This window comes from Caulobacter sp. UC70_42 (assembly GCF_044056025.1).
Taxonomy (GTDB): Bacteria; Pseudomonadota; Alphaproteobacteria; order Caulobacterales; family Caulobacteraceae; genus Caulobacter.
Genome location: NZ_CP171994.1, coordinates 2,700,438 through 2,931,123, shown reverse-complemented (window position 1 = coordinate 2,931,123; position 230,686 = coordinate 2,700,438). Strand labels below are relative to the sequence as shown.

Here is a 230,686-nt window from a genome sequence, read left to right as displayed (position 1 = left end):
GCCAGCGCCTGGGCGATCCGCTCGCGGGCTGCGACGTCGCGCTCGGCGGGCGCCAGGCTCGGTCGACCGCCATCGACGCGAGGCGTGGCGTCCCAACGCATGGTCATCCGGCCCTGAGTTCCCAGGCTCTCGAACTCCTCGCGCAGCCGCTCGCCGGCGGCGACCTCGACCGGCGTCAGCCAAGGCCGCCCATCCCCGTCGCGACGGCGCGCCAGCCAGGCGATGGGCGACTCGCCTAGATTGCGCCGCACCGGGCCATCCGGCCCGGCGACCTCAGCCTCGATCACGCCCGGCCGTCCCGGCGGCGGCGGCACGACGGACTCCGGCCGCGCCGTCATCGTCCAGCCGCCCTGGGCGCGCGGCCGCAGCGTCGCCTCGCGGGCCAGCACCTGGAACGCCGCCTCGTCCAGAGTCAGCATCACGCACCGCCGGCGACTGGCGCCCAGGCGCACGCCGTAGCCCGGGCCCCGCGCCTCGATCACCGCGCCGGGGCGGGACAACAGCCGCATGGCGCGTTCGGCCTGACGGCGGGCTTCAAGCTCCGCGTCGAAAATCTCGTCGGGGGCCGCGCTCACGCCGGAATCTCCTCGGCATGGGCCGGCGCCTGCCGCAGACAGGCTTCCAGGTCCGAGAGCCGGCGATCGAAGGTCACGTCCTCGCGCATATCCTCGATCTTGCGGCAGGCGTGGCCGCAGGTGGTGCGGTCGCGACCGAACGCGAAGGCCACCCGCGCCAGCGACCAGTGGAAGGTGATGTGGGTCAGGTAGATGGCCAGCTGCCGCGCGCGAACGGCGGCGTGGGTGGCGCGGCGGGGCGCGCTGATCTCGACCGCCGGCACGCCGGTGGCCAAGGAAACGAGATGGGTGACAAAGCCGACCGTCAGGCGGTCGCGGCGGGGATCGGGCGTGATCGCCCAGATGTCCTCAAGGGCTTCAACCAACATGGCGTCCTCTCCTCCCTGCCGCGAGCGCGGCGGGCGAGAACCACTATAGGTATATTTTCACAACAAGAGGAAGATATTCCTATATCACTCCAGCTTCCAGACGATAAGGCATTGATTTTCCTAGATGTGAGCAGCGGAAACACCCTCCCCTAGATGGGGATTGGCGTCCGCCAGCATGGCTTTGTCGCCCGCAGGGTTCGGCGGGTGGATGATTCGGATCATCGGCACGCGATCGAAGTCGGCGCGCATGCGCTCAACCCAGGCTTCGTCGATTCGCGTGCGATCCTGACGGAGTTTATGGCAGGCGGCGATCGCGGCCTCGAGGCCGGTCTGGGGATTGGCTGCCAGGATGTCCGCCGGGCAATGGGCGCGCAATTCCCGCACCACGAGGTCCGACGGCGCCGGACTTTCGCGCAGCCACCGTTCGGAGCGCCGGAATCCGTCCGTCCCGAGCAGACGCATCATGTAACCGGTGTTGGACTGCAACAGCACATTTCCCGCGCGGTCCGCCAGCAGGACCGGAAACAACGGCGCCAGGGACGGCAGGGCGGTATTCGCGTAGGCGCGGGTGTCCCAGTAGCGCTCGACGATCTGGGCGAAATGCGCCGCATCGCGCAAGAGCTCGAAGCCGGACTCCGCCATCGGCAGGATCTCGACCTTGGCCTTGTTGACGTCGACCGTATCGTTGGAAACGTCCACATAGAGCGGTCCGAACTGGATCGCGTTCTGCAGGTAGAGTCCGCGCAGGGCGCCCCAGATCAACGTGCCTCGACCGCCATGTCGGAAGAAGGCGTCCAGCGCGCGCTCGCCCGGCGATCGTCGGCGGGCCGCCGCCTGACGTAACCGGCCGATCACATCGGCGGTGATCTCGTAGCAATAGCCGTAGGGATAGGGCTTGTCCCGCCGCGCCGTCGCGCCCGGCGCCAGGATCGCGTCCGTCTCGGCGCGGATTTCCAGCAGCGCCGCCTCAACCGAGGGCAAGGCGGGAAGCAGAAAGCGTTTCGTCAGCGCCGTCTGCAGACGGTCGGGGACGAGATCCTCGGGAGGTTGAAGCATGTCGAACACAAAAGACAAAGCACGCGGCTAGGCCCCTAGGGCCAAGCCGTGCGGGAGAATAGCGCCCCTGTGCGAGACCACCAGCGCGGCGAGCGCGTGCGCGCGTCGCACCGCTTCCGGAATGGGGAGTCCTCCAAGCCGAGACGACAGGTACGCGGCGTTGAAGCTGTCGCCCGCTCCCGTCGTGTCGACAGCCTTCACCCGGCCCGGCGGCGGCGTCGCCGTGCGACCTTCCGGCTGATGGACATTGACCGCGTGGCTCTCGTCGCGGGCCACTACTTCGGCGCCGGCCGCGGCCCCATTCGGCGGCCAGGTCCTCGGCCTCACGTCCATAGAGCGGTCGGCTGTCCTCGCTGCTCAGCGAGATGTAGCGGCACGAGGGCACGACGCCGTCCAACGCCGCGCGGGCAGCTTCAGCGCTGGGCCACAGGGCCGGGCGGTAGTTGAAGTCCAGCGCCACGGCGACGCCCAGCGAGTGAATATAGGCGAGAATGTCCTTCAGGCGCGCCCGGCCGATATCGCCGACCACCGCCAGGGTGACACCCGACAGGTAGACGAGATCGCTGGCCTTGGCCGCCTCGATCAGCTGGTCGGCGGTGTGGGCCGAGAACAGGTCTCGGATCGGAGCCCGCTCGCGCCAGTAGTGGAACTTCCGCTCGCCGTGCTCGTCCAGGACGATGGCGTAGAGGCCCGGCAAGCGGTTCTCGATCTGGCGGACCAGCCGCGTGTCGATCCCCCTCCCGGCGCATGGCCGACAGCACGCCCTCGCTGAAGGGATCGCCCTGCCCCAGCGCCGTGCAATAGGCGACCTCGTCGCCCAGCCGCGCCATGTAGATGGCCGTGTTGAACGTGTCGCCGGCGAAACCCATCCGGTAGAGACCGTCCGCGCTCTCGGGCGACAGCTCGACCATGCATTCGCCAAGCACCGTGATTCTAGCCATGGTCAGCCCTTCTTCTTGGCCGGCTGGGCCTGGGATTGCTGGTCGATCCAAGCGTCGATCCGGGTCTCCAGCACCGCCAGCGGCAGCGAGCCGTGCAGCAGCACCGCGTCGTGGAAGCCGCGCTCGTCGAACCGGTCGCCCAGCTTGGTTTCGGCCCGCTTGCGCAGGTCCAAGAGCCTCAGCTCACCGATCTTGTAGGCCAGGGCCTGGCCGGGCCAGGAGACGTAGCGCTTGAGCTCGACCTCGATATTGGTCGGCGACAGGGCGGTGTTGTCGGTGAAGCAGGCGCGGGCCTGTTCCAGGCTCCAGCCCTTCCAGTGCATGCCGGTGTCGGCCACTAGGCGGCAGGCGCGCCACATCTCGTAGGACAGGCGGCCGAAGACCTCATAGGGGTCGCGATAGATCCCCATCTCCTCGCCCAGCCATTCCGAATACAGGCCCCAACCCTCGCCGAACGCGGTGAAGTAGAGGTTGCGGCGGAACTCCGGAACATTGACCTGTTCGGCGGCCAGCGAAGTCTGGATGTGGTGGCCCGGCGCGCCTTCGTGCAGCACCAGGGCCGGCAACTCGTACAGCGGCCGCTGGTCCAGCTCGGAGGTGTTGATCATCAGCCCGCCGGCCCGGCCGAGCTTGGCGTCGCCCCCGAAATAGCGGCCGGTGGTGTAGCCCTTCTCGATACTGGCCGGCACGGGACGCACGCCATAGGTCAGGCGCGGCAGCACGCCGAAATGGGCCGGCAGCTGGTCGTCGGCGCGCTTGGCGATCTCGCTGGATTTCTCCAGCAGTTGCTGGCGGCTGGTGGCGTAGAAGCGCGGGTCCTTGCGCAACATGGCCAGGAAGGCCGGCAGGTCGCCCTGGAAGCCGGCGGCCTTCATGGTCTCCTCCATGCGAGCGCGGATTCGGGCCACCTCGGCCTGGCCGATGTCGTGGATCTGGTCCGGCGTCAGGGTGGTAGTCGTGTGCCGGCGGGCCAGGAAGGCGTAGTAGCGCTTGCCGTCGGGCAGGTCCGAAGCCGCCAGGCTCTTGGCCGCGTGCGGGACGTACTCGTCGGTCATGAACTTCAGGAAGGCGGCGCGGGCGGGCGCGACCTTGTCGTTCATCGCCTTCTCGCCCTCGGCGACGAGGGCCTCGCGCGTGGCTTCAGCAATGCTGGCCGGCAGGGCGCGCAGCGGGGCCATCAGCGGATCGTCGGCCAGCGGCGTGGCGACGGCCCGCTGGGCGCGCTCCCGCACCGCCTGAGCGGTCGGTATGGCCTGGACGAAGCCGGTCTTCACGCCGCGCCGGGCGTTGTCGATATTGGCCGCATACCAGCCGGGCATGGCGTTCAGCAGGCCGATCCAGCGTCGAGCCTCGGCCTCGCTCTTCAGCTTCATGCCGCTGGCGCGATACAGCATCATCACGTCGAAGCCGCCATCGCTGCTGAACGGCATCCGCGACTCGTCATAGCCGGCAGCCTCGATCCGGTCCTTGACGGTCCAAAGCAGGAGATCGCGGGTCAGCTTCTCCTCGTCGGAGAGGCCCCCGGCCTCCATGGACGATAGCGCGCCGGCGATGGCGTTCAGCTTGGTCAGGCGCTCGGCGTCGGCGGCTGGCGAGACATCGGGCAGGCGCCAGCGGGCCTCGTTCGAGCCGCCGGAATCGGGATCCTCGTCGGTCGCGCCGAGCGCCTCGTAACGGGCGACCAGGCTGGTCAGGGTATCGGAGGGCGCGGCCGACGCCGCCGAAGCGACCAGGGCGGCGAGACAGACGCCGGCCAGGGCGGCGCGCCAGGGTGCGATGCGAGTCATGAGGCTTAGCTTAGGCGAACGCGTATCGCCCCGCGACACGCGAATCGCCGACCGCGATCCCTTGGCGGCGACCGGTAAGAGGCGTCTGAATTTTCGGAAGAAGATCGAGAATGGAGCGGGCGAAGAGATTCGAACTCTCGACCCCAACCTTGGCAAGGTTGTGCTCTACCACTGAGCTACGCCCGCCCATTCGCGAGATATATAGTCGCTCCATTCCCCGGAAATTCCGGAAGAATGGAGCGGGCGAAGAGATTCGAACTCTCGACCCCAACCTTGGCAAGGTTGTGCTCTACCACTGAGCTACGCCCGCATCGGCGAGGCTCAAAAGAGCGCCCCGCGACGAGGAGGCGGCTTATGGCAGAGCGCTTCGCGGTTTGCAAGCACCCTTTGAGGGGTTGCCGACAGGCTTTTTTCGGAGGCTTGATCCGGACGGCTTTAGGCTGGGTTTTCTGGGGGCGGAGTTCTAGGCGTTGCGTCTGTTCGTGTTCGGTATGGGCTATGTCGGCGCGGCGTTTTCGCGCGCCTTGCGGGCCCGCGGGTGGGAAATCGCCGCCACGGCGCGGGACGCGGATCAGGCCGATCGGCTGCGCGCCCAGGGAATCACGTCCGCCGATCCGAACGACCGCGAGGCCATGGCCGCCGCACTCCAGGGGGTGAACGCCGTCCTGGTCACCGCCCCACCTGGCCCCGACGGCTGTCCGGCCCTGGAATCGCTGGTTCCCGCCCTCGCCCAGGCACAGGCCTTCCCTGACTGGATCGGCTACCTGTCGACGACCGGCGTCTATGGCGACTACGAGGGCCGCTGGGTGTTCGAGACCGCGCCGCTGAAGGCCCAGTCGGTCGAGGGCGCCCGCCGCGTGGGGGGCCGAGCGCGACTGGCGCGAGGTCGGGCGCGGCATGGGACTGACCGTCACCGCCTTCCGCCTGCCCGGCATCTACGGCCCGGGCCGCAGCGCCCTAGACCGCCTGCGCGCCGGCGAAGGCCGCCGCATCGTCAAGCCGGGTCAAGTGTTCAGCCGCATCCACGTGGACGACATCGTCACGGGGCTTCTGGCCTCGCTGGAGCGGCCGAAGGCTAGCGGGATCTACAACCTGGTCGACGATGAACCGGCCCCGCCTCAGGACGTCATGGAGCACGCCGCCCGTTTGCTGGGCGTCCCGGTCCCGCCGGACCTGCCTTTCAACGAACTGGGCATGTCGCCGGCGACGCGAAGGTTCTACGCCGAGAACAAGCGCGTCTCGAACGCACTGTCGAAGGCGGAGCTGGGCTGGCGGCCGGCTTATCCGACCTACCGCGAAGGCCTGGCGGCGATTTTGGAGGCGGGCGGTTAAGCTGGTTCCTTTCCCTTAAGCTGGTTCCTCTCCCTTAGGGAGAGGAACTTTATGTCCTACTCATCATCAATCGCCGGGATCCTCGGCGTGATCCCCACCGCATCCAGGCCCGCCGCGTTACGCAACCGCGCGGCGCGCGCCAGGCGGCGAGAGACCAAGTCGCCCTCCTCCGGTTCGGCCAAGCCCTTGGCTTCCGCCACCGCCGCGACCAGGCGCTCCAGATCCTGGGGACGCGAGAGCCGATGGTCGCCATCCTTGATCAGGGTGAAGATGACGTCCTCGCTTTTGAGGGCGTTCGCCAGTTCCAGGGCGTGGGTCCACGGCACGTCGGGATCGGCTCCGCCTTGCAGCATGCGCACCGGGACGTCGATCGGCACGGGTCCCGGCAGGATCGACCACCGCGCCCCGTCTTCGAGCAGTCCGCGGGTGATGGCGTAGCCGCCGTCATCATAGTCCGAGGGCCGGATCCAGAAGCCGTCGCGGGCGATGGCCGCCTTGGCCTCGGCCGACAACTCGGGCTCCATCAGCTTCTCGGTGAAGTCCGGCGCGGGGGCGATCAGCACCATGGCCTTCACCCGGTCAGGCCGGGCGATGGCGGCCAGGCACGACAGCCAGCCCCCCATGGACGAGCCGACCAGCACAAGCGGCCCCTCGGTCAGCGCGTCGATCACCGCCAGAGCGTCCTCGCGCCAGCGGCTGATCGTGCCGTCCTTGAAGGCGCCGTCGGACTCGCCGTGGCCGAAATAGTCGAAGCGGATGTAGGCGCCGCCGGTCGCCTTGGCCTGCTCGGCCAGCACCTCGGCCTTGGTCCCCGTCATGTCGCTGTGGAAGCCGCCCAGCCAGACAACCGTGGGGCCCTCGCCCTCGACACGGCGGAAAGCGATCTTCGAGCCGTCTTCGCGCGTCAGAGCGCCCGGGGATTCGGTCATGGCGTCGCCTTGATCCTTTCGATAACTAAAACGCGTTCGTTTCGCCGAGAGTCGCGTGCCCGACCTACCCGCCGACTTCACCCTGCTGCAAGTCACGCCTGAGCTGGAAACAGGCGGGGCTGAACAGACGACGATTGATGTCGCCCATGCCGTCGTGGCGCAAGGCGGCAAGGCCCTGGTCGCGACCAAGGGCGGGCGCATGGCCTCTCGCCTGGAGGCCGACGGCGGCCGGCTGGCCCAGATGCCGGCTCAGACCAAGAACCCGCTGATCATGCTGGGCAACGCCGCGAGGCTGATCGACCTGATCCGGCGGGAGAAGGTCAGCCTCGTTCACGCCCGCTCGCGCGCTCCGGCCTTCAGCGCCCTGTGGGCGGCGCACGCGACCAAGGTCCCCTTCGTGGCCACCTATCACGGCGTCTACAACGCCAAGTCCAATCTGAAACGCTGGTACAACGCGGTCATGACCAAGGGCGACCTGGTCATCGCCAATTCGGAATACACCCGCGACCACGTCATCCGCGAACACAACGTCTCGCCCGATAAGGTCGTGGCCATTCCGCGCGGCGTCGACCTGTCGCGCTTCGAGCCCGGCGTGGTCAGCGCCGAGCGCATCCAGGCGCTGCGCAAGGCCTGGGGCGTCGCCGACGGCGAACGGCGCCTGAAGGTGCTGCTGGCCGGCCGCCTGACCCGCTGGAAGGGCCAGGCCCTGATGATCGAGGCCATGACCCTGCTGAAGGCGCGGGGCGAGGATCGCGTGCTGCTGCTGCTGGCCGGCGACGACCAGGGCCGCAAGGGCTATCGCGCGGAGCTTGAGGCCGCCATCGCCGCCGCCGGACTGCAGGACGCGGTCAAGCTGGTCGGACACTGCGACGACATGCCCGCCGCCTATCTGCTGGCCGACGTCGCCATCGCCCCGTCGCTGGAGCCGGAAGCCTTTGGCCGCACGGCGGTCGAGCCGCAGGTCATGGGCCGTCCGGCCATGGCCTCGGACCATGGGGCGACGCGCGAGACCATCATCCCCGGCGAGACCGGCTGGCTGGTCGCGCCCGGAGACGCCGAGGCCTGGGCCGATGCTCTGCTCGAGGCCTGCGAAATCGGCGCGGCCGGACGACAGACCCTGGGCCAGGCCGCACGTCTTCGTGCGCGGCGGTTGTATTCAGTGGACGCTATGTGCGAAGCGACCCTCAAGGTCTATGCACGCATATTGGGTTCGGAGCGTTCGTCTTGAGCAAGGAGATCAAGAAGGTTCTGGTGATCAAGTTGGGCGCTCTAGGCGACTTCGTCCTCGCGCTCGCGGCGATGAAGAAGATCCGCGAGGCCCATCCCAAGGCCAAGATCACGCTCCTGACCACGCCCCCCTTCGAGGCTCTGGCCAAGCTCAGCCCGTACTTCAACACCGTTGAGACCGATGGCCGCCCCGACGATCTGGGCGAAACCCTGGCCATGATCGGTCGTGTCCGCAAGGCGCGCTACGACCGGATCTACGACCTGCAGACCAACACCCGGACCAACTGGTACTTCCAGCTGCTGCGCCCCTTTCCGCCGCAGTGGAACGGCGTCGCCTTCGGCGCGTCGCTGCCCCAGAAGGGTTCGGCCCGGCTGCGCATGCACACCCTGGAGCGCCAGGCCGACCAGCTGCGCGCCGCCGGCATCTGGCCCGACGCCCCAACAGAACCGGGCAGCGCGCCGCCGCCGGACCTGTCGTGGATCCTGCGCAAGCAGAAGGAACCGCGCCCCGTCGCCGGCGCCGCCGCGCCGCGTCCCTACGTCCTGTTCGTGCCGGGCGGCTCGGCTCACCGGCTGGAGAAGCGCTGGCCGGTCGAGAACTACGCCCAGCTGGGCTCGCTGCTGAAGGCGCGAGGGCTGGACATCGTCATCATCGGCGGTCCGCAGGAAAGCGCCATGGCCCGCCAGATCCAGAAGGCCGTCGGCGGGGCCCGAGACCTGACCGGCCGCACCGACTTCGCCCAGTTGGCCGTGCTGGGGGGCCAAGGCCGCCCTGGCCGTCGGCAACGACACGGGTCCGACCCACCTGCTGGCCGCCGCCGGCGCCCCGACCATCGCCCTGTTCTCAGACGCCTCGGATCCCGAGCTGTGCGGCCCGCGCGGCCACGTGGCGGTGATCCGCTCGCCCGACCTCAAGGCCCTGCCGGTCAGCACCGTGGCCAGCGCGGCGATGGCGCTGCTGCCGCACTGATTTCGCGGGTCAGTACCCCGCGTACCGGCCCGGCTTGTGATTGGCGATGATCACCGCGCTCAACGCGACGGCGCTGGCGATCGACAGCAGCAGCTTGTCGAACGGAATCGTGAAGAAGGCCGCCAGGACGACCAGGCAGTCGGCGGCCATCTGGACCTTGCCGGCGCTGACGCCGCGCCGTTCGTGAAGATAGAGCGCCAGCACCCCCACCCCGCCGACGCTGGAACGGTGCCGCGCCAAGGCCAGGATTCCCATGCCGATGATCGTGCCGCCGAACACGGCCGAGAAGATCGGATCGACGCGTTCGACCTTCAGCCAGTACGGCATTCCAAAGGCCAGACCCGCCAGCAGCAGGTTGGTCACCAGGGTCTTGAAGGTGAAGCTCCAGCCCATGGTCCGTTGAGCCAAAACGTAGAACGGCAGGTTCAGCAGGAAGAACACCGTCCCCACGGGCCAGCCACCCAGGTACGAGACGATCAGCGCCACCCCGGCCACGCCGCCGGTGACAAGGCCGGCGGCCTTGAGCAGGGTCAGCCCCACGGCGATGAAGCTGGAGCCGATCAGGAGGGCGTGAACGTCCTCCAAGGCGGTGTGGCGATGCTGATTCATGGAGCTCGGGCGGGCGTCTTGAAGAGGAAAACATGTCCCCGTCTCGCCGTTTCCACCCCCGCGCACGCTGGGATCAGAAAAAACTGGACCCGCTCGACGTCTCTTTCGGTCGCCTTCGCTTGATAGAGCGAGGCTGGCGCGTCATATATCACTTTCTCGCGGCGCGCCCAGCGCGGTGCGCGCGCGTTCAGCTATACCTTTACGACTAGACCCTACGAACCACGCTTCACATCAACAGTACCGGAGCCGCCCCTATTCGCCGTCCTATGCAAACGCCGCCCGTTAAAGACGGACCGCGTATCAACGAAGACATCCGCGTCCCCGCGTCCTGCTGATCGACCAAAACGGCGAGAAGCAAGGCGAAATGCCACGTCCGCCGCTCTGGAAGCGGCAGAGGAAGCCGGCCTGGACTTGGTGGAAATCGTTCCGAACGCCAATCCGCCCGTCTGCAAGATCCTGGACTATGGCAAGTTCAAGTTCCAGGAGCAGAAGAAAAAGAACGAGGCGCGCAAGCGGCAGAAGGTGGTCGAGCTCAAGGAGATCAAGCTCCGCCCGAACATCGACATCCACGACTATGAAGTGAAGGCGAAAGCCATGACGCGCTTCTTCGAGGAAGGCGACAAGGTGAAGGTCACCCTGCGCTTCCGCGGTCGTGAAATGGCTCACCCCGAGCTGGGCATGAAGCTGCTCCACAAGGTCAAGGCCGACTTCGACGAAGTCGCCAAGGTCGAGTACGAGCCGCGCATGGAAGGCCGGCAGATGATCATGATCCTGGCCCCGCGCTAGGATCAATCATTGGGTAGACATCGAAACGCCCCGGCCCTCGCGGCCGGGGCGTTTTGTTTTATGCGTCCAAATTCGAGCGCTCGACACAAACGCGCGCCTTGGTAGAGTTGCGCATCGAGTTTGGGGGACTTCGTGCTCAAGACCTTGTTCGCCGCGACCGCGGCCTGCTTCGCCGTGCTTTCCGGCCCCGCCACGGCCGCTCCCAAGCCGGACCTGGCCATCTATGGCCAGCTCCCGACCATCGAGACGGTCGAGATCTCGCCCGACGGAACCAGGCTGGCGATTGTCGCCTCCAGCGGCGACCAGCGCATTCTGACCGTTCGCCAGATCGGCGGCGGCGTCATCAGCGGCATGAACATCGGGGCGGCCAAGCTGCGTGGCGTCGAGTGGGCCGGCCCGGATCACCTGCTGCTGGTGGGCTCTCAGACCACGATTGTCCCCGGCGTCCAGGGACCGAAGCAGGAATACTTCATGGTGTCCGACTTCGACGTCGCCACCGGCAAGCAAGCGCCCCTGTTGAACGATCAGGCCAGCGCGATGAACATCATCGTCGGCTGGCCGATGCCGCGCATCATCGACGGCCAGGCCGTCGCGATCCTGGAAGGCGTTCGTTTCGTCGACAACCGCGGCCAGGTCACGCTTTACCGGACGCTGATGTCCACCCGCGCCAGCAAAATCCACGACCTGGCGGGCGAGCCGAACACGAACGGTTGGCTGGTCAACGCCGCCGGCGAAGCCGTCGCCCAGTCGCTCTACGACCAGAAGCGCGGCGTCTGGTACCTCAAGACCAAGACCCGGGGCGCCTGGCGACAGATCGACGAGGCGGTGACGCCCATGGGCTCGTACGGGCTCGCGGGCTTCGGCCGCGACGGCAAGTCGATCCTGGTCTGGCGCACCGACGACAAGGACGAGAGCATCCTGCGCGAATACCAGATGGACGGTACGCACCAGGACCTGGCGCAGGGCATGGATCAGACAGCCCTGATCCATGACCCCGTCACCCTGGCGCTGCTCGGCGGCTACAAGCTGGACGGCGACGACCTGCGCTACACCTTCTTCGACGCCACGGCCCAGAAGACCTGGGACGCCGTCCGCAAGCCGTTCGGCGCGGACTATGTCAGCCTGGCCTCGTGGTCGCACGACCGGCGCAAGGTCGTCGTGCGCGCCGACTCCCAGACGGAAGGCCCCGGCTATTTCCTGGTCAATCTCGACACCAAGCGAGCCGACTTCCTGGGTCCAGTCTACAAGGGCGTGGACGCCAGCACCGTCTCGCCGGTGCGTTCCATCAAGTACAAGGCCGCCGATGGCCTCGAGATCAGCGGATATCTCACCCTGCCCAAGGGGCGCGATCCCAAGAACCTGCCGCTGATCGTGCTCCCGCACGGCGGCCCGCAGGGGCGCGACACCCCAGCGTTCGACTGGTGGAGCCAAGCGCTGGCATCGCGCGGCTATGCCGTTTTGCAGCCCAACTTCCGCGGCTCCGAAGGGTTCGGCTGGAACTTCATCAAGGCAGGCTTCGGCGAGTGGGGCAAAAGATGCAGACCGACCTGTCGGACGGCGTCCGCGATCTTGCCAGGCAAGGTATCGTCGATCCCAAGCGCGTCTGCATCATGGGCGCCTCCTACGGCGGCTACGCGGCCTTGGCCGGCGCGACTCTGGACAAGGGCGTCTATCGCTGCGCCGTCTCCGTGGCCGGCCCGTCCGACCTGCAGGCCATGCTGGCGACGGACCGAGAGCTGCACAATGGCGAACGCTCGTCAGCTCAACGCTATTGGATGCGCTTCATGGGCGCCAACGGCCTTAGGGATCCCGACCTGGCCACCCTCTCGCCGGCGCGTCAGGCGGCCAAGATCGACATCCCCGTCCTGCTTATCCACGGCAAGGACGACACCGTTGTGCGCTATGACCAGAGCCAAACCATGGCCAGCGCGATGAAGCGCGCTGGCAAGCCGGTCGAGTTCGTCACCCTGGACGGCGAGGATCACTGGCTGTCGCGCGGCGCCACGCGCCAGAAGATGCTGAACGCCGCCGTAGCCTTCGTCGAGAAGCACAATCCGCCGGAGTAAGGACGCCCCTTCGCGCCGCGCACGTCCGATTGCGAGCATCTGGACACCCCAGCGCCCCATGGTAGAGCTTGGTGCGACAGGGGGAGTTTTCAGTGCTCAAGTCTATTTTGGCGGCGGCCGCGGCCAGCTGGGTCATGCTGTGCACGCCGGCGCTCGCCGCGGACAAACCGAGTCTGGCGATCTACGGCGCACTGCCGAACATCGAGGAGGTGAAAATCTCCCCAGATGGCGCGAAGCTGGCGGTCATAGCCACGGACGGAGACCAGCGCTTCCTGTCGATCCGACAGGTCGGCGGCGGTGTCCTGAAAGGAATTATCGTCGGGTCGACCAAGCTTCGCGGTGTGGAGTGGGCCGGGCCCAACCATCTCCTGCTGATAACCTCGCGCACGACCGAGGTGTTCGGCCTGCAAGGCCCGGCGCGCGAATACATGATGGCGACCGACTACAACATCGCCACGGGAAAACAGACCCCCCTGCTGAAGGACCAGCCCGATGCGATGAACGTCATCATCAGCTGGCCCATGGTCCGAATGATCGACAACGAGGCGGTCGTCTTCGTCGAGGGCGTCCACTTCGTCGAGCAACGCGGCCGTGACATGCTCTACAGGATCAATCTGGACAAGCGCGCTACGCGGATGCTGGACTTCGGCGCACAGGAAGACACCGACGGATGGCTGGTCGACGCCGCCGGAGCGCCGGTCGCGCAGTCCCTGTATGACGAGCGGAACGGACGCTGGTCGCTGAAGATCAAGACCAACGGCGCATGGCGCAAGGTTGACGAGGCTGTCACGCCTATGGGGTCGTACGGCTTGTCGGGCTTTGGCCGCGACGGCCAGTCGATCCTGATCTGGCGAACCGACGAGGAAAACAACGACCTGCTCCGCGAATACAGGCTGGACGGCGGGCATCAGGATCTGCCCAAGGACGTCAGCCTTTCAGGTCTGATCCACGATCCCGACACCCTGGCTCTGCTGGGCGGCTACAAGCTGAGCGGCGATGATCTGCATTATACCTTCTTCGACCCAAAGGCTCAGAAGACATGGAACATGGTGGCCAAGGCGTTTGGCGATGACCGTGTGAGCCTCGCCTCGTGGTCGCGGGATCGACGCAAGGTCGTGGTGCTGGTCGACTCCAAGACTGATGGACCAGATTACGCCCTCGTCGACCTTGATGCGCGCAAGGCCGAATTCCTGGGATCAGTGTATCGCGGCGTCAATGCAGACACGATCTCGCCCGTCCGATCCATTAAGTACAAGGCGGCCGACGGCCTGGAGATCAGCGGCTACCTGACCCTGCCCAAAGGGCGCGATCCCAGAAATTTGCCGCTGATCGTGCTCCCGCACGGGGGACCGGAAGGGCGCGACGAACCGGGTTTCAACTGGTGGAGCCAAGCCTCGGCCTCGCGCGGCTACGCCGTGCTGCGGCCCAACTTCCGCGGTTCCGAAGGCTTCGGCTGGGACTTCGTCAAGGCGGGCTTTGGCGAGTGGGGCAAGAAGATGCAGACGGACTTGTCCGACGGCGTCCGCGACCTCGCGCGACAGGGCGTCGTCGACCCCAAGCGCGTCTGCATCGTCGGCGCGTCCTATGGCGGTTACGCGGCGCTGGCGGGCGCGACCCTGGACAGGGGCGTCTATCGCTGCGCCGTCTCGGTGGCGGGGCCATCCGACCTCAAGAAGATGCTGCAGACGGTCCGCGACGCGCATAACGGCGACATGTCGGCGACCCAGCGCTACTGGTTGCGCTTCATGGGCGCGGACGGGATCAAGGATCCCGACCTCATCGCGATCTCGCCCGCCAAGCTGGCCGCCAAGATCGACATCCCCGTCCTGCTGATCCATGGCAAGGACGACACCGTGGTGCGCTACGACCAGAGCCAGGCCATGGCTGACGCCCTGAAGAAGGCCGGCAAGCCGGTCGAGTTCGTCACCCTGGACGGCGAGGATCACTGGCTGTCGCGCGGCGCCACGCGGCTGAAGATGCTGACCGAGGTGATCGCCTTCGTCGAGAGGAACAACCCGCCGGACTGAGTCGGGCTGACGGCGGCGGCGGCGCGCGAGTACTTCCAGGCCTCGACTTGGATCTGGCCTGCGGCAAGCAGAAATCCCTCCTGCACGGCGCGAGAGAAATCAACTTAAGATTTACAAACCTCACCCTTTCGCCGCACTCTTCCGACGAGTTCTTAGGTTGGGGAGTTTGTGATGCTGAAGGTCATTCTGGCGGCGAGCATGGCAGCCGTCGTCGGCTTGGCGGCGCCCGCCGTCGCGGCGGACAAGCCCGACTTGGCTGTCTACGGCGCCCTTCCCAAAATCGAAGAGGTGGTCATCTCGCCCGACGGCTCGAAGTTGGCGGTGGTCACCACCGATGGAGGGCAACGTTACCTGACGGTGCGCAAGACCGAAGGCGGCGGCATCGCCGGCGTCGCGCTGAAGGCCACCAAGCTGCGCCACGTCATGTGGGCGGGCGAGGAGCATGTCGTGCTGGTCGTCTCGCAGGCCTCGCAGGGCATGACCCTTGCGGGTCCGCCGCGCGAATATTTCATGGCCAGCGACTTCAACATCGCCACGAACAAGCTGCGACCTTTGCTGGACGGCGCCAAGAAGGTCGGCACCAAGATCGGCGTGGAGGAAACCTTCAACATCATCGTCGGTCCGCCCCAAGTCCGCGTGGTCAAGGGTGATCCGGTGGTGTTTCTGGAAGGCGTCCGCTACCTGCGCGGGACCGCGGCCGACACGCTATACGCCATCAACCTCCGGACGGGCACGCTGCGTCTCGCTGAGAACACGCCGCGATACAGTACAGACGGCTGGCTGGTCGACATTGACGGAAAGCCGGTCGCCCAATCCACCTATGATATCAAAAGCGGCCGAGGCGCCCTTTTGATCAAGGCCGGCGGGGGCTGGAAGAAGGTCGACGAGGCCGACTCGCCGACGGGCTCGTACGGCATTTCCGGCCTGGGGCGCGACGGCAAGTCCGTGCTGGTCTGGCGTCGCGGCGACGACGACGTCCTGCGCGAATACAGCAGAGGCGGCGGGCGCGAGGCGCTGCCGGGCGATCTGGATTTCGACGGCCTGATCCACGATCCGTACAGCGCCCGCCTGCTCGGCGGCTACACCCTGGACGGCGACGAACTGCGCTACACCTTCTTCAACCCGGCGGTTCAGAGCGCCTGGTACGCCGCGATCAAGCCGTTCGGCGATGCGCGCGTCAGCCTCAAGTCCTGGTCCAGGGACTGGAGTTCGCGTGATCGTGCAGGTGGATAAGCCCGCCGAAGGCCCGGCCTACTACCTGATCGACCTCAGGACCGGGAAAGGCTGGTTCCAGAGCCGCGTTTACGAAGCGGTGAAGCCCGAGGCGATCTCGCCGGTCCGCTCGATCAAGTACAAGGCCGCCGACGGCCTGGAGATCAGCGGCTACCTGACCCTGCCGCGCGAGCGTCAGCCCACGAACCTGCCGCTGATCGTCCTGGCGCATGGCGGGCCCGAAGGCCGCGACGCCCCGGGCTTCGACTGGTGGAGCCAGGCCTTGGCCTCGCGCGGCTACGCCGTACTGCAGGCCAACTTCCGAGGATCGGCGGGCTTCGGCAAGGATTTCGTGAAGGCCGGTTACGGCGAGTGGGGCCGCAAGATGCAGACCGACCTGTCGGACGGCGTCCGCGACCTCGCCAAGCAGGGCATTATCGATCCCAAGCGCGTCTGCATCATGGGCGCCAGCTACGGTGGCTACGCGGCCCTGGCCGGCGCGACCCTGGACAAGGGCGTCTATCGCTGCGCGGTCTCTGTCAACGGCCCGTCCGACCTCAACCTGGTTCGCCAAGAGGTCGTCTCGCCCAAATCGGTATGCTACTGGGTTTTCGACTGGGATACCCCCTGTCCGAAAACCGGAGCTGGCCCCGTCAATCCGGGCCGCATGCTGTCTTCGGACCTTGAAGATCACGGCGCCCGATCCTCGACCTCGCCGCGCTACTGGCTGCGCTTCATGGGATCGGACAAGAAAGCCGACCTCGACGCCATTTCGCCGGTCAAGCTGGCTGACCGCGTGGATGTCCCAGTGCTGCTGATTTCACGGCACGGACGACACCATCGTTCGCTTCGAACAGAGTCAGGCCATGGCCGACGCGCTGAAGAAGGCGGGCAAGCCGGTCACGCTGGTTCCTCTGGAGGGCGAGGACCACTGGTTCTCGCGCGGCGCAGGACGCGTGAAGATGCTGACCGAGGCCGTCGCCTTCGTCGAAAAGAACAACCCGCCCGACTGATCGCGGCGATTGGCGGATCGCCAAGGCCGAGGTTCGGGCGTAAACCGCGCGTCCCCATGTCCGAACCCGCCAACAGTCCCCGCGCCCTGGCCGTCCTGCTCCTGGTTGTCTTCATCAACCTGGTGGGCTTCGGCGTGGTCATTCCGCTGCTGCCCTTCTACGCCAAAGCGATGAACGCCGCCCCGTGGCAGGTGACGACCATGTTCGCCGCCTACAGCCTGGGCCAGTTCTTCGGCGAGCCGTTCTGGGGGCGGATGTCCGACCGCATCGGCCGGCGGCCGGTTCTCATCGTCACCATCGTCGCCAACGCCATCGCCTACCTGGCCCTGGCCTTCGCGCCCAACATCTGGATCGCCATGGCCATCCGCCTGGTCGGCGGCTTCGGCAGCGGCAATATCTCGACCATCCAGGGCTACATGGCCGACGTCACCCCGCCAGAAAAGCGCGCGGGCCGCATGGGTCTGCTGGGCTCGGCCTTCGGGGCCGGCTTCGTGATCGGCCCGTCGCTGGGCGGTCTGCTGGCACATCCCAGCGCCGGGAGGCTAGGCTTTCAGATCCCGCTGTTCGTGGCCGCCGGCATGGCGGCGCTGGCGACGGTCGGCGTCCTGCTGTTCGTGGCCGAGAGCCGCGCGCCCTCCGCCCCCGGCGTCAAGCAGCCCGGCCGCCGCGAGGCGCTCAGCGCGGCCTCGGCCCATCCGATCCTGTCGCGCGTGCTGCTGGTCACCCTGGTCTCGACCGGCGCTTTCGCGGGCATGGAATCGATCTTCGGCCTGTGGGCCAACGCCCGCTTCGACTGGGGCCCGCGCGAGGTCGGCCTGTGCTTCGCGGTGATCGGCGTCATCGCTTCGCTCGGCCAGGGCCTGCTGACCGGCCGCCTGGCCCGGCGGTTCGGCGAAGGCCGGGTGCTGACCACCGGCCTCGTCATCATTTGCGCCAGCCTGTTCGTCTCGCCGTTCGTGACCCATCCGGGCCTCGCGATCGTCGCCGTCGGCTGCACGGCCTTCGGCCAATCCCTGGTCTTCCCGTGCGTCGCGGCCCTGATCTCGCGCGCCAGCCCGCCGGACCGCCAAGGCCAGATGCTGGGCCTCAACATGGCGGCCGGCTCCCTCGCCCGCATCGGCGGTCCGCTGCTGGCCGGCCCCCTGTTCGGACTCGCCACCGGCGGGCCCTACTGGTTCGGCGCGGCCCTGACGGTTCCAGCCATCTTCTTCGCCATGACCATCGTTCACCGCGCGAAAGCGGCAGCGTGAGGCCTAAGGCCTTGCCTTGGACGAGTCTTTCCCTTAGTAACGCCCCCTTTCCGGAACCGCCTGGCCAATTGGCATGCCATGGCGGTTCGTCTTGCTATCCCAGAGGACGGGGCGAAAGCTCCGACGCGAAATGCCTAAGTTGAAGACCAAGTCGGGCGCCAAGAAGCGCTTCAAGATCACGGCCACGGGTAAGCTGAAAGCCGGCGTCGCCGGCAAGCGCCACCGTCTGATCGGCCACAACGGCAAGTACATCCGCCAAAACCGCGGAACGAAGGTGATGAGCGAGGCTGACGCCAAGACCATCCGTTCGTACCTGCCCTACGGCCTTTAAGAGGAGCGCTGACACATGGCTCGCGTCAAACGTGGCGTCACCGCCCACGCCAAGCACAAGAAGGTTCTTGAACAGGCGAAGGGCTTCTACGGCCGCCGCAAGAACACCATCCGCACCGCCAAGGCCGCCGTCGACAAGGCCGGTCAATACGCGTACCGCGACCGCAAGGTGCGCAAGCGCGCCTTCCGTTCGCTGTGGATCCAACGCATCAACGCCGGCGCTCGCATCGAGGGCTTCACCTACTCGCAGTTTATCCACGGCCTGGACGTGGCGGGTGTGGTGATCGACCGTAAGGTCCTCGCCGACATCGCGGGCAACGACCCGGCTGCGTTCAAGGCTATCGCTGACAAGGTCCGCGCCGCCCTGGCCGCTTAAGGTCTTTTTCGGGTCCTACGATCCGAGTTCGATCTGAAAAGCCCTCCGGTGCGAACCGGAGGGCTTTTTGCTGCGCGTTATCCGGTTCCAACCGCCCCCGAAACCGCCTAGACGGATGCCCGTCATGACCGATCTCAACACCCTCGAATCCGACGTCCTGGCCCAGGTGGCCGGAGCGACGGACCTCCAAGCGCTCGACGCCGTCCGCGTGGCCGCCGTCGGCAAGACCGGCTCGATCTCGGGCCTGCTGAAAACCCTGGGCGCCATGAGCCCCGAAGAGCGCAAGACCCAAGGCGCGGCGATCAACGCCCTCCGGGACAAGGTCACCGCCGCCATCGCCGAAAAGAAGGCGGCCCTCGAAGCCGCCGAACTCGACGCGCGCCTGGCCAGCGAGACTCTGGACCTCTCCCTGCCCGCCCCGTATCGCCGCAAGGGCAGCGTCCACCCGACCATGCAGACCATGGACGAGATGATCGCCATCTTCGCCGAGATGGGCTTCGCCGTGGCCGAAGGTCCGGACATCGAGGACGACTTCCACAACTTCACGGCCCTGAACTTCCCGCCGAAGCACCCGGCCCGCGAGATGCACGACACCTTCTTCTTCAACACGAAGGAGAATGGCGAGCGCATGCTGCTGCGCACCCACACCAGCCCGGTGCAGGTGCGGACCATGGTGTCGCAGAAGCCGCCGATCCGCATCATCGCGCCCGGCCGCACCTATCGCGTGGACAACGACGCCACCCACACGCCGGTGTTCCATCAGGTCGAGGGCCTGGTGATCGACAAGGGCATCCACATGGGCCACCTGAAGTGGACGCTGGAGACCTTCCTGGCCCGGTTCTTCGAGACCGACGCGGTGACGACCCAGTTCCGCCCGCACCACTTCCCGTTCACCGAGCCGTCGGCCGAGATGGACGTGCAATGCGATCGCTCGGGCGGCGAGATCAAGATCGGCCAGGGCACGAGCTGGCTCGAGATCCTGGGCTGCGGCATGGTCCACCCGAACGTCCTGCGCGCCTGCGGCATCGATCCGGACGAGTACCAGGGCTTCGCCTTCGGCATGGGCGTCGACCGCCTGGGCATGCTGAAATACGGCATGCCGGACCTGCGCGACATGTGGTCGTCGGACGTCCGCTGGCTGTCGCACTACGGCTTTAGCGCGTTCGCCGCGCCGAACCCGGCGTCGGGATTGAGCTAGACCTGAACCCTCCCCTCCCCCTTGCGGGGAGGGGCCGGGGGTGGGGGTGAAACACCGCCATCTCCGAGCACGCACCCCCACCCCAACCCCTCACCGCAAGGTGGAGGGGCTTGGAGACCGAAAATGAAATTCACGCTCTCCTGGCTCAAGGACCATCTTGAGACCACCGCCACAGTCCCCGAGATCGTCGCGGCCATGACCATGGCCGGGCTCGAGGTCGAGCACGTCATAGATCCGGCGACGAAGCTCAAGCCCTTCACGGTCTGCAAGATCGTCGAAGCCGCGCGCCACCCGAACGCCGATCGCCTGCAGGTCTGCCAGGTCGACACCGTCGACGGCCGCAAGGAGATCGTCTGCGGCGCGCCGAACGCTCGCGCGGGTCTGACCACGATCTACGCCCCGATCGGCGCCTATGTGCCCGGCCTGGACGTGACCCTGGTCGAGAAGCCGGTGCGCGGCGTCGTCTCCAACGGCATGCTGTGCTCGGCCGCCGAGCTGGAATACGCCACCGAGAGCGCCGGCATCATGGAGCTGCCCGACGCCTTGCCGGTCGGCACGCCGGCCGTCGACGCCCTGGGCCTGGAAGCCGTGATCGACTTCGAGGTGACGCCCAACCGCCCCGACTGGCTGGGCGTGGTGGGCATCGCTCGCGATCTCGCCGCCGCCGGCGTGGGCAAGCTGAAGGACGTGTCGATCGCGCCGATCGCCGGGACCTATCCTTCGCCGATCAACGTCAAGGTCGACGGCGAGGCCTGTCCCGCGTTCGCTGGCCGCTATATCCGCGGCGTCAAGAACGGCCCCTCGCCCAAGTGGCTGGCAGGATCGTCTGACCGCCATCGGCCTGCGCCCGATCAACGCCCTGGTGGATGTCACCGACCTGATCACCTACGACCGCGCCCGGCCGCTGCACGTCTATGACGCGCACAAGCTGTCGGGCGCCGAGATCTCGACGCGCCTGGGCCGCCATGGCGTCCACGGCGACGAGCACCTGATCGCTCTCGACGGCAAGACCTACGAGCTGACGCCCGAGATGTCGGTGATCGCCGATGCGTCGGGCGAGCGTCCGATCGGCCTGGGCGGCGTGATGGGCGGCGAGAGCACTGGCTGCTCGGAAGAGACCACGGACGTCTTCGTCGAGAGCGCCTGGTTCGACCCGATCCGCACGGCCCAGACCGGCCGCGCCACCGGCATCGCCAGCGACGCCCAGTACCGCTTCGCCCGCACGGTCGACACCGGCTCGCTGGTCCCGGGCATCGAGCTGGCCACCAAGCTGATCCTGGAACTGTGCGGCGGAGAGCCGTCGGAAGTGCTGCTGGTCGGCGAGGCCCCGGCCGCGCCCAAGCCGATCCTGTTCGATCCGGCCTATGTCGGCCAGCTGTCGGGCCTGGAGATCGCGCCCGAGCGGTCCTTGCAGATCCTGCGCGACCTCGGCTTCACCGTCGAGCCGCCGAAGGACGTGTCGGCCGCCGACTTCGTCACCCATGCCGAAAGCGTGGTCTGCGTCACCCCGCCGACCTTCCGCCGCGACGTGGAAGGCAAGGCCGACCTGGTGGAAGAAGTCGCCCGCATCGCCGGCTACGGGGCCCTGCCCTCGACGCCGCTGCCGGAGGTTCCACGCGCCGTCGGCGGCATCCTGACCGCCAAGCAGGCCCGCGCCCGCACCGCCCGTCGCGCCCTGGCGGCGGCCGGCTATTCGGAAGCCGTGACCTTCAGCTTCACCAGCCACGAGACCGCGCGACTGTTCGGCGGCGGCCAGCCGGAGATGCTGCTGGCCAATCCGATCGCCTCGGAACTGGACTGCATGCGTCCGTCGCTGCTGCCCAACCTGATCGATGCGGCCGGCCGCAACGCGCGCCAGGGTTTCCCCGACGCGGCCCTTTTCGAGATCGGCCCGACCTTCCATGGCGAGCGTCCCAACGATCAGCGCACGGTGGTCGCGGCCATCCTGGTCCCCAAGGCTCCGCGCGGCTGGAACAAGGCCGCGCAAGACGACGTGTTCACGGTGAAGGCCGACCTGCTGGCGCTGCTGGAAGAGCTGGGCGCGCCGGTGGCCTCGCTGCAGACGGCGCAGGGCTCGGCCTCGTCCTGGTGGCACCCGGGCCGCTCGGCGCGCCTGCAGCTGGGTCCCAAGGCGGTGATGGCCGAGTTCGGCGAGATCCACCCGGCGGTGTTGAAGGCCCTGGACGTGGCCGGCCCCGTCTACGGCTTCGAGATCACCCTGGAGGCGATTCCCGAACCGAAGAAGAAGTCGATCAAGACCCGCCCGGCCTTCTCACCCTCGGCCCTGATGCCGCTGACCCGCGACTTCGCCTTCCTGGTCGAGAAGACCAAGGCGGCGGGCGATCTGGTCAAGGCCGCGGCCGGCGCCGACAAGGCGCTGATCACCGCCGCGCGCGTGTTCGACGTCTATGAAGGCCCCGGCGTGCCGGAGGGCTTCAAGTCGATCGCGATCGAGGTCGTCGTGCAACCGCGCGAAGCCACCCTGACCGAGGCCGAGATCGAGGCCCTGTCGGCCAAGATCGTGGCGGCGGCCGAGAAGGCCGGCGGTAAACTGCGGTCGTAAGAGAAAAGGGGCTGGTTTCGTACTGGCCTCTCCCCGGACCCAACGACCTCGCCTGTGAGATCAGGCGGGGTCGAGCGCCCAATTTTTGACCACCCCGCTCAGAAACAATCAAAACCTGCCCGCCCCCGCGACCGATCGCCCATCCCGCAGGCAAGACCTTGCGCGATGGCCACCGTCGCGCTACCTGTAACAAGCGCTAACTGGACTCATAGCTTCCACATGCAATCGACCTTCGCCTTCGCCGCCTTCGTGACCACCGGCCTCGCCGCCGTGGCTGCGATGTCGTGCGCCGTGGCGATGTGGAACATGATTAACCAGATTAAAACCGTGCCAATCCGGACGGGCAAAATCGGCGCAAGCGGTAGGAAACCTACCCTCCACACAGCCGAAGGATCGCAAGATCTCCAAAAGCCCCGCTCCCACGAGCGGGGTTTTTTGTTGCGCGGTTCCTCGGTCCTCCAAGCCTCTCATGCATAGGACCCCCCCAATGAGCTACCTGCCCTCCCCACCTTCCTTCCATAGCGACCAGGAAGGCGTCACCGTCCACCAGCTGCTGCTGGCCGCCCAGGACGCGCCCAGCGCCCTTGAGGCCGTGCGCCAGGGCCTGAGCGACAGCGGCGCCGAGTTGTGCGGCCTGACGATGAAGCCGGTTGGCCAGATCGTCGAAGCCAGCCTGCGCGTCCGCCATCTTGGCGACCAGGCCGCCCGCCTGCTGGCCCGCGACCTGGCCGCCTGGCCCGGCGTCAGCTCGGCCTCGGTCGAGCATCAGTGGTTCCGACCGTGAGCCCCCTCGTAGACCCTCTCAAACCGGACGAAGAGAAACGCCGTCTCTTCCTCATCACCACCGACGACACGCCCGACGCCCTGATGCGGGTGCTGGGCGTGGCCTCGGTGCAGCAGACCCGCCTGCGCGCCCTGTCCGCCGCTCCCGAGGGCCAGCACATGGCCATTAGACTCGAGATCGACGACCAGGGCGACGACCGGGCGCAGGTGCTGGCCTCGCGCCTGGCGGCCTGTCCCAGCGTGCGCGGCGTCGGTTTCGGCTGGCGGGCGTAACCTTTCGCCGCTTCCCTGCGTATCTAGGATCAAGTCCGCTTCTGGAGAGACTTCGATGCGCCGCCTGCTCGCCCTCCTCGCCACCCTCTTCGCCCTGACCGGCGTCAGCGCGTCCGCCGCGGCGACGCCGAAAACCGAGACCGCCGTGTTCGCCGGCGGCTGCTTCTGGTGCATGGAGCACGACATGGGCGGCATCCCCGGCGTGCTGAAGGTCGAAAGCGGCTACACCGGCGGTCACGTCAAGAATCCGACCTATCGCGACGTCACCAGCGAACGCAGCGGCCACTACGAGTCGGTGCGCGTCACCTATGACCCGGCCAAGCTGGACTACGGCTTCCTGCTGTATCGCTACTGGAAGCTGGTCGACCCGACCGATGACGGCGGCCAGTTCTGCGATCGCGGCCCGTCCTACCGCCCCGCCGTCTTCGTCACCCCCGCCCAGCGCCCGATCGCGGAGAAGTCGCAGGTCGAAGCCGCCAAGCGCCTGAAGTCCGGCACGATGAAGGCCCAGATCCTGCCTCTGCAGACCTTCTATCCCGCCGAGGAGTACCACCGCGACTACGCCAAGCGGCACGCGCTGGACTACAACCTCTACCGCGCCGGCTGCGGCCGTGACGCTCGTCTGAAGCAGGTTTGGGGCGGCTAGGTTTAAGCTCAACCCAGCCTAGACTCCGCCGCAATCCCGTGCTGTTTTACTTTTGTAAACACACGGGAGGACGTCCATGCACCGTCGCGCTTTGCTGGCTTCGGCTGGCCTGCTGCTGGTCCCTCTCACGGCCCGTGCTCAGGCTCGGGAGGTCTCGATCACCATCTACAATTCAGATCTGGCGCTGGTCGAGGACGCCCGCCCGCTGGACCTGAAGGCTGGCCGCCAGAAGCTGGAGTTCAAGGACGTCTCGGCCCAGATCCGTCCCGAGACGGTCAGCCTGTCGGCCCCTGGGGTCAGCATCCTCGAGCAGAACTTCGACTACGACCTGCTGACCCCCGACAAGCTGATGGAGAAGGCGGTCGGCCAGCAGGTGAGGATCGTCCGCACCAATCCCGGCGACGGCAAGGAAACCACCGAGGTCGCCACCGTGCTGGCGGCCAACCAGGGCGTGGTGCTGAAGATCGGCGACCGCATCGAGGTGCTGCGCGACGACGGCGTCCCCACGCGGGTGATCTTCGACAAGGTGCCAGAGACCCTGCGCGCGCGCCCGACCCTGTCGGTCAGCGTCGAGGCCGCCAACGCCGGTCCTCGCCAGGCCAAGCTGAGCTACCTGACCTCGGGTCTGTCGTGGAAGGCCGACTATGTCGCCCTGTTCGACGAGGCCAGGAACGTGCTGGACCTGCAGGGCTGGATCACCCTGTCCAACACCTCCGGCACGCCGTTCGAGAACGCCAAGACCCAGTTGGTGGCCGGCGACGTCAACCAGCTTAACTCGACCACCCCCTATCGCCCGATCCGGCGCGCCGTCCCCGGCGGCGTTCCCGGCGTGGTGCGCGCGGGCACGGAGAGCGGCGCGGGCGAACGGATCGCGGACTATTACGTCTATCCCCTGCCCGAGCGGACCACGATCGCCTCCAACCAGAACAAGCAGGTCGGCTTCCTGTCGGCCCAGGGCGTCGCGGCCAGGAAGGTCTACGAGGTGCGCGAGGGCTGGTTCTCAAGCCAGGCCGAGCCGGTCAAGGCCGTGGTCGCCATCCAGTTCGGCAATGGCAGGCTAGCGGGCCTGGGCAGCCAGCTGCCGGCCGGGGTCATGCGGGTCTACATGCGCGACGCGGCGGGCGATCCGAAGTTCGTCGGCGAGAACGCCATCGGCCACACGCCGGCCGGCTCGGAGCTGTCGATCAAGACCGGCGAGGCGTTCGACGTCTCCAGCCAGGCGACCCTTGTGGCCGAAACGCGGGTCTCCAAGACCCGCACCCGCTACGAGATGAAATACCTGCTGCGCAACGCCAAGGACCAGCCGGTCGTGGTCGAGCTACGGCAGGGCGGTCTGTGGCGCGACGGCGAGGTCAAGGCCGAGAGCCTGAAGAGCCGCGTCATCGACGCCCGCACCCTGGGTTGGAGCGTCCCCGTACCGGCGAACGGCGAGACGACCCTGACCTTCTCCGTGGAGACGGGGTGGTGAGTATGCGCGCCCTGGCGGGCGCGCTCGCTTTCGCCGCCGCGCTCCCCGCCCACGCAGACACCATCGCCTCCCGCGCGCCCGAGACGGTGGCCGTCACCCTCTATCGCGACGGCGACGGACCGTTCCAGGCGCTGAACGCCTGGCAGCGCGCCCAGGCCGCCGAGAAGGGCCTGATCCTGGTCACCGAGACGCGCACGGTCGACCTGCCCGCCGGCCGTCATACGATCCGCTTCGACGGCGTGGCCGAGGGCCTGATCCCGCAGAGCGCGGCGGTCGAGGGCTTGCCCGGCAGAACGGTCGAGCGCAACTACGACTACGCCCTGCTCAGCCCCGGAACCCTGGTCGAACGGTCGCTGGGCCAGCCGATCCAGGTGGTCCGCACCAACCGCAAGACCGGCCGCCAACGGACGGTCGACGCTATGCTGCTGCAGGGCCCCAACGGCCTGCTGGTCCAGACAGCCGATGGCGTCGAGGCCCTGGGCTGCTCCGGCGGGCCCGAGCGCCTGGTGCTGTCGTCCGTACCCGAGGGCCTAACCGACAAGCCCAGCCTGTCGACCATCGTCGACGTCCCCGCGCCCGCCCGCGTGAAGCTGACGCTGTCCTATCTGGCGCTGGGCGTGAACTGGCAGGCCGACTATGTCGCGCGCATCCATCCGGACGGCAAGCGGCTGGACCTGACCGGCTGGCTGACGCTGGTCAACAGCGGCGGCAGCCAGTTCGCCGACGCCAGAACGCAGGCCGTGGCCGGACGGCTCTCACGGCAATATGCGCGCGTCGACAAGGGCCGGCCTTTGCGGATCAACCGCACCTGCTGGCCGATGGACACCACGCATCTGATCGAAAGTGACGCGGACATCCAGGTCCAGGCTCGCGCGGCCTTCGGACCGCCACCGCTGCCCATTCCGCCGGTGATCTCCGCGGCTCCGCCGGTCCCCACCAACGCCGTCGCCCGAGCCAAGCTGGCCGAGCAATCGAACCTGGGCGACTACAAGCTCTACACCCTGCCCGCGCCGGTCACCCTGAACCCGCGCCAGACCAAGCAGGTGGCCTTTCTCGACCAGAAGGACGTCGCCTTCCAGCGGCTCTATGTCGTGACGATCAATCCGTGGGACAGCGGTCGCGAGGACGAGGGCTTCCGCGCGCCGGCCGTGACCCTGCGCCTGGACAACACGGTGCGAAGCGGCCTGGGCAAACCCCTGCCCTCCGGCGCGCTCTCGGCCATGGAGACGATCGATGGCCAGCCGACCTTCGCCGGCGAACAGGCCGTGCGCGATGTCGCCGTCGGCGAGCCGCTGGATCTGGTCATCGGCCAGGCCGTCGACATCCTTGCCCGGCCGCGCCTGGTCGCCGAACAGAAACTGAAGAAGGGTCGCGTACGCCGGACCTACGAGGTCGATCTCTCGAACGCCAAGACCATCCCGGTGACCGTCGAGGTGCGGCAGAATCCGAACCTGACCAGCTTCAGGGTCGTCGCCGAACCGCAGAAGCACGACATCCGCCAGGGCATGGTCGCCTGGCGCGTGACGCTCGTCCCCAACCAGTCCCGCGGCTTCCGCTACGCGATCGAGTACGACGGCTAAAGCGGCATCCAGCGGCGTTTGCGGCTGTAGCCGAGGTAGCCGACATTGGCCCCCAGGCGCAGGCCGACCCCGGCGCGGATCGGGGCCAGGGTGATGTCGTCGGCCTTCTGGTAGTTCACGCCCAGGCCGCCGATGAGATAGGCGCTGCCCTCCACGCCCGGGAAGCGGCGGTAGATGGCGTCGGGGTACTGCAGGTTATAGCAAAGGGTGAAGACGCGGCTGGCGTTGCCGCCCCAGTCCCAACCGATCGACGGCCCCTGCCAGAAGGTCTCCAGGGTCGGACGGCCCTTCATGTAGAGCAGGCCGCGACCATAGCGCAGACCGGCCACGAAGGCGCCCGAACCTTCCTCGCCGGCGATATAGGCGGTGGGCTGACCCTTGTCCTTGAAGATCTTCTCGATCGCCGCGCCGGCGCTCTCGGCCGTCACGCCCAGGAAATCGGACGTCGCCCGGATCATCTCGTCGGCCGAATAGGTCTGGGCCCGGCCGGTATCGTAGGCCGGCGTATTGCCGTTCGACGCCGGGGCCGGAGACGGCGGCGGAGAGGCGTAGGCGTCCCGAGCGACGGGCGGCGGCGACGCGTAGGGGTCGCTCGGAGCGGGGCTGGCCGGACCGATCGGCTGCGGCGGCGGCAATTGTTCGCTGTAGCGGCTCTGGCGGGCCAGGGCCTCGGTCGCCACGGTGCTCAGACCGACGGCGGCGCCCGAGAGGATCAGCTTGCGACGGTCCATGTCAGGCCCTCCGGATCAGTTTCATTGCAACACTGTTGCAAGCCATTGAGACCGGTTTGCGGCTCCAAACTTAACGACCGGTTAAGCATGGCCGACGCGTCGCCGCGGACGGGACGTGTTCAGCCCCTCGCGAAGCGGGCCAAATGTGCTATGCGCACGGCCATGACTTCGACGCCTCTCGACAAGATCCGCAACTTTTCGATCGTTGCCCATATCGACCATGGGAAGAGCACGCTCTCCGACCGCCTGATCCAGGAGACCGGCGGCCTGACCGCGCGCGAGATGAGCGCCCAGGTTCTCGACAACATGGACATCGAGAAGGAGCGCGGCATCACCATCAAGGCGCAGACCGTGCGCCTGAAGTACCACGCCGACGACGGCGAGGACTACATCCTCAACCTGATGGACACCCCCGGGCACGTCGACTTCGCCTACGAAGTCAGCCGCAGCCTGGCCGCCTGCGAGGGCTCGATCCTGGTCGTCGACGCCTCGCAGGGCGTGGAAGCCCAGACCCTGGCCAACGTCTATTCGGCCATCGACAACAATCACGAAATCGTCCCGGTCCTCAACAAGATCGACCTGCCGGCCGCCGAGCCCGAGCGCGTGCGCGCCCAGATCGAGGACCTGATCGGCCTGGACGCCAGCGACGCCGTGCTGGCCAGCGCCAAGTCGGGCCTGGGCATCCACGACGTGCTGGAAGCCATCGTCAAGCGCCTGCCGCCCCCCAAGGGCGAGCGCGACGCCCCGCTGAAGGCCCTGCTGGTCGACGCCTGGTACGACGCCTATCTGGGCGTGGTCGTCCTCGTCAGGATCTTCGACGGCACGCTGAAGGCCGGCCAGCAGGTCCGCATGATGCAGACCGGCGCCACCCACCGCATCGACAAGGTCGGGGTGTTCACGCCCAAGGCCACCGACGTCGCCGAGCTGGGCCCGGGCGAGGTCGGCTTCTTCACCGCCTCGATCAAGGAGGTGGCCGACGCCGCCGTCGGCGACACCATCACCGACGAAAAGAAACAGACCGCCCAGGCCCTGCCGGGCTTCAAGGACGTCCAGCCGGTCGTGTTCTGCGGCCTCTTCCCGGTCGACGCCGCCGACTTCGAGGACCTGCGCGCCGCCGTCGGCAAGCTGCGCCTGAACGACGGCAGCTTCACCTATGAGATGGAATCCAGCGCCGCCCTGGGCTTCGGCTTCCGCTGCGGGTTCCTGGGCCTGCTGCACCTGGAGATCATCCAGGAGCGCCTGTCCCGCGAGTTCGACCTCGACCTGATCGCGACGGCGCCCTCGGTCGTCTACAAGATCCACATGCGCGATGGCACGGAGCGGGAACTCCACAACCCCGCCGACCTGCCCGACGTGATGCAGATCGAGAGCATCAGCGAGCCCTGGATCAAGGCCACCATCTTCACTCCCGACGAATATCTCGGCGGCGTGATCAAGCTGTGCCAGGACCGTCGCGGCATGCAGCGCGAGCTCAGCTATGTCGGCAACCGCGCCATGGTCGTCTACGACCTGCCGCTGAACGAGGTGGTGTTCGACTTCTACGACCGCCTGAAGTCGATCTCGAAGGGCTATGCCAGCTTCGACTACCAGGTCGAGGACTACCGCGTCGGCGACCTGGTGAAGATGTCGATCCTGGTCAATGCCGAGCCGGTCGACGCCCTCTCCATGCTGGTCCACCGCGACCGCGCCGAGAGCCGCGGCCGGGGCATGTGCGAGAAGATGAAGGAACTCATCCCGCAGCACATGTTCGTCATCCCGATCCAGGCCGCCATCGGCGGCCGCATCATCGCCCGCGAAACCGTCCGCGCCCTGCGCAAGGACGTCACGGCCAAGTGCTACGGCGGCGACGCCTCGCGCAAGCGCAAGCTGCTGGACAAGCAGAAGGCCGGCAAGAAGCGCATGCGCCAATTCGGCAAGGTCGAGATCCCGCAGGAAGCCTTCATCGCCGCCCTGAAGATGGACGAGGATTGATCTTTCGGCGCGCGCTTAACGATCGAGAATTTGAACGCCCTCGTCAGCGGAAGCTGGCGGGGGCGTTTTGATTCCTGCCGAAATCAGATTTCACACCGACCAACCACGCGCTCTTTAAAAAGGGCAGAAAAGTGCAATACTCGGGAAAATTGCACCAGGAATCGATACATGTCCGATCTTGTAGTTAAGAAGTCCAATGAGCTGATTGATCCTCAAGCTCAGTTACTCGTTAGCTTCCTAAAGGACATGGGTCTACCGTCTGAAAACATCATCGCCAATCAAGAGCAACGCCGTATCATTGGTGATAATCTTCAGAGCCTCGTTCAAGGACTCCCCGCAGAGGCAAAAAAAGACGCACGCTATCTGTCTAAGTTTGTAATTGGCGCAGGATTTGGCTTATTTGACTATTCTCTAAATGCCGTATGGAACGAAGTCGTCTTAAATCTACGAAGAAAAGCATCCGTGTACGGACTCGAAATATTTTTCGACTCCGCCGTTGGAGGAAGCAAAGCACGAGAGCATTACAAGACTGAGGAAGATCTTTCATCCTTAAAAGATTCAGTTCTACTTGACACATGCAGAAAACTTGAGTTAATATCCGACACTACGTACAAGAAATTAAAACACATATTGGACATGAGGAACGATGTCGGGATTTCACATCCCAACACGTACGCCATAAACGCGTTCGAATTGCTTGGATGGCTTCAGACTTGCGTGTCGGAGGTCTTGAATGACAATCCAACCGCGGCCGCGCTGCAAGTTCAAAGCTTCATCTCCAACCTACGCGTACAGACGGCCCCGCTAGACAATGCAGCCGTGCAAGGAATTACGCAGCGCTTTTCTCAACTCTCCAGCCACCTATGCGGAGGCCTCCTAAGGACTCTTTTCGGTATATACGTCGCTGCAGACACAGATCCATCCGTCAGAAAGAACATATCTCTTATAGCGCCCGCGCTTTGGGCTACCTGCAAAGATGATACAAAATATAAACTTGGAGTTGTTCTCGAGGGATACAATGTTAATCTATACAAGGAAAAATACGCCCTAGGCGAACAATTCTTCGGAGGAGTTGGCGGAAACGCCTACAGATCGCAATCCGAGCGGGTTATTATCGTAGATTGCCTAATAACTGACCTTAGAGATAAGCATAATGGGTGGGATAATTTTCACAATGAGCCCCCCGTTGCGGCAGAGCTCTATTCTTACAACCCCGACCAAGCTTCAATTCTTGAAAATCTTGCACAGCGCTTGTTCAAAACGGTTCTTATGTGCCGAATTGGCCGAGGAGTGACTTATAACGGCGGAGTATCCCCCGGAGCCAGGGGATATTATGACGCGATGCTAGCTCTTGCTGCTGACAAATACGCACCGCATGTGATGGCCTCACTTTCCGAATTCGAGATCAAAAACCGCCTTGGTAACGCACTTTGCCGGAGCCATGCGAAGGCGGCATTACAAATCGTCAAAGCGAACGTCATCAACGAACGGCTTTTGGAATGCCTTGATCATCTAATAGATAAACTGGATGTAGACCCTAATTGTGTAAACAGCCTGGAGTTTAGAAAACTGTCTGCTGGATACATCAACTGGAGCTAACCAGTCGCACGATATTGCCATGGACACCCTCTCCCCCGCCGAACGCAGCGCCCGCATGGCCCGCGTCAAGGGCAAGGGATCCAGCGCCGAAATGCTGGTCCGCCGGCTCGTTCACCGCCTGGGCTACCGCTACCGCCTGCACGGCGCGAAGCTGCCCGGGCGGCCGGACCTGGTGTTCCCCGGCCGCAAGAAGGTGATCTTCGTCCACGGATGTTTCTGGCATCGCCATCCCGACCCGAACTGCAAGCTGGCGCGGCTGCCCAAATCACGGCACGAGTTCTGGATCCCGAAGCTGGAGGGGAATCGCGCCCGCGATCTTCGCAAGCTGGCGGAGCTTGAAGCCCTGGGCTGGAGCGCGCTGACCCTCTGGGAATGCGGGCTCAAGGATGAGGCTTTCCTTGAGAACGAAATTAGAACATTCTTGGACTCATGAAGTCGATCGAACTGTTCGCGGGGGCCGGGGGCCTGGGCATCGGCCTCTGCCAGGCCGGGTTCAAACCGGCCAAGGTGGTCGAGTGGAACCGCTATTGCCGCGAGACCATCGCCGAGAACCGCCAGAGCGCGGCCTCGCCCATGGCCGGCTGGCCCGAGGTCGAGGGCGACGTGCGCCATGTCGACTTCAAGGGCCTGGAGGGCAAGATCGACCTGGTCTCGGGCGGTCCGCCCTGCCAGCCCTTCTCGCTGGGCGGCAAACACCGGGCCTATGACGACACGCGCGACATGTTCCCCCACGCGATCCGCGCCGTGCGCGAGACGCGTCCCCGGGCCTTCGTGTTCGAAAACGTCAAGGGCCTGACCCGCGCCAGCTTCCGCAACTACTTCGAATATATCCGCCTGCAGCTGGAGCATCCGGAAGTCGTCGCCCGGTCGGACGAGGACTGGTCCGAGCACCTGGCGCGGCTGGAGGAGCATCATCTACGCGGCGCGCGCGACGGCCTGGCCTATCGGGTCGTGGCCCGGGTGCTGAACGCCGCCGACTATGGCGTGCCGCAAAAGCGCGAGCGGGTGATCTTCGTCGGCTTCCGCGACGACCTGGACCTGGAATGGTCGTTCCCGGTCGCCACCCACTCGTCCGACGCGCTGCTATGGGCGCAACATCGCTCGGGCGACTATTGGGACGCGCACCAGGTCGCCAAGGCGCGGCGCCCGGATCCGTCCGACGCGCCCACCCGCGCCCTGGCGCTGCGCGACAAGCCGAGCGAGGTCGCCTGGCGCACGGTGCGCGACGCGATCGCCGACCTGCCCGATCCCGAGCTGGACCCGAAACGCGCGGCCAAGGTCGCCTACCACCGCTTCCAGCCTGGCGCGCGGTCCTATCCCGGCCATACCGGCAGTCCGCTGGACGAGCCCGCCAAGACCCTGAAGGCCGGCGTCCACGGCGTGCCCGGCGGCGAGAACATGCTGGCCCGCCCCGATGGCACGGTGCGCTATTTCTCGATCCGGGAAAGCGCGCGCCTGCAAACCTTCCCCGACAGCTTCATCTTCCACGGAGCCTGGAGCGAGGTGATGCGCCAGCTCGGCAACGCCGTGCCGGTTCGCTTGGCCGAGGTCATTGGCAAGGACGTCGCCAGGAAGCTACGCTACGCGGCGTGAGCAAGACCAATTCCCTCGACGCCGAGATCGCCGCGCTGCGCGAGCGCGTGGCGGCCTTGACCAGCCTAGCTGATACCGCGCCTTTTTCACCGGTCGCGCGCCGCAAGGTCGATCACGAGCTTCGCGACGTCATAGAGAACTCTGGAAGCCGCGCTGCGGCGACTGGACCCGATCGCCATGCCGCGCTCGGTCTTCGACCCCAGCAATCCCAAGGTGATCGGGCGGTTCACGGCCCTGGCGATGGTGGCGCAGGAACGCGCGCCCCTGAGTACGATCGGCCAGTTCTACGGATCGGGCGTCTACGCGATTTACTATCGGGGCGCTTACCCGCTCTACGCTCCGCTATCCGGGACGGAGACGCCGATCTATGTCGGCCAGGCCGCGCCCGCTCAGCAGGGCGCTCACAGCGCCCGGGATCAAGGCCCCCGGCTCGCGGCGCGCTTGAACGAGCACCGAAAGAATATCGGCAAGGCTGTCTCGACCTTGGATGTCGCCGACTTCGACGCGCGCTTTCTCGTCGTTCAATCGGGCTGGGAAACGGCCGCCGAGGACTATCTGATCCATCTGTTCAAACCGATCTGGAACAACGAGACGAACCTGCTCTACGGCTTGGGCAAACACGGCGACAGCGCCACCACGCGGGCGAACAAGCGCTCTCCTTGGGACACCCTGCACCCTGGTCGGGCGTGGGCCGCCAATTCGACGGAAGACGCGCGCGCGCCTGAGCAAATCGTCGCCGACGTCACGGCTCATTTCAGCCGACATACTCCCTACCGCGAACGCGCGACCTTGCTCGAGGACTTTTTCACGGAGCTTCGGCAAAGCTGAACGCTCGCCGATACACTCCTAGTCGAGCGCTTGAGACCCCGCCTTTTCAACGCTTTGTCGATTTTTGACGCCGTTCTGTCCCCGCCTTTTCGCGCGGCCGCACACTGGCGGCCATGACAAAGACACATCCCGACGCCCGCCCAACCTGGTTCCGCCTCTCGGAGGATTCCTGGGCCAAGATCGCCGCGGAGTATAAGAACGGCGCGACCGCCGCCGAGCTGTCCGCCAAATGGAAGGTCTCGTCGCGCAGCATCTATAGTCGCGCCGGCAAGGACGGCTGGACCAAGAAGGCCCACGGCGACGCCGTCGCGCGCGCCCACGCCGACGCCCAGACCGAGGCGGAGACGACCGCGCGCCTCCGGCGGCCGACGCCCCTGCCGGGCGAGGTCTGGCTGACGGATGACGACGCCGCGGAGGCCTTCAGCGCCGCGCCGCTGTCGACCGACCCATCAGACCTGCGGAACGCCGCGATGGCGCGGCTGGCGGCGGCGATCCAGGACGGGCGCGACCACGAGGCGCTGCGGCTGACCACCCTGGCCGATCGGCTGGCGCGGCTGACCGCGCCGCAGCCGCCGTCGGAGGCCGCCCTGGCCGGAGCGACGGCCGAGGGCTTCGACGGCGAGCGCGCCAAGCTGCTGATGACGGGCTTTGTCGACTGGCGGCCGACCAAGGCGGCGGTCGAGCACGAGACCGACCTGATGTTCCGCAGCATCTACCTGCTGGCCCTGGCCATGCTGCTGAAGCCCGAAAGCGTGCCGGCGCTGTTCAAGCGGCGGGTGATGCGCTTTCGCCGCGACTATCTGGGCGAGGACGACGCCGACGCCCTGGAGGCGGCCGAACGCACCACCGCCTACGCGTTGAAGGAGTTGGACATCACGATCATGGACTTCAACGGGCCCGAGCCGCGTCCGGCGCGCAAGGTCCCGGCGCGCACGTGGCCGCCGTCCCGTCCGCCCTATCCTAGCCGGCGGCGCCTGGCCGCGTCGGCTTCGGAGTCCGGAAGCCCTCACCCGAACGGCGGCTTCATCCTGTAGAACCGCGCCTCGCCCAGCAGGTCGTAGACGCGGCGGATGCGGAAGGCTTCGGGGCGGGCCTCGGCGAGGTCGAACTCGGCCTGGCTGAGGCCGAAGGGGGAGACCTCGCCCGAAAGGGTGGTCTTGACCACGATCAGGCGCGGGGTCTCGTCCAGGCCAAAACCGATCACATCGCAGCCGTCCGGATCGCCGTCGCGAGACGGACGGATCTTCGCCGCCAGGTCGGGTCGACCGCGATCGGACAGGCGGCGGGCCTCGAAGGCGATGATGCTGGAGACGCCCAGCCCCTTCAGAAAACGATCGTCGGCCTCGCGCCCGCCCATGTCGAAGCGCTGGATCACCCGGATCAGGCGCTCGTCCATCGGCATCGGCCGGGGCGGCGCGGCCTCGATCAGGGGCACGGCCGGCGGGGCGGTGAACAGCGAGGCGGGGCGAACGGCGGCGCTGAGCAGGGCCGGCTTGGCGGCCAGCTGCTCCTCGACCGCTTCCAGCAGCGCGGCGTCGTACGACCAGCGCGGCGGCTGGTCGCGCAGGATCGGCAGGCCGATCAGCGACAGCACCGCCGAGATCTCGCCCTGCTTCCAGGTGATCGGCATGTCGGACTTGCCGGTGACGAAACGGACGGCGCGATCGTGAGCGCCGCGATCGACCGGCTTGCCGGCGAGCGTCTTCTCCAGCTGGGCGACATAGTCGCCCACCACCACGGCGAGGTCAGCCCCCGTCCACTCGCGCCCCGATTCCCCCGTCATCGGACGATGATGCGTCACGACGGAGTGTTTCGCCACAAGCTAGGGTAAACTTGGCTGTTTCATCGCGCCCGCCACGGCCATGGGCGCGTCCTGCACGGGCATCTGGTCGGCCTGCAGCTTGGCGGCCTCCATGGCGCGGCGCACGGTGGTCACCGGCGCATCGGCGTCGACCTTGAAGGTCAGCACGGCGGTATGGGCCGGGTTCTCGCCGAGATTGGCGAAGCCGCCGTTCCGCTCGGCGTTGAAGGTCACGCCATAGGTGCGGTTGGCCAGCACCCGGCACAACAGGACGAAGGTCTTCTGATCGCCCAGCAGCCGGGGCGTCTTCACGCAGTCCATCGGCTCCGCGCCGGGCGCGGGGGCGTAGTTCCAGGCGCTGGGCGACATCTGCTGGTCGAAGGCGGCCTTGAGGATCAGCACGCCTGGCGGCACGGTCTGGTCCTGGGCCGGATAGGTCGAGACCAGGTTCGGCGGCAGGGTCGGCGGCAAGATCAGGACGGGCGAGACGGTGTTGGAGGCTTCAGGAGCCGGCTTCGTCTGGGCGTGCGCGCCCACGGCGGCCAGCACGGCGAAAGCGATCAGGACGGGAACCGAACGGCGGCGCGACATCTTTCCAAAGTGACCCTCAAGCGCGGCCTTCTCAAGGCGCCTTCACAGGCCTACATCGCCTTCATGACCGACAAAACCGAAGTCCCCGCCGACGAGACGCCGATGCAGCGCGCCCTGCGCCTGAAGAAGGCCGCCCAGGGCAAGCACGGCCACGGGGCCAAGGCCTCGACCGGCAAGGTCGAGCGCGCCAGCGCCGCGGCCCGACCGGCAAGTCAAAACCCTGGATGACCCGGTGACGATCCCCAAGGTCCTCGGGCGCGCCTCGTCCATCAACGTCCGCAAGGTCCTCTGGACCCTGGACGAACTGGGCCTGGCCTATGAGCGCGAGGACTGGGGCCAGGGCTTCGCGCCCACCAGCGACCCGAAGTTCGTCGCGCTGAACCCCAACGCCTTAGTGCCGGTGCTGATCGATGAGCATGGCCCGGTGTGGGAAAGCAACGCGATCTGCCGCTACGTGGCGGCCGACACGCCGCTGTTCCCGGCCGACCGCCGCCAACGCGCGCTGGTCGACCAGTGGATGGACTGGCAGTGCACCGAGCTGAACACCGCCTGGCGCTACGCTTTCGCCGGCCTGGTCCGCAAGACGCCCGGCTTCGACGATCCCAAGCAGATCGCGACCAGCGTCGCGGCGTGGAACACGGCCATGGGCCTGCTCAGCGCCCGGCTGGTGGACACCGGGGCGTATGTCGCTGGCGACACCTTCACGCTCGCGGATATCGTGCTGGGCCTGTCGGTGCATCGCTGGCTGTTCAGTCCGATCGAGCGCGAGGACTGGCCCACGCTTACCGCCTATTACGAGCGGTTGAGCCAGAGGCCGGCGTTTCGGACGTGGGCTGATCCGCGGGTTCCGTGATCGGCTCGGAGCCTTCCTGGGGCAGGCTGGAGATCGGCACGCCGGGCAATAGCGGCTCGCCCGTCCACTCCCAGTGCCAGGGCTCGTAGGCGTAGTTGACGAAGCCGAACCGCGGCGCGTTCACGACCATCCAGCGATAGACCGACGAGCGGGCCATGACGAGCCGGTTTGCGTCTGCGGAGCTGTCGGGCCTCAAGCCCGGCGCGGCGTCGATGACCACGTCCATGGCCAGGCCCGTGCGGTGGGCGGAGCAGATGGTGCGCCTCAAGCCCTGGCAGTTCTTGTCTCGCGCGCACCGCTGGGCGTCGGCGTCCGGGGCCCGGAAGCCCGAGAAGATCGTCAGCGACTCCGGCCGCGGCAAGACCCCCCGCCGCCCGCGCCTCGGCGACCATCTTTCGATAGGCCTCCAGCGCGCCCGGCCGCAGGCGGATGGCCTTGCCGCCATAGCTCTCCTTGGGGCCGGCCAGAGCGAGGCTGGCCTCGGGCGGCGCGCCCGGGCACATGCCCTCGCGGTTCACGCGCACGAACGGTCGCGCCAGGTGCCAGCGCACCAGCATGGTCCCGAACACCGCCGGGTCGACGACACCCGTACCCCGCAGGCCATGCGCGCCCTGCCAACGCGCCAGGGCCGAGGCGAAACCGTTCGAGCCCGGGCCGCAGGTCGTGCCGATCTCGGCGGCGATGCGCGGGGCGTAGATCTCCCAGCCGGTCTCGGGCTTGCCGAACGGGCTCCAGGCCAGGCTCGACAGCGAGGCGGCGTTGGCGGCGGCGGCGCCCTCGGGAGCGTCACGCCCGTCGCAGGTCTCCGGCGCGCCCGCCAGCGGCGGGGGCGTCGGCGGCGGGTCGATCGAGGTGAAATGCTGTTCCGCCGGCGTCGCGTAGGCGGGCTCATCGCGCGGTTGGACGCCCGGGGGCGAGACTCCACCGCTGGGCCACGTCACCCATAGCCAGAACCCGCCGCCCGCCAGCAGCAGAAGGCCAAGGCCCCAAAGCCATCGTCGCAGAACCCTCAAGTCATTCCCCGCATCCGGCCTCGCGATCCCACGGAACTTCGCCATGGCTCAAGTCTTGAGACGAGGCAGTCGTTCCGTCTTGGAGTCCTTATGACCGTCCTGGTTTCCCGCTTCGCACTGATCGCCGTGCTGGCCCTGTCGGCCTGCGATGACAAGCCACCGGCCAAGCCCACGCCGGCCAAGACGGTCCAGAAGTCCGCGCCCGCCCAGCCTCCTGTCGTCGCCGCGCCGGCGGCCGTCGCGGCCAGCTCGCCCCTGGCCCAGACGATCAACGCCGCCGCGTTCGATCCCGCCGCGACCGATCCCGAGGCGCACCGCAATCTGCTGGTCCGCGTCCAGACCCTGCTGGACCGCGCGCACTTCTCGCCAGGCGTCATCGACGGTCGCGACGGTACGAACCTGACCCTGGCGATCAAGGCCTTCCAGACCTCGCGCGGCCAGACGGCCGACGGCCAGATCACGCAACAACTGATCGACACCCTGACCGCCGGAGACGGCGGGCCGGTGCTGGTCGACTACACGATCACCGCCCAGGACGAGGCCGGCCCGTTCTCGCCGCCGATCCCCAAGGACGACTACGAGGCGATGGCCGAGCTGCCGGCCCTGAACTACCAGACCCCGCTCGAGATGCTGGCCGAGCGCTTCCACATGGACGAGGCGCTGCTGCAGGCGCTGAATCCCGGCGTCGATTTCGGCGCGGCGGGAACGACGATCGTGGTGACGGCGGCCGGCGCGGACACCTTGGATCGCAAGGTCGACCGTATCGAGATCGACAAGGCTATCGGCCAGGTCCGCGCCTTCGACAAGGACAACACCCTGCTCGCGGTCTATCCCGCCACCGTCGGCAGCACCGAGCGCCCCGCCCCGTCCGGCGAATGGGCCGTGCGCACCCTGGCCCCAAGGCCGACCTATACCTACGACCCGTCGCGCCTGACCTTCGGCAAGCCCAAGGGCAAGCTGACCATCAAGGCCGGACCGAACAATCCGGTCGGCTCGACCTGGATCGACCTGACCAAGGACACCTACGGCATCCACGGCACGCCCGATCCCAAACTGGTCAACAAGCGCGCCTCGCACGGCTGCGTGCGCCTGACCAACTGGGACGCGGCCGAACTCGGCTCGGCCGTGAACAAGGGCGCCAAGGTGGTGTTCATGGGCGCGGAGGCGCGGGCGAAATAGCCCTTCCACACGCACCAAAATTGTCATCCCGGAAAGCCTGCAAGGCTTGTCCGGGACCCGGGGGGTGCGTGAGCGTCGTGCCGGCCGCCCCTGGTTCCCGGACAGCCTCTACGAAGCTTCCGGGATGACAAGGGTTTGCATCACTTTGGCTTGCGGAACTTCAGGATGAACTGATCCGTCTTTCCCCGAATGCTCGGGTCGAAGACGCTCGCCGTATGCGGATCCGCCGCGCTCGACAGCAGCGGGCTCTCGGCCTCCAGCTTGAACCCGGCGGCCTCGACCTCGCTCTTCACCTGGGCGATGTCGATGCGGTGCAGGGCGTCCGGCGCCGTGGTCGCGCCGGGCAGGGCCGCGTGGTCGATGACCAGGAAGACGCCGCCCGGCTTCAGCGACTTGAAGATCTCGGCATTGGCCTTGGCGGCCGTGTCGACCGGGAACGGCTTCAGGTGCTGATCGTGATAGTTCTGGACGGTGATCACCACATCGGCGCCGTCCGGCAGGTCCAGCGCGGTCATCGGTCCGTTCAGCGGCTTGACGTTGGCGAGAGCGGCCGCGACCGTCTTCTGGTCCTCGCCGTACTGGGCCTTGAACTTGATGAACTCGGCCGGCTGGTAGGCATAGACCACGCCCTTGGGACCGACGGCGGCCGACAGGATGCGGGTGAAATAGCCGCCGCCCATGATGTAGTCGATGACCGTGTCGCCCGGCTTGACCTCGGCCAGGGCCAGAATCTCGCCGGGGTGGCGGGCGGCGTCGCGGGCCGTGTCGACGGCGGGACGCGACGGATCGGCCAGGGCCTTCTCGATATTGGCGGGAACCTGAGCGAACGCGGCGCCGCCGACGCTGAGCGTCCCGAAAGCCAGAACGCCGGCGAGTACCGAAACCAAGTGCTTGCGAGCCATGGGCCGCCTCCCTCTTTGCTTAAATCGAACCTAGCAGCCCAGTTCGGGATGGCGAACGACGTTCTCGCGACGTTTCAGACAGCTTTCGTCGAAAGCGGCTCTAGGCACGACCAAGCGCGCCCCGCATGATCGTTGGTAACAAATAATGGGCTGGGGAGGCTTGGATGAGGTGGATCCTGCGCGGGATCGGCGGCCTGCTGGCGCTCGTGGTGCTGGCGGCGGCGGGCTTGATCGTCATCGACCAAGCCAGCCTGCCCAAGGCCCCTGCCCGCCAAGCCTTGCTGGACAAGGCCAAGGCCTATGACGTCCGCATCCGCCGCGACGACTGGGGCGTGCCGCACGTGTTGGGCAAGACCGACGCCGACGCGGCGTTCGGCCTGGGCTACGCCCAGAGCGAGGACGACTTCGCCACCCTGCAGGACGTGGTGCTGGCCACGCGCGGCGTCCTGGCCCGCGACAAGGGCAAGTCCGCCGCGCCGACCGACTATGTCACCGCCCTGCTCGACGTCTGGCCAACGACCAACGCCCACTATGCCGAACTGCCCGCCGACCTTCGCAAGATCCTGGAGGCCTATGCCGACGGCGTCAGCGTCTATGCCGCCAAGCATCCGGAGAAGGTCAAGGCGGGCCTGCTGCCTCTGACCGGCCACGACATCGAGGCCGGCTTCGTCTTCAAGCAGCCGTTCTTCTACGGCCTGGACGGGGAACTGAAGCGCCTCACGACACCGCACGCCCCGCCTCCGCCGGCCAAGGGCTCGAACGGTCTGGCGACCGCGCCGTCCCGCAACGCCGACGGCGCCACGCGGCTGCTCGTCAATTCGCACCAGCCCTATACCGGCCCGGTCGCCTGGTACGAGGCCGTGGTCGAGAGCGGCGAAGGCTGGCACGTGGCCGGCGGTTTCTTTCCCGGCTCGCCGTTCATGCTGCACGGCCACAATGCCGATCTCGGCTGGGCCAATACGGTGTCCAAGCCCGACCTCGTGGACGTCTACCGCCTGACCCTCAATCCGGCGAACAAGAACCAGTACCGCCTCGACGGCCAGTGGAAGGACTTCGACAAGCGCTACGTCACCCTGCGCGTGAAGCTGCTAGGCCCCATCGTGCTGCCGGTGAGGAAGGCCGTCCTGCGCTCGGCGCACGGACCGGTGCTGGAGACGGATCACGGCGTCTTCGCCATCCGCTATGCCGGCATGGGCGAGTGGCGCCAGCCGTTGCAGTACTGGCGGCTGAACAAGGCCAAGACGATGGTGGAATGGCGCACGGCCATCGCCACCCACGCCATCCCCAGCCTGAATTACGTCTATGCCGACAGGGCCGGGAACATCGGCTTCGTCCACAACGGCCAGTATCCGAACCGCGCGGTAGACGCCGACTGGAAAGGGATCCTGCCCGGCGACCGCTCCGACCTGATCTGGCAGGGTTACCGCCCGCCTGAGCAGACGCCGCAGCTGTGGAATCCGAAGTCGGGCCTGGTGTTCAACTCCAACAACAGCCCGTTCCAGGCCAGCGAGGCGGCCGACAATCTCAAGCCCGAGGCCTTTCCCGCCTCGATGGGCCTGCAGACCAACATGACCAATCGCGCCTGGCGGGCGCTGGAAACCTTCGGGATCGACCACGCGATCACCGACACGAGCTTCCGCGCCCACAAGTTCGACGTGGCGTTCAGCGACCGCTCGTCGGTGATGGAGATGGTCCGCGAGGTCACCGCGATCGACCCCAAGGGCGACGCCGATCTCGCCAAGGCGCAGGAAATCCTGCGCGCGTGGGACAAGAAGGCCGACATCCACGATCGCGGCGCGGCCCTGGCGGCGCTGATGGCCCAGCCGATCCTGTTCGCCCGCTCGAACGACGATCCGGCGCCGACGCCGCTGGCCAGCCTCCAGTCGGCGATCAAGAGGCTGAAGACCCACTTCGGTCGCCTGGATCCCGAGTGGGGCGAGGTCAATCGCATCCGGCGCGGAACGGTGAACCTGCCGATCGACGGCGCCGCGGACACCTATCGCTCGGTCTGGGGCAAGCCGGAGAAGGACGGCACGACCACCGCCGATGGCGGCGACACCTTCATCATGTTCGTCACCTGGGACAAGGTCGGGGCGCTGCGCTCGGAGAGCATCCACCAGTTCGGCTCGGCCACTCTGGACGCCTCTTCGCCTCACTATGCCGACCAGACGCCGCTGTTCGTGGCCATGAAGACCAAGCCGGTCTGGTTCACCGAGCAGCAGCTGAAAGGACACGTCAAGGTCGACTATCGCCCGATCGAGCGTTAACTTTCAGAGCTAGACCGTTCAGGCGCCGTTCAGTTGGGAAACGGCTAGCTCGGCTTCTCAGGGACGAAGCCTTCTTGGTGGGGAAACAGAGACATGCGCAAGACCCTTGGCCTGATGGCCCTTTCCGTTGTCGCGTTCGCGGGCGCGGCCTCGGCCCAGGCGCCGAACTGGAACGGCCGCTATGACGATCCGCCGCGCGGCTCCTACACGCAGTCCTGCCGCGAGATCACGGCCTTCAACGGCCAGGTCTGGGCGCGTTGCCAAAGCAGCCGCGGCGGCTGGGAATGGAGCAGCGCGCGCACGCGCGACTGCGGCGGCCAGGGTCTGGAGAACCGCGACGGCCGTCTGCAGTGCGCCGGATTCAATGGTCCTGGCCAAGGCGGCGGCTGGGGCGGCAACAACGGCGGCGGCTGGAACAACGGCGGCGGCGGTCGTCCCCGAGACGGGGTCGTGCTGTTCGAGGATCCCAACTACCAGGGCCGCGCCTTCGAGGTGAACGGCGACATGCCCGACCTGGGCGCCGTGAAGTTCAACGACAGGGCCTCGTCGATCCAGATCGGCCGCGCCAGCGGTCGCTGGGAGATCTGCGAGCACGCCAACTACCAAGGCCGCTGCCAGCCGTCTGGACGCCGACCAGGCCATCCTGCCCCGGGAATGGAACGACGCGATCAGCTCGATCCGTCGCGTCCGCTAGGAGATCGCCATCATGCGCAAGATCGCTTTCCTGATCGCTTGCGGGGCCATGGCCCTGGTCGCCACCGGCGCCGTCGCCCAGGACCGTTACCAAGACCGCGACGATCGCTATGATCGCTATGATCGCTATGATCGTCGTGACGACAGACGTGATGACCGTCGCGACGATCGGCGTGACGACCGACGGGGCGACCGTTGGGGTCCCGGCGGCCAGGTCGTGCTGTTCGAGCACGACGGCTTCCGCGGCGAGGCCCGCCCCCTGCGCGGTGACACGCCCGACCTGTCGCGCCTGGGCTTCAACGACCGCATCTCGTCCATGCGCATCTCGCGCGGGACTTGGGAGTTCTGCGAGCACGCCTACTACCAGGGCAAGTGCTGGCGCTACGACTACGACATGGCCAGCCTGCCCAAGAAACAGAACGATCGCTACAGCTCGGTCCGCCGGGTGCGCTGATCCTTAAGCCGCGCCGGGCTCTTGCAGCTCGACGCGGCCCACGGTTAAGGTCCGCCGCCTTCCAAGCTGGAGCTCTGATCTATGCGTAAGTTCGTCGTTCTCGCCGCCGCCGCGGCCGCCCTGCTGGTTTCGGCCTGCAACACCATCGAAGGCGCCGGTCGCGACGTCTCGTCGGCCGGCAAGGCCGTCGCCGGCGCCGCCCGCGACGCCAAGCACTGATCCTAGGCGTCTTCCTCGCGCGAGGTCTCCGCGCCGATCGCTCGCTTTTCATGTGGAGCGACGGCGGCGTCCGATGCGTGACGGACGGCGTGTTCGGCCTTGGAGGCGCCGGCGCCCTTGCGCGGCGGCGTCTCCTGACCGGCTTCGGGCTTGGTAGGGCGTTCTGGCGTCATGGCGCGTCTCGGCTGCAATTCAGACGACCAACGCGGGCTCTCCACAACTGTTCCAGAGACCTTGGACCAAGGCCGAAGGTCCCGGGACGCGGCTTTTGAAATAACCAGCGTAGATCAGGATCTGCGCCAGCGCCGTCCAGATATCGTTTGCACCGTTTGATCGAAGCCGATTTCGCGGCGCATCCCGCTCCAATGACCGCAAAAATATACAAGATCTTACGGCAAGCTTGGGCATAACGTCGCCGTGCGACGGCTGGTCGCCCTTTCCCGCCGGATCCGAAAGCGCATATGGGTGGCATGTCAGAGCTTCAGTCCTCCGCATCGCCCCTGCTCGTCGGCCTTACGCGCGGCGTGCGACATCGCTGCCCCAACTGCGGCGAGGGCCGTCTGTATCGCGCCTACCTAAAGGTCGAGCCGGTGTGCGAGGCCTGCGGCCACGAACTGGGCAGCTACCCGGCCGATGACGGCCCGGCCTATTTCACGATCCTGCTGGTCGGCCACCTGGTCGTGGCCCCATTGCTGTTCTTCCCGGTGATCTGGGAAGGCCCGCCGTTGATCGTCGCGCCCATCTGCCTGACGACGCTGGCCGCCCTGACTCTGCTACTGCTGCCGCGCGTCAAGGGCGCGGTGATCGGGGCGCTGTGGGCCATCCGCCTGCGCAAGGCCGAAGACACCCCCGCCTAGGCGGAACCAAACGGCGCGGAACCGACAAGCGCCGCCGCGTATTCCGAATGCAAGACCCTAGCGTCGCCGTGGTGGCGGACGCGGGCTTCTAGGACTTTCGGACCATGCTCGGCACGATCCTCATCATCATCCTGATCCTGGCCCTGATCGGCGCGCTGCCGACCTGGGGGCACAGTCGTTCGTGGGCTACTTCCCCTCGGGCGGCCTGGGTCTGATCCTCATCATTCTGATCATCCTGGTTCTGCTCGGCCGCATCTAGCGCCTCTTCCGGAGAGCCGGATCATCCATTGCGATGAGCCGGTGGTTGCTCCGGAACGCGGTTCGCCTAAGCTCCCCTCCCAAACGGGAGGGGAGTTCACATGACGGCGACCGCCGACGCGGCATCCGGAGCGCGCCTGTCGCCCGTGGCCCGCGCCAAGGCCATCCTGGGCGGCTCCGCCGGCAATCTGGTCGAATGGTACGACTGGTTCGCCTACGCCGCCTTCACCCTGTATTTCGCGCCCGCCTTCTTTCCCAAGGGCGACCAGACCGTGCAGCTGCTGCAGGCGGCGGCGGTCTTCTTCCTGGGTTTCGTGGCCCGTCCTGTCGGCGCCTGGCTGATGGGGATGTACGCCGACCACGCTGGCCGCCGCGCCGCCCTGTCGGCGTCTGTGGCCCTGATGTGCGGCGGGGCGCTGATCATCGCCGTGACCCCCGGCTTCAACGCCATCGGCCTGTGGGCCCCGGCCATACTGCTGTTCGCACGCGTGCTGCAGGGCCTGTCGGTGGGCGGCGAGTACGGGGCCAGCGCCACCTATATGAGCGAGATGGCCGGCAAGACCCGTCGCGGCTTCTGGTCCAGCTTCCACTACGTGACCCTGATCGCCGGCCAGTTGATCGCGCTGGGCGTGCTGATCGTGCTGCAGCGAACCCTCGGCGAGGCCGAACTGAAGGCCTGGGGCTGGCGCATCCCCTTCATCATTGGCGCGATCCTGGCCGTGGTGGTGTTCTGGATCCGTCGGGGCCTGGAGGAGAGCATCGCCTTCAAGCGCTCCACGCAGCGCGAGAGCCTTTCGCGCGGCCAGGTGGCCAGCGCCGCCGTCTTCCTGGCGCTGACGGTGATCGCCGGCGTCTTGGGCGTCACGACCGGCCCGCTGGCCAAGCCCGGCCAGTATCTGGGCGCGTTGTTCCTGCTGGCGTTCTTCGTGTCGCTGATCGTGCCGCTGGTCCGCCGCCATCCGCGCGAGAGCCTGCTGATCATGGGCCTGACAGCCGGCGGCTCGCTGACCTTCTATGTCTACACGACCTATATGCAGAAGTTCCTGGTCAACACGGCCGGCTTCAGCAAGGGCCAGGCGTCAGAGATCAGCGCGCTCAGCATGATCGGCTTCATGCTGGCCCAGCCCCTGGCCGGCTGGCTGTCGGACCGGTTGGGGCGCAAGCCCATGCTGATCCTGGCCTTCGGCGGCGGCGCCCTGACCATCTGGCCGATCATGACCGGCATCAGCCACGCAACCTCGGTGTCGAGCGCCCTGGCGCTGATCCTGGCCGGCATGGCCTTCCAGTCCTGCTACACCTCGATCAGCGCCGTGGTGAAGGCCGAGATGTTCCCGGCCGAGATCCGCGCCCTGGGCGTGGCCCTGCCCTACGCCCTGGCCAATGTCCTGTTCGGGGGCACGGCCGAGATGGTGGCCTTGGCCTTCAAGCACGAAAAGATGGAGAGCGCCTTCTATCTCTATGTCGCGGCGGTGATGACGGTCGGCCTCGTCTGCTCGGTCCTCCTGAAGGACACGATGCGCAATAGTCTGATCCACGAGGATTGATCGGCGTTTTCCGACTCTCCGCGCCCAGTTAGGTTGGCGTCATGCCGCTGCTCGACATCATCGTCCTGACCGTATTCGCCGCGTGCTGGCTGCTGTACGAGCCGCTGCTCAAGCGGCTGGGCGAAGGCGGCGGCGTGCTCAATACCGACATGACCGTCATCCGCCGCCGCTGGATGCAGGAGATGGCGGTGCGCGAGGTCGCCCTGCTGGACGGGCAGTTGCTGGGCCATGCGATCAATTCGGCCAGCTTCTTCGCCTCGTCGAACCTGATCCTGATCGCCGCCGCGGCCGGGTGCTGTTCGGCGGCGACAGCGCCTGGAAAAGCGTGGAGGGCCTGGCCGTGCTGGCCAAGACCTCGCCGATGATGTTTCAAATCAAGCTGGGCTTGGTGCTGGTGGCCCTCGCGCGCGGGCTGCTCGACTTCATCTGGTCGATCCGCCAGATGAACTACTGCCTGGCCGCGATCGGCGCCGCGCCGATGTGGGCCCCGCCCGCCGTGCTGGCCGAATACGCCGAGGCCGCCGGCGGCATCCTCAACCCGGCCCTGTCGGCCTTCAACGCCGGTGTTCGCGCCTACTACTTCGCCCTGGCGGCGGCCGTGTGGCTGTTGGGGCCCGCGCCCTTCATGGTCGCCACCGCCGGAGCGATCAGCCTGCTGCTCTGGCGCCAACGCCGCAGCCGCGCCTCGATGGCCGTACGCAAGGTTCGCCAGATCCTGGAGCGCCAGCCCGTCGTCCACGGCCCTCATCTGGCCCCTCCGGACCGCGCGCCGCCGGAAGATCGCATCTAGAAGCTTGGCCGGAGGAACATCCGGTTCGCCACGGCGTTCCTATCGCGCCCCTGAGACCGAGAGCCCTCTCGGACGCAATAAGCCCCGCCGGTGACTAGGTCTCCGGCGGGGCTAATGGAAGTCTTGTGGGTAGACCCCTATTACATACCTTAACCGGCCGCGCTTCGCAACCGGCGTGATACGAGAAATCCGACATTTCGTCGTGATTTCGGGTTGCAACTTCCGCTATTGCAGAGCTTCCCTCAAATTCCCGCGGCACGGCTCAAATATCGGAGGCAAAGCCCGCCCCCAACCCCAAGGCGCCCGGCGATCTTCAATTTACAGAGTTCTCCAAAGCAGGATTGCGCACCCCAAGTCTAGCCCGAAATTGAACCTCAAAACACTACCATTCCAAGCGCACTTCATCCTTGGATCAGAACTACATTTCGAAAACGCCCGATTACGTTCAAATTGACCTAAGGATTTGGCGATCACTCTCCGGAGGCGAAGCGGTCTTTGGACGGAAAGCCGGCGACACCCGCGCCAGCTATCGTCAAAAGTGTTCGACCTAGATCCCCAGCGCCGTCCAGATCGGCAGGGTCTTTTCACCCCACGCCTCCGCCTGGGATGTCAGCTCCGTCAGGTTATCGTCCCCTGCAGGGTCGCGCCGTCCTTGATGATGTTCTGGTTCTGACCCTTGAGCACCGACCAGGCGAAGCCGGCCCAATCCGCCGCCGTCTTGCCGCCATTCTGCTTGCCGAGCCAGAAGAGCTGGCTGAAGCGCTGCGCCTGAACACCGCCGCCCGTGACGGGCGAAGCGAAGTAGACGATGTCGCCCACCGACAACGAGCGACGCGCTATGGCCTTGTTGAACGCCAAGCAGCGAGCCTTGGCCTTGCTGTAGTCCTGGGCCGGCGCGGCGGGCTGCACGACCCCCAAGCCGAACAGGATGTTCAAGGCCGAGCTCAGTTGGGAGAACGGGACACCCTTGCTGGCGAGGTGTGTCTCCAGCTCCAGGACCGTATGCGGCTTGTGGTCCAGCAACAGCTCATAAATCGGCTGGTAGATGTTATCGAGCAATCCCGCTTCACCCAGGACGCCGCGCACCTTCGTGGGCAGATCGGCCTTGCCGACAGTCAGAACGACACGCTCCTCGCGCAACGCCGCTATCTGCTCGTGACCGACCAGCGCGCGTACCCCGCGGATCCAATAGTCGCGGCGGAACTGCTGGTTCACGCAGTAGTCGCGCACCGTTTCTCGCAGCGAGATATCCGGGACGCCGCGCATGAACTCCGTCTGCGCGGGGGTCATGTTCAGTTCGTAGAGATTGTCCAGCGTGTTGGCGGAGCTGGCGAAACCGACCTTGGCCTCGCTGAGCCAGTTCTCGATGTCGGCGAAGTACATCGGGTTCCAGTCCCGGTTCATGTACTCGTGCGCCAGATACTTCCTGTCCTGCCCCTTGATCTGCTTCAGCCGCTCGACAGCGCCGGGATTGGCCTTGGCATAGCCCGGCTCCAGCGCCAGGAACTGGTCGATGAAGCCGAGAGCCGCGTCGGTCTGGGCGATGATCCCTTGCCCGGGCGAGCCCATCACATCGGCATGGCGCTTCATCAGGTGGCGCAGCGGCGCGGAGGCCGACCAGCCCGGAAGCGTGTTGTACGAGATGTACAGCACCCCGCCTGGGCGCAGCTTGCGACGGATGAAATCGACCAGCACGCCGCGATTGCTGTCCGAGATCCAGGTCCAGATGCCGTGCAGGCCGATGAAGTCGAAATCCGGAAGGTCCTGACGACCGCAGAACTCGGAGAAAGCCTCGTCGTAGAGCTTGGCCTCGGCGCCCGAGAGGCGGACCATTTCCGACGCGAAGGCGGCCTGGGATGGATTGAAGTCCGTGCCATACCAGTTGACGCCCGGCTGGGCGGCCGCGTGGATCGACACCGAAAGTCCCTGGCCGAAACCCAGCTCGCAGGCGTTCTCGATCCTCGGCGCGTGGCGACCGATCATCAACAGCGGAAGACGGCAACGCAGCGGATTCAACTCGCCGTAATAGCCGAAGGTGTAATTCACGTCCGTGACGTAGCCGGCATTCCACTCAGTCGACACAAGTTCCCCGCGCTGCTGCTGGATGGTTTGATGAGATGCTTTTGAGCCCTGGCCGCTCGGCGCAGCCTTTCCCGTAGGTCCCGAACGCGACTACTCGTTATAGGTTCACTTCCACGCCGAACGTTGCAACACCCTTGTCGATGAAATCCAGTCTTCTTTCCCTCTGGCGACGCCTACCGGCGCCCGTGCGTCGTGCGGCGCACCTGACGGCCGGAGCGCCACGGGGACTATATCTGTCGGCGAGCAAAGCCTTCGACGAGGCCGCCGAGGCCTGGGCGGAACGCTGCGCGCAAACCCGCGCGCGACGACGAGCCCGACGGCGGAACCTGCCCGCGACCCTGCCGGTGACCATCGTCGGCTTCCACGGCGCCGTGCACGGTCTGGGCGAAGGCGCCCGGATGCTGGCGCGCGGCTTCGCTGATGGGGGCGTGCCAGTCCGGGCCATCGATCTGTCGGCCGAGGTCGGTTTCCCGATCGACTTGCCCGCCATGTTCCCCGCGCCGACGGCCGAGGAGCGCGGCGTGGTGATCTCGCACATCAACCCGCCGGAACTGCTGCGCTGGGCCCGTGACACCGGCGGCCGCCCGCTCGAGGGGCGTCGCCATATCGGCTACTGGGCCTGGGAGCTGGAAGATGTTCCGGCCGATTGGGCGCCGGCCTTCGATCTGGTCGACGAGGTCTGGACGCCCTCGATCTTCGCCGCTGACGCCATCCGCAAGATCGCCCCCCGCCCGGGTAAAGGTCTCGCCGGCCCCCTACCCGCTCTACCTGAACCCGCGCCCGACGCCGGACCGCGAGCGCTTCGCCCTACCGGACGACAGGGTCGTGGTGCTGATGGCCTTCGACCTGCGCTCAACGGCCCAGCGCAAGAACCCCTATGCCGCGTTGCGAGCGTTCCAGAAAGCGAGAACCGAAAAGTCCCTGCTCGTCTGCAAGGTCGTCGGCGCGGACCTCTATCCAGAGACCTTCCAGGCGCTACGGGACGAGGTCGCCGCCGATCCGGCGATCCGGCTGATGACCGAGAACCTGTCGGCGGAGGACATGGCGCGCCTGACCGCCAGCAGCGACATCGTTCTGTCGCTGCATCGGTCGGAGGGTTACGGTCTGCTGCTGGCCGAGGCCATCTGGCTTGGCAAGCCGACCCTGGCCACCGGCTGGTCGTCGAACGTCGAGTTCATGGACCCCGCATCGAGCCAGTTGGTCGACTACACCCTGATCGCGGTCGAGGGCGACGGCGCGATCTATCGCGCCGGGCACTGGGCGGACGCGGATGTCAAGGACGCCGCCGCCAAGCTGGCGCGCATGATCAAGGACGGCGCGTGGCGCGCCGAACTCGCGGCGGCCACGGCCCGCAATCCTCACGTCTCGTTCGATCGTGACGCGTGGCTGGCGATGACGCGCCAGCTGCTGCCGCTGGCCTAGCTTTTCGGTGCGGTCTTGACCGGCGCTTCGTCGCTGAGCGCGGGCAGGTCGTTGATCGACTGCGGCGGCTCAACCTTGTCGGCGGACACGGGGGCGGCGGGCAGATCCGACGACGGCGGCCGGATCGGCGTGGTGTCCCCGGCCTGCGGCTTCTTCGGCTCCATCGGCAGGGCGATGTGATCCAGGGTCTGGACGATCAGATCCGTCGGCAGCATGCCCTTGTAGCGGACCTTCTTGAAGTGCCGCTCGGGGATCGTAGGACTGGACGCCCGGCGCCAGGTTGCCGACCTCCAGCGTACCCACCTGGGCCAGCAGTTGCACGCGGCCGACATATTCGTTGGCCCGGCCCCGAACGAAGCTGATCTGGGCGTTCTGCAGTTCGGCCTGGGCGTTCAGCACCTCGATGGTGCTGCGCAGGGCGAACCGCTCTTCTTCACGCACGCCGTAGAAGGCGATCGTGTCGGCCTTCATTTCCGCTTCCAGCGAGACCAGCGACTTGCGGGCGGCGACTAGGTTGTCCCAATACTGCGAGACGCTGAACACCGTGTTGCGGCGCGCGTCGTCGATCAGCAGCTTGTCGCGGTTGTTCTCTTCGATCGACTGACGGACCGAGGAATTCAGTTGGCCGCTCGAAAACAGCGGCTGGGTCAGGGTGATCGACGCATTGACCGAGTTGGAACGGTTCGAGTCTTTTGCGCTGTAGGGCAGGTAAGGCGCGTTGCGATAGTCAGCGCGCGCCGAGACAGAGAACAGACGCTGGGCTCGCGCCTCGGCCACGCCCAGACGGGAGGCCTTCTCGGTGAAGAGCGCCGCGTTCAGCGTCGGATTGGCTTCCTCGGCCTGGTTGAAGGCCTCTTCCAAGGTGGCGGGCAGACCGTCGATATCCGGCTCGGGCTCGAGATCGGCGGGCAGATGACCAACCAGAGATGCATAGGAGGCGACGCTGACGTTCAGCTGCGCCTGGGCGTTGGCCAACTGCGTGCTGGCGGACGCCAGACGAGCCTTGGCCTGCTGAACATCCGTGAGGGTGACCTGGCGAACGCCATATTTGTCCTCGGTGTCCTGCAGTTGCTTGCGCAGGAAAGCCTCGCCGCCTTGGCTGATCCGCAGCACCTCGCGATCCCGGCGCACCGACACGTAGGCGTTGGTCACCCGGATCAGGAGATCCATCTCGATGCGCCGGAGATTCTCACGGGACGCTCTTATCTGGGCCTCGACCCCGGCAAGACGCGCGGCGTAACGGCCGTTCGTGTAGAGCGCCTGGCTAACCGACAATTCGTTCGACTGGCTGATCGCCTCCTCGGATGTCCTTCTGTAGGAGGGGAAGGTGGTGGTCGTTTGCGGCCCCCGGGCGTAGGCATAGCCTTCCGAAACCGAAGCACTGGCCTGCAGGCCGTAGGCCGCCCGCGCCTGGGTGTAGTTCTCGTCCAGGGCGCGCATGGCGGCGCGCTGGGCCTGGATGTTCGGATTGCTCTGGTAGGCGGCGGTGATCGCGTCTGCCAGGGTCTCGGCGTGAGCGAGTTCGGCGCGACCGCTCACAGCCATGGCGATTGCCAGGGCGATGAAGGACGAACGAACGGACAGAACTTTCGACAGCACTCGCGTTTCCTAGACTTGGGTCAAACTCGCCGTAACCCGGCCTTCAACCCAAAATTTGTGGCTTAATCAAGAAGACGGCGGACCGTCTCATCCCATGTGACATTCTTATCGCGCCAGAGATCGCGCGCGGCGCTCCCCAATGACTTAGCCCGAACCTTGTCCGACGTCATGCGATCCATCGCATCGGCCAGGGCGCGCGGCGTCGGTTCGGCGACCGCGCCGGTGGCGTCGCTGACGATCTCCAGCAGGCCGCCGGAGTCGGTGACGGTCAGGACGGCCTTGCCCGCGGCGAAGGCCTCCATCGTCACATAGCCCACGCTGTCCTCGTCGAAGGGCAGATAGGCGCAGGCCAGGGCGCCGTTGGCCCAGCGGGCGATATCGGCGCGCGGGTGGAAGCCGAAGCGCAGGTCGACGCGGCCCTTCAGGTCCAGGTCCTCGACCAGCTTGGTCAAACGGTCGGCATAGGCCTGGTTCTCCGGCGGGCCGGCGATGATCAGGCGCGGACCGCTCGGCAGCAGGGCCAGGGCCTCGATCAGCAGATGCTGGCGCTTGCCCGCCGCCACCCGGCCGCCGGCGAAGATATAGTCGCCATAGTCGCCGCCGGTGAACAGCTCGCCGTCGTTCAGCGGCGGGTAGAGCACCTCGCTGCCGACGCCGTTGAACCTCATCAGGCGATTCTGGGTCACCGGCGAGTTGCAGAAGATCTTCCGGCATTCGGCGAAACAGGCGTTGTCGGCCTGACGGATCGCCGCCTTCACCGCCCTGCCCGTCTCGTCGAAGTCGAGGTGGCTCTGGCCCGCTTCGGACAGGTCATAGGCTTGGCGGAACTGGTGCAGCAGCCACAGCACCTTGTCCGGGTGCGGGATCAAATAGGCCGGGAACTTCAGGCCGATCACGCGGTCGACATTGTACAGCCGCATCCCCTTGGAGATCAGCATCTCCTCGATCAGACGCTCGGCGGGCTCCCAGGTGAAAGGCACGCGCACCAGTTCGGACTGGACGCCGGGCGTGGCGTTCAGGCGGCGCACCAGGTGGTCGGCTAGCTCCTCGGCGCCGCCGCGCTGGAACGGCGCGGCGTTATTGACGACCAGAACCTTCATGCGGTCAGCCGATCCACGACGGTGCTCCAGTCGATCTTCATCTCGGCCAGGCGATTCAGGGAGGCTGTCCCCCATCTTGGCGACGCCCAGCTTGTCGGCGTGCAGGCGGTCGAACTGCTCGGCCAAGGCGCGCGGATCGGGCGCGCTGATCAGGCCGCTGCGGCCATGCTCGACCAGCTCCAGAACGCCCCCGGAGTCGGTCGTCGTGATGATCGGCTTGCGGGCGTGGGCCCCTTCCAGCGACGGATAGCCGTAGCTGTCCTCGTCCTTGGGCAGGTAGGCGATGGCCAGCGCGTCTTTCAGCATTTCGGCCTTCTCGTCCTCGCTGATCCAGCGATCCTCGAGAATGACGCGATCCTGGACGCCGAGGTCCTTGGTCATCTGAACAAGCTGGCGGCCGTATTCCGCGCTCGACGCCGTGCCGGCCAGACGCAGCTTCACGCCGGTCTTCACGTGCTGCATCGCCTCGATCATCAGGGCCTGGCGCTTGTGCGGCTCCAGGCGCGAGATGGCGACGATCTCGTCGCCGTAGCCGGTGTGAGTGAAGCGCTCGGGCTGGTAGATCGGCGGATACAGCGGCGTGGCGTCCAGGCCGTTGAATGCCTTCAGGCGGTCGGCGACCACCTGGGAGTTGGTGAAAACCGCCCGCGCTTCCGAGATCGCCCGCGTGTCGAGGGCCCGCAGATTGTCGCGGATCGCGCGGTGATGGGCGTCGTCGGGCATGCCGCGATAGGGCGTGTCCCACAGGTCGTAGAAGGTGCGGATGTGGTGGATGAACCACAGCACCTTGTTGGGGTGGTCCACCACATAGGCCGGCGGCCGGAAGCAGATCACCCGGTCGCACCATTGTGTCAGGTCCATGAGCCGCCAGGTGGCGATCTGGTGCAGGATCTCGTTCGGATCGTCGACGAACGGCAGGTAGAACCGCTCGACCTCGTGGCCGGCCTCAAGCAGCTTCTCCTCAAGCCACTCGACGATGAAGCGCGCCCCGCCGTTGATGAACGGCACGATCGAGGACAGCAGGACGATCCGCATCGGCTAGACCAGCACCTGGTCCAGGGCGGCCACGACGCGGTCGATGTCCGCTTCGGAGAGGCCCGCGTGGGTCGGCAGGTTCAGGCCGTCGGCGCCGCAGGCCTCGGCCTGGGTCAGGTCGTCCGTCGCCAGATGGGCGTAGGGCGGCATGACGTGCATCGGGTGGAAGACCGGACGGCTCTCGACGCCCAGCGCGTCCAGGTCCTTGATCACCTGGTCGCGCGAGGTCGACAGGCCCTCGCCCAGGCGCACGGTGTACATCCAGAAGACATGCCGGCCAGTGTCGGCGACGTACGGCTTGATCACGCGGTTGCCGAGGCGCGAGAGCTTCTCGTCGTACCAGGCCACGACCTTCTCCCGGGCGGCCAGGTGATGGTCGACGCGTTCCAGCTGGGCCAGGCCGATGGCGGCCTGGATGTTGGTCATGCGGTAGTTGAAGCCGACGACCGGGAACCAGTAGCGACGGTTCGGATCCATGCCCTGGCTGCGATACAGCCGCATGGTCTTGGCCAGTTCGTCGTCGTTCGTCGTGATCATCCCGCCTTCGCCGGTCGTGATGATCTTGTTGCCGAAGAAGCTGAAGGTCGCGCAATCGCCCAGCGCACCGGACATCTTGCCCTTATAGGTCGCGCCGACGGCCTCTGCCGCGTCTTCGATGACCATCAGCTTGTGCTTACGGGCGATCTCCAGGATCGGGCCCATGTCGGCCATCTGGCCGTACAGGTGCACGGGCATGATCGCCTTGGTGCGCGGCGTGATCTTGGCCTCGATCAGCGCGGGATCGACGTTGAAGGTGCGCGGGTCGTTGTCGACCAGCACGACGGTGCCGCCGCAATAGGTCACGGCGTTGCACGAGGCGATGTAGGTCAGGCTGGGGATGATCACTTCATCGCCCGGACCGATGCCCATGGCCACCAGGGCCAGGTGCAGCGCCGTCGTGCCGTTATTGCAGGTGATGGCGTGCTTGACGCCGCAATAGTCGGCGAAGGCCTTCTCGAAGTCGGTGATGAATCGGCCGGCCGACGAGATCCACGTCGAGTCCATGCACTCCAGGACATAGTCGCGCTCGTTGCCGTCGAGGCTGGGCGCGGCGACGGAAATCCGCGGCAGGCTGGTCAAGAACGCTCTCCTTTGATCCGGGCCGGCACGCCGACCGCCACGACGGACTCCGGCAGATCCCGCACCACGACGCCGCCGGCGCCGATGACCGTGTCGGCCCCGATGGTCACCCCTGGTATGGCCCGCGCGCCGACGCCGAGAAAGGCCCGCTCGCCGATGGTCACGCCGCCGGCCAGGGCCGCGGCGGGACCCAGGTGGCAGGCCGCGCCGAGGTCGCAGTCGTGGTCGACGATCGCGCCCGTATTGATGATGGCCAGATCGCCTATCCGGCTGTCGGCGTTGATCGCCACGCCAGCCATCACCGCCACGCCTTCGCCGAGACGCGCGGTCGGCGAGATCACGGCCGAGGGGTGGATGGCGCTGACCAGGGTGAAGCCGAGCTCGCGGGCCTTGCGACCCAGCTTCTCGCGCAGGCGGTTGTCGCCGATCGCCACGAACAGCTTCGAAAACCCCTGGCCGCGCAGATCCGCCAGCGCCAGGTCGTCGCCGATCACCGGGACGCCCAGCACGGCGCGAGGCGTGGGATCGGCGTCGACGATCGCCGCGACCGTCTCGCCGCCCGCCCGCAGGCTCTCGATGACCACCTTGGCGTGGCCGCCGCCGCCGATGATGACGACGCCGGTCGTCATCAGTTCCGCGACCGACGGACGATGTCCGCCTCGACCATTTCGGCGATCAGCGCCTGCATGGTGATCTTCGGCTCCCAGCCCAGCTTCTCCTTGGCCTTGGTCGGATCGCCCAGCAGCAGCTCGACCTCCGCGGGGCGCAGGAACTTCGGATTGATGGTGACGTGATCCTGGTAGTTCAGGCCGACGGTGGCGAAGGCCACCTCGCACATCTCGCGCACGGTCCAGGTCTTGCCGGTGGCGACCACATAGTCGTCCGGCGTCTCCTGCTGCAGCATCATCCACATCGCCTCGACATAGTCCTGGGCGTGGCCCCAGTCGCGCTTGGCGTCGAGGTTGCCCAGCTCCACCGTCTTCTGCTGGCCCAGCTTGATGGCCGCCACCGCGTCGGTGACCTTGCGGGTCACGAACTCAATGCCGCGCAGCGGGCTCTCGTGATTGAACAGGATGCCGGCCGAGGCGTGCAGGCCAAAGCTCTCGCGATAGTTCACCGTCATCCAGTGGGCGTAGAGCTTGGCCACGGCGTAGGGCGAGCGTGGATAAGAACGGCGTCTTCTCCGACTGCACCGGATGCTGCACCAGGCCGTACATCTCGGAGGACGACGCCTGGTAGAAGCGGGCCTGCGGGCACTCCAGGCGCACGGCTTCGAGCATGTTGGTGGTTCCCAGCCCCGTGACCGAGCCGGTCAGGTGCGGCTGGTCCCACGAGGCGCCGACGAAGCTCTGGGCCGCCAGGTTGTAGACCTCGTCCGGCTGTAGGCGGCGCATCAGGCGCGACAGACCGCCGGCGTCCAGCAGGTCGCCCAGTTCCAGGCGAACGTCGTCATAGACGCCGATCCAGCGCAGACGGTCGCCGATCACGTCGGCCGAGGCCGAGCGACGCAGCATGCCGTGAACGGTGTAGCCCTTCTCCAGAAGCAGCTTGGCGAGATACGCCCCGTCCTGGCCGGTCACGCCGGTGATCAAAGCCGTCTTCGCCACTATCGACTCCAGTAAGAATGAAGGTGTCTGACTACACTATTGGAGACGATTGGAAAGCGGCCTTACGCCGCTTTCCAAAAAGCTTGGGAAATCAGGCGGTTGAAATCCCGCCCCTACTCCTCGCGCATGGTGGTGCGCAGGGTGTCCCGCAGCGGCGAGAACAGGTATTGCAACACGGTGCGCTCGCCGGTCGGCACGATCACCTGGGCCGGCATGCCGGCGCTGACCTTGCTGCGGAATTCCTTCGGCAGCTGCTTCATGTCGACCCGGATGATGCCGAGGAAATACGTGGTCTTGCCTTCCGGATCGGACAGGCGGTCACGCGAGATCGACTGGATCTGGCCGTTCAGGATCGGGATCCGGCGCGAGTGGAAGGCCGGCAGGCGGACCTCGGTGACCATGCCCGCGTGGACGTTGTCGACGTCGGTGGGCGCGAAGTGGGCCTGGATGACGAAGGCTTCGTCGTCGGGCGCGATGTCGACCATCGGCTCGGCCGGGCGAACCACGGCCCCTTCCGTGAAGAAGCGCAGGTTCTGGGCCGTGCCGCTGACCGGCGAGACGACGTTGATCCGACGCTGGGTGTCGGAGGCCACGATCTCCTTCTCGGTCACCTCGGCCAGCTTCACGCGGGTCTCGCTGATGCTCTGGCTGACTTCCTCGAAGAACTGCTGCTTGATCTGGCGAATCTTGAGCTGGGTCTCGCCCATGCCCTGGACGGCCTTGGCGCGGTCGGCCATCAGACGGCCGATCGAGCCCGACAGCGAGGCCTGTTCGCGCTCCATGGCCAGCAGGCGTGGCCGCGGCACCAGACCCTTGTCATAGATCTTGCGCAGGTCGCCCAGCTCGTCCTCGATGAAGCCGAGTTGCTCCTTCAGGCCCTGGGTCTGGCGATCGATGCCTTCGATCTCGCTCTGGTACTGGCTGCGCTGGGCGTTCATCAGGTCCGTCTGGCCCTGGATCGTCTGGCGGCGCTCCTGGAACTGGACCTGCTCGTCCGAGAGGGCGCGGGCGACGGCGGGGTCGCTGCGCTGGCTGAGCAGATCCGCCGGGAAGCTGATGCTCGGGCGCTGATCCCGCTCGGCGATCAGACGAGCCTCCATGGCCTTCAAGGCCACGTACTGGTTCTTGGTGATGCCCGCGACGGCGTTGGCCTGGGTCGGATCGAGCTCGAACAGGATCTGCCCGGCCTTCACCTTCTGGCCCTCATGCACCAGGATCTTGCGGAGCATACCGCCTTCGAGGTGCTGGATGGTCTTGCGATTGCCTTCCGCGGAAATGAAGCCGCTGGCGATCACGGCGCTGTCCAGCGGCGCGAACGCCGCCCAGCCCAGCAGGCCGACGAAGGTGAAGGCGATGACGGCGTAGCCGATACGGGCCACGCCCTTGTAGTTGTCCGTCGGACGCTGGATCTTGGGGGGCTTCATTCTGTTTTCAGCCTATGGGCGCGCCAGGCGGCGGCCTCTGGATAAGGATACGTACGGACGGATCAGTTGGCGCGGGCGGGCGCCGGCGCCAACGGCGGCGGACTCGGCGGCGGGGCTTGCCCCGTCAGCTTGGCCAACATCGCGTCACGCGGACCGAAGTCGGCGACCACGCCCTGGTTGATCACCATGATGTAGTCGGCCTGACCCAGCAGGTTCAGCTTGTGCGTGGCGAAGATTACCGTCCGCTTGGCCGCCTTCAGCCGGTTCATGGCCTCCATCAGCGCCAGCTCGCCCGTCTGGTCGAGGCTGGCGTTCGGCTCGTCCAGCACCAGCAGGGCCGGCATCCGGAACACGGCGCGAGCCAGCGCCAGGCGCTGGCGCTGACCGCCGGACAGCGACGCCCCCCCTTCGCCGATCGGAGTGTCGTAGCCCATCGGCAGGGCCTGGATCATGTCGTGCACGCCCGACAGGGTGGCCGCGTCGATGACTTCCTGCGACTCGTACTCGGTGAAGCGGGCGATGTTCTGGGCCACGGTGCCCTGGAACAGTTCGATGTCCTGCGGCAGATAGCCGATGTGACGGCCCAGCTTCTCGGGATCCCACTGCTTGATGTCGTAGCCATCGAGGCGGATGACGCCCGCCGCGCACGGCCAGACGCCGACGATGCCGCGCAGCAGCGACGACTTGCCGGCGGCGCTGGGACCGACGATCGCCACCGAGGTGCCGGCGTCGATGCGGAAACTGGCCTGGCGCATGGTCGGCTGCTGAGCGCCGGGGGGCACGATCGAGGCGGCTTCGGCCGACAGCACGCCGCGCGGATCGGGCAGCGGCATGTGGTCTTCGTCGCTCTTGAGCTCGCGGAGCATGCCCTGCAGGCGATCCCAGGAGCCGCGCGCGCCCAGCAGGTTCTTCCATTGGCCCACAGCGCCTTCGATCGGCGCCAGGGCGCGGCCGACCAGGATCGAGCCCGCGATCATCGAACCCGAAGAGATCTTGCCCTGGATGGCCAGATAGGCGCCGCCGCCCAGGATCAGGGTCTGGACGACCTGACGGAACACCTTGATGCCCGACATCACCGCGCCGCCGGAATCGCTGGCGGCGGCCTGCCAGGCCACCTGCTCGTCGCGACGGCCGCGCCAGCGCGCCTGCAGGCCGCCCCACATGCCCATGGCCTTCATCACCTCGGCGTTGCGCAGGGTGGAGCCGGCGTCGTTCTGGGCGGCGATCGAGGCCATGGTGGCCATCTGGATCGGGTTCTTGGTGCTGCGGTCGTTCATCACGGCCAGGCCGAAAATGATGAAGCAGCTGATGATGGCCAGCACGCCGAAGTACCAATGCAGCATGAACGAGACGATGATGAACACCGGCGTCCAGGGCGCGTCGCAGAAGGCGATCAGGCCGCCAGCCATGAACTCGCGGATCTGGTCCATGTCGCGGAACGCCTGACCGCCCTGGCCCTTGCGGGTCAGGGTCGAGTCCAACACCGCCCTGAAGATCGGGTCGCGGGCCACGCCGTCGAATTTCAGGCCGCCGCGGACCAGCACCTGGGTGCGGAGCGCCTCGAGCAGGCCGTAGACGATGAACAGGAAGACGCAGATCAGCGTCAGCACCACCAGCGTCGCCACATTGCGGCTGGACAGCACGCGGTCATAGACCTGCAGCATGTAGAGCGGGCTGACCAGGGCCAGGATGTTGATGAAGAAGCTGAAGACCATGGCGGTGATCACCGCCGGCTTCATGACCTCGACCGCGCGATCGAGAATGGTGGGCTTCGCGCCGGAGCGGGTGAAGATCATGTGGAGCCTTCAAGACGCCGCGCCGAGAGGACGGGCCGTATACAGTAACAACTAAGGTTGGCTCTCGACCACGAAATTGTGGCGGAAAATGAGCCATTCAGCCGCCGCTAGAGCATAAGCGCCGCACGGCTGCAAGTACTCAGCCTATACGGGCATACTCAAAAGAAAACCGCCCCGGTTTTACCCGGGGCGGTTCCCTAGTCGGACTTTGTCACGCCCACCGAAGCGGGCGCTCATCGTGGTTTAGACGATGAAGAAGGTGTCCGTGCCGGTTTCAACCAGGTTGGTGACGCTGGTCACACCGGTCAGCTTCACCAGCAGGTCGGCCGCCGTAACAGCGGCAGCGAGAGTAGCGCCGTTGTCGTGGGTCACACCCTGCGAGAAGATGTAGGTGTCGTTCAGGTATTGGAACACCACCGTTTCACCCTTCGTCTCGGCAAAGCCATCGGCGATAGCGATCGCGGCGTTGAGCGTGGCCGGACCAGCGCCGGTGAACGTCAGCACGCCATTGGCCAGCGTGGCGCCCGTACCCGAAGCGTTGGCGTTGGCCACGGCTTCGTTGGCGCCGCCAACATCGACCACGATCTTGTCGGCGTCAGCGATCGCAGCCGCCTTGGCGGTGGCGTCGCCGGCCGCGGTGCTGACAGAGACGGCCAGGGTCTTTTCGAAGCCTTGCAGGCTTTCGAAATTGTTGGCGCCGCTGTTCGCCGCGCTCGAGGCGGCCGTGGCGGTGATCACGTCCACGCCCGAACCGAGCTTGATCGTGCCGCCGTCGATAACGCCAGCCAGCGAGGTCGTCAGACCGCCGGTCGAGGCCGAAGCATCGATCGTGGCCAGCTTGGTCAGGCCGGTGGCCGTCAGATCCAGGTGGCTCGCACCCGTGACCGTGATGGTCGCCAGCTTGTCGCTAGCAGCAGTCGCGCCGTCGTCGATGGTGATGACGTTCTGGGCGTTAGCGCCGCCCGAAACGACCGTCACCGACGTCGCCGCAGCCGTCGTCAGAGCGATCGTCGACACGTTGTCGGTGGCCGCGGTTTCACCGGCCTTGGCGCCAGCCTTGTTCAGATACGAGGTATCGAACACGGCCGAGACCGAAGTGGCGTTGGTGGCGGTCACGGCCATCGCGGCCACGTCGTCAGCACCGGTGTCGGTGCCGGTCTGGTCGGCATCCAGGGTGACCGTCAGCGCGCCAGCGGTCTTTTGGGTCAGCGACAGAACGTCGGCGACGCCCATGTCGCCCGTGGCGCGGAAGCTCACGCCCGCGCCGACATTCGACAGGGTAAAGTCACCGGCGTTCAGAGCGCCCGAACCCACGATTTCAGCGACCGTGTTGTTGGTGCTGAGGATGTCGAGGTCCAGGTCATGGGAGAGACCGTTGACGTCGAACACGTCGAAGTTCTTGAACGCGATGACGTTGGCCGACCCGACCAGCTCCAGCGACAGGGTGTCGACGCCGGCGCCGGCATCGATCGTGTCGGCGGCGGTGATCGCAACGCTGGCGGTGAAGGTGTCCGAACCATCGCCCAGATCGACCTTCAGCGTCGTGCCGCGAGCGGTGACGTTGACGGTGTCGTCGCCAGCGCCGGTGTTGACCAGGGTCACGCCCGTGCCGGTGGTGTTGACGGTGATCTCGTCATCGCCAGCGCCCGAGTTCAGGGTGCCGGTGACGGTCTCGTCGGCCGCAGTCGCCGTGTTGTCCTTCACGGTCGCGGTGGCGATCGTCAGGACATCGCCAGCGGCGCCGCCCGTGATGGTGGTCACATCGCCGTCACCGACGAAGGTGATGGCGCCGGTGCTGCCCGACAGGTCGACAACGTGAACCTTGGTGGCGGCGGCGCTGGCCGAGTCGTCGATGGTGACGGTGGTCGCGATCGACGAGTTGACCGAAGCGGTGGTGACTTCCTTGCCGACCTTGAAGGTCAGGTTGGTGTTCACGTCACCGTCACCGTTGGTGTCAGCGACCGTGCCGCCCAGCGTCACGCTGGTCAGGGCCTTGTTGGCCGAGCCGTCCACGACGAAGGTCGCGCTTTCGGCTTGGTTCGAGAGCGCGATTTTGGCCGAGGTCGCCGTCGAGTTGGTGCTGACGGTAGCGCCGCCCGTGTAGCCCTTGAAGCCAGCGGTGACGCCCGTGGCCAGGTTGGTCACGTTCGAAGCGGTGGTGACGGCGGCCTTACCGGAGACTTGCCACAGCTCTTGGATGCCTTGGTAGGTCGAAACGTCGGTCAGGTTCGCGTTGCTGCCGTTGGCGTCGCTGTTCAGGTTGACGATCTCGACATTCTTCACCGTCAGGTTGCTCGGCAGAGTGTTGTTCTGAGCAGCCGTGGTGTAGATGTTCAGGGTGTCAACGCCGCCGGCGCCGTCGATGGCGTCGAACGAGGTCAGCGTGCTGGCGAGGGCGCCGTCGGCGTCGATCGACAGGGCGTTGAACGTGTCGTTGGCATTGGTGCCCGTGTAGACGTCCTGGCCGGTCTTCAGCGTGTAGGTGGTGCCCACGGCGCCGGCCGACGGATAAGCCGTCAGGATGTTCACGCCAGCGGCGGCGTCGGTCGACAGCGAGCCGTCCGACAGGTCGGCGATCATCGCATTGGTCGAACCGGCATAGCCACCCAGGCCCGATTGGAAGGCGGCGTTCAGGATTTCACCGATCAGCGCGGCCTTGACGGCCAGGTCGATGTCGGCGGCCGCGGTCAGGGTGGTGTTCGCCTTCACGAAGTTCGTGAGGTAGGTGATGTTTTCAGCGCGGCTGAAGAACGCGACCGAAGCGGCCACGTCGACGCCGGCGGCGGTGGCGACCGAGTTGCCGATGATCTTGTCATAGGCGGTGGCGACGGTCTGGGCGTACGAAACCGAGCCGTACGAAGCGGCGAAAGCGGCGGCGCCCTCACCCGCGCCCGTGGCGAGGTTGATCGAGAAGTTGATGAAGCGGTTTTCCGCCGAGAACTTCGCGTAGTAAGCGTCGTTCAGGTCGTTGGCGTTCGTGGTGGAGTTGACCAGGTACGACAGACCAGCAGCCGACGGCGCGTGGTTGGTGAAGAACTGATAGGTTTCGATCGCGACGGCGGTCGTGTTGCCCACCAGCTTCAGGGTGTTGGCCAGAGCTTGCGGGTCGCTGTAGGCGCCCGTGGTCGTGCCCGAGGCGTAAGCGTCGATCGCCAGGGTGGTGGCGGCGTCCGGCGTCTTGCCGAGGTTGGCGTTGGTGTAAGCGTCCACCAACTGCTGCGTCGTATAAGCCATGTGGCTTGTCTCCCGAAAAAAATCCCACACCCCCGTGCGACCTAATGGCGCGCATGGGAGCAGCGATGGCTATAGAGCAAACGTCATACGTCGACAATAGCCGAAATTCAGCTGTACAGCATTTTTCTAACCGGTACAGCAAATTCCTATATAGCGTTCCTTGTACCCCCGCTGCGAAAGGGGTATATGGGCATGTGATTTATTCGTCGGAGAGGCGAGCGCGCACTCGCGCGACCCGGTCCGAACGACCCGCGAGGCTTTATAATGTATGGCAATCCGCAACGACGCAGCGCCACGGAGGTCCAGGATCTCCGCCGCGAAGGCGGCCGCTGGCTGAAGGAGCAACGCGAGGCCGCAGGCCTCTCGCAGCGCCAGCTCGCGGCCAAGGTGGGCGCCGACTACTACACCTTCATCTCCCAGCTGGAGACAGGTCGAGGGCGTATTCCGCCGGACCGTTACAGGGACTGGGCTCAGGCGCTTGAGGTTCCGGAGAAGACTTTCGTCCGCGAACTGCTCCGCTTCTACGATCCGATCACCTACGAAATCCTGTTCAGCGAAGCGTAGTTCGGTTAGGGTGAACGGCCGGCCCGGGAGCCGGCGCTTGTTTTAGGCGTGGGGAAACGTCCGCCGCATGGCCGCTCAGGTCCTTTCGTTCTTTCAGCGCTCGCCGCGCCACGCGCCGAAACCGGCCGACTGGAGCCAGCAGGAGCTGGCCGAGTTCTACCGCGTCGAGAGCGCCCTGATCCGCGCCGGCATCCGCGTCGGCACCGATCGCGGCATGAGCGACGAGAACGAGCCGTGGTTCTGCTTCTATCGCTCCGACGACGGCGAGGTGGTGATCCACTTCGCGCGCATCGACGGCGAGTACATGATCGCCGGCCCCGCCTATGAAGAGATCGCCCGCGGCTTCGACTTCTCGAGCCTGGTGCGCAACATGGTGGCGCGTCATCCGCTGATCCGGCGCGCGGACAGCGGCGGCAACATCTCGATCCACCCCGCCGCCCTGCTGGTGGCCGTGGTCGGCACCGCCTTCTTCAAGACCGGCGAGGCCCGCGCGGCCGAGACCGGCGCCGGCGCGCCCCAATCGCATCACAGCCGCCCCGCGCTGCTATCGTCCAGTTCGAACGCCGGCCTGACCGGCGGCGTCGCGCCGCTGTTCACGCCGACCCCGACCTACGACACCGCCCAGCTGCCGGCCAATCAGGCCGTCCTGATCCTGGCGGCCGCGCTGCTGGCGTCGGACTACAGCGTCGATCCGACCAGTCTGGATCCGGCCGCCCACGCGGCGATCTCGGCCGCCGCCGCGTCGCTGGACTTCGGTCCGGCCGCCGCCACGGTCCACAGCGTCGCGAACGACTTCACCCTCGCCACCGGCGCGCACGCCACGGTGATGGTCGACAACTCGCCGGCTCAGACCGTGTCGTCGGTGCTGTCGCTGGTGACGATCCTGGCGACCCTGCCGCAATCCGCCGACAGCTCGGCCGCGGCCGAGGCCCTGCTGAGCGCCGCGAGCGACTTGGCGCACCACGACCTGTCCCTGAACGCCCTGCCCTCGAACGAGAACGGTAGCTGGGCGCTCGATGTGCGCCTGGGCCTGAACCCCGGCGGCCTGCCCTCCGTCGAGGCCGTGCAGCTTGTGCGCGGCATCGCTGGCGACGCGGCCATGCAGAAAATCTCGGTGATCGAGGTCAGCAAGCTGCCCGAGGTCCTGGCGGACCTAGTCGCCAAGGGCGATCACTATACCGTCGCGCAGCCGCAGATCGCCCAGCCCACGGAGACCGTGTCCACGCCGACGCCGCCCACCACGATCACCGATCCGCCTCCGGCGAACGGCGGCGGCGGCGGCGGCGGTAATGGTGGTAGCGGCGGCGGCGGTGATTTGCCGCCGATGGATCCCGGCCTGCCCGAGACCAAGCCGACTCCGAGCGATCCCGCCCCGACCTTCGCCTCGCCGACCCTGGTCAAGCAGTTCGTCGACTACTTCATCGCGCACACCGGCAGCGTCGAGATCATCGCGAAGGGCGCGGATATCGTGATGTTCGATTCCCGCGTCCTGCATGACACCGGCACGATCGGTCACCTCGGCAGCATGACCTTCGACTTCGCCGATGGCAGCTCGATCAGCCTCGTCGGTGATCATTCGTCCTTCCTGCACGACGGGATTCTGGTCTAGACGAAACGCCTGGAGCGTCCGCTCCGGATGTCGCGAGATCAGAGGAATGACGGCCTCTCGCGGGGCCGCGTTCGGGAAGGACTGCCTTGAGGCCCGCACGCCTGGACCTGGCGATTAGTTCCGCCATGCGCGCTCCCGCCGCCGAAACGCCGGAGGCTTCGCCCTCCCCGCCCGCCGGTCCGCCGCCGCGCCGCCGCTTCGGGTTCGCGCGCCGCCTGATCGGCCCGGTGCTGTCGCCGGTCGCCAACTATGCGCGCCGCTATCTGCAGGCCAGCGTCGAGCACGAGCTGCGCCAGGCCCAAGCCCACCTGAACGTCCTGTCCGCCGACCTGCACGCGACCCAGGCGCGCCTGGATCACACCCAGAGCCTGCTGCATCTGGTGCTGCAACAGCAGCAGGTCGCCACGGCGACCCTGCAGACCCTGTCGGCCCAGCTGTCCCACGTCCAGAACCGCGGCGACCAGGCCTATGGCGAACTGGCCCGCCTGCCCGGCCTGTTCGGCCCGCGCTTCGACGAACTGGAGATCAAGGCGCGGCCGCTGATCCATTACGACGCGGAGTCCACGGCCATCCGGATGCGCGACGGCTATATCCTGGCTCCGACCGCCCTGCCCACCTTCGTGACCATGCTGGCCAACGCCACCAGCCGTGGCCTGGAGCCCGGCACCGGCGACGTGCTGCGCCGCCTGGTCCAGCCGGGCATGGTGGTCGCGGACGTCGGCGCCAATATCGGCCTGCTTACGTTGATCATGGCGTGGGCCGCTGGCCCAGCCGGCAAGGTCATCGCCTTCGAGCCGGAAGCGATCCCGCGCGCCAACCTCGAAAAGATGCGCCACCTCAACGGCCTGTCCTGGGTCGAGGTCCGCGACCAGGCCGTGGGCGCGCAGGCTGGCCAGCTGACCTTCCACGTCAGCGACATCATCGGCCACAGCTCCCTCTACGCCCTGCCCGAGACCGAGGGTTCGCGCGAGATCCAGGTCGAGGTCGTGCGCCTGGACGATGTCGCGCCCGCCAAACGCATGGACGTGGTCAAGATCGACGTGGAGGGCGCCGAACTGGACGTGCTGGCCGGCATGTCGGGCCTGATCGCCAAGAACAAGGACCTGGCCATCGTCGCCGAGTTCGGTCCCGAGCACCTGGGGCGCGTCGGACAGACCCCGGCCCAGTGGTTCAAGGCCTTCGCCGACGCCGGCTTCAAGGCCTACATCATCGACGAGGCGACCGGCGCGGCCGAGCCGACCAACGCCAAGGCCGCCGCCAAGGTGGTCTCGGCCAACATCGCCTTCGTACGCGCCGGCGGCGACGCCGAAAAGCGTCTGCTGGCTCGCTAGATGAAGATCTGCTGGGTGACGCCCTTCGTCCTGCGCTCGTCGATCGGCCGGGTGAGCGCCGAGGTCGCCAAGGCCCTGGCCCTGCGCGGCCACCAGGTCGAGATCCTGCGCTGCGAGGACCGGGACGACCCGGCCGAGCCGCTTCACCCGACCGCCCTGCGCGTGCATCACTGGCGGTCCTACGACCTCTCGCGCCTGCGAGCGGAGTTCGACGTGGTCGTCGTCAACATCGGCGACAACTATCCCTTCCACGGGGGCGTGTTCGCGATCCTGGACGCCGCGCCGTGCCTGGGGATCTTCCACGACTTCTACATCTACAACCTGTTCTCGGGCTGGCTGCATTACAACGGCCTCGACTATCGTCGACACGACGCCGAGATCGTCGCGACCTATGGCGAGGCCGCCCTGCCCCACGCCGTGGCCGTTCGCTCGGGCCAGATGCTGGACATGGGCGAGATCGCCCAGCACCTGCCGATGACCGAATGGCTGGCCGGCCGCTGCGAGGCCGCCCTGGCTCACGCCGAGTTCTACGCGCCCAAGCTGGAGGCGGTTGTTCAAGGTCCGGTCGCCGTCACCCCGCTGTGCTGCCCCGACCGCGCGACGCCTCCTGGGCCTCCCAAAGCCAAGGCCCAACTGACGCTCACCACGGTCGGGGTGATGAACCCCAACAAGCGCGTCGACGACGTGATCCGCGCCATCGGCGGCTCCGACACCCTGAAGGCATGCGTCTATCGCCTGGTGGGTCCGATCTCGGACGAGGAGCGCGCCAAGCTGGAAGTCACCGCCGCCGAGGTCGGGTTCGGCAATCTGATCATCGAGGGCGCGGTCGACGACGACACGCTGGACCGCCGCCTCGACGAAGCCGACATCATGATCGCCCTGCGCAAGCCGGTGCTGGAAGGCGCCTCGGGCTCGGCCTGCGAAGGCATGCTGAGCGGCCGCCCGACCGTGGTCGCCCGCGCCGGCTTCTACGGCGAGCTACCCGACGACCTGGTCTTCAAGATCGACGGCGGAATCGTGATCGAGGAGTTGCGCGACGTGCTCGAGCGCCTGGTCGCCGATGAGGCCCTGCGCCGCCAGACCGGCCAAGCCGCCCGCGCCTGGGCGTTGGCCAACCTCAACGCCGCCCGCTACGCCGAAGCCATCGAGGACCTGGCCCAGGCCCAGGTCACCAGCCGCCCTCTGCTGGCCGTCGGTCGTCGCATCGGCGGTGAGCTGACCGCCATGGGCCTGACCGACGCCGACCCGGCCGCGGGGCGGATCGGGGCCACACTGCAGAAGCTGTTCGCGCCGCTCCCGATCTAGGCGCTCTTGCTCACCAGAGGCGCGCAGTAGCGGTCGAGGAAGGCCTGGTGCTGCGGCAGTCGGGCCACCATGCCGTCGATGTTGCGCTTGAGGTCCTCCAGCGCGCCCTTCAGCTGCTGAGGCGGCATCAGCCGACCCATGTGATGGTAGGCGCGAGGCTGGATCCGCTGGCCCAGCAGCACCTGTAGCCACGAGTCGACCTGGAACAGCTCTCCAGGCGCCTGGTAGACCTGGGCGCTCTGGCGGAAGAGTTCGATGCGCTGGGCAAGGCTGTCGGGGATGCCCATCTCGCGCACGCGATCCCAGAACGGGCTGTCGGTCCGCTCGGTCGCCTTGTAGTGCAGGATGATGAAGTCCCGGATCTTCTCCAGTTCGTCGTCGGCCTGGCGGTTGTAGCGATCGACGGCCGCCAGGCTGATCCCGGCGAAGGGAAACAGCTGCATCAGACGCGTCACGCCGATCATGATCAGGTGGATCGAGGTCGACTCCAGCGGCTCGACGAAGCCGCTGGCCAGACCCAGCGCCACGACGTTCTTGTCCCAGGTCTTGCGGCGACGGCCTGTTCGATAGCGGATCAGTCGCGGCTCGATCAGGGTCTCGCCCTCGATCTCGCCCATCAACTTCGCGCGCGCATCGTCATCGGACATGAAGTCGCTGCAGTAGACGAGGCCATTGCCGACCCGATGCTGCAGCGGGATCTTCCAGCGCCAGCCGGCCTCGTGGGCGATCGCCCGGGTGTAGGGAACGGCGGGCTCGGTCGAACGGGTCTGCACGGCCAGGGCGCTGTTGGTCGGCAGCCAGTGGTCCCAGTCCTCGAAGCCGGCCTTCAGGGTTTGTTCGATCAGCAGGCCGCGGAAACCCGTGCAGTCGATGAACAGATCGCCCTCGACGACCTCGCCGTTCTCCATGACCAGGGCCTCGACGAAGCCGTCCTCGCCGCGCTGGCGGACAGAGGCGATCTTGCCCTCGACCCGGCGCACGCCCTCGGCCTCGGCCATGCCGCGCAGGAAGCGCCCGTAGAGGCCGGCGTCCAGGTGATAGGCGTAGTTCAGCGGACTCTCTTCGCCGGTGTAGAACCGGTTCTGCTCGGCGGCCTTCAGCTCCAGACAATAGTCGCCGAGGTCGCCGCCGAACCCCTGCTCGCGGGCCTGCATCCAGAAGTGATGGAAGCCGCCCATCCAGGTGGATTTGCCGACCTGGCCGAACGAGTGGATGTAGCGGTCGCCGACCTCGCCCCAATTCTCGAACGAGATGCCCAGCTTGAAGGTCGCCTGGGTGGCGCGCATGAACGCGGCCTCGTCGATATCGAGCAGCGCATTGAAGGTGCGGGCCGTGGGGATCGTCGACTCGCCCACCCCGACCGTGCCGATGTCCTCGGACTCGACCAGGGTGATGTCGAGCAGCGGCCCGAGCTGCTTGACCAGCGCGGCCGCCGCCATCCAGCCGGCCGTTCCGCCGCCCGCGATCACCACCTTGCGGACCGTCTGCTGGGTCATCGCGCCCTCCCCTTGGTTCTTCTTATCGGTTCAGTCTTATCGGTTCAGGCGGTCGAGCAGGTATGCTCTCAGCCGCCTGGCTTTCAGGTCATCCATCGGTCCCAGCGGTCCCCGCGCGGCCTCGGGCAAATGCGCCCCGGCGCGATCGGCGGGACCGAACAGGTAGTAGTCGAACAGGACCTTCCAGCCCTGCTTCTCGAAGTCGGGCCGGTCGCGCAGGCTCAGAAGGCCGTGCAGCAGGGTGTTCATCGGCGTGTCGACGAAACCCGGCGAAGCGTTCCACCAGTAGTTCACCAGCACGTTGAACGGCTCCAGCGCCTCGACCTGATGCCACCACAAGGCCGGGTAGACGAGGACGTCGCCGGGCTCGAGCTCGGCGACCTGGGCGTTGGCGATCGCCTCGCGGAAAAGCGGATGCTGCTCGAAATCGGGCGTGTCAAAATCGACCAGGCTGACCACCTGGCCGCCGGGCGTCGGCTCCAGCGGGCCGGGGTAGAGATTGGCGACCTGGTCCGGCGGGAACAGCGTGAAGCGCCGCCGGCCGACGGCGCAGACGGCGATATTGTTGGACATGTCGTAGTGAGCCGCCGCGGTCGTGCGGTTGCCGATCCACATTCCCGCCATCGGCGGCTGGGGGGCCGAACACCTCGGGTCCAAGGCCCAGGTCGTTGGCGGCCTTCAGGCTGGGGAAATAGGCGTCGAGATCGGTCGAGCCGACATAGACCGACGGGGCGTCATTTCGGCCCTCGACCTCTTCGAGGCGGCGCAGAAAGGTCTCCAGCGGCGCGCGTTCGGCCTTGAAGTTCATGGCCGCCCGGGTCTCGTCGTAGAAGAACCGGCCATTGATCGACGGATCACCGCTATAGCCCACCACCCGGCCGCCCTGGTCGTGAGCGCGGATATAGTCGCGCGCCGCTTGGCTGGATTCGAGGCCTGCCCGTACTAACGGCCAATCCCGCGCCAGGCCCTTGAACACCATCGGCGTCTGGCCGGCCAACACGGCGTCGAACGGGATCTCGGCCGGCGTCGCGACCCTAGTCTCCAGCGTCCGGCGGGCCGTCAGGGCGGGCACGTCAGGCCAATCCAGAGGAAGCGGCGCGCTTGCGGGTCTTGCGGGCGATGAGGTCCTCGATATTGCCCATGGAGGCGATCATGGCCCAGGCCGCGCGCAGCAGGCCCGACTGGTGCAGCCGCTCCAGGTCCGTCCCGGCGACGGCCGCCAGGCGATCGGGCGCCAGGGTGAAGACGTCCGGCACGTCGTAGCTGGTCTGGTCGTCCAGCTTGATCTCGATGTCGATCGGCTCGATCAGGCCCAGTTCGTCGAAGGCCGCGAACATCGGGCCGGCCACTTCCAGGCCCTCGTGGATGAGACTCAGCGTGCGGTTAACGCTCTGCAGATACGGCGCGGCGCCGCCGGCCGGCAGGAACAGGCGCTCGCCCGCGTCCCGGCTGACGCGCGGATGGTCGAGGTCGACATGGATCATCGGCCGCGGCTCGGCGCCCAGTTCGTCGCGTTGCAGGGCGATCGAGAACGGCCCGCGCCGCTGGACGGCGGGGATGTAACGGGCGTTCCAGCCGGTCTCGTCGAGGAACAGGTTCTCGTCGCGATCCAGGCCCAGCAGCGCCACGGCCTGGTAGGCGCCGGCGGCGTCCTTGCGGATCAGGATTGGATATTCGCGCTGCGCCGCCTCGAACTCTGTCGGCAGGAGCAGCGTCTGGTTGATCGCATCGCCATAGGCGACGCCGTGGCCGGCGAGCACGCGCAGGTCGGCGTGATCGATGTTGTTGAGAAGCACTCGGTTCATCTGGGCTCGCTCACGCTGTCATACGCGTAGTTCAAAGGAAGAAGGGGCCGCCGCAAGCGCGACGGCCCCCTGCCCCCAAGCCTCTAGAGACTTCCGATCCTAGAAGCGGTAGCGAGCGCCGAGCAGGAAGCGGCGATCCAGCTCTTGGGCGAACCACAGCTGGTTCGGATCGCGACCGTAGGTGCGCAGGCTTTCCTTGGTGAGGTTGATGCCTTCCAGGGAAACCGCCAGCGCCGGCGTGATGTCGTAGCTGACGCTGAAGTCCAGCTGACCGAACGGCGCGACATAGACCGGGTTACGGTCGTTGCCGCGATTGGTGGCCTGCAGGAACTTGTCACGCCAGTTGTAGGCGATCCGCGCCGAGATCCCGTTCTTGTCGTAGATCAGGGTGGCGTTGGCCGTGTCCGACAGACCCAGCAGAGCGAACTGGTCCTGGCCGGGGCTGGCGCCGTTGTCGAACGCGACGTCGCCACGCACCAGGGTGTAGGCCCCCGACACACCGAAGCCGGTGTCGCCGAAGAAGTGCTGCGCCGCGATTTCGAAACCGTGGATCTTGCCGGTCCGGTTGTTGATCGGCTTGGAGACCTGGAAATTGAACAGCGGGTCGCTGGCGTTGGCGGTGATGTCCACCGCCGCCAGGATGGCGTCGGCGAAGGCCTGGTTCAGGTCGCCGCTGGGGCCGCGATTGGCCTGGAACTGGGCCGTCGCCGCCGCCGCCGAACCGCCGTTCTGCTGCAGCAGGGCCGTCATCGTGAACAGGTTCACGTCGGTCGGCCCGGCTCCGATGGCGTTAAGCAGATCCCTGGCCGTGCCGGAGCGCGTGCCAGCCTGACCGGACGTCGGGTCACGCAGGCCGAACAGATTCTGCATCACCGTGCCGGTGCCGACGAAGTTGTTGACGCGCTTCTCGAAGAAGCCGGCCGTGATGAAGCTGCTGGGTTTGTAGTACCACTCCAGCGAGACGTCGAAGTTGTCCGAGATCAGCGGCTCCAGGTCCGGGTTGCCGCTGGTGCCGAGCGGGGTGGCCCCGTTGGCGACCGGACGTCCCGGCGCGTTGACCGTCTGGGCGGCGAACAGGTTGCCGTAGTCCGGCCGCGCGATGGTGCGGCTGAACGAGAAGCGGCCCACCACGTCGTCCCGAAGGTCGACCTGGAAGTCCAGCGAGGGCAGCAGGTTGTTGTACTTGCCCTTGCCCGACAGCGGCGAATAGGTCGACGCCGTGTCGATCCGGAAGTCGTTGTCCGACGTCCAGACGATGGCCGTCGGCGTACGCACCGCCGAGATCGACGTGACCTTGGTCTGCTCGTAGCGAACGCCCGTGACCAGGGTGGCCGGGAGGCCGGCCAACTCGGACTTCCAGGTCAGCTGGCCATAGGCCGCGGCGATGTCCTCGTCGACGCGGTTATTGTTCTGGCCGGTGACCCGCACCGGGTTGCCGCGGGCGGTGTAGACAGGCGACAGGGCGTTCAGCAGATCGACCGCGTCGGCGCGGAACGACACCAGGCCAGGGCCGGTCTGCTTCAGGTCCAACTCGCTGAAGCGACAGGCCATGCAGAAGGCCTTGACCAGGCTGCCGGCATATTGCTGGACGTCACGCGGGTTGGAGATGCCCCACGAGCCCAGTTCCTGCTCGGTGTTGGTCGTCGACTGGGTCATCTTCGAGGTGCGATAGTCCGCGCCGAAGTCCAGGCGGCTGCCGTTGTCGTCCAGGTCCCAGGTGAAGTCGATACGGGCTTCCTTGACCTCGTGCTCCTGGCGCTGCGCCGAGGTGCGGCCCACCTGGCTGCCCAGGTCGCCGACGTCGAGCTGACCGTTGCCGTTGCCGCGCGGGGCGGCGTCGTTGATCGTGATCGACTGGATCGGAACCTTGCCGCTGTAGTCAACCGAGTGCGACGAGATGATCGGCGCGCCGATGGAGACCATGGTCGAGCTGCTGCCGTTCGGCGCGCCCGGCTTGGAGTCCGACTTCGAGATGTGGCCGTCGATATTGACGCGGAAGCGGTCCGACAGGTCCCAGGCCGCGTTGAGGCCGTAGGACTTCAGGGAGTCCGTGTTGGCGCGATACTGCTGCTCGAAGCCCATGTCCTTGGTGCCGCTCAGGTTTTCCTGCAGCAGGACGGCGGTGGCCACGACCGGGTTGTCGTCGAAGGTCACCTTGTCGAACGGGCGGTTGAACCAGTTCGTGCTGTCGTTGCGGCGCTCGTACGACTTGTTCTTGGCGTACAGGGCGTCGGCCGTGATCGTCAGGCTTTCGGTCGGGCGGAATTGCGCGGTCAGCTGGCCGTTGACCCGTTCGCGCTGGCCTTGCGAGAAGTGGTAGCGGCTGTCGTTCGGGATCGCGACCAGGGTGTTCGGATTCGAAGGCGCGTTGGTGATCTGGGTCGCGCCGCCGTTCCGCACGAAGCCGTTCGCCGGATCGTTGAACTGAGCGAAGGTGCGGATGTTCCAGTCGTTCGAGGTGACCGAACGGCTGGTGAAGTTACGCTTCTGGTAGGCGCCGAACAGGGCGACGCCGAACTTCTCGCTTTCATCGAGATAGTTCAACAGGCCCGAAACTTCGGGCGTGTACTTCGACGTGTCCTCGAGCTTCTCGGACATGCTCTGGTCGTAGACGCCCTTGACCCCGATGCTGCCCGACAGGCCGTGCTCTCGGGCGTCCAGAGGATGGCGCGTCTTGACGTTGATCGTCGCGCCGATGCCGCCCGAAGGGATCGCCGCGCGACCGGTCTTGTAGACCTCCAGCGTGGTCACGCCTTCCGAGGCGAGGTTCGAGAAGTCGAACGAACGGCTGGTGCCCGCGGCGAAGTCCGTGGACTGGTCGCCGCCGACCGTGGCGACGTTGGCCGTCGGCATGGTGCGGCCGTTCAGAGTCACCAGGTTGAAGCCGCCGCCAAAGCCGCGGACGGTGACCTGCGAGCCTTCGCCGTTGGTGCGGTCGATGGACACGCCGGTGATCCGCTGCAGGGATTCGGCGAGGTTGGTGTCCGGGAACTTGCCGATGTCCTCGGCGGAGATGGCGTCGACAACGCCGCTGTTATTGCGCTTGATCGCGATCGACCGTTCGAGAGAAGCGCGGATGCCGGTGACGACGATTTCGTCGACGGCGGTGTTTTCTTGGGTCTGCTGAGCCAGCGCTGAGCTGGCGAACATGGCCGCCGTGATGGCGACGCAAGAGGCAGACGCGTGCAAGCGACGAAGCCGCTTCATAAGCCGTTCCCCCTAATTAGCCCCTGTGGGGCGCTGTTTTTGTTACGCGCCGGAAGCATTCCCGGCTGCTCTTCCCGTCCCGCGAGCGCTGGAAAAACAACCACCGCACGAGGTACTAGTTAGCGGTAACATCGGTCGCGGACCGCTGCAATGACAAAATGACAGCGCTGGCAGGATTTTTTCAAGCCGGTTTGAGCTGGTTTCCGTGACGATGGAACGGAACAGTTCGGCCCGCCTAAAGCGGCGCCTGACCCAGCCAATTCAGGCCTTCGCGTCTTGGTTGCTCCATATTTCAGGACGGTAACCGGTGTCCTGCGGACAAATCGGCGGCTAAAGCCGGATGCGGAGTCCGAAACCGAAAGAACGCCCCGAGCGGCCGATCTGCAGCGGGCGGTCGCGCCGCCCCTCATAAGCGGCCTCGACCGTGTCGGTCAGGTTGCTGGCCTCGAACGTATAGCGAGACGCGGGAACTCAGGTCGTAGAACCCGGCCGCGTCGAGATAGCCGGCGCTGGCCACCACGAAGCTGGACACCCCTCCCCCCTGCATGTCGGCCTCGGAGCCGAACGGCGAGCGCCAGGTCCAAGACAGGTGAGCGTGAAGCGAACCGCGTTCGACGAAGGGGCTGATAGACCAGGACAGGCGCGAGACGCCGTTCAGCCGGCCGCGCCGGCCCTGGTCGTCGCGGCTGGCGGCGTCGACCCAGGTGGCGCTGGTCCAGATCCCGACGCCGTGGGCGAAGCGCCGGCTGAAAGCGGCCTCCAGGCCCGTGACCTTCGCCTCGCCCGCGTTGCGCGGCCGGGACATCATCACCGTGGCCACCACCGGCGGCCCGGCGCGGGTGGCGAAGGCCAGGCGCTCGGGTCGGGCCGAGACGACGATGAAGTCGTCGATGGTCTTGTGGAACAGCGCCAGGCTGACGCCGCCGAAACCCTCGAACTCACGCTCCAGCGAGAGGTCGTAGTTGGCGGCCAGGTACGGCTTCAGCGCCGGATTGCCGCCGACGCCGGAGAATAGGGTCCCCGGCGAGGGATTGTCGATCTCCGCCTGGCCGCGCTGGTAGAGGATCGAGACGAGACTGCTGGCCGGCACCGTGGCCGAGCGCAGGTCCGCCAAGGATGGCCGGGTGATGCTGCGCGAGGCCGCCAGCCGCAGCCGCCAGTGCTCATCCAGCGCGATGGCGAGGTTGACGCTGGGCAGGGCCACGGCGTGGGCGCCGGCATAGCGGACCGACTTGACGTCCATGGAGCCCGTCGGGGCGACGCCCAGCAGCGTGCCGGTCACGTCCGTCCGGGTCCGGGCGGTCCGCAAGCCGACATTGCCGGTGGCCGGCAGGCCCAGGACGCTCGTGGCGAAGTCCAGGCGACCGTAGGCGGCCAGGATTCGCTCGCCGACCTTGTAGGAGCCCTGCAGATCCGCGCCGGTCGGCACCAGGTCCTTGGCGTCGACGATCACCCGGTCGGCCTCGCCCGGCAGCACGAAGCCGGCGCGAAAGGCGGTGAAGTCGGCCGAGGTCCAGGCCGGCGGTCGCGCGGCGATCAGCCGGTCGAAAGCCTCGCCGGGCGTGCCGATGTCGAAGAAGCCGGCGTCGACGACCGTCCCGGCCCGTGGCGCGGCCTCGCGGTCGCGGCGCTGGAAGTCGCGCCCCCGATCGGTGACCTGCCCGCCCAGGCGCAGACGCTCGAACCGCAGGGGTCCCAGCGTCCAGTCGACCGGCCGCTCGGCGGCGACCAGTCCGGTGACATCGTGGTCGTCCACATGGGTGGCGCGGACGCCGTAGCGCGAGAAGGTCAGCTGGGCCGGATCGGTCAGGTCGAACGACGTCGACAACAGCGGCGTCTCGCGGCGCGCGATCAGGTCGGGCCCCAGGTCGAAGCCGTAGGAGACGCCCAACGGGCTGACCGCGCCGATCCTCTGCAGCGGCGTGTCGAGGTTGGAACGGGCGCTGGACAGGCTGAGGCGTGGCTCCAGGGTCCACCCGCCGACGTCGGCCTTCATGGCCAGGCTCAAGGAGACGTTCTCGTGAACCTGGTCGGAGACTTCCAGGTTGTTGCCGATCTCGCCGGCGGCGATGCGGCCGCCGAGCAGGGTGCGGCCCTCGATCCGCGCGTCGCCCGCCGCCAGGGCCTGGGCCGCGTAGTCGCCGATCCCGTAGACGATGCGGTCCTCGCGGATGCTGTTGTCGAAACGCGAGGCCAGGGTGTCGAGATAGAGCGTGACGCTCGGCGCGACCCGCCACTCGGCCCCGGCGAAGGCCGTGGTCCGCGCGCGCTGCTCCTGCTCGATCGTGGTTCGGATATCCTCGGGAACGGTCAACGACGCGCCGTTGACGACAAGGTCGCGATAGCGCGAGACCTGAAAGCGGTCGTACTGGACCTCGCGCCGCTCGGTGGAGACGCCGGCGACCACGCCCAGCCGACCGTCGGCGCGCCGCCAGCGGCCAGAGATGGCGACGTCCGGCGACACGGCGTCCGAACGCAGCTCGGCGTGGGCGTCGGCGCGGATCGACAGGTACGACGCCCCCTCCAGCCCGCGCACCGTGCGGATGTCGATGTTCGAGCCGATGCCGCCATCCACCAGATCGGCCGTCGCCGACTTGGCCACCACGGCCCCGGCCAGCAGGTCGGCCGACAGGGCGCGAAACCGGAACTGCCTGCCGCTCTGGGTGGAGTTGCGGATGTTCTCGTTGAACGCCACCGGCGCGCCGTTCAGGGTCACCGACTGGAACAGCGGCCCAAGGCCCCGGACGCTGACGAACTGCCCCTCGCCCACCTCGCGCTCTATGGCCACCCCCGGCACGCGCTGCAGGGCCTCGGCGAGGTTGGCGGCCGGAAGCTCGCCGATCCGGCCCGCCGAGACGGCGTCGACGATGGCGTCGGCGCGCCGCTTCTGGAGCAGAGAATCCTCGATGCCGGCCACGAAGGCGGCGGTGATCGTGACCGCATCCAGGTCTGTCGGCGCTTCGGGAGCCGGCGCGACGCGAGGCGGCGCGGACGCCGCCTCGGCCCAGACCCGCACCGAGGCGCGGTCGACGATCTCGTAGCGCAGGCCCGTGCCCGCCAGCAGGCGCTTCAGAGCCTCCGGCCAAGGCATGGTCCCGGACACCGCATTGGCGCGATAGGCATGGCCTGGCTGGGTCGACAGGGCGAAGGCGCAGCCGGCCTTCAGGCACAGGGTCATCAGGGCGGCGCGGGCGTCCTGGGCGGGGATGTCGAAGCGCGGCGCCGGGCCTTGCGCGAACGCCGGCGCGGCCGCGGCCAGCGCCGCGATCGTCAGGGCGGGCACGCGACGGAAAGACATGCGGCGACTGGCGAAAACCCCCGGCGCTGCTGGGCGCCCGGGTCTGGTACCGCCGCTTCGTGACAGACTTGCGAAGAGCCTGCCCTGATCGGCGTTGTTCAAGCCGAGCAGGATAAGCAGGCGCGGCCAAAAGAGCCGGCTTTCTTGCGAGAAGCGCCTATCTCGCCGTGGCGACAACCTCGCCCGAACCGGTGCGCTTCAGCATCACCGGCAGCACCTTGGCGGCGCGGTCGATCACCGTCCCGCGGCCGTCCAGCGCCAGCATGGCGGTGACGCGTTGGCGGCCCAGCGCCGGGTCGGCCAGGCGGATCCTGGCGTCGGTGTAACGGTCCAGTTCGGCCAGCACCTCGGACAGCGCCGCGTCCTGGAACACCAGCCGGCGCTCTCGCCAGGCGACGGCGGTGGCCGGATCGATCCGGGCCTCGCGCCGCACCGCGCCGCCGGCCCGGTAGCTGACCTGGTCGCCGGGGATGAGCCGGACGGGCTCGGCCGAGAGTCGGGGCTGCGAAACCTCGACCGAGCCCTCCAGCAGCTCCACCCGGGCACGGCCGTCGCGGAGGCTCGTGGCGAAGTGGGTGCCGGTGACGATGACTTGCCGGTCGGCCAGGGCCACCTGGAACGGGTGGACCTTGTCGTGGGCGACCGCGAAATAGGCCGCGCCCTTGTCCAGGGCGAGGCGACGGACCTTGCCGTCGACCCTGGCGCGCAGGGTGGTGGCGGTGTCCAGGGTGACGACCGAGCCGTCGGCCAGGGTCACATCGCGGATCTCGCCGACGGCGGTCGTGTAGGTCTCGGCGCCGGCCAACGGATCCTGCAGGCGGGTGATCAGCGTCGGCGCTATGGCCAAGGCCAACACGGCGGCGACCAGACCGCCCGCCAGGGCGACGGGAGTCCAGCCCGTCTTCTCGCGGCGACGCGCGGCGACCGGCGTGCGCGGGATCAGGTTCAGCTCGCCGACGAGCTCGGCCCGCAGATCGCGCGTGTCGCGCAGCAGAGCCTTGGCGTCCTGATAGTCGGCGAGGTTCTTCGGGTTGGCCGCCAGCCAGCGCTCGAAGGCCGCCAGGGTCGAACGCGACGGGTCCGGACGGCCCAGGCGCACGACCCAGTCCTCCGCGGTGCGCGGCTTGGCTTCGAACAGGCTGGCGAGACGATCGAGCATCTTGGCGGTTAGGCCTTCCCAATGAGCAGCGTGGACCGGTCTTGCCCGGGGCGCATCTTCACAACGATCCACAAGCGCGACACCTCAGGTCCCCCGCGCGGCTTTCAGCCGACGTAGCGCCTCGGCCAGGTGCTTTTCCACCATGCTGACCGACACGCCGAGGCGGTCGGCGATCTGGCGGTAGCTGAGGTCCTCGAAGCGATGCAGCAGGAAGGCGTCGCGGCAGCGCGGCGGCAGCTCGCGAATGGCGGCCGCGACGCCGGCCAGGTCCTGGCGGGCGATCGAGCGGCGGTCGGCGGCCGGGTCCTCGCTGGGCGCGTTCTCCCAGGCCGCGGTCGTATCGTCGGTATCGAGCCACAAGGTGCGGGCCCGCTCGCGGCCGGCCTGCTTCCAGTGGTCCTTCAGGAGGTTCTTGGCGATGGCGAACAGCAGCGGCCGGCTGTCGGCCTGGCCGATCTCGTGACCGGCCCGATGGAAACGGACGAAGGTTTCCTGGACGATGTCCTCGGCGTCCTCCAGCGACTGGCCGCGTCGCTGGAGAAACAGCACCAGTTCGGCGCGCAGCCCCGTCATGCCGCCTCTCCAGTCGCTCCTCTTGGGACGCGCCGAAGCGCTCCCCCCGGCGAAGGGGGGAGCGCGCCCGGTGATGGCGTCCAGCGGGCTCAGAAATTCATCCGCAGGCCGAGCGAGAAGCGCCGTCCCGACTTCTCGTACATGGTCGGGAACGACGGATCCATCGTGTAGCCCTTGGTGACCTCGTCGGTGACGTTGATCCCCTCCAGGCTCAGTTGGACGCGCTCGTTGACGTTGTAGCTGACCGAGATGTCGGTCTGGCCATAGCCCGAGCGCCAGATCGGATACATCTCGTAGCCGATGCCCTCGACGTACTTGCCCTTGTAGTTATAGGAGACGCGGGCCTGGAACCTGTCGTTCTCGTAGTAGAGCGTGAGGTTGTAGGCCTTGTCGGCCAGGCCAACCGGCGGGGTCGGGACGCCGATGATCGACTGGCCGCTCAGCGAGCTGTCCAGGATCGTGTAGTTGGCGTTGACGCCGAAGCCCTTGGCCGGTTCCCACAACAGGCCGAACGGCACGATGGCCACCAGTTCGACGCCGTCGACATTGTACGAGCCCGCGGCGTTGATCGGCTGGTAGACGTCGAAGTCGTAGACGCCGTCGATCGTGCCGTTGGCGTTGTACTTGGTGACGCCCTTGACCGTGCCCGTGAGGGCCTGGCGGACGACGCCCTCGATCTTCTTCTTGAAGTACGAGACCGCCAGCAGGCCGCCTTCCGGCAGGTACTTTTCGAGGCCGACTTCATACTGCTCGGCGAAGGTCGGCTTCAGGTTCGGGTTGCCGTCCGTGAAGCGGAACGAGTTCCAGCTGGCCGTGCGCTTGTAGGCCAGGTCGGTCAGGGCCGGGCGCATCAGGGTCTTCGAGGCCGCGCCGCGCAGCACGATGCTGTCGGTGATGTCGGCGGTGAAGTTCACGCTCGGCAGCAGCTTGTTGTAGCTGCCGTCGCTGGACACCGGCGCAGGGGTATAGGTCGTGCCACCGGTCGAGGTCTGGACCTGGTGGTAGCCTGACGAGGTGATCGAGGTGTCGACATAGCGAACGCCGCCGTTCACCGCCACCGGCACGGGGCCGACGTCGAAGCCGAGGTCGGCCATGGCGTAGACGCTCGTGACCTTCTCATCGACCTTGTAGTAGTCGCCCGGCGTGAACGGCGTGGTGAAGCCAGCGTAGCGGAAGGTCTTGCGCGCGTAGTCGTTGGAGATCTGGCTCCAGGTGATGTCGCGGACCGTGTAGTCGCCGCCCGGCACCAGGTCGCCGATCGGCGTCAGCGGGCTGTCGGCCATGGTGCGGGTGTTGAGCCAGGCGGTGCTGCCCGGCCCCGGCCCCTGGATGTTCAGCGCGCCGTAGCGGCGCTCCTTGGACTTGTCGGTGTAGCGGGCGCCGACCTGGATGGTCTTCAGCGCCGGGAAGAAGCCGATCGAGAACTCTTTCGTGTAGTCGGCCTGGGCCGCGTACTTGTCGTCGGTGATCTTCTCCAACGTCGTCTCATAGGCCTCGAACAGATATTTCGACGGCGAATTGTACATGTCGATCGAGGCCGGATTGGCGCTCTTGATCGTCTCGCCGCCGGTGGCCGTCCAGCGGGTGCGCGACGGGGCGTAGGCCACGTGCTTCAGGTTCGAATAGTCGAGCGTCTTCTTGGCGCCCGAATAGCCGGCCAGGGCGTGCAGCTTCCAGGTCTCGCCGCGCCAGTTCAGATCCGAGCCGAACTGGGCGTAGTCGGTCTTGTTGATCTGCTCCTTGCTGAGCATTTCGTGCTGGGTCGCGGTGTAGGAGACGTCGCGCAGCACGACCATGTTGTAGTCGGCCAGGGTGGTCTTGTCGTAGCTGTGGATGGTCTCCAGCGTGCTCTTGCTCGAGGCCGAATAGGCGGCCGCGTCGTACTGGTCCTCGGTCGCGTCATAGCCGCCCAGCATCAGGTCGAAGGCGATGTCGAAATTGGCCGAGGGCTTGTACTGCAGCGAAGCGGTGCCGCCCCACTGGTCCTGGGTGTTCAGGTAGGCGCGGTCGCCGACCTTGTCCTGGAAGATGATGCGGCCGGTCTCGTCGCGATTGGTGTTGCTCTTGACGACGACGCCGGCGTCGCGGGCCAGGACGGCGGCGGCCTGCGAGGCGCGCGTGCCGCCCGCTTCCAGGAAGCGGAACATCGGGCGGAAGTTGATGCCCGAATTGGAGTCGGTGCGGTTCGTGCGGCGCGCGGCCGAGAACGACACCAATCCGCCCCAGTTCCCCCACGTGTCGCTGGCCAGGAAAGCGACCTTCGGGTCGGTCTTCTTGGAGATCGAGTTGTAGGCGCCTTCGGTCGAGGCGATCAGCTTGCGGCCGCTGTAGTCGAACGGGCGCGCCGTCGAGATGTAGATCGAACCGGCGATGCCGCCTTCCTCATCCGAGGCGCGCGGCGACTTCTGCACGGTCACCTGCTGGATGACTTCCGAGGCGAAGATGTCGAACTCGACGTCGCGGCCGCCGCTGCCCGAGGCCGTGGCCAGGTTGTTGATGGTGACGAAGGTGAATTCGCTGGGCAGGCCGCGGACGCTGACCCGGCCGCCGAGGCCCTTGTTGCGCTCGATGGTCACGCCCGGCATGCGCTGCAGCGCCTCGGCCAGGTTCTGCTCGGGGAAGTTGGCGACGTCGGTGGCCACGATCGAGTCCGAGAAGCCGATCGTCTCGCGCTTCATGTCCACGGCCTTTTCCAGGCTGCGACGATAGCTGCCGGTGACGACGATCTCGTCGACCTGGGCGTTCTCGGCGGCCGCCGCGGCGACGGCCTGGGCCTGGGCGCCCGTGGCCGAGAACAGGCCGATGGCGGCGCAGCTGGTCATCAGCCAGGCCAGGTGGCGCGCGCGGCCGCCGTTCGTGTTCAGTCCGATCATCCGCTCAATCCCCGAGGTGTTGTTGCGACAGCGGGCGGACCGAACACGCCAGTTCGACCCACGCCCCCGACGGCTTCAACGACCGCCCCGGACGTCCCCTCAGCGGCGAGATGTTGATTTCATCAAAACTTCACGGCCGGGCGGGTGAGGCGCTCTTCGCGCCGCCTTGCGCGAGGATCGCGTCCAGCTCGGCGCGCGCCGCCTCCATGTCGCGGCGGAAGTACGGCGAGACGTGTTCCGCGCCGTAGATCGTCGCCCCCGACTGCATGCCGGCTTCCGTGGCGCTGACGCTGTGCGAGCCACAGACCCAGCGGCTTTCGGCGTAGTCGCGGCCCCGGGCGTAGAGCGCGTCGGCCCGGCTGGGGGCCAGTTCGGCCAGGATCATCGCCACGTGCATGCCGAACGCCGAGTGGCCCGACGGATAGTCCGGATTGCCGGCCAGGTGATCGCTCTTGGCCTCGCAGATCGGCGCGTCCGGCTTGCCGATGTAGGGACGCTTGGTTCCCCAATGGGTCTTGGCGACGCTGACCACCGAACGGTCCTCGCCGGCCCGCTCCAGCAAGGCGGCGAGGATCGGGGCCTGGGTCGGGTCGATCGTAACGCCCAAAGCCTCGGAGAAGTGCTTCCAGGTCGTGCCGTCGACATCGTCGGTGGCCCGCTTCCAGCGCGCGGAGCCCTTCAAGCTTCGGCTCTGGTCGAAGATCGCCGCGTCGGCGATCGCGCGGGGCGAACCGGCGGTCGGCGGGGCGGCCAGAATTCTTGGTCAGATCCGGGCGCTGGGCGGGGTTCAGATAGCCCTGGACCGGCGCGCCGGGCGCGCTCTCGAACGGGGCGTCGCAACCCTTGGCGATGCGGACGGGATTGCAGGTCGCCGCCTCGCCGCCGGTCAGGCGCACGGTGTAGCCGCCGGCGAAGCGCGGGTCGGCCCACAGGTAGTCGGTCGAGACGTATTGCGCGCCGCTGGACAGCGCGGCGCTGCGCATCGTCACGTCGTTCTTGCGCGCCTGGACGGTGTCCGCGTCGGCGCGGGTGCGGACGATGAAGCCGGCCTTCACGGCGGCGGCGATGCGCGCGCGCTGGCCCACGGGATCGTTGAGGGTCAGATAGGCGGCGGCCGGCGAGGCCTCGTCGGTGTTGACGAACATCGCCCGGCCTTCCAGCGACTTGCGGGCTCCGCGATAGGCCGCGACCTTCTCCGAGCTTTCATCGAGGGCGAAGAACACCTTGCCACGCGCCGCGCTCAGCGTCGGCCAGCCGTCGGCCAGCACCGCCTCGCGCAGGGTGGCCCGCTTGCCCTGGACCTGGTCGGGGGTGATCAGTTCGGCGTCGGCGAACACCGACCGGATCTCTGCGTCCAGGGCGTCGAAGGCCTTTTCGTCGAACGGTAGGGCCGCGACGCCGCCGGGAAAGCTGGACGGACCGTCCTTGGCGTTCACCAGGATCAGGATCGGCGCGTGGTCCGGGTGGGCCTTCGACCAGGCGCGAAATCTGGGTCAGGCATTCGACGAAAGTCGGACAGGTCGTGCGGAAGTCGACGTCCTGCATGTGCAGGACCTTGTAGCCCGGCTTGGCCATGGCCGCCGCCCAGGCCGGGGCGGGGACGGCACCCTTGCCGAATGCCGTGGCCGGCTTGGCGAAGCGCCCGCCGTCGGGATCGCGCACCACGTCCAGCTCCAGCTGCCGGGCGCCCGCGTCCAGTTCCTCAGCCAACGGACGATGGCTGTAGTCGAGCCCCAAGGCCCCCTGCCCTGCCGCCGCCAGCATGGCCTTCATCTCGTCGGCCGGGATCGCGGCCTTGTAGGAATTGTGGGTGCCGACCGCGAGAATGTCGTTCATCCGCGCCGCCTGGGCGCTGGGTTCGGCGGCCATCAGGGCCAGCAGCAGGCTCAACATCATCTTCTCCCGGTACAGGTCGAAGCGGAGCCGTAATGCGGTTTTGTGACAGTCGTGCGCGGGCGGCCAGGTCCTTGCCCGATCTCCAGTGACCGAGTTTCAGGCGGGTTCGTTCAAAAGGCGACACGACCCGCCGAGCCGCGGAGCCCGTCCCTTCGTAGCCTGAGCACGCCTAATTCGTCGCGACCGACGATAGCGTTTTTGGAAACAGTGACTTTCCACCATTTCCATTTATGCGGCGATGCGTCGCGGCCAGAGTGAGCTTGTCAGAACAACGGGGCGGCCGGGAACGGTCCTCCACCCAACGCAAAAGGACATCCCATGACCCTCGTCGCCACGCCCACCGCCGGCCCGCAACTGCTGACCCCGACCGACCACACCCTGGTCATGATCGATTTCCAGTCGCAGATGGCCTTCGCGACCCACTCGATCTCGGCCACCGAGCTGCGCACCAACGCCGCCCTGGTCGCCCGCGCCGCCGCCGGCTTCGGCGCCTCGACCATCCTCACGACCGTCGCCGAAAAGAGCTTCTCGGGCCCGATGTTCGACGAGATCAAGGACGCCTTCCCCGGCGTCGCCGCTCTCGACCGCACCTCGATGAACACCTGGGAAGACGCCGCCGTCATCGCCAAGGTCAACGAGATCGGCAAGCCGCGCATCGTGCTGGCCGGCCTGTGGACCAGCGTCTGCATCGTCGGCCCGGCCCTGTCGGCCCTCGCCCAAGGCTTCGAGGTCTATGTCATCGCCGACGCCTGCGGCGACGTCTCGGCCGAGGCCCACGATCGCGCCATGGATCGCATGGTCCAGGCCGGCGCCCGCCCGATGACCTCGTTGCAATACCTGCTGGAGCTTCAGCGGGACTGGGCCCGTTCGGAGACCTACGATCTGACCACCGGCATCGCCCGCGCCTATGGCGGCGCGTACGGCCTGGGCATCACCTACGCCAAGACCATGTTCGGTGCGTCGGAAGGCCACGCCACCGCCGCCTGACCCCTGTCCTCGGGGCGGGATCCCAAGGTCCCGCCTCACTTCAGTTCACGGAGCGTCGGCGATGAAACCCTACCTGCTGTCCCTCGGCGCCGGCCTGCTCGTCGGCGTGATCTATTCGCTGCTCGGCGTGCGCTCGCCCGCCCCGCCGGCCATCGCCCTGCTGGGCCTGATGGGAATGTTGCTGGGCGAACAGGCGGTCCCGATCGCCAAGCGCCTGCTGACCAGGGCTCCCGTCGTGGCCTACCTGAAGACCCCCGAATGCGCCGGTCAGGTGCTGGGCCCGCAGGCTGTCGACCCGCAAAAGGCCGAGGGCCAGGCATGACCCTCAATCGCCGCCAAACGGTCGCGCTCGGCGCGGCCTTCCTCTCCAGTCCCGCTTTCGCCCGGAGCCCCGGCCCAATGTCCTCCCAAGCCGACCTGCTGCTGATCAACGGCAAGTTCACCACCCTGGATCGGAGCAACCCGCGCGCCGACGCGGCGCTGGTCCGCGACGGCAGGTTCGCCGCCGTCGGCGAGGAGGGCGAGGTCCGCGCCGCGGCCGGCCCGAACCCGACGATCATCGATCTTGCGGGCCGCCGCGTGATCCCGGGCCTGATCGACAGCCACATGCACATCATCCGCGGCGGGCTGAACTACAATATGGAGCTGCGCTGGGACGGCGTGCCCACCCTGGCCGACGCCATGGCCATGCTGAAGAAGCAGGCCGCCAACACCCCGCCGCCCCAGTGGGTGCGCGTGGTCGGCGGCTTCACCGAGCACCAGTTCGTCGAGAAGCGCCTGCCGACCCTGGACGAGATCAACGCCGCCGCGCCCGAGACGCCGGTGTTCATCCTCCACCTCTACGACCGCGCCCTCTTGAACCGCGCCGCCCTGCGCGCCGTCGGCTACACCAAGGACACGCCCAACCCGCCGGGCGGCGAGATCCAGCGCGACGCCTCGGGCGAGCCCACCGGCCTGCTGCTGGCCCAGCCCAACGCCACGATCCTCTACGCCACCCTGGCCAAGGGCCCCGAGCTGCCGCCCGACTACCAGCTGAACTCGACCCGCCACTTCATGCGCGAGATGAACCGCCTGGGCGTGACCGGGGTGATCGACGCCGGCGGCGGCTTCCAGAACTACCCCGACGACTACGAGATCATCGAGAAGCTGCACGCCGACGACCAGCTGACCCTGCGGATCAGCTACAACCTGTTCACCCAGAAGCCGAAGGCCGAGCTGTCGGACTTCCAGTCGTGGTCCAAGCAGGTCAAGCCGGGCCAGGGCGACGACACGTACCGCCACAACGGCGCGGGCGAGATGCTGGTCTACAGCGCCGCCGACTTCGAGGACTTCCGCGTCGAGCGGCCGGAAATGCCACCAAGCATGGAGACCGACCTGGAGCCGGTGATCCGTCACCTGGTCGAGAACCGCTGGCCCTGGCGGCTGCACGCCACCTATGACGAGACCATCTCGCGGGCCCTGGACGTCTACGAGAAGGTCAATCGCGACATGCCGTTCGACGGCCTGCACTGGTTCTTCGACCACGCCGAGACGATCAGCGATCGCAACATCGACCGCATCGCGGCCCTGGGCGGCGGCATCGCCGTGCAGCACCGCATGGCGTTCCAGGGCGAGTACTTCATGGAGCGCTACGGGGCCAAGGCCGCCGAGGCCACGCCCCCGATCGGCAAGATGCTGAAGGCCGGGATCCCCGTGGGCGCGGGCACCGACGCCACGCGGGTGGCCAGCTATAACCCTTGGGTCTCGCTGAACTGGCTGGTGACCGGCAAGACGGTGGGCGGCGCGCGCCTCTACCCGCCGGCCAACCGCGTCGACCGCGAGGAGGCCCTGCGCCTCTGGACCACCGCCAACACCTGGTTCTCGAACGAGGAAGGCAAGAAGGGCCAGATCGCCGTCGGCCAGCTGGCGGACCTGGCCGTGCTCAGCGACGACTTCATGGCCGTGCCGGAAGACGAGATCCCGCACCTGTCGTCGGTGCTGACCCTGCTGGGCGGCAAGATCGTCCACGGCGAAGGCGACTTCACCAAGCTCGCGCCGGTGCTGCCGCCGCCCATGCCCGACTGGTCGCCGGTGCGGACCTTCGGCGGCTATCAGGATCGCTCGCGCGGCCACGCCCGGGCTCTCGCCAGCGCCTGCGGCTGCGCCAGCCGCTGCAACGTCCACGGACACGACCACGCTTCGGCCTATACCCGCGCGGCGCCGACCAGCGACGCGCGCTCCTTCTGGGGCGCCATGGGCTGCGGCTGCTGGGCGGTATGACCATGGACACCCCCGCCCCCATCTCCGTCCTCCTGCGCTCGACGGCGTTCGGAACCTTTGCCCGCGCGGTCCTGACCCTGCCCTACTGGTGGAGCGGGATCGCCAAGCTGACCGACCTCAACGGCGCCCTGGCCGAGGCCGCCCATTTCGGCCTCAAGCCGGCGTGGCTGGTCGTGGCCGCCACGGTGCTGGTCCAGCTGGGCGGTTCGATCGCCCTGATCCTGGGCCGGGCCGGCTGGCTGGCGGCCGGCGCCCTGGGCGTCTTCACCGCCTTCGCCACGCTGATCGCCCATCCCTACTGGACGGTCGCCGACCCGGTGGAGCGCTTTCACGCGCTGAACACCTTCCTGGAGCATATCGGCCTGATCGGCGGCTTCATGCTGGCGGCGATCCTGGTCGAACGGGAGAAGTGGGCGTGAGCGCGCCGTCGCCCCGCCTAGCCGCCGCCACTGGCGTCGGCATGGCCCTGGTCGGCGGCTATGTCGACGTGGTCGGCTTCGTCCTGCTGTTCGGCCTGTTCGTGAACCACGCCACCGGCAACCTCGTCATGCTGGGCGTCTCCCTGGCCGGCGGCGGCCAGGGCATAGCAACCAAGCTGCTGTCCCTGCCGGTGTTCATCGCCGCGGCGGCCGCGACCTATGTGATGATCTGTAGGCGCCGGGCGCGCGGCCAGGCCAACGAGGCGGCGGTGCTGCTGCTGCAGGCGGCGATGCTGCTGATCTTCATGCTGCTGACCGTCGTCGCCCTGCCGGCCGACAACGCCGACCAGCCGGCGGTGATGCTGGCCGGCCTGGTGGGCGTCTGCGCCATGGCCGTCCAGAACGTGGGCGCGCGGGTGGTGTTCAGTCACCTGGCCCCGACCACCATCATGACCGGTAACGTCACCCAGATCGCCATCGATCTGGTGGACCTGCTGACCTCAAAGAACGGACTGGACGAAGCTCTGCGGGCGCGGATCGTCAAGACCTGGCCGCCGGTCATGGCCTTCGCTGTCGGCGCGATCGGCGGCGCCATCGGCGTCCTGGCGGCCGGCGCCTGGAGCCTGCTGCCGGCGGCCGTGATCGTCGCGATCCTGGGCGGCCTCTACGCCCGCGCCCCGCGCCCGGTGCAAGCATGAGGGCGGCGGTTCTTGCGGCGGCGCTGCTGACCGCCGGAGCGGCCCAGGCCGCCGAGCCGCCCGCGTTCAAGCTGGTCCGGTCCGACGAGGACTACGCCTACCTGAAGTCCGCCCCGAACCTGACCGGCCTCGATCCGTTGCGCTATATCCCGCTGGGCGAGAACGGCCATCTAACGCTCGGCGGCGAGGCCCGCGTTCGGCTCGACACCATCGACGCCCCGCGCTTCGGCGTCGGCGGCGCCCAGGCCGACACCTTCGCGCTCTTCCGAGGCCTGGTCAGCGCCGATCTGCATCTGAACTCCGCCGTCCGGGTCTATGGCGAACTGGGCCTGCATCGCGACATCGGCAAGGGCGAGGCCCCAGCCATCACCGACCGCGACGGCCTGGACGCTCAGGTGCTGTTCGTCGACCTCACGCCCGCCCAGCACTGGCGTCTGCGCCTGGGTCGCCAGGAGCTGAGCTTCAACCCGACCCAGCGTTTCGTCTCGGTGCGCGAGGGCCCGAACATCCGCCAGAGCTTCGACGGCGCGCGACTGACCTATTCCGACAAGGGCCTGAAGGTCGACGCCTTCTACACCCACCCGATCGCGCTCGAACCCGGCGGGTTCAACGACAGCCACAACGCAAGCCAAGCCTTCTGGGGCGTCTACGCCACCGCCCCCGTGGGCAGGGCCGCCAGCCTCGATGTCTACAGCCTGAACCTCGACCGCGACCGGGTCCGCTTCGGGGCGGTCACCGGCGATGAGCGACGCCGCGGCGTCGGCGCACGCCTGGCCGGCAAGACCGGGGCGGTCGACTACGAGGTCGAGGGCATGGTCCAGCGCGGTCATTTCGCCGGCCAGGACATCCGCGCCTGGGCCGGCTCGGCCGGGGTGGGCTACAGCTTCACCGCGCCGTGGAAGCCGCGCCTGTCGGTGCGCCGCGACATCGGTTCCGGCGACAACGATCCGGCCGACGGCCAGTTGAAGACCTTCAACCCGCTGTTCCCCAAGGGGGCCTATTTCAGCGAGGCAGGCCTGGTCGGCTGGAGCAATCTCTCGGCCTGGCGGATCGCCCTGGGCGCCGCGCCGACCAAGTCCGTCTCGGTCGAGGTCAGCCACACCGATCGTCGCCGCCAGGCTGGCCGCGACGCCATCTATCTGCAGCCGCTGGCGGCGCTGGCGGGGGGCGGCGCGTCGACGGCCAAGGCGGTCAGCAAGGACTGGCAGGCCGATCTCGGCTGGCAGTTCAGCCGCAACGTCAAGCTCTCGCTGGAAGCCGTCCACGCCGAGGCCGGCGGGGCGGTGAAGGCGGCCGGCGGACGCGACGTCGATTTCGCCATGGCGATTGTCCAGTTCCGCTTCTGAGGCTCCTCTCGGAGGCTAATTTCCGCGACAGGCGCGCGACCGGCCGATACCCCATTTGGGGTAGTGAAATGTCACCCGTTGGCGGCTGACGCCGAACGCGTCCATCGACCATGGTCTCTCACGGACGAGACGCAGGCGCGCGTCGTGGCCAAACCCTGAGGGACGCTATGCTCAACGCCGTCGGAACCATCGAGACAGAACCGTTCGCCGTCGGCGACACAGGCATGATCTCCGAATTGCTGGACAAGGCCCTGCGCCTGTTCGAGGGCGACCGCATCGCGTCGCGCCGGCTGGTCGAGCAGGCCTTCACCCTGGCGGACCGCTCCACCCATCCCGCGCCGTTGGCTCAGGGGGCCCTGGCCGCCTGGCAGGCCCGGCGGATCGAGAGCTTCGTCGAGCAGAACCTGTCGCGCCCGATCCGTATCGACGCGGTCGCCGCCCTGGTGTCGCTGAGCCCGAACTACTTCTCGCGCGCATTCAAGGCGACGTTCGGCGTGACCTTCTCACACTACGTGATTCAGCAGCGCATCACCCTGGCCAAGCAGATGCTGCTGACCTCGGACGCCTCGATCGCCGAGATCGCTCTGGACTGCGGCCTGGCCGATCAGTCGCACCTGACGCGCCTGTTCAAGCGCGCGGTCGGCTCGCCGCCGAACGCCTGGCGCCGCGCCGCCCGCTGCGACGCCTGGACGACTGGGGTCGCCTAGATGTCGATCAACCCGCGGCGCACCGCGACGGTGACGGCGTGGGTGCGATCGCAGACGCCCAGCTTGCCGAAGATGCTCTTCACATGGACCTTCACCGTCTGATCCGAGATCGACAGCCGCCGGGCCACGCCCTTGTTCGGCTCGCCGCGTGAGATCAGGCGCAGCACCGCCAATTCGCGGTCGCTGAGCCTGTCCTCGTTCATGTGCGACAGGATCTGCTCGGCGACCGTCGGCGAGACGTAGCGGCGGCCCGCGCCGACCGTGCGGATCGCGTCGACCAGTTCGCGGTGCAGCGAGCTTTTCAGCAAGAAGCCCAAGGCCCCCAGGCGCAGGGCGCGCTCGGCATAGGCGTCGCCGCCATAGGTGGTCAGCACCGCGATCCGGGAGTCGGGCGCTTCCTTCAGGATCACCGGGATCGCGTCCAGACCACCCAGGCGCGGCATCTGCAGGTCGATAAGGATGACGTCGGGCCTGAGAGTCCGCGACATCTCGATGGCTTCCGCGCCATCCGACGCCTCGCCGGCCAGTTCGAAGTCGAGTTCGGCCTGCAGCGCGTTGGCGATGCCCTCCCGCATCAGGGGATGATCATCGACGACGAGCACGCGTGTCTTCCGGCCCTCGGGCGTCATGGCGTCATCGGATCCAAAAGCGGGATTTGGCCTCAGCAATACGCGGACAGGTCAGGACACTTTAGGCGAAACACGGCCACAACCAAAATGGGTTTGGCGATGGTTTTCGGACGTCATGGCCAGTCCGCCCTGCGAGACCGCCGACAACGCTTGCCCACACGACATCCGTGCGATCAGAGAGCCCATCCCCAGGCGTGAAGGTAACCGGCGACCTCAGCGCTCGACGCTCCGTCGCGACGAAGCTAACAATGCGCCCGCGCGCCGGACTTGGCGAGGGCTCACGTCTGGACTGAAAGCGATCGGCGATGCCCTGGGGACGGGTTTTCCTACGCGCTCTGCCCCTGGCCCTCGCCTTGATTTGTGGATCCTTGGCGCGCGCCGACGAGCCCCAACAACAGCTCCCGCGACTTCTGCACACAGCCTGGCGACAGGAGACCGGCGCGCCGCCGAACATCTGGGTGATCGGCCAGGCGCCGCAGGGCGACCTGTGGCTGGGAACCGGGGCGGGCCTTTACCGCTTCGACGGCGTGCGCTTTAGCCAGTTCCAGTCGGACGGCGTCCGCCCCCTGCCCAGCGAGATCGTGACGGCGATGCTGGTCACCCGCGCGGGCGAGGTATGGGTCGGCTATCACGCCGGCGGCGCCTCGGTCATCCGCGACGGCAGGATCACCAACTACGCCAAGGGTCCTCCGGCCGGGACGGTGAAGCAGGTGGTCGAAGGCCGCGACGGCGCGATCTGGATCGCCGCGTTCGGCGGGGTGACCGTGTTCCGCGACGGTCGCTGGACGCCGATCCCGTGGGATCCGGCTTATGGACGCGCCTTCAATATGCTGGTCGCCCGCGACGGCGGCGTCTGGGTCGCGACGCAATACGCCCTGCTGCGCATCGATCCCGTCTCTCTGGCGGTCCGCGAGACCAACGAACCCGTCGAGGGGTCCTGGGCCCTGGCCGAGGCGCCCGACGGGCGCCTGTGGTTCGCAGACCAGGCCCTGGGACTGCGGGCGCTGGATCCTGCGCGCCTGTTCGACCGCGTCGCGCCGACGCGAACGCCCCCCGCCAGACCGAACCGGCTGGTCTCGCGACGAGTGATTCTCGACAGTACGGGCGCTCTTTGGGGCGCGTTGGAGGATGGCAAGGGCGTCTATCGCATCCTCCATCCTGAACGCGTCCCGACCGGGCGCGTTCTCTCGAAAGCCGATGTCGACCAGACCTTCGGCGCCGCCCAAGGCCTGACCGCCGACCTGACCGCCGCCCTGTTCCAGGATCGCGAGCGCAATATCTGGGTTGGCAGCCTGCTGGGTCTGGACCGTTTCAGCGCCGCCGACATTGTCACCGAGCGCTCGATCCCGTCCAGCACGCGCGAGGGCTACCGCGCCGCGGTGACGCCGAGCGGCGCGCTCTATCTGACCGACGCGGACACGCTGTACCGGGTCGACGACGCCGGTCGGGCCCAGGCGCTGCATCGTGGCCTCGGTCGTTCCAACGAGCTTTGCGCCGGCAAGGACGGCGAGGTCTGGATGGCCGCCGACAAAGGTCTCTCGCGGGTCGACGGCCCGCGCGTCGTCCCGGTCCCCCTGCCCGCCGCGGCCCAGCATCGCGTCGTCCTGGCCTGCGCGCAGGACGCTCGGGGCGGTCTCTGGATCTCGATCGGCGGCGCAGGCCTCTTCCGCCAGGATGGCCAGGACTGGCGGCCGGTCACCGCCCATCTGCCCAAGGACTTCCATCCGCGAATCCTGGTGGCCAGCCCCGACGGAAAGATCTGGGCGGCCGAACCCGGCTTCAACCTCTATGCGATCCGCGGCGGCGGCGTGCGACGGTTCACGGACCAGGACGGCCTGGTGATCGGCGAACTGAAAACGCTCGCCATCGACCGTCAGGGCGTGGTCCTGGCCGGCGGCGAGCGCGGGATCGCGCGACTGACGGGCGATCGCTTCGTGTCCCTGACCGTCGACCGCCACCCGGCGCTCAGTCTCGTCTCGGGCTTGGCCTCGGACGGCCTGGGCGGCGTCTGGCTGGGAATGATCCGCGGCGTCTCGCGGATCTCCGCCGAGTCGCTGGACAGAGCGTTCGCCGACGCCGACGCGCCGCTTGAGCAGAAGCGCTTCGACTATCGCGACGGTCTGCCCGGCGCGCCGCAGCAACACTGTTGCCACGGCACGGTGGCGGCGGACGGCGCCCACCGCGTCTGGCTGCTGACCAACCGCGCGGTGGCCTGGCTGGACCCGGCCGACCTGTCGCACAACCCCGTACCGCCGACGGTGACCATCACCGGCGTCACGGCCAACACCATGCCGCTCCCCGTCCGGCAGGACATGCGGCTGATGAGCGACATCCGCGACCTGCGGATCGATTTCGCCGCCCCCAGCCTGGTGGCGCCCGACCGGGTGCGGGTGCGCTATCGCCTGTGGGGCGTCGACGCCGACTGGGTCGATCCGGGCGCGCGACATCAGGCCTTCTACACGCGCCTGCCTCCCGGCCAGTATCGGTTCTCGGTCATCGCGGCCAATAACGACGGGGTCTGGAACCGCACCGGCGCGACACTGGCGTTCGTCATTCCGCCGACCTTCGTCCAGTCCAGGACCTTCCTGGGCCTCCTGATCCTGGGCCTGGCCCTGTTAGGGGGCGGGGCCTTCTACCTGCGCCATCGCCTCACCGCCCGCCGCGTGGCCCAGCAGTACGAGGACCGGATGGCCGAGCGCGAGCGCATCGCCCGCGAGTTGCACGACACCCTGCTGCAGAACGTCCAGGCCCTGGTCCTGAAGTTCCACAACCTGACCAAAACCCTGCCCGACGACGCCTCGCGCGGCCAGGTCGCCGAAGCCATCGACCGCGCCGAGCAGGTGGTGGTCGAGAGCCGCGAGCGGATCATGGATCTGCGCACTGCGCGCTCGAGCGAGGACCTGGCCCAACGCCTCGGCGTCGCCGCCGACTTCGCCGGCGCGATGGCCAAGCCGGAGCTGCGGGTGACCACGCTGGGCGAGACCCGCCAGCTGACGCCCTCGGTGCTGGACGAGGTCACCCAGATCGGCTCCGAGGCCATCCGCAACGCGATGCGCCACTCGGGCGGCGGCCTGGTCACCGTGGAGCTCGCCTTCGAGCCGTCCGCCTTCCGCATGGTGGTGCGGGATGATGGCGTCGGCATCCCAGCCGGCCGGCTGGACCGCGCTCAGCAGGCCGGCCACTACGGCGTCGTCGGCATGCGCGAGCGCGCCCGGCGCCTGAACGGCGCGCTGAAGGTCGAGAACGACGGCGGCGCGCGGATCGAGCTCACCGTCCCGTCGCGACAGGCCTATGGCCAGCACGGAAGGCTGGCCGGGTTTCTGGCCGGGATCCGTGCGAGGTTTCCGGGAAACCCAGCGGCGCCCCGCCAAGCCGGGGGCGTTAGTCCGTTCAGCGCGCGACGCCCAGACTGAACATCAGGACATGGGTCGGCGCGGCGGGATCGAAATTGTCGTCGGACATCAGCACCAGGGTCCGGCGGCCGTCGCGCGAGGGTCCGAAGGCCATGGCCTCGAGATTACTGGTCGGAACGTTCGCGAGGCGATCGAAATTGAGCAGCAGCTTCTTCCTCAGCGGGCGGACGGAATCGTCCAGCCGCTCGCGACCGGCCACGTCCGGGGCCCCACGCACGTCCACGACGTAGAGCCGGCAGTGATAGGCGAAGCGCCCGGCCGCGCCCTCGACGCCGGAGCGCTCCAGCACCAGCAGGCGGTGATCGTCAAGGGCCAGAATCTCGCTGATCCCGTTGTCGCCACGCCGGACGGGGGCGGCCTGGATCGGGTCGAGACGGTAGGCGTACTGGGCGGCGACCTTGCCCTGGCGGTCCAGACGGGTGAGGCGCGTCAGCCCGCCCTCCGCGACGCTGCTGACCGGACCGTCCTGGGCTAGGGGCGCCTCCATCGACAGCCAAAGCCACCGACCCTCGGGCGAAAAGCTCAACCCCTCGAAGGTCAGGTTCGGCCGCGCGCCGTGGCTGAAGCGAAATGGCGTCGGGACCGCCCCCTTAGCGGCGCCCTGCCGATCCACCCAGCGCACGGCTGGATCAAAACCGCGGGCGGCGTCCCCCTCGGTCGTCCAGAGCAAATCACCGCCCCCGCGGATCGATCCGCAGCGTCTCGGCGTCGACGCGTTCGCCGGTCGGGCTGGCGGTCGATGGGAAGGTCGAGCCGTCCTCGCGGCGCAGCGGAACCTGGCGCGTGACGGTCAGCCCCCTGGCGTCCAGCCGTCCGACGAAGACCCTCGCCGGGGCCTTGTCCGAGCGATCGTCGGAGATCATCAGCCACTCGCCGGTGCACCGGTCATAGTCGAGGCCGGAGATTCCGCCGAACGGCGCGCCGTCGACGGCCAGGCCCTGAGGGACTTCAAAGCTCGCCAGCAGCTTCAGCGCCAGGGCGAGGCCGAGCAGCGCGCTCACGCCAGGAAGCGCACGCTGTCGCGCGAGATCAGCTCGACATTGAACACCACCCGCCGGCGCGGCTCGCCCCGGGCGCTCATCCGGCGGATCAGGGCCTCGACGGCGGCGGCGGCCATGTCCTCGACCGGCATGTCGATCGTGGTCAGGGCCGGCGTGTGCAACTGAGCCCAGGGGATGTCGTCGAAGCCCACGACCGAGACGTCGTCCGGCACGACAAGGCCCATGCTCCGGATGTGGCGCATGGCCCCGATGGCGATCAGGTCGGCCCCCGTGATCACCGCCGTGGCCGTGCGGCTCTCCAGCGCCTTCGTCACCTCGGGCTCCAGGTCCAGCGAATAGGCGTTGTGGACATGCCAGACCAGATTGCCGCGCTCGCGCACCGTGCTGATCGCCGCCTCGGCTCGTTGGCGGGCGCTGGAAGCGGCGTGGGGGCCGGAGATCACCCCGATGTTCACGTGGCCCGCCGCCAGCAGGTGCTCGGCCGCCAGCCGCCCGCCGTCGGCATAGTCGGCCTGGATGACGTCGTAACCCGGCAGGTTGCGGTCCAGCACCACTGTGGGCACGCCCTCGATCAGCTTGCCGACCGGACCGTCGTCGGCGATCGGGAACCAGATCACCCCGTCGACCCCGTGGTCGATCATCAGGTTCACGGCCCGCTCCTCGGCCTCGGCCGAGCCTTCGGTGTCGGTCAGGAAGACGCTGTAGCCGTGAGCCCGCGCGGCCTGGATCACCACCTGGGCCAGGCTGGGGAAGAAGGGGTTGGTCAGGTCGGGCAGGATCAGGCCGATGGCTCCGGTCTTGCCGGTCTTCATGGCCTTGGCGCTCTGGTTCGGCCGATAGCCCAGCTCGGCGGCCACCTTCAGGATATGTTCGCGCGTCGCTTCGCCCACCGAACCCGCGCCATTGATGGCGTAGGAGGCGCTGGCCAGGGACACGCCGGCGGCCTTGGCGACCTCCTTGAGGGTCGCCCGCCGCCCCAGGGCGGATTTGGGTGGGTCTTCGCTCTTGGCCATGCGGGGATTCCGTCGGGATATAGCCAGGACGTGAAACCTTTCATGGGCAGCGTCAAGAAATGGGTCGAGGATCGGGGCGGATCTGACGACCCGCCCCTTCCGGAAGCGCCTAACAAGGGGAGAAGACGCTCCCGAACCTCACCCTAAAACCGCGCCCTCACCGAGAGGGTGTAGGTGCGCGGCGCGCCGACGAAGTAGCGATCGAGGGTGCGATTGTTCGGGTTCGCGGCCGAATAGCCGAACTCCGGCTGGGTGGCCGTCGAGCCGCTGACCGCGCCGATGTACTTCTCGTCGAACAGGTTATCGACGTTGAACTGGAAGCGCAGGTCCGGAACGCCCTGACGTTTCAGGTCGTAGGTCGCCGTCAGCCCGACCAGGGTATAGGCGTCCAGCATCTCGACGCCCACTTCCTGGAAGGTGGTCGGGGCGACGATGTGGCCGCCTACCCGTTCGCCCACATAGCGGACACTGGCGTCGATCTTCAGTCCGGCCAGAGGCTTCCAGCCGACCTGGCCGTAGACGCTGTCCTTTGGGATGTCGCGCACGCCGGCCCCGCCGATCACCGCGACGGCGGCCAGGGCGGCGCGGGCCGCGCTGCCGACGGCAGGATTGTCGTGCTTGGCGTCCTGGTGCGAGTACGAGCCGTAGAGATCGACGACGCCGAAGTCATAGTAGCCGGTCAGCTCGACGCCCTTGGTCTTGATCCCGGCGATATTGACGGCCTTGGTCGCGACGTTGCCGCGCACGACCTCCTGCGGGTCCAGGGTCGCGGTCGGATCGCGCGGCACGATGCCGACATTGTTCTTCAGATCGACGTCATAGGCCTGGATCGAGAAGGCCATGTTCGGCTTCACATAGCGCAGGCCCAGGTCGACATTCTCGGTCGAGACCGGGGTCAGGTCCTTGGGATTGATCACCGCCGTGGAGCCCAGGAAGGCGTCTTCCGGGATGCCGGCGAAGTTCTTGGCGTAGCCGCCGAACAGCTCCCAGGCGTCGGCCAACTGGTAGGTCGCGCCGAGCTTCGGATTGAGGTCCGAGTGCTGCGAGAACTTGACGTTGGCCTTGTACTCCAGCGGCGACTTGGCGTCGTACTTGACGTTGTACCAGGTGACGCCGAGGTCGACCTTCAGCCGGTCGTCGAACGCCCGGAGCTCGTCCTGGGCGTAGAGCATGGTCGTCTCGACCGAAGCGCTGCGCTCGTACTCGACATAGTTCAGCTTGCCCTGGTCATAGGCGATGCTCTGGGCCGAGTTGATGATCGGATAGAAGTTGCGCTTCTCCGTGGAGTCGCCGCCTTCCCACCAGCCGCCGAAGCGCAGGGCGTGAGCGCCGAGCCTGGCCTTCAGCTCGCCGGTCACGCCGTAGCGATCGCGATCACGGGGGGTCACCCGCATGTCGGCCGGACCGCCGACGAGGTTGCTGTTGCGGATCGTGGTCAGGGTCGGCCGCACCGCCCCGCCATTGGCGTTGTAGCCCGTCACCGCGCGCGGATCGCCGCCTGTCAGGACGCGCTGGCGGTCCTGGTAGCGGAAGGATTCGCCCTTGAGGTTCTGGTAGTACGGATTGACGTCCAGGCTGATCGCATCGCTCAGCACGACGTGGCTGTTGGCGTAGGCCAGCCAGTCCTTGCGCCAGCCGCCCAGGGCGCCGCCGAAGTCGATGTCCTTGGCCGGTATGCCGGTGATGGCGTCCAGCGCCCGGTCACTGCGCGGCGCGGCCTCGAACTCGCCCTTGGTGACGATGTTGAAGTCGTTGTCGGTCTGGTCGTTGTACGAGACGCGGGCCTTCAGGAAAGAGCCGTTGTCGAAGTCCTTCACCACCTTCAGTTCGTAGTGATCGCGCTCCGAACCCCGGCTGGCGCGGCCGGCCCAGACGTCGTTCTCCTGGTGGGAGTAGGTGAAGTAGCCCGACAGACCCGGCGCGACCTCGCCGCTGTCGATGCGGCCATAGATGCGGCGGAAGTCGAACGAGCCAAGGCCAGCCTCGATCGTGCCGCCGAAGTCCTTGCGCGGGGCGTCGGTGACGAAGTCGATGAAGCCCCCCAGGGCGAAACGCGACGGCGCGCCGATGTCGCCAGCGCTCTGCGAGACGGTGATCCGGCCGATGTTGCTGCTCTCGATGAAGCGCTGCGGCGGCGAGCCGCCGTTGAACCGGCTGTCGCCCGTGGGAATGCCGTCCAGGGTCAGGCCGACCTGCTCGTCGGACAGGCCGCGCATATAGATCTCGAACGAGAAGCTGCCGCCCCGGCTGTCGCCGGTCGAGACCTGCACGCCCGGAACCTTGACCAGGGCCTGGGTGATCTCGGCGCCGAGCGGGCGCTCCTGGATGTCCTCGGCGCCGATCGTGAACGTGGCGCGGGCCAGGCCCGAGCCGAAGCGTTCGGCGGTGACCACCACCTCGTCGACGGTCTCGGGCGCGGTCTGTTGCTGAGCCATCGCGGGCGCGGCGATGACCAGACACAGCGCGCTCGAAGCCAGCCAGATGGACGTCTTCATGTTCAAGCCCCCTTCAGGCGACCCGCCCTCGGCGGTGTCGGTACGATTTAGTGAAACGTTTCATATTCGAATTCAATGACAACTTCATCACAGAGGACCGCCATTCGACACTGGCTCGATTTGCTCGCTCACTTTGCAATTCCTGGGATTTTTCAGGCAGATCGGCCAAGCTCGGATGATAGCCCGGCGAAGCCGATCCGTTGCCAATGCCGTCAATCGGCCGCTATTTCATTGAAACGTTTCACTCTATAGAGTTGCGCCATCGCCGACGGAGGGGACATGCCGGACAACGAAACCGCGCGGGCGCTGCTGGGCGTCGTGGCTTTCCTGGGGCTCGGCTGGCTGCTGTCGGAGAACAAGCGCGCCCTGCCCTGGCGGCCGGTGCTGATGGGCCTGACCTGCCAGGTGATGCTGGCCCTGCTGCTGACTAAGGTCCCGGCCATCACCGCCGGCTTCGCCGCCGCCACCCATGGAGTGGACGCGCTGCAGGCGGCCTCACGGGCGGGATCCAGCTTCATGTTCGGCTATCTGGGCGGCGGCCGGGCGCCGTTCAGCATGGCCGACCCCAGCGCCGCCTTCATCTTCGCCTTCCAGGCCCTGCCGGCCATCCTGCTGGTCGGGGCGCTGTCGGCGCTGCTGTGGCACTGGAAGGTGCTGATCGTCATCGTCCGCGCGGCGGCCTGGGCGTTCGGCAAGCTGTTCGGAGTCAGCGGCCCCGTCGGAGTTCTCGACCTCGGCCTGCGTGTTCCTCGGCATGGTCGAGGCGCCGCTGCTGGTGAAGCCGTTCCTGCCGCGCCTCACCCGCGCCGAACTGTTCATCATCATGGTCGACGGCCTGTCGGTGATCGGCGGCTCGATGATGATCGTGCTGGGCTCGCTGATCGCGGCCAAGGTGCCCAACGCCTTCAGCCACCTGCTGATCGCCTCGCTGATCAGCACCCCGATGGCGATCGGCATGGCGAGATTGATCATTCCCGGCGAAGCCAGCGCGACGAGCGAACCGATCGTCCTGACCAGCCCCTATCGCAGCAGCTTGGAAGCCCTGACCTTCGGCACGCTGGACGCGGTCAAGATGGTGCTGAACATCGCCGGCCTGCTGATCGTCTTCGTCGGCCTGATCGCGCTCATCAACATGGGCCTGGCCGCCTTCCCGCACGCCGGAGCGCCCCTGACGCTCGGCGGAATCCTGGGCTGGCTGCTGACGCCGATCGTCTGGCTGACCGGCGCGCCGCTGCCTGACCTGCAGGCCGTGGGCGCGATCCTCGGCACCAAGGTCGCCGCCAACGAGGTGGTGGCCTACAGCGACATGATGGCCCTGCCGCCTGGCGCGCTGAGCGACAAGAGCCTGCTGATCCTGACCTACGCCCTGGGCAGCTTCGGCAATGTCGGCAGCGTGGCGATCCTGATCGGCAGCCTCTCGTCCATGGCTCCCGAGAAGGTCGGCGAGGTCGTCGAGCTGGGCTTCAAGGCCCTGGCGGCGGCCTTCCTGACCACCTGCCTGACGGCGACGATCATGGGGCTGATCAGCGGCTAGACAGCAACGCCTCCGCCGCCGCGATTCCAGCTTCGGCCGCCGCGCGCGGCGAGCCGCCTCCAATCAAAACCGCCAGCGCCGCGCCGGCGAAGGTGTCGCCGGCGCCTGTCGCGTCGTCGACGGACAGCGGCGCGACCGGCAGGTCGAAGACCTCGCCGGCCTCGACGCGGACGCCGTCCGCCCCGCGTGTCTCGAACAGGATCTGGCCCGCGGGCGCGGGACCGGTCCGGCCGGCCTCCAGCCAAGCGCGTTCGCCTGTGTTGCAGAACACGACCTCGGCCCGCGCCGTGAGCCGCGCCACGAGCTCGGGCGGGAAGCAGGCCGGGTCGTCCTTGGCGATCCAGGCCAGACGCGGGCCTTCAATCTCGAGCAGGCGCGCGGTGACCGCCGGCGGCTCGGCGGCGATCACCAGCCACTCGGCGGCGGCGGCGAGGCGCAGCTGGGCCTCGGTCAGTTCGGCGGGCCCCGGCCGCAGCAGACAGCCATAGCTTCCATCGGCGTTGTAGATCAGCAGGCACCGCGTCGACGGCGCGCCGGGCGTGATCGCGACGCCGTCCAGCGCCCCGCAGACCGCGCGATAGGTCGCGCCGTCGGCGTCGTCGCCGATCCAGGTCAAGGGCGCGGCGGCCACGCCCGCCTCGACAAGCGCCGCGCTCGCGTACAGGGCGGCCCCGCCGGCGCGCGGCCAGGCCGCTTCGCGCATTCGCCGCGTGCCCCGGCCGGTGAAGTCGCCCTCGACCCGGACCACATAGTCGATCGTCGCGAACCCCGCGACCGCCACCCGCACCATCTCGCGCCTCTCGTTTCAGCGACTTGACTGAAACGTTTCACTTGCTAGTTTGCAAGGACATTCTTGTCTCGGATCACCCCATGCAGCCGCCCAGTTTCATCGCGTTCACCGGCGTCGACCGAGTTCGAGCTGCTGCCGGGCGCGAGGGCGCTGTCGGCCCGCTATCCGATCGAGTGGGGTGTGCTGGTCGATCCGGCCCAGGAGGACACCGCGCTCTTTCCGCGCGCCGAGATCCGCAACACCCTGCTGGCCGCGCGCGACCTGCGCTGGGCGGCCCATGTGTGCGGCGAGGCGGCCAAGGCGATCGCGACTGATCCCTTGAACGCTCCACTGGCCCCGGCCGGCGTCCAGCGGGTGCAGGTCAATCACAGCTTCAAGGGCAGCACCCCGACCCAGGTCGCCGCCGCCCGTGACTACGGCCGCCGCCTGGGCGTCCGGACCGTGCTGCAATGCTCGGGCGCCTTTCCGCTGAACCAGACCGGCGTCGACTGGCTGTACGACGTCTCGTTCGGCACGGGCGCGCGGCCTGATCGTTGGCCCGCGCCGTCGCCGACCGACGGACCGTTCTGCGGCTATTCCGGCGGCATCGGGCCCGACACGGTCACGGACATCCTGGCCCGCATCGCCGCACCCGACGGCGCGCTCTACTGGATCGACATGGAGTCAGGCGTTCGCACCGACGGGGCCTTCGATCTCGCCAAGTGCGAGGCCGTCTGCCGCGCGGTCTACGGATGACCACCGCGCCGAGGCTGGTGATCCTCGACACCGATCCAGGCGTCGACGACGCCCTGGCCCTGCTCTATCTGCGCGCCAGAAGCCAGCGGGAAAGGCCTGACCTGCGCTTGCTGGCGATCACAACCGTGTTCGGCAACGCGGATATCGAGACCACGACCCGCAACGCCTTGTGGCTGCGCCAGCGCCTGGGCCTCGAAGCGCCGGTCCACAAGGGCGCGGCAAAGCCCTTGAACCGACCTCGCGGCCGCCCCCCCGTCCATGTCCACGGCGAGAACGGCCTGGGCGACATCGACCTCTCCGGCCCGGTCCTGCCGGCGGCCGATCCCGGCGTGGCCCACGAGAGGATCGTCGACCTCGTCCGCGCCCTTCCCGGCCAGGTGACGATCGTCGGCATCGGCCCGCTGACCAACCTGGCCCTGGCCCTTCGCGCCGCGCCCGACATCGCCAGCCTCGTCGCCGAGGTCGTGATCATGGGGGGCGCTTTCGCGCGCGGCAACGTCACCCCCTTCGCCGAGGCCAACATCCACAACGATCCCGAGGCCGCCGCCGAGGTTCTCGCCGCCCCATGGGCCATCACCCTGGCGCCGTTGGACGCGACCCTGCCCTGCGTGCTGACCGACGCCACCGCGCGCGCCATGGCCGAGACTGGCGATACGGGCCGCTTCGTCCACGACCTCACGCGAGGCTACGCGGCGACCTATGCCCGCCACGAGGGTCTGGAGGGCTGCGTGCTGCACGACGTCGCGGCCCTGATCCGCCTGACCGACCCTGAACTGTTCGAGGTCCGGTCCGCGCCGGTGTCGGTGACCCTGGACGGCGACCGTCTGGGGCAGACCACCTGGTCCGAACATGGCCCGGCGCGGCAGGTCTGCCTGAACGCAAACGGTGCTGAGGTCGTGCGGCGCTTCCAGCGGACACTGGCCTAAGTCCGGCCATCCGGTTTAGCTGGCAAGCCAGTCACGACCGGAGACGCCCATGCCCTTGCTTGCCCTGCTCGCCGCCTTCGCCTTGTCGCCGCCAGCCGCCCAGGTCCCCGCGCAGCCGGCGCTGACCGAAGCGATCGCAGCCCGGGACGCCGCCCTGTTCGGCCTGATGTTCAACGGGTGCGACCCCGCCGCCCTGACGGCCTTGGTCACGGATGACATGGAGTTCTACCACGACAAGGGCGGGCTGATGGGCCACGACGCCTTCATCGCCGATTACGCCACGAGCTGCGCGGCAAAGCGCGCCCCGGACGCCTGGCGATCGCGCCGCGAACTGGTAGCAGGAACCTTGAAAGTCTACGCCATTCCAGGCTTCGGCGCGGTCGAGGAAGGGGCGCACGTCTTCTACGAACGTAAGGGCGATGGCCCCGAGCGGCTGGCCGGCAAGGCGCGGTTCTCGATCCTGTGGAAACTGGGCGCCGACGGCCAATGGCGCATGGCGCGAACCTTCAGCATCGACCACGCGGCCGCTCCCTAAAAAAAACGGCCGGCGCTCTCATGCGCCGGCCGCTAGGGGGAGGCAGTTCCGGCCTGGCGATAGGGGTAAGGACCCGTCGCCAAGCCTCGCGTTCGACTAGAACCGCGCGGTCACGCTGGCGTAGACCACCCGGCCCTCGACGTCATAGGTCGCCGAGAACGTGTTGTTGGAGGGGGCCGACGAGCCGACGATCGGCGGGTTCTTGTCAAACAGGTTGCGGACGCCGGCGGTCAGCGAGATGTCCTTGGTCACGTCATAGCCGCCGGTCAGGTCGAAATAGTTCTGAGCCTTGATGGTCGGGGTGGTCAGCGTCGCCTTGTCGGGGAACGCCGCGCCGAGACGCTTGGGCAGCAGATAGGTGTCGACCGTCACCTCGCCGATATAGCGGTGGCGCAGGCTGAGCGTCGCCGGGCCCGAACGCCAGGTGATGCGCGAGGCGCCCTTCCAGCGCGGGATCGGCTGGCCGCAGGTCGGGCCGAACGAACCGACGCAGTAGTTCTTGGTCGCCGGCAGCGCCTGGACCGGCGTGGCGGTGAACTCGTCGGTATAGGTGAGGTTGGTTCCGATATCGAAGCGGCTGTCGCCGAACGGACCCCAGGCCAGGTTGAAGCGGTAGTTGGCGTTGATGTCGACGCCCGAGGTCTTCAGGCCGCCGGTGTTGCCGTTGGTGGTGGTGACATAGCCTGGCGCGGCGATCTGGCCGGTCAGGGGATCACGGGTGATCGCCTTACAGAACACGCTGCTGGCGTCCTGGATCGTGTTGTAGCAAAGGCTCAGCGTGTTCGCGATGCCGCCGCCCAGGGGCGCGATGGCGCCGTCCAGGTTGATCTTGAAGTAGTCGATGCTCATCGCCAGGCCGGGGACGAACCGCGGCTGCAGCACCACGCCGAAGGTGGTGGTGTCCGACTTCTCAGGGCCGACATTGGGATTGCCGCCCGAGACCTGGCTGATGAAGGTGTTGGGCTGAACCGACAGGGTGAAGACGGAGGCCGCCGGCACGCCGGTGGCGACGCAGATCGCCCGCACCGCCGCCGTCTGCTGGGCCGTCGGCTGACGGCTCGAGCAGGGGTCGACCGCCGAGGGGCCGCTGGTGGTGTTGCCGCCGAACAGTTCGCCGACGTTCGGCGCGCGAATGGCGTGCTGGAACTGGCCGCGCAGGGTGACGTCGGAGATCGGCGCGTACTCGCCGCCCACCGAATAGGTCCAGACGCCGCCGACGCCCGGGAGATTATAGTCGGAGTAGCGGAAGGCGCCGTTGACGCTGGCGCGTTCGCCCAGGGGCGAATCCTTCAGCACCGGGACGCGGACTTCGCCATAGACCTCTTTGACGGACTCCGAACCCTGGGTCGGCTTCGCGGCGTTGAAGCCGGAGACGTCGCCAGAGGCCAGGAAGCTGTCGGGCACGAACCGCGCCGAGGCCTTGCGGTATTCGGCGCCGGCGCTGAAGTCGATCGGACCGGCCCAGGTGTCGAACAGCTCGCCGGCCAGGCTGGCGGCCAGCACCTGCTGCGAGGATTCGGTGTAGTTGGTGGACGCCACGGAGATCGAGGCCGCGCCCTCCGGCGACAGGTTGGCGCCGAAGATGTTGAGGACGGGCGGAGCCCCGTTCACCGACAGCAGGCCTGCCTGCACCTTGCTCAGCGAGATGGCCCCGTTGGACGTGCTGGTGTCGGTGGTGCGGGTGTAGGTGTAGTAGGCGTCGTACTTCAGGTTTCGCAGATAGCTGTCGGAGACGCTGCCGAGGTCGCCGCGCAGGCCGATCGCCGAGCGGAAGGCCGAGCGGTCGGCGGTGTTGGCGCGGTTGCCTGTCTCCGGGGTGCGCCGGTTGATGTTCAGGATCGCCAGGCCGTCGCCCGCGGTCGTGGTCAGGGACGAGGTGCCGTTCGTCGCCCGAACCGTGCCGACTTCAAGCTGGTCGAGTTGGCGCAGAACGTCCTGAAGCTGCGGCGTCAGATAGGGGTTGTTCACGTTCAGCAGGAAATTGCCGCCGAAGCCGCTGGGCGCCCAACTGCATCGAGACGCGGTTGTTGCTGTAGTTGGCCTCGGCGTAGCCGGTCACGTGGGAGTTGAACTCATAGTGGCCGGCCATGTTGGCCAGCCAGCGACGCTGGGGGATGACGATGTAGTTGGCCGGGGCCAGATCGTAGTCGTCGCCCGGCGTCGTCGCCGGCCGGGCCACCTTGCCGGCGTTGTCGAAGGTGAAACCCCGCGAACCCAGGCCGCTCAGGCCCGCGGCCGCCAGGGCGGCGGTCAGCGAAGGGCTCGAAGGCGAGCCGACCGGAACGAAGCGACCGTTCGGAATGGTGCCGCTGCCGCCGAAGATCAGGCCCGGACGGCCGCCGGCCGTCAGACAGGTCTGACCGGCCGGAATGGCCATGGGCGTCCCGGGCCGCGTGGCGCTGTAGCTGGAGGCGGTGACGCAGCCGTCGGCCATGGTGGGCATGGCCCAGCCGCCGCGGTCAGCGCGCGAGTAGCCCCCACGGTCCAGGTAGTTCAGGGCCACGACGACATTGCCGCGATCGTCGGCGAAATTCGTGCCGAAGGTCAGGTCCGCCGTGTAGGTCTTGGTCTTGGTGTGGGTGTCCTGACGCGCCTCGGCGGTCATCTCCACGCCCTGGAAGTCGTCCTTCATGATGAAGTTGACGACGCCGGTGATCGCGTCCGAACCGTACACGGCCGAGGAGCCGCCGGTGACCGTCTCGACGCGCTTGATCAGCGCCGCCGGGATCGTGTTGATGTCGGTCGTCTGATCAGGCCCGGTGATCGTGAAGCGGCGACCGTTGACCAGGACCAGGTTCCGCTGCGCGCCAAAGCCGCGAAGGTTCAGCGTCGCCGTGCCGCCCGGGACGGTGTTGGCCGTGGGGCCGTTGTTTTGCGACCCCAGGAACTGCGGCGTGTCGTTCAGCAGCGTCTCGACGTTCTGCGTGCCCGACAGGCCGATCTCTTCCGAACCGATCACCGTGACCGGGGTCGGGGCCTTGAACCCGCGCGCCGACAGGCGCGAGCCCGTGACGACCACTTCTGTGACGGTTTGGTCGTCGGCCGGAGCCGGCGCTTGCGTCTGCGCGATTGCCAGCGCTGGCACAAGAAGGGCGGCGGCCATCGCCAGCGCGGTCTCGCAGCCCATGAATAGACGTTTTTTGTGGTTGGCGCTCATCGTCCCCTCCCAAAGTTACCGCTATCATCTGCGGCCGTTTTCAAGACGCTAAAGCGAAATTCCGATATGTGCAATAGCTGTCCACAAAATGATACGACTGCGATAGTCGAGACGGCGAGGCGCCGAAGCGTCCGCATAGTGGCCTAGGAGGCGATTTTGACGGTTATGGATCTATCCCGACGCGCCGTGCTGATGGCGGCCCTGGCCGCGCCCGGTCTGGCCGAGGCGGCCGACGAGTGGGCCAAGGCCCGCGTCATCCAGCGATCGGTCCACTTACCGGTATTCCCCTCGCGAGTCTGGAACATTGTGGCCGCCGGCGCGGCCGAGGGCGATGTCGAGGCGACCAGCGCGGCCATCGCCAAGAGCATCGAGGCCTGCGCGGCGGCCGGCGGCGGACGCGTGCTCGTGCCGGCGGGCCGCTGGCCGACCGGCGCCATCCGCCTGCGCAGCCGCGTCGAGCTGCATCTCGCCAAGGGCGCGGCCCTGGTCTTCAGCACCGACCCCGCCCGTTATCCCATCGTCGCCACGCGATGGGAGGGGGTCGAGCTGATGAACTATTCGCCGCTGGTCTTCGCCGATGGCGAGCACGACGTGGCGATCACCGGACGCGGCGTTCTGGACGGCCAGGGCCCAGCCTGGTGGTCGTGGAGCAGCGGCCCGCAATTCGGCTGGCGCCCGGGCATGCCCAACCAGCACAAGGCGCGCCAGGCTCTGTTCGACATGGCCGAGCGCGGGGCGCCGGTGGCCGAGCGCGTCTTCGGCGAGGGCTCGTACCTGCGGCCGATGATGGTGCAGTTCCAGAACTGCGCCAGGGTGCTGGTCGAGGGCGTGACCTTGCGCGACGCCCCCTGCTGGACCCTGCACCCGGTGCTGTGCCGCGATGTCACCGTCCGCGACGTCACGGTGATCGGCCACGGCCCCAATACCGATGGCTGCGACCCCGAGTCGGTCGACGGCATGGTGATCGAGCGCTGCACCTTCGACTGCGGCGACGACTGCATCGCCATCAAGTCGGGCCGCAACGCCGACGGCCGTCGCCTGGCCAAGCCGACCCGAAACATCCTGATCCAGGACTGCGTGATGAAGGACGGTCACGGCGGCGTGGTGATTGGCAGCGAGGTGTCCGGCGGGGTCGAGAACATCTTCGTCCAGCGCTGCCATATGGACAGCGAGGGCCTTTGGTACGCGCTGCGCTTCAAGAACAACGCCATGCGCGGCGGCGTCATCCAGGACATCTATTGCCGCGACATCACCGTCGGGCGCGTGGCCCGCGCGGCGATCACCTGCGACTTCAATTACGAGGAAGGCGCGCGGGGCGGCTTCAAGCCCGTGCTGCGCAAGGTTCGGATCGAGCGGATGCGGGCCAGCGCCGCCGCCCAGGTGCTCGATCTGCAAGGCCTGCCCGGCGCGCCGCTGGGCGACATCGTGCTTCGCGACTGCCGTTTCGACGGGGTGACCAAGCCCAGCGTCGTGACGCACACCAACGGACTGAGGCTGGAACGCGTCACGGTCAACGGCCGGCGCGTCCCCTCCCCCGCTCTGCTCAGCGCGCCACCGACCTGACGTCGACCCAGTCGAAGTCGGCCACGCCCGGCTTGGGCTGGCTCGGGTCGCCGTAGCTGAACAGCGCCGGCCGCGCGCCCTTCCACCAGCTGAAGCGTGGCAGGATCCCGCCCCCCATGTCGACGAACGTGCGGCCCCCGTCGCGGCTATAGCTGTAGTTCGCGGCCTGATCCGCCACGGCCACGCGCAGATCCACCACGCCGGCCGGCAACGCCGGTCCCAGGGTGTCGACGCCCCGCAGCGAGAAGACGATACGGTTCCGGCCGTCCTTGCGTATCACGCCGATGGCCCCGACGCCCGCGCCGAACATGGCCAGGCCCGCCCGCTGTCCCTCGACCAGCCCCTTGGGGTCGAGGCGCGTGGTGATGATCGCCGACCGGCTCTGCAGCGACTGGGTCAGGGTGTTGCGGGCGCTGACCAGATTGACCGCCGGTCCGCCCGTCAAGCGCAGGAAGCCGGGCCGCGCCGTCAGGCTCCAGCGCCGGTCGTCGGGATTGTGGTTCCACTCCCACTGCGGTCCCAACCTGGCGGTGGAGAAGCCATCCGACGTTTGCGGCGAGACAGCCGGGAAGCGTCGGCCGACATCGGGCAGGGCGTGCGTGGCGACAGGTTGGCCGCCGTGCGCATCGGGTCCGGCGCCGGGGATCGGCTCGCCGATGAATGGCCAGTCGCCCTTCCAGACCAGCGGCTGCAGGTGGACGATGCGGCCATAGGCGCCGGCGCTGTTGAAGTGGATGAACCAGCCCTGGCCTGAGGGCGTCTCGACCCAGCCGCCCTGGTGCGGCCCCTTCAAGCCGCTCTTGCCCGGGACCAGCACTTCGCGGTGCTCGTAAGGCCCCCAGATCGACCTCGACCGCATCACCGCCTGGGGGCCGGTCTCGACCCCGCCGATCGGGGCGAAGATGTAGTACCAGCCGTTGCGCTTATAGAGCTTAGGGCCTTCCAGCACCGGCAGGGCCTTGGCGTCCTCGACGATGACCTTGCCCTCGTCGAGCACCGACTTGCCGTCCGGGGCCATGCGGTGCAGCACCAGCGGCCCCGCGCCGACCTTGCCGTGCACCAGATAGGCCTGGCCGTCGTCGTCCCAGAACGGACACGGATCCTCGAGGCCCGGCCCCGCGACCACCGCCACGGGTTCGGTCCATGGGCCGTCGACCTTGGTCGCTGTCGACATGAAGATCCCCTCATAGGGGGTGGCGAAATAGACATAGAACTTGCCGTCGTGGTGACGGATCGACGGCGCCCAGACCCCGCCGGCGTAGCGCTGGCCGGAAGTGCGCAGATCCCGCGGCGTCCGCGCGCCGGCGTCGTTGGTCGGCACGGGTCCCGGCAGGTCATATTCCGGCGCGAACGGCAGCTTGGGCAGCACATGGCCCGCGATCGTCCAGTGGACCAGATCCTTCGACGTCAGGATCGGCACGCCCGGCGAGAAGTGGAAGCTGGACGCCACGAGGTAGTAGGTGTCGCCGACGCGAATGACGTCGGGGTCGGAATAGTCGGCCGGCAGGATCGGGTTGCGATAGACGGCCGCCGCCGATGGCTTTGGCGCGGCGAGCGCCGGCCCGGCCAGGACCAGAGCCGTCGCGGCGAGTAGTCCCAGCCGTTTCACGCGCATCACAGGCATCCCGCTAGAACGATTGGGTGGTGGTCTCGTCGATCCGCCGGTCGGGCAGCCAACGGCTGCCGAACGACCGGAAGCCCGTGACCTGGTCGAGCAGGAAGCTGGGTCCCTTGGGCAGGCGCAGCCGGAAGAGGTCGATCTCCTCGACATCGTTCAGCCAGAAGGCCGGACGCGCGTCCGCCGCCTCGGTGACGATCTCGACATTGCTCATCTCGATATTGCGGGCGTGGCGGATGAAGAAGCCGCTGGCCGGCAGATCGCCGAACATGTCCGGGTCAGGATAGGCCTTGTCGGCCTCGGGCGGCCGGCGTTTGGCCAGCTCGGCCGAACCGCCGCCCAGGGAGTGGAAGTAGACGTCGCTGATCTTGACGTCCTCGACCGGGTGGCCGGCCACGCCGGCGATGATCGACGGCTGCGGCGTCGCGCCATGGCTGACGATGTTCTGGATGGTGATCCGCCGCAGCTTGCCCACCGGAACGCCGGCCGGACCGCGCATCCGGCTTCCCAGGCGCAGGAACAGCGGCGGGAAGCCCAGGCCCCGCATGGTGATGTTGCTGATGGCGATGTCTTCGGTCAGCGCCCCGTCCATCGTCTCCAGCGCGATGCCGTAGCAGTGGTCGAACACGCAGTTGGTGATGGTGACGTTCTTGAAGCCGCCGTTCGACTCCGTGCCCAGCTTGATCCGGCCATAGCCGTGGAAGCCCGGCGGCATCTTCTTCCAGGTCCCGTCGATCACCGAGCCCATCTCGTAGTTGCCGGTCAGCAGGCAGTCGGAGATCGTCAGGTTCTCGGTCGGGCGGGCATAGCCCAGCGCGAACGAGCTCTTGGGACAGATGCCGTCGTCCCACGGCGAGTTGATCGTGCAGTTGGTGACGCGGACATTGCGGCAGCAGTCGATGTCGAGACCGTCGCGGTTGGTGTCGATGATCAGGTTGTCGATCGTCATGTTGTCGACGCCGGTGGCCAGCAGCGCGAACCAACCGCCCTGGAGGATCTTGAAGTCGCGCAGCAGCACGTTGCGGCAGTTCTTCAGGGCGATGGCCTTGTCGCCGACGCCGGGGCCGGAAATGTCCGGCGGATCGTCGGGGAATCGGTGGCCGCGGGTCAGGCCCTTGCCCCAGATCAGACCCGTTCCGACGATGGACACGTCGTGCAGGCCCTCGCCAAAGATCAGGCTGTTGTTCCAGTGGCTGTGGCCATAGTCTTGGAAGGCGTTGCCCGCCCCGGGACCAGGGTCGTCATAGCCGTTCGGCGCGACGCCATTGGGCGCGGCGGCCAGGATCACGGCGCCCTCGCCCAGGTGCAGGGTGATGTTGCTCTTCAGGCGAAGCGTGTAGCAGGCGTAGGTCCCGGGTGGGAAATGCACCACGCCGCCGCCCAGCGACGCCACGTGGTCGATGGCCTTGTTGATGGCCGGCGAATCGATGGTCGCCCCATCGCCCACGGCGCCGAAATCGCGAACGCTGAACAGGTGCGGCGCGGGTCCGGCAACCGTCGCAGCGCGAGCGGAATGGGGTGGAACCAGTACGGCGCCGCCGAGCATGGCCCCCAGCATCAGCCCTCGTCGATCCATGGTCATCACGCCCTCCCACTGCCCGTTCCTCGGGTCTGGCGGGAGACAAGCAAGCCGATCGCGATGGTGTCAACGACATTTTGTTACCGGTAGCATCGACAATGCCAGCGTTGGCGCCATATCTTGCCAGCGCTGGCCGGAGGCCGATCGCGCTCGGCGAAGCGCGACGCCGGCCAAGCTATGGGAGCACTGCCGGAGCATGATCAGGACCGATGCGGCCGCCAGCATGGCGGTGACCATCGACGACGTCGCCAAGGCCGCGGGCGTCTCGATCCGGACCGTGTCGCGCGTGCTCAACGACTCGCCCAAGGTCGGCGACGAGACCCGCCTGGCCGTCCAGGCCATCATCAAGGATCTCGGCTACAGCCCCAGTTCGCGGGCCCGCGCCCTGGCCTCGGGCCGTTCCTATCTGATCGCCGTGGTGCAGGACGATCCCAACGCCCACGTGATCGGCGTCCTGCAGCGTGGGATCGTCGAGGTCTGCTCTCAGCATGGCTATGAGCTGGTCGTTCACCCGGTCAGCTTCGACGATCCGGACGTGGCCATGGACATCGAGCGGTTCGTCCATCGCTCGCGGGTCGACGGCCTGATCGTCCTGCCGCCGACATCCGAGATCGCGGCCATTCCCGAGCGACTGTCGGCCCTCGGCGTGCCGGCGGTCGGTATCGCCTCGATCGCAGTATCGCCCTATCCCAGCATGTTGATCAGCCAGGAACGCGCGGCCAGCGCCGAACTGGCCCGCCACCTTCTCGACCTGGGCCACCGGCGCATCGCCATGATCGAGGGTCCGCCGCACTTCCGCTCGGCGCAGGAGCGCAAGGCCGGCTTCCTGTCTGCCCTGACCGCTTCCGGCCTGCCGCTCGAAGTGGCGTTGCGCCCGGGCGACTACGGCTTCGAGAGCGGCCTGGCCGCCGCCGAGTCGCTGCTGGCGCTGGAGCGGCCGCCGACCGCGATCTTCGCTTGCAACGACACCATGGCCGCCGCCGTCGTGAAGACGGCGCGCGAGGCTGGCGTCTCGATGCCCGACCAGCTGTCGGTCGCGGGCTTTGACGACGCGGACCTGGCCTCGATGATCTCGCCCAGCCTGACGACCATCCGCCGTCCGCTGCGCGACATGGCCAAGACCGCGACCGAGCAGCTCCTGACGATGATCCATGAACGAACATCGACCATGCCGCCCGAGTCCGTCCATCTGAGCCTGATCGTTCGACGCTCGACCGCGCCGGCCTCAACCATTTGAAAGTTCGGCCACCCGCGCCCTTTGCGACGGCCACGCCGCCTGACCCTTCGGATCAAAAGGCCTGAGCCGCGCCGAGAGCCTCTTGCGCGCGTCGCCGGCCCAAGGCAAGTTACTTGCATAACAATACGAACCGGACCCGGGAGGCGGCGGCGACCCCAGGGCTGAAAGACCCGTCGCGCCAGGAGGAAGCCGTGCGTCCAAGCCCCCCCGAGCGTGTCGCGGAATATCGCCGGCTGGGCTGGTGGAGCGGCCGCACCATAGACCAGCTGTTCTCCGAAGCGGTCCGCGCCCGCCCAGACGCGGTCGCGCTGGTCGACGCCCCCAACCGCATGGCGCTCACGGACTCCGCGCCGCAGAGCCTGACCTACCGGGAAGCCAACGCTCGCATCGACACGCTGTGCCATGTGCTGGCCGGGCTGGGCGTGAGCCGTGGCGACGTCGTCTCCACCCAGTTGCCCAACATCGTCGAGGGCGTGCTGTGTTTCCTGGCTTGCGCGCGGATGGGCGCGATCCTTAGCCCGCTGGCCATGACCTATCGGGCTCACGAACTGCGCCAGATCCTGCCCAGCATCGATCCCAAGGTCATGGTCACCCTCGACCGCTTCCACGGCTTCGACCACGCGGCGATGATCGCCGGCCTGCGAGCGGAAGGCGCGACGTCGGCCGAGATCATCACGCTGTCGGAAGGCTCGACCAGAGGCTCGCATAGCCTCGTAGACCTTTCTGCCCAGGCTCCCCAGGAGCCCTTCGCGCCGCCCGCCGACCTCGATGCGGCCGAGGCCCTGACCATCTGCTGGACCTCGGGCACCGAGGCCATGCCCAAGGGCGTGCCGCGCCATCACGACCACTGGGTGGTCAACGGCGAGGCGCTGGTCGAGGCCGCCGGACTGCGGACAGGCGACGCCATCCTCAACCCCTTCCCGCTGATCAACATCGCCGCGATCGGCGGCATGGTGATGACCTGGCTGCTGTGTCAGGGCCGGCTGGTCCAGCATCACCCCTTCGACGTGCCGCTGTTCCTGCGCCAGATGCAGGACGAGAAGATCGCCTACACCGTCGCGCCGCCGGCGGTGCTGACCATGCTGCTGCAGAACGAGGCGCTGCTGGCCAACCTGGACCTCTCCAACCTGCGCTGCATGGGCTCGGGCTCCGCGCCGCTGCCTCCGTGGATGGTGCGCCGCTGGCAGGAAAAGTACGGCGTGACGATCATGAACGTCTTCGGCTCGAACGAAGGCGCTTCCCTGTTCTCGACGGCGGCCGCCATTCCCGACCCGGAGCAGCGGGCCATGTACTTCCCCCGTTTCGGCGCGCCGGGCGTGGACTGGCCGGCCGAGTTCCCGGCCAAGATCCGCACCCGGCTGGTCGACCTGGCCACCGGCGAGGACATCGTCGCGCCCGGCCGCGAGGGCGAACTGCGGATCTCCGGCGCCATGACCTTCGACGGCTACTGGAACGCGCCGGAGGTGACCAAGGCCGCCTTCGACGACCAGGGCTTCTTCCGCACGGGCGACCTCTTCGAGATCGCGCCCGACACGGACGATCGCTTCTATCGGTTCATCGGCCGCAGCAAGGAGATCATCATCCGGGGCGGGCTGAACATCTCGCCGGCCGAGCTGGATGGCCTGATCGAGAGCCACCCCGCCGTCCGTGAGGCCTGTTGCGCGGCTTATCCGGACGAGCGCCTGGGCGAGCGCGTCTGCGCGGTGGTGGCCCTGCGGCCGGACCAGGCGCTGACCCTGGAGGAGCTCACCGCACACCTGAAGTCGCGAGAACTGGCCACCTTCAAGCTGCCGGAGAAGCTGAGGATCGTCGACGCCCTGCCCCGCAACGCGCTGGGCAAGGTGGTGCGGCGCGAGCTCGCGGGCGTGGCGGCTACTTAAGCCCATTGGAGACTTGCATAACCGCACCTGTTCCGCGACCCTGATCAACGATTAGTCACGGTCAGGACGCGGAGCGATGAGCGCCCCGAAATTCATCAGGACTTGTTCGATCTGGCGCGCGCTGGAGGTGGTCGGGGACACGGCGGTGCTGTTGATCCTCGAGGCCAACTGGATCGGCGCGCGACGCTTCGACGATCTGCGCGACCGCACCGGCCTTCTGCAGTCCAAGCTCAGCGACCGCCTCAAGAAGCTGGTGGCCGCCGAGGTGCTGGAAAAGAGCGCCTATTCGACCAACCCGCCGCGCTACGAGTACCGGATGACCCGCAAGGGCCTGGACCTCTACTGGCCGGCCCTGATGATGCTGCGCTGGGAGCGGCGCTGGTCGAACAACCCCGCCAAGCTGCGGCTGAACCTGCGCCACCGGACCTGCGGCCACCTGTTCGAGCCGGTTCCGACCTGCCTGAAATGCGGCGACGAGATCAACCCGCGTGAGGTCGACTGGGCCGAAGGGCCCGGCGTCGGCTGGATGGTGCCGCTCTACAGCCGCCGCCGCCAGCAGCGCGGCGCGGCCGAGGAATCCTCCAGCCTGATGGTCGACGTCGCCCAGATCACCGGCGACCGCTGGGCCAGCTTGGTGTTGCGGTCGATCTTCACGGGGCTGAGGCGCTTCGACGAGATCCATCGCGACACCGCCATGGCGACCAACATCCTCTCCGAGCGCCTGGCCTGGCTGACCGCCCAGGGCGTGATCCGCGCCCACGAGCGGGCCGGCAAGCGCTTCGAGTACCGCCTGACCGAGAAGGGTCTCGACTACTATCCCGTCCTGTTGATGCTGCTGCTGTGGGGCGACAAGTATTACGTCTCGCCCGAGGGACCGCCGCTGATCCTGCGCCACAAGGTCGGCGGGCACCTGCTGGAGCCCGCCGTGACCTGCTCGTGCTGTGGTCAGCCCGTCGAGCCGCACGACGTCTCGTTCGAGATCATCGAGGCTGAACAACGGACAACGGAGCCGGCCTACTAAGACGCGTCGACCGTGGATTTCATACTTTCATAACGAGACTTACCGGGTTAGGGTCTTCTCGATAGGGAGGAGACATGACGTATCGCGTCATCCAGTGGGCCACGGGCGCCATGGGCAAGAGCTGCCTTCGGACGGTGATCGACCACCCGTCGACGGACCTCGTCGGCCTCTATGTCTATGGCGAGGCTAAGGCCGGGCGGGACGCGGGAGACATCGCCCGGCGCGGCGCGACCGGCGTTCTGGCCACGCGCGACATCGATGAGATCCTGGCGCTGGACGCCGACGTGGTGATCCACGCCGCCCGCCTGGCCCCGCCCTATGGCTCGCACGACGCCGAGATTCTGACCCTGCTGGCCAGCGGCAAGAACGTCATCAGCATCAACGGCTACAGCGATCCCAGCCACTGGGGCGACGCGCGGCTGGCCGCCCTGGAAGCGGCCTGCGCCAAGGGCGGTTCGACCCTGATGGGCGCGGGGCTGAACCCCGGCTTCGCGGCCGAACAGCTGGCGGCGGTCGCCAGCGGCGTCTGCTCCGAGCTCCACGCGATCGAGGTGATCGAGAGTGTCGACTGCCGCGCGGTGCGCAGTCCCGACTATGTCTTCGGCGTGCTGGGCTTTGGCCAAGATCCGGCGTCGGTCGATCCGAACGATCCCGACTGGGGTCCGGCCTCGTCGCTGAACGGCATGTACGCCGAGGCCCTGGCGGCCCTGGCCAAGCGGCTGAACCTGACGCTGGAACGGGTCGACACCGACCACCGCGTGTTCGGCGCGTCTCAAGAGCTTTCGATCGCAGCGGGTACGATTGCGCAAGGAAAGATCAGTCACGTCAACTGGCGCTGGATCGGCCGTACGGCAGGCGGTCGCGACCTGATCATCTCGATCCACTGGTTCATGGAGACGGCGCATCTGGAGACCGAGGCCCCTCCCCTGTGGAGCCTGCGCCTGACCGGCCAGCCCAGCGTGCGCATGACCCTCGACCTGGACAAGCGCCCCGGCGACCAGACCCCGACCTCGGCCGAGCAGTGGGCCGTGGCCGGCAGTGTGATCAACGCCATTCCCCATGTCGTGGCGGCCCCGCCGGGCGTCATGACCCGCCCGCTGGCCACCCCGTTCGACGGGAGCCTGGCGCGAAGAGCCTGAGACTGAACGAAACCCACGTCGGCGGCACGATCGACGAGAAAACGAAGGAGGAAGCGATGAACCATCAGCACGGTCCGCACGCCGGTCGCGTCGTCATCGTCACCGGGGCCGGCAAGGGACTCGGGCGCGCCTATGCGCTTGATCTGGCGCGCCAGGGTGCGGCGGTCGTGGTCAACAACCGCTGGGCGGTGCGTAGCGAGCCTTCCAGCGCTCAGCAGGTGGTCGAGGAGATCCAGGCGTTTGGCGGCCGCGCTGTCGCCGACTTTGGCGAGGCCGAGAACCCAGAGACCGGACGCGCCCTGGTCGACAAGGCGTTGGAGACCTTCGGCCGATTGGACGCGATCGTCTCGAACGCCGGCGTGCCCCAGACCTGCCGCCTGCATCGACAGACCCCCGAAGCCTTCCAGTCGATCTTCGACATCAACTTCCAGGGCGCGCTGAGCCTCGTTCAGGCCGCCTGGTCCGTGCTGTCGGAAGCCGGTTCTGGCCGTATCGTGCTGAGCGCCTCGTCCGCCGGACTGTATGGCGGCGACGGCATGGCGGCCTACGCCTCCTCGAAGGCGGCGCTGATCGGACTGGTCCGCGGCCTGGCGGTCGAAGGCCGCCCACGCGGCCTGCTGATCAACGCAATCGCCCCCTACGCCGCCACCGCCATGACCACGCCGCACCTGAGCAGCGCCCTGGCGCGGCGCATGGATCCCGTCGACGTGGCGCCGCTGGTGTCCTGGCTGGTCGGCGAGGCCTGCGACGTCTCGGGCCAGACCCTGGTCTCCGGGGGCGGACGCCTGCGCGCGGCCTATTCGGTGGAAGGCCCGCCGGTGGCGCTCGACGACGACATCGGCGCGGCGGTGACCCGCGCCCTCACGGCCGAGCCGCGAGAAACCTATGGCGACGCCCACGCGGCCTTCGCCGCCTTCATGGACGAGCGGCCGACGGCCTGAACCCACAACAATCGGCGGCCCGCGAGCCGCCCCGGCGAGGAGACGAACATGGTCTACATACTTGGCGGCTGGCAGGCGGATTTCGCCGATAACTGGGCCCGAAAGGGCATGGACCTGGCCGACGCTTTCAGCCAGGTCGTCGGCAAGGGCCTCGACAGCGTTGGCCTGGATCCGAAAGACATCGAGACCGGACACGTCGGCAACTTCGTCGGCGAACTATTCGCCCACCAGGGTCTGCTGGGCGGCTTCTTCGGCCTCGTACACCCGGATTTCGACGGCCTGCCGACCGCGCGGCACGAGGCCGCCTGCGCCTCGGGCAGCGTCGCCATCCTCGCGGCCACCGCCGAGATCGAGGCCGGCCGCTACGACCTGGCCTGCGTGGTCGGGCTGGAGCAGATGCGCAATGTCGGCGGCCAGACGGCGGCCGAGTATCTGGGCGCGGCGGCCTGGACCGGTCACGAGTTCGCCGACGCCACCTATGTCTGGCCCCGCGCCTTCTCGGACCTCGCCGACGAATACGAGCGCCGCTATGGCCTGAAGTACGAGCACCTGATGCGGATCGCGGAGATCAACTTCGCCAACGCCAAGCGCAATCCCAACGCCCAGACCCGGCAGTGGGCCTTCAACGAAAAGAGCTTCACCGCCGACGACGAGGCCAATCCGGTGGTCGAGGGCCGCACGCGCAAGCAGGACTGCGGCCAGGTCACCGACGGCTCGGCCGTGATCTTCCTGGCCTCGGAAAAGCGCGCCGCCGCGTACGCGGCCAAGCGCGGGATCCCGCTGGAAAGCCTACCCCGGATCAAGGGCTGGGGCCACCGCTCGGCGCCGATCTCCTACTCGGCCAAGGTCCGCGCCAGCGCCGACCAGGACTACGTCTTTCCGCAGGTGCGCCGCGCCATCGAGGACGCCCGTCGCCGCGCCGGCGTCTCCGACCTCGGCCAGATCGACGTGGTCGAGACCCACGACTGTTTCACCACCACCGAATACATGGCCATCGACCATCTGGGTCTGACCGCGCCGGGCGAGGCCTGGAAGGCGATCGAGGCCGGCGACATCGAGATCGGCGGTCGCCTGCCGATCAACCCCTCGGGCGGCCTGATCGGCCTGGGCCATCCGGTCGGCGCCACGGGCGTGCGCATGGCGCTGGACGCCTTCAAGCAGGTGACGGGCCGCGCCGGCGACTACCAGGTCGAGGGCGCCAAGACCTGCCAGACGCTCAATATCGGCGGCTCGACGACCACGACCGTCAGCCTGGTCGTCGGAGTCTGACCATGGACCAAGCCGTGCTCGACAAGACGCTGGCGCCGTTCCGCCCCGCCGAGCTGATGCCGGTCGACCTGGACGTGACGCACCGCGACGACGGCGCGATCCTGATCGCCTCGCGCATCCCCCTGGCGGCCTACAACGCCAACCTGCCCGCCGCCTTCGCCGAGCGCGCGGCGACGAGCGGCGACAAGCCCGCCCTGGCCTTCCGCGACGGCGAGACCTGGCGCTACGTCTCCTATGCCGACCTCAAGCGCGACATGGACGCGGCGACCCAGTGGCTGCTGGGCGCGCCTCCAGGACCGGTGCTGATCCTGGCCCCGAACAGCGCCGCCTTCGCGGTGATGACCTTCGCGGCCCAGGCCTCGGGCCGGGCGGTCTGCCCGGTCAGCGTCACCTACGCCGCGCTGGGCGGGGACTTCGGCCGGCTGGCCCACGTCATCGCCAAGGTTCGCCCGGCCGTGATCTTCGCCGAGGACACCCGCGCCTGCGCGGCGGCGCTGCAGCACCTGGACCTGGGCGAGGCGGTGATCGTCACCACCAGTCCGGCCGAGCTCGCCAAGCCTTCGGTCGCCTATGCCGACCTGCTGGCCACGACGCCGACGTCGGCGGTGGCGACCAGCATCGCGGCGCTGAAGCCCGACGACCGCGCCGCCCTGATGCTGACCTCCGGCTCGACCGGCCTGCCCAAGGTCGTGCCGATCACCTTCCGGAACCTGGCGGCCAACAGCATCCAGTGCATGCAAACCATCGGCAAGGCGGCCGGCTGGGACAATGTCATGCTGGACTGGCTGCCCTGGCACCACGCCGCCGGGGCCTTCGTCCTGCGCGCCACCCTGCTGGAAGGCGGGACGCTGCATGTCGACGAGGGCAAGCCCGTACCGGGCCTGTTCGACGCCTCGGTGCGGAATCTTCGCGACGTCTCGGTCCGCTACTTCAACAACGTGCCCCTGGGCTACGCCATGCTGGCCGACGCCCTGGAGCAGGACGCCGTGCTGCGGAAGACCTTCTTCAAGGACATGCGCCTGATGCTGTACGGCGGCGCGGGCCTGTCCCAGACGGTCTATGACCGCATCCAGGCCATGGCCGTGCGCGAGACCGGCCATCGGATCATGATGACCAGCGGCTACGGCATGACCGAGACCGTCTCGGCCTTCATGGTTATCCACTTCGAGACCGACAAGGTAGGCCTAGGCCTGCCAGCGCCGGGCTCGCTGGTGAAGCTGCAGCCCGTCGGCGACCGCTACGAGGTCCGGGTCAAGGGTCCGCAGGTCACGGCCGGTTATCTGGACGAACCGGAGAAGACGGCGGCGGCCTTCGACGAGGAAGGCTTCTACCGCACCGGCGATCTGGCGCTGTTCCACGATCCGAGCGACCCCGCCCAGGGCCTGGTGTTCGCAGGGCGCGCGGCCGAGGAGTTCAAGCTCTCGAGCGGAACCTGGGTCTATGGCGGCGCCCTGCGCGACGGCCTGCTCAAGGCGCTGTCACCACATGTCACCGATCTGGTCCTGTGCGACGATGGTCGGCCTTATCTGGGCGTGATGCTGTGGGCCAAGCCCGACGCGCCGCGCGCGCTTCTCGAGGAAGGCCTGGCGGTCTTCAACCGGAGCCAGTCCGGCGGCGCGGCCCGCGTGCGCCGGGCCCTGGTGCTGCGCGAACCGCCCAGCCCCAACGCCCACGAGATCTCCGACAAGGGCACCATCAACCGCCGGGCGGTCATCGACCGCCGGGCCGCCGAGGTCGACCGCCTGTTCGCGGACGATCCCGACGCCGAGGTGATGGTCGTTTCCTGACAAAACCGGCGGCGCGGGCCAGATGTCGCGCCGCTAATCACTTTCATAAAAAGATGCGAATGGCGCGCCGCGGCGCGCCGAACGGGGGAAGGCGATGCCTGACTATATTCTCATTCCGCTGGTGAACGCCGGGGTCATCCTGGCCGTGTTCGTGGCCGCCTGGGCCATCTGCGTGGCGATGCGCGACGTCACGCCCGTTGACAGCCTGTGGGGCCTGGGCATGGGCGTCGTCGCGGTCGCGACCTACCTGCAGACCGGCGGCGGTACGCAGCGGCGGATGGTGATGACCGGGATCTGCGTCGCCTGGGCCCTGCGGCTGGGCGGCTACATGCTGTGGCGCTGGCGCGACCATGGCCCCGACGGCCGCTATGTGCGGATGCTGGCCAAGGCCAAGGAAGAGCGGGGCTGGGGCTTCGCCCACGCCGCCTTCCGCATGGTGTTCATGCTGCAGATGCCGCTGCTGTGGATGGTGTGCCTGCCCGTCCAGCTGGGCCAGATCGCCGACACCCCGACGCAACTGGGCGTCCTGGGCCTTGTCGGCGCGGGCCTCGCGATATTCGGCCTGCTGTTCGAGAGCCTGGCCGACTGGCAGCTGGTGCGCTTCAAGAAGAGCCCCGAAAACGCCGGCAAGGTTATGGACAAGGGCCTGTGGCGCTACACGCGTCACCCCAACTATTTCGGCGACGCCTGCGTCTGGTGGGGCCTGTTCCTGATCGCGGCCGAGACGCAGCTAGGCCTGGTCTCGATCATCGGCCCGATCTGGCTGGTCTTCACCCTGACCCGTTGGAGCGGCGTCCCGACCGTTGAAGGTCGCATGCGCCGCCGCAAGCCCGACTACGAGGACTATATGCGCCGCACCTCGGGCTTCTTCCCATGGCCGCCCAAGCCCGTAAAGGCGGACTGAGCATGGCGCTGCCCCCTCACCTCCTCGATCGCCTGAAGGTTCCGGCGATCGCCGCGCCGATGTTCCTGGTCTCAGGGACCGACATGGTGCTGGCCGCTTGCCGGGCCGGGATCATCGGCTCCTTCCCCGCCAACAACGCCCGGACTCTGGACGACCTCGACGCCTGGATCAGCCTGATCGGCCGCGCGCTGCCGGCCGACGCGCCGCCGTGGGCGATCAACATCATGGTCCACCGCTCCTACGCCCGGAAGGACGAGGAGCTGGAACTGGTGCTCAAGCACAGGCCGCCGATCGTCATCACCGCCCTGGGCGCGCCCACCGGCGTGGTCGACGCGATCCACGGCTATGGCGGCCTGGTCTTCGCCGACGTCAATTCGCTGACCCACGCCGAGAAGGCGGCGGCGGCCGGCGTCGACGGCCTGATCCTGGTTGCCTCGGGCGCCGGCGGCCACACCGGCCCGATCTCCGGCTTCGCCTTCGCGCCGGCGGTGCGCGAAATGTTCGACGGGACCCTCGTCCTGGGCGGCGGCATCGGCAGCGGCCGCGCGATCCTGGCCGCCCAGGCGCTGGGGGCGGACCTGGCCTATCTCGGCACCCGCCTGATCGCCTGCGCCGAGAGCATGGCCCAGCCGGCCTACAAGCAGATGCTGATCGACTCGCGTGCCGAGGACATCGTCACCTCCGCGGCTCTGACCGGCATCCCGGCCAACTGGCTGCGCCAGAGCCTGCTGGCGGCCGGCTACGATCCCGCTTCACTGACCGGCCGCGCCGAGATCCAGCTGGGTCGCCCCGAGGACTCGGCCAAGCGCTGGCGCGACGTCTGGGCCGCCGGCCACGGCGTCGGCGAGGTCAAGACGATCGAGCCGCTGGCCGCAATCGTCGAGTCCCTGGCCGCCGACTACGAACGCGCCCGCGCGACAGTGGGCGCCGGCCGGCGAGCTTGATAGAGAGGGCGGCGCGATGGCTATCGACCTTCCGCCGCCCTCGCCAGATACGGGACCTCATGGCCGAAGACAGTCCGCCGGAAACCATCTCCCCGCGCCCGCTGAACCAGTTGGTGCAGGCCAATTCGGCCACGCGGGCCCTGAACGTGGTGGGGGATCGCTGGACGCTGATGATCCTCTACCTGGCCTTCCAGCGGGTCCGGCGGTTCGACGATTTCCAGGCGCGCATCGGCCTGGCCCGCAGCCTGCTGACCGATCGCCTGAAGCGGCTGCAGGCGGCCGGGGTCATGGTCCGCACGCCCTATGCCGAGCGCCCGAACTGGTTCGAATACCGGCTGACCGAGATGGGCCGCGATCTCTACAGCGTCGCCCTGGCGATCATTGGCTGGGAGAAGCGCTGGTTCTACGACCCGGCCAATCCCGGCCACCGCCTGCGTCATAGCTGCGGGGCGGAGTTCACGCCGGTGTTGGCCTGCGGTCATTGCGGCGAGGCCCTGACCGTCCGCAACGTCATTGTCGAGCCAGGCCCCGGCGCGGGATACGAGCCCTCGGCCCCGCCGCGCGCGCAGCGTCGGTCGATCGTCCCGTCGGAGGGGCTGAACAAGGGCAATCCGATGCTGGACCGCGCCTTCCAGGTGCTGGGCGACCGCTGGACCAGCCATGTGATCGCCTCGGCCTTCGCCGGCCGGCGGCGGTTCGGTGATTTCCAGGAGGCGCTGGCCATCGCCCCCAACATCCTGACCGACCGCCTGGGACGGCTTGTCGAGCTGGGCATCCTGCAACGCGTTCTCTATCAGACCCGGCCTGAACGCTGGGAGTACCGCCTGACCGACGAGGGCAAGGATCTGCACCCGTTGATCATCGAGCTGAACCGCTGGGGCGACCGCTGGCTGGCGACCGAGGCCGGACCGCCGACGATCATGCGCCACCGGACCTGCGGCGCCGTGCTCGAGCCGCGCATGATCTGCGATCAGTGCGGGGGACCGGCCGACCTGACGACCGTCCTGCCGGCCGCCTAGCGCGCGACGGGACGGCCGATCATTTCCTTGACCTCGGCCGAGAGCGGCTCGCCGTTCTTCATCGCCAGGCTGAGGCGGCCGTCGAAATATTCGCGCCACTCGCAAACCTTGTCGCCCCGGAACTCCAGGCTGCCGGCATAAGGAATGGCGATGTGCTCGCCGGTGTGGAACCAGAACTCGTCGACGCCTTCCATGAACAGACGATGGTCGTTCTCGGCGTGGTCGAATATCCGCCAATGGTTGGTCTTGATCTTGGACGCCATGGCCACCAGCACCTCGCGCATGGCCGCCTTGCCGCGGATCGCCGGGGCGAAGCCGCCCGAGTTGCGCCAGATGATGTCGTCGGTGACGTGGACCAGCACGCCCTCGAACATCCTGACGGCGCCAGGCGGCGATGATGGCTTCCAGGACCGGGTAGAGACGGGCCATGCCAGCGCCCTCCGCTGAAGTGATGGGAAGAAGGGCCAGGGCCGCGCCCAGGCCCACGAGATCGCGTCGCGCCAGGCCGCTCATCCGACGGCCTCCCGACCAATCAGAGCATCCACCTGGGCGGTGAACGGCTCGCCGGCCTTCTGCTGGCCGATGACGGCCAGATCGACATAATCACGCCAGCCGGTGATCAGACCGTCGCGGAAGTCGAGCACGCCGGCATAGGGCACGGCCATGCGCTGGCCGTCCGTGGTCCGGTAGTCGTCGACGCCCTCCAGGAACAGGCGATCCGCCGTCTCGGCGTGGTTGAAGATCCGCCACTGGATGTCGTGCATGTCGCTCTGGAACTTCACCAGCAGCTTGCGCGCCGCCGCCTTGCCCTTGACCGGCGGCAAGGCCGGCGCGGCGTAGTGCCAGACGATGTCGTCGGACATGTAGCTCAGCACCTTGTCGACATCCTTGGCCTGCCAGGCGGCGATGACTTCGGTCAAACGGGAGAACAAAGCGCCCATCGGCCCCTCGGAAAAGAAGGCGCCGGACAGCCCAGGGCCGCCGGCGCCAGGATACGGAGTTAGAACTTGGTGGAGAGTTCGACGCCGAAGGTGCGCGGCGTGCCGAACGACGACACCGCATCCCCCAGGATGTCGATGATGTTGGTGCGGTAGACCTTGTCGGTCAGGTTACGCCCCCAGACCGAAACCGCCCACGGCTTGTCCGCCGGCGACAGGCTGATGCGACCGTCCAGCAGGCCGTAGGGCTTCTCGTACTGGACCGTGTCGGGCGCCCAGAACATCTTGCCCTGCTTCTTGTAGGCCAGCTTGAAGTGCAGCGCGTCCTCCAGCCCGAAGGCCGCGGTCGTGTATTCGGCGCTGGCCGAGAGCTGATACTTCGGCGTCCGCTGCATGAAGTTGTCGTTGTACGAAATCTTGGTGACCGGATCGACGAAGTCAGTGTACTTGGCGTCGAGGATCGAGCCGCCCAAGGACACGCGCAGACCGCGCATGGGCGCGATCTGGAACTCCGACTCGACGCCTTTGATCTTGGCGGCGCCGGCGTTGGAAATCACGTTGCACAGGCAGGTGCCGTCGGTGCGCTGCACCTGCAGGTCGGTGTAGTCCATCAAGAACACCGAGGTGTTCCACCGCGCGCGACGGTCCAAGAACTCCCACTTGTAGCCGGCCTCGTAGTTGGTGACCGACTCTGGCCGGTAGGGTTGTTGCGCGGCGAAGGCGTTGGGCGCGTCGTTCTGGAAGCCGCCGCCCTTGAAGCCCACCGACACCGTGGCATAGGCCATGAAGTCCCCGTTCGGCGTCCAGGTCAGAGTGGCTTGCGGCGTAACCTTCGACCACTTCTCGCCATAGGGTGTGAAGAAGCCGTTCGGGTCGGTCAGCGGCGTCAGCGGGGTCTTGTCGTTGGGGTTCAGCTTGTCGCCCAGGGCGATGGCCCTTCCCTCCTGCGTGCCGCTCTTCTTGTCGCGCGTATAGCGGACCCCGGCTTCCAGCTTCACCGTGTCGGTGAACTTGTAACCAAGCTGAGCGAAGACGGCGATGTCGCGGTTCAGGCCGTGGTCATCCCAGTAGCTCTCGCCCGAAAGCGCGCCCAGAACGGTGCTCTCGCCCCAGAAGCGGTTGGTCTGACGCACCTTGTTGTGCAGGTAGAAGCCGCCGACGATCCAGTCGAAACGACTGTTGTCGTAGTGCGAGGTCAGGCGCACTTCCTGGGTGAACTGGGCGATGTCCTCGACGAAGTTCACCGGCTCGGCGAACAGCAGCGGGGTGATGACGCCATAGCCGTTGGTCGGACCGACGCCCGACTGATCATACAGCGTGAACGCCTGGCCGCCGCGATAGCCGGTCACCGACGTGAAGCCGACATCGGGGAAGATGTCCTTGTCGACCTTCAGGATGAAGCTGGCCGACTCGTGCTGCACCCGCTGGCGGGTCGGGGCGGCGTCGCCCTTGAACTGCGGCCACACCGGCAGGCTCTCTCGGATGGAGAGACCGCCGCGCAGGGCGGCGATGGCCAGGCGGGCCTTGTACCACGGCGCGAAGCATTCGGGTCGGCGTGGTGCAGGTCGTCTCGCCCATGCCCACGCGGTTGGGGCCGTTGCTGGTGTCCCAGTTGTAGTCGGCGATGAAGCGCACGCGCAGGTCGCTGCCTTCGGGCTTGTAGAGCAGCTGGCCGCGGATCTGCTTAGAGTCGAGGTCCTCCAGGTCGACGTCGTGGAGAATGTCCTTGGCGTAGCCGGAGTGGTTGATCGTCTGGAACGACAGGCGGCCCGCCAGGTTGCTGGTGATCGGACCGGTCACGTGGCCGGTGGTCTGTTGCAGGTTGTAGTTGCCGAAGGTGACGGCGACCTGGCCGCTGTAGTCGAACCGAGGCTCGGCCGAGATGACGCTGATGGCGCCGCCGGCGACGTTCTTGCCCAGCACCACGCCCTGCGGACCGCGGATCAACTCGACCCGGTCGATGTCGTAGAAGGACGTGTTCAGGTTGCCCGAGCGGCTGACATAGACATCATCGACGAAGGTCGAGACCGACTGGTCGGCGGTCGGGGCCGACAGGCGCGTATTGACCACGCCGCGGATGTTCAGCTCCAGCGCCTGGGGCGAGTTCTGGGTGAAGGACAGGCCGACCGTGGCGTGGCCCAGGTCCTCGGAGTTCATGATCTTGTCGCGCGCCAGGGTCTCGCCGCCGACGGCCGAGATCGAAAGCGGGGCCTGCTGCAGGTTCACTTCGCGCTTTTGCGCGGTGACGACCAGTTCCTCGAGCGTGTTCTGCGGCGCGGTCTGGTCGGCCGAAGCGGCGAGCGCGGGCGCGCCCAGTCCGACGCCCGCGATCAGCGCGATGATGGAAGCGGATCTCTTGAGATGCATGTCATTCCTCCCCGGGGACCTGCGCCGATCGATCGGTCTTGGAGTCCCTTGTGTTGACGACCGGGCGAGCCCGGGTGGTTGCGGCGTCGAGGGGAGCGCGCTGAGGAGGCGACGTTGTGCTCGCGAGGGCCCGGACCGCCCGGCATTCGCTTGCATAACGAAAATACATCTACTGGATCACGGCATCGCGGCAGCCAGCGCGACGACACCCATGAAAGCCCCCGCGAAGCGCTCCCTCTCCCTTTTCAAGGCTCTTGAACGGCCTATGGCGCGAGAATTGCCCTTTTAGTCTCGTAACGCAAGTGTCTATTTTTGGGCGGTGGAACGGCCTTTCCCAGCCTGAGCCTCAGGGTCGACAGGGCGAGAGCCCGCCATTAAGTACGATTATGAAAGTTCAAAAGAACAGCATCGGATCCGGTCAAGCTCGGAGCCGATTTCAGGGAGAAGACCATGTTGACCCATGAACAGAAAATCGCGCGCGGCCTGGAGATGGCCGACGCCTGGAAGCGCATGGACTGGCGCGCGATCGCCGACATGTTCACGCCCGATGGCGTCCTGCACTCGATGATGGTCGAACCCATCGTCGGGCGCGAAGCGATCCACGCCCGCGTCTCGGCGCTGGGCGACGGGCTCGAGGCGATCGAGCTGAAGATCCATCACATCGGGGTGGTGGACGGCCTGCTGTTCATGGAACGCAGCGACGAGTTCACGATCCGGGGCAAGTTCGGCTCGGCGCCGGTCGTCGGGATTCTCGAATTCGAAGGCGACCTGATCAAGACCTGGCGCGAGTACTACGACCGCGCCCACCTGCTGAAGGCCATGGGCGTCACGCAGGACTTCGACCACGCGGGCCGCCACTAGCTGGCGAACAAAAAGGGCGGGTCCCGCGAGGGACCCGCCCCAGTCTGGCGGCCGAGTAGGAAAGCCGCGGATCTCGTCTTAACGACCGAACGGGCGCAGGGCCGCCGACTTGGCCGAGTCCAGATACTCGTCCAGCCGCGTGATCAGCCCGTTCTCGACCTTGACGACCACGCAGGCGTCCATCGCCCAGCGCTCACCATTGGGCAGGGTGGCCTCCAGCACGTGCTGCTGCATGAAACCGTCCGGCAGGGCCTCGACGCGCAGCACGCGGTAGTTGCGGTCAGGCAGGGTCTTCACGAACCAGGCCAGCACCTTGAGGTTCTGGTCGACGGTCTGCTCGATATTGTCGGTGTTGTGCCACAGCTTGGCGTCGGGCGCGTAGAAGGCCCGGACGGCTTCACCGTCCCCGTCCTGGATGGCGGCCACGAAGCGCTTGGCGAAATCCACATAGTCCATTTTTGGGGTGTCGGGCTTGGACATGAACGCTCCTCAGCGGCCAGTGGTGACGCGCTCGCCCGCGAGCGACCGACGCATTTGAAGTTCGAAGCCCTTCGGATCGCGGGCCAGGTTGGCGCGTACATCGATGGCCATGAAGTCGGTGTCGACCTCGTCGGCCTTGCGCTTGATGGCCTTCAGGCCCGCCTCGGCGATGGTCGCCGGCGTCTCCTTGAAGCCCTCGACATGGCTGGCCATGCGCGTGTCGACCGAGCCGACGATCAGGGCGACGACATTGGTGTTCTCGGGCGCCAGCTCGGCGCGCAGGCAGGTGCTCATCGCCCGCGCCGCGAACTTGGACGGGCTGTAGCCGCCCATACCCGGCACGGCCACGATGCCGCCAGCCGACAGCACGTTGACGATGGCGCTCTCCGGAGCCTTGGCCAGGATCGGCGCGAAGGCGCGGCTCATGCCCAGGGGGCCGAAATAGTTGACCTCCATCTCCAGGCGCGCGGTCTCCAGGTCGGGCGCCTTGAGCAGGGTCTGCATGCCGAACTGGCCGGCGTTGTTGACCACGATCGTCACGTCCTGGCATTGCGCGGCGGCGGCCGTGATCGTCTCGGGCTTGGTGACGTCCAGCGCGATCGCCACGACCTTGCCGCCGGCCTCGTCGACCAGATGCTGAGCGCTGGCGACGTCACGCGCGCCGACATAGACCTTGGCCGCCCCCGCGGCGACGAAGGCGCGGACGAAGGCCTCGCCGATGCCCCGGTTGCCGCCGGTCACCAGCGCGACGCTGTTCTTGATATCCATCTGGAACTCTCCGATTTCAGGCGGCGCTGACACCGTCGCGGATGAAGGCCCGATCGGCCCAGACGCTGTGGGTGCCGCTGGACAGTTTGTGGGGCAGAGCGATGCGGACGACCGGCCCGTCCTCGAAGCGCTTGCAGTCGATCAGCACGCACTCGGAGGTCTGCTTGTTCTCGTCGATGATGAAGCTGACGAGATAGCCGTCGTCCTCGTCCACAGCCCCGATACGCGGCACGAACGGCGACTCGCTGGCGTAGCGCCCTTCCGGCAGGGTCACACTCCAGGACTCGCCGGTCTCCAGGTCGTGCTTGACGAAGCCGGTGAACAGGAACCAGCCGGGCTTCGCCGTCGTGGAATAGGCGTAACGGTACGGCTTGCCGGCGTAGCGCTGGTTGAACATGCCGAACTCGAGGATCCGCTCGTCCAGATGCTTCTCGGTCGTCTCGCCGGTCTTCAGGTTGAAGCGCCAGCGGTGCAGCTTGGGCCGGAAGGACTGCTCGTCCAGGAACGCCATCAGGTGGCCCATGCCCTCGGGCGCGTCGGCCAGCGGCGGCGGGGTCGGATCCTCCTGGAAGTAGCCGTCCATGACGATCTCGTCGCCCTCCTCGTAGGCGTTGAGGAAGTGCAGGATGTAGGTCGGCGCGGCCTCGAACCAGCGGATCTCGTCGGAGCGTCCGTAGCGCGGGATGATCCCGAACCGCGACGGCAGGTCCCGATGGAAGCGCGTGGCGTGGATGTTGCGCTTCAGCAGTTCAGGGTCCCAGAAGACCGGCAGGTCGTTGAGGATCGAGTAGTTGGTCGTGAACACCATGTCGTGCGGCAGGCGCGGCCCGGGCAGGTCGATCGGCACGTAGTGCGTCGTCTTGCCGTGCCGGTCGACCACGCCGTAGTGCATGTAGGGCGCGTGCTTGGAGTAGTTGAAGAACAGCAGTTCTCCGGTGGCCTCGTCGATCTTCGGATGGGCCGAGACGCCGTCCAGCGGCCCCCAGCTGGCGACCCCGCCCTGCTCCAGCGTCTCCGGATCCAGCCAGTAGGCCTCGCCGCACTGATAGAAGGTCGAGACGATCTTGCCCCCATGCACGACCACGTCGGTGGACGAAGCGTCCTTCATGCCGCCATGGCAGCCGAAGCCCGGCCGCGTCGAGACGCCCGGACCGTCCATGAGGCCGCCCCATAGCGAGCCGCCCGCCTCCTGCTCGGCCTGGAAGCCTCGCGTGCGGACGAAGCGGTTGCGGTAGTCGGCGCGCCCCTCGCGGATGCTGATCATATGAACCATGCCGTCGCCGTCGAACGGGTGATAGCGGCCCAGCGGACGGTGGACGGGGTTCTCGGTGTTGCGGATGTAGACGCCGTCGATGTCCGTCGGAATCGCGCCCTCCAGCACGGTCAGGTCGGTGGCGTTGACCTCTTCGTGCTGCGGCGTCCACGGTCCGGACATGTAGGGGTGATTGCTGTGCCCAAGCGTCGTCAGAACGGGGGGCAGGCGCTCCAGCTTCATCGAGACTCTCCCTGCTTCAAAGACGACGTGACCGCGCCTCTTGTCACGACCCTAGCATCATGGTCTTGTTATGCAAGTGATGTCGTAGCGTCATCCGGCGCATAAAAAATCACGGGAGGAAATCATGAAGATCGCAAGCGTGGTCGCGTCGCTGACGCTCGCCCTGGCCCTCGCCTCGCCGGCCTTCGCGCAGGACACCGACGCCAGCCGCCTGGCGGTGGCGCGCGACATGATCGCGGCCTGGAAGCACGCCGACTGGCGCAAGGTCGCGGACCTGTTCGCCGAGGACGGAACGCTGAAGTCGATGATGGTCGCTCCGGTCAAGGGCCGGACGGCGATCTACGAACGCATCGCCGCCCTGGGCAAGGGCGCGCCCGACGGCGTCACCCTGGACATCGCCCACATGGGGATCATCGACAATCTGGTGTTCATGGAGCGCGTCGACCGGTTCGTCTACAACGGTCACCCCGGCGCGGTTCCGGTGGTCGGCGTACTCGACATCAAGGACGGCAAGATCGTCGAGTGGCGCGAGTACTACGACCGCGCAAGCCTGGAAAAGGCGCTGAAGGGCGAACCCTGACACAACCGGTCGGCGCGGGGTGCTCCCGCGCCGTCTACCCCGCCCGCTCCAGCACCATCGCGGCGCCAGCCCCAACGCCGCCCGTCGCCACCACGAGGCCTGTCTCGACATCGAACTGAGCCATGTCGTCCAGCAGGGTCGTGGTTAGGATCGCTCCGGTGGCTCCCATCGGGTGGCCCATCGCCAGGTGCCCCCCATTGGGATCGAGGCGCTCCGGATCGAAACCGAAGTCGCGCGCGAACAGCACCGGCACGGCGGCGAAGGCTTCCATATATTCGACGACCCCGACTTCACCCAGGGCCATGCCCGCTCGACCGAGCGCCTTGCCCATCGCCACCGGGCCGGCCGTCAGCTGCAGGACATGATGGTCGGTCGCCTCGCCTAGCGCGCGGATCCTGGCGACCGGCGTCAGCCCCAGCCGCCGCCCCGCCGCGCGCGAGCCCAGCAGCACCAGCGCCGCGCCGTCCGAGATCGGCGGGCAATGAGCGATGGTGTGCAGGTGCTCGACCCTGCCGAGCTCGGGGAAGCTCTCCAGCAGGATGTCGTCATAGCCTTGCGCGCCGGTGGCGGCGAACACCGGCCCGAAGCGCTCCAGCGACTTGCCGTCGCCGTAGTCGCGGATGTTCTCGTCGCGATCCAGGGCCACCGTCTGGTCCTCATTCAGGATCGGCACGACCCGATTGTCATAGCGGCCCTCCCGCCAGGCCGCCGCGGCGCGCTGGTGGGACTTGAGGACGGCGGCGTCCAGTTCGGCCCGCGTCAAGCCCTCGCGCGTCGCCAACAGATCCGCCGCCAGCCCGACCGGCGCCCAGCCCATGCGCCTGGCCAGCGCCATGTCGGCATAGAAGTCGGCCTGGTCGGCCAGGAACGGCGTCTGTGACATCGACTCCGCGCCCCCCGCCAGGGCCAGATCGACCTCGCCGGCGGCGATCCGCCGCGCCGCGTCCGCGATCGCCGACAGACCCGAAACGCAGAAGTTGTTGATCGTCAGGCACGACATCGCATCGGGCAGCCCCGCCTGGATCCGTGACGCCAGCGCCAGGTGACCGCCCTGAACGCCGAACTGGGTGACGCAGCCCAGGGTGAAATGTTCGGCGGCATGGACCGCCTCGCGACCGTTCCTCGCCTCCAGGGCCCGCACGAGTTGCGCGACGAGCCCGGCCGGCTTCACCCCGGCCAACGAACCGTCCGGACGCCCCTTGCCCCGCGGCGTGCGCACCGCGTCAAAGATATAAACGTCCATCCGGTCACTCCCCGAAAGTCAGTATTCGTTTAAAAGTCTTTTTAACGAAGTGACCTAGATCAGACCAGAAAGCAATCCCATCGTCGACGGACGCGAGACGCCGGATGGACGCTTTGGGGTTGCGCGGAGGTTGCAGCCAGCGACCGGCGCCGCTTCCCGAGACGGGGCCGCGGCGCCATGCCGGTGGGGCGATCAGGTCTGTTCCGCGAGCGCCTTCAGCACGGCGGCCGAGGTGATCGGGATGTGCCGCAGGCGCACACCGACCGCGCGGAAGATGGCGTTGGCGATCGCCGGGGCGACCACCGTCGTCGCCGGCTCGCCCAGGCCGACCGGCACCTCGACGCTGTCGACGAACTGGATGTCCAGCTCCGGCGTGTCGGAGATCCGAAGCGGCGTGTAGGTGTCTAGGTTCAGGTCCTTGACCTGGCCGTTCACGAACTCGGTCCCTTCATGCAGGGCCATGCTCAGGCCCCACAGCGCCGCGCCTTCGGTCTGGGCCCGAGCGCCGTCGGGATCGACGATGGTGCCGGCGTCGGTCACCAGGGTCAGCTTCTGGACCGTGACCACGCCGCTGGCGCGGTCCACGTGGACACGGGCGACGCAGGCCACCCAGGTCGGCATGTCGCGTTCCTGGCCAAAGCTGGTCGCCAAGCCCAGGCCGGTGTCCTTCGGCAGCGGTCGCCCCCAGCCGGCGGCTTCCGCCGCGCGACGCACCACCTCGGCCTGGCGCTTGGCCCCGCCCTTGGTGCTGGCGTCGCTGCCTGCATTGGCGCCCGCGCCCGTCAGCAGCTTCAGCCGCAGGGCCACCGGATCGGTCTTCAGGTGATGGGCCGCCTCGTCGATGAAGCTCTCGCCGGCCCAGTTGGTCCAGCCCGGCCCCACCGACCGCAGCCAGCCAGGTCGGAAGGTCTCGTTGGCCAGGTCGTTGTTGATGGCCCGCACCTTGTGGGCGCCGACCTCGTACCAGTGATCCGCGCCGGAGATGGCGAAAAGGATCGTAGGCCACGCCATTCTTGCCCTTGGGCATCAGGGCCGGGGCGTTGGCCAGGGTCGGCCAGCCGGCGGCGGCGTGGTGTTCCTGGGCGAGGATGTTCCCGCCCCCGTCGAAGGCCATCCGCACGGTCTGGACCGAGGGCGAGCGCACCGAGTCGAAGCGCACGTCGTCCTCGCGGGTCAGCACCAGCTTGACCGGCTTGCCCAGAGCCTTGGCCGCCAGGGCCGCCGGCACCGCGTAGTCGCCGTTCAGCCGCCGGCCGAAGCCGCCGCCCAGCATGTAGGTGCGCATGACGATCTGCGTCTCAGGACGCCCCAAGGCCTTGGCCAGGGTCGGCAGGATCAGGCTCTGCCACTGGTTGCCGGTGTGGATCTCCATCATCCCGCCCTTCTCGAAGGCCAGGGCGTTCAGCGGCTCGAGCTGGAAGTGCAGCACGGTGGCGGCGGTGTAGGTCTGTTCCAGCACCGACTTGGCGGCCTTGAAGGCCGGGGCGGTGTCGGCGGTCTTGTTCTCCAGCAGCGCGCCGCCGTCCGGCTTGGCGATCAGGCTGGCGGCGTGGTCCTGCAGATCCCTTTCAGACACCTTGGCGCCCGGCCCGGCGGACCATTTCACCTTGACCAGTTCCGACGCGCGCAGGGCGGCCGGATAGCTTTCGGCGATCACCAGCACCCAGCCGGGGACGGTGTCGGACGGATCCTCGATCGTCAGGCAGCGCAGGTAGCCCTTGATCTTCTTGGCTTCGCTGTCGTTGACCGACAGCACCTTGGCCCCGTGGCGGGTCGGCGGCAGCTTGGGCCGCGCGAACACCATGCCCGGGACCTTGGCGTCGATGCCATAGATCGCCGCGCCGTTGATCTTGGCGGCGATGTCCAGGGCCTTGCCCGGCTTGCCGATCAGCTTTCGCTCGGCCGCCGGCTTGATCGGCAGCTTGGCCAACTCCTCGGGTGTGAACGTCCGCGCGACGCCGCCGCGCTTGACGATATCGCCGTACGAGATCGACCTGCCGCCGACATGGACCACGCCGCCACGCGCCGTCCCGCCGGCCGGCGAGACGTTCAGCAGCTTGGCCCCGGCCTCGACCAGGGCGATGCGCCCCGCCGCCCCGGCCTGGCTGAAGATCGGGAAGGTCTGCCACACCGACCAGCTGCCGCCAGTGACCATCAGGCCCCACTTGGGATCGCTGTCGACATGGACGATCCGCACCTTGTCCCAGGCGACGTCCAGCTCGTCGGCCAGGATCCGGGCCAGGGCGGTGCCGACATGCTGGCCCATCTCGGCGCGGATGATGTTGACGGTGACGATCCCCTCGCCGTCGATGGCGAACCACAGCGTCGGCTCGAACCGGGGCCCGGTCGAGGCTATCGGAACCCCGCCAGGCGCGGCCGGATCCATCGCCGCCTCGACCAGGGCGGAGAAGCCGAACGCCAGGCCCGCGCCCGTCGAGGCGATCAGGAAGTTGCGGCGCGACAGGAAGCCGCCGGACTCGCCTTTCGGCGGCAGGCGGCTCACGACTTAGCTCCCGTCGCGCTGGGCGCGTTTCCGCCCATCGCCTCGGCGGCCTGCTTGATGGCCGCGCGGATGCGGACATAGGTCATGCATCGGCACAGGTTGCCGCTCATGGTCGCGTCGATGTCCTGGTCGGTGGGCGCGGGGAAGTCCTTCAGCATGGCGGCGGCCTGCATGATTTGACCCGACTGGCAGTAGCCGCATTGCGGGGTCTGCAGGTCCAGCCAGGCCTTCTGCACGGGGTGCTGGCCGGCCGGATCGAGCCCCTCGATGGTGGTGACTTCCGCGCCCTCGACCGCGCTGATCGGGGTGATGCACGAGCGGGTCGCCCGGCCGCCGACATGGACGGTGCAGGCCCCGCACATGCCGACGCCGCACCCGAACTTGGTGCCGGTCAGGCCGATGTCGTCGCGGATCACCCACAGCAGGGGCGTATCCTCGTCGGCGTCGATGGAGACGGCCCGGCCGTTGATCGTGAACTGGGTCATGGCTGGCTCACTTTCCCTGCGCGCGGATCGCCGCGACCTTCTTCTCGAGGTTCGGCCAGGCGGGCTTGTCCGTACGGGTGGCGCGCAGATAGCCCGCCAGCTTGGCGACATCGGCGTCGCTGAAGCGGTTGAAGCTGGGCATCACCACGCCCGGCGCGCCGTCCCTGGCGCTGACGCCGTACAGCACCACCCGGATCAGGTTGGTCGGATCGTCCAGATTGACGGCGCTGTTGAGGGCCAGGTCCGGCCGCAACGGATTGGGCTGGCCCGCGCCGTTGTAGTGGCAGGAGGCGCAGGCCGCCGTGTAGAGCCGCGCCGACGGATCGTTCTGCGGCCCGACGTTCAGCCGGTCGGCGGCGGCGGCCCGTTGCAGGGCCGGCGCCAGGGTCGAGGACCGGCCCGCCGCGCCGTCGCGATCGGCGAAATAGACCGCCAGGGCCTGGATGTCCGCGTCCGGAAGCTTGACCAGGCCGTCGTGAACCACCGGCGCCATCGGGCCGGCGGCGACGCCGTGATAGCGGCTGACGCCCGTGCGCAGGTAGGCGACGAGCTCGGCCTGGTCCCAGGGCGCGGGCGAGGGATTGGCGGCGGTCAGCGGCGGGGCGATCCAGTTGTCGATCGCGGCGCCGGCGAAGGCCTTGTCGCGTTTCTCCGCACCCAGGACGTTGCGCGGCGTGTGGCAGGCGCCGCAGTGGCTGACGCCCTCGGCCAGATAGGCGCCGCGGTTCCATTCGACGCTCTTGGTCGTGTCGGGCTCGAAGCGGCCGGGCTTGAAGAACAGCAGCTTCCATCCGGCCTGCAGGGCGCGGATGTTCAGCGGGAAGGGAATGCCGTTGTGCTTGGCGGGCGCGACCACCGCCGGCCGGGTCATCATGTAGGCGTAGAGGGCCGAGACGTCGGCGTCCGACAACTTGGTGAAGTGGTCATAGGGGAACGCCGGGAACAGGTGGCCGCCGTCGCGGGCCACGCCCTCGTGCATCGCCCGGCGGAAGGCCGCCTCCGACCAGGTTCCGATCCCGGTCTTGGGGTCGGGGGTGATGTTGGTCGAGTAGATCGTACCGAAGCTTGTCTTCATCGGGTAACCGCCCGCGAAAGGCTGGCCGCCCTTGGACGTATGGCAGGTCGAGCAGTAGCCCGCCCCGGCCAGAACCTCGCCGCGCGCGACCAGGTCCGGCGCGAAGCTGGATGGCGCGGGCGGCGCGATCTCGCCGATCGCAGGCCGCCAGGCGAAGGCCCCGAAGCCCACCAGGCCGACGACCAGAATCGCCAGCGTTCCGACGAGGAGACGTTTCAGCACGGAGGGCCCTCCTGGCGGTCCCGCGCGGACGCTCAACGCCCATCCGCAACAAGGCCAGATGCGGAGAGCTTGCGAGCAAACCCGGCCTCAGGCAAGGCATACGCACGTTCTGCGAGACGTTCGCAAAGCGACCACTTCCCTGCCGATCACGCCGCCCGAAATCACGGCGATCACTGGTGGCGCCACCTGGTCATGTCGAGGTTCTGGAGGACGAGGCGTCGATCAGGATCGCCCGGAAGTCATTGACGTTGGTGCGGGTAGGACCGGTCACCAGCAGGTCGCCGAGAGCGGCGAAGGCGCCATATCCGTCGTTGTCGGCCAGCCGCTCGGCGGCGTTCAGTCCAAGGGCCGAGAGGCGCGCCAGACTGTCCGGAAGGAGGATCGCCCCGGCGTTGTCCTCGGAGCCGTCGATACCGTCCGTGTCGGCGGCCAGGGCGTGAATTCCTGCCCGGCCGTCCAGGGCGACCGCCAGGGCCAGCAGATATTCGGCGTTGCGGCCGCCCCGCCCGCCGCCCGTGACCGTCACGGTCGTCTCGCCCCCCGACAGCAGGACACAGGGCGGCGCAATTTCGCCGCGCCCGGCGGCGATCTCCAGGGCCAGTCGCGCGTGGTCGGCGGCGACGCTTCGCGCCTCGCCCTCGATCGCATCGCCGAGGATGGCCGGGGTCAGCCCTCTTTCAGAGGCCGCCCGCGCCGCCGCGTCCAGGGCGTCGCTCGGACGCGCGATCAACGCCACTTTCGCATCGGGGACGGTCTTGGGCGTTTCGCTGCGGGGATCATCCAGCCAGGCTCGGACGGGGCCAGGGATCGCGATGCGCCAGCGCTCAAGGATCGCCAACGCCGCCTGGCGCGTCGTCGGGTCAGGAACGGTCGGCCCCGAGGCGATTGTCGAGATGTCATCGCCGGGCACGTCGGATATGGCCAGGGTCACGACACGCGCCGGCGCGGCCAGCAGCGCCAGCCGGCCGCCCTTGACCGCGGACAGATGCTTGCGAACGCAGTTGATCTCGTCGATCGCCGCGCCGCTGCGCAGCAACTCCCGCGTGATGGCCTGCTTGTCCGCGAGGGTCAGTCCCGGCGCGGGCGCGGTGAGCAGAGCCGAGCCGCCGCCCGACAGCAGGCACAGCACCAGATCATCGGCGGTGAGGCCCTTCAGCAGCGCGATCATGGCGTCGGTCGCGGCCAGGCCCGTCGCGTCGGCGACCGGATGCCCGGCCTCGACGACCGTGATGCGCTCGCACGGCGCGCCGTGACCATAACGGGTGATCACCAGCCCTTCGAGCGGGCCCTCCCAATGAGCTTCCACGGCGGCGGCCATGGCGGCGGCGGCCTTGCCCGCGCCAACCACGATCGTACGCCCCTTGGGCGGCGCAGGCAGATGCGGCGGCAGGCATAGTTCTGAGGAGGCGGCGGCGACCGCCGCCTGGAACATCGCTTTCAAGGCCTCCTGGGCCTCCATGTCGGTCATGTTCGCCCCCCTCTCTCTTGGCCAGGTCACGCTCCGCCAACCCGTCAAAAGCACAAATCAGTTGAAACTCGATGCGGCGCCTTCAGGGTCGCCGCCACGCCGGCGCGCGAGGGTCCCTTGCCGCCTATACTATGCGACGCGATCTCTTGAGGTTCGCGGGCGGGCTCACGCTATAGAAAAGTCATGACTTCAGGACCACCCGACGCCGCTCCCGCCCCCGATCCCCAGATCGATCGCCTGATCGAAGCCGCTCGGCGAGAACTGGCCCATGGCGGGCTGCGCGCGATGAGCTTCCGTCGGCTGGGCGACGCCGTGGGCGCGACATCGGGCGCCCTGGCCTATCATCTCGGCGCCAAGGCCGACATCCTCAGCGAGGTGGTCACGCGCGAACGGCTTCGCGACCAACGCTGGCACGACGAATGGCTGGAACGCCTGGATGGCCTTGAACGCCTGGATCGCCAGGCCTTGGCCGCCATCCTGGAGCAGTATCTCGACGCCATGGTTCAAGGCGAGGCGCGCCTGACGCAACTGATCTGGATGGACCTAGCGCTACGGGCGCCGCGCGACGCCGAGGTCGCCGCCCAGGTGACGCCGTGGCTGGCCGAGCGCCGGGCCTTTTGGACGCGACTGTTCGAGGGGCGCATCGAGGCCTCGGCCATCTGGGCGGGCCTGGCCGCGGCCTATGTGACGGACGAGGGCTTCAACGGGCTGGTCGTGGGCGCCGACCTCGACTACCGCCTGCTGCGCCGGATGGCGATCGACCGGCTGTCCAGCCGACTGGAACGCGACGGCCTCGGGCGCGAGCCGTTGTTCTCGCGCCTGGTGCGGCGAATGGATGGGCGCCTGGGCCTGCCGGCGGGCGATGTCCCGGACGCCATGGGGCCAGGGCCAAAGCGCGACGCCGCCCTCGCCGCCTGCCATGTTCTGGTCGATAGCGGCGCCGAAGCGCTCACCCACCGGGCGGTCGCCGAGCGCGCCGGCCTGTCCCGTTCGGCCGTGGGCTATTATTTCAGGACCGCGGCGGATCTGTTCAAGGCGGCGATCAGCGGCGTCTATCTGATCGCCGACGGGCGCGGAGATCCGCCTTCGCCGCCACCCGGCGTTGACCCGATCCCGTGGCGAGGCCAGGCCGTCGCGCGCGGGGAGCTGGCCGTGGTCCTGGCCGCCGCCCGGGATCCGGCGCTGTCTCCCTATGTCATCGACCAGCGCCGCTGGCGTGGCGTCAACTATGTCCGCCTCTTGAGATCCAGAGGCTATTCCGGTCTCGACGCCCTCGACGGTCAGACCGCTTCGATGATCGCCACCGGACAGACAATCCTATCCGGCGTGGACGGCGACGACCGCCGCGACCTGTTGGTGAGCTGGCTGATCGCGCGCCACAAGGACTAGACAACCGTTCGATCCCGTAAGGAGGCGCTCAAGGCATTTTGCCGCCAGAATTGGGACAACTGTTATGTTGACGTCATAATCACCTGCGATTAAGCCCCTGCTCAATAACTTTTAAGGAGGGGCGCTTATGTCGGCACAAGGAATTTTCTCGGCCTTTCGTTTGGCGCTCTGCTGCAGCGTCAGCGCACTGAGCGCTGGACAAGCGTTTGGACAAGAGCTGCCTGCTCATGACGATGTCGCGACCGTGGGCGATATCATCGTCACGGCGCAGAAGCGCACCCAACGCATTTCGGAAGTGCCCATGTCGATCAGCGCCTACGACGGCGCGACCCTGGAGCGGCTGGGGGTGACGGAGCTGGACAGGATCGCCCAGCTGACCCCGGGCCTAGTCATCCAGCTGCAGGATCGCCTGCTGCCGGGGATTTCGCTCCGCGGCATCACCTCGGACGACACGTCGCCGGCGGCCGAGCCGCGGGTGGCCCTCTTCCAGGACGGCGTGCCGATCACGCAGATCGCTTCCGGCTATGGCGAGATGTTCGATGTTGACCGCGTCGAGGTCGAAAAGGGCCCGCAATCGACCCTGCATGGTCGTTCGGCCCTGAACGGGGGGATTTCCACCTTTCAGAAAATGCCGACCGACACGCTCGGCTTCGAGGTTCGCGCGGGGCTGGGCGACCATGGCCAACGCCTGGCGCAGGCCGTGGCCAATCTTCCGGTGAACGAGAAGTTCGGCCTTCGCATCGGGGCGCTGAAGCGCCAGCGAGACGGCTTCCTGAAGAACACCCAGGGCGGGACCTACAACAACGTCGACGGCCAGGCCTATCGACTGACGGCGCGCTACGCGCCCAACGACGCCTTCAACTTCCGGTTCTCGGGAACATACGACCGCGACGACACCGACAGCGGCGGCGCCTTCAAGTCCAACGTCTTCGTTCCCCGCAACCAGCAGACCGGCGCGGTCGAGGGCGACCTGCGCTTCTGGACGCCGACCCATCTGAGCACCTTTGGCGACATGGCGAAGGACTACAGCAGACGGAAGATCGTCGGGCTGAGCGGGACCGCCGACCTCGTTCTGAACGAACGCTTCGACCTGACGTCGATCAGCGGCTATCGCTGGTACAAGGCCTGTCAGGCTGGCGATATCGACGGCACGCCCACTAACATCATCGCCTATGATCTCTGCAATGACGGGGAGCAGTTCTCGCAGGAGCTGCGCCTCAACATTCGACGCAGCGGGGCGTTCGAGGGCTTCGTCGGGGCCAGCTATTTCAACGCCAGCAACGCCCAGCAGACGGACCTCGGCGCCGACGAGCGCGCCATGGCGTTGCTGTTTTCGGGTACGCTGCACCGATATGCGCCCAACGGCCTGACGAACAGCCAGATCAACGCGGCGCTCGGTTCGGCGGCGGCCAACTACAAGCCTTTCCACCTGGATCGCCGGCGACAGACGGCGGACATCGAAACCTATGACCTATTCGCGGATGGAACGTTCCATCTTACCGACAAGCTCCAGGCCTTTGTCGGCGGACGCCTGACCTGGGACGACAAGGCGGTGTCCATGCAGGTCACGACGCCCAAAGGCGTATCCCGCCTGACCGGGGGCGCGTTGCTGATGACCCTGACGCCGGCCGGCGGGATCGTCACGGGGGACCACGCCTCCAGCCTGGCCACGGGACGGGCCGGGCTACGCTATCAGGTGACGCCGACCGTGAATGTCTACGCGGTCTACGGGGTCGGCAAACGCCCGGAGAGCGTCGACCTGACCGCCTCCGGCGCCGTCAACATACTGCCCGCCGAAGAACTGGCGTCCGCCGAAACGGGTATCAAATATCGCCTCTTCGACGGCGCGCTGTTCGGCGACGCGTCGATCTACCACTTCAACTACTCCAATTTTCAGACCTTCCAGCGCAATGGCGACCGCCTGGAGCCCGTGAACGCCGGCAAGGCCAAGGCGACCGGTTTCGAGACCCAGGCGACCTGGCGTCTAGCGGACGGTCTATCGGTGTTCGGAAGCTACGCCTACAATCACGCGCGCTTCAACGGCGGCGCCTATGACGGCAACAGTTTCCGCAACAGCCCGGACAACAAGTTCGCGCTCGGCGTCAACGCCTCCGTTTCGACGCGCCTGGGCGAGCTGTCGCTCACCCCCGTCTACAGCTGGCAATCGAAGATCTTCTTCTCCGACGACAACGATCGCTCCGACCTTCAGGTCCGCTCGCGCGCGGTGTTCTCGGACAAGACGGTCGATGAATACCAGGACGCCCTCGGCCTCCTGAACATCCGTCTCGGCCTGACCCCCGCATCCGGCCCGTGGTCGTTCGCGGTCATGGGCGAAAACCTGCTGGACGAGAAATACATCGTCGACGGCGGGAACACGGGCGACTCCTTCGGCATGCCGACCTTCATCACGGGACCTCGCCGCACCGTGCGGTTCGAAGTCAGCGCTCACTTCTGACGCATCGGCGGTGACCGGAGCGTCGCGCGCGACGGTCACCGCCCCCCCTAGGGAACCAGAACCATGAAGCTTGATCGACGCGCCGCCCTCGGCCTCGTTGGCGCGGCCGCATATGCGGCGACCGCGGGAAACGCCACCGCGCGCTCCGAGGAGCCCGCGAATTTCCTGCACGGTGTCGCCTCCCGGCGATCCCCTGCGGGATCGGGTCATTCTCTGGACCCGCGCCACGCCCTCGCGACCCGACGCCGCGGCGGTGTCCGTGGATTGGGAGGTCTCGACGGACGTCGATTTTCGAAAGGTTGTCCGACGCGGCACGGCGACGACCACCGCCGCCCGCGACTTCACCGTCAAGGTCGATGTCGCGAGGCTGCGGCCGAACACCGAGTATCGCTATCGCTTCCGCGTCGGCGACCGGATCTCCCCCGTCGGCGTCACGCGCACCCTTCCGGTCGGCTCCGTGTCGGAAATGGTCCTCGCCGTCGCCTCCTGCGCGCTCTATCGACCGGATTCTTCAACGCCTACCGCGACATCGCCAACCTCGATCGCGTCGATGTCGTTCTGCATCTAGGGGACTACATCTACGAATACGGCGGCGGCCCCGACCAACTCGGCATGAGCATCGGGCAGAAAATCGGACGCGCGCCCACCCCCGCGAACGAGGCCCGCACCCTCGCCGACTATCGGGAGCGGCACGCCTGCTACAAGCTGGACGCCGATCTCCAGGCGGCCCATGCGCGAGCGCCCTGGATCTGCGTCTGGGACGACCACGAAACGGCCAATGACTCCTGGAGCGGCGGGGCGCAGAATCATCAACCCGACGAAGGCGTCTGGAGCGATCGTCGCGACGCCGCCGTGCGGGCTTTCTACGAATGGATTCCCATTCGGGATCCTGAACCGGGCGCATCGCCGCTGGCGATCAATCGCACCTTTGAGCTGGGCGATCTGGCGACCCTGATCATGGTCGAAAACCGTTTCCTCGGTCGCGACCGCCAGATCAATCTGCGCGATCCCAACGATGTGGCCTGGAACGCGGTGGATCTGACCGTTCCGGATCAGCCGGTTCTGGTCACCGATCCCGAACTCAAGCGGAAGATCCTGACCGCGTTCGCCCAGGGTCGCCCCGTGGCGGCGCCCTATGGAGTCAGGATGGACGCCGATTCCATCCGTCGCTCCATGTCCCGGCCCGACCGCAGCGTCTATGGCCATGCGCAGGAGGCCTGGCTGCGCGATCGTCTGGCGGAGTCGGTGCAGGCTGGAAAGCGCTGGCAGGTGGTCGGCAATCAGGTGGTGATGGGGCACACGACGGGCTCCGACATCGCCGGCTTCCTGGGAAAAGAGGGCTGGGCGCGGGCCTTTGAGCAGGTGACGCCCCTCCTGCGTCCCTGGCTTGAGCAACTGGCGACGCTGCCGAGCGATGTTCCGTTCGAGTTCGACGGCTGGGACGCCTATCCCGCCGCGCGTGAGCGCATGAACCGGATGTTCGTCGAGACGGGGAGCCGCCCCCTGGTGCTCTCGGGCGACAGCCACGCCTTCTGGGTCAATGAATTGCACGACGCCCAGGATCGGCGCGTGGCGGCCGAGCTCGGGGTCACCGCCATCACCAGCAGCAGTCTCGGCAACATGTTGGGCGACGTCGAACTGGGTCCGGCCTTTTCAAAGGCCTGCCCGGAGGTGCGCTTCTGCCAGCATCTGACCAAGGGGTACGGGCTGGTCACCTTGCGGGCCGACGACGTCCGGATCGACCTGATCGGCGTGACCACGGTTCTCGAACGCAACTATGAGCGGTTCGTCCTGAAATCCTACCGGGTTCCCTCCAATCCGGCCGGCGGCGTTGGAGCGATGGAGGAAATCTAACCGCGGCGGGCGATCACGATCGAGCGTGGACGAATGTGATCGCCCCGCACGGCCTCGCCGCTACCCGCCCGGATGCAACCCCGGCGCTTCCTGGCCGGTGCGGGCGACATATTCAGTGTAGCCGCCGCCGTACTGATGGACGCCCTCGGGCGTCAGTTCCAGCACGCGGTTCGACAGGGCGCCCAGGAAGTGGCGGTCGTGCGAGACGAACAGCATGGTGCCCTCGAAGTCCGCCAGGGCCGCGACCAGCATCTCCTTGGTCGCCATGTCCAGGTGGTTGGTCGGCTCGTCGAGCACCAGCAGGTTCGGCGGATCGAACAGCATCTTGGCCATGACCAGACGCGCCTTCTCGCCGCCGGACAGGACGCGGCAGGGCTTTTCGACATCGTCGCCGGAGAAGCCGAAACACCCCGCCAGGGTGCGCAAGCTCCCCTGCCCCGCCTGCGGGAACGATCGCTCCAGCGACTCGAAGATCGTCTCTTCGCCGTCCAGCAGGTCCATCGAGTGCTGGGCGAAATAGCCCATCTTGACGCTGGCGCCGATGTTGACCGCGCCCTGATCGGGCTTGGTGTCGCCCGCCACCAGCTTCAGCAGGGTCGACTTGCCGGCCCCGTTGGCGCCGAGCACGCACCAGCGTTCCTTGCGGCGCACCAGGAAATCGAGGCCTTCATAGATCGGCCGGGCGCCGTAACCCTTGTGGACATTGCGCAGGCTGATCACGTCGTCGCCCGACCGCGGCGGGCTCTGGAACTCGAACTGAACCGCCTGGCGACGGCGCGGCGCCTCGACGCGCTCGATCTTGTCGAGCTTCTTCACCCGGCTCTGGACCTGGGCGGCGTGGGAAGCGCGCGCCTTGAACTTCTCGATGAACTTGATTTCCTTGGCCAGCATGGCCTGCTGGCGCTCGTACTGCGCCTGACGTTGCGCCTCGCCCAGCGCGCGCTGCTGATCGTAGAAGTCGAGATCGCCCGAATAGGTGATCAGCGAGCCGCCATCGATCTCGACCACCTTGCCGATGATGCGGTTCATGAACGCGCGGTCGTGCGACGTCATCAGCAGGGCGCCGTCGTAGTTCTTGAGGAAGGCCTCGAGCCAGATCAGGCTTTCCAAATCCAGGTGGTTGCTGGGTTCGTCTAGCAGCATGCCATCAGGCCGCATCAGCAGGATGCGGGCCAGCGCCACGCGCATCTTCCAACCGCCGGACAACATGCCGACATCGCCGTCCATGCGCTCCTGGCTGAAGCTCAGGCCGGCCAGCACCTCGCGCGCCCGCGCTTCCAGCGCGTAGCCGTCCAGTTCCTGGAAGCGCTCCAACACCTCGCCATAGCGCTCCATGATGGCGTCCAGCTTGTCGGCCTGATCCGGATCGACCATGGCCGTTTCCAGCGTGGCCATCTCGGCGGCCAGAGCGCTGACGGGGCCGACGCCGTCCATCACCGCGGCGACCGCGCTCTGGCCCGACATCTCGCCGACGTCCTGGCTGAAATAGCCGATCTTCATGCCGGGATCGATCACGACCAGACCGTCGTCGGGCTGCTCCTGACCGGTGATCATGCGGAACAGCGTCGTCTTGCCGGCGCCGTTGGGGCCGACAAGCCCGACCTTTTCGCCCTTCTGGATGCCCATCGAGGCTTCGATGAACAGAAGTTGGTGGCCGTTCTGCTTGGAGATGTTGTCGAGGCGGATCATGGGGCGGTCTGCTAACGCGGGCGGACGGAGAACACCAGCCTTGGCGCCACGCCAATTCCGCGTCTGGCGGCCCTAAAGGATGGCGCGCGACACAGAAGGTCCCGCTCCGACTGGCCGGGCGGCTCCCGGCCTACCGGGCGCCGAGCACGCCGTTCGCCGCGAGAAAGTCCAAGGCGTCGCGCTCGATCCTGTCCTGCTCCTCCTTCGGGAACTTGCCATGAACGCCGCCCGCGACGGAATGAAAGCGGTTGGGCACGCCGGCCTTGTCCAGGTCCGCCTTCAGCGCCAGCGACGCCTCGTAGGGCACGGTCGGGTCCGCGTCCCCATGGACGATGAAGACGGGGGGCAGCCCCGCGCGCACATAGGTCGCCGGCGCCATCGTCGTCCACAGCGTCTCCGGCCCGCCGCCGATCCACCGTGCGGTCGAAGGGCTCTTGAAGGCGCCGGGAAGGTTGGACCGCAGGTGATAGGGTCCGTAGAAATCGAGGATGGCCGGCACGGTCGGCTGGTCGCGGCAGGCCGGCAGGTCGATGTCGTTGGCCTTGGGCAGCATGCCGGCCATCAAGGCCAGGTGGCCACCGGCCGAGGTGCCATACGGCACGACGCGCCGGGTGTCGAAGCCGTAGGTCCTGGCGTTGGCCTTCACCCAGGACAGGGCGCAGCGAACGTCCTGCACCGCCGCCGGCGCCGTGGCGACGTCACTCAGGCGATACTCGACCGTGACGACCGAGAAGCCCGCCGCCAGATAGGCGCGGAAGCCGCCCCATCCCGCCGGCTTCTCGCCCTTCCACCAGGCGCCGCCATGAATATAGACCAGCACCGGGCGCGGACCCTTGAAGGCGGTGTTGCGATAGACATCGAGATGCAGGTCCTTGCCGCTGGCCTGCAGGTAGACGACGTCCTTGGTCGCCTCCGGCGCCGGGATCGAGACCGGGGGCGCGGGCTCGGTCGGGGCCTGGGCGGCGACGGACGTCGCGCCCAGCAGGGCGATGGCGGCGAGGGTCTGAGTGATCATCGATGTCTCTCCCGTCAGCTCATCAACAGGCCGCCGTTGATGTCCAGGCAGACCCCCGTGAGGAAGCTGGACTCGTCGCTGGCCAGATAGGCCACCGCGTCGGCGATCTCGGGCGCGCGGCCCTCGCGACGCAATGGGGTGCTGGCCGCAACGCGGGCGCGGACCTCGTCCTTTGAGAAGGTGTCGTGGAAGGTGGTGCCGATCATGCCGGGGCACAGAGCGTTCACGCGGATCCCGTTCGGCCCCAGTTCTTTGGCCATCGCCTTGGTGAAGGTCATGATCGCGCCCTTGGCCGTGGCGTAGGCCGTGGCGCCGGGACCGCCGCCATCCTTGCCGGCTTGCGAGGACAGGTTCACGATCGCCGAGCCGGCGGCCATGTGCGGGACGGTCGCCTTGGTGGTCAGGAACACCGAGTTCAGATTCAGATGCATGACGTGATCCAAGAACGCCTCGTCCATCTCGTCCAGCGTCTTGCGGGCGACCATGCCGCCAGCGACGTTGACCAGGGCGGCGATCGGGCCGCCGAAGGTCGACAGGGCCGCGTCGATCAGCGCCTGGACGTCGCTCGCCGAGGTCATGTCGCCCTTCAGGATCAGCGCTCGGCCACCGGCGGCCTCGATCTCGGCCAGGGTCGCCTTGGCGCCATCCTCGCTGCCGAAATAGTTGATCGCGACATTGGCGCCTTCGGCCGCCAGCTTCAGCGATACGGCCTTGCCGATATCGCGCGCGCCGCCGGTGACGATGACGGTCTTGTTGGTGAGGCGCATCAGGATTTTGCTCCGTTGGTAGTGCGGGCCGCGAGGGCGGGATCGACGAGGCGTTCGCCCCGGCCGCCCAAGAGCCAGATGGATAGGATGGAAAGGGGAACCAGGCTGGCGCCCATGGCGAAGACCGGGGCGTAACTGACCTTGGTGGCGACCGGGACGATCCAGGTGGTGATCAGCACCCCGGCCACGGCGGCGGTGCCGCTGATCCCGGCCAGGGATCCGACCGACCGACCGGGCAGATAGTCGCTGGGCAGGGTCTGGATGTTGTTGATGGCGATCTGGAAGCCGAACAGGATCACCGCGATCAGCAGCACCGCGTGCAGCGGCGTGGAGGCGCCGATGGTCAGCAGCAGGGCCGGCAGCATGAAGAGGCCGCCCAGGGTGATGACCCACATGCGGGCCTTGACCGGCCGCCAGCCGCGACCGATCAGCCAGCCGGAGATCCAGCCGCCGAACAGGCTGCCCGCCGCCGCGCCGACATAGGGCACCCAGCCGAACAGGCCGATCTGCTTGATGTCGAAGCCGAAGCGTTCGGCCAGATAGATCGGCAGCCACGAGACGAACAGCCACCAGACCGGATCGACGAAGAAGCGGGCCAGGATCAGGCCCCAGGCCTCGCGGTGGCGAAGCAGGCCCAGCCATGTCGGACGGTAGTCGACCTCGGCCTCGCCCGAGGTCGGGCGCTGGCCGGTGAGGATGTGCTGACGCTCCTCGTCCGACAGCCAGGGATGATCCTCGGGCGCGGCCCGGCAGATGATGGCCCACGGCACGACCCAGATCACGCCCAGCAGGCCGATGATCAGGAAGGTCGCGCGCCAGCCGAAGGTGAGGAACAGCCAGGCGATCAGCGGCGCGGAGATGATGGCCCCCACGGACGCGCCGGCGTTGAAGATCCCCTGGGCGAAGGCGCGCTCACGGACCGGGAACCACTCGGCGTTGGCCTTGGCGGCGCCGGCCAGTTGCCCGCCTCGCTGACGCCCAGGGCCGCGCGCAGCACGCCCAGCGTCAGGATCGACCGCGCGGCCGAATGCAGGGCGATCGACGCCGACCACGCCAGGATCGACAGCATGAAGCCGAGCCGCGTGCCCAGGGCGTCGAAGATCTTGCCGAAGATCGTCTGGCCGGCGGCGTAGGACAGCATGAAGCAGGTCAGGATGAGCGCGTACTCTTCCTTGCCGACGCCCATGTCCTTGGAGATCTGCGGCCACATCACGGCTAGCGCGTTGCGGTCGATATAGTTGATCACCGTGGCCAGGCCGACCATGCCGACGATCAGCCAGCGAAGCCCCTTGAACTTCATCTCGCGCCTCATTGTTCGGGGTTCGCCAGGCCGGAGAACCCGGTCCAGACGTAGGCGCCGCTGGGGGTCGAGACCCGATGGCGCTTGGCGGGATCGGGGTCCCAGGAGACGCCGATCGCGAGGCTCTTGCCCGAGTTCAGGCGAATGAGGACGAGGTCGGCGCCGTTTTCAGACACCCGCTCGACGGCCTTCACCGAGGCGATGGTGTCGCGGGCGTATTCCTCGGCGGCGCTGTAGGCGCCGTGCGGCTCCAGCACTCCCGCCAGCGTGAAGCTGTCCTTGTCATCGCCGCGCAGGATGAAGGCCCGCTCGTTGCGAAGATTGTAGTTCGGGTCGTTGGCGCCCAGCTCGGTCAGGACGACCTGATCGACGTCGCCGGACGCGAACACGTAGTCGTAGAACCGCCCCCGGTCGAACCAGGAGACGCGCCCCCCGTCCTTGACCGGCGCGCGGCCGCGATCCCACAGGTGCTGATAGCCGTCGGCCTTGCCCAGCGGCTTCAGCTCGGTGGTCCCGCCCTGGAACTTCAAGCCGGAGTCGACGATCTGGCCGTCATAGTGCAGCGGCAGGTCGAAGCGGTGTTTGCCGCCCCCCTCCCCGCGCACCAGATCCAGGACGATCGGACGCCCGACCTCCGGCCGGTCGATCAGCGCCATGGCGCGGCGATAACGCACGCCGGGCCAGGCGTCGTCGATGCTGGCAGCGGTCATCTGGACGCCGTCCTTGGCGTCGAAGGCCAGGATCGTCGGCCAATGCTTCTCGCCGATGTCGGTGTTGGCGCCGAACTGGCTCTTCTCGTCGACCACCAGGGTGTTGTGAGCGACCGTCTGCTGGGCCCAGCTGTCGTTCTCGGGCAGGTAGCGACCGCCGGCCTTGGCCTCGACATTCAGGAACCGCGCCGCGCCATAGTCGGTCACGACCTCCTGGCCTGCGTCGTAGAATAGCCAGGACAGCTTGTCGAAATGGCCGTGCCCCATGCCCTGCGACGTCGCCTTGAACACCAGCGCCTGGTCCTTGGGCTTGGGACCCGACCGCAGTACGACCAGCGCGCCCTTGTCGCCCTTGGCCCCGTCGCGCAGCTTGATCGAGGCGAACGGGAACGGCCTGGCCTCGCCGCGCGCGATGGCGGCCGCGACCTCGCGGCCTTCGGGACTGAGCACCACCGAGCCCTGCTGGATGGCGATGGACAGCAAGGCCGGATCCTTCGATGCGGCATAGGTCACCGCCACCCCATGGACCAGCTCGGGCGTGTCGAGCCCCTTGTCCTTGATGGCGTCGTTGATCGGGAACAGCAGACCGCCGTAGCTCTCCTGGATGGTGGCGTAGACCGCCTTGCGCAGCACGCCATCGCGGTAGTCGAGGATCTTGCGCGATGGGTCGTGGCGCTGGATCGACTGGGCCAGCAGCAGGAATGGCGACAGGGCATAGCGCTGATAGTAGGGGCCCTCGGCATAGTAGCCGTCGGGCGAGAACAGCTCTTCAAGCTGCTTGTAGAAGCCGGACTTGCCAGAACCGTCCAGGCCGTAGAGGGCTTGCTTGACCAGCCCCTGATCGCCGATCGCGTAACCGGTCATGCCGACCGCCGCCAGCGCCCAGGTGCCGTGGTTGTGGATGCTGTCGAAGGTCTTGGGCGAGCCCGTGGACAGGAACGCCGCCATCGGCCGGAATACGCCCGCCTCGATGGCCGCGCGGTCGGCGGCCGGGATGGCGTCCTTGACCGCCTCGTAGCCCTGGACCGAATTGACCAGCCAGACGCTGTCGTTCAGCACCTGCCAGAACAGCTTGCCCGGAACCTGGTTGGCGCGCTTGGGATGCAGCGGCAGGGACGGATAGAGCTTGGCGTAGTCCAGCAGCACACGGCGCACCAGCTCGGCATAGGCCTTGTCGCCGGTCTGCCGGTACAGCATCCCCGCCTCGTAGATCAGGCGGTAGTTGTCCTTGTGGCGCTCGTGCGTGTAGCCGCCGCCCGCGTCGGCCGGGACCGGCACGTCGATGGTCTTGCGCAGTTGCGGATCCACGAAGGCCTTGCTCTTGGCCAGGGTGGCGGCGAACAGCGGCGGAAGCTGAGCGGAAGCGCCTGACGAGAGCTTGGACGGCTCAAGCTGGGCCGGCGCGGCGGCCTGGGCCGCCCCAGCCAGGGCCAGGATGGCTAGGCCGGCGAAAAGATGGACGCGGAACTTGGACATGGCTGGCCTATTTTCGCTGGTCGACGATCTCGAGCGCCGCGCCGGTGTTCCCGGTCTCGCTGAGATCGGGCGTGCCGACATGGATGGTGACGCGGGCGGGGGCCGCGCGCTCGAAGAGGTTGGAGTCGAGTTTCACGACCTGAACGCCGTCCAGTCGCATCGACGGCTGGCCCGGCGCGATGTCGCGAAACGCCGAGTCCTTGACCCGGACGCTGGGGCCGAAGGTGCTCTCGTCCGTCCCGCCTCGCTGAAGGTCGAGCACGGGTCCGCCCAGGCGCGTGAATAGGCTTCCGGTGATGTCGACTGTCTCGGCCCCGTATAGGCCGAACCGCCCGTCTCGCCGGCGAGGTCCAGCACCGCCCCGCTGATGTCGGCGAAGCGCGAACCGCTGATCGTCACATGGTCGGCGAAGGTGCTCTTCTCGCCCATCAGGACGGCGAACGCCTGGCCGCCCAGATGTGAGACCTCGGTGTCTACCAGTTCGACGGCGTAATTGCTCGGCGGATAGCCGGGGCTCACGCGGATCACGGCATTGCCGATGGCGTCCTGCGCCTTGGCGCCCGACAGGCGCAAGCCTTGCAGCTTCAGAGCGCCTTGGCCGACCAGGTTGAACAGGGGCGTATGATCGAAGGTCACCAATGGTTCGGCGCCCGTCCCGGCGCGAAAGGTCAGGGGCTGACTGACCTCGACGACCTGGCCCTGGGCGTAGTCGCCGGCGGCTAGCTCGATGATGTCGCCGGCCCCGGCCTTGGCGGCGGCGGCCGAGAGCTGGTCCCGCCCCGGCCTGACCTTGAGGATGCGGCCGCTGTCGAACGCGACGGTCTGGTCGCCCTTTGGATACCAGGCCACGCCGGTCTCTTCCCGCGTTAGCAGCTTCACCGGCGCCTTCAGGCCCAGGGCCTCGCGCGCGGCGGCGTCCGGATAGATCCGGCCGTCCGGAAGAGTCTCGCGGCCGATCACCCTGGCCTCGAAACCCGGAGCGCCCGCCAACGGCGCGACGCCGTCGATCACATTGCCGGCGAACGTCAGGCCATCGACCGGCGCCATGGCCTTGAACACCGCCTTGTCGCCGGAACCGAGGAAGACGTTGCGCGACAGCATGCTACGGGCGGGCGCCAGGGTGCGCTCCTGGTCGGCGCCCGCGCCGAACAGCACCGCGTTCACGTCGACGAAGACGTTCTTCTCGATGCGGGCGTCGAGCACCTGATCGTAGCGATTGAGCGGCGAGTTCGGGACGCCGTTCATCAGCACCAAGGCCGCGGTGAAGCCGTCGCCCCGCAGGCCCTGGAAGTAGTTGTCGCGCACCGTCTGGCCGGCATTGATGACGCGCACGCCGCCGGTATGGGCCAGGCCGCCCCCCAGGAAGACATTGTCCTCCACCAGGTTGCCGTCACCGTGACGCAGGACCAGCGCCCCCTGCGAGCGGACGAAGACGTTGCGGCGATAGATGTTGCCGCCAGACTTGTTCGAGACGATCTCGACCTCGCCGCTGCAGCCTTCGAAATAGTTGTCCTCGACCACGGTCAGGGATTGGGCGCGCGAAAACGGGCTGGTCCCAACCCGGATCGTCTCGCCGCCATTGGACCCTAGCGGGGGGCGGGGGCCAAAATAGTTGTGGTCGATGCGGTGGTGATTCTGCTGGCTCTCCGCCGAGTTCAGCACCACCGCCAGGGTCACGCCCTTGTTCAGCTTGCCCTGCAGGTGATTGTGATCGAAGCGGTTGTTCTGGCCGTAGAGCCCGACCCAATAGTCCTCGGCGCCCCGGTCGGGTTTGTTGAACCCGTCGATCACCGTGTCGGTGACGCGGGAGTCGAACGCCAGCGCCTTGCCGTCCTGGCGAAACGCGATGACTTCGGACGAGGGGCTGAAGCCGTCCTTGAACGTCAGGCCCGAGACGACCAGGTGCCGGCCGCCGATGCGCAGGTTCGACTTGCCGGAAATCACCACCTTGCCCGGCGTCTGAGCCCGCAGCGTGATCGGCTGAGCGGCCGTCCCCTCGCCGACGAACACCATCTCGAAATCGCGCCAGACGCCATCGGCCAGCACCACGGCGTCGCCGGGCGCCAAAACCCGCACCGCCGCCTTGAAGGCGTCAGGAGTTCCGCACCAGACGCTCGGTCGCATAGGCGTGGACCGAGCCGGCCAGGGCGCCAAGGCCCAGCAGAGCGGCGAGGTTCGAGCGCAGGTTTCTCAATCGATGGTCTCCCCGCCCGAAGCTGTGACCGCTTCTCGCGTCCCACCGAACCAGCGCCATGCGAATTGCGCGTCGACCGGGACAGGACGCGTTAGTCCGACCATCTGGGCGACCAGCTGTCAACCAATTTGTAGACCAATTTACCCCAAGGCCAAGTACGCCGCCCGGAAATGCATGGTTTTACTGCGCTTTCGTGCCTGACCCCGCCTGTGCTGGGGAGCGCCAGAACTCGGTGCTCGCCCGCCGCAGACCAACACCCCACTTTCCCAGATCGCCAAGCGCATTGGGAAGACAGCCTAATTGGGAGTTGACATTCGTTCTCAGGGGGTCAACCAAATAGGTAAGCCAAATTTAGAAAATTGGTATTCGGGGAGGATGAGAACTATGGACACCCATCCACGGCGCGCCGGTGTGCGCGCCATGCTGCTCGCTTCGACGTGCCTGCTCATCGGCGCGGGCCATGGCCAGGCGTTCGCCCAGGAAGCGCCGTCGCCGCGGGATCAGAGCGCCGCCGAGGAGGCCCAGGAGGTGGAGGCCGTGGTCGTCACGGGCTACCGCGCGTCCCTGCAAAGCGCGCTGAATATCAAGCGGCAGTCGGACGTGATGGTCGACGCCATCAACGCCGAAGACATCGCCGACTTCCCCGACGCCAACCTGGCCGAGTCGCTGCAGCGCATCCCCGGCATCTCGATCGACCGCGACAACGGCGAGGGACGCACGATCACCGTCCGCGGACTTGGCGGCGACTTCACGCGGGTGCGCATCAACAACCTCGAGGCGCTGTCGACGGCGGGCACCAACGACACCAATTCCACGGCGATCAATTCCACCCGAACCTTCGACTTCAACGTCTTCGCCTCGGAACTCTTCAACAGCCTGAAGGTCCGCAAGACCGCCTCGGCCGAGACCGACGAAGGCTCGCTGGGCGCCACAGTCGACCTGCAGACGGGCCGCCCGTTCGACTATCGGAAGGATCGCTACGCGCTCTCGGTCGAGGACGCCTACTACCAGAACGGCAAACACCACAATCCGCGTCTGGCCGGCTTGTTCTCCAAGCGGTTCGCCGACGGCAAGATGGGCTTCCTCGCCTCCGCCGCCTATTCGGAGAAGGACTCCGAAACCGATCAGTACCGTCGCCAGATCGTGACGGGCGAATATGTCTATCGCTCCGCCACCTGGGCGACGCTGGAAAACCCGCGCCGCGCCGGTTTCTCCGCGCCCGTCGGCACGCTGTTCACCAATCGAATCTCGAATCCGACGGCGACCAATCCCGGCACGGTGTCATCCACGCCTGCCATCACCAATCCGGCCTATATCGACGCGGTGACCGGCTCGGATCCGACCGCCTACGCCCTGCTCCACCCCTCTCTGGACGGCTCGCAGATCATCTTCCCCGCCCTGGCCGGCCCAGAGCAGCAGGATCTGCATCAAAAGCGCCTGGGCCTCACCGCGTCCTACCAGTGGGATATTTCGTCGCGAACGCGGCTGACGATCGACGGGCTCCACTCGAACCAGAAGAGCATCTCGACGCTGAACCAGTTGCTGCCGTTCGGCCTGAACCGCAACAACACCAACGCCACCTACGCCACGGCCAGCGCCGCCACAGCCTTGAACTCCAAGCGCGGGCTCTATCCGGGGACCTGCAACTACACGGCCGGCGGGGCCTACGCCTCGCCGATCGACTGCGGCCAGGCGACCTATGGCGGCGCGCTGGTCGCCGGCACGAGCTTCTCCTACAACCCCAACAATCTCGACGTTTACGACTACTACAACTCGCCAGTCTCGCCCGGCTATGTGGCGTCGGCCGACGGCCTGGCCATGCGCGCCCAGCAGATCGGTCGCCCAGCGACGGACGTTCTGGCCGCCAATGTCACCAACGGGGTCGCCGACTACCTGCAGCTGCGGAACGTGGACTGGTCGGCGCGCGCCGACCAGGGCAGCTACAACACCACCTTCGACCAGCTTTCGTTCAACCTGACCCACGAGTTCAGCGACCGCTTCAAGGCCGACTTCACCTATGGCGCGTCGCGATCCAAGCTGAACTCCTACGGCAAGATGGCCGAGTGGGGTCAGTTCGATCAGCCCGCCACCTTCACCTATGACGAGCGCGGCGGCGGCGACATGCCGCTGTTCGACGCCGGCTTCAACGCCGCCGATCCCAGCCAGTGGACGATCCTGAAGGGCGTCTCCTTCCTGCGCTACCACAAGAAGGTCGTCGAAAACCGCTACAACTCGTGGAAAGCCGACTTCACCTGGGAGCTCAGCGACAACCTGACCCTGAAGTTCGGCGGCACCCAGCGCGACTATCGTTTCTCGACGTCGCAAACCGAGCGCCAGAACGTTCAGATCAACCCGACCGAAAAGGAAGCCGGCGTCTCGATCGCCAGCCTCGGCAAGGTCATCGACTTCGGCCAGGGCCTCGACGTGCCCGCCGGCACGACGACCTCGTGGTTCGGACCGGACATCCAGAAGTTCGATGATCTGTTCGGCTTCACCTGCGAGTGCATCAACAAGTGGGGCGACTGGCGCCTGACCCAGTTCCGTCAGCAGGGGCGCGAGACCTTCGCGGTGCGCGAGCAGACCGCCGGCGCCTATGGCCAGGTCAACTTCAACTACGATTTCTTCGACGGCTGGAACACCTTCGGCAATATCGGCGTGCGCTACGCCACGACCGACGTGGACTCGACGGGCCGCTCGACCGGCGGACGCACGGTGAAAGGCGGAAACTCCTATTCGGATGTCCTGCCGTCGTTCAACATCGCCATCCGCCCGCGCGACAATCTCTATTTCCGGTTCGGCGCGGCCCAGACCATGTCACGCCCGACCCTGCAGCAGCTGGCCCCCACCATCACCCAGCTGACGATCCCGGAGGGCGGGATGACCTCCGGCGCCACCCTGACGATCGGCAATCCGAAGCTGTCGCCGTTCCGCGCCAACAATTTCGACGCGGCCGTGGAATGGTACTACGCCGAGGGCGGCCTGATCTCCGTGGCGCTGTTCAAGAAGAAGATCGGCTCCTATCCGCAGACCGTGCGCTTCGCCGCGCCGCTGTCGACCTTCCTCGACGCCGAGGGCCTTCAGAGCCTGATCGAGCAATATGGCGCGAACAGCGACCAGGCCGCCTATATCCGCGGCGACTACGACGCCACCGCGCGCCAGTTCCGCGACGCCCCTGGCGGCGAGCTGAAAGGCTGGGAGATCAACTATCAGCAGGCCTTCACCTTCCTGCCGGGCCTGCTGAAGAACACGGGCATCCAGCTCAACGCCACCCATATCCAGTCCGAGCTCACCTACATCCTCGATCCGGGCACCGACACGACGCCGGCGACCCTGGGCAAGGCCCCCTGGCTCGGCGCCTCGCCCAACGCGGTCAACCTGACGCTCTATTACGAGGACAAGCGCATCAACACGCGCGTCTCCCTGGCCCAGCGCGACGGCTACTACACCACCTATCCGCTGGTGGCCGGCGCCTGCGCGCCCGGCGTCATCGGCGGGGTGGCGTGCGATACGCCGCTGATCAACGACTTCGGCGGATCCAAGGACACGCTGAACGTCGATTTCTCCTTCAGCTACAAGCTGTCGGACAGGGCGTCGTTCTCGATCGAGGGCTTGAACATGACCAACCAGGCGACCAGCCGATACTACTATGCCGACAATCCGGTGGCGGCGCTTTACGGCTCGCCCGGGCGGCAGTTCACCATCGGGTTTCGCTTCAGGAACTAGGCTTTGGCTGTCAGGGGTATACCGCTTTGGTTCACCCCTGATAGAACCATCCAATGTCAGCCCGAGTTGGGAAATCCGAGTCGTCTCAGGACGATCCGGACGAGAGGCAGCGGAGCATCGGCCGATGACCATGGACAGGCGTTATCAACAGGTCGCGAAGCAGATCATAGAGCTCATCGAGTCTGGTGAGTTCGCCCCGGGCAGCAGGCTTCCCGGGGAACGCGAACTGGCCGAACGACTTGGCGTATCGCGCGTCACCGTGCGGGAGGCCGAGATCGCCCTCGAGGCGCAGGGCTATATCGCGGTCAAGACGGGCTCGGGCGTCTATGTCCGCCCCCGCCGGCCGGCCGATCTGTCGCCCCTGACCGAGGTCGACGCCTTCGAACTGACGACGGTCCGCGCCGTGGTCGAAGCGGAGTCGGCGGCGCTGGCGGCGCTGAACATGACCCCCGAAGCCATGGTCCTCCTGGAAGACACCATGCGGGTGATGGCGGGCAATGACGAAGCCGCCGAAGAGGCCGACGAGCGCTTCCACCTGCTGATCGCCGAAAGCAGCGGCAGCCCGATCATCGAGCATTTCGTGCGGACCCTCTGGCGGATGCGCAACGAGGCCCCCCGCGTCGTGCAAGTCTACAGCAATGTCTGCAAGAGCGGGTTCGAAGACAGGATCGAGGAGCACCGGGCCGTGTACGACGCCATCCGCAACCGCGATCCGAACGCGGCGCGCCTGGCGATGCGCGAGCACTTCAGCCGCCTGTTCGAAGCCATGCTGGCGGCCGAGGAGACCGAGGCCATCGTCCAGCTGCGCCGCAAGGCCTTGCAGCATCGCGACCGCTTCAAGCTTTCGGTGCAGCACGGCGCCGCCTGACGCCCAACACCATACGGCCCACCGAGCCCTGGCGGACGAACCGGGCCGGCGACGATCGAGGAAACGGGATGAAACGCTTTTCCGCTCTGGCCTTGGCCGGAACCCTGTGGTGCGGTCCGGCCCTGGCCGAGGCCCCCCGCTTCACCAATCTCTTCGGCGATCATGCCGTTCTGCAGCGGGGCGAACCCGTTCGCCTCAGCGGCCGGGCCGACCCCGGCGCGGCTCTGCGTGTCGAGATCGCCGATCAGAGCCTGACGACCACCGCCGACGCGAACGGCCGTTGGTCGGTGATGACCAGGCCGATGAGCGCCGGCGGCCCCTACACGCTCTCCGTCTCCGACCGAAGCACGCGAACCGTGCTTAGCGACGTCATGGTCGGGGAGGTGTGGTTCTGCGCCGGGCAGTCGAACATGGGGCTCAAGCTGCAGGACGCCACCAATGGCGGCAACGAGGTCCGCGACTCGGAAAACCCGCGGCTGCGGTTCACCGACATCGGGCGGGATGTCGCCGCCCGCCCGCTCGAAGAGGCCAAGGCCGTCAGCGGCTGGGCCCTGGCGTCGCCGAAGAGCATCGGACCGGCTTCGGCCGCCTGCTACTTCATGGCCAAGGCGCTGCAGGCCCATTTCGGCGTGACGGTCGGCTTCATCAGCTCCACCTGGGGCGGTACGCAAACCCAGGCCTGGATCGGCGAGAACGGACTGAGGCCGCTGAAGACCTATGACGACGCCCTGGACCGTCTGGCCCTCTACGCCAAGGATCCGCAAGCCGGCGAGGCGCGGCAGGCGCGCTATTTCGAGGACTGGTGGGCGGCCCATGAACCGGACGCCAAGGCCAAGGCCGCCTGGGCCCGGCCCGATTTCGATGACGCCGGCTGGAAGCCGGTCCGTCCGACAAGGGTGTGGGAACGGCTCGGAGACCCGGAACTGGCCAGCTTCAACGGCGCGGTCTGGTATCGCGCCGACTTCACCCTGACCAAGGCCCAAGCCGAAGGCGCCGCGCGCATCGCTCTGGGCCTGATCGACGACAGCGACACCACCTTCGTCAACGGCGTGCGGGTTGGCGGCATCGAGGGTCGCACGACCCGCCGCGCCTACGCCCTGCCCAAGGGTCTGCTCGTGGCCGGTCGAAACGTCGTCGCGGTCCGCGTGCTCGACTCAGGCGGCTCCGGCGGGCTGTACGACACCGACGACCAGCGCTACCTGGCCATGGCCGACGGATCGAAACTCCCCCTGCCCGAAGCCTGGCGCTATCGCGTGTCGGCGCCCCTGGACGCGCTGGGCGATGTCCCGGTGACGCCCTGGGATCCGACCAAGGGCACCGGCAGCCTCTATAACGGCATGGTCGCGCCCGTGACGGCCTACACCGTCAAAGGGGTCGCCTGGTATCAGGGCGAGTCCAACGTCTACGACCCACCGGCCTTCGGTCGCCTTCTGCCGGCGTTGATCCATCAATGGCGCGCGGCTTTTGGCGCGCTCGACCTGCCCTTCGTGTTGGCGCAGCTCCCGAACTATGGCCCGGTCAGCGACCGCCCGGGCGCATCGAAGACCGCCGAGGTGCGCGAGCAGCAGCGGCGGACGGCTCAGACCCTGAACCGCGTCGGCCTGACCTCGATCATCGACATCGGCGACCGCTACGACATCCACCCGGGCCAGAAGACCGTCGTGGGCGCCCGGCTCGCCTTGACCGCCCGGCGCGTGGCCTACGCAGAGACGGTGGCGCAAAGCCCCTCTCCCGTGACCGTGACGCGCTCGGGCGACGATCTGGTCGTGCGCTTCAGGGACACCGCGGACGGCCTGCGCACCTATAGCGGCGACACCGCCATCGGCTTCGAAGTCTGCGACGGTGATCGACGGTGCCGCTACGCCACGGCCGTGGCCAAGGGCGATCACGTGACGCTGGCCAGCGCCAACCGGCCCGAGATCCGCGCCATCCGCTACGCCTGGAGCGACTCCCCGTTCGTCAACCTGTTCAACAGCGAAGACCTGCCGGCAGGCCCCTTCGAAATCACGGTCGATTAAAAGCGGCCGAAGCGATCGCGGGACGGCGCCGTCTGTCGGAACCCGCCCAGGCGGGAATGGCGCGGCCGCGCCCACGAGGGCGTGGCGGTGAGAGAGGGATTCGAACCCTCGATAGAGTTTCCCCTATACACGCGTTCCAGGCGTGCGCCTTCAACCACTCGGCCACCTCACCAGCGCACACGAGTTCGGGGGTGGTTGAGACCCCCGGCGCGGGAAGGCGCGCAATATACTCAGGGACCGACAGGTAGCAAGCGCGTTCCCGGATGAAACCGGCGAGGCGAGCGTTTATATCGAAGCGCAAGAATTCCCGCCTCGGAAGGCCGCCATGCCGTCGTCGACCAAGACCCCAGAGAAGCTGAGCGAAACGCCCACCGCCGAGACGGCCCTGCCCGGTCGTCCGCAATCCATTCCGACGGCGGAGACGCACTTCGTCAACGGCCGCCCGCTGAAGGGTCCCTATCCGGACGGCCTGGAGACGGCGATCCTGGCCATGGGATGCTTCTGGGGCGTCGAGCGCGTGTTCTGGCAGGTCCCGGGCGTCTATGTGACCGCCGCCGGCTACGCGGCCGGGGTCACGCCGAACCCGACCTACGAAGAGGTCTGCACCGGCCGCACCGGGCACGCCGAGGTCGTGCTGGTGGTGTTCGACCCGAGGATCTTCACCTACGAGGCGCTGCTGAAGACCTTCTGGGAGAACCATGATCCGACCCAGGGCATGCGCCAGGGCGGCGACATCGGCACGCAGTACCGCTCGGGCCTCTATGTCACCAACGACGCGCAAGGCTCCGCGGCCGTGGAGTCGAAGGAAGCCTATCAGCAGGCCCTGTCGGCCAAGGGCCTGGGGACCATCACCACCGAGATCGCCGCCGCCGGCCCGTTCTATTTCGCCGAGGACTACCACCAGCAGTACCTGGCCAAGAATCCGGACGGCTATTGCGGCATTGGCGGCACGGGCGTGGTCTGCCCGATCGGGGTGGGTGTTTCGGCCTGATGACCCCCGAAGCGTTCGACGAAGCGTGCCTGGCCCTGCCGGGCGCCGACCATGTCCGTTCAGTGGGGCGACGATCATGTCTTCAAGGTGGGCGGCAAGATGTTCGCCGTCCGCGGCGAGGGCGTCACCCTGGGTGGCGGGATCTCGTTCAAGGCCTCGGACGTGGCGTTCGAGGTGCTGACGCAGACCGGTCGCGCCAGACCCGCCCCCTACCTGGCGCGCGCGCGGTGGGTGCATTTCGCGGAGCTGGGCGAGTTGGACGCCGACGAAGTGGCCGACTGGGTGAGGAGCGCCCATGGCCTGGTCGCCGCCAAGCTTACCCGCAGGCTTCGGGCGGAGCTGGGGCTTTAGGACCGGCCAGGCCCTTCATGGCCAGGGCTTCGATAGCGTCCAGCAGGCGCTGGTTGGTCAGGCCTGGCGTCCCCGGGGCCCACTTGGTCAGCCAGATCAGCATGCCCACCATCAGCTGCACCACCAGAGCCGGCTCGCACGGCGCGATGGTGCCGTCGGCCATACCCTCTTCCAGAAATCGCTCCAGCCGCCTGGAAAGCCGCGCGGTCCAGGCCTCGATCGCTTGGCGCTGATCCTGGTCGAGATAGGAGCTGTCGCCGAAATAAAGCTGCGGCCCGTTGTCGACGGCGTCGTCCAGCAGGGCCTGCAGGAAACGCCGCAGCTTGCACAGGCCCGTGCCGCCGTCGGCGTCAACCTTGACCAGGATGGCTTCAAACCGCTCCAGCGACCGCTGATGGCCGGCATAGGCCAGGGCCTGCTTATTGGGGAAGTAGTAGTAGAGCGCCGCGTCCTTCAGATCGAGGGCGGCGGCTATATCGGTCATCGTGGCCGCGGCGAAGCCCTTGGCGTTGATGATCTCGATGGCCGCGCGCAGGATCGCCTCGCGCTTCTTCACCGACTTTTGGCTCTGCGCCATCGGCCTGATGTCGTCCCCAAGGCCCCGGGACGTCAGGGCCACAGGGTCTGCCCCCTTAGCCAACCGCTGTCTCTCCTCCACGGGCGCGCACGATTCTTGCGTCGAGCGACTACCGATGCCTTCCAGCATCACCCGAACCCGTTCTGCTGCAAACCGAAAATTCTAACTTGCGCTAGAATATCGAGGTCATATTAAAATCAGCGTCAGTTGCGGACGGATGCAAGCCGTTCGCGCTGGGGCGGAAACATGACGCAAAGCGTCTTCATCCTAGGCCAAGGGCTCGTGACCGCTCTCTGCGGTTCGCGCGGTCGGCCAGGATCGCCCTTCCCTCACGTCAACACGCCCGCTCTTCCCCAAAATAAATCCGCGATTGCTCGAGGCGGGATGGGAAGAAAAGCGGCCGATAATAAAGAAAAACAGGGAGTTCGTTATGAGAAACGTCCACATGCTAGGGGTCTCGGCCCTCGCGCTCGCCATCGCGGCGCCCGCCTACGCGCAAACCACCCAGGCTGACAGCAACTCGATCGCCGAAATCGTCGTCACCGCCACCAAGCGCGAACGAGACTCTGCAGGACGTGCCGATCTCGGTCGCCGTCACGGGTCAGCAAACCATCGAACGGGCCCAGGTCCGCGACCTGATCGACCTGCAGTCGGTCGTTCCGTCGCTGAAGGTCCAGCAATTCAACGCCGCGGGCCAGACCAACTTCGTCATCCGCGGCTTCGGCAATGGCAACGGCAACGACGGCATCGAAAGCTCGGTCGGCATCTTCATCGACGGCGTCTATCGCAGCCGCTCCGCCGCCGCCCTGGACGACCTGCCCGAGATCGAGCGCGTTCGAGGTTCTGCGCGGCCCGCAATCGACCCTGTTCGGCAAGAACGTGTCGGCCGGCGCGATCAGCATCGTGACCAAGAAGCCGCAGTTCGAGTTCGGCGGTAAGGTCGAAGGCACCTACGGCAACTACAACGCCCGCCAGATCAAGGGCACGATCACCGGCCCGCTCAGCGAGACCCTCGCGGTCCGCCTTTCGGGCAGCCTGAACAAGCGCGACGGCTTCTTCACCAACACGACGACCGGCAACGACGTCAACGACCGCGACCGCTGGTCGATCCGCGGCGACATGCTGTGGGAACCGACCGACAAGACCTCGTTCCGCGTCATCGCCGACTACAACAAGATCAACGAGACCTGCTGCGGCGTGACCTCGATCTACAACGGTCCGGCCACCCTCGCCATCGGCGGCTTGCTGAAGAAGCCGATCAGCGACACCACCAAGATCTTCGACCGCGACGTCATCTTCAACACCGACCCCGAGAACAAGCTGTCGGGCAAGGGCGTTTCAGGCCAGCTCGACCATGACCTCGGCTTCGCAAAGCTGACCGCGATCACGGCCTACCGGAACCAGAAGAACGCCTCATTCCAGGACATCGACTTCACCGGCGCGGACATCTCCAACAACCGCACCGCCAACACCATCAAGACCTTCACCCAGGAAGTGCGCCTGGCGTCGAACAGCGATGGTCCGCTCAACTGGCTGATCGGCGGCTTCTACCAGAATGAAAAGCTGGATACCGGCCGCACCGTCACCTACGGCAACGACATCCGCGCGTTCGCCGAAGCCCTGTCGGGCCCGGTTCCGGCGGCGCTGCTGGGCGCCCTGCCCGCCACGCTCCGCCCGGCCCTGAACGGCCGGTCGAACCTGTACGCCCTGGAATTCCTGCAGAGCCTGGCCACGCCCACGCTGGTGCGCCCTGGCTTAACCTACTTCCAGCCCGGCCAAGGCATCAACGACTATTACAAGATGAAGCAGGAGTCGTACTCGCTGTTCAGCCAGTTCGACTACAAGGTCACCGAAAAGCTGACCCTGACCGGCGGCCTCGCCTACATGAACGACACGAAGAAGGCCCGTTCGAACGTCGCCCTGAACGACCCGTTCTCTTCGCTGAACCTGGGCGCCGTGCCGCAGTTCCCCGCCCTGGGTCTGCCGGGCAACCTGTATAGCGCCCTCGGCGCCCTGCAGTTCTTCTACGGCAACGACCCGACCCACGGCCCGGTCAACTATCCGAACGCCGCCGAGTCCGGCCGACTGAAGGGCGACAAGGTCACCTACGCCGTTCGCGCGGCCTATGACTTCGGCGCGATCAACGCCTATGCCAGCTACTCCACGGGCTGGAAGGCCGGCGCCTTCAACCTGTCGTCGGACAGCCGTCCGCCGAACGCCAACGGCGTGGGCCGCACCGCCCAGCCGGAAAACGTCGACGTCTACGAACTGGGCGTGAAGGCCAGCTTCCCGGGCGGCTACGCCAACATCGCGGCCTTCAAGCAGTCGATCAAGGGCTTCCAGTCCAACGCCTTCACCGGCCTCGGCTACAGCCTGGTCAACGCCGGCGAGGAGTCGGTGAAGGGCTTCGAAGTCGACAGCGCCTGGCGTCCGGTGCAATGGCTGAACCTGGCCGCTTCGGTCACCTATCTCGATCCGAAGTATGACAGCTTCACCGGCGCGGCCTGCGTGGCCTACGACACGGTTCGCTGTCCGGTCGACCCGACCACCGGCCGTCGTCCGAACTTCCGCAATCTGACGGGCGACACCCCGGCCGGCATCGCCAAGTGGTCGTTCTCGACCTCGGCGACGATCAACCACGACATCTCCGAGAACTGGCAGGGCTATGCGCGCGTGGAATACGACCACAGCAGCAAGGTTCAGCTGACGGAAACCGTGTCGCCGGCCCTGGCCAGCTACGGCACCGATGTCGTCAACGCCAGCGTCGGCGTGATCCAGACCGCCGGCCAACTGGAAATCGGCCTGTGGGCCCGTAACCTGACCAACGACGAAAGCCTGATCTCGGCCTTCCCGACGGTGGCCCAGGACGGCAGCTATAGCGGCTATCCGAACGCGCCGCGCACCTACGGCCTGACGGTTCGCAAGAGCTTCTAAGCCGATCCGACGAGGGCGGCCGGGTCCGAGGACCTGGCCGCCCTTTTCTTTACGCAAAGTGGCCTGACCACTTTTCCTTGCGCCCTGGCCGCGGGCCATGCTTCAACCTCTGCGACAAAGCCGAACGGCTGCTGGAGGAACGCGCGATGGGAACGGGATTGAAGGCTCTGGTCGCCGCGGCGTGCGCTCTGGCCCTGCTGGCGCCGCTGGGCGCGTCGGCCTCCTCCCCCACTCTGACCCGGGCCGACAATCGCGACGGCCAGGATCTCTCGGGGACTTGGCACTACTCGGTCGATCCCTATCGCGACGGCCTGGCCGGCTTCCACCGCGGCGCGCCCGGCGAGGGTCACCGCCGCTATGACGACGTCGATGTCGACGCCGTGACCAAGTCCAGGCCCAACGCCCTCTACGAATACGACATGGACCGCTCGCCCACGGCCACCCTGCCCCAGGGCTGGGTCGGGCACGATCCGAGCCTGCGCTACTACCAGGGTCTGATGTGGTACGAGCGGCGCTTCGACGCCCCGGCGCTGAAGCCCGGCCAACGCGCCTTCCTGCGCTTCGAGGCGGTCAATTACACCGCCAAGGTCTTCCTGAACGGCAAGGCTGTCGGCGAGCACGAGGGCGGCTTCACGCCGTTCTCGATGGAGGTCACCGACGTCCTGCGGGCCAGCAACAACCAGATCACGGTCGGCGTCGACTCCACACCCCAGGCAGACGGCGTGCCGCCGCCGGTTACCGACTGGGAGAACTATGGCGGGATCACCCGGCCGATGCGCCTGGTCATCACCCCCGGCACCTTCGTCGACGAGGCTTGGCTGCGCCTGACCAAGGACGGAAAGATCGCCGCCACCGTGAAGCTGGACGGGGCCCAGGCCGCCAACCAGGAGGTCCATGTCCGCGTCGCCGAGCTGGGCCTCGACGTCACCGGCAAGACAAACCCCCGGGGCGTGCTCAACGCCTCGATCGCCGCGCCCAAGGGCCTGGTTCGCTGGTCACCCGAGAAGCCCAAGCTCTATGACGTCGTCGTCCAGACGGGCGAGGACAAGCTGACCGACCGCGTCGGCTTCCGCACGATCGAGACCAAGGGCAGCGAGATCCTGCTGAACGGCAAGCCGATCTTCCTGCGCGGCGTCTCGGTCCATGAGGAGGAGTTCGGCGACAACCCGGCCCGGACCATCACCGAGGCCGGCGCCCGCGCCCTGCTCTCGGAGGTGAAGGAGGGCCTGCACGGCAACTTCGTGCGCCTGGCCCACTATCCGCACAGCGAGATCACCACCCGCATCGCCGACGAGATGGGCCTGCTGGTGTGGAGCGAGATCCCCGTCTACTGGCTGGTCGACTTCGGCAATCCGCGCACCCTGAAACTGGCGCGGGACATGCTGGCCGACAATATCCGCCGCGACCGCAACCGCGCCTCGATCATCATGTGGAGCGTGGCCAACGAGACGCCGATCACCGAACCGCGCAACGCCTTCCTCTACCAGTTGGTCGACGACGTCCGGGCGCTGGACGACAGCCGCCTGGTCACCGCCGCCCTGCTGACGGCGCGCAAGACCAATGACGGCCCAAACGGCAAGCAAGTCGAGATGGGCCTCAACGACCCGCTGGCCGACAAGCTCGATGTCCTGGCCGCCAACACCTACAACGGCTGGTACAGCGACGACACGCTCGACAGTCTGCCGGCCATGACCTGGAAGGCCACCGACAAGCCGATGGTGTTCTCCGAATTCGGCGCCGACGCCCTGTCCGGCTTCAGCGACCCTGTGCTGATGCGCAAGTTCTCCGAGGACTTTCAGAAGAAGTACTATGAGAAGACCCTGGCCATGGCCGCCAAGGCATCGACCCTGCGCGGCATGTCGCCCTGGATCCTCAAGGACTTCCGCAGCCCCAGGCGCCAGCATCCGATCTATCAGCAAGGCTGGAACCGTAAGGGACTGGTCTCGCCGACGGGACGGCGCAAGCCGGCGTTCTTCGTGCTGCGGGACTTCTACAGGCAGAAGGAAGCAGAGAGATAGGACCAGACGGCCGCGCGGCCATACTCAGGTATAGGTGCGACAGACCAACGCAGGTCCCGGCCAAGCCTTGGTTGAATGGTCCCCGAAGCGGGGATGAAGAACACTGATCGTCGAAACACGGAGCCCCTCTCCCCAAGGGGCGCAACGGAGATCGACGCCATGTCCTATCAACCCGCCGCCCGCAGCTTCGACACCGCCTCCAATCCCTTCGACGGCGTGGTCGCCGGCCAGATCCTGGACGATGAGGTCCGCGCGTTCGCGCCGAGCCTGAAAGACATACTGGCCCGCGCCGAACGCTCGATCGGCGGCGACCTGGACGCCACCCGCGCCCTGCTGGCTCGAGCCAATGCGATGATCGCCGAGGCGGTCGAGACGCAAGGCGGAACGCGCGAGGTCAGCCTGGGCGGTCTCGCCCCCTGGCAGGCCAAGCGGGTCAGCGCCCACATCAACGCCCACCTCGGCGACACCATCCCGGTTTCGCATCTGGCCCAGCTGGTCACGCTGAGCGCCGGCCACTTCAGCCGCGCCTTCAAGCAGACCTTCGGCGACACCCCGCACGGTCACGTCATGCGCCGACGGGTCGAGACAGCCAAGGCGATGATGCTCAAGAGCGCCGAACCGCTCAGCCAGATCGCCTATCTGTGCGGCTTCGCCGACCAGGCCCACTTCTCGCGAACCTTCCGGAAGCTGGCCGGCGCGACGCCCCTGGCCTGGCGCCGAGCCCACTACGGGCGCGCCTGAACCTCCATGCAATCGACTGCGCCCGTTTGTCGCACACATTCGGCAACCTAGACCGTTGCCATTCGCTCGGGACTCGACGAAGGTCCTCGGACTCGGCGCACCCCACCGCGTCCGACACCTTTAAAGCCGGCTGGCCACGCCTCGCGCGAGACCAGCCGGCTTCATTTAAGGGCTCCCCGTTGGGTCTCGCCCCTGACGACAACGCCGGGACCGTGGGCCGACCATCATCGTGCACGTTCCCGTTGATCCCGGCTCTCTAGGCCGCGGGCAGGACCACCCGGAACAAGGCCCCACCATCCTGCGCGGTCTCCGCGGCGATGACGCCGCCATGCGCCTCGACGATCGACTTGCTGATCGACAGGCCCATGCCCATCCCTGTCGCCTTGGTCGAATGGAAGGCCTTGAAAAGGACTTGCGCGTCCCGCGCCGCCACGCCGGGGCCCGTATCGGCCACCTCCAGCACGACCCGATCATCCGCGCGACGCGTGGAGAGAGTCAGATCGCGCGCGCCGTCGCGTCCCGCCATCGCCTGAATGCCGTTCATGGCCAGGTTGATGACCACCTGCTGCAGCTGCACCCGGTCGCCCAGGACCTCGCCCACGTCCGGCGACAGGGCCAGGATCAGCCGCACGTCGTGCGCCGCCAGTTCGCGCTTCAGCAGCAGCGCGGCGTCCTCGATCGCCGCGTTCAGCGCCACCGGCGCGCGCTGCGGATCCTTGTTCGAGGCCAGGGCCCGGATGCGGCTGATGATGTCCGAGGCGCGCTGCCCCTCGACGATCATCCGCCCCATCGCCGCGCGGGCCTCTTCCAGGTCGGGCTCGGCGCGGTTGATCCAGCGCAGACCGGCCTCGCCGTTGGTGACGATGGCGGCCAGAGGCTGGTTGACCTCGTGGGCGATCGAGGCGGTCAGTTCGCCCAGGGTCGAGACCCGGGCGGCGTGGGCTAGGTCCGCCTCGGCCTTGCGCAGGGCGTCTTGCGCCGCCAGCCGGTCACTGATGTCGACGATGCCGACCAGCACCGTGCCGCGCTTGACCCCGTCGCGCGGGTAGCAGGTGGTGAAGAGGGCGTCGAACTCCGTCCCGTCGGCCTTGCAGAACCGCGCCTCGGCCTCGTAGCTGTGCCGGCGCTCCAGGGCCGCGAAGACGCTCTCGGCGAACACCCTTTCGCTGGACCGAGGCCAGAATCGCGACACAGAGCCCAGCAGGTCCTCGCGCGGCGCGCCAAACAGGGCGACGGACTTGTCGTTGACGTCGACCACCCTCGAGACCTCGATCATCCGCCGGATCACCTCGGGATGCTCGGCGACATAGGCGCGGACGTCGGTCATGCCCTTGGCCTGCAGGTCGGCCAGCACCTCGCCCAGGCCGTTGAAGTCCAGCTCCCAGAACGACACCGCCATGGCCCGAAAGACGTTGCTGTAGCGATACTCGCTGTATTTCAGATCCAGCGCCGCCTTGCGGGCGGCGGTGACGTCGCGGCCAGTCTCCAACACCTCGATCGGCGTCCCGGCCGCGTCGCGACGCAGGGTCCAGCGGCCGTCGACGACCACCGTCTCGCCGGCGGCCGTGGTCCGGGTCAACTCGCCCTCCCAGTGGCCGGTCTCGATCAGCTGAGCCTTGATCGCCGCGATCTCGGCCGGATAGCGCGTCGCCAGCAAGACGTCGGGATCGCCGCCCATGGCGGTCTCGCGCGCGTGGCCGTACAGCGCCGCGGCGCCGCGGTTCCAGAAGGTGATCCGCCCCTCCAGATCGCTGACGAAGATGGCGTCATGCGCCGCGTCCAGCATCTCGGCCAGGTCCTGGCGCCGGCGGTCGACGTCTTCGGTGATCATGCGGCCCCCATCTCCGATTGCATAATTGACGAGGCCGCGCGTCTGGTCCAGCTAACGAGAACGATGGTCACCCAAACAGTCCATATCGTCGATGATGACGGCGCCCTGCGCGAGGCCCTGGACAGTCTGTTCCGCTCGGTCGGACTGGAGACCAAGGCGTTCGGCAACGCCCAGGAGTTCCTGCAGTCGGGCCACGCTCACGACGCCGGCTGCCTGGTGCTGGACGTGCGCCTCCCGGGCCTCTCCGGCCTGGATTTCCAAGAGAAGCTGGCCGCCGCCGACATCCGCATGCCCGTCGTGCTGATGACCGGCCATGGCGACATCCCGATGAGCGTGCGCGGCATGAAGGCCGGGGCCGTCGACTTCCTGACCAAGCCCTTCCGCGACCAGGACATGCTGGACGCGGTCGCCGCGGCCCTGGAGCGCGATGCGACCGCCCGCGCCCAGCAGGGCGGCCTCGACGACCTGCGCGCCCTCTACGAGACGCTGAGCGGGCGTGAGAAGCAGGTCATGGCCCTTGTGGCCAGCGGGCTGATGAACAAGCAGGCCGCCCATCAGCTGGGCTTGTCCGAGATCACCGTGAAGATCCATCGCGGCAACCTGATGCGGAAGATGGAGGCCCGGAGCCTGGCGGATCTGGTCCGCATGGCCGAGATGCTCAAGCTGCGGCCCGAAGACCCCGCGTGACGGACCGTCTTGAACGATCCTCACGCAAGAGCACACAAACCTCCGTATAATTTCCGCGACCGCGGTTATCGGGCACTGATCGTGGCGCGACCCGCCGTCGCGCGTTCGAGGAAGCCCGCTTGTCCCCCTCCCCCCTCATCTGTGTCGTCGACGACGACGACTCGGTTCGCGTCTCGCTGGAGGGGCTGCTGCGATCCCTGGGTCATCGCGTCGAGGCGTTCGACAGCGCCACGGCGTTCATGGCCTCGGCCGCGCGCGGTCGGGCCGACTGCGTGATCAGCGACCTGCAGATGCCGGGCATGACCGGCGTCGAGATGAAGGAGGCCATGATCGCCGCCGGCGAGAACACCCCGGTCATCCTGATCACCGCCTTCGCCGACGACGCCCAGAGGCTCCGGGCCGAAAGGGCGGGCGTGACCTGCTTCCTGCCCAAGCCCTTCACCGGCGAGAAGCTGATCGACTGCCTGAACCGGGCTTTGATCGGCTGACTAGAACGGCTTGTCGCCCTTGATCGTCACGCGCTCGACGATCCGCTCCTGGGGCCAGTAGTCGAGGACCGCGTAGTGCTGCGTCGCGCGGTTGTCCCAGAAGACGATGGCGTTCGGGGTCCAGCGGAAGCGGACCTGATATTCGGCGATTTCACCCGGTCCAGCAGGTCGGCCAGCAGCGTCTTGGCCTCGTCCTCGGGCAGGCCCAGGATCCGGGTGGTGAAGACCTTGTTGACGAACAGGTGCTTCTCGCCGGTCTCCGGATGGATGCGAACCACCGGGTGGATCATCGGCGGATACTCCGCGCGCAACGCCTGACGCTTGGCCTCGTCGACGCGGTAGCCGTAGCTCTGGATGATGTCGTGCTCGGCCGTGAGGGTCGCCAGTTTGTCCTTCAACGCCTGGGGCAGGTCGGCATAGATGGCGGCCGTGTCGGCGAACAGGGTGTCGCCGCCCAGGGGCGGCATGCGCCGCATCCGTAGCACCCCGCCCATCGACGGCGCCTCGCGGAAGGTGACGTCGGTGTGCCACTTGTTGGCGGCGCGGACGATCGGGACGATCTCCTCGCGCAGCTTCATGCCGTCGGCCGCCTCGATGTGCAGGATCTCCGGAAAGCCCGGCACATGGGCGGTGACCGGATGGCCCTCCAGCTCGCCAAAGCACCGGCCAAAGCGGACGTGATCCTCATAGGAAATGTCCTGGTCGCGGAAGAACACCACCTTGTGGCGCAGCAGGGCCGCGCGGATCGCCGCGACAATCTCGGGGCTCAGCGGCCGCGTCAGGTCGAGCCCCGAGATCTCCGCTCCCAGCACCGTGCCGACGGGCTTAATGGTCAGGCCGGCATGGGGGGCGGCGTCGTGTTCGGAGATCGAGACCGGAGCGTTCATGGCGTCCTCCCTGGACTTTCCAGAACCCTACGATTGAACGCCGATCTCTCAATTCACAAATTCTGGGGCCGATACTCCCGTTCCTCATAGTCGAACCAGTCGAAGTCGGCCGGCGCGGCGGCGCCGGAGACGTCCTGGCAGGCCATGCCGACGAAGGCGCCGGTGAAGTTGGGCGCGCCAGGGGCGCTGGCCTCATCGGACAGGATCGAGGCGTCGAACACCTCCGGCAGCCAGGCCCAGGCGCCCTCCCCCTGGCGGAATCCGAAGCGCAAGCGCTCGAAGTCGACCTCGACCCGCAGCTCGACCGGGCCGGCTCCCAGCGGGATCGGAGCGGTGAAGCTGTCGGACTGCGGGCTGTCGGGACTGCAGCTCATCACCCGCAGATGCTTGCCGATCGCGTTGTCGTGGCTGACATGCAGATAGTGCAGCTTGGAGCCGTTGTAGTAGCAGATCAGCCCCGCGGCCTGCTGGAAGTGCTCGGGCTCGAAGTCCAGCACCGTGGCGGCCGAGTAGCATTGGGCCTGCTGGCGTCGGGCGACCAGGGCCTGGCGGAAGACGCTGCCCACGCTCTCGCGGCCGTAGAGGCGCAAGAACCCCGGCCTGGCGGTCAGGCTGAAGATCTCGTCCGGATAGGGCGTGCGCAGCCATTGGAAGTCGATCGGCAGGTCTGGACCGTCAAAGTTCGCGCGCGTTGGCGCCACAGGCCAAAGCTGTTCGGGCAGGTCCGGCGCGGGCGTCTCCAGCGTCGGATCGCCCGAGCCGTCCAGCGTGCGCGGCCAGCCGTCGTCGCCCCAGACCAGCTTCTGGATCGCCGTCTCGCGCCCGAGCGTGCAGCGGCCCCGATTGGGGATCGGCCGGCCGACCAGATAGGCCGCGTAGGTCTCGCCGTCGGCGGTCTCGACCAGATCCGCGTGCCCCGCGCGTTGCAGCGCCACATGCGGCCGGTCGCGGGAGGTCAGGACGTAGGTGTCGGGGTGCAGTTCATACGGACCGGCGAGGTCGCGCGATCTTGCCATGGTCATGGCGTGACCCCAGCCGGTGCCGCCCTCGGCGGTGACCAGGTAGTACCAGCCGTCGCGCTTGTAGAGGTGCGGAGCCTCGGTCAGGCCGATCGGCGTGCCCTGGAAGATCACCTTGCGCTCGCCGACCAGCTTCCGCTCGGCGACCGAATATTCCTGCAGCACGATGCCGGCGAAGCGGTTCTTGCCCGGACGGTGATCCCACAGCTGATTGACCAGCCATTTGCGGCCGTCGTCGTCGTGGAACAGCGACGGATCGAAGCCCGAGCTGTTCAGATGGATGGGATCCGACCACGCGCCGTCGATCGTGTCGGCCGTGACCAGGTAGTTGTGGAAGTCGCGCAAGCTGGCGCCCGACGCACCGCCGACCGTGGTCCGGCCGTAGCGCTTCACGTCGGTGAAGATCAGCCAGAACTTGCCGTCGGCGTGGGTCAGGCACGGCGCCCAGACCCCACAGCCGTCGGGGTCGCCGCGCATGTCCAGCTGGCTCGGACGGGTCAGCGGCCGGCCCAGCAAGCGCCAGTTCTTGAGGTCGCGCGAGTGGTGGATCTGGACGCCCGGGAACCACTCGAAGGTCGAGGTGGCGACATAGTAGTCCTGCCCCACCCGGATGATCGACGGGTCGGGATTGAAGCCGCGCAGGATGGGATTGGAAATCACGCTCATGCCTTTACCGTCTCGGATGTCCCATTTGGCGCGGCGCGGTCCTTGACGAGCGTCCACAGCAGAACGGCCCCGGCGATGTCCAGCACGCCCAGGGCCACGAAGAACGGGTCATAGCCGATCGTCGTCACCAGCCCGCCGATCAGCAGCGAGAACAGCAGCAGACCCAGATTGCCCATCATGCCGGCCAGGCCCGCCACCGTGGCGACCTCGTCACGGCGAAAGAGGTCGGAGGCCATGGTGATGACGGTCACCGACAGGGTCTGGTGCGCGAAGCCGCCCAGGCACAGCAAGGCGATGGCCGCGTAGGCGCTCTCGACCTTGCCGACGAACACCATGCCCGTCATCAGGACCGCGCCCAGGGTGAAGGCGATGCGACGGGCGTTGATCAGCGAAACACCGCGCTTCTGCAGGAAGTGCGCGATCACCGGCCCAGCCAGGCAGCCCAGGTCGGCGGCCACGAACGGCATCCAGGCGAACAGGGCGATCTGCTTGAGGTCGAAGCCGCGGGTCTGCGACAGATAGAGCGGCACCCAGAACGACAGCGTCCCCCAGGTCGGATCGGCCAGGAAGCGCGGCAGGGCAATGCCCCAGAACTGGCCCTGCTTCAGGATCGAGATGATCGACGGCTTGGCTCCGGTGGCGGTCAGGTGCGCTTCCTGGCCCGTGGCGATCAGCGCGCGCTCCTCGTCGGTCATCGACGGGTGCCGCTCGGGCGAGCGGTAGAAGAAGAGCCACAGCACCACCCAGACCAGGCCGAAGGCGCCGGTCAATACGAAGGCCGCTCGCCAGTTCCAGGCCAGCACGGCCCACACCACCAGCGGCGGCGCCAGCACCGAACCGATCGAGGCGCCGATGTTGAACACCGCACCGGCGAAGCCCCGCTCCCTCGCCGGAAACCAGGTCGCCACCGTCTTCATGCCGGCCGGCTGGGCCGAACCCTCGGCCAGGCCCAGGAAGGCGCGCAGGAAGGCGAAACCCTGCCAGTTATGAACCAAGCCGTGGGCCATGGCGATCAGCGACCAGGCCGCCGCGAAGACCGCGAAGCCTGTGCGCAGGCCCAGGGTGTCGAGCACATAGCCGCAGACCGGCTGCAGCATGATCCCCAGCTGGAAGGCGCCCGTGATCCAGGAATACTCCTTCACGGAGATATCCAGGTCCTTCATCACCGTCGGGGCGGCGATGCCCATGGTCGAGCGGGTCAGGTAGTTGACGATCGCGCCCAGCATGACCAGGCCGATGATCCACCAGCGCAGGGCTTTCAATTTCGGCAAGGCGGCTCTCCCCGTCGGGCGCGCTCAAGCCGGCCCGTTAAATGGTACCGCTATCGCCGATAAGATCTGACGTCCACCCTGTCGTGGTCTGATATCACCCGGCCTTCTTCCGGGACGGATGACCGGCCGACAGGGCCTTGGCGCGGCTGGCGGCGCGGGTCGAGGCGGACGGCGCCGTCTTGGCGGATTTGGCGGCGCCCTTGCTCTTGGGCCGGGCCTTGAGACGGGCGTCCCTCTCGGCCGCCAGCTTCTGGAAGGCCCGCACGTGCCTGTCCGCCCGCTGCTTGCAGTGGGCGTGCATCACCTCGAGTTCCTTGTCGGTCAGCTTCTCGATGCCGATGAAGTCGTCCTCGGCCTCGGTGGTGGCGCGGATCAGCTCGTCAAGCTTGGTCTGCAAGGCCAGGCCGTCGCGGTTCTGCGTATTCTGGATCAGGAACACCATCAGGAAGGTGATGATCGTCGTGCCGGTGTTGATCACCAGCTGCCAGGTCTCGGAGAACTTGAAGATCGGCCCCGTCACCGCCCACAGCACCACGAGGGCGACGCAAATCAGGAACGCGGGCGGACTGCCCGTGGCGCGGGCCGTGACGTTGGCGAATTTGGCGAACAGCTTGTCCACGAGACGATCTCCTTGCGATCGCCCTGGTAACGCTTAGACCGCCGCGGAAGCTCCGCGCCGCGGCATCGGCTGATGCAGAGCCTGGGCGCCGCGCCGCGCGACCTCGCCCACGAAGCGGTCCTTGCCGTCCGCCGCGGCGGCCGATTCCCAGACGAAGACACCGACGCAGTCGTGCGCCGCCGCGACCTCGGCCGCCAGTTCCAGGGCGTCGACATCGCCCTCGGCGGTGTTGGCGATGAAGGTCAGGGACACGCCGTCGGCGCGCCGTGGGTAGAAGAGGTACGTCGGCATGATGTGAACTCCTGCCTTTCGAGCGGGAGTGAAGCCTGGGCTTCGTCTCTCGGTCATCGGCGCTCGAGAGGACCGTGCCGATGATGACTAGAGCTTAACACCCCGATTTGGGGATATCGAGCAAATACAGCCAAGTGGAAAAGTAAACATAAGTCGTGAACCCGACATTCATGTGTCGGCGATTTCTATAAACCATCGAAATACATGATAAATACGAAGTACTCGATACGCGCTACCGGCGGCGTCATAGATTTTGAAATCGACGACGAAGGCCTCTGCACCAGCGACCACAAGCACCGCCGCCGGCGGCGGAAGAGGCCGCGCAACGAGTGGCCTTACCAGTTGAACATGGTCCCGTCCTGAAGACGGTTCACCGGCAGGTAGGCGCGCTTGTATTCGTACTTTCCGGCCAGATCCTCGTCGATGTCGACGCCCAGGCCCGGCTTGTCGCCCGGGTGCAGCATGCCGTCATCGAAGGTATAGGCGTGCGGGAACACGGCGTCCGTCTCCGGCGTGTGGCGCATGTATTCCTGCAGGCCGAAGTTCGGGATCGACATGTCGAAATGCAGGGCCGCGGCCATGGTGATCGGCGACAGATCGGTAGCGCCGTGGCAGCCGGTCTTGACGTGGTGCAGGTCGGCGAAGGCGGCGATCTTCTTCAGATTGCTGATCCCGCCCGCGTGCAGCACGGTCGCGCGCAGATAGTCGATCAACTGCTCCTCGATCAGCTGCTTGCAGTCCCAGACGTGAGCGAAGATTTCGCCGACGGCCAGCGGCGTGGTGGTGTGCTGACGGATCAGGCGGAAGCCGGCCTGGTTCTCGGCCGGGACCGAGTCCTCCAGCCAGAACAGGCGATAGGGCTCCAGGTCCTTGCCCAGGCGGGCGGCCTCGATCGGGGTCAGGCGATGGTGGACGTCGTGCAGCAGGTGGACGTCCCAGCCCAGGACCTCACGCGCCTTCTCGAACAGTTTCGGCACGTGGTTCAGGTACTTGGCGGTCGACCACAGGTTCTCGGTGGGCAGGTTGCCGTCGGCCGGCTCGTAGAACATCTTGTCGCCGGAGACGCCGTAGGTGCTGGGCAGGCCGGGCACCCCCGTCTGCAGGCGAATGGCCTTGTAGCCCATGGCCTTGTACTTCACCGCCTCGGCGATGGTCTCGTCGATGGTCTCGCCGTTGGCGTGGCCGTAGACGGTGACGCCGGTGCGGCACGCGCCGCCCAGCAGCTGATAGACTGGCAGACCCGCGACCTTGCCCTTGATGTCCCACAGAGCCATGTCGACGGCCGCTAGGGCGGTCATGGCCACCGGACCGCCGCGCCAGTACGAGCCGCGATAGAAGAACTGCCAGATGTCCTCGATCTGGTGGGCGTCGCGGCCGATCAGGCTGGGGATCATGTGATCTTGCAGGAAGCTGACCACCGAAAGCTCGCGGCCGTTCAGGGTGGCGTCGCCGACCCCCGTGACCCCGTCCTCGGTGGTGATCTTCAGGGTGACGAAGTTGCGGCCGGGGCAGGTCACGATGACCTTGGCGTCGATGATCTTCAGCATGGACCTGGAATAGCTAAGCGGGGCCGTAAAGTGGCCTGACCACTTCTAGCGACTTATCCGACAAGAAGCTAGTGACCGCGCCCTTCCATCGCCCTCAAGCCCGGTAGCGCGAACATCGGCCATACAATAGGCTAGGCGCGCGCCGACGCCGCGTCGGCTCGATCAGCGAAAACACATGACCACTTCGACGGCAGAAACCCGGAAGCTCTACCAACAGGTGGCCAACTCGATCGCCGACTCGATTCGCGACGGCACGCACCGCCCTGGCCAGCGCCTGCCGTCCGAGCGGGATCTGGCGGAAGACTACAAGGTCAGCCGTCCGACCGTCCGCGAGGCGATGATCGCCCTGGAAATCCGCGGCCTGGTCGAGGCCCGCCACGGCTCGGGCGTCTATGTCACCGAAGCCCCGCGCACCGAGGTCACCGCGCCCGAACTGGACATCGGCGCCTTCGAGCTGACCGAGGCCCGCCGCCTGATCGAGGGCGAGGTCGCGGCCCTGGCCGCCGCCACCATCACCGACGAGGAACTGGCCGAACTGGCGACGATCATGGACGACATGGTCGTGGAAAACGACAGCGACCCGCGCGGGGGCGAGCGCGCCGACCGCCGCTTCCACGTGACCATCGCCCAGGCCAGCCGCAACAGCGCCCTGGTCACCGTCGTCGAGAACCTCTGGGACCTGCGCTACAAGTCGCCCCTGTGCCGCGCCATGCTGGAGCGCGCCCGCCAGGTCGGCGTGCGCCCCCTGATCGACGACCACCAAGAGATCCTGCGGGCCCTGAAGCAACGCGACCCCACCGCCGCCCGCAACGCCATGCGCGAGCACCTGGGCCGAGTGATCGACAACCTGCTGACCGCGACCGAGATCGACGCGCTGGAACGGGCGCGGAACGAAGTCGCGGCTCGGCGAACCGAGCTGGCGAGAAGGTCGGCGATCTAAAGCGGCCTACTTTCGATACGCCCCGATCGTCAGCCGGCTTTGCGCCGCAGGGTCCTTCTTGGCGATGAAGTCGGCCTTGGCCGCGAAGCTCGCGTCGCCGTAGGCCGCCGCCGCCAGATCATACAGCGGCAGGGCCTCTTCCGTGGCGTCCTGCGGCTTTAGTTCCTTGAACGGGAAGGCCGCCTCGTCGCCGACATACGGGGCAAGGTAGTCGAAGGCGGCGCGGATGCCCTGCCCCCTCGGCCCCTTGTAGCCCCACAGGTCGACGCCGACGCACGGCCCCAGCTCGGCCATGCCGACCAACGGCTCCAGGGCGAAATAGCTGTAGTGCAGACCCCTGGTGCGGGCCAGTTCCTTGGGCATCTTGCCGTCGGGGTCGATCTGCGGATCGACGCGGGTCTTGCCGGCCTCGGCGATCACCGTCCTGGCCAGGTCCGGCCGACGCGCGAACAACGAGAAGGTCGCCAGCTGGTAGTCGTACCAGATGCCGTGGTTGTTCTGGGCGGCGCGTTCTTCCTTGGCGGTCGGCCCTGTTCCCAGCCAGGCGACGTAGTCGCCGAACCAAGCCTCCAGTCCCTTCTGCTCCGCCGGCGCGAGCGCCTTGGAGGGGGCCAGGAGCCCGATCGACTCGACCACGCGCAGCAGTCGGAAGGTGTCGAGCACGCCCTCGGCGCGGCCCGGGGTGCGGCCAGGCACGCCCTGGGCGTAGCTCATGGACGGGTTCATGCGCGTGGCCGGATCCAGGAACCACACGCGCAGCAGTTGGGCGGCCTTGGTCGCGTACTTGGCGTCGTCGGTGAAATAGTAGGCCAGGGACAGGGCCTCGACGGCGCTGGCCATGCTGTCCATGCGCACGGTGTCGAAGGCGTTGGTGTTCCTTTCCGGATTCACCTCGCCGTCCCTGCGGATATAGGGCTCGCCGGTCGGCTGGGCCGGATCCGGCCACCAGTACGGGCCCATCGAGATATAGTCGTGCTTGTCGCCGCTGGGCGGGGCGCGGGTCTTCTCGGTGACGGCGTAGGACGGGCCGTCCAACGCCTTTTCCGCGCGGGCCAGCAGCGCCCTGTAGGCCGGTGCGACGGACGGATCGGCGAGATTGGCCTTGGCGGCCTGCAACGATCGCGGCTTCCATCGGAAGGTGCGGCGGCCGTCGAAGTCGGCGGCGTAGCCCTCCTCGGCCTTGCAGACGGGGCCAGCGGCCAGGGCCGGCACGGCGGTCGAGAGCGCGCTAGCGGCGGCGGCGCCAAGGACCAGGGTTCGGATTGTTGAGCGGATCATTGCGTCCTCCCCCTCCTCGCGCCGCCGCATCAAGGCCGCGAGCCTGCGTCATCCAGAAACCGGCGCCAAAACTGCTACACCGCAACCAGGCGACCAGACAAGCGGACTGGCATGACCAATATTCCGAATCGGCCATACGATTTGCCCAAGGGCGACAGGATCAGGTAAGACAACTTGCGGCGGATCCATAGGCGCACCGCCGACCAGCGCCCGGCAGAGGCGCGCCCCGGGGAGGTTTCGGATGCGCGTACGGTTCGCGACGGCTGTGATCTGCCTGACCTTGAGCGCCCTTCCCGCCGCCGCACAGCCCCCGAAATCGTCCAGGCCCGCCACGGCGACCGCCGACCTTTCCGCCGCCGCCCTGACCCTGGGCCGCGCCGTCGCCGACTGGCAGCTGCGCCACATGGACGGCCAATTCGACTATGTGAAAACCCAGCACGCCAAGACCCAAAATCCGCGCGGCTGGATCCAAGGCGCCTTCTATGCCGGCCTGGCCGCCTTCGCCGAGCGGACAGGGGAACGAGGTTACGCCCTGGCCCTGCGCGCGCACGGCGCCCAGGAGGGCTGGGGCCTGGGCTCGCGCCCGTTGCACGCCGACGATCACGTCATCGCTCAGTCGTGGATCTGGACCTACGGCCGTGATCCGGACCCCGCTCAGATCGCGCCGGTGAAGGCCCGCTTCGACGCCATCCTGGCCGATCCGCCCAAGGCCGACCTGACCTTCATCGACGGCGCGGAAGACCAGCCCTGTCAGGCCCGCTGGTGCTGGAGCGACGCCCTGTTCATGGCGCCGCCGACCTGGATCGCCCTGTCGGCCGCCACTAGTGACCCCGCTACGCCGCCTATGGCGACCGGGAGTTCTGGGCCGCCACCGACTGGCTGCTGGACAAGCGGGAAGGCCTCTATTTCCGCGATAGCCGATACTTCGACAGGAAGGACGACCAAGGTCGCAAGATCTTCTGGAGCCGCGGCAATGGCTGGGCCTATGCGGGCGTCGTCAACATCCTGAAAACCCTGCCCGCGAGCCATCCGTCTCGCCCGCGCTACGTGGCGCTGTTCAAGCAGATGCCGGCCCGGCTGACGGCCCTGCAGAAGCCCGATGGCTACTGGCCCGTCTCGCTGCTGGCGCCCGAGCACAGCCCGCCGGAAAGCAGCGGGACCGGCTTCTTCGTCTATGGCCTGGCCTGGGGCGTGAATAACGGACTGCTGAAGGCGCCGAAATATAAAGCCGCCGCGCGCCGGGGGTGGAGCGCGCTGGCCCAGGCCGTGCGCCCGGACGGCAAGCTGGGCTGGGTGCAGCAGGTCGGCTATGCCCCCGAACACGTCGAAGCCGACGACACTCAACTGTATGGCGCCGGAGCGTTCCTGCTCGCGGCCTCGGAAGTGTCGCGCGGCCGCTTCTAGCGGCCCGCATAGCCTTCGGACTCAACTCAAGACCTGGCGGCGTCGCGCCGCATAAGCTCGCGCGCGACGCCGCGCGACTAATCGCGAACCTAAATATCGCTATTCGACGAACGGCTCGATTATTATCTACACTAAAAACGCTACATAGAGTTCATCGTTCTTCGAACGGCGAGTTTTCGGCGATATCGAGAAGCGATATTTATAATTTTCCGTAATGTTTCGCCGACGATATAGGGCTGTCTTATTGCCGCCCCAATTCGCCAAAGTCGTGTCCTTATAGATACAGCTTAAAGACAATTCGATTACAGCAAGTGCCTCACGATTGACCATCCGGGCCCGAAGCTCTTAAGGCGCCGACAACCGCCAGATCGCGGCGGGAAACACATCTTGCATCGGGCTGTAAGGACGGCGGCGCGCGCGCCGACGAGGGCGGCCCGGAAGGATAAAGACATGAACTATCCGTTTACCCGGGGCCGCTTGCTCGCGACCTCGATGATCGTGGGCGTGGCCACGCTGGCCGGCTTCGCCGCGAACGCCCAGACCACCGCGCCGGCCGCTCAGTCGGCCGCCCAGGACAACGAGGTCGAGGCCGTCGTCGTCACCGGTTCGCTGCTCCGCCGCACCGACACCGCCACCCCCTCGCCGGTCCAGGTCCAGACCAACGAACAACTCAAGGCCCAGGGCATCACGACGGTGGCCGACGCCATCCGCAGCCTGTCGGCCGACAACTCGGGCTCGGTGCCCGCCGCCTTCGGCAGCGGCTTCGCCGCTGGCTCGACGGGCGTTGCCCTGCGCGGCCTGACCGTCAACTCGACCCTGGTGATGATCGACGGCCTCCGCAACGCCAGCTACCCGCTGGCCGATGACGGCCAGCGCTCGTTCGTCGACCTCAACTCGATCCCGTTCAACGCGGTCGAGCGCATCGAGACCCTGAAGGACGGCGCCTCGTCGCTGTACGGCGCCGACGCCATCGGCGGCGTGGTCAACATCATCATGAAGTCGAACTTCCAGGGCATGGGCGCTGACCTGTCGGTCGGCACGTCCGAGCACGGCGGCGGCGACCAGTACCGCTTCAACGGCGAGGTCGGCTATGGCGACCTGAACACCGACAAGTACAACATGTACCTGGACGTCGAGTACCAGCTCGACAAGCGCATCCGCATCGATCAGCGCGGCTACCCGTACGACACCTTCGACCTGTCGGGCATTCCGGGCGGCAGCAACGACAACCCGGGCGCCGGCGGCAGCACCTACTACGGTCAGGTCAAGCGCGCGAAGATGGGCACGGCTGGCGACATCTCGACCGGCGTCGCCCTGGCCGACCAACTGTGGCAACCGCTGCGCACCTGCGCGGCCGACGCCCCGCTGACCACCTCGGCCGGCGGCGCGTACTGCGCCCAGAACGTCGCCAAGCTGGGCGACGTCCAGCCCAAGCAAGAGCGCGTGGGCGCCTATGGCCGCTTCACGATCAAGCCGAACGACAACTTCCAGGCCTATCTGTCGGCCAGCTTCATGCAGTCGAAGACCTCGACCCGTGGCGCTGAACGCTCGATCTCATCGTCGACGCCGCACAACCTGTCGAACATCGTCCTGCCGGCCCTGCTGTCGAACGGCCAGCTGAACCCGAACAATCCGTTCGCGGCCGAGGGTTATGACGCGCTGATCCGCTACCGCTTCAGCGACATCCCGTTCTACGCCAACTACACCAACCGCATGGCCCGCCTGGTCGGCGGCGTCGAAGGCTCGGCGGCCGACTGGAACTACAAGGCCAATCTGGTCATCGCCCACGGCTGGCTGGAGAGCGCCAACCACGGTTACATCAGCTACAACGCGCTGATCGACGCGGTGAACAACGGCACGTACAACTTCCTCGACCCGTCGAAGAACAGCCAGGCTGTCCGCAGCGCCCTCGCCCCGGTCCTGGCCAAGACCTCGACCAGCGACCTGGAACTCGATCAACTTCCAGGCCTCGCGCGACGTCTTCAACCTGCCGGGCGGCCCCGCCCAGCTGGGTCTGGGCGGCGAGTTCCGCTACGAGGCGGTCAACGACCCGGCCCTGAACCCGACCAACGACGCCCAGGGCCTGGGCAACGCCCGCACCATCGGCAACCGCACGGTCGCCTCGGCCTTCGCCGAGCTGGGCATGCCGGTGCTGGACAATGTCGAGGTCAACGTCTCGGGTCGCTACGACCACTATTCGGACTTCGGCGGCAACTTCTCGCCGAAGATCGGCGTCAAGTACACGCCCATCAAGACGGTCGCCCTGCGCGCCACCGTCTCGAAGGGCTTCCGCGCGCCGTCGTTCTCGGAATCGGGCGACTCGGCCAGCCAGGGCTTCACGAACTTCTCGTTCGCGAACTACCCCGACTTCGTCGCGGCCCACGGCGGCAGCGAGTATACCAAGACCTACTCGCTCTCGAGCATCACCGCGGCCAACCCGGACCTGAAGCCGGAGAAGTCGACCAGCTATACCATGGGCGCGGTGTGGGCCCCCACCCGCAACTTCAGCGTCTCGCTGGACTACTACCACATCAAGAAGACCGACGTGATCGCGCAGGCCAGCGCGGGTGACGCCATCGCCGCTTACTACGCCGGCGAAGCCATCCCGGCCGGCTACGTGGTGACCCCCGACCTGCCGGATCCGGACGCCCCGAACGCCCTGCCGCGCATCCTGTCGGTGGCCTCGCCGTACATCAACGCCGACTCGCTGCGCACCAGCGGCATGGACCTGAACGTCCAGAACACGATGTACCTGCCCGCCGACGTCAAGTGGACCAGCGAGCTGAACGCCACCGTGCTGTTCGACTTCAAGTACACCCAGGGCGGGGTGACCTATAACTACGTCGGCAAGCAGGCCCCGTACGTCCTGTCGTCGGGCGCCGGCACGCCGAAGTACCGCGCCTCGTGGAGCAACACCTTCACCCGCGGTCCGGCCACGATGACCGGCACCCTGAACTATGTCAGCGGCCTGCGTTCGATCGACGAAAGCTATGTGGGCGACCAGACCTGCCTGTACGGCGACGCCGACTTCAAGTGCCACACGAAGGACTTCATCTCCTTTGACCTGACCGGCGGCTACGACGTCACCGAGCACACGACGGTCTATGCCGACGTGCTGAACCTGTTCGACGCCGGCCCGATGTTCAACCCGGCCAACTACGCCGCGGTGAACTGGAACCCGACCTACTCGCAGTCGGGCGCCGTGGGCCGCTACTTCCGCGTGGGCGTCCGCCTGAAGTACTAGTCGTCACCTGATCTCGCGTACGGACCGCTTGAGTAGGGTCCGATGAGATGGAGGGGGTCGTCCGCGAGGGCGGCCCCTTTCCTTTTGACCCTGTCCTCGCGCGGATGAAAAAATGGGCTGGCCCCGCCGTTGCGGCGGGTGCGGGAAACGCCCTCCACTTACGTCAGTCTAAAGAGGGGCCGACGCACCGTTGCGTCCGCCAAGCGCAACGGGGTTGGAAATGACGCGAAGCGGAGCAATGGCCGGGGCGGCCCTCGGCGTGGTGCTGGCTTTCACGGGGTTGGGCGGCGCGATCGCCGCCGACATCACCCCGCCCGACAAGGCCTTCGCCCAGCCGGTCGGCAGCGACTACTTCCTGGCCGACTACACGGCCTATGAAGCCTATCTGAAGACTCTGGCCGGCCAGTCGGACCGCATGAAGCTGGTCGACATCGGCAAAACCGAGGAAGGCCGCACCATGTGGGTGGCGATCGTCTCTTCGCCGGCCAACCTGGCCAAACTGGACCACTACAAGGCGATCGCGCGCAAGCTGGCCAAGGCCGAGGGCATCAAGGAAGACGAGGCGCGCAAGCTGGCGGCTGAAGGCAAGGCCGTGGTCTGGATCGACGCCGGCCTGCACGCCAGCGAGACGATCACCTCCCAGGGCCAGATCCAGGTGCTGCACCGGATGCTGACCCAGACCGATCCCGAAACCCTGCGGATGCTGGACGACACCATCATCCTGTTCGGCCAGGACAATCCGGACGGGATGGAGATGGTCTCCGACTGGTACATGCGCAACCAGGATCCGAAGAAGCGCGAGTTCGGCTCGCTGCCGCGCCTCTATCAGAAGTACGTCGGCCACGATAACAACCGCGACAGCTTCATGTCGGCCATGGCCGAGACGACCAACGTCAACAAGCAGCTGTTCCGCGAGTGGTATCCGCAGATCATCTACAACCAGCACCAGACCGGCCCGAACGGCATGGTGGTGTTCGTGCCGCCGTTCCGCGACCCGTTCAACTTCAACTACGACCCGCTGGTCATGACCGAGCTGCAGGAAGTCGGCATGGCCATGCACAGCCGCCTGGTGGCCGAGGACAAGCCGGGCTCGGGCGCCCGCAGCGCCGCGCCCTACTCCACTTGGCACAATGGCATGGAGCGGTCGGTCGCCTATTTCCACAACTCGATCGGCCTTCTGACCGAGATCATCGGCGGCCCGACCCCGACGACGGTCAATCTGGTGCCGGAACTGCAACTGCCGGGCAACGACCGCCCCGCCCCCATCGCGCCGCGCGAATGGCGCCTGCAGGAACTCGCTGGACTACCAGTGGACCATGAACCGCGCGGTCATCGACTACGCCGCCCGCAACAAAGAACGCCTGCTCTTCAACATCTGGAAGATGGGCGACAACAGCATCAAGCGGGGCAATAAGGACAGCTGGACCATCACCCCGACCCGCGTCGAGGAACTGCAAGCGGCCGGCAAGGACAAGCCGGGTCCTTACGGCCAGGCGGTCGATCCCAAGCTCTACAAGACGGTGCTGCAGACGCCCGAGGCGCGTGATCCGCGTGGCTATGTCATCCCGTCCGACCAGGCCGACATGCCCACGGTCTTGGCCTTCCTGAACGCGCTGATCAAGACCGGCGTGGACGTGGACAAGGCGACCAAGCCCTTCACGATCGGGGCCAGGACCTATCCGGCCGGCTCCTACGTCGTGCGCGCGGCCCAGGCCTATCGCCCGCACATCATGGACATGTTCGAGCCCCAGGATCACCCGCACGACCTGGAATATCCGGGCGGCCCGCCCAAGGCCCCGTACGACGTCACCGGCTACACCCTGGCCTACCAGATGGGGATCAAGTTCGACCGCATCCTGGACGGCTTCGAGGCCCCGACGACCCGCGTGCCCGACCTGATCGCGGTGACGCCGGGCGCGGTGAAGGGCGCGGGGAGCGCGGGCTGGCTGGTCAGCCACGAAACCAACGCCAGCTTCACCCTGACCAACCGCCTGCTGAAGGCCGGCGCCAAGGTCTATTGGGTCAAGGACGGCGCCAAGGCCGGCAAGACCGCCTTCGGCCCCGGCGCCATCTGGGTCCCCGCCTCGCCCGCCGCCAAGGCGGTGATCGACAAGGGCGTCAAGGACCTGGGCATCGACGCCTACGCCGTCGGCGGCAAGCCGTCGGGCGCCACCATCGCCCTGAAGCCGATCCGCGTAGGCCTGGTCGACGTCTATGGCGGCTCCATGCCCTCGGGCTGGAACCGCTGGATGTTCGAGAAGTTCGAGGCGCCCTTCCAGGTCGTCTACCCGCAGCGCCTGGACGCCGGCGACATCGCCAAGGACTACGACGTGCTGGTCTTCCCGGACGGCGTCGTCCCCGCTCCCGCCGATGGCCCGTTCAAGGTCGGCCGTAGCGGTCCGCAGCCCAAGCCCGAGGACATCCCCGCCGAGTACCGTCCGTGGCTGGGTCGCGTCAGCGACGACAAGACGCTGCCGCAGATCGCCGCCTTCGTGAAGGGCGGCGGCTCGGTGGTCGCCATCGGCGCCTCGACGCGCCTGGCCACGGCCCTGGGCGCGCCGGTCGACGTCGCCACCGCCAAGATGGAGAACGGCCAGCTGAAGGCCTTCACCAACCGCGAGCTCTACATCCCGGGCTCGGTGCTGCGCGCCAAGGTCGACCCCAAGCAACCCCTGGCCTATGGCGCAGGCGGCGAGGTCGACGTGTTCTTCGACCGGAGCCCGGCCTTCACCGTGAAGGCCGACGTCAAGGGCGTCTCGCGCGTGGCCTGGTTCGACACCGACAAGCCGCTGCGCAGCGGCTGGGCCGTCGGCCAGGAGAAGCTGAAGGGCTCGACCGCCATGCTCGACATCGACGTCGGCAAGGGCAAGGTTTTCGCCTTCGGGCCGGAAATCACCCAGCGGGCGCAGTCGTACGGAACGTTCAAGTTCCTGTTCAACGGCCTGCTGTACGGGCCGGCGGTCAGCGGCAAGTAGATCGGGCTTCTCGCGTTCAGCGCGGGAACGAAGAAACAAAATCGGCGCCGGAGGGGAATCCGGCGCCGATCTCACTCGGGACCACTGGGGGAGCCGCCCCGAGAGCACCAACCGTCCGACGCCAACTGGCGACCGCGTCGGACGTCGAGAGCGGACGAGACGCCGGACCGCAGCCCCTCGCCGACCTCGAAACGCAGCGTGCGCCACGTCCGGGGCGGCGACGTTGATTCAACGCAAAAGCCGAAATGAAATCGGCGCCGGGAGGGCAGTCCCGGCGCCGATGGATCGCATCCCGAAGAGATCTCTCAGGTGGGGGGAGGATGACCTCTAGGGCGCGATCGCCTCGGCTCCGGGACGACGCGGGTCCGCGCCGCCCAGGAAGAGACCTTTTTCGATCATGATCGACTGGGCGGAACCCATGGTCTCGTCCGAGGACAGGGGGTGGCCCATCGCCTTGAGGGCGGCCACCGTGTCGGGATTGAAATTGGGCTCGACGCGCAGATTGTCGCTGGCGTCCTGGAAAATGCGCGGCTGGTGGGTGGCCTCGGCCACGTTCAGCTTGAAGTCGACGACATTGACGATGACCTGCAGCACCGTGTCGATGATCGTGCTGCCGCCCGGCGTGCCGGTGATCAGCCATGGCTTGCCGCCCTTGAAGATCATGGTCGGCATCATGGTCGACAGCACCCGCTTGCCCGGCTGCAGGGCGTTGGGCGGCAGGGGACGGCCGCTCTTCTGGGCCCGCCACGCCGCGGCGTGGGCGTAGTTGTTCATCTGGTTGTTCAGCACGAAGCCCGCGCCGGCGACCATCACGCCCGAGCCGAAATCCGCGCCCAGGGTGAAGGTGTTGGAGACGGCGTTGCCGTCCGCGTCGGCCACCGAGAAGTGCGTGGTGTTGTGGCTCTCGAACGCCCACGGATCGCCGACGCCCAGCTCCTTGGCGCTCTTGGCCCTTTCCGGATCGATCAGCTTAGCGCGCTCGACGCCGTAGGCCTTGGACGTGAAGCCGGCCAGCGGGACCTTGACGAAGTCGGTGTCGCCCAGGAACCGCGAACGGTCGGCGTAGCCGAGCTTCATGGCCTCGGCCATCAGGTGCAGCGACTTGGCCGAGCCGGGCCCCGAGGCTTTCAGGTCGAACTGTTCGAGGATGTTCAGCATCTCGAGCAGGGTCGCGCCGCCGGCGCTGGCGGGCGGCGAGGTCTTGACCGCGAGGCCGCGATAGCTGCCCTCCAGCGGCTGGCGGACCACGGCCTTGTAGGACGCCAGGTCCTCGGCGGTGATCAGGCCGCCATGGGCCTTCATGTCGGCGGCGAAGCGCTGGGCGATCTCGCCTCGATAGAATGCGTCGGCGCCCTTGTCGGCGATCTGGCGCAACGACCAGGCCAGGTCCGGCTGCCTCAGGATCTCGCCGGCGCGATAGAGCTCGCCGCCGGGCTTGTAGAACGCCGCCTTGCCGGCCGCGCTCTCGGACAGGCGCTGCTTGCCCCAGCTGAACACGAAGGCCTCGTCGGGCGACAGGGCCACGCCGTCGCTGGCCAGCTTGAAGGCCGGCTCGACGACCTGCTTCCACGGCAGCCTGCCGTACTTCTGGTGGGCCAGGTAGAGGCCCGCCACCGTCCCCTGGCACGGTTGGGGCGCGGTAGCCGCGCGAGGCGACGTCGTCCATCTCCTTGCCGTTCTCGTCGACGAAGGTCTCGAGCTTGGCGGCCCTGGGGGCGATGCCCCGATAGTCGATGAAGACCGTTTCCTGGGTCTTGGCCATGTAGACCATCATGAAGCCGTCACCGCCGATATTGCCGGCGCGCGGCAGGGTCACGGCCAGGGCGAAAGCGGTGGCGACCGCGGCGTCCACGGCGTTGCCGCCCTGGCGCAGGATGTCGACGCCGACCTTGGTGGCGATGGCGTTCTGGCTGACCACCATCCCCTTCTCGCCCACGACCGGCGAGTGGATGCTGGGATATTCCAGCAGCTGCTTCTTCTGGGCCAGGGCGCCGCTCGAGGCTATCGGCGAGAAGGCGAGCGCCAGGGCCGAGGCGGCCGTCGCGAACAGGCGGAAGGGTTTCAAGGTCGAGCCTCGCAAGACGATACGCGCGAAGAGGAACGGGGCGGCCCAGCAAGGCCGCCCCGTCCGGGATGTCCTAGAACTTCTTGGACAGGTTCATGTACCAGTAGCGGCCCGTGGCGTTGTGCAGGGCGCCCGAGTAACCGAAGTTGGACGCCGACAGCGGCGGGTCCTTGTCGAACACGTTGCGCGCGCCGATACGGATCGTCGAACCGCCGAACATGCCGTCCTTGAAGGCGTACTGCCCGTACAGGCTGACCGTGGTCCAGTCCTTGATCGGGAAGTACTGGCCGTTCACCTGGGCCGGGCCGGTGTCGTACGCTTCGCCGACGTATTGCACGAACGCGCCGGCGCCCCAGCCGTTGTTGCGCCAGGTGAAGCTGGCGGTGCCGCGGAACTCGGGATAGCCGTCCATCTTGATCTGATTGCCGGCCGACGAGATCGTCAGGCCCGGCAGTTCGCCAGAGGCGACGGCGGACTGCAACAGCGACTCCAGCGGGCTGGGCGACTGGTCGTACTTCAGCAGCTTGGCGACATTGACCGACAGGCCGAAGTCGCCCCAGGGGGTGTCGTCCAGGTCGTAATCGACGCTGAAGTCGGCGCCCTGGACCATGCGCGGCTGCAGGTTCTGATAGGTGTCGTTGATGTAGGCGATATTGCCGACCGTGGCCGAGCCGACCGGGGCGTCGCGGACGACGTTCGGGTTCGACGAGCCGTGCAGGCGCAGATAGTAGTCGTAGGCGATGGCGTTATAGCCGCCCACGACGCCAATGACGCCCTTCTCGCGGATCGACCAGAAGTCGGTCGTCAGGGTCAGCTTGCCGTACTGGGCCGGAATGAAGGTCGGCTGATAGACGAAGCCGACCGTGGCGTTGTCGGCCTCTTCCGGCTTCAGGTTCTTGTTGCCGCTGCGCGACTCGATCGTGCTGGCGGTCGCGCAGGTCGTGCCGTTGAGGCGGCAGGCGGCGTAATCGATGCGGTTGTTCGAGACCGTCGCCCCGTCGCTGTAGAACTGCGGCAGGTTCGGCGCGCGGAAGCTCTGCGAAACCGACCCGCGGAAGGCCAGGCCGTAGCCGACCTTCCAGTAGATCGCGCCCTTGGGCTTATAGACGCTGCCGAAGTCCGAGTAGTCCTCGCCGCGCGCGGCGATCTGCAGGCTGATCTCCTCGACGAACGGGATGTTCATCTCCGGCGAGATGACCGGCACCGCCAGTTCGAAGAAAGCCGAGGTGACCGAACGGCTGCCATGCACGTCCGGCGCGCCCGAGGCGCCCAGGACGTCGGTGTTGTAGGTCATGCCGGTGACGCTGTTGGTGTACTTGATCTTGCCGTCCAGACGGTCGTCGCGGTTGTCGTCATAGGTCTCGCGACGCCACTCGACCCCGGCCGCGAAGCCGACGTCGCCGCCCGGCAGGCGGAACAGGTCCTTCTTGGAGACCTTGAAGTCGGCCAGGGCCAGCGAGGTCTCGCTGATCCGGTAGACGTTGATCAGGAACGCGTTGATCGTGTCGCGGCTGTTGGGCGAGGTGTCGCCCAGCGAATAGTTGTCGAGATTGCCGCCGTTGAACGGGTTGTAGGCCGACGCGTCGGTGCGGTTCAGCGCCTGCTGGAACAGGGTGTTGCTGATCGCATTGTGCGTCATGTCCTTGGTCCGGGCCTTGGAATACAGCGCCGCCGAATCCCACTTCCAGCCGTTCCACGAGCCCTTCAGGCCGCCCAGCAGGCGGTAGCTGTCGTCGGTCACCGTGTAGGTGCGCGGGCCGGTGTCGACCACGCGATAGGTGAGGATGTTCATCGCCGCGCCGCCGGTCGGCACGCCGGTCAGGTTGGCCAGGCGGTTGACGCTGCCCACGGGACCGAAGGGGTTCCAGTAGGCGTTGGCCGCGATGGTGATGGGCGCGGTGCTCAGCGGCGCGGACTGCTCGCGGCTGCCGGTGAACAGGGCGTGATAGTAGCCCGCCTCGCCATAGGCCGTGATGTCGCCGAAGTCGTGCTCGACGGTCGAGAACAGGTTGGTCCGCTCGAGGCCGCCCTTCAAGGTGCGGTCGGGATTCTCGTCATAGCGCAGCACGCGGTCGTTGGCGCCCGTGATGGTGCCCGACTTGATGCAGAGGCCGCCGGTCAGCACGGTGCTGGAGCAGCCGGCCGCCGTGTTGCTGACGGGCTCGATGTGGAAGACGCCCGAGGTCGTCAAGGCCGTCGTCCCCTGGCGCACCGTCGTGGTCGACGGGATCAGGGTGAACGAGCCCCACGGGCTCGAGGTCGAGCGGCTGTCGAAGGTTGTGTTGTCCACCCACGGGGTGTCGGCGACCTGCGGGCGGTGATCCTCGCTGGCGGCATAGTCGCGCTCGCTGGCGTTCAGGCGGCTGCGGCCGGTGTAGTTGCCGAAGAAGGTCAGGCGCGTGCCGTCTTCCAGGCGCGTGCCGGCTTTCACATTGAACGAACCTTCGCGGTAGCTGATGCCTTCGGAACCGCCGTACTGGGCTTCCATCTTCAGGCCGCGGAACTTGGTGTCGAGCACGGTATTGACCACGCCGGCCACCGCGTCGGTGCCATAGATGGCGGCGGCGCCATCGCGCAGCACTTCAACCCGCTTGACGCCCGCGACCGGGAACGAGTTGGTGTTGACGGTCTGGACCGGCACCAGGTTCTCGGTCTGCGTGCCCGGCGCCAGCACGGCGCGGCGGCCGTTCAGCAGGGCCAGGGTGTTGCCGGTGCCGAGGCTGCGCAGGTTCAGCGAGGCCACGTCGCCACGCGCGTCGTTCAGATTGCCCGTGGTGCGGGCTTCCTGGAACTGGACGTCGCCGGCCTGCGGGATGGCGCGGAACAGTTCGTCGCCCGAGACCGCGCCCGTCGCGATGATATCGTTCTCGCTGACCACGGTCACCGGCAGGGCTTCGGTGGTGCGGGCGCCTTCGATCTGCGAACCGACCACCACGATGGCTTCGACCGTCTGGGCCTCTTCACTCGTCGCGCCGGCCCCCGCGCTCGATGACTGGGGGGAGACGGCCGGCGCCTGGCGCAGCGTGATCGTCTTGCCGTCGTCGGAGGCCACGACCAGGCCCGCGGCCTTGGTCAGGCGGGCCAGGGCGTCGGCGTCGGCCACGTCGCCGGTCACCGCCGGTGTGGTCTTGCCCGAGGCGGCCTCGAACGGGAACAGCACCTGCTTGCCCGATTGCTTGGCGAAGGTCTGCAGCGCGTTGACCGCGTCGCCGGCTGGAATGTTGAAGCTGTGCCGGGCCTCTTGCGCCAGGGCCGGACCGGCCAGGACGAGCACGGCGGCGGACGCCATCAGGAAGCCGCGGACCGTGCGGCGGCGTGTGTCGATCGACATTTTCTTTGGTAACCCCTCAGGGCGTCGTCCATCCCCATGGGAAGACGCCTTCAGCCCTACCGACGCGAGGGCTCTCCATTTCCGCCACTCGGCCGGAAACTTTTTCAGCCCACTTTTTCTCAGCCGGTCTTTTCGGAGACCACGCGACGCGTCAGGCGGATGGCCCCGTCGGGGCCGGCGGCGGCGCGCACCGGGAAGGCGCTGGTCACCGCGCCGACGAAGCTGTTGGGTTCGGTCGTCTGAAAATAGCCGGCCAGACGCAGGCCCGAGATCGACGGATCGGCGATGCGGATCTGCTGCCTGTTGTAGCGGTTGAACTCGGCCACCGCCTGCTCCAGCGACTGGCCGTTCAGGGCGATCGCGCCCTGTCGCCAGGCCAGGGCCCGGTCGATCTCGCTGTCCGACACGGCGCGCGAACGGCTGCCGGCCGAGCTGTAGATGGCGGTGACGCCGGCCGTCAGACGCAGATCATCCTTGCGCTCGGTCGGTGCGGGGTCCAGGTCGACCGCCCCGCGCTTGACCGTCACGGCCGCGCCGTCGGAGCGCAGGCGCACGGCCATCTCGGTGGAGCCATCGGCCTGCATGACCGCGTCGGCGGCCTTGATCACGAACGGGCGGGCGTCCTTGGCGGCCTCGAACACCGCCTCGCCCCGGATCAGCTTGACCTCGCGCACGCCCTTGCGATAGCGGACAACGACCTTGCTGTCGGTGTTGAGCTCGATGCGGCTGTTGTCGCTGAGCACCACCACACGGCGCTCGCCGATGGCGGTGGCGTAGGCCACGCCGCCGTCGAACGTCATCGTGCCGGCCACGACCAGAGCGATGGCGGCCGCGGCGGCCATCCCGCGCGCCCAAGGCGTCCGCGTTACGCTCGGGCGGCGCTCTGCCAGCAGGTCGCGATCCGGACGCTCCACGCCCGGACGCAGGGCGCGAAGGCGCTCCAGCCGCGCCCAGGCGGCGGCCTCGCGCTCATAGGCGGCTTCATGCTCGTGGCTGTCGTCGCGCCAGGCCTCGAAGGCGGCGCGATCGGCGGCCGAGCACGAAGGATCGTCAAGCCGGACCACCCAGAGGGCGGCCGCCTGCCTCACCGCTTCGCGTCGTGATCCCGTCTCGCGCTCCATGAGCGTCCTTCGTCGACCTTACTCTTGCGTCCGATACGACGTCCCAACTTGTCGGAACAGTACCGAAGGCCCTTCACCAGATGCTTCTCAACAGTAGAGACGGATAGCCCGAGCCGAACCGCTATATCCTCGGGCGAGAGGCTATAAACTTTTCTCAACGTAAAGACGCGGCGGCATTGCGTCGGAAGTTCGGCGATCGCGCCGGCCAGCAGCCGCAGCTCCTCGCGTGATTCGAGCACCATCTGCGCGGTGGGCGCATCGTCGATCGGTTCGATGCGGTCGAAGTCGGCGACGGCGGTAATGGTCAGCACCTTGCGGCGACGCAGCGCGTCGAGCGCGCAGTTGCGCAGGATGCGGGTGGCGAAAGCCCCCGGATTTCCGATCTCGCGCCAGGTCTTGCAGGCGATCGCGCGAGCGAAGGTTTCGTGGACCAGGTCCTCGGGATCGGTCTGGCCGTCACGGCAGAACTGTCGCGCATAGGCCAGCAGATCCGGCTCCAGCGGCAGGATCTCGCGCCTGAACCAGGCGCGCCGATCGTCATCATCTTGCGCCATCGACGCTCCCCTCGGCGGCCAACCAAGCGGATTAGGAGCCCAAAGGCAACCCGGCGGCGGCGCGGCCGCCGGGTTACGGAAGATCGCTGCCTAATCGTCGATCACATTGTGGCGCGTGTCCTTCAGGAACAGACCGCCGATGACGGCGGTCACCGAGGCGATGATCACCGGGTACCAGAGACCCGAATAGACATCGCCCGTCGCCGCCACGATCGCGAACGAGGTCGTGGGCAGGAAGCCGCCGAACCAGCCGTTGCCCAGGTGGTAGGGCAGCGACATGGCCGTATAGCGGATCCGGGTCGGGAACAGCTCGACCAGCATGGCCGCGATGGGGCCGTAGACCATGGTCACGTACAGGACGAGCAGGAACAGCAGGCCGATGACCTTGGGCTTGTCGACCAGGGCGCCGTCGGCCTTGGCCGGATAGCCGGCGACCTTCAATTGGTCGCCGAGGTCAGCCTCCCAGGCCTTGCGCTCGGCGACGAAGGCCTTGCCGGTCGCGCCCTTGGCGTCGAAGCCCGACAGCGTCACGCCGCCGACCTGCACCGTCGTCGGCGATCCGGCGCCCCCGTCGTGCACCGAATAGGTGACGCCGGCCTTGGCCAGATAGGCCTTGGCGACGTCGCAGGCGGTGTTGAACTTGGCCTTGCCGACCGGGTCGAACTGGAAGGCGCAGGTGGCCGGATCGGCCGACACCGTCACCGGCGCCGAGGCTTCCGCGCGGGCCAGCAGCGGGTTGGCGTAGGTGGTGATGGCCTTGAAGATCGGGAAATAGGTCGCCGCCGCCAGAACGCAGCCGGCGATAATGATCCACTTGCGGCCGATCTTGTCCGACAGCCAGCCAAAGAACACGAAGAACGGCGTCCCGATCAGCAGGGCGCTGGCGATCAGCAGATTGGCCAGGGCCCCGTCGACCTTCAGGGTCTTTTCCAGGAAGAACTGGGCGTAGAACTGGCCGCAGTACCAGACCACCGCCTGGCCCATGGTCAGGCCGAACAGGGCCAGCAGCACGACCTTGAGGTTCTTCCACTGGCCGAAGGCCTCGGCCAGCGGCTTCTTGGTCCCCTTCCCCTCGGCGATCATGCGCTGGAAGGTCGGGCTCTCGTGCAGCTTCAGGCGGATCCACAGCGACACGCCCAGCAGCAGCAGCGAGACCAGGAACGGGACGCGCCAGCCCCAGGCCTTGAAGGCCTCCTCGCCCAGCTGGGTGCGGACGATCAGGATGACCAGCAGCGACAGGAACAGGCCCACGGTCGCCGTGGTCTGGATCCAGCTGGTGTAGAAGCCGCGCCGCCCCTCGGGCGCATGCTCGGCGACATAGGTCGCGGCGCCGCCATATTCGCCGCCCAGGGCCAGGCCCTGGACCAGGCGCATGACCACCAGCAGGATCGGCGCGGCGATGCCGATCCGCTCGTACGACGGCAGCAGGCCGACCACGAAGGTCGAGACCCCCATCAGCAGCATGGTGATCAGAAAGGTGTTCTTGCGGCCCCAGATGTCGCCCAGCCGTCCGAAGATCACCGCCCCCAGCGGCCGGATCGCGAAGCCGGCGGCGAAGGCCAGCAGGGCCAGGATGAAGCCGGTGGTCTCGTTGACGCCCGAAAAGAAGTGGCCGGTGATGATCACCGCCAGCGAACCGTAGAGATAGAAGTCGTACCACTCGAACACGGTGCCGAGCGAAGACGCCCCGATCACCAGCGCGTCGCGCCCCTTGCCCGGCTTCGGCGCGGGCGCGGCTTGGCTGTCAGCCCCCATTATGCTTGTCCCTTCCCTCGATCACGCCGCGTGTCCCCCGCGGTCGCCCCAAACCTAACTCCAGGAGAGCCTAGCCCAGAGAACAGGATTCTTAGATCAGGCTTTTTCGGTAGCGCTACCATCAATTTGCCAGGGGGCGGTCTCCCGGTCGACTTCGGCGCTCGCCATCGGCTAGGGTCCGCGCGAGCCTTTGAGGGGATTCCGATGAACCAGATCGTCCGCCGCGCCGTGATCGGCGCCGCCCTCACCTTCCTGGCCTCGACCTCGGGACTTGTTACGTCAGCTCGGGCGCCGCCGGCAAGCCGCGCGTGGCGATCGAGACCGACAAGGGAACCATCGTCGTCGAGCTGGAAGACAAGAAGGCCCCGATCACGGCCGCCAACTTCCTGACCTATGTCGATCGCCACCGCTTCGACGGCGGCCAGTTCTTCCGCGCCAACCGCGCAAAAGGCGCGCCGGGTGCCGGCTCGATCCAGGGCCAGCCCAAGCCCTATTTCCCGCCGCGCCCCGCCGATCGCCCACGAAAGCACCTTGAAAACCGGCCTGCGCCACACGGCCGGCGCCATCTCGATGGGCCGCGACGCGCCCGGCTCGGCCACCGCCGACTTCTTCATCTGCGCCAGCGCCCAGCCCTATCTCGACGCCAAGCCCGGCAAGAGCGACGCCGCCCAGGGCTACGCTGTGTTCGGCAAGGTCGTGCAGGGCATGGACGTCGTGAAGAAGATCCTGGCTGGCCGCACCGACGGCCCGACCAACGTGCCGTCGATGAAGGGCCAGATCCTGAACCCGCCGGTGAAGATCATTTCGATGAAGCGGATTTAAAACGCGGTCGGCAAGGGCTCCGGCGGCAGACTCTTGTAGACCGCGCCGACAAGCCGCGGTCCGGCCCTGTCCAGGACGATCGTAGAGCGTTCGACCTGGACCTGTCCCTGGATCAGATTGTTGTCGATCACGACGATGCGCGGCGCCCGGGACGGGCCAAAGGACGCGGTGATCGCACTCGCCGCCCGGCCCGTGCTGCCGGTCCACGCGACCTCGTCCCAACGCGCCTGAAGCCGCCACCCTTTGGCTGTCCGCTCGACATAGGCGATCGAGATAGCGCCCTTGGCGATATGGGTCAGGGTGTCGGCGTCTTCCGACACGATCAGCGCGTAACGATCTGAGCCGAGCGCCACCAGGAGCCGAGGCTTCATCGCGAAGTCGGTCACCTCGCCATAGCGAGGCTGGCGAAGTCGCTTCGACACGCCGGTCGGCCCGTAGACGGCCCGGAAAACCTCGGCGACCGGGACCTGATCAGCGGGCGGAAGATCGGTAACGATGGCGAACATCGAATGCCTCGAGAGGACAACCTCTGGGAGAGAGGATGCGCTCGCGCCGGCGTTCCCGCAAGCGTGTCAGGCCACCGTCTTGAACGGCGCGACCACCGGTTCCGGCGGCGGCGCGGGGCAGTTCTGGGCCAGGAATTCGCCATGACTGGGCAGGCCCGCGACCTGGGCCGCCAGCATCGGCTTCGACTGGTCCAGGGTCCGTGAAATAACCTCGTAGGGCGCGGTGTCGACCAACTGCTGGTAACGCCGCGGCCGCACGCCCATGCCCTCCATCACCGACTGCCAGGACGGGTTACGGAACATCTCGTCGACGCCCTCGCGCAGCACGCCATGAGCCTTGAAGAGCTCCATGCGGGCCTTGAGGCTGTCGGGGACCGGGGCCTGGCGGACATCACGCCAGAACGGCGTGTCGTCGCGCTGGGTCGTGCAGTAGTGCAGCACGATGAAATCGCGGATCTCCTCGTAGTCGGTCGTCATGCGCCGGTTGTACTCGGCCGCCAGCTCCGGGCTGAAGTCGCGATCCGGGAAGAACCGCAGCAGGAAGTCCATGCCGCGATAGATCAGATGCAGGGCGGTCGATTCCAGTGGCTCGATGAAGCCCCCCGCCAGGCCCACGGCCACCACGTTCTTCTCCCACAGGCGCTGGCGCATGCCGGTCTTGAAGGGGATGAACATCGGCTCCATCAGCATCGGGCCCTGGACGTTGCGCACCAGGGTGGCGCGCGCCTCGTCGTCGCTGAGGTGCCTGGAGCTGAACACATAGCCGTTGCCGGCTCGGTGCTGCAGCGGGATGCGCCAACGCCAGCCGGCGTCCTCGGCCTTGGACAGGGTATAGGGGTGCGGTTCGCCGACGTTCTCCGTCTGCACCACTACCGCGCGGTCGCACAGCAGCATGTCCGACCAGTCGTTGAACAGCACGTCCAGGGTCTTGCCGATCAGCAGGGCGCGGAAGCCCGAGCAGTCGATGAAGAGATCGCCCTCGACCTCTTGGCCGTTCTTCATGATCACCTTGGCGACCGAGCCGTCCGGGTGCGTGACCACGTCGGTGACGATGCCTTCGGTGCGCTTGACGCCGCGCGCCTCGGCGAAGCCGCGCAGGACCTTGGCGATCAGGCGCGCGTCGATATGCAGGGCGTAGCTGGCCCCGGCGATCAGCGACCGCTGGGCCTTGAACGGCAGCATGAACTTCCACTGGTCGGCCATCACCGTGCCGGGCGCGAAGTCCTGCAGTTCCGACGGATGGCCGTTGGCCTTGGCCCGCAGCCAGCACTGATAGAACTCGTGCGGACCGATCGGGCCGCCGATGGCGCCGAACGGATGGTAGTAGTGCTGGCCCTTCTGCTTCCAGTCCTCGAACCGGATGCCCAGCTTGAAGCTGGCCTGGGTGGCCTGGATGAACTCCCGCTCGTCGATGCCCAGGCTGGCGATCAGTTGCAGGAACGGCGGGATGGTCGACTCCCCCACCCCGATCGTGCCGATTTCCTCGGATTCGATCAGCTCGACCTGACAGCCGCCCTTCTCGAAATAGTGGGCCAGCATCGCCGCCGAGATCCAGCCGGCTGAGCCGCCGCCGACGATGACGATCTTCTTGATGGCGTCGGGATTGGTGTTGGTCATGGGCGCGTCCTATTCCGCAGCCATGGCGGCGGATCGGCAATATTGGTCGAGGAAAGCCGCGTGCGGCGGGGCGTTGGCCACCACCTCCCGCACGGCCTTGCGCATTTCGGCGAGCGGGGCGCTCAAGGTCTTAGGATCGATACCGTCGAGCGACGGATCCACCGTCTGCGGCAGCAGCTCGAAGCCGGCATAGATCGCCATCCAGCTGGGCGGGGCGAACATCTCCCAGCGGTAGCGGACGAAGTGGCCGCGCATGAGGAACAGGTCGACCTTGCGCCGCAAGGCCTCGGGCAGGACGACGTCGTTGCAGTCGCGCCAGAACGCCGTGTCGCCCCTCTTGTTGGCCCAGTAGTGCAGGACGATGAAGTCGCGCACGCGCTCCATCTCGCGGCGGGACCAGTCGTTGAACTCGTCGACGATCTCGGGCGCGAAGTCCTTGTCCGGGAACAGCGCCTTGATCTTCTCGATGCCCGTCTCGATCAGAGCGATAGAAGTGCTTTCCAGCGGCTCCAGGAAACCGGACGCCAGACCCAGAGCGATGACGTTCTTGTTCCAGACCTGCTTGCGGCGGCCGGGATTGAAGCGGATCAGACGCGGCTCGTGCAGCAGCGGATCGGGGATCGCCGCCTTCAGCTCGGCCAGGGCGTCCTCATCGCCGATGTGGCGCGAGGAGAAGACGTACCCATTGCCGTAACGGTGCTGCAGCGGAATGCGCCAGCGCCAGCCGGCGGTGTGGGCGGTGACGTCCGTGTACGGCATGGGATCCCCCCACGCCCTCGCTCTGCACCGCATAGGCGCGGTCGCAGAACAGCATGTCGTTCCAGTGCTCGTAGCCGGTCTGGAGGGCTTCCTCGATCAGCAGCCCCCGGAAGCCCGAGCAGTCGATGAAGAGGTCGCCTTCCACGGACTCGCCGGTGTGCAGATCCAGGGAGGCGACGAAGCCGTCCTCGGGACGCAGATTGACCTTGGTGACCCTGGCATCGACGCGGCGCACGCCATTGTCCTCGGCCACCCGGCGCATCAGCTGGGCGAACAGGCTGGCGTCGAAATGCAGCGCCCAGTCGAAGATCGACAGGGTCGAGGCCGGGTTGCGGCTGGGGGCCATGAACTTGCCGGCCTGCGCCAGGGACGCGCCCAGCGAATAGTCGGCGATGTCGGTCGGCTCGCCGGCCTCCCCCAGCTTGCGCCAATAGTGGTGGAACGCCACGCCGCGCAGGTCCTGGCCGAAGTGGCCGAACGGATGGATGAACGACTGGCCCTCGCGGACCCAGCCGTTGAAGCGGATGCCCAGCTTGCAGGTCGCCTGGGTCGCCCGCATCACTTCGATGTCGGTCAGGCCCAGCTGATTGTAGAAGGCGCGGATGGTCGGGATGGTCGCCTCGCCCACCCCGATCGTGCCGATCTCGGAGCTTTCGACGAGGGTGATCTCGAGCGGGCCACCCTGGAAGTGGCGCCGCAACGCGGCCGCCGCCATCCAGCCGGCCGTGCCGCCGCCGACGATCACGAGCTTGCGGATTCGATTGTCCTGCATGGGCTTGCTCCCGACTTCCCGGCGTCTCCGTCCGGTTAGGCTCCAGGCTATCGGCTCGCGCGTGGGCCGGACAGACCCAAGCCCTCCCAAAAAGAATGGGGCTCTCAAAAAAGAAAGCCGCCGTGGGGTTCCACGGCGGCCGCAGGAGGTGAGAGGGATCTTGGTTACCAGCGCGCGCGGACGCCCAGCGTATAGCGGGGCTCGAACTCGTTCTGGCGGATGTACTGGGTCTTACCCTTGGCGAAACGAGCGTAGTAATCCTCGATCTCGCTCGTGACGTTCGACCCGTTGAAGTAGACGGTGATGTTGTCGCGAACGTTGTAGCTGACGTTCACGTCCACATAGCCCGTGCTCTTTTGATAGATCGGGATGTTGTTGCTCATCACCTCGGCCAGACGGTCGGTGCGATAGTTGTAGGCGACGCGCGCCTGCAGCTTGGCGTCCTGGTACCAGCCGATCAGGTTGAACTGGTGCTTGGAGTTGTCCTGGAAGGGCAGCTCTTCGCCGTCCAGACCCGTGCGCGAACTCCTTGCTCGGCGAGTAGGTGTAGTTGGTGTCGACACCGAAGTTCGAGAAGAAGCCGGCGTCGTCGAAGAAGTCGCTGACCGCGAGCTTGCGCCCACTTCGACGCCCTTCACCTCGCCACCGTCGCCTTGGATCGGCAGGGTGACATTGACCGTGCGGCGGATGACGCCGTCCTGGTCGGGGAAGCGGCCGGTGGTGACGCCGTTGGTGACGAAGCTGTCGATCTTCAGCTTGAAGGCCGAAATGTTGAACATCGAGGCGCGGCCGACATAGTACTCGATGGCGCCGTCGAAGTTCTGCGAGCGCCACGGGTTCAGCATCGGGTTGCCCGACGATTCCGCGCTCGTGACGCAGCGGACGTTTGGCAGAGCCGCGCCGCAGTCGGCGGTGTTGATCTTCAGACCGCCGCCATAGTTGCCCAGGTCGAGAGGCTGCATCGTCTTGGAGTAGGCGAAGCGGAACTTCAGGTTGTCGTTGAAGTCGTAGCTGACGTTCAGCGAGGGCAGCCAGTCGGTGTACTTGCGCTGGGTCACCTGGTCGCCCGCGTCGGCGTTGGTGTCGCCGTAGTTGCGGGTGTCGCCGGTCAGGTTCTGCTTGACCGTCAGTTCGGTCTCGATGACGCGCAGGCCGAAGTTACCCGACAGGGCGCCCGCCGCGAAGTTCATCACGCCGTAGGCGCTCTGCTCGTTCAGGCGAACGTCGTAGGTCTGGCCGGGAACCTGCACGCGGATGGCGCCGCCGAACACCTTCTTGTGGAAGGCTTCCGCGTCGTCGAAGTCGCGCGGATCGATGGCCCAGAAGCCCGGGATGCCGCTGGTGACGCCGCCCAGGTCGTCGACCCAGACCACGTTGTTATAGGTCGAAAGGCCGGTCGGCTGGTTGACCGTATAGCCCTGGAACACCGGCAGGCCCGTGACGGGATCGGGCACGAACTCGCCCGCCTGGCACTGGTTCTGGTTCATGACGACGTCGATCGCCTTCCACTGGGCCTCGCAGCCGCCGGCCGGGACCGGCTGACCGTTGGCCTGCACCGCGCCCGGCGTGCCGCCGTAGAAGCCCGAGAACAGGTGGAACTGTTCGACCTCGACCGTGCGCTTGCTCTGGCGGACGCCCGCGTCGATCTTGGTGATGAAGCCCAGCAGCTTGTCGTCGAACTTGTAGTGGCCGTCAGCGCGGAACACGTTCATGTCCGAATTGACTTCGTTATTGCCTTCCGACGAGAAGGCGCCGATGGCGTAGCTGTCCTTGTTCGCCATGTAGTCCTTGAGGGACTTGCCAGTGCCCAGGCCGCCGGCCAGCGGACGATCGAAACCGCTCCACACCGGGTGATCGCCGGCGATGTTGTAGTGCAGTTGCGGATTGGCGCCGTAGCCCAGCGGGTTCGGATCCAGATAGCAGCCGCCGGCGCTGCCGGTGACGGCGTTGGTGCGCCGCGCGGACCCGAACTTGTCGCAGATGGCCTTCGGGTAGAAGGTGCCGCGCGTGCGGTCGGCGGGGTCGCGGAACAGGTTGAAGCGACCGTCGGCGTAGCGCCAGTTGGACAGATCGCCCTGGGCCTGGCCGTTCATGCTGAGACGGTCGCCGTCAGCGCGTATGGCGCGGGCCTCGAAGGTGAACGGACCGCCGTTGTCGTAGTCGAGACCCAGGTTGAAGTTCTTGGTCTTGGACTTGGTCGTGCGGTTGACGGTGAATGAGTTCACCCACCACGCATTGATGTCGTACTCGTCGACGGCCAGCCAGTTGCCGATGCCGACCGGGGTCGAGACCGTCGGCTGGTTCCAGGTGCCGAAGGCGCCGCCGTCCCAGCGGTTGGAGATGTTGATGCCAACGGCGCGGTTGTATTCGTCCAGCTTGGCGTAGAAGCCTTCGGCGATCAGGGTGAAGCCTTCGCCCAGGTCGGCCTCGAACGCGGCGTTGACGCCGAGGCGCTTGCGCTCGACCACCCGGTTGAAGCTCTCGTAACCGTGGGGCGAGATATAGCTGTTGGCGAAGCCGCCGCCCCAGTCGTTGTTGCCCGACAGGCCGACGGTGCCCGAATAGTTGTTGCCGAGGTTGGACTTGCTGCCGGCCGCGCCGATCATCAGACCGACCCGGTCGTTGCGCCAGTTGACGACGCCATTCAGCAGATAGTCGTCCTTCTTGGTGCGGTCGCCGCGTTGGGCTTCGGCCGCGCCGGTGAAGGTCAGACCTTCGCCGAACTGGAACGGACGACGGGTGCGCAGGTCGATGGTGCCCGAGATGCCCGACAGGGCGTTGTTCGGATTGGTCGACTTGTAGACCAGCACCTGGTTCATCAGCTGCGACGGCACGTCCAGCAGGTCCGGCTGGGCCGAGCCCATGTTGCCGGCGCTGAGGTACTGTTCGCCGTTCAGCAGGGTGATGACCTGGCGCAGACCGCGGATGTTGACGGTCTTGCCTTCACCGGCGTCGCGCTGGATCTGGATGCCCGAGATGCGCTGCAGCGAGTCGGCGATGGTGACGTCCGGCAGCTTGCCGATGTCTTCCGCCGAGATGGCGTCGACGATCGAGGCCTCGCGGCGCTTGACGTCCACCGACTTGATCTGAGAGCCGCGGACGCCGGTGACGACGATTTCCTCGACCTGGGTCTGACTGGCGTCCTGGGCGAAGGCCCCGGTGGCCAGAGCCAATTGCGATGCGCCGGCGACCAGCGCCAACGTCAGGCCGCGCTTGAGCACGGCTTTCCTTGCTTCCTGTGACAATTCCTCGCTCCCCAAAATAAGTCGTTCTTATTGGCCGCCCGCCCGCCGCTCGCGCCGCCGCTCTTGTCGACGGCTTTCGAGAAGCGTTTGAGGCTTTTGCGAACCCGCCCGTCGTGTGTGTGTCGCGATCGGACAAGATCCCCGGCGACCCCGGCGCCCGGATTCTCGACTCCGGCCCCGCGCCTTCGTCGAACGCTGTCACATTCCTCAAATGTCCCGAGCAAGTCAACAACAATGTCAACGTTGTCATTCCCGGGAAACAAGAGCTTTGACCGGCCGCCACACCTAGCGTGGCCCCACGCCGTGGAGCCGTTCGGCGCCTGAAGCCTTGCGATGGAACATAAATATTCCTTGTTTTCACTTGTCTTTCTCGGAAAGGAACGGCGACGCCGCACCCAGCCTTACAGCGGCGCTACATTGCTACCAACTCGTCGGAAGCGCCTTGGGAAACAGGCAGCGGACACGACCCTACCCGCTCGAAATGTCCCGATAATGTCCTGTCGACCAGCCATTTTTGACCCATTTTTGTCCCAACGACATGACATCCGAGACAAGATGGACTAAGGCTCCAAAGGTTCACCGCCTTGTGGACGCCGCCTTTCGCTGCTGGGGTGGCCAGGACAAGCTTGGCGGTTGGGGATACGGGGACCCATGACGACGATCACCGACGTGGCCGAGCGGGCGGGCGTTTCGCCCAAGACCGTCTCCCGCGTTCTCAACGATCACGACAGTGTCAGCGCCAAGACGCGCGACCGTGTCCGCGCGGCCATGGCCGACCTGGACTATCAGCCCAGCGCCGTGGCCCGCAGCCTGCGCTCGCTGGGCTCTGGTTCCGTGGGCGTGCTGATGGGCGATCCGTCCGGCGGCTACCATACCCGCGTCCATCACGCTCTGCTGCTGGCCTGCGTCGAGACCGGCCGCCACCTGTCGGTCGATCTGTCCGAGGGCCCGATTCCCGGCTGGGCCGACCGCGTCCGCGCCTTCGTCCGCGACGGCGGCATCCGCGAAATGATCCTGCTGCCGCCGGAATGCGACTTCGGCCCGATGAAGGAGCTGATGCGCGAACTGGACGTGCGCTGCGTGCTGATCACGCCCACGACGCCCGATCCGCAGTTCCCGGCCATCGGCATGGACGACCGCGCCGCCGCGCGCGAGGTCGTCGAGCACCTCTTCTCACTGGGCCACACCCGCATCGGCCACATCGCCGGCCACCCGGACCACGCCGCCAGCACCCACCGCCGCAACGGCTTCTTCGAGGCCTATGCCGCCCGCGGCCTGCCGCGCCCGCCGCCCGAGCTGATCGTCGGCGGCGAGTTCACCTTCAAGACCGGTCTCGACGCGGCCCGCCAGTTGCTGGACATCGACGAGCCGCCGACCGCGATCTTCGCCGCCAATGACGACATGGCCGCCGCCACCTGCATGGAAGTCCAGCGCCGCGGCCTGCGGATCCCCGACGACGTCTCGGTGGTCGGCTTCGACGACGCCCCGATCGCCGGCGTCATCTGGCCGACCCTGACCACGATCCGCCAGCCGTTCGATCAGATGGCCCTGCGCGCGATGCACACCTTCGCGGCGTGGAGCGCCAACGAGGGCGCCGGCAAGACCAACACACCCTTCCTCGCGCAGCACAGCCTTGTGGTGCGCGAATCCACCGGTCCAGCCCGGAGCGGCGCGCCGCCTCGGCGAAAGACTTGAACCCCTCCCCCAACCCGGCCCGAGGCCGCGCGGGGGGCGCAAGAAGAAGACGACGGAGGAAACATGACTCGGACGACCTGGCGGGGCCTGCGGCTCGCCCTGCTGATCGGCGCTTCCGCCTCGGTGCTCACCGCCGCTCCGGCCCTGGCCGACACCGCCAAGAAGCCGGCGGCCGCCCCGGCCCATCCCTGGCTGAACGCCAAGCTCAACCCCGACGCCCGCGCCGACCTGGCGCTGAAGGCGATGACCAACGACGAGAAGTTCACGGTCATCTTCGGCTACTTCGGCTCGGACATGAAGCCGAAGTACACGCGCCACAAGGACTCGCACGACGCCTCGGCCGGCTATGTCGCCGGCGTTCCGCGCCTGGGCATCCCCGGCCAGTGGCAGACCGACGCCGGAATCGGCGTCGCCACCCAGGGCAGCCATCAGGACCTGCGCGCCCGCACCGCCCTGCCCTCGGGCCTAGCCACCGCCGCGACCTGGAACCCCGAGCTGGCCTTCAAGGGCGGCGCGATGATCGGCAAGGAGGCCCGCGACTTCGGGCTTCAATGTCCAGCTGGCCGGCGGCGTGAACCTGATGCGCGAGCCGCGCAACGGTCGGAACTTCGAATATGGCGGCGAGGATCCCTGGCTGGCCGGAACCATGGTCGCCGCCCAGATCAAGGGCATCCAGTCCAACCACATCATCTCGACGATCAAGCACTATGCGCTGAACGGCCAGGAGACCGGCCGCTTCGTGGTCAGCTCGAACATCGACGACGCGGCCGCCCGCACCTCTGACCTGCTGGCCTTCCAGTTCGCCATCGAGCAGTCGGACCCGCACTCGGTGATGTGCGCCTACAACCGCGTCAACGGCGACTGGGCCTGCGAGAACGACTGGCTCTTGAACACCGTCCTGAAGAAGGACTGGGGCTACAAGGGCTATGTCATGTCGGACTGGGGCGCCGACCATTCTCGGCCAAGGCGGCCAATGCCGGCCTCGACCAGGAGTCGGCCGGCGAGGCCTTCGACAAGGAACCGTTCTTCGGCGCGCCGCTGAAGGCCGATCTGGCCGCTGGCCGGGTCAGCCAGGCCCGCATCGACGACATGGCCCGCCGCGTGCTGCGCGCCATGTTCGCCAGCGGCCTCGTCGACCATCCGGTCGTCAATCCGGCCCCGGTCGACCTGCCGTCCGCCACCCTCGCCGCCCACGCCAAGATCACTCAGGCCGACGCCGAGGAAGGCGTCGTCCTGCTGAAGAACGACGGCGATCTTCTGCCCCTGGCCAAGACCGCCAAGACCATCGCCGTGATCGGCGCCCATTCGGACGTCGGCGTGCTGTCGGGCGGCGGCTCCTCGCAGGTCTATCCGGTCGGCGGCCGCGCGGTGAAGGGCCTGGAGCCGGCGACCTGGCCGGGCCCGGTGATCTACTACCCGTCCTCGCCGCTGAAGGCGCTGCAGGCTCGCTATCCGAACGCCAAGGTCGTCTATGACGATGGCGCCGATCCCGCCCGCGCCGCCAAGCTGGCCGCCGATAGCGACCTGGCCGTGGTCTTCGCCGACCAGTGGACCACCGAGTCGGTGGACGTCGTCGACCTGAACCTGCCGCGCAACCAGGACGCCACGATCGACGCCGTAGCCTCTGCCAACAAGAAGACGGTGGTCGTGCTGATCACCGGGGGCCCCGTGGTCATGCCCTGGCTCGACAAGGTCGGCGCCGTGGTCGAGGCCTGGTTCCCGGGCACGGCCGGCGGCGAAGCCATCGCCCGCGTCCTCACCGGCGAGGTCGACGCGACCGGCCGCCTGCCCGTCAGCTTCCCCAAGAGCGTGGCCGACCTGCCGCGTCCGAAGCTGGACGGCGTCGGCAAGGCCGAGGGGGAACTCTTCGACGTCGACTACAACCTCGAAGGCGCCGCCGTCGGCTACAAGTGGTACGACCTCAAGAAGATCGAGCCGCTGTTCCCGTTCGGCCACGGCCTGTCCTACACGAAGTTCGCCTATTCGGGCCTGACCGCCACGGCGGCGGGCGACAAGGTCACGGTCAGCTTCGACGTCAAGAACGTCGGGGCCCGGGCCGGCAAGGACGTGCCGCAGGTCTATGTCGCGCCCAAGACCGGGGGCTGGGAAGCGCCCAAGCGCCTGGCCGGCTTCAAGAAGGTCTCTCTCGCCCCCGGCGCCACGCAACGCGTGACCCTGACGGTCGACCCGCGCCTGCTGGCGGTCTGGGACGGCAAGGCCCATGGCTGGTCGATCGCGGCCGGCCAGTACGACATCGCCCTGGGCTCTTCGTCCCGGGCTCTCTCCTCCACCGTCCAGGTCACCCTGGCGGCCCGGAGCCTGCCGGTTTCGCCGGCGGGCAAGTGAGGGTTGCGGGGCTTTTTACCCCTTGCCCCGCATCCGTCAGTCTCTTCCCTTCTCGGGGCGTCGTTCGCGACGCCCCTTTTTTAGTTCACCTGCCGCTCGCGCCCTTCCCAGTAGGGCGCCCGCAGTTCCCGGCGCAGGATCTTGCCCGACGCGTTCCTCGGCAGGGCGGCCACGAAGTCCACGCTCTTCGGCGCCTTGAAGCCCGCGATCCGGGTGCGGGCGAAGGCGATGATATCGGCCGCGTCCGGCGTCACGCCCGGCTTGGCCGCGACCACCGCCTTGACCGCCTCGCCCCATTTCTCGTCCGGCACGCCGATCACCGCCACCTCGGCCACATGCGGGTGACCGTAGACAGCGCTCTCGACCTCGGCCGGATAGATGTTCTCGCCGCCCGAGATGATCATGTCCTTCACCCGGTCGTGGATGAACAGATAGCCGTCCTCGTCGAGGTAACCGGCGTCGCCGGTGCGCAGCCAGCCGTCGGTGTCGATGGTCTTGGCGGTGGCGTCGGCCAGCTTCCAGTAGCCGGCCATGTTGGCCGGGGAGCGGACGGCGACCTCGCCCACCGCGCCGGTCGGCACGCTGTTCCCGGCCTCGTCGATGACCTTGATCTCGACACCGGGCATCGGCAGGCCCGCCGCTCGCATGCGCTTGTTCCCCGCCGGATCGTGGTCCTCGGGCGGCAGATAGACCACCGTGCCGGTCGTCTCGGTCATGCCGTACTGCTGGACGAAACCACAGCCAAACACCTCCATGCACTCGCGCAGCAGGTCCAGCGGGATGGGCGCGGCGCCGTAGAGGATGTGGGTCAAGCGCGAATAGTCGACCTCACGGGCCCGGGGCTGGCGCACGACGATCTGCAAGGCCGCCGGCACCATGAACATCTTCGAGACGTGATCCTTCTCGATATAGTCCAGCACCTTGAACGGATCGAACTCGCGCGCCACCACGCCCTTGGCGCCGTTCAGCAGGCCCACGAGCCCCCAGCCGGTGCCGCCGATATGGGCCACCGGCATCGCGACCAGGCTGACATCGTCCGGCCCCCACTGGTTCCAGGCCAACGGATCCTTGGCCGCCGCGCGCCGCATGACCAGCAGGTTGTCATGGGTCAGCATCGCGCCCTTCGGCCGCCCCGTGGTGCCCGAGGTGTAGAGCTGGATGGCGATGTCCGACGTCGCGATCGACTTGTGGGCGTCGGCGCCGGACTGGGCGTCGCGCCAGGCTTCGAAGGTCGGATGCTCGCCCGCGCCGTCGGCCTCCATGGCCACGACCACCGGACGGTGGGTCAGTTCGGCGGCGACGCTCTCGATGTGGCCGATCAGTTCGGGGCCGACGAAGACGATCTTGGCCTCGCTGTCGGCGACGATGTAGGCGATCTCAGCCGCCGCCAGCCGCCAGCCGACCGGCGTGGTCACCACCCCGGCCTTGGCGGCCCCGATCAGCAACTCGAAATAGTGGTCGCTGTTCTTGCCGACATAGGCGACGCGATCGCCCGTCGACAGACCCGCCGCGATCAGGGCGTTGGCGACCTGGTTCGAATGACGGTCGAAATCGGCGAAGGGGGTGTCCCGCCCCTCGAAGCTGAAGGCGACCTCCTCCGGCCGGACCTCCGCGTGATAGCGGGCGACGTCGCCCAGGGTCCGCATGCGGTCGAAATCGATCGCTTCCGCCATCGCGCCTGTCTCCCTCGTTATCCGGATCTACGTCCGGTCAAACGGATGTTGGGCCAGGCTTGCGATCGCGGCAAGCTGTCTATGTCGATAGGGTCAACGCCAGGCGCGAACGCCGATCACCACCGCCGTGCTTCCCGCCCGCTCGCCGGCGACCACGGCCGGCCCGAACGCCCGCTCGCGCACTAGGCCGACATAGGGCGCGAACTCACGCGTGATCTGGTAGCGCAGGCGAAGACCGCCCTCGAGCTTGGCCGCGCCCGCCTCGGCGAGGTCGGCCTCGACGCGCGGCTGCAGGATCAGTTTCTGGGTCAGGCGCAGGTCGTAGGACGCCTCCCCGCGCGCGGAGACCTTGCCCTGATCGGACAGGTAGGCCGTCCCCTGCACCTCGAACCAATAGGGCGCCAGGCCCTCGAAGCCGACGGCCGCGTAGGATCGCCCCTTGGGCGCCAGGTCATAACGAACCCCGGCCTGAAGATCGAAATACGGCCCGACGGGCCAGGCCTTCAGCACCTCGGCCTCGCCCGTCTCCCAGCCTTCGCCGTCGGTGCGCTCGCCGCGCGCCTTGACGACCCACTTGGACGCATCGCCGCCCCACCAGGCCTCGCCCTCGAAAGCCTGGGCGTCGGCGCCGTCGCGCGAGCGGTATTCCAGCTGGTCGGCGCGGACGGTCCACGCCGTCGCCCCGCCATGCTCCTTCATCAGCTGGGCTCGGGCGGCGGCCATGACGCCGGGGCTGTAGAAGCGCTCGGCGGCGTGGTCGGTGGGGATCGCCGGCGGCTTGGCCTCGGCGGCGGGCTTGGCGGCCTCCATCTGGTGGCCCGCGTGCGGGTCGGCGGCCTGATGCTGCGCGTGCTGGAGATCGACGATCACGCGGCTTCCCCATCCAGCGGCCGCACGGTGACGACGTTGAACATGCCCGCGTGCATGTGCAGCAGCAGGTGGCAGTGGAAAGCCCAGTCGCCGGGCTCGCTGGCCGTCAGGTCGAAGGCGACCTTGCCGCCCGGCGCGACATTGACCGTGTGCTTCAGCGGCTGGCGATCCTGGCCGTTGACCAGCTCGAAGAAGTGGCCGTGCAGGTGGATCGGATGAGCCATCATGGTGTCGTTGATCAGCACGACCCGCGCCCGTTCGCCCCGCTCGAAGGCGATCGGCTTCTTGATCGGTCCGAACGCCTTGCCGTCGAACGCCCACATGAAGCGCTCCATGTTGCCGGTCAGGTGGATCTCGATCTCCCGCCCGGGCGGACGCGCATCGGTCGGCGGATGCAGGCTGGCCAGGTCGGCGTAGCGCAGCACCTTGTGGCCGACATCCTCCAGGCCCTGGGGCGGCTGGGCCAGGCGATCCATCGGCATCGGCGAGATCGTCTGCACGCCCGGCGTCAGCGGCACGTTGGGCGCGTTGGCCTGGGAGCGCATCGACATGTCCATGCCGGGCATGTCCATCCCGTGACGCATGTTCCCCATGCCCATGTCCTTCATGGTCGCCAGGGGCCGCGTGCGGAGCGGCGGAACGGCGGCGGACACCCCCAGGCGCGGCGCCAGGGTTCCGCGCGCCAGGCCCGAGCGATCCGACGCTTCCGCGACCAGGGTGAAGGCCTTGTCCTCGATCGGCCGGACGATGACGTCGAAGGTCTCGGCCGGGGCGATCTGGAACTCGTCGACCGCGACCGGCGACACTGGCTGACCATCCGCCGCCACGACCTCCAGGGAGAGGCCCGGGATCCGGACGTTGAAGATCGTCATGGCCGCGGAATTGATGAAACGCAGCCGCACCCGCTCGCCCGGCGTGAACAGGCCCGTCCAGTTGTCGCCCGGACCGTGGCCGTTGACGAGATAGGTGTAGACCGAGCCCGTGACGTCGGCGATGTCGGTGGGGTCCATCCGCATCTTGGCCCACTCGACGCGGTCCTTCAGCGACTGATCCCGACCGGCCAGCAGGCCCGCCACGGTCTGCTTCTGCATGTTGAAATGGCCGGCGTTGACCTTCAGCTTCCGGAACAGCTCGTGCGGATGCAGGAAACTCCAGTCCGACAGCATCACCACATGCTCGCGGTCATAGGGAATAGGATCCTCGCCCGCCGGGTCGATGATCATCGGGGCGTAGAGGCCGACCTGCTCCTGGAGGCCCGAATGGCTGTGCCACCAGTAGGTCCCGGCCTGCCGCACCGGGAAGTCGTAGGTGAAGGTCTCGCCCCGGCTTGATCCCCGGGAAGCTGACGCCCGGGACGCCGTCCATCTGGAACGGCACCAGCAGCCCGTGCCAGTGGATGGAGGTGTCCTCGTCGGCCAGTGCGTTGGTCACGGACAGGCGGACGTTCTGGCCTTCCTTCAGCCGGATCAGCGGGCCGGGGATCGAGCCGTTGACGGTGACGGCGTGGCCCGAGCGACCGTCGATCCTCGCCATGGTGTGGCCGACGGTGAGCTTGATCGTCTCGCCCGACAGCGCGGCGGGCGAGCGACCGGCCTCGCCTGCCCGCGCCCAGGACGGCAGCATGCCCACGGCGCTGAGCGCCAAGGCGCCGCGAAGCAGAGTCCGTCGATCTAAAGCCGTCATCGCGTGTCCGTATTCCAAGCCCAGATATTCCAACGGGGGCCGCAGTTAGGTATCACCCGGATCATGTCCAAGAGCACCCCCGCCACGATCGCACTGACCAAGGCCGGCGTCGCGTTCAACCTGCATACGTACGACTACGACCCGGGCTCCGAGCGCGTGGGCCTGCAGGCGGCCGAGGCGCTTGGAGAAGACCCTCGTCGGGTGCTCAAGACCCTGATCGTGATGCTTGACGGAAAGCCCGCCTGCGCCATCCTGCCCTCGGACAAGGAGGTCAGCATGAAGAAGCTGGCCGCCGCCCTCAAGGGCAAGTCGGCCGCCATGGCCCCCGTCCCCGACGCGGAGCGGATCACGGGCTACAAGGTCGGCGGCGTCAGCCCCTTCGGCCAGAAGAAGCGTCTGCCAACGGTGATGGAGGAAGCCGCCCTCACCGAGCCCTACGTCTTCATCAACGGCGGCCAGCGCGGCCTGCAGGTCAAGCTGGCGCCCGCCGACGCGGTGAAGGCCCTGGGCGCGGTGACGGCGGCGATCGTCTCGGAATAGGCGCCGCTTGAAATGCCGCGCGGTTCTCGCCTATAAGCCCCGCCTCCTGGGGCTGGGTAGCTCAGATGGTTAGAGCGGTGGATTCATAACCCACAGGTCGGCGGTTCGATCCCGCCCCCCGCCACCAGGACGATTTCCCATAACAGTCTGGTTTTCTTGCGCTTTCTTCGGCGCGCGCTGAAGAACAACGTCAGAGCCCGATCTCGGACTATGTCCAGGCGACTTGACGTTCCGTCGTGCGCCGTCGTGTGAAACCCCGACCAGCCACGGCGCCAAGCCGGCGCCGCGGCTCTCCTGGACGCCTTAGGCCTCCGGGAAATCGGTGCTGATCGTGAGGTCCTCCCAAATCGCGATCTCCGCCTCGACAGCCGCCAGCTTGGCGCGCGCCCGGCGCAGGGCGTCGGAGCCGAGCAGCAGGTGCAGCGGCGGATCGGGCGCGTCGACGATGCGCAGCAGGGCCTCGGCCGCGCGATCCGGATCGCCCAGCTGCTGGCCGGCCATGGACGAAAAGGCCGCGCTGGCCTTGCCGACCGTGGCGTCATAGCCCGCCGCGCGCGTCTCGCTCAGCCGGATCGAATGGGCCGAGAGGAAGTCCGTTCGGAAGGCGCCTGGCGCGACGGCGGTCAGCTTGACGCCCAGCGGCTCGACCTCCTGATGCAGCGACGCCGTCAGGCCCTCCAGGGCGTACTTCGCCGCTGCGTAGAGCGCGGACGCGGCGCCCGGCGCACGGCCGGCGATCGATGTGATGTTGAGGATTCGCGCCTCGCCCTGGGCCCGCAGCCTGGGCAAGGCCGCCCGGATCACCTTGAACGGGCCGAAGACGTCGGTGGCGAAAAGGCGCTGAGCCTCCTCGTCGGTGGCGTCCTCCAGCGCGCCCAGCAGGCCATAGCCGGCGTTGTTGACCACGACGTCCAGCCGTCCGCCGGCCAGGCGGAAGGCCTCGTCGACGGCTCGGTCGATGGCCGCGCCGTCGGTGACGTCCAGGGTCAAGACGTGCAACCTCCCCGCCCCGGCGGCGATCGGCGGCGCGCCCGAGCGGACCGTGCCGACCACGGTGTCGCCCCGCGACAGCGCCGCCTTGGCCAAGGCCAGCCCCATACCGCGCGAGATTCCGGTGATGAACCAATGCTTCGTCATCGCATGCTCCTTGTGAGGCGCATCTTGTGCGCCCTTGGGGGCGACTTCAGAATAGAGGCATATCTGCGTGAGCTTGTAAGGCTAGCTAAACAATGACCATGAGCATCGACCCGATGCTGAGCGGCGGCGACTTCGCCCACCTGCGCGCCTTCGTGGCCGTGGGCCAGGCGCTGAGCTTCACGCGGGCCGCCGAGACACTGGGCGTCACGCCCTCGGCCCTCAGCCAGGTGGTGCGGACCTTCGAGGACCGGATCGGGGTGCGCCTGCTGAACCGCACCACGCGCAGCGTTTCCCTGACCGAGGCCGGCGAGACCCTGCTACGCCGCGTCGCTCCGGCCATGGCGGAGCTCAGCCAGGCGGTCGGGCAAGCCCGCCTCTATCAGGAGCGTCCGTCGGGGACGGTGCGGGTCCACGTGTTTCGCTCGGCCGCCGATCTCTACGTCCAGCCGATCTTGCCCGCGTTCCACCGCGCCTATCCGAAGGTCGTTCTGGACATCACCGTCGACGACGAGGTGGTCGACACGGTGGCGGCCGGGTTCGACGCCGCCATCCGCATCGGCGAGGTGATCGAGCGCGACATGATCGCCGTACCGCTGGAGCCGCCCGTGAGGCAGATCCCGGTCGCCGCGCCGAGCTACATCGCCGAACGCGGCCTCCCCGCCCATCCCCGCGACCTGCTGGGCCACGACTGCATCCGCTGGCGCTGGCCGGGCCGCGCCCAGCCCTACCGCTGGGAGTTCTTCGAAAACGGCGCCTGGTTCGAGGTCGAGGTCGACGGGCCACTGATCGTCAACAGCAAGGACATCGCCCTGAAGGCCGCCATCGACGGCGTCGGCATCGCCTTCGCGGTCGAGCGCACCGCTCGCCAGGCCATCGCCGACGGCCGGCTGGCGCCGATGCTGGAGGCCTGGTGCGAGCCGTTCCCGGGCCATCACCTTTGCTTTCCCCGGCAACGACAGATGAGCCCGGCCCTACGCGCCTTCATCGACACGGTGCGTGAAGGCGCTTCGGCCGCCGACTGAGCTTGTCGGCTGGCGGCGGATAACCGCCATGGACAGGCCTCAGACCTGTCCAGAGGCGCGCCATTCTGGGCCGTCTCGAGCCCGTCGTCACAAGACCTTCAAGCTTAACCTCTAGGGACGTCCGCCACCGAAGTGGACAGGCGGATGTTTCGAGTCGATCCAGACAGGACCCGATGGTTCTTGCGGTGCGTGCTGCCGCATGAACCCGCGTTACGCGCTTGGCTGTCCTCGAAGCGCCGGCTCGGCGTCGATGTCGACGACATCATTCAGGAGACCTACACGGCCCTGGCCGCCAAGGAGACCGTTCGAGGATATTCAACACCCCCGCGCCTACATCTTCCGGATCGCGCACATGCTGGTCGTCCGGCACGTGAGGCGCGCCAGGATCGTTTCGATCCAGGTGAAGGAGGATCTGGAGTGGGGCGATGACAGCCCCTCGCCCGAGCAGACCCTGATAGATCGCGATGTCCTCAAGCAGGTGAACGAAGCGATCTCGGCCATGCCCGGTCAGGCGCGCACCGCCTTCGTCCTGCGGCGGATACACGGTCTTTCCCAGAGGGAGATCGCCCAGCGGATGAGGCTTTCGGAAAACACGGTGGAAAAACACATCAGCCGAGGGCTACGATTCCTGCTCAATCGCCTAAGGGATGGCGGAAACACCCCACTTCCCGCCTCTAACAGCTCAGACGCTTCTCATCAGGATCCCGCTCCCCTCGATGGCCGATCGCCAAACCAGCCAGAGCATCGACGACGACGCCGCGACGTGGGTGGCGCGTCGTGACCGCGCGCCGCTGACTCCGGCCGAGCAGGCGGCGTTCGACGCGTGGCTCGCGGGGGATGAGCGCAGGCCCGGCGCGCTATTGCGCCTGCAGGCCATCGACCTGGCCAGCCGCGCCGCCGGCGACGAGCGCGGCGAGCTGCTTGCCCCCCCGCTCTCGCGCCGCCGGGTGCTGTTATGGGGCGGGGCCAGCGCTGCCGCCGGCGTGGCCGGCCTCGCCGTGGCCTTGCACGCGCCGCGCGCCCAGGCCACCCAGCGGGGCGAGATCCGGCTGATCCCCCTTCAGGACGGCTCGACCATGACGCTGAACACGGACTCCGCGGCCCGTGTGCGCTATCGCGACGATCGCCGACTGATCGAACTGATCCGCGGCGAGGCGTTCTTCTCGGTGGCGCGCGACGCGCTTCGCCCGTTCGAGGTCGAGGTCGCCGGCCATCGCCTCAGCATCGACAGCGGCGCGTTCCGCGTCAGTCGCCTGAACGCCGCGCCAGTCCAGGTGACGGTGCAGCAGGGGCAGGTCGACCTCGCGGACGGCCTTCGCGACCGCGTTCGCCTCACGGCCAACAGCAGGCTCGAACTCGTCGACGGCCGTCCGCCGGCCGTGCTGCGGATCTCGGCGCGCGAGGTCGAGCGCGACCTGGCCTGGCGCGAGGGCAAGATCGCCTTCAGGGGCGATTCCCTCGCAGACGCCGCCCGCGCCTTCGCCCGCTATGGCGATCCGCGCGTGATCGTCGCCGACCCGGCCCTGGCGCGCGAGCCGATCACCGGCCTGTTCGCCGCCAACGATCCGGCCGGTTTCAGCCGGACGGTGGCCTTCGCCCTCGACGCGACGGTGACCCGCCGCGGCGACGAGATCGTGCTCTCCCGCCCCTGATCGACATTAAAGTTTTGTGACGGCTGGCGGAGAATTTCCGTCGTCGCCTCTTTAGCCGCGAAACGCCGATTTCATGTCATGGCGTACGGGGCCCGAGAACGATGATCGCCTACAAGACCTTGCTTCACTGCGGCGCGGCCGCCGTGGTCTGCGTCGCCGCGCAGGCGCATGCCCAGGCCCGCCGGTTCGACATTCCCGCTCAGCCGGCGGTCACCGCCATCCCCGAGTTCGCCGACCAGGCCCAGGTCCAGATCATCGCGCCCGCCCGAGACCTCGCCGGCGTCAACACCCGGGCGGTCACGGGGGAGATGGACGTTCGCGCCGCCCTGCGCCGGCTGATTTCCGGCACGCCGTTGCGCATCGCCCGCGACGAAGGCGCGATCATCACCCTGCGCTCGACCACCCGCGCTTCGGCCGGCAAGACGGGCGCGCTTTCGGGCCGCGTCCTGGATCCGCTGACCGGCCAGTACATGGCCAACGCCACGATCCGAGTGGTCACGGCAGATGGCGAACACCGCGCCGACGCCGCTGGCGAGCGCGGCGAATACCGCCTGATCGACCTTCCCGCCGGCGAGGCCCAGGTGACGGTCAGCTTCACCGGCTTCGCCGACCGGACCGTGCCCGTCACCATCCATTCGGGAACGACGGCGCAGCTGGACGTCGAGCTGGCTCGTTCGGGCGAACCGGCCGCGACCCAGGTCAGCGAGGTGATCGTCACCGGCGGCTTTCGCGACGGCGACGCCCGCGCGATCATGAGCCAGCGCAACGCCATGGACATCAAGAACAGCCTGTCCTCGGAGTCGTTCGGTTCCATCTCCGAGGGCAATGTCGGCGAGTTCATCAAGTGGATGCCCGGCGTCGACACCGAGGGCGAAGGCGACGACACCGTGCGCTACGTCCGCCTGCGCGGTCTGCCGCCGGAATACACCTCGATCACCGTCAACGGCGTCAGCCTGGCCGCCGCCGACGGCAACGCCGGTTCGTCGACCTCGCGCGCGTTCAGCTTCGAGCAGGTGTCGCTCAGCAGCATCGACGCCATCGAGATCTCCAAGACGGTCAGCGCCGATGTCGACGCCAACGCGCCGGCCGGCACGATCAATCTGCGCACCAAGCGCGCCTTCGACCGCAAAGGCCGCCGCATCGTCGCTCAGGTCAGCGCCGTCACCCATTCCGACCTCTGGAACCACAAGATCACCGGTCCCGCCGATGGCCGTCGCGACGGCAAGGCGCTGCCGAACGGCCAGCTCGAATATTCGGACGTCTTCTTCAACCGCCGCCTTGGCGTGGTCGCCAGTATCAGCCAGTCCAAGACCTATTCAGAAATGGAACAGGCTTACTATCCTCGCAGCTATGAGCCGAACGCCGTCAGCCCGGATCCGCTGGCCGTAACGACCATCAACGCGCACATGCGCGCCCAGGAGACCTCGCGCTTCGCCAGCTCGCTGACCTTGGACTTCAAGGCCACCGACAACCTGATCCTGTCGCTGGCGACGATCTACAACACCGCCTACCTGTGGTCGGGCCAGCGGACGGAGGTCTTCACGACCGGCGCGCGGACCTACGGCGTGATCGGCGACGCCGCGACGGATTTCACCACCCGGCGTCCCGACACCAGCATTGGCGTCACGGCCCAGTCCAACATGATCTCCAAGCGCGGCGACGGCCTGACCATCGTGCCGAGCTTCGAGTACCAGGGCCGCCGCTTCGTGCTCGACGGCAACATCTCCTATTCCGACTCCAATAGCCGCTACGACCCGCTAGGCGACGAAAGCTCGATCTTCAGCCTGGTGAACTCCCCGGCGGCGGGGGGCAACTTCACCGCCAAGCGCGACGGACTGGGCAAGCAGAACTGGACGATCGTCCAGACCAGCGGCGATGACTGGAGCAATCCGGCCAGCTACACCCGCCAGACGGCGGCGATCGTCATTAACAGCCAGGACGGCCGCTCCGCGCGCACAGAACTGGGCGGCGGCGCGCTGAATCTGACCGTGAAGGCGCCGTTTAACTTCGCCTCGGTCACCTTCAAGACCGGCCTCAAGGCCAAGCGCGCGGTCTATGACTACAAGAATGAGCGCGTCGCTCACCAATATCGTTATGTCGGCCCGCTGAGCGTGGCCCAGTTCATGACCGAGAATAGCAGCCCCAACGAGCTGAGCTTCGACGGCCTCGACATCCACTATGCGTCCAAGTCGGGCTCGCCGAAGCTGTACATGCCCAGCAACGCAAAGATCGGCCGGCTCTTCCTCGACCACCCGAGCAGTTCCAGCACACCATCACGGCGGCGAACTACTATACCGCCTTCATCGAGAACACGCGTCACTTCGAGGAGGACACCAACGCCGCCTATGGCATGGCGACGGCGGAACTGAACGACCGCCTCACCGTCCGCGCCGGCCTACGCTGGGAGGAAACCGAAGACCCGGGCGCGGGAATGGAACCCGCTGACCGCCGACGAGACCCGGGCCGCCGGATTCGCCGTGTCGGCGACCACCGGCCGGGCCACGACGATCGACGGCCTCAAGTATCAGTATCAGTCGCGCCCGCAGATCGAGCGCAAGGGCTCCTACGACTACTTCTTCCCTAGCGCGTCGATGAAGTTCGCCATCAATTCCCAGACCGACCTGCAGATCGGCTACAGCCGCACCATTCGCCGCCCGGAGGTCAACGTGCTGGCCGGTGTCTGGTCGATCAACGACGAGGCCATGCTGGTCACCGCCCCCAACCCGGGCCTGAAACCCGAAATCTCGGACAACCTGTCGATCCGGGCGGCGCGCTATTTCGAGCCCGTCGGCCTGATCGCCCTGAACTACTTCCAGAACGACGTGAAGGGTCTCTTCCAATCCGAGGACCTGACCGCCGAGGAGTTCGGCTACACGGGCGACGAGTACGCCAACTACACGTTCAGGACCACGCGGACCGTTTCGGGAGACTCCATCAAGATCCGGGGCCTGGAGGCCGAGTTCACCCACGCCCTCGATTACCTGCCCTCTCCGCTGGACGGCCTGACTGTGCGCGGCTCCTACACCTACCTGGATCCCGAGGAGCCCATTCCGCTGTCGGCCAAGAACCTGGGCTCGGTGGTGCTGGCGTATAAGAAGGGGCCGTTCAGCCTGAACCTCAACACGCTGTGGACGGGGCGGAAGCTCAACAGCGTCTCGACGGGCTCGTACATCGCCCCGCGCGTCGACATGTTCGTCTCCGGCGCCTACGCCATCCGCAAGGGCTGGTCGGTGTTCTTCTCGGCCCGCAACCTGTTGAACGAACCGACCGACATCATGCTGCCGGGCGTCCAGACCTCGGCCGGCGCGGTTCCGGATCACGCCGGCGACTACCGTCACTACGGCAAGACGGCCACGCTCGGCCTGCGGGCCGTGTTCTAGTTATGGATCGTTTCGACAAGCGCGACCTCCTGCGCGCCGCCGCTGGCCTGGCCGTTTTTGGCGGGCTCTCCCCCATGGCGGCCCTAGCCCAGCCGCCGAAAGAAGATCCCTTCACCCTGGGGGTCGCGGCCGGCGACCCGGCGCCGGACGGCTTCGTGATCTGGACGCGACTGGCGACCCGGCCGCTGGAGCACGGCGGCGGCCTGCCGATGCGGACCATTCCGGTTCGCTGGGAGGTGGCCGAGGACGACGGCTTCCGCCGCATCGTCCAGGTCGGCAACGCCCTCGCGCGTCCCGAGCTTGGTCATTCGGTCCACGTGGAGCTGACCGGCCTGCGGCCGGCGGCGCGATACTGGTACCGTTTCCACGCCGGCCAGGCGTCCAGCCGGATCGGCCGCGCCCGCACGACGCCCGCGCCGGGCGCCGCACCGGGCCAGGTGCGGCTCGGCGTGGCCGGTTGCCAGCACTACGAGCAGGGCCTCTACACCGCCTATGCTCATCTGGCGGCCGAGGGGGAGCTGGACGCGGTGTTCCACTACGGCGACTACATCTACGAAGGCCGATCCGGCGTCGCCTGCTTGCCGATCAACGGCGACAAGACCTGTTTTCGCCAGCACGCGGGCGACGAGATCTACAGCCTCGACGACTATCGGCGACGCTACGCCCAATACAAGACCGATCCCGACCTGCAAGCGGCCCATGCGGTCGCGGCGTTTATCCCGACCTTTGACGACCATGAGGTCGACAACAACTGGGCCGGTCGCGCCGATCAGGATGGCGCGCCGCCCGAGATCTTCGCCCTGCGCCGCGCCGCCGCGCTGCAGGCCTGGTACGAGAACATGCCAGTGCGACGGGCGCAGTTCCCGGACCGGGGCGCGATCGTGGCTCATCGCCGGATCCAGTACGGCGATCTATTGCGCATCCATGTGCTGGACACCCGCCAGCACCGCTCAGGCCTGGTCTGCGGCGGCGGCAAGCCCACCGCGCCGTGCGAGCCGATCGGGACCCCAGGCTCGATGCTGGGCGCCGCCCAGGAAGCCTGGCTGGCCCGGGGCCTGGCCCAGCCGACCCGTTGGAACCTGCTGGCGCAACAGGTCATGGTCATGCCGTTCCTCTACCCCGCCTCCCGCCCCTCGGGCCGCGCCAACGAAGACTCGTGGAGCGGCCGCCCGGACGCTCGCCAACGTCTGATCCGGACGATCCAGGATCGCGGCCTTACCAATGTCGTGATCTCCACCGGCGACGTGCACAAGCATCATGCCGGCGTGGTTCCCAGCCGCGAGGGCGCGTTGGACTCGCCGCCGGTCGCCACGGAATTCGTCTCAACGTCCATCAGTTCGGGGGGCGACGGCTACGATATGCCGCCCGGGTGGGAGGGCGTCGCGGCCGACAATCCGCAATGCCGCCTCAGCAACGGCCGTCGCGGCTACCAGGTGTTCGACATCCGACCTGATGCTTGGACGACCGACCTGCGCGTGATCGACAAGGTCAGCGCGCCGGGCGGGCGGGTCTCCACCTTGGCGCGGTTCGCGGTCGAACCGGGTCACCCGGGGCTGCATGCCTCGGGGTGAAGACCCCGGCGCGCATTCGCCGCCGCTGTGTCGCCAGGGACTGGACATCCCGGCCGCCGCGCCGCGAGCAAGATCGCTCCGAAGCGGAAGTCCGCCGAAGCCCGCCCCTCGAGTCGACCTCGTTCCAGGAGGCGAACCTTCTACTGTCTGGAAGCGCACGAGCGGCCCGCCTCAGCCTTTCTGCTCCAGGCCTCCGGCCCTTCGGCCCGCACCTTGACCAGCATATCGGGAGCGTCGCTGAAGGCGCCGTCGATCCCTCGCGCGAAGAGCCGACGCGCTTCGGTCTCGACGTCGCCAAGCCGATGACCGAATCCCGGTGACGAGGGATCGCCGCAGCGTAGTTCGACGGGCAGGTCCAGGTTTTCCGGATTGACGCTCCAGACGTGAACCTTCAGGCCCGCGGCATGGGCGTCGGCCACGAAATCGCTGGCGGGCAAGCTGCGCCCCTCGAACGTCGCGCGGCAGGATGATCTGGGTCTCGGGCCCGACGATGTCGGCGAAGCTCGCGATCTTCCTCAGGCCGTCGGGCGACCAGACGTCCGACCATCGGGCGATGTGGTTGGCGGCCAGGATCGCGGCCGGCGGCGACTGGCTGTTGACCAGGAACATCAGCTTGATCGGCGTCATGCTCCGTAGGGCGATCAAGGCCGACGGGAAGAACGACTGGATGATCACCGGCGCGTCAGCGGTGTTGAGGCCGTTGGCCACCAGCACGTCGATCAACGCCTTCTCCATCGGCAGGCCGACGCTCCGGAAGTAGTCCGGGTTCTTCAGCTCGACATAGAGGCCCACCGGCCGGCCGCGCGCGGCGGCGCCGGCCTTGGCGATGTCGATGATCTCCTGCAACGTGAACACCGACTCCAGGCCGTCGTACCGGGCGCTTTCGGGCCGGGCGTCGGGCCGGCGCTCGCGCGACCTCAAGGTCTTCAGCTCGGCCAAGGTGAAGTCCTCGACGAACCAGCCGGTGAGGGTCTCGCCGTCGATGGTCCGCGTGACCTTGCGGTTGGCGAATTCGGGGTGGCGGGCCACGTCGGTGGTGCGGCCGATCTCGTTCTCGTGCCGGGCCACCAGCACGCCGTCCCTGGTCATGACGAGGTCCGGCTCGATGAAGTCAGCCCCCATCTGAATGGCCAGCTTGTAGGACATCGCCGTGTGCTCGGGCCGGTAGGCGCTGGCGCCCCGATGACCAATGACGATGGGCGATGCGGCCGGCGTCGCGGCCCTGGCGGGGTCGGTCAAGGCCAGCAGGAACGCGGCCGACAGCAGAAGACGTCGCATGGTCTTTCCCCCCGTCAGCGATGGATGGTCAGGCGCAGGCCGTAGACGCGCGGTTCGCCCAGCACGTTGGTCGGCAGGCCGATCGACTTGCCGGCGCTGCCCGCGCCCTTGCGATAGATCTCGTCGGTCAGGTTGCTGCCGAAGGCTTCGACTTCCCAGTTTCCCCGGTCCGGCGCGTAGCTGATCCGTACGTTCAGCAGGCCGAAACCGTTCTGGAACTCGTCCTGGCCGGCGTCGGGCACGAGCAGGCCCGCTTGCAGCTCGGGCCGATCGTTGTCGTCGGCGAAGAAAATCTTCGAGCGCCAGGCATAGGTCGGGCGAAGGTCGAACTTACCGCCCAGCCCCGTCCAGCGCATCGAAGCGCCCAGCGACACCATATGGTCGGGCGAGCGGGCGAAGTGGTTGCCCTCATAGGCGCCGCGCGTGAAGCGGGCGTGGTTGTAGGCGTAGGTGGCGAAGAGATCGAAGTCCGGCGTCGCGGCGAAATCGGCCTGCCCTTCGAAGCCATAGGCTCGCGCCGTGCCAGCGTTGGTGGTCACGAAGGTCGATCCGCGCTGCTCGCGGGTCTGGAAGTTGTCGTAGTCATAGGAGTAGAGCGAGGCGTCGACGCGCAGGCGTCGGTCAAGAAGGTCGGCCTTGATCCCCGCCTCATAGGCCTGAGCCGTCTCGGCGGGAGCGACGGCGAAGGTCGGCGTCCCGTCCGGGGCCCCCGGCGCGCCGGCCGAAAGCACGGCGGGCCGGCGGCCACGCGAATAGCTCGCATAGACATTGGCGATCGGGCTGAGAGCGTAGCGACCGGTCAGACGCCAGGTGACGCCGTCATCGTTCAGATCCCGGCCGGTGAGGTCGCCATTGTGGGCCGTGGGCTGGGCCGAGACCCCGAACAGTGGAAGCGGGCCGTTCGAGCGTAGCGCCGTAGGCGGTCATGCCCTGGATCAGGGCGCGGGCCGTGGCGACGGCGGTCGGCGTTCCGGCGGCGGCGATTCCGGCCGCGCCAATCGGCGCCGCCCAGGATGCTGCGGCCCTGGACCGAGCTTCCCCAGATCGTGGTCTTCTCGTCGCGGCTGTAGCGCAGGCCGCCCGACAGCTCGAAGCGGTCGGTGACGTGGAAGGTCATGTCGCCGAACAGGTCGTAGGAATCGAGGTCGGACTCATTGCGCGAGGTCTCGACGTGGTGCGGGTCCAGGCGCGCGGCCAAGGCGGACGCTTCGGCGCTGGTCAGCACCAGATTGCCCTTGCTGGACTGGGCGACCAGCCCCTGCAGCAGCGCGCCGGTGAAGGCTGTGTTGTCAAACAGCGCGGCCGGCGCCGGCGTGGTCTTGGGCAGGCCGGTGAACGGTCCGCCGTTCAGCATGCCGCTCGCCTGGGCCAGTAGCATCCGCTCGTCGAAGCGGACGTCGACAAGGGCCTTGGAGCGCTCGCGGTAGTAGTTGGCGCCGGCGAACCAGGACACGCGGCCGCCGTTGTCGTAGTTCAGGCGCAGCTCCTGGCTGAACTGCGTCCCCCCGACATCCTCCATGTTGGTGAACAGCGGCAGCGACGTGCCGTCTGCGTCATAGACCTCGGCCGCATCGATGTCGCGGTAGCTGGTCGTGGCGTTCAGGGTCAGAGCGTTCGTGACCTTGTACTTCGCCAGCGCCATGACGCCGTTCTGGCGCTGGTCGACGCCCAGGTGATGGCGCGGCGCGAAGTCGGCGGGCTTCGAGAGCCAGACAGGATCGTTCACCCGCGTCCCCGCCAGCACCTTGCCCGTCGCCGGGTCGGTGGGACTGACGTACATGGACTTGAAGCCCGTGCCGTTCGTCTCGTCGTCCTGGTGGTTGTAGATCAGATCGGCGCTGAAGCGATCGTTGGGCTTGAAGCTGAGCGCGATCCGGTAGGCGTTGGTGTCGATGGCGTTCAGGTCGCCGTCGGCGTTGGGATCAAGGTTCTTCTGGTAACCGTCGCGGCTTTTGCGACGACCGGCCACGCGCAGCGACACGGGTATCGGACAGCGGCAGGTTCAGCATGCCGTCGATCTGGTAGTAACCCAGGTCGCCGCCTTCGGCCGCCAGCGACCAGTCCAGGTCCGGGCCGGCCTTGTTCTGGATCACGTTCAGCGCGCCGATCAGGGCGCCGCGGCCGAACAGTGTCGACTGCGGTCCCTTGGCCACTTCCACGCGGGCGTTGTCGTAGAGCTCGATATAGGAGCCGCGCGACTTGGAGATCGACACGCCGTCCTGGAACACCGACACGCGGGGTTCGGTGAACGAGTTCACCGCCCGAGGAGGTGATGCCGCGCATCACAAAGATGGGATTGTTGGGCGACTGGTCCTCGACCATCAGCCCCGGCACGTGGGTCGCCAGCTCGCGGAAGTTCGTCACCCCCAGCCGCTCCAGAGCCTTGCCGCTGTACGCGGTCAGGGCGAAGGGAACGTCGATGGTCTTCTGTTCGCGCTTCTGGGCGGTGACCAGGATTTCGTCCAGGGCGATGGCGGTCTCCCGCCGCGCCGGGCGCAGCGAGATCGTGCGGCCGTCGTCGGCGGCGATCTCCAGGTCGCCGGCGCTCAGCAGGCGCGACAGCGCGGCGTGAGCGGGCAGGACGCCCTTGATCGCCGGAGCCTTGCGGCCCGACAGCTCGGCCGATGGAAAGAAGATCTGCACGCCGGCCTGACGCGCGAAGGCGTTCAGTGACGCGGTCAGGTCGCCCGCCGGGATGTCAAAGGCCACGGCCGGAGTCTGGGCGAAGGCGGGCGCGTGGATGGCGAATGCCGCCGTCGCGGCCAACAGGGCCGCGTAGCTGATGTCCTTGGAAGTCATCGAATATCCCCGAAAGCCTCGCGCCGTGGCGCGGTCGATGGGGAGACGCTCAGGCGCGCCGCCACCGCCAAGTTCGGAGGGATTTATTTCGCGCGGGTCAGGATCACATCGTCGCCGACCCGGCGCGCGGTCACGCCGAGGCTCGCCGACAGGGCCTGCAGGAAATCGGCCGGGTCCGACGAGGTGAAGCGTCCTCCCACCCGCACGGCGGCCAGCTGCGGATCGACGATCATCAGCTTGCGGCTGAGGTAGCGGTTGTACTCCTCGACGGCGACCGACAGGGGCTCGTCCTCAAACACGACCTCCCCGCGCGGCCAAGCCTCGATGGATAGCAGTTCGGGCGCGGCCGTCGGGCGGGTCAGGGCGCCGCTTGCCGTAAGGGTCAGGTTGTGGGCCGACATGGCGGAGACCGAAGATGTCATCGCCCGCCCGCTCAGCACCGTGACGTCGATCACCGGGCCGCGCATGCGGGCGTTGTATCGGCCTCTCGGCTGTAGGCGCACGGTCTCAGCGCTCGCGCGTAGTACGAAGGGCCGATCGGCGGGCGTCAGGCCGACCTCACCCCGCTGCAGCCATACCTCGACGCGATCGCGGTGTTCACGCCAGCGCACCTCGGTGTCGGTGTTCAGGGTCATGATCGCGCCGTCCGCCAATTGGCGGTCCAACCGCTGGCCGACGGCGCTGACCAGTCTCTGGCGGGCGAAGGCTCGCGTGGCGGCGCCGCCGCCCAGCACCGTCACGGCGCCAATCCCCGCCGCCTCGAGCAGCCTCCGGCGCGACAGCCGGGGCCCAGGCGCGGGGACCGACGCGGGCTGATCCAGGGCGCGCCCAACGCGCGCTAGATCCGACCAGAGCGCCGCGGCCTTGGCGAACGCCACGGCATGACGCGGATCAGCGTCGCGCCATCGCTCGAACGCCTCCTGGTCCGCCACACCCATGTCCAGGCGCGTCAGCCAGGACGCGGCCTGGGCGGCGATATCGTCCGGAGCATCGTCCAACGGTGAAGGCGCGGAGGAATCAGGCAAGGGAGGGTCTCGATCGCGGTTTCACCCTAGAGACGCTCGAACCGCGACGCACCTCCACTTTGCGTGTCTGATCCCGCCTATTCGCCGTTGGTGCGCCGACGAGGCCCGCTTTTCGAGGCCGCCGCGGGCGGTCCGACCGTGGAGCGCGCGTCCGCGTCCATCGCCTGAGACAGCAGAAACATGCCCCGCGCCAGACGCTTCTCAAGGGTCGAGAGGCTCAGACCCAGGCGGCGGGCGATCTCTTGCGGCGACAGCTCCTCGAAGCGACGCATGACGACGACTTGGCGACAGCGATCGGGCAGCCGTTCCACGGCCTTCAGCAGGCGGCGCAGCTGCTCGCGCGCGATGGTCTGGCTCTGGGCGTTCGGCGTCTCGTCGGCCAGATCCGCGGCGTCGAGACCAGCGATCTGACGTATGCTGACCACCCGTGCTCGCCGCATCTTCTGGATGGCGAGGTTGCGGATCATGGCGAGCGTATAGGCCTTGGGACTGGCCAGATCGCGCCAAGTCTCCAGTCCAAACAGCTTGGCGTAGGCGTCTTGAACAAGGTCGGCCGCATCATCGGCGTCCCCACAGAGCCGTCGCGCATGCGCCAAATAGGCTGGCTCGTGCGGCAAGACCTCCTCGATGAACCAGCGGTCCAGGTCGCGCAAGTATGACATGGGAGAGTCCCGTCGGCCGTCGCGCCGCCGCTTTAGGCCCGCCCCATGTCAGCGATGTGAAGGTCGTCGGGTCGCCGCGGGCCTCGGGCTGGAGCCCGACATGCGCCAGACCCGGCCCCGCCACGAGGATGAAGCGCATTCCGTGGGTTCCATACGGGCTTGCCGCCGCGACGCACCAGCTTCACTCTCCCGCCATGGTCGAGACCATTTTCAAAGGCGGCTGCCTGTGCGGCGCTCTGCGCTGGGAGGCCGATCGCGCGCCGGACTTCATGGGCCTGTGCTGCTGCGCCGACTGCCGCAAGGCGTCGGGCGGGGGCTTCATCCCGTTCATGGGATTTTCGGCGTCGGCCCTGACCATAAAAGGCCCGGCGCGACAGTACCGCAGCCGGGCCTTCCGAGGGGGAGAGGCCACCCGCAATTCGTGCCCCACTTGCGGGGGCCTCGTCTTCGGCGGCGAGCATGGGCTGAGCGACAGCCACACGATCTACGCCGGCAGCCTGGACGACCCGAACCTGTTCAAGCCGTCCATGGTCCTTTTCAACCGCGACCGTCCGGACTGGGTGATCCCGCCGGAAGGCCTGACGGTCTTCGAGACGATGCCCGACTAGACCAAGCCCCCTAGACGAAGTCGCCTAGACGAAGGCCCCGGCGTCGTGGTGGTCGGCCGGCTGGGCGATCAGGGCCACCGTGTCGATCGAGGCCGGGATGCTCGCCTCGGCCGGCGCCTTGGCCGCCACGAGAGCGCCGCCATAGCTGGCCTTGCCGTCATAGGCGTCGGTCAGGAAGGCCTTGGTCGCCTCGGCATAGGACCCAACGCCGGCGTTCATGCCGGCGTACATCACGAAGCCGGCCATGGCGGCCTTGGCCCCCAGGGCGTCGTGGCCATAGGCGGTGAAGTAGTTCTGCTGCGAGACGATGTAGTCGACGGCCGCCGCGACGTTGATCCCCGCCGCCCCGGCCTTGGCGTTGCCGATGATGGCGTCATAGGCCTTCACCACCGCGTCGCGGAACGACAGGCTGTCATAGGCGGTCTTGAAAGCCGCCGCGCCCGCGCCGCTCATCGCCTGGTTGACCGCGAACTCGATATATTTGTTGCCGGTGTTGTAGATGGCGTAGGCGTAGTCGGTCAGGTCGGTGGTGTTGGTGGCGCTGTCGATCAGGTCGTTCAGCGCCGTCTGGCTGGGCGTCTTGCCGGTGAAGAAATTCATCGCCTGCAGCGCCAAGGCCGAGGTGTCGACCGAGTAGCCGACCAGCTTGTCGATGAAGACCGCCTTGGTGATCTTGTTGGCGATCACGTCGGCTTGCAGCTGCGCCAGCTCCTTCATCTCGGCGTAGAAGGCGTTGGCCACCTTCTCGCCGTTCGGGCCGCTCAGATATTCCGAAAGCGCTTTGGACGAGCTGGCCGAGATGCCGGCCAGGGCCTTGTAGGCGTCCTGGATCTGAGCCTCGGTCAGCACGATCGGATTGGCGACCGTGCCGGTGCCGCCCGTCCCAGAGCCGAAGGCCACGCTGAGCGGCGTATCCAGGGGATATTTGCTCAGAGCCTCCTTGAAAGTCTGGATCCCGAGATTGATCAGGGCCGGATTGGCTTCGACCAAGGCCAGGGCGGCGTCGACCTCCGGCGTCAGCACCCCAACGCTCTTCAGAAGCGGCCTCAGGTCGACGAACTTGAAGGTCGCCTGGATGAAGCCGCTGTCGACCAGCTGGATCAGGAATTGGAAATCGCGAAGTGTCGGTTCGGCCATGACGGATCCCTCGGGGACCCTCGCCGCACCACGCGCCACACTCGGTCCCCGAACGCCGTTCTACGTTTCCGGCGCCCGGGACCGACATCCCCCGAACGGGGGGTAGCCAGAAGGACTCAACCTCCAGGCAGCGTGCCGGGACGGATATAGGCGAACATGTGCGGCACCCAGTCGGGCTTGCCCAGCGGGACGCCCTGGTTGCGCAGGATCGCGTAGGCGGTCGTGACGTGAAAATAGAACTGGGCCAGGGCCCAGTCGCGCAGGAACTGCTCGCCGGTCAGGTCGAAGACGATACCGTTGGGCATCTTCAGTTCGATCGGCTTTTCGGCCGCGCCGTCGAAGGCCGAGGCCGGGGTCGCCTCGATCCGCGCCACGGCGTCGGCGAGTTGCGCCCGCAGGCCGGCGAAGTCGGTCGCGTCCTCGGCCGGAGCGAACGACTCCGCGCCCGTCAGGTGACGCAGCAGGTCGCTGGCCTGGACGCAGACGAAACGGACCTGGGTCGACAGCGGAAACATGTCCGCCGCCAGCCGCGCCCCGATCAGGCTCTCCGGCGCCAGGCCGTGCTCGGCGGCGTGAGCCTCGCCCTTGGACAGCTGGGCCGACAGGCCTTTCAGCATGTGGGCGTAGGTCGGGATGGCGATCGCGTGCAGGTCCATGGGCGTCCTCCGATTTGGCATGGGAGGTAAGCCGGACTCGGCGTCAGGCGCCAGGCCCGAACCGCGCCACCAGATCGTAGGCCTCGCCCGGGAAGACCTGGCGTACGCGAGTGACGTGCTGGCCCTCGCGCCAGGTGCGGCGGTCGACGACGAGGCAGGCCGCGCCCTCGTCCAGGGCCAGCAGGCGGGCGTCGTCGGCGTCGGCGTTGACCGCGCTGATGCGGCTCTCGGCCTCGGTCCAGGCGACGTGTTCGAGCAGCCAGGCGCCGGGCGGGACCCGTGTAAAGTCGGCGGCTTCCATCTCCGGTGCGGCCTTCAGGGAGACCAGCCGCCGCTCCAGGGCGAACGGCCGGCCGCCGGCGTCGTGGACCCCCTCCAGCGCCAGAAGCTTGCCGCCGGCCGCCAGCTCGACTTCCTCGGGGGCGTCGCGGTCGGCCGTCCGCACCGCCCGGGCCAGCAGGCGGAACGCGTAGGTCTCGCCGCGCGCGACGATCTCGGACTGGATGTCGGGGATGTTCAGCACCGGCGCGTGAACCTTGGGTCGGGCCACGAACGAGCCGGCGCGTTTGCGGCGCACGATCAGCCCGGCCTCGACCAGGGCGGTCATGGCCTTGTTCACCGTCATCCGCGAGCAGCCGTACTCGGCCAGCAGCTCGGCCTCGGTCGGCGCGCGATGGCCGGGGGCCCATTCGCCGGAGCGGATGCGCGCCTCGATGTCCGAGCGGATGCGCTGGTGCAGCGGTCCCGTCACGCCAGCAGGGCCTTCAGGGTCTGGACGTAGCGCGCTGTGATCGCCTCGCGGGCGTGGTGGCGGCCGCCCGAGACAAGTCGCTTGCCGTGCCGCCAGACGGTGTCGATCCCGCCGCCAACGAAGACCAGGCTGTCGATCAGCGTGTCGCCCGAGCGGCCGACGATGTTCGGATGGTTGGCGTCGAGGGTGATGAAGTCAGCCGCCGCGCCGCGCCGCAGACCACCGCGTCCGACACCCAGGGCTTGGGCCCCGCCCAGCGTCGCCGCGCGCCACAGGTCGCCGCCGGTGGAACGGCGCGGACCGCCGGCCAGCACGTTGCGGGCCCGGCGGGTCAGGCGCTGGGCGTATTCCAAGGTCCGCAACTC

163 protein-coding genes, 4 tRNA genes and 33 pseudogenes (2 of these 200 only partly in view) are annotated in these 230,686 nt (G+C 67.4%); 98 read left to right on the top strand and 102 right to left on the bottom strand.

What is annotated here, in order from left to right:
- From ACHMW8_RS14615 to ACHMW8_RS14585, 7 genes and pseudogenes are all read right to left on the bottom strand, one after another.
- On the bottom strand, positions 1–509 hold the 5' portion of the coding sequence (locus ACHMW8_RS14615) for a DUF6456 domain-containing protein (protein ID WP_395445983.1). It extends 160 nt beyond the left edge of the window; the window shows 509 of its 669 coding nt (coding positions 1–509); its start codon is at positions 507–509; the stop codon falls past the left edge of the window.
- 62 nt (positions 510–571) lie between these two features.
- A complete protein-coding gene (locus ACHMW8_RS14610) occupies positions 572–943 on the bottom strand; it encodes a helix-turn-helix domain-containing protein (RefSeq protein ID WP_395442938.1) in 372 nt (123 codons plus the stop codon).
- A gap of 120 nt (positions 944–1,063) precedes the next feature.
- A complete protein-coding gene (locus ACHMW8_RS14605) occupies positions 1,064–2,008 on the bottom strand; it encodes a hypothetical protein (RefSeq protein ID WP_395442937.1) in 945 nt (314 codons plus the stop codon).
- Positions 2,009–2,026: 18 nt separating this feature from the next.
- Positions 2,027–2,940, bottom strand: a pseudogene (locus ACHMW8_RS14600) (sugar kinase).
- 2 nt (positions 2,941–2,942) lie between these two features.
- Positions 2,943–4,727 carry a DUF885 domain-containing protein gene (locus ACHMW8_RS14595; RefSeq protein ID WP_395442936.1) on the bottom strand — a complete coding sequence of 595 codons (1,785 nt, stop codon included), beginning with the start codon at positions 4,725–4,727 and terminating at the stop codon, positions 2,943–2,945.
- Positions 4,728–4,838: 111 nt separating this feature from the next.
- Positions 4,839–4,913: transfer RNA gene (locus ACHMW8_RS14590), tRNA-Gly, on the bottom strand.
- A gap of 49 nt (positions 4,914–4,962) precedes the next feature.
- Positions 4,963–5,037, bottom strand: a tRNA-Gly gene (locus ACHMW8_RS14585).
- A 160-nt stretch (positions 5,038–5,197) separates the two neighbouring features.
- On the opposite strand from ACHMW8_RS14585, the pseudogene ACHMW8_RS14580 reads away from it, so the two are divergent.
- Positions 5,198–6,059: pseudogene (locus tag ACHMW8_RS14580) on the top strand (SDR family oxidoreductase).
- 56 nt (positions 6,060–6,115) lie between these two features.
- Here ACHMW8_RS14580 and ACHMW8_RS14575 read toward each other — a convergent pair.
- A complete protein-coding gene (locus tag ACHMW8_RS14575) occupies positions 6,116–6,988 on the bottom strand; it encodes an alpha/beta fold hydrolase (protein ID WP_395442935.1) in 873 nt (290 codons plus the stop codon).
- A 55-nt stretch (positions 6,989–7,043) separates the two neighbouring features.
- Here ACHMW8_RS14575 and ACHMW8_RS14570 point away from each other — a divergent pair, with 55 nt between their 5' ends.
- Together ACHMW8_RS14570 and ACHMW8_RS14565 are read left to right on the top strand one after the other, a co-directional pair.
- Entirely contained in the window at positions 7,044–8,216 is a 1,173-nt protein-coding gene (locus ACHMW8_RS14570) for a glycosyltransferase family 4 protein (RefSeq protein ID WP_395442934.1), read from the top strand.
- A pseudogene (locus tag ACHMW8_RS14565) lies at positions 8,213–9,185 on the top strand (glycosyltransferase family 9 protein). Before ACHMW8_RS14570 ends, ACHMW8_RS14565 begins: the two are co-directional and overlap by 4 nt.
- A gap of 9 nt (positions 9,186–9,194) precedes the next feature.
- On the opposite strand, the gene ACHMW8_RS14560 reads toward ACHMW8_RS14565, so the two are convergent.
- Positions 9,195–9,794 (bottom strand): YitT family protein, encoded by a 600-nt coding sequence (locus tag ACHMW8_RS14560; protein ID WP_125156240.1) that lies wholly within the window; start codon positions 9,792–9,794, stop codon positions 9,195–9,197.
- A 266-nt stretch (positions 9,795–10,060) separates the two neighbouring features.
- Between ACHMW8_RS14560 and infC the strand changes: the two are divergent.
- The 15 genes and pseudogenes from infC to ACHMW8_RS14485 all read left to right on the top strand — a co-directional run bounded on the left by infC (position 10,061) and on the right by ACHMW8_RS14485 (position 27,365).
- Positions 10,061–10,580: pseudogene (gene infC / locus ACHMW8_RS14555) on the top strand (translation initiation factor IF-3).
- A 351-nt stretch (positions 10,581–10,931) separates the two neighbouring features.
- Positions 10,932–12,646: pseudogene (locus tag ACHMW8_RS14550) on the top strand (alpha/beta hydrolase family protein).
- Between the two features lie 134 nt (positions 12,647–12,780).
- Positions 12,781–14,673, top strand: coding sequence for an alpha/beta hydrolase family protein (locus tag ACHMW8_RS14545; RefSeq protein WP_395445982.1), 1,893 nt, complete (start codon positions 12,781–12,783; stop codon positions 14,671–14,673).
- A gap of 171 nt (positions 14,674–14,844) precedes the next feature.
- Positions 14,845–16,898, top strand: a pseudogene (locus ACHMW8_RS14540) (alpha/beta hydrolase family protein).
- Between the two features lie 56 nt (positions 16,899–16,954).
- Positions 16,955–18,148: an MFS transporter gene (locus tag ACHMW8_RS14535; RefSeq protein ID WP_395442933.1), complete on the top strand. Its 1,194-nt coding sequence runs from the start codon at positions 16,955–16,957 to the stop codon at positions 18,146–18,148.
- Between the two features lie 130 nt (positions 18,149–18,278).
- On the top strand, positions 18,279–18,479 hold the full coding sequence (gene rpmI, locus ACHMW8_RS14530) for a 50S ribosomal protein L35 (RefSeq protein ID WP_018061454.1): 201 nt from the start codon (positions 18,279–18,281) through the stop codon (positions 18,477–18,479).
- A 15-nt stretch (positions 18,480–18,494) separates the two neighbouring features.
- Positions 18,495–18,854: a 50S ribosomal protein L20 gene (gene rplT / locus ACHMW8_RS14525; RefSeq protein ID WP_047407297.1), complete on the top strand. Its 360-nt coding sequence runs from the start codon at positions 18,495–18,497 to the stop codon at positions 18,852–18,854.
- Between the two features lie 124 nt (positions 18,855–18,978).
- The gene (gene pheS, locus ACHMW8_RS14520) at positions 18,979–20,052 is read left to right on the top strand and encodes a phenylalanine--tRNA ligase subunit alpha (protein ID WP_395442932.1); all 1,074 of its coding nucleotides are present in this window, start codon (positions 18,979–18,981) and stop codon (positions 20,050–20,052) included.
- Between the two features lie 123 nt (positions 20,053–20,175).
- Positions 20,176–22,615: pseudogene (gene pheT / locus ACHMW8_RS14515) on the top strand (phenylalanine--tRNA ligase subunit beta).
- A 219-nt stretch (positions 22,616–22,834) separates the two neighbouring features.
- Positions 22,835–22,963: pseudogene (locus tag ACHMW8_RS14510) on the top strand (hypothetical protein); the annotation flags it as partial.
- Between the two features lie 139 nt (positions 22,964–23,102).
- A complete protein-coding gene (locus ACHMW8_RS14505) occupies positions 23,103–23,399 on the top strand; it encodes a hypothetical protein (RefSeq protein WP_395442931.1) in 297 nt (98 codons plus the stop codon).
- On the top strand, positions 23,384–23,671 hold the full coding sequence (locus tag ACHMW8_RS14500; RefSeq protein WP_395442930.1) for a hypothetical protein: 288 nt from the start codon (positions 23,384–23,386) through the stop codon (positions 23,669–23,671). The genes ACHMW8_RS14505 and ACHMW8_RS14500 overlap by 16 nt, the downstream gene beginning before the upstream one ends.
- 55 nt (positions 23,672–23,726) lie before the next feature.
- Positions 23,727–24,317 carry a peptide-methionine (S)-S-oxide reductase MsrA gene (msrA, locus tag ACHMW8_RS14495; protein ID WP_125156232.1) on the top strand — a complete coding sequence of 197 codons (591 nt, stop codon included), beginning with the start codon at positions 23,727–23,729 and terminating at the stop codon, positions 24,315–24,317.
- A gap of 76 nt (positions 24,318–24,393) precedes the next feature.
- Positions 24,394–25,785, top strand: coding sequence for a DUF4139 domain-containing protein (locus ACHMW8_RS14490; RefSeq protein WP_395442929.1), 1,392 nt, complete (start codon positions 24,394–24,396; stop codon positions 25,783–25,785).
- 2 nt (positions 25,786–25,787) lie between these two features.
- On the top strand, positions 25,788–27,365 hold the full coding sequence (locus tag ACHMW8_RS14485) for a DUF4139 domain-containing protein (protein WP_395445981.1): 1,578 nt from the start codon (positions 25,788–25,790) through the stop codon (positions 27,363–27,365).
- On the opposite strand, the gene ACHMW8_RS14480 is transcribed toward ACHMW8_RS14485, so the two are convergent.
- A complete protein-coding gene (locus ACHMW8_RS14480; RefSeq protein ID WP_395442928.1) occupies positions 27,362–28,096 on the bottom strand; it encodes a DUF1134 domain-containing protein in 735 nt (244 codons plus the stop codon). The genes ACHMW8_RS14485 and ACHMW8_RS14480 overlap by 4 nt on opposite strands.
- A gap of 162 nt (positions 28,097–28,258) precedes the next feature.
- Between ACHMW8_RS14480 and lepA the strand changes: the two genes are divergently transcribed.
- From lepA to ACHMW8_RS14450, 6 genes are all read left to right on the top strand, one after another.
- On the top strand, positions 28,259–30,067 hold the full coding sequence (lepA, locus tag ACHMW8_RS14475; protein WP_395442927.1) for a translation elongation factor 4: 1,809 nt from the start codon (positions 28,259–28,261) through the stop codon (positions 30,065–30,067).
- Between the two features lie 168 nt (positions 30,068–30,235).
- Positions 30,236–31,666 carry a hypothetical protein gene (locus tag ACHMW8_RS14470; protein WP_395442926.1) on the top strand — a complete coding sequence of 477 codons (1,431 nt, stop codon included), beginning with the start codon at positions 30,236–30,238 and terminating at the stop codon, positions 31,664–31,666.
- Positions 31,667–31,685: 19 nt separating this feature from the next.
- Positions 31,686–32,099: a very short patch repair endonuclease gene (locus ACHMW8_RS14465; protein WP_395442925.1), complete on the top strand. Its 414-nt coding sequence runs from the start codon at positions 31,686–31,688 to the stop codon at positions 32,097–32,099.
- Positions 32,096–33,259 carry a DNA cytosine methyltransferase gene (locus ACHMW8_RS14460; RefSeq protein ID WP_395442924.1) on the top strand — a complete coding sequence of 388 codons (1,164 nt, stop codon included), beginning with the start codon at positions 32,096–32,098 and terminating at the stop codon, positions 33,257–33,259. The genes ACHMW8_RS14465 and ACHMW8_RS14460 overlap by 4 nt, the downstream gene beginning before the upstream one ends.
- 177 nt (positions 33,260–33,436) lie before the next feature.
- Entirely contained in the window at positions 33,437–34,087 is a 651-nt protein-coding gene (locus tag ACHMW8_RS14455; RefSeq protein ID WP_395442923.1) for an Eco29kI family restriction endonuclease, read from the top strand.
- Positions 34,088–34,200: 113 nt separating this feature from the next.
- Entirely contained in the window at positions 34,201–35,121 is a 921-nt protein-coding gene (locus tag ACHMW8_RS14450) for a hypothetical protein (RefSeq protein WP_395442922.1), read from the top strand.
- Here ACHMW8_RS14450 and ACHMW8_RS14445 read toward each other — a convergent pair.
- The gene (locus ACHMW8_RS14445) at positions 35,094–35,870 is read right to left on the bottom strand and encodes a protein NO VEIN domain-containing protein (RefSeq protein WP_395445980.1); all 777 of its coding nucleotides are present in this window, start codon (positions 35,868–35,870) and stop codon (positions 35,094–35,096) included. The genes ACHMW8_RS14450 and ACHMW8_RS14445 overlap by 28 nt on opposite strands.
- A gap of 39 nt (positions 35,871–35,909) precedes the next feature.
- Positions 35,910–36,479 carry a hypothetical protein gene (locus ACHMW8_RS14440; protein WP_395442921.1) on the bottom strand — a complete coding sequence of 190 codons (570 nt, stop codon included), beginning with the start codon at positions 36,477–36,479 and terminating at the stop codon, positions 35,910–35,912.
- A gap of 63 nt (positions 36,480–36,542) precedes the next feature.
- Here ACHMW8_RS14440 and ACHMW8_RS14435 point away from each other — a divergent pair.
- A pseudogene (locus tag ACHMW8_RS14435) lies at positions 36,543–36,715 on the top strand (hypothetical protein).
- A complete protein-coding gene (locus ACHMW8_RS14430) occupies positions 36,712–37,332 on the top strand; it encodes a glutathione S-transferase family protein (protein ID WP_395442920.1) in 621 nt (206 codons plus the stop codon). The pseudogene ACHMW8_RS14435 and the gene ACHMW8_RS14430 overlap by 4 nt, the downstream one beginning before the upstream one ends.
- On the opposite strand, the gene ACHMW8_RS14425 is transcribed toward ACHMW8_RS14430, so the two are convergent.
- Positions 37,262–37,558 (bottom strand): hypothetical protein, encoded by a 297-nt coding sequence (locus ACHMW8_RS14425; RefSeq protein WP_395445979.1) that lies wholly within the window; start codon positions 37,556–37,558, stop codon positions 37,262–37,264. The two genes, ACHMW8_RS14430 and ACHMW8_RS14425, sit on opposite strands and share 71 nt — an antisense overlap.
- 877 nt (positions 37,559–38,435) lie before the next feature.
- Here ACHMW8_RS14425 and ACHMW8_RS14420 point away from each other — a divergent pair.
- Positions 38,436–39,524 carry a L,D-transpeptidase family protein gene (locus ACHMW8_RS14420; RefSeq protein WP_395442919.1) on the top strand — a complete coding sequence of 363 codons (1,089 nt, stop codon included), beginning with the start codon at positions 38,436–38,438 and terminating at the stop codon, positions 39,522–39,524.
- 140 nt (positions 39,525–39,664) lie between these two features.
- Here the strand turns inward: ACHMW8_RS14420 and ACHMW8_RS14415 are convergent, their stop codons facing one another.
- Positions 39,665–40,426 carry a class I SAM-dependent methyltransferase gene (locus tag ACHMW8_RS14415; protein ID WP_395442918.1) on the bottom strand — a complete coding sequence of 254 codons (762 nt, stop codon included), beginning with the start codon at positions 40,424–40,426 and terminating at the stop codon, positions 39,665–39,667.
- 164 nt (positions 40,427–40,590) lie between these two features.
- Here ACHMW8_RS14415 and ACHMW8_RS14410 point away from each other — a divergent pair, with 164 nt between their 5' ends.
- The 4 genes and pseudogenes from ACHMW8_RS14410 to ACHMW8_RS14395 all read left to right on the top strand — a co-directional run bounded on the left by ACHMW8_RS14410 (position 40,591) and on the right by ACHMW8_RS14395 (position 44,059).
- A complete protein-coding gene (locus ACHMW8_RS14410; protein WP_395442917.1) occupies positions 40,591–42,693 on the top strand; it encodes an acylase in 2,103 nt (700 codons plus the stop codon).
- A gap of 93 nt (positions 42,694–42,786) precedes the next feature.
- A pseudogene (locus ACHMW8_RS14405) lies at positions 42,787–43,387 on the top strand (beta/gamma crystallin family protein).
- Between the two features lie 12 nt (positions 43,388–43,399).
- Positions 43,400–43,840 carry a beta/gamma crystallin-related protein gene (locus ACHMW8_RS14400; RefSeq protein WP_395442916.1) on the top strand — a complete coding sequence of 147 codons (441 nt, stop codon included), beginning with the start codon at positions 43,400–43,402 and terminating at the stop codon, positions 43,838–43,840.
- 81 nt (positions 43,841–43,921) lie between these two features.
- The gene (locus ACHMW8_RS14395) at positions 43,922–44,059 is read left to right on the top strand and encodes an entericidin A/B family lipoprotein (RefSeq protein WP_099580356.1); all 138 of its coding nucleotides are present in this window, start codon (positions 43,922–43,924) and stop codon (positions 44,057–44,059) included.
- Positions 44,060–44,061: 2 nt separating this feature from the next.
- Here ACHMW8_RS14395 and ACHMW8_RS14390 read toward each other — a convergent pair whose 3' ends face one another.
- Positions 44,062–44,232, bottom strand: a complete 171-nt coding sequence (locus ACHMW8_RS14390) for a hypothetical protein (RefSeq protein WP_395442915.1) — start codon at positions 44,230–44,232, stop codon at positions 44,062–44,064.
- A gap of 288 nt (positions 44,233–44,520) precedes the next feature.
- Here ACHMW8_RS14390 and ACHMW8_RS14385 point away from each other — a divergent pair, with 288 nt between their 5' ends.
- The 4 genes and pseudogenes from ACHMW8_RS14385 to ACHMW8_RS14370 all read left to right on the top strand — a co-directional run bounded on the left by ACHMW8_RS14385 (position 44,521) and on the right by ACHMW8_RS14370 (position 47,508).
- A complete protein-coding gene (locus ACHMW8_RS14385) occupies positions 44,521–44,916 on the top strand; it encodes a DUF983 domain-containing protein (RefSeq protein WP_125156219.1) in 396 nt (131 codons plus the stop codon).
- Between the two features lie 104 nt (positions 44,917–45,020).
- Positions 45,021–45,131, top strand: a complete 111-nt coding sequence (locus tag ACHMW8_RS14380) for a DUF3309 family protein (protein ID WP_395442914.1) — start codon at positions 45,021–45,023, stop codon at positions 45,129–45,131.
- Positions 45,132–45,275: 144 nt separating this feature from the next.
- Positions 45,276–46,718 carry an MFS transporter gene (locus ACHMW8_RS14375; RefSeq protein ID WP_395442913.1) on the top strand — a complete coding sequence of 481 codons (1,443 nt, stop codon included), beginning with the start codon at positions 45,276–45,278 and terminating at the stop codon, positions 46,716–46,718.
- Between the two features lie 41 nt (positions 46,719–46,759).
- Positions 46,760–47,508, top strand: a pseudogene (locus ACHMW8_RS14370) (DUF599 domain-containing protein).
- A gap of 547 nt (positions 47,509–48,055) precedes the next feature.
- On the opposite strand, the pseudogene ACHMW8_RS14365 reads toward ACHMW8_RS14370, so the two are convergent.
- Positions 48,056–49,590, bottom strand: a pseudogene (locus ACHMW8_RS14365) (class I SAM-dependent methyltransferase).
- Between the two features lie 227 nt (positions 49,591–49,817).
- Entirely contained in the window at positions 49,818–50,195 is a 378-nt protein-coding gene (locus ACHMW8_RS14360; protein WP_395442912.1) for a hypothetical protein, read from the bottom strand.
- Positions 50,196–50,223: 28 nt separating this feature from the next.
- Between ACHMW8_RS14360 and ACHMW8_RS14355 the strand changes: the two genes are divergently transcribed.
- Entirely contained in the window at positions 50,224–51,012 is a 789-nt protein-coding gene (locus ACHMW8_RS14355; RefSeq protein WP_395442911.1) for a glycosyltransferase, read from the top strand.
- Here ACHMW8_RS14355 and ACHMW8_RS14350 read toward each other — a convergent pair.
- From ACHMW8_RS14350 to ACHMW8_RS14310, 9 genes and pseudogenes are all read right to left on the bottom strand, one after another.
- Positions 51,009–52,557 (bottom strand): annotated as a pseudogene (locus ACHMW8_RS14350) (TolC family protein). The gene ACHMW8_RS14355 and the pseudogene ACHMW8_RS14350 overlap by 4 nt on opposite strands.
- A 116-nt stretch (positions 52,558–52,673) precedes the next feature.
- Positions 52,674–53,711 (bottom strand): glycosyltransferase family 4 protein, encoded by a 1,038-nt coding sequence (locus tag ACHMW8_RS14345; RefSeq protein WP_395442910.1) that lies wholly within the window; start codon positions 53,709–53,711, stop codon positions 52,674–52,676.
- Positions 53,708–54,746, bottom strand: a pseudogene (locus tag ACHMW8_RS14340) (glycosyltransferase family 4 protein). The gene ACHMW8_RS14345 and the pseudogene ACHMW8_RS14340 overlap by 4 nt, the downstream one beginning before the upstream one ends.
- A 3-nt stretch (positions 54,747–54,749) precedes the next feature.
- Positions 54,750–55,865 carry a DegT/DnrJ/EryC1/StrS family aminotransferase gene (locus ACHMW8_RS14335; protein ID WP_395442909.1) on the bottom strand — a complete coding sequence of 372 codons (1,116 nt, stop codon included), beginning with the start codon at positions 55,863–55,865 and terminating at the stop codon, positions 54,750–54,752.
- On the bottom strand, positions 55,862–56,494 hold the full coding sequence (locus ACHMW8_RS14330; RefSeq protein ID WP_395442908.1) for an acetyltransferase: 633 nt from the start codon (positions 56,492–56,494) through the stop codon (positions 55,862–55,864). The genes ACHMW8_RS14335 and ACHMW8_RS14330 overlap by 4 nt, the downstream gene beginning before the upstream one ends.
- Positions 56,494–57,472, bottom strand: a pseudogene (gene gmd / locus ACHMW8_RS14325) (GDP-mannose 4,6-dehydratase). Before gmd ends, ACHMW8_RS14330 begins: the two are co-directional and overlap by 1 nt.
- A 113-nt stretch (positions 57,473–57,585) precedes the next feature.
- Entirely contained in the window at positions 57,586–58,896 is a 1,311-nt protein-coding gene (locus ACHMW8_RS14320; protein WP_125156209.1) for an HlyD family type I secretion periplasmic adaptor subunit, read from the bottom strand.
- A gap of 62 nt (positions 58,897–58,958) precedes the next feature.
- A complete protein-coding gene (locus tag ACHMW8_RS14315; RefSeq protein ID WP_395445978.1) occupies positions 58,959–60,689 on the bottom strand; it encodes a type I secretion system permease/ATPase in 1,731 nt (576 codons plus the stop codon).
- Positions 60,690–60,935: 246 nt separating this feature from the next.
- Positions 60,936–63,926, bottom strand: coding sequence for a hypothetical protein (locus ACHMW8_RS14310; protein WP_395442907.1), 2,991 nt, complete (start codon positions 63,924–63,926; stop codon positions 60,936–60,938).
- A gap of 264 nt (positions 63,927–64,190) precedes the next feature.
- Between ACHMW8_RS14310 and ACHMW8_RS14305 the strand changes: the two genes are divergently transcribed.
- The 4 genes from ACHMW8_RS14305 to ACHMW8_RS14290 all read left to right on the top strand — a co-directional run bounded on the left by ACHMW8_RS14305 (position 64,191) and on the right by ACHMW8_RS14290 (position 68,735).
- On the top strand, positions 64,191–64,490 hold the full coding sequence (locus tag ACHMW8_RS14305; protein WP_125156207.1) for a helix-turn-helix transcriptional regulator: 300 nt from the start codon (positions 64,191–64,193) through the stop codon (positions 64,488–64,490).
- A gap of 67 nt (positions 64,491–64,557) precedes the next feature.
- Positions 64,558–66,099, top strand: coding sequence for a hypothetical protein (locus ACHMW8_RS14300; protein ID WP_395442906.1), 1,542 nt, complete (start codon positions 64,558–64,560; stop codon positions 66,097–66,099).
- A gap of 86 nt (positions 66,100–66,185) precedes the next feature.
- Positions 66,186–67,430, top strand: a complete 1,245-nt coding sequence (locus ACHMW8_RS14295) for an FkbM family methyltransferase (protein WP_395442905.1) — start codon at positions 66,186–66,188, stop codon at positions 67,428–67,430.
- Positions 67,431–68,735 carry a glycosyltransferase family 4 protein gene (locus tag ACHMW8_RS14290; RefSeq protein ID WP_395442904.1) on the top strand — a complete coding sequence of 435 codons (1,305 nt, stop codon included), beginning with the start codon at positions 67,431–67,433 and terminating at the stop codon, positions 68,733–68,735.
- Here ACHMW8_RS14290 and ACHMW8_RS14285 read toward each other — a convergent pair.
- From ACHMW8_RS14285 to ACHMW8_RS14235, 11 genes and pseudogenes are all read right to left on the bottom strand, one after another.
- Positions 68,732–70,231 carry a tryptophan halogenase family protein gene (locus ACHMW8_RS14285; RefSeq protein ID WP_395442903.1) on the bottom strand — a complete coding sequence of 500 codons (1,500 nt, stop codon included), beginning with the start codon at positions 70,229–70,231 and terminating at the stop codon, positions 68,732–68,734. The genes ACHMW8_RS14290 and ACHMW8_RS14285 overlap by 4 nt on opposite strands.
- A 36-nt stretch (positions 70,232–70,267) precedes the next feature.
- Positions 70,268–71,303, bottom strand: a pseudogene (locus ACHMW8_RS14280) (cupin-like domain-containing protein).
- A gap of 1 nt (position 71,304) precedes the next feature.
- The gene (locus ACHMW8_RS14275; RefSeq protein ID WP_395442902.1) at positions 71,305–72,036 is read right to left on the bottom strand and encodes a SapC family protein; all 732 of its coding nucleotides are present in this window, start codon (positions 72,034–72,036) and stop codon (positions 71,305–71,307) included.
- A gap of 99 nt (positions 72,037–72,135) precedes the next feature.
- Complete coding sequence (locus ACHMW8_RS14270; protein WP_125156200.1) at positions 72,136–75,243, bottom strand: TonB-dependent receptor; 3,108 nt, start codon at positions 75,241–75,243, stop codon at positions 72,136–72,138.
- 406 nt (positions 75,244–75,649) lie between these two features.
- Entirely contained in the window at positions 75,650–78,541 is a 2,892-nt protein-coding gene (locus ACHMW8_RS14265) for a TonB-dependent receptor (RefSeq protein WP_395442901.1), read from the bottom strand.
- A 157-nt stretch (positions 78,542–78,698) separates the two neighbouring features.
- Positions 78,699–79,700, bottom strand: coding sequence for a FecR family protein (locus tag ACHMW8_RS14260; protein WP_395442900.1), 1,002 nt, complete (start codon positions 79,698–79,700; stop codon positions 78,699–78,701).
- An 84-nt stretch (positions 79,701–79,784) separates the two neighbouring features.
- Positions 79,785–80,273, bottom strand: a complete 489-nt coding sequence (locus tag ACHMW8_RS14255) for an RNA polymerase sigma factor (RefSeq protein ID WP_125156197.1) — start codon at positions 80,271–80,273, stop codon at positions 79,785–79,787.
- An 89-nt stretch (positions 80,274–80,362) separates the two neighbouring features.
- Positions 80,363–83,146 carry a TonB-dependent receptor gene (locus tag ACHMW8_RS14250; protein WP_125156196.1) on the bottom strand — a complete coding sequence of 928 codons (2,784 nt, stop codon included), beginning with the start codon at positions 83,144–83,146 and terminating at the stop codon, positions 80,363–80,365.
- A 130-nt stretch (positions 83,147–83,276) separates the two neighbouring features.
- Positions 83,277–83,828 (bottom strand): phosphatase PAP2 family protein, encoded by a 552-nt coding sequence (locus ACHMW8_RS14245; RefSeq protein WP_395442899.1) that lies wholly within the window; start codon positions 83,826–83,828, stop codon positions 83,277–83,279.
- 235 nt (positions 83,829–84,063) lie between these two features.
- A pseudogene (locus ACHMW8_RS14240) lies at positions 84,064–84,582 on the bottom strand (Ca2+-dependent phosphoinositide-specific phospholipase C); the annotation flags it as partial.
- Positions 84,583–84,694: 112 nt separating this feature from the next.
- Positions 84,695–84,982 (bottom strand): annotated as a pseudogene (locus tag ACHMW8_RS14235) (Ca2+-dependent phosphoinositide-specific phospholipase C); the annotation flags it as partial.
- A 378-nt stretch (positions 84,983–85,360) separates the two neighbouring features.
- Between ACHMW8_RS14235 and ACHMW8_RS14230 the strand changes: the two are divergent.
- The 7 genes from ACHMW8_RS14230 to ACHMW8_RS14200 all read left to right on the top strand — a co-directional run bounded on the left by ACHMW8_RS14230 (position 85,361) and on the right by ACHMW8_RS14200 (position 91,458).
- Positions 85,361–86,029, top strand: coding sequence for a hydrolase (locus tag ACHMW8_RS14230; RefSeq protein WP_395442898.1), 669 nt, complete (start codon positions 85,361–85,363; stop codon positions 86,027–86,029).
- 61 nt (positions 86,030–86,090) lie between these two features.
- Positions 86,091–86,351 carry a DUF1427 family protein gene (locus ACHMW8_RS14225; protein ID WP_125156193.1) on the top strand — a complete coding sequence of 87 codons (261 nt, stop codon included), beginning with the start codon at positions 86,091–86,093 and terminating at the stop codon, positions 86,349–86,351.
- A 77-nt stretch (positions 86,352–86,428) separates the two neighbouring features.
- Positions 86,429–88,288, top strand: a complete 1,860-nt coding sequence (locus tag ACHMW8_RS14220; RefSeq protein WP_395442897.1) for an amidohydrolase — start codon at positions 86,429–86,431, stop codon at positions 88,286–88,288.
- 2 nt (positions 88,289–88,290) lie between these two features.
- Positions 88,291–88,707: a DoxX family protein gene (locus tag ACHMW8_RS14215; RefSeq protein ID WP_125156191.1), complete on the top strand. Its 417-nt coding sequence runs from the start codon at positions 88,291–88,293 to the stop codon at positions 88,705–88,707.
- Positions 88,704–89,405, top strand: a complete 702-nt coding sequence (locus ACHMW8_RS14210; RefSeq protein WP_395442896.1) for a YoaK family protein — start codon at positions 88,704–88,706, stop codon at positions 89,403–89,405. The genes ACHMW8_RS14215 and ACHMW8_RS14210 overlap by 4 nt, the downstream gene beginning before the upstream one ends.
- Positions 89,402–90,751 carry an alginate export family protein gene (locus ACHMW8_RS14205; RefSeq protein ID WP_395442895.1) on the top strand — a complete coding sequence of 450 codons (1,350 nt, stop codon included), beginning with the start codon at positions 89,402–89,404 and terminating at the stop codon, positions 90,749–90,751. The genes ACHMW8_RS14210 and ACHMW8_RS14205 overlap by 4 nt, the downstream gene beginning before the upstream one ends.
- A gap of 167 nt (positions 90,752–90,918) precedes the next feature.
- Entirely contained in the window at positions 90,919–91,458 is a 540-nt protein-coding gene (locus tag ACHMW8_RS14200) for a helix-turn-helix domain-containing protein (protein WP_395442894.1), read from the top strand.
- Here the strand turns inward: ACHMW8_RS14200 and ACHMW8_RS14195 are convergent.
- Positions 91,455–92,087, bottom strand: coding sequence for a response regulator (locus ACHMW8_RS14195; RefSeq protein WP_395442893.1), 633 nt, complete (start codon positions 92,085–92,087; stop codon positions 91,455–91,457). The two genes, ACHMW8_RS14200 and ACHMW8_RS14195, sit on opposite strands and share 4 nt — an antisense overlap.
- 368 nt (positions 92,088–92,455) lie before the next feature.
- Between ACHMW8_RS14195 and ACHMW8_RS14190 the strand changes: the two genes are divergently transcribed.
- Entirely contained in the window at positions 92,456–95,500 is a 3,045-nt protein-coding gene (locus ACHMW8_RS14190; protein ID WP_395442892.1) for a triple tyrosine motif-containing protein, read from the top strand.
- Here the strand turns inward: ACHMW8_RS14190 and ACHMW8_RS14185 are convergent.
- The 4 genes from ACHMW8_RS14185 to ACHMW8_RS14170 form a co-directional block, all read right to left on the bottom strand.
- Positions 95,478–96,122 (bottom strand): esterase-like activity of phytase family protein, encoded by a 645-nt coding sequence (locus ACHMW8_RS14185; RefSeq protein ID WP_395442891.1) that lies wholly within the window; start codon positions 96,120–96,122, stop codon positions 95,478–95,480. The two genes, ACHMW8_RS14190 and ACHMW8_RS14185, sit on opposite strands and share 23 nt — an antisense overlap.
- Before the next feature lie 49 nt (positions 96,123–96,171).
- Positions 96,172–96,501: an esterase-like activity of phytase family protein gene (locus ACHMW8_RS14180; RefSeq protein WP_395442890.1), complete on the bottom strand. Its 330-nt coding sequence runs from the start codon at positions 96,499–96,501 to the stop codon at positions 96,172–96,174.
- Positions 96,498–97,514, bottom strand: a complete 1,017-nt coding sequence (locus tag ACHMW8_RS14175) for a LacI family DNA-binding transcriptional regulator (RefSeq protein WP_395442889.1) — start codon at positions 97,512–97,514, stop codon at positions 96,498–96,500. Before ACHMW8_RS14175 ends, ACHMW8_RS14180 begins: the two co-directional genes overlap by 4 nt.
- A gap of 143 nt (positions 97,515–97,657) precedes the next feature.
- Positions 97,658–100,009, bottom strand: coding sequence for a TonB-dependent receptor (locus ACHMW8_RS14170; protein WP_395442888.1), 2,352 nt, complete (start codon positions 100,007–100,009; stop codon positions 97,658–97,660).
- Between the two features lie 279 nt (positions 100,010–100,288).
- Here ACHMW8_RS14170 and ACHMW8_RS14165 point away from each other — a divergent pair.
- Positions 100,289–100,480, top strand: a pseudogene (locus ACHMW8_RS14165) (Na+ dependent nucleoside transporter N-terminal domain-containing protein); the annotation flags it as partial.
- Positions 100,481–100,533: 53 nt separating this feature from the next.
- Here ACHMW8_RS14165 and ACHMW8_RS14160 read toward each other — a convergent pair.
- A complete protein-coding gene (locus tag ACHMW8_RS14160; RefSeq protein WP_395442887.1) occupies positions 100,534–100,674 on the bottom strand; it encodes a hypothetical protein in 141 nt (46 codons plus the stop codon).
- Between the two features lie 77 nt (positions 100,675–100,751).
- On the opposite strand from ACHMW8_RS14160, the gene ACHMW8_RS14155 reads away from it, so the two are divergent.
- Positions 100,752–101,543, top strand: coding sequence for a nucleoside transporter C-terminal domain-containing protein (locus ACHMW8_RS14155; RefSeq protein WP_395442886.1), 792 nt, complete (start codon positions 100,752–100,754; stop codon positions 101,541–101,543).
- Here the strand turns inward: ACHMW8_RS14155 and ACHMW8_RS14150 are convergent.
- Entirely contained in the window at positions 101,533–102,333 is an 801-nt protein-coding gene (locus ACHMW8_RS14150) for a carbohydrate kinase family protein (protein ID WP_395442885.1), read from the bottom strand. The two genes, ACHMW8_RS14155 and ACHMW8_RS14150, sit on opposite strands and share 11 nt — an antisense overlap.
- Positions 102,334–102,396: 63 nt before the next feature.
- On the opposite strand from ACHMW8_RS14150, the gene ACHMW8_RS14145 reads away from it, so the two are divergent.
- From ACHMW8_RS14145 to ACHMW8_RS14135, 3 genes are read left to right on the top strand one after another with little or no spacing between them, the layout of a single operon-like run.
- Positions 102,397–103,068 carry a phosphoribosylanthranilate isomerase gene (locus ACHMW8_RS14145; protein WP_395442884.1) on the top strand — a complete coding sequence of 224 codons (672 nt, stop codon included), beginning with the start codon at positions 102,397–102,399 and terminating at the stop codon, positions 103,066–103,068.
- Complete coding sequence (locus tag ACHMW8_RS14140; protein ID WP_395442883.1) at positions 103,065–103,994, top strand: nucleoside hydrolase; 930 nt, start codon at positions 103,065–103,067, stop codon at positions 103,992–103,994. Before ACHMW8_RS14145 ends, ACHMW8_RS14140 begins: the two co-directional genes overlap by 4 nt.
- Positions 103,995–104,043: 49 nt before the next feature.
- The gene (locus tag ACHMW8_RS14135) at positions 104,044–104,529 is read left to right on the top strand and encodes a nuclear transport factor 2 family protein (RefSeq protein ID WP_395442882.1); all 486 of its coding nucleotides are present in this window, start codon (positions 104,044–104,046) and stop codon (positions 104,527–104,529) included.
- A 96-nt stretch (positions 104,530–104,625) separates the two neighbouring features.
- On the opposite strand, the gene ACHMW8_RS14130 is transcribed toward ACHMW8_RS14135, so the two are convergent.
- Together ACHMW8_RS14130 and ACHMW8_RS14125 are read right to left on the bottom strand one after the other, a co-directional pair.
- On the bottom strand, positions 104,626–106,497 hold the full coding sequence (locus ACHMW8_RS14130; protein WP_395442881.1) for a TonB-dependent receptor domain-containing protein: 1,872 nt from the start codon (positions 106,495–106,497) through the stop codon (positions 104,626–104,628).
- Positions 106,436–107,686, bottom strand: a complete 1,251-nt coding sequence (locus ACHMW8_RS14125; protein WP_395442880.1) for a TonB-dependent receptor plug domain-containing protein — start codon at positions 107,684–107,686, stop codon at positions 106,436–106,438. Before ACHMW8_RS14125 ends, ACHMW8_RS14130 begins: the two co-directional genes overlap by 62 nt.
- A 165-nt stretch (positions 107,687–107,851) precedes the next feature.
- On the opposite strand from ACHMW8_RS14125, the gene ACHMW8_RS14120 reads away from it, so the two are divergent.
- Complete coding sequence (locus ACHMW8_RS14120; RefSeq protein WP_395445977.1) at positions 107,852–109,249, top strand: glycoside hydrolase family 28 protein; 1,398 nt, start codon at positions 107,852–107,854, stop codon at positions 109,247–109,249.
- On the opposite strand, the gene ACHMW8_RS14115 is transcribed toward ACHMW8_RS14120, so the two are convergent.
- Both ACHMW8_RS14115 and ACHMW8_RS14110 read right to left on the bottom strand, forming a co-directional pair.
- Entirely contained in the window at positions 109,230–110,864 is a 1,635-nt protein-coding gene (locus ACHMW8_RS14115) for a glycoside hydrolase 43 family protein (protein ID WP_395442879.1), read from the bottom strand. The two genes, ACHMW8_RS14120 and ACHMW8_RS14115, sit on opposite strands and share 20 nt — an antisense overlap.
- Positions 110,865–110,877: 13 nt before the next feature.
- Positions 110,878–112,449, bottom strand: a complete 1,572-nt coding sequence (locus ACHMW8_RS14110; protein ID WP_395442878.1) for a glycoside hydrolase family 28 protein — start codon at positions 112,447–112,449, stop codon at positions 110,878–110,880.
- Positions 112,450–112,642: 193 nt separating this feature from the next.
- On the opposite strand from ACHMW8_RS14110, the gene ACHMW8_RS14105 reads away from it, so the two are divergent.
- The 10 genes from ACHMW8_RS14105 (at position 112,643) to ACHMW8_RS14060 (ending at position 124,587) form a co-directional block, all read left to right on the top strand.
- Positions 112,643–113,683, top strand: a complete 1,041-nt coding sequence (locus tag ACHMW8_RS14105; RefSeq protein WP_395442877.1) for a LacI family DNA-binding transcriptional regulator — start codon at positions 112,643–112,645, stop codon at positions 113,681–113,683.
- 191 nt (positions 113,684–113,874) lie between these two features.
- Positions 113,875–115,563, top strand: a complete 1,689-nt coding sequence (locus ACHMW8_RS14100) for a class I adenylate-forming enzyme family protein (RefSeq protein ID WP_395442876.1) — start codon at positions 113,875–113,877, stop codon at positions 115,561–115,563.
- 76 nt (positions 115,564–115,639) lie between these two features.
- Positions 115,640–116,584 carry a winged helix-turn-helix transcriptional regulator gene (locus ACHMW8_RS14095; protein WP_395442875.1) on the top strand — a complete coding sequence of 315 codons (945 nt, stop codon included), beginning with the start codon at positions 115,640–115,642 and terminating at the stop codon, positions 116,582–116,584.
- A 74-nt stretch (positions 116,585–116,658) separates the two neighbouring features.
- The gene (locus tag ACHMW8_RS14090; RefSeq protein WP_395442874.1) at positions 116,659–117,723 is read left to right on the top strand and encodes a hypothetical protein; all 1,065 of its coding nucleotides are present in this window, start codon (positions 116,659–116,661) and stop codon (positions 117,721–117,723) included.
- A 56-nt stretch (positions 117,724–117,779) separates the two neighbouring features.
- Positions 117,780–118,664: an SDR family NAD(P)-dependent oxidoreductase gene (locus tag ACHMW8_RS14085; protein WP_395442873.1), complete on the top strand. Its 885-nt coding sequence runs from the start codon at positions 117,780–117,782 to the stop codon at positions 118,662–118,664.
- A gap of 48 nt (positions 118,665–118,712) precedes the next feature.
- Positions 118,713–119,933: an acetyl-CoA acetyltransferase gene (locus ACHMW8_RS14080; RefSeq protein WP_395442872.1), complete on the top strand. Its 1,221-nt coding sequence runs from the start codon at positions 118,713–118,715 to the stop codon at positions 119,931–119,933.
- Positions 119,934–119,935: 2 nt separating this feature from the next.
- Positions 119,936–121,720, top strand: a complete 1,785-nt coding sequence (locus ACHMW8_RS14075; RefSeq protein WP_395442871.1) for an AMP-binding protein — start codon at positions 119,936–119,938, stop codon at positions 121,718–121,720.
- 94 nt (positions 121,721–121,814) lie between these two features.
- Complete coding sequence (locus ACHMW8_RS14070) at positions 121,815–122,624, top strand: DUF1295 domain-containing protein (protein ID WP_395442870.1); 810 nt, start codon at positions 121,815–121,817, stop codon at positions 122,622–122,624.
- A 2-nt stretch (positions 122,625–122,626) separates the two neighbouring features.
- Positions 122,627–123,568: an NAD(P)H-dependent flavin oxidoreductase gene (locus tag ACHMW8_RS14065; RefSeq protein ID WP_395442869.1), complete on the top strand. Its 942-nt coding sequence runs from the start codon at positions 122,627–122,629 to the stop codon at positions 123,566–123,568.
- A gap of 59 nt (positions 123,569–123,627) precedes the next feature.
- Positions 123,628–124,587: a winged helix-turn-helix transcriptional regulator gene (locus ACHMW8_RS14060; RefSeq protein ID WP_395442868.1), complete on the top strand. Its 960-nt coding sequence runs from the start codon at positions 123,628–123,630 to the stop codon at positions 124,585–124,587.
- Here ACHMW8_RS14060 and ACHMW8_RS14055 read toward each other — a convergent pair.
- The 4 genes from ACHMW8_RS14055 to ACHMW8_RS14040 all read right to left on the bottom strand — a co-directional run bounded on the left by ACHMW8_RS14055 (position 124,584) and on the right by ACHMW8_RS14040 (position 127,892).
- The gene (locus tag ACHMW8_RS14055; RefSeq protein WP_395442867.1) at positions 124,584–124,961 is read right to left on the bottom strand and encodes a nuclear transport factor 2 family protein; all 378 of its coding nucleotides are present in this window, start codon (positions 124,959–124,961) and stop codon (positions 124,584–124,586) included. The genes ACHMW8_RS14060 and ACHMW8_RS14055 overlap by 4 nt on opposite strands.
- A gap of 135 nt (positions 124,962–125,096) precedes the next feature.
- Positions 125,097–125,528 carry a nuclear transport factor 2 family protein gene (locus tag ACHMW8_RS14050; RefSeq protein ID WP_395442866.1) on the bottom strand — a complete coding sequence of 144 codons (432 nt, stop codon included), beginning with the start codon at positions 125,526–125,528 and terminating at the stop codon, positions 125,097–125,099.
- Between the two features lie 59 nt (positions 125,529–125,587).
- Positions 125,588–126,946: a TonB-dependent receptor gene (locus ACHMW8_RS14045; RefSeq protein ID WP_395445976.1), complete on the bottom strand. Its 1,359-nt coding sequence runs from the start codon at positions 126,944–126,946 to the stop codon at positions 125,588–125,590.
- Positions 126,834–127,892, bottom strand: coding sequence for a TonB-dependent receptor (locus ACHMW8_RS14040; protein ID WP_395442865.1), 1,059 nt, complete (start codon positions 127,890–127,892; stop codon positions 126,834–126,836). The genes ACHMW8_RS14045 and ACHMW8_RS14040 overlap by 113 nt, the downstream gene beginning before the upstream one ends.
- 450 nt (positions 127,893–128,342) lie before the next feature.
- On the opposite strand from ACHMW8_RS14040, the gene ACHMW8_RS14035 reads away from it, so the two are divergent.
- A complete protein-coding gene (locus ACHMW8_RS14035; protein WP_395442864.1) occupies positions 128,343–128,753 on the top strand; it encodes a nuclear transport factor 2 family protein in 411 nt (136 codons plus the stop codon).
- Between the two features lie 78 nt (positions 128,754–128,831).
- Here the strand turns inward: ACHMW8_RS14035 and ACHMW8_RS14030 are convergent, their stop codons facing one another.
- The 3 genes from ACHMW8_RS14030 to ACHMW8_RS14020 are packed head-to-tail and all read right to left on the bottom strand — an operon-like array spanning position 128,832 to position 131,496.
- Positions 128,832–129,233, bottom strand: coding sequence for a nuclear transport factor 2 family protein (locus ACHMW8_RS14030; protein ID WP_125156163.1), 402 nt, complete (start codon positions 129,231–129,233; stop codon positions 128,832–128,834).
- 9 nt (positions 129,234–129,242) lie between these two features.
- Positions 129,243–130,001 (bottom strand): SDR family oxidoreductase, encoded by a 759-nt coding sequence (locus ACHMW8_RS14025; RefSeq protein ID WP_395442863.1) that lies wholly within the window; start codon positions 129,999–130,001, stop codon positions 129,243–129,245.
- 16 nt (positions 130,002–130,017) lie between these two features.
- Positions 130,018–131,496, bottom strand: a complete 1,479-nt coding sequence (locus tag ACHMW8_RS14020) for a carotenoid oxygenase family protein (RefSeq protein WP_395442862.1) — start codon at positions 131,494–131,496, stop codon at positions 130,018–130,020.
- 124 nt (positions 131,497–131,620) lie between these two features.
- Here ACHMW8_RS14020 and ACHMW8_RS14015 point away from each other — a divergent pair, with 124 nt between their 5' ends.
- A complete protein-coding gene (locus tag ACHMW8_RS14015; protein WP_395442861.1) occupies positions 131,621–132,076 on the top strand; it encodes an SgcJ/EcaC family oxidoreductase in 456 nt (151 codons plus the stop codon).
- Between the two features lie 34 nt (positions 132,077–132,110).
- On the opposite strand, the gene ACHMW8_RS14010 is transcribed toward ACHMW8_RS14015, so the two are convergent.
- The 6 genes and pseudogenes from ACHMW8_RS14010 to ACHMW8_RS13985 form a co-directional block, all read right to left on the bottom strand.
- Positions 132,111–133,319: an acetyl-CoA C-acyltransferase gene (locus ACHMW8_RS14010; RefSeq protein ID WP_395442860.1), complete on the bottom strand. Its 1,209-nt coding sequence runs from the start codon at positions 133,317–133,319 to the stop codon at positions 132,111–132,113.
- Between the two features lie 192 nt (positions 133,320–133,511).
- Positions 133,512–133,940 (bottom strand): molybdopterin cofactor-binding domain-containing protein, encoded by a 429-nt coding sequence (locus ACHMW8_RS14005; protein WP_395442859.1) that lies wholly within the window; start codon positions 133,938–133,940, stop codon positions 133,512–133,514.
- A 502-nt stretch (positions 133,941–134,442) separates the two neighbouring features.
- Positions 134,443–135,585 (bottom strand): annotated as a pseudogene (locus ACHMW8_RS14000) (molybdopterin cofactor-binding domain-containing protein); the annotation flags it as partial.
- 233 nt (positions 135,586–135,818) lie between these two features.
- Positions 135,819–136,307, bottom strand: a complete 489-nt coding sequence (locus ACHMW8_RS13995) for a (2Fe-2S)-binding protein (protein ID WP_125156157.1) — start codon at positions 136,305–136,307, stop codon at positions 135,819–135,821.
- A gap of 7 nt (positions 136,308–136,314) precedes the next feature.
- The gene (locus ACHMW8_RS13990; protein ID WP_395442858.1) at positions 136,315–137,604 is read right to left on the bottom strand and encodes a c-type cytochrome; all 1,290 of its coding nucleotides are present in this window, start codon (positions 137,602–137,604) and stop codon (positions 136,315–136,317) included.
- Between the two features lie 190 nt (positions 137,605–137,794).
- On the bottom strand, positions 137,795–139,072 hold the full coding sequence (locus ACHMW8_RS13985) for a glycerate kinase (protein WP_395442857.1): 1,278 nt from the start codon (positions 139,070–139,072) through the stop codon (positions 137,795–137,797).
- Between the two features lie 183 nt (positions 139,073–139,255).
- Here ACHMW8_RS13985 and ACHMW8_RS13980 point away from each other — a divergent pair, with 183 nt between their 5' ends.
- The 4 genes from ACHMW8_RS13980 to ACHMW8_RS13965 all read left to right on the top strand — a co-directional run bounded on the left by ACHMW8_RS13980 (position 139,256) and on the right by ACHMW8_RS13965 (position 144,770).
- Positions 139,256–140,461 carry a TetR family transcriptional regulator gene (locus tag ACHMW8_RS13980; RefSeq protein ID WP_395442856.1) on the top strand — a complete coding sequence of 402 codons (1,206 nt, stop codon included), beginning with the start codon at positions 139,256–139,258 and terminating at the stop codon, positions 140,459–140,461.
- A gap of 244 nt (positions 140,462–140,705) precedes the next feature.
- Positions 140,706–142,916 carry a TonB-dependent receptor gene (locus ACHMW8_RS13975; protein ID WP_395442855.1) on the top strand — a complete coding sequence of 737 codons (2,211 nt, stop codon included), beginning with the start codon at positions 140,706–140,708 and terminating at the stop codon, positions 142,914–142,916.
- A gap of 172 nt (positions 142,917–143,088) precedes the next feature.
- Positions 143,089–143,484, top strand: coding sequence for a PhoD-like phosphatase N-terminal domain-containing protein (locus tag ACHMW8_RS13970; protein WP_395445975.1), 396 nt, complete (start codon positions 143,089–143,091; stop codon positions 143,482–143,484).
- Positions 143,403–144,770 carry an alkaline phosphatase D family protein gene (locus ACHMW8_RS13965; protein WP_395445974.1) on the top strand — a complete coding sequence of 456 codons (1,368 nt, stop codon included), beginning with the start codon at positions 143,403–143,405 and terminating at the stop codon, positions 144,768–144,770. The genes ACHMW8_RS13970 and ACHMW8_RS13965 overlap by 82 nt, the downstream gene beginning before the upstream one ends.
- 60 nt (positions 144,771–144,830) lie before the next feature.
- Here the strand turns inward: ACHMW8_RS13965 and ACHMW8_RS13960 are convergent, their stop codons facing one another.
- From ACHMW8_RS13960 to ACHMW8_RS13930, 7 genes and pseudogenes are all read right to left on the bottom strand, one after another.
- The gene (locus ACHMW8_RS13960; protein ID WP_395442854.1) at positions 144,831–146,459 is read right to left on the bottom strand and encodes an ABC-F family ATP-binding cassette domain-containing protein; all 1,629 of its coding nucleotides are present in this window, start codon (positions 146,457–146,459) and stop codon (positions 144,831–144,833) included.
- A 130-nt stretch (positions 146,460–146,589) separates the two neighbouring features.
- Positions 146,590–147,474 carry an alpha/beta hydrolase fold domain-containing protein gene (locus ACHMW8_RS13955; protein ID WP_395442853.1) on the bottom strand — a complete coding sequence of 295 codons (885 nt, stop codon included), beginning with the start codon at positions 147,472–147,474 and terminating at the stop codon, positions 146,590–146,592.
- A 14-nt stretch (positions 147,475–147,488) separates the two neighbouring features.
- Positions 147,489–148,241 (bottom strand): SDR family NAD(P)-dependent oxidoreductase, encoded by a 753-nt coding sequence (locus ACHMW8_RS13950; RefSeq protein WP_125156149.1) that lies wholly within the window; start codon positions 148,239–148,241, stop codon positions 147,489–147,491.
- Positions 148,241–149,451, bottom strand: a pseudogene (locus ACHMW8_RS13945) (MFS transporter). The gene ACHMW8_RS13950 and the pseudogene ACHMW8_RS13945 overlap by 1 nt, the downstream one beginning before the upstream one ends.
- 98 nt (positions 149,452–149,549) lie before the next feature.
- A complete protein-coding gene (locus ACHMW8_RS13940; protein ID WP_395442852.1) occupies positions 149,550–151,727 on the bottom strand; it encodes an alginate lyase family protein in 2,178 nt (725 codons plus the stop codon).
- A 7-nt stretch (positions 151,728–151,734) separates the two neighbouring features.
- Complete coding sequence (locus tag ACHMW8_RS13935) at positions 151,735–151,863, bottom strand: hypothetical protein (RefSeq protein WP_395442851.1); 129 nt, start codon at positions 151,861–151,863, stop codon at positions 151,735–151,737.
- Entirely contained in the window at positions 151,860–153,803 is a 1,944-nt protein-coding gene (locus tag ACHMW8_RS13930; RefSeq protein WP_395442850.1) for a polysaccharide lyase 6 family protein, read from the bottom strand. The genes ACHMW8_RS13935 and ACHMW8_RS13930 overlap by 4 nt, the downstream gene beginning before the upstream one ends.
- A 502-nt stretch (positions 153,804–154,305) precedes the next feature.
- Here ACHMW8_RS13930 and ACHMW8_RS13925 point away from each other — a divergent pair.
- From ACHMW8_RS13925 to ACHMW8_RS13915, 3 genes are all read left to right on the top strand, one after another.
- Positions 154,306–157,644, top strand: coding sequence for a TonB-dependent receptor domain-containing protein (locus tag ACHMW8_RS13925; protein WP_395442849.1), 3,339 nt, complete (start codon positions 154,306–154,308; stop codon positions 157,642–157,644).
- 124 nt (positions 157,645–157,768) lie between these two features.
- Positions 157,769–158,512 (top strand): FadR/GntR family transcriptional regulator, encoded by a 744-nt coding sequence (locus ACHMW8_RS13920; RefSeq protein WP_125156144.1) that lies wholly within the window; start codon positions 157,769–157,771, stop codon positions 158,510–158,512.
- Between the two features lie 68 nt (positions 158,513–158,580).
- Positions 158,581–160,530 carry a sialate O-acetylesterase gene (locus tag ACHMW8_RS13915; protein ID WP_395445856.1) on the top strand — a complete coding sequence of 650 codons (1,950 nt, stop codon included), beginning with the start codon at positions 158,581–158,583 and terminating at the stop codon, positions 160,528–160,530.
- A gap of 82 nt (positions 160,531–160,612) precedes the next feature.
- Here ACHMW8_RS13915 and ACHMW8_RS13910 read toward each other — a convergent pair.
- Positions 160,613–160,702, bottom strand: a tRNA-Ser gene (locus ACHMW8_RS13910).
- A 153-nt stretch (positions 160,703–160,855) separates the two neighbouring features.
- On the opposite strand from ACHMW8_RS13910, the gene msrA (ACHMW8_RS13905) reads away from it, so the two are divergent.
- Both msrA (ACHMW8_RS13905) and ACHMW8_RS13900 read left to right on the top strand, forming a co-directional pair.
- Positions 160,856–161,521, top strand: a complete 666-nt coding sequence (msrA, locus tag ACHMW8_RS13905) for a peptide-methionine (S)-S-oxide reductase MsrA (protein WP_395445855.1) — start codon at positions 160,856–160,858, stop codon at positions 161,519–161,521.
- Positions 161,521–161,872: pseudogene (locus ACHMW8_RS13900) on the top strand (MmcQ/YjbR family DNA-binding protein). Before msrA (ACHMW8_RS13905) ends, ACHMW8_RS13900 begins: the two are co-directional and overlap by 1 nt.
- Here the strand turns inward: ACHMW8_RS13900 and ACHMW8_RS13895 are convergent.
- A complete protein-coding gene (locus tag ACHMW8_RS13895) occupies positions 161,838–162,512 on the bottom strand; it encodes a TetR/AcrR family transcriptional regulator (RefSeq protein ID WP_125156140.1) in 675 nt (224 codons plus the stop codon). The pseudogene ACHMW8_RS13900 and the gene ACHMW8_RS13895 sit on opposite strands and share 35 nt — an antisense overlap.
- A 367-nt stretch (positions 162,513–162,879) precedes the next feature.
- Between ACHMW8_RS13895 and ACHMW8_RS13890 the strand changes: the two are divergent.
- The 3 genes and pseudogenes from ACHMW8_RS13890 to ACHMW8_RS13880 all read left to right on the top strand — a co-directional run bounded on the left by ACHMW8_RS13890 (position 162,880) and on the right by ACHMW8_RS13880 (position 168,142).
- Positions 162,880–165,383 (top strand): annotated as a pseudogene (locus ACHMW8_RS13890) (TonB-dependent receptor).
- A 146-nt stretch (positions 165,384–165,529) separates the two neighbouring features.
- Complete coding sequence (locus ACHMW8_RS13885) at positions 165,530–167,401, top strand: glycoside hydrolase family 2 protein (protein WP_395445854.1); 1,872 nt, start codon at positions 165,530–165,532, stop codon at positions 167,399–167,401.
- A gap of 159 nt (positions 167,402–167,560) precedes the next feature.
- Positions 167,561–168,142 carry a helix-turn-helix domain-containing protein gene (locus tag ACHMW8_RS13880; protein WP_395445853.1) on the top strand — a complete coding sequence of 194 codons (582 nt, stop codon included), beginning with the start codon at positions 167,561–167,563 and terminating at the stop codon, positions 168,140–168,142.
- A 256-nt stretch (positions 168,143–168,398) separates the two neighbouring features.
- Here ACHMW8_RS13880 and ACHMW8_RS13875 read toward each other — a convergent pair whose 3' ends face one another.
- Complete coding sequence (locus tag ACHMW8_RS13875) at positions 168,399–169,973, bottom strand: ATP-binding protein (protein WP_395445852.1); 1,575 nt, start codon at positions 169,971–169,973, stop codon at positions 168,399–168,401.
- Positions 169,974–170,036: 63 nt separating this feature from the next.
- Here ACHMW8_RS13875 and ACHMW8_RS13870 point away from each other — a divergent pair, with 63 nt between their 5' ends.
- A complete protein-coding gene (locus tag ACHMW8_RS13870; RefSeq protein WP_395445851.1) occupies positions 170,037–170,660 on the top strand; it encodes a response regulator transcription factor in 624 nt (207 codons plus the stop codon).
- Between the two features lie 119 nt (positions 170,661–170,779).
- Entirely contained in the window at positions 170,780–171,148 is a 369-nt protein-coding gene (locus tag ACHMW8_RS13865) for a response regulator (RefSeq protein WP_395445850.1), read from the top strand.
- On the opposite strand, the pseudogene ACHMW8_RS13860 reads toward ACHMW8_RS13865, so the two are convergent.
- The 6 genes and pseudogenes from ACHMW8_RS13860 to manD form a co-directional block, all read right to left on the bottom strand.
- Positions 171,149–172,035 (bottom strand): annotated as a pseudogene (locus ACHMW8_RS13860) (TauD/TfdA dioxygenase family protein). It lies immediately after the preceding gene.
- Positions 172,036–172,088: 53 nt separating this feature from the next.
- On the bottom strand, positions 172,089–173,720 hold the full coding sequence (locus ACHMW8_RS13855; RefSeq protein ID WP_395445849.1) for a glycoside hydrolase family 43 protein: 1,632 nt from the start codon (positions 173,718–173,720) through the stop codon (positions 172,089–172,091).
- A complete protein-coding gene (locus ACHMW8_RS13850) occupies positions 173,717–174,946 on the bottom strand; it encodes an MFS transporter (RefSeq protein WP_125156627.1) in 1,230 nt (409 codons plus the stop codon). The genes ACHMW8_RS13855 and ACHMW8_RS13850 overlap by 4 nt, the downstream gene beginning before the upstream one ends.
- Before the next feature lie 139 nt (positions 174,947–175,085).
- Entirely contained in the window at positions 175,086–175,610 is a 525-nt protein-coding gene (locus ACHMW8_RS13845; protein ID WP_125156130.1) for a low affinity iron permease family protein, read from the bottom strand.
- A gap of 33 nt (positions 175,611–175,643) precedes the next feature.
- A complete protein-coding gene (locus ACHMW8_RS13840) occupies positions 175,644–175,901 on the bottom strand; it encodes a hypothetical protein (RefSeq protein ID WP_199743401.1) in 258 nt (85 codons plus the stop codon).
- A 335-nt stretch (positions 175,902–176,236) separates the two neighbouring features.
- Positions 176,237–177,448: a D-mannonate dehydratase ManD gene (manD, locus tag ACHMW8_RS13835; RefSeq protein WP_395445848.1), complete on the bottom strand. Its 1,212-nt coding sequence runs from the start codon at positions 177,446–177,448 to the stop codon at positions 176,237–176,239.
- Positions 177,449–177,623: 175 nt separating this feature from the next.
- Here manD and ACHMW8_RS13830 point away from each other — a divergent pair, with 175 nt between their 5' ends.
- Positions 177,624–178,388 carry a FadR/GntR family transcriptional regulator gene (locus tag ACHMW8_RS13830; protein ID WP_395445847.1) on the top strand — a complete coding sequence of 255 codons (765 nt, stop codon included), beginning with the start codon at positions 177,624–177,626 and terminating at the stop codon, positions 178,386–178,388.
- A 6-nt stretch (positions 178,389–178,394) separates the two neighbouring features.
- Here the strand turns inward: ACHMW8_RS13830 and ACHMW8_RS13825 are convergent, their stop codons facing one another.
- Positions 178,395–179,666: an alginate lyase family protein gene (locus ACHMW8_RS13825; RefSeq protein ID WP_395445846.1), complete on the bottom strand. Its 1,272-nt coding sequence runs from the start codon at positions 179,664–179,666 to the stop codon at positions 178,395–178,397.
- 241 nt (positions 179,667–179,907) lie between these two features.
- On the opposite strand from ACHMW8_RS13825, the pseudogene ACHMW8_RS13820 reads away from it, so the two are divergent.
- From ACHMW8_RS13820 to ACHMW8_RS13805, 4 genes and pseudogenes are all read left to right on the top strand, one after another.
- Positions 179,908–181,070: pseudogene (locus tag ACHMW8_RS13820) on the top strand (glycoside hydrolase family 105 protein).
- 450 nt (positions 181,071–181,520) lie between these two features.
- Positions 181,521–181,991: pseudogene (locus tag ACHMW8_RS13815) on the top strand (TonB-dependent receptor plug domain-containing protein); the annotation flags it as partial.
- 973 nt (positions 181,992–182,964) lie between these two features.
- On the top strand, positions 182,965–184,314 hold the full coding sequence (locus ACHMW8_RS13810; protein WP_395445973.1) for a TonB-dependent receptor: 1,350 nt from the start codon (positions 182,965–182,967) through the stop codon (positions 184,312–184,314).
- A 220-nt stretch (positions 184,315–184,534) separates the two neighbouring features.
- Positions 184,535–187,289, top strand: a pseudogene (locus tag ACHMW8_RS13805) (M14 metallopeptidase family protein).
- A 327-nt stretch (positions 187,290–187,616) separates the two neighbouring features.
- On the opposite strand, the pseudogene ggt reads toward ACHMW8_RS13805, so the two are convergent.
- The 5 genes and pseudogenes from ggt to ACHMW8_RS13780 all read right to left on the bottom strand — a co-directional run bounded on the left by ggt (position 187,617) and on the right by ACHMW8_RS13780 (position 196,115).
- Positions 187,617–189,375: pseudogene (ggt, locus tag ACHMW8_RS13800) on the bottom strand (gamma-glutamyltransferase).
- A 52-nt stretch (positions 189,376–189,427) separates the two neighbouring features.
- Positions 189,428–192,685, bottom strand: coding sequence for a TonB-dependent receptor (locus ACHMW8_RS13795; RefSeq protein WP_395445845.1), 3,258 nt, complete (start codon positions 192,683–192,685; stop codon positions 189,428–189,430).
- Between the two features lie 119 nt (positions 192,686–192,804).
- The gene (locus tag ACHMW8_RS13790; protein ID WP_395445844.1) at positions 192,805–193,806 is read right to left on the bottom strand and encodes a FecR family protein; all 1,002 of its coding nucleotides are present in this window, start codon (positions 193,804–193,806) and stop codon (positions 192,805–192,807) included.
- Positions 193,770–194,360 (bottom strand): RNA polymerase sigma factor, encoded by a 591-nt coding sequence (locus ACHMW8_RS13785; protein WP_395445843.1) that lies wholly within the window; start codon positions 194,358–194,360, stop codon positions 193,770–193,772. Before ACHMW8_RS13785 ends, ACHMW8_RS13790 begins: the two co-directional genes overlap by 37 nt.
- 90 nt (positions 194,361–194,450) lie before the next feature.
- Positions 194,451–196,115 carry an MFS transporter gene (locus ACHMW8_RS13780; protein ID WP_395445842.1) on the bottom strand — a complete coding sequence of 555 codons (1,665 nt, stop codon included), beginning with the start codon at positions 196,113–196,115 and terminating at the stop codon, positions 194,451–194,453.
- A 204-nt stretch (positions 196,116–196,319) separates the two neighbouring features.
- Here ACHMW8_RS13780 and ACHMW8_RS13775 point away from each other — a divergent pair.
- Positions 196,320–196,937: pseudogene (locus tag ACHMW8_RS13775) on the top strand (peptidylprolyl isomerase).
- Here the strand turns inward: ACHMW8_RS13775 and ACHMW8_RS13770 are convergent.
- From ACHMW8_RS13770 to ACHMW8_RS13755, 4 genes and pseudogenes are all read right to left on the bottom strand, one after another.
- On the bottom strand, positions 196,934–197,443 hold the full coding sequence (locus ACHMW8_RS13770) for a hypothetical protein (protein ID WP_395445841.1): 510 nt from the start codon (positions 197,441–197,443) through the stop codon (positions 196,934–196,936). The pseudogene ACHMW8_RS13775 and the gene ACHMW8_RS13770 sit on opposite strands and share 4 nt — an antisense overlap.
- A 66-nt stretch (positions 197,444–197,509) precedes the next feature.
- Complete coding sequence (locus tag ACHMW8_RS13765; RefSeq protein ID WP_395445840.1) at positions 197,510–199,060, bottom strand: tryptophan halogenase family protein; 1,551 nt, start codon at positions 199,058–199,060, stop codon at positions 197,510–197,512.
- Positions 199,061–199,069: 9 nt separating this feature from the next.
- Positions 199,070–200,591 (bottom strand): annotated as a pseudogene (locus ACHMW8_RS13760) (tryptophan halogenase family protein).
- 164 nt (positions 200,592–200,755) lie between these two features.
- Positions 200,756–203,812 (bottom strand): TonB-dependent receptor, encoded by a 3,057-nt coding sequence (locus tag ACHMW8_RS13755; protein WP_395445839.1) that lies wholly within the window; start codon positions 203,810–203,812, stop codon positions 200,756–200,758.
- Positions 203,813–204,487: 675 nt separating this feature from the next.
- Here ACHMW8_RS13755 and ACHMW8_RS13750 point away from each other — a divergent pair.
- Positions 204,488–205,531 (top strand): LacI family DNA-binding transcriptional regulator, encoded by a 1,044-nt coding sequence (locus ACHMW8_RS13750; protein ID WP_125156115.1) that lies wholly within the window; start codon positions 204,488–204,490, stop codon positions 205,529–205,531.
- Positions 205,532–205,594: 63 nt separating this feature from the next.
- Positions 205,595–207,877, top strand: a pseudogene (locus ACHMW8_RS13745) (beta-glucosidase).
- An 80-nt stretch (positions 207,878–207,957) separates the two neighbouring features.
- On the opposite strand, the gene ACHMW8_RS13740 reads toward ACHMW8_RS13745, so the two are convergent.
- From ACHMW8_RS13740 to ACHMW8_RS13730, 3 genes and pseudogenes are all read right to left on the bottom strand, one after another.
- Positions 207,958–209,550 carry a fatty acid--CoA ligase gene (locus ACHMW8_RS13740; RefSeq protein ID WP_395445838.1) on the bottom strand — a complete coding sequence of 531 codons (1,593 nt, stop codon included), beginning with the start codon at positions 209,548–209,550 and terminating at the stop codon, positions 207,958–207,960.
- 93 nt (positions 209,551–209,643) lie between these two features.
- Positions 209,644–210,360 (bottom strand): copper resistance protein B, encoded by a 717-nt coding sequence (locus ACHMW8_RS13735; RefSeq protein ID WP_125156625.1) that lies wholly within the window; start codon positions 210,358–210,360, stop codon positions 209,644–209,646.
- Between the two features lie 56 nt (positions 210,361–210,416).
- Positions 210,417–212,103, bottom strand: a pseudogene (locus tag ACHMW8_RS13730) (copper resistance system multicopper oxidase).
- A gap of 63 nt (positions 212,104–212,166) precedes the next feature.
- Here ACHMW8_RS13730 and ybaK point away from each other — a divergent pair.
- Positions 212,167–212,643, top strand: coding sequence for a Cys-tRNA(Pro) deacylase (gene ybaK / locus ACHMW8_RS13725; RefSeq protein ID WP_125156111.1), 477 nt, complete (start codon positions 212,167–212,169; stop codon positions 212,641–212,643).
- A 50-nt stretch (positions 212,644–212,693) separates the two neighbouring features.
- A tRNA-Met gene (locus ACHMW8_RS13720) sits at positions 212,694–212,770 on the top strand.
- Positions 212,771–212,946: 176 nt separating this feature from the next.
- On the opposite strand, the gene ACHMW8_RS13715 is transcribed toward ACHMW8_RS13720, so the two are convergent.
- Positions 212,947–213,780, bottom strand: a complete 834-nt coding sequence (locus ACHMW8_RS13715) for an SDR family NAD(P)-dependent oxidoreductase (RefSeq protein WP_395445837.1) — start codon at positions 213,778–213,780, stop codon at positions 212,947–212,949.
- A 92-nt stretch (positions 213,781–213,872) separates the two neighbouring features.
- Between ACHMW8_RS13715 and ACHMW8_RS13710 the strand changes: the two genes are divergently transcribed.
- The 6 genes from ACHMW8_RS13710 to ACHMW8_RS13685 all read left to right on the top strand — a co-directional run bounded on the left by ACHMW8_RS13710 (position 213,873) and on the right by ACHMW8_RS13685 (position 221,405).
- On the top strand, positions 213,873–214,802 hold the full coding sequence (locus tag ACHMW8_RS13710; protein ID WP_395445836.1) for a LysR family transcriptional regulator: 930 nt from the start codon (positions 213,873–213,875) through the stop codon (positions 214,800–214,802).
- A 352-nt stretch (positions 214,803–215,154) separates the two neighbouring features.
- A complete protein-coding gene (locus tag ACHMW8_RS13705; protein WP_395445835.1) occupies positions 215,155–215,583 on the top strand; it encodes a sigma-70 family RNA polymerase sigma factor in 429 nt (142 codons plus the stop codon).
- On the top strand, positions 215,519–216,454 hold the full coding sequence (locus ACHMW8_RS13700; protein WP_125156107.1) for a FecR domain-containing protein: 936 nt from the start codon (positions 215,519–215,521) through the stop codon (positions 216,452–216,454). Before ACHMW8_RS13705 ends, ACHMW8_RS13700 begins: the two co-directional genes overlap by 65 nt.
- 101 nt (positions 216,455–216,555) lie before the next feature.
- Positions 216,556–218,823, top strand: coding sequence for a carboxypeptidase regulatory-like domain-containing protein (locus tag ACHMW8_RS13695; protein ID WP_395445834.1), 2,268 nt, complete (start codon positions 216,556–216,558; stop codon positions 218,821–218,823).
- 108 nt (positions 218,824–218,931) lie between these two features.
- Complete coding sequence (locus ACHMW8_RS13690; RefSeq protein WP_395445833.1) at positions 218,932–219,834, top strand: TonB-dependent receptor domain-containing protein; 903 nt, start codon at positions 218,932–218,934, stop codon at positions 219,832–219,834.
- 2 nt (positions 219,835–219,836) lie between these two features.
- Positions 219,837–221,405 (top strand): alkaline phosphatase D family protein, encoded by a 1,569-nt coding sequence (locus tag ACHMW8_RS13685; RefSeq protein WP_395445832.1) that lies wholly within the window; start codon positions 219,837–219,839, stop codon positions 221,403–221,405.
- Positions 221,406–221,545: 140 nt separating this feature from the next.
- Here the strand turns inward: ACHMW8_RS13685 and ACHMW8_RS13680 are convergent, their stop codons facing one another.
- The 5 genes and pseudogenes from ACHMW8_RS13680 to ACHMW8_RS13660 all read right to left on the bottom strand — a co-directional run bounded on the left by ACHMW8_RS13680 (position 221,546) and on the right by ACHMW8_RS13660 (position 224,896).
- Entirely contained in the window at positions 221,546–221,824 is a 279-nt protein-coding gene (locus tag ACHMW8_RS13680) for a hypothetical protein (protein ID WP_395445972.1), read from the bottom strand.
- Positions 221,825–222,035: 211 nt separating this feature from the next.
- A pseudogene (locus ACHMW8_RS13675) lies at positions 222,036–222,551 on the bottom strand (glycerophosphodiester phosphodiesterase family protein); the annotation flags it as partial.
- 146 nt (positions 222,552–222,697) lie between these two features.
- Positions 222,698–223,486, bottom strand: a complete 789-nt coding sequence (locus ACHMW8_RS13670; RefSeq protein ID WP_395445971.1) for a TonB-dependent receptor domain-containing protein — start codon at positions 223,484–223,486, stop codon at positions 222,698–222,700.
- A gap of 23 nt (positions 223,487–223,509) precedes the next feature.
- Positions 223,510–224,664 (bottom strand): hypothetical protein, encoded by a 1,155-nt coding sequence (locus ACHMW8_RS13665; RefSeq protein ID WP_395445831.1) that lies wholly within the window; start codon positions 224,662–224,664, stop codon positions 223,510–223,512.
- Positions 224,606–224,896, bottom strand: coding sequence for a hypothetical protein (locus tag ACHMW8_RS13660; RefSeq protein ID WP_395445830.1), 291 nt, complete (start codon positions 224,894–224,896; stop codon positions 224,606–224,608). Before ACHMW8_RS13660 ends, ACHMW8_RS13665 begins: the two co-directional genes overlap by 59 nt.
- On the opposite strand from ACHMW8_RS13660, the gene ACHMW8_RS13655 reads away from it, so the two are divergent.
- A complete protein-coding gene (locus tag ACHMW8_RS13655) occupies positions 224,883–225,356 on the top strand; it encodes a hypothetical protein (protein WP_395445829.1) in 474 nt (157 codons plus the stop codon). The genes ACHMW8_RS13660 and ACHMW8_RS13655 overlap by 14 nt on opposite strands.
- A 209-nt stretch (positions 225,357–225,565) precedes the next feature.
- On the opposite strand, the gene ACHMW8_RS13650 is transcribed toward ACHMW8_RS13655, so the two are convergent.
- Positions 225,566–226,507: a FecR family protein gene (locus ACHMW8_RS13650; protein ID WP_395445828.1), complete on the bottom strand. Its 942-nt coding sequence runs from the start codon at positions 226,505–226,507 to the stop codon at positions 225,566–225,568.
- A 77-nt stretch (positions 226,508–226,584) separates the two neighbouring features.
- The gene (locus ACHMW8_RS13645; protein WP_395445827.1) at positions 226,585–227,169 is read right to left on the bottom strand and encodes an RNA polymerase sigma factor; all 585 of its coding nucleotides are present in this window, start codon (positions 227,167–227,169) and stop codon (positions 226,585–226,587) included.
- A gap of 194 nt (positions 227,170–227,363) precedes the next feature.
- Here ACHMW8_RS13645 and ACHMW8_RS13640 point away from each other — a divergent pair, with 194 nt between their 5' ends.
- Positions 227,364–227,777 (top strand): GFA family protein, encoded by a 414-nt coding sequence (locus ACHMW8_RS13640; RefSeq protein ID WP_125156101.1) that lies wholly within the window; start codon positions 227,364–227,366, stop codon positions 227,775–227,777.
- Positions 227,778–227,801: 24 nt separating this feature from the next.
- Here the strand turns inward: ACHMW8_RS13640 and ACHMW8_RS13635 are convergent, their stop codons facing one another.
- The 4 genes from ACHMW8_RS13635 to ACHMW8_RS13620 form a co-directional block, all read right to left on the bottom strand.
- On the bottom strand, positions 227,802–228,914 hold the full coding sequence (locus ACHMW8_RS13635) for a hypothetical protein (RefSeq protein WP_125156100.1): 1,113 nt from the start codon (positions 228,912–228,914) through the stop codon (positions 227,802–227,804).
- Positions 228,915–229,030: 116 nt separating this feature from the next.
- The gene (locus ACHMW8_RS13630; RefSeq protein ID WP_395445826.1) at positions 229,031–229,570 is read right to left on the bottom strand and encodes a DUF1993 family protein; all 540 of its coding nucleotides are present in this window, start codon (positions 229,568–229,570) and stop codon (positions 229,031–229,033) included.
- Between the two features lie 43 nt (positions 229,571–229,613).
- Entirely contained in the window at positions 229,614–230,321 is a 708-nt protein-coding gene (hutC, locus tag ACHMW8_RS13625) for a histidine utilization repressor (protein WP_395445825.1), read from the bottom strand.
- Positions 230,318–230,686, bottom strand: the 3' portion of a protein-coding gene (locus ACHMW8_RS13620) for a formimidoylglutamate deiminase (RefSeq protein ID WP_395445824.1). 1,008 nt of this gene lie beyond the right edge of the window; only the last 369 of its 1,377 coding nucleotides appear in the window; its start codon lies off the right edge, out of view; its stop codon occupies positions 230,318–230,320. Before ACHMW8_RS13620 ends, hutC begins: the two co-directional genes overlap by 4 nt.

Bases quoted from the DNA above. Each gene is read 5' to 3' on its own strand.
- ACHMW8_RS14610 (WP_395442938.1), bottom strand. From the start codon at position 943: ATGTTGGTTGAAGCCCTTGAGGACATCTGGGCGATCACGCCCGATCCC.
- ACHMW8_RS14595 (WP_395442936.1), bottom strand. From the start codon at position 4,727: ATGACTCGCATCGCACCCTGGCGCGCCGCCCTGGCCGGCGTCTGTCTC.
- ACHMW8_RS14575 (WP_395442935.1), bottom strand. From the start codon at position 6,988: ATGACCGAATCCCCGGGCGCTCTGACGCGCGAAGACGGCTCGAAGATC.
- ACHMW8_RS14560 (WP_125156240.1), bottom strand. From the start codon at position 9,794: ATGAATCAGCATCGCCACACCGCCTTGGAGGACGTTCACGCCCTCCTG.
- ACHMW8_RS14545 (WP_395445982.1), top strand. From the start codon at position 12,781: ATGCTGTGCACGCCGGCGCTCGCCGCGGACAAACCGAGTCTGGCGATC.
- ACHMW8_RS14535 (WP_395442933.1), top strand. From the start codon at position 16,955: ATGTCCGAACCCGCCAACAGTCCCCGCGCCCTGGCCGTCCTGCTCCTG.
- rpmI (WP_018061454.1), top strand. From the start codon at position 18,279: ATGCCTAAGTTGAAGACCAAGTCGGGCGCCAAGAAGCGCTTCAAGATC.
- rplT (WP_047407297.1), top strand. From the start codon at position 18,495: ATGGCTCGCGTCAAACGTGGCGTCACCGCCCACGCCAAGCACAAGAAG.
- pheS (WP_395442932.1), top strand. From the start codon at position 18,979: ATGACCGATCTCAACACCCTCGAATCCGACGTCCTGGCCCAGGTGGCC.
- ACHMW8_RS14505 (WP_395442931.1), top strand. From the start codon at position 23,103: ATGAGCTACCTGCCCTCCCCACCTTCCTTCCATAGCGACCAGGAAGGC.
- msrA (WP_125156232.1), top strand. From the start codon at position 23,727: ATGCGCCGCCTGCTCGCCCTCCTCGCCACCCTCTTCGCCCTGACCGGC.
- ACHMW8_RS14490 (WP_395442929.1), top strand. From the start codon at position 24,394: ATGCACCGTCGCGCTTTGCTGGCTTCGGCTGGCCTGCTGCTGGTCCCT.
- ACHMW8_RS14485 (WP_395445981.1), top strand. From the start codon at position 25,788: ATGCGCGCCCTGGCGGGCGCGCTCGCTTTCGCCGCCGCGCTCCCCGCC.
- ACHMW8_RS14480 (WP_395442928.1), bottom strand. From the start codon at position 28,096: ATGGACCGTCGCAAGCTGATCCTCTCGGGCGCCGCCGTCGGTCTGAGC.
- lepA (WP_395442927.1), top strand. From the start codon at position 28,259: ATGACTTCGACGCCTCTCGACAAGATCCGCAACTTTTCGATCGTTGCC.
- ACHMW8_RS14470 (WP_395442926.1), top strand. From the start codon at position 30,236: ATGTCCGATCTTGTAGTTAAGAAGTCCAATGAGCTGATTGATCCTCAA.
- ACHMW8_RS14465 (WP_395442925.1), top strand. From the start codon at position 31,686: ATGGACACCCTCTCCCCCGCCGAACGCAGCGCCCGCATGGCCCGCGTC.
- ACHMW8_RS14460 (WP_395442924.1), top strand. From the start codon at position 32,096: ATGAAGTCGATCGAACTGTTCGCGGGGGCCGGGGGCCTGGGCATCGGC.
- ACHMW8_RS14455 (WP_395442923.1), top strand. From the start codon at position 33,437: ATGCCGCGCTCGGTCTTCGACCCCAGCAATCCCAAGGTGATCGGGCGG.
- ACHMW8_RS14450 (WP_395442922.1), top strand. From the start codon at position 34,201: ATGACAAAGACACATCCCGACGCCCGCCCAACCTGGTTCCGCCTCTCG.
- ACHMW8_RS14445 (WP_395445980.1), bottom strand. From the start codon at position 35,870: ATGACGGGGGAATCGGGGCGCGAGTGGACGGGGGCTGACCTCGCCGTG.
- ACHMW8_RS14440 (WP_395442921.1), bottom strand. From the start codon at position 36,479: ATGTCGCGCCGCCGTTCGGTTCCCGTCCTGATCGCTTTCGCCGTGCTG.
- ACHMW8_RS14425 (WP_395445979.1), bottom strand. From the start codon at position 37,558: ATGGACGTGGTCATCGACGCCGCGCCGGGCTTGAGGCCCGACAGCTCC.
- ACHMW8_RS14420 (WP_395442919.1), top strand. From the start codon at position 38,436: ATGACCGTCCTGGTTTCCCGCTTCGCACTGATCGCCGTGCTGGCCCTG.
- ACHMW8_RS14415 (WP_395442918.1), bottom strand. From the start codon at position 40,426: ATGGCTCGCAAGCACTTGGTTTCGGTACTCGCCGGCGTTCTGGCTTTC.
- ACHMW8_RS14410 (WP_395442917.1), top strand. From the start codon at position 40,591: ATGAGGTGGATCCTGCGCGGGATCGGCGGCCTGCTGGCGCTCGTGGTG.
- ACHMW8_RS14400 (WP_395442916.1), top strand. From the start codon at position 43,400: ATGCGCAAGATCGCTTTCCTGATCGCTTGCGGGGCCATGGCCCTGGTC.
- ACHMW8_RS14395 (WP_099580356.1), top strand. From the start codon at position 43,922: ATGCGTAAGTTCGTCGTTCTCGCCGCCGCCGCGGCCGCCCTGCTGGTT.
- ACHMW8_RS14390 (WP_395442915.1), bottom strand. From the start codon at position 44,232: ATGACGCCAGAACGCCCTACCAAGCCCGAAGCCGGTCAGGAGACGCCG.
- ACHMW8_RS14385 (WP_125156219.1), top strand. From the start codon at position 44,521: ATGGGTGGCATGTCAGAGCTTCAGTCCTCCGCATCGCCCCTGCTCGTC.
- ACHMW8_RS14380 (WP_395442914.1), top strand. From the start codon at position 45,021: ATGCTCGGCACGATCCTCATCATCATCCTGATCCTGGCCCTGATCGGC.
- ACHMW8_RS14375 (WP_395442913.1), top strand. From the start codon at position 45,276: ATGACGGCGACCGCCGACGCGGCATCCGGAGCGCGCCTGTCGCCCGTG.
- ACHMW8_RS14360 (WP_395442912.1), bottom strand. From the start codon at position 50,195: ATGGCGACGCCCCTCGAGCGGGCGGCCGCCGGTGTCACGGGCCCAGCG.
- ACHMW8_RS14355 (WP_395442911.1), top strand. From the start codon at position 50,224: ATGTTCCGGCCGATTGGGCGCCGGCCTTCGATCTGGTCGACGAGGTCT.
- ACHMW8_RS14345 (WP_395442910.1), bottom strand. From the start codon at position 53,711: ATGAAGGTTCTGGTCGTCAATAACGCCGCGCCGTTCCAGCGCGGCGGC.
- ACHMW8_RS14330 (WP_395442908.1), bottom strand. From the start codon at position 56,494: ATGACGACCGGCGTCGTCATCATCGGCGGCGGCGGCCACGCCAAGGTG.
- ACHMW8_RS14320 (WP_125156209.1), bottom strand. From the start codon at position 58,896: ATGAAGCCCCCCAAGATCCAGCGTCCGACGGACAACTACAAGGGCGTG.
- ACHMW8_RS14310 (WP_395442907.1), bottom strand. From the start codon at position 63,926: ATGGCTTATACGACGCAGCAGTTGGTGGACGCTTACACCAACGCCAAC.
- ACHMW8_RS14305 (WP_125156207.1), top strand. From the start codon at position 64,191: ATGTATGGCAATCCGCAACGACGCAGCGCCACGGAGGTCCAGGATCTC.
- ACHMW8_RS14300 (WP_395442906.1), top strand. From the start codon at position 64,558: ATGGCCGCTCAGGTCCTTTCGTTCTTTCAGCGCTCGCCGCGCCACGCG.
- ACHMW8_RS14290 (WP_395442904.1), top strand. From the start codon at position 67,431: ATGAAGATCTGCTGGGTGACGCCCTTCGTCCTGCGCTCGTCGATCGGC.
- ACHMW8_RS14285 (WP_395442903.1), bottom strand. From the start codon at position 70,231: ATGACCCAGCAGACGGTCCGCAAGGTGGTGATCGCGGGCGGCGGAACG.
- ACHMW8_RS14275 (WP_395442902.1), bottom strand. From the start codon at position 72,036: ATGAACCGAGTGCTTCTCAACAACATCGATCACGCCGACCTGCGCGTG.
- ACHMW8_RS14270 (WP_125156200.1), bottom strand. From the start codon at position 75,243: ATGAAGCGGCTTCGTCGCTTGCACGCGTCTGCCTCTTGCGTCGCCATC.
- ACHMW8_RS14265 (WP_395442901.1), bottom strand. From the start codon at position 78,541: ATGTCTTTCCGTCGCGTGCCCGCCCTGACGATCGCGGCGCTGGCCGCG.
- ACHMW8_RS14260 (WP_395442900.1), bottom strand. From the start codon at position 79,700: ATGCTCGATCGTCTCGCCAGCCTGTTCGAAGCCAAGCCGCGCACCGCG.
- ACHMW8_RS14255 (WP_125156197.1), bottom strand. From the start codon at position 80,273: ATGACGGGGCTGCGCGCCGAACTGGTGCTGTTTCTCCAGCGACGCGGC.
- ACHMW8_RS14250 (WP_125156196.1), bottom strand. From the start codon at position 83,146: ATGATCGGACTGAACACGAACGGCGGCCGCGCGCGCCACCTGGCCTGG.
- ACHMW8_RS14230 (WP_395442898.1), top strand. From the start codon at position 85,361: ATGACCCTCGTCGCCACGCCCACCGCCGGCCCGCAACTGCTGACCCCG.
- ACHMW8_RS14225 (WP_125156193.1), top strand. From the start codon at position 86,091: ATGAAACCCTACCTGCTGTCCCTCGGCGCCGGCCTGCTCGTCGGCGTG.
- ACHMW8_RS14220 (WP_395442897.1), top strand. From the start codon at position 86,429: ATGTCCTCCCAAGCCGACCTGCTGCTGATCAACGGCAAGTTCACCACC.
- ACHMW8_RS14215 (WP_125156191.1), top strand. From the start codon at position 88,291: ATGGACACCCCCGCCCCCATCTCCGTCCTCCTGCGCTCGACGGCGTTC.
- ACHMW8_RS14205 (WP_395442895.1), top strand. From the start codon at position 89,402: ATGAGGGCGGCGGTTCTTGCGGCGGCGCTGCTGACCGCCGGAGCGGCC.
- ACHMW8_RS14200 (WP_395442894.1), top strand. From the start codon at position 90,919: ATGCTCAACGCCGTCGGAACCATCGAGACAGAACCGTTCGCCGTCGGC.
- ACHMW8_RS14195 (WP_395442893.1), bottom strand. From the start codon at position 92,087: ATGACGCCCGAGGGCCGGAAGACACGCGTGCTCGTCGTCGATGATCAT.
- ACHMW8_RS14175 (WP_395442889.1), bottom strand. From the start codon at position 97,514: ATGGCCAAGAGCGAAGACCCACCCAAATCCGCCCTGGGGCGGCGGGCG.
- ACHMW8_RS14170 (WP_395442888.1), bottom strand. From the start codon at position 100,009: ATGAAGACGTCCATCTGGCTGGCTTCGAGCGCGCTGTGTCTGGTCATC.
- ACHMW8_RS14160 (WP_395442887.1), bottom strand. From the start codon at position 100,674: ATGACGATCAGCACCTTCCAGTGCCACAGCAGCGCCGACAGCGCCCCG.
- ACHMW8_RS14150 (WP_395442885.1), bottom strand. From the start codon at position 102,333: ATGGTGCGGGTGGCGGTCGCGGGGTTCGCGACGATCGACTATGTGGTC.
- ACHMW8_RS14140 (WP_395442883.1), top strand. From the start codon at position 103,065: ATGACCACCGCGCCGAGGCTGGTGATCCTCGACACCGATCCAGGCGTC.
- ACHMW8_RS14135 (WP_395442882.1), top strand. From the start codon at position 104,044: ATGCCCTTGCTTGCCCTGCTCGCCGCCTTCGCCTTGTCGCCGCCAGCC.
- ACHMW8_RS14125 (WP_395442880.1), bottom strand. From the start codon at position 107,686: ATGAGCGCCAACCACAAAAAACGTCTATTCATGGGCTGCGAGACCGCG.
- ACHMW8_RS14120 (WP_395445977.1), top strand. From the start codon at position 107,852: ATGGATCTATCCCGACGCGCCGTGCTGATGGCGGCCCTGGCCGCGCCC.
- ACHMW8_RS14115 (WP_395442879.1), bottom strand. From the start codon at position 110,864: ATGCGCGTGAAACGGCTGGGACTACTCGCCGCGACGGCTCTGGTCCTG.
- ACHMW8_RS14110 (WP_395442878.1), bottom strand. From the start codon at position 112,449: ATGACCATGGATCGACGAGGGCTGATGCTGGGGGCCATGCTCGGCGGC.
- ACHMW8_RS14105 (WP_395442877.1), top strand. From the start codon at position 112,643: ATGATCAGGACCGATGCGGCCGCCAGCATGGCGGTGACCATCGACGAC.
- ACHMW8_RS14095 (WP_395442875.1), top strand. From the start codon at position 115,640: ATGAGCGCCCCGAAATTCATCAGGACTTGTTCGATCTGGCGCGCGCTG.
- ACHMW8_RS14090 (WP_395442874.1), top strand. From the start codon at position 116,659: ATGACGTATCGCGTCATCCAGTGGGCCACGGGCGCCATGGGCAAGAGC.
- ACHMW8_RS14085 (WP_395442873.1), top strand. From the start codon at position 117,780: ATGAACCATCAGCACGGTCCGCACGCCGGTCGCGTCGTCATCGTCACC.
- ACHMW8_RS14080 (WP_395442872.1), top strand. From the start codon at position 118,713: ATGGTCTACATACTTGGCGGCTGGCAGGCGGATTTCGCCGATAACTGG.
- ACHMW8_RS14075 (WP_395442871.1), top strand. From the start codon at position 119,936: ATGGACCAAGCCGTGCTCGACAAGACGCTGGCGCCGTTCCGCCCCGCC.
- ACHMW8_RS14070 (WP_395442870.1), top strand. From the start codon at position 121,815: ATGCCTGACTATATTCTCATTCCGCTGGTGAACGCCGGGGTCATCCTG.
- ACHMW8_RS14065 (WP_395442869.1), top strand. From the start codon at position 122,627: ATGGCGCTGCCCCCTCACCTCCTCGATCGCCTGAAGGTTCCGGCGATC.
- ACHMW8_RS14060 (WP_395442868.1), top strand. From the start codon at position 123,628: ATGGCCGAAGACAGTCCGCCGGAAACCATCTCCCCGCGCCCGCTGAAC.
- ACHMW8_RS14055 (WP_395442867.1), bottom strand. From the start codon at position 124,961: ATGTTCGAGGGCGTGCTGGTCCACGTCACCGACGACATCATCTGGCGC.
- ACHMW8_RS14050 (WP_395442866.1), bottom strand. From the start codon at position 125,528: ATGGGCGCTTTGTTCTCCCGTTTGACCGAAGTCATCGCCGCCTGGCAG.
- ACHMW8_RS14040 (WP_395442865.1), bottom strand. From the start codon at position 127,892: ATGCATCTCAAGAGATCCGCTTCCATCATCGCGCTGATCGCGGGCGTC.
- ACHMW8_RS14035 (WP_395442864.1), top strand. From the start codon at position 128,343: ATGTTGACCCATGAACAGAAAATCGCGCGCGGCCTGGAGATGGCCGAC.
- ACHMW8_RS14030 (WP_125156163.1), bottom strand. From the start codon at position 129,233: ATGTCCAAGCCCGACACCCCAAAAATGGACTATGTGGATTTCGCCAAG.
- ACHMW8_RS14025 (WP_395442863.1), bottom strand. From the start codon at position 130,001: ATGGATATCAAGAACAGCGTCGCGCTGGTGACCGGCGGCAACCGGGGC.
- ACHMW8_RS14020 (WP_395442862.1), bottom strand. From the start codon at position 131,496: ATGAAGCTGGAGCGCCTGCCCCCCGTTCTGACGACGCTTGGGCACAGC.
- ACHMW8_RS14015 (WP_395442861.1), top strand. From the start codon at position 131,621: ATGAAGATCGCAAGCGTGGTCGCGTCGCTGACGCTCGCCCTGGCCCTC.
- ACHMW8_RS14010 (WP_395442860.1), bottom strand. From the start codon at position 133,319: ATGGACGTTTATATCTTTGACGCGGTGCGCACGCCGCGGGGCAAGGGG.
- ACHMW8_RS14005 (WP_395442859.1), bottom strand. From the start codon at position 133,940: ATGCCGACCTGGGTGGCCTGCGTCGCCCGTGTCCACGTGGACCGCGCC.
- ACHMW8_RS13995 (WP_125156157.1), bottom strand. From the start codon at position 136,307: ATGACCCAGTTCACGATCAACGGCCGGGCCGTCTCCATCGACGCCGAC.
- ACHMW8_RS13985 (WP_395442857.1), bottom strand. From the start codon at position 139,072: ATGACCGACATGGAGGCCCAGGAGGCCTTGAAAGCGATGTTCCAGGCG.
- ACHMW8_RS13980 (WP_395442856.1), top strand. From the start codon at position 139,256: ATGACTTCAGGACCACCCGACGCCGCTCCCGCCCCCGATCCCCAGATC.
- ACHMW8_RS13960 (WP_395442854.1), bottom strand. From the start codon at position 146,459: ATGATCCGCCTCGACAACATCTCCAAGCAGAACGGCCACCAACTTCTG.
- ACHMW8_RS13955 (WP_395442853.1), bottom strand. From the start codon at position 147,474: ATGATCACTCAGACCCTCGCCGCCATCGCCCTGCTGGGCGCGACGTCC.
- ACHMW8_RS13950 (WP_125156149.1), bottom strand. From the start codon at position 148,241: ATGCGCCTCACCAACAAGACCGTCATCGTCACCGGCGGCGCGCGCGAT.
- ACHMW8_RS13940 (WP_395442852.1), bottom strand. From the start codon at position 151,727: ATGTCCAAGTTCCGCGTCCATCTTTTCGCCGGCCTAGCCATCCTGGCC.
- ACHMW8_RS13925 (WP_395442849.1), top strand. From the start codon at position 154,306: ATGGACACCCATCCACGGCGCGCCGGTGTGCGCGCCATGCTGCTCGCT.
- ACHMW8_RS13920 (WP_125156144.1), top strand. From the start codon at position 157,769: ATGACCATGGACAGGCGTTATCAACAGGTCGCGAAGCAGATCATAGAG.
- ACHMW8_RS13915 (WP_395445856.1), top strand. From the start codon at position 158,581: ATGAAACGCTTTTCCGCTCTGGCCTTGGCCGGAACCCTGTGGTGCGGT.
- msrA (WP_395445855.1), top strand. From the start codon at position 160,856: ATGCCGTCGTCGACCAAGACCCCAGAGAAGCTGAGCGAAACGCCCACC.
- ACHMW8_RS13885 (WP_395445854.1), top strand. From the start codon at position 165,530: ATGGGAACGGGATTGAAGGCTCTGGTCGCCGCGGCGTGCGCTCTGGCC.
- ACHMW8_RS13880 (WP_395445853.1), top strand. From the start codon at position 167,561: ATGTCCTATCAACCCGCCGCCCGCAGCTTCGACACCGCCTCCAATCCC.
- ACHMW8_RS13875 (WP_395445852.1), bottom strand. From the start codon at position 169,973: ATGATCACCGAAGACGTCGACCGCCGGCGCCAGGACCTGGCCGAGATG.
- ACHMW8_RS13870 (WP_395445851.1), top strand. From the start codon at position 170,037: ATGGTCACCCAAACAGTCCATATCGTCGATGATGACGGCGCCCTGCGC.
- ACHMW8_RS13855 (WP_395445849.1), bottom strand. From the start codon at position 173,720: ATGAGCGTGATTTCCAATCCCATCCTGCGCGGCTTCAATCCCGACCCG.
- ACHMW8_RS13850 (WP_125156627.1), bottom strand. From the start codon at position 174,946: ATGCTGGGCGCGATCGTCAACTACCTGACCCGCTCGACCATGGGCATC.
- ACHMW8_RS13840 (WP_199743401.1), bottom strand. From the start codon at position 175,901: ATGCCGACGTACCTCTTCTACCCACGGCGCGCCGACGGCGTGTCCCTG.
- manD (WP_395445848.1), bottom strand. From the start codon at position 177,448: ATGCTGAAGATCATCGACGCCAAGGTCATCGTGACCTGCCCCGGCCGC.
- ACHMW8_RS13830 (WP_395445847.1), top strand. From the start codon at position 177,624: ATGACCACTTCGACGGCAGAAACCCGGAAGCTCTACCAACAGGTGGCC.
- ACHMW8_RS13825 (WP_395445846.1), bottom strand. From the start codon at position 179,666: ATGATCCGCTCAACAATCCGAACCCTGGTCCTTGGCGCCGCCGCCGCT.
- ACHMW8_RS13795 (WP_395445845.1), bottom strand. From the start codon at position 192,685: ATGTCGATCGACACACGCCGCCGCACGGTCCGCGGCTTCCTGATGGCG.
- ACHMW8_RS13790 (WP_395445844.1), bottom strand. From the start codon at position 193,806: ATGGAGCGCGAGACGGGATCACGACGCGAAGCGGTGAGGCAGGCGGCC.
- ACHMW8_RS13785 (WP_395445843.1), bottom strand. From the start codon at position 194,360: ATGGCGCAAGATGATGACGATCGGCGCGCCTGGTTCAGGCGCGAGATC.
- ACHMW8_RS13780 (WP_395445842.1), bottom strand. From the start codon at position 196,115: ATGGGGGCTGACAGCCAAGCCGCGCCCGCGCCGAAGCCGGGCAAGGGG.
- ACHMW8_RS13770 (WP_395445841.1), bottom strand. From the start codon at position 197,443: ATGTTCGCCATCGTTACCGATCTTCCGCCCGCTGATCAGGTCCCGGTC.
- ACHMW8_RS13765 (WP_395445840.1), bottom strand. From the start codon at position 199,060: ATGACCAACACCAATCCCGACGCCATCAAGAAGATCGTCATCGTCGGC.
- ACHMW8_RS13750 (WP_125156115.1), top strand. From the start codon at position 204,488: ATGACGACGATCACCGACGTGGCCGAGCGGGCGGGCGTTTCGCCCAAG.
- ACHMW8_RS13740 (WP_395445838.1), bottom strand. From the start codon at position 209,550: ATGGCGGAAGCGATCGATTTCGACCGCATGCGGACCCTGGGCGACGTC.
- ACHMW8_RS13735 (WP_125156625.1), bottom strand. From the start codon at position 210,360: ATGGAGGCCGCCAAGCCCGCCGCCGAGGCCAAGCCGCCGGCGATCCCC.
- ybaK (WP_125156111.1), top strand. From the start codon at position 212,167: ATGTCCAAGAGCACCCCCGCCACGATCGCACTGACCAAGGCCGGCGTC.
- ACHMW8_RS13715 (WP_395445837.1), bottom strand. From the start codon at position 213,780: ATGACGAAGCATTGGTTCATCACCGGAATCTCGCGCGGTATGGGGCTG.
- ACHMW8_RS13710 (WP_395445836.1), top strand. From the start codon at position 213,873: ATGACCATGAGCATCGACCCGATGCTGAGCGGCGGCGACTTCGCCCAC.
- ACHMW8_RS13705 (WP_395445835.1), top strand. From the start codon at position 215,155: ATGCTGGTCGTCCGGCACGTGAGGCGCGCCAGGATCGTTTCGATCCAG.
- ACHMW8_RS13700 (WP_125156107.1), top strand. From the start codon at position 215,519: ATGGCCGATCGCCAAACCAGCCAGAGCATCGACGACGACGCCGCGACG.
- ACHMW8_RS13695 (WP_395445834.1), top strand. From the start codon at position 216,556: ATGATCGCCTACAAGACCTTGCTTCACTGCGGCGCGGCCGCCGTGGTC.
- ACHMW8_RS13685 (WP_395445832.1), top strand. From the start codon at position 219,837: ATGGATCGTTTCGACAAGCGCGACCTCCTGCGCGCCGCCGCTGGCCTG.
- ACHMW8_RS13645 (WP_395445827.1), bottom strand. From the start codon at position 227,169: ATGTCATACTTGCGCGACCTGGACCGCTGGTTCATCGAGGAGGTCTTG.
- ACHMW8_RS13640 (WP_125156101.1), top strand. From the start codon at position 227,364: ATGGTCGAGACCATTTTCAAAGGCGGCTGCCTGTGCGGCGCTCTGCGC.
- ACHMW8_RS13635 (WP_125156100.1), bottom strand. From the start codon at position 228,914: ATGGCCGAACCGACACTTCGCGATTTCCAATTCCTGATCCAGCTGGTC.
- ACHMW8_RS13630 (WP_395445826.1), bottom strand. From the start codon at position 229,570: ATGGACCTGCACGCGATCGCCATCCCGACCTACGCCCACATGCTGAAA.